The organism is Variovorax sp. GW822-FHT04E09, assembly GCF_058800845.1.
In genome coordinates, this window is sequence record NZ_JBXAMR010000005.1 from 390621 (window position 1) to 563672 (window position 173052).

At 66.7% G+C, this 173052-nt stretch carries 151 protein-coding genes, 1 tRNA gene and 1 pseudogene (1 of these 153 cut by a window edge); 121 read left to right on the forward strand and 32 right to left on the reverse strand.

The genetic code is table 11. The features are described 5' to 3' along the window. The 4 genes from AC1RL8_RS21965 to ygiD form a co-directional block, all read left to right on the forward strand. On the forward strand, nucleotides 1-33 hold the 3' portion of the coding sequence (locus AC1RL8_RS21965) for an ABC transporter ATP-binding protein (RefSeq protein WP_492686212.1). Its footprint begins 1038 nt before the window's first position; 33 of the gene's 1071 nt are visible here — the last part of the coding sequence; its start codon lies beyond the left edge, outside the window; the stop codon is at nucleotides 31-33. Further along, complete coding sequence (locus AC1RL8_RS21970) at nucleotides 30-1070, forward strand: ABC transporter ATP-binding protein (RefSeq protein ID WP_354345501.1); 1041 nt, start codon at nucleotides 30-32, stop codon at nucleotides 1068-1070. The genes AC1RL8_RS21965 and AC1RL8_RS21970 overlap by 4 nt, the downstream gene beginning before the upstream one ends. Then, nucleotides 1067-3031 (forward strand): glycosyltransferase family 2 protein, encoded by a 1965-nt coding sequence (locus tag AC1RL8_RS21975; RefSeq protein WP_492686211.1) that lies wholly within the window; start codon nucleotides 1067-1069, stop codon nucleotides 3029-3031. Before AC1RL8_RS21970 ends, AC1RL8_RS21975 begins: the two co-directional genes overlap by 4 nt. A gap of 101 nt (nucleotides 3032-3132) precedes the next feature. Next, nucleotides 3133-4038, forward strand: coding sequence for a 4,5-DOPA-extradiol-dioxygenase (gene ygiD / locus AC1RL8_RS21980; RefSeq protein ID WP_492686210.1), 906 nt, complete (start codon nucleotides 3133-3135; stop codon nucleotides 4036-4038). 22 nt (nucleotides 4039-4060) lie between these two features. On the opposite strand, the gene zwf is transcribed toward ygiD, so the two are convergent. Further along, nucleotides 4061-5533 (reverse strand): glucose-6-phosphate dehydrogenase, encoded by a 1473-nt coding sequence (zwf, locus tag AC1RL8_RS21985; protein WP_062472648.1) that lies wholly within the window; start codon nucleotides 5531-5533, stop codon nucleotides 4061-4063. A gap of 143 nt (nucleotides 5534-5676) precedes the next feature. On the opposite strand from zwf, the gene AC1RL8_RS21990 reads away from it, so the two are divergent. The 4 genes from AC1RL8_RS21990 to AC1RL8_RS22005 are packed head-to-tail and all read left to right on the forward strand — an operon-like array spanning nucleotide 5677 to nucleotide 10673. Further along, nucleotides 5677-6687: an ABC transporter substrate-binding protein gene (locus AC1RL8_RS21990; protein WP_095743722.1), complete on the forward strand. Its 1011-nt coding sequence runs from the start codon at nucleotides 5677-5679 to the stop codon at nucleotides 6685-6687. Beyond that, complete coding sequence (locus tag AC1RL8_RS21995; RefSeq protein ID WP_492686209.1) at nucleotides 6688-8961, forward strand: ABC transporter permease; 2274 nt, start codon at nucleotides 6688-6690, stop codon at nucleotides 8959-8961. Next, nucleotides 8958-9998 (forward strand): ABC transporter ATP-binding protein, encoded by a 1041-nt coding sequence (locus AC1RL8_RS22000; RefSeq protein ID WP_095743724.1) that lies wholly within the window; start codon nucleotides 8958-8960, stop codon nucleotides 9996-9998. Before AC1RL8_RS21995 ends, AC1RL8_RS22000 begins: the two co-directional genes overlap by 4 nt. A 12-nt stretch (nucleotides 9999-10010) precedes the next feature. Then, nucleotides 10011-10673: an HAD family hydrolase gene (locus AC1RL8_RS22005; RefSeq protein ID WP_070059991.1), complete on the forward strand. Its 663-nt coding sequence runs from the start codon at nucleotides 10011-10013 to the stop codon at nucleotides 10671-10673. Here AC1RL8_RS22005 and AC1RL8_RS22010 read toward each other — a convergent pair. Beyond that, complete coding sequence (locus tag AC1RL8_RS22010) at nucleotides 10619-11290, reverse strand: lipocalin family protein (protein WP_354345490.1); 672 nt, start codon at nucleotides 11288-11290, stop codon at nucleotides 10619-10621. The genes AC1RL8_RS22005 and AC1RL8_RS22010 overlap by 55 nt on opposite strands. 242 nt (nucleotides 11291-11532) lie before the next feature. On the opposite strand from AC1RL8_RS22010, the gene tal reads away from it, so the two are divergent. From tal to AC1RL8_RS22025, 3 genes are all read left to right on the forward strand, one after another. Beyond that, complete coding sequence (gene tal, locus AC1RL8_RS22015; protein WP_159273980.1) at nucleotides 11533-12489, forward strand: transaldolase; 957 nt, start codon at nucleotides 11533-11535, stop codon at nucleotides 12487-12489. 2 nt (nucleotides 12490-12491) lie between these two features. Then, the gene (pgi, locus tag AC1RL8_RS22020; RefSeq protein WP_492686208.1) at nucleotides 12492-14045 is read left to right on the forward strand and encodes a glucose-6-phosphate isomerase; all 1554 of its coding nucleotides are present in this window, start codon (nucleotides 12492-12494) and stop codon (nucleotides 14043-14045) included. A gap of 173 nt (nucleotides 14046-14218) precedes the next feature. Next, a complete protein-coding gene (locus AC1RL8_RS22025) occupies nucleotides 14219-14551 on the forward strand; it encodes a DUF805 domain-containing protein (protein ID WP_062472662.1) in 333 nt (110 codons plus the stop codon). Nucleotides 14552-14607: 56 nt separating this feature from the next. On the opposite strand, the gene AC1RL8_RS22030 is transcribed toward AC1RL8_RS22025, so the two are convergent. Together AC1RL8_RS22030 and AC1RL8_RS22035 are read right to left on the reverse strand one after the other, a co-directional pair. Then, nucleotides 14608-15669 carry a 4-hydroxythreonine-4-phosphate dehydrogenase PdxA gene (locus AC1RL8_RS22030; RefSeq protein ID WP_492686207.1) on the reverse strand — a complete coding sequence of 354 codons (1062 nt, stop codon included), beginning with the start codon at nucleotides 15667-15669 and terminating at the stop codon, nucleotides 14608-14610. A 38-nt stretch (nucleotides 15670-15707) separates the two neighbouring features. Further along, nucleotides 15708-16688, reverse strand: coding sequence for a Bug family tripartite tricarboxylate transporter substrate binding protein (locus AC1RL8_RS22035; RefSeq protein WP_492686206.1), 981 nt, complete (start codon nucleotides 16686-16688; stop codon nucleotides 15708-15710). Between the two features lie 93 nt (nucleotides 16689-16781). Here AC1RL8_RS22035 and AC1RL8_RS22040 point away from each other — a divergent pair, with 93 nt between their 5' ends. The 11 genes from AC1RL8_RS22040 to xylB all read left to right on the forward strand — a co-directional run bounded on the left by AC1RL8_RS22040 (nucleotide 16782) and on the right by xylB (nucleotide 28430). Then, nucleotides 16782-17717 (forward strand): LysR family transcriptional regulator, encoded by a 936-nt coding sequence (locus AC1RL8_RS22040; RefSeq protein ID WP_492686205.1) that lies wholly within the window; start codon nucleotides 16782-16784, stop codon nucleotides 17715-17717. Nucleotides 17718-17900: 183 nt separating this feature from the next. After that, nucleotides 17901-19211, forward strand: a complete 1311-nt coding sequence (locus tag AC1RL8_RS22045) for an ABC transporter substrate-binding protein (protein WP_492686204.1) — start codon at nucleotides 17901-17903, stop codon at nucleotides 19209-19211. A 58-nt stretch (nucleotides 19212-19269) separates the two neighbouring features. Continuing rightward, on the forward strand, nucleotides 19270-20127 hold the full coding sequence (locus tag AC1RL8_RS22050) for a carbohydrate ABC transporter permease (protein ID WP_070059984.1): 858 nt from the start codon (nucleotides 19270-19272) through the stop codon (nucleotides 20125-20127). 10 nt (nucleotides 20128-20137) lie between these two features. Then, nucleotides 20138-20962: a carbohydrate ABC transporter permease gene (locus tag AC1RL8_RS22055; RefSeq protein ID WP_013539656.1), complete on the forward strand. Its 825-nt coding sequence runs from the start codon at nucleotides 20138-20140 to the stop codon at nucleotides 20960-20962. An 18-nt stretch (nucleotides 20963-20980) separates the two neighbouring features. Further along, the gene (locus AC1RL8_RS22060; protein ID WP_492686203.1) at nucleotides 20981-22018 is read left to right on the forward strand and encodes an ABC transporter ATP-binding protein; all 1038 of its coding nucleotides are present in this window, start codon (nucleotides 20981-20983) and stop codon (nucleotides 22016-22018) included. A 90-nt stretch (nucleotides 22019-22108) separates the two neighbouring features. Beyond that, nucleotides 22109-23488, forward strand: a complete 1380-nt coding sequence (gene dalD, locus AC1RL8_RS22065; protein ID WP_492686399.1) for a D-arabinitol 4-dehydrogenase — start codon at nucleotides 22109-22111, stop codon at nucleotides 23486-23488. Continuing rightward, complete coding sequence (locus AC1RL8_RS22070; protein ID WP_159273983.1) at nucleotides 23485-24273, forward strand: L-iditol 2-dehydrogenase; 789 nt, start codon at nucleotides 23485-23487, stop codon at nucleotides 24271-24273. The genes dalD and AC1RL8_RS22070 overlap by 4 nt, the downstream gene beginning before the upstream one ends. Nucleotides 24274-24290: 17 nt before the next feature. Then, a complete protein-coding gene (locus tag AC1RL8_RS22075) occupies nucleotides 24291-24962 on the forward strand; it encodes a transaldolase family protein (protein WP_492686202.1) in 672 nt (223 codons plus the stop codon). Nucleotides 24963-24985: 23 nt separating this feature from the next. Further along, nucleotides 24986-25954, forward strand: coding sequence for a carbohydrate kinase family protein (locus tag AC1RL8_RS22080; RefSeq protein ID WP_492686201.1), 969 nt, complete (start codon nucleotides 24986-24988; stop codon nucleotides 25952-25954). A 15-nt stretch (nucleotides 25955-25969) separates the two neighbouring features. Then, complete coding sequence (locus AC1RL8_RS22085; RefSeq protein WP_070059980.1) at nucleotides 25970-26911, forward strand: AraC family transcriptional regulator; 942 nt, start codon at nucleotides 25970-25972, stop codon at nucleotides 26909-26911. A gap of 52 nt (nucleotides 26912-26963) precedes the next feature. Then, complete coding sequence (gene xylB, locus AC1RL8_RS22090) at nucleotides 26964-28430, forward strand: xylulokinase (protein ID WP_492686200.1); 1467 nt, start codon at nucleotides 26964-26966, stop codon at nucleotides 28428-28430. A 164-nt stretch (nucleotides 28431-28594) separates the two neighbouring features. On the opposite strand, the gene groL is transcribed toward xylB, so the two are convergent. Continuing rightward, nucleotides 28595-30250 (reverse strand): chaperonin GroEL, encoded by a 1656-nt coding sequence (gene groL, locus AC1RL8_RS22095; RefSeq protein WP_042579049.1) that lies wholly within the window; start codon nucleotides 30248-30250, stop codon nucleotides 28595-28597. A 55-nt stretch (nucleotides 30251-30305) separates the two neighbouring features. Continuing rightward, nucleotides 30306-30596 (reverse strand): co-chaperone GroES, encoded by a 291-nt coding sequence (locus AC1RL8_RS22100; protein WP_056572926.1) that lies wholly within the window; start codon nucleotides 30594-30596, stop codon nucleotides 30306-30308. Nucleotides 30597-30973: 377 nt separating this feature from the next. Between AC1RL8_RS22100 and AC1RL8_RS22105 the strand changes: the two genes are divergently transcribed. Both AC1RL8_RS22105 and AC1RL8_RS22110 read left to right on the forward strand, forming a co-directional pair. Next, nucleotides 30974-31465, forward strand: coding sequence for a cupredoxin domain-containing protein (locus AC1RL8_RS22105; RefSeq protein ID WP_492686199.1), 492 nt, complete (start codon nucleotides 30974-30976; stop codon nucleotides 31463-31465). Between the two features lie 155 nt (nucleotides 31466-31620). Then, on the forward strand, nucleotides 31621-33843 hold the full coding sequence (locus tag AC1RL8_RS22110) for a copper-transporting P-type ATPase (RefSeq protein ID WP_492686198.1): 2223 nt from the start codon (nucleotides 31621-31623) through the stop codon (nucleotides 33841-33843). Here the strand turns inward: AC1RL8_RS22110 and AC1RL8_RS22115 are convergent. Then, nucleotides 33824-34759 (reverse strand): LysR substrate-binding domain-containing protein, encoded by a 936-nt coding sequence (locus AC1RL8_RS22115; RefSeq protein WP_492686197.1) that lies wholly within the window; start codon nucleotides 34757-34759, stop codon nucleotides 33824-33826. The two genes, AC1RL8_RS22110 and AC1RL8_RS22115, sit on opposite strands and share 20 nt — an antisense overlap. 97 nt (nucleotides 34760-34856) lie before the next feature. On the opposite strand from AC1RL8_RS22115, the gene AC1RL8_RS22120 reads away from it, so the two are divergent. From AC1RL8_RS22120 to AC1RL8_RS22140, 5 genes are read left to right on the forward strand one after another with little or no spacing between them, the layout of a single operon-like run. Continuing rightward, nucleotides 34857-35309, forward strand: a complete 453-nt coding sequence (locus AC1RL8_RS22120; protein WP_143599057.1) for a hypothetical protein — start codon at nucleotides 34857-34859, stop codon at nucleotides 35307-35309. Nucleotides 35310-35317: 8 nt separating this feature from the next. Beyond that, a complete protein-coding gene (locus AC1RL8_RS22125) occupies nucleotides 35318-36490 on the forward strand; it encodes a trans-sulfuration enzyme family protein (protein ID WP_492686196.1) in 1173 nt (390 codons plus the stop codon). 22 nt (nucleotides 36491-36512) lie between these two features. Further along, the gene (locus tag AC1RL8_RS22130) at nucleotides 36513-37439 is read left to right on the forward strand and encodes a transporter substrate-binding domain-containing protein (RefSeq protein WP_492686195.1); all 927 of its coding nucleotides are present in this window, start codon (nucleotides 36513-36515) and stop codon (nucleotides 37437-37439) included. A 55-nt stretch (nucleotides 37440-37494) separates the two neighbouring features. After that, nucleotides 37495-38232, forward strand: coding sequence for an amino acid ABC transporter permease (locus AC1RL8_RS22135; RefSeq protein ID WP_062471835.1), 738 nt, complete (start codon nucleotides 37495-37497; stop codon nucleotides 38230-38232). Further along, nucleotides 38232-38921 (forward strand): amino acid ABC transporter permease, encoded by a 690-nt coding sequence (locus AC1RL8_RS22140; protein ID WP_062471832.1) that lies wholly within the window; start codon nucleotides 38232-38234, stop codon nucleotides 38919-38921. The genes AC1RL8_RS22135 and AC1RL8_RS22140 overlap by 1 nt, the downstream gene beginning before the upstream one ends. 7 nt (nucleotides 38922-38928) lie before the next feature. On the opposite strand, the gene AC1RL8_RS22145 is transcribed toward AC1RL8_RS22140, so the two are convergent. Both AC1RL8_RS22145 and AC1RL8_RS22150 read right to left on the reverse strand, forming a co-directional pair. Then, nucleotides 38929-41109, reverse strand: coding sequence for a TonB-dependent receptor (locus tag AC1RL8_RS22145; RefSeq protein ID WP_492686194.1), 2181 nt, complete (start codon nucleotides 41107-41109; stop codon nucleotides 38929-38931). A gap of 271 nt (nucleotides 41110-41380) precedes the next feature. Further along, nucleotides 41381-42973, reverse strand: coding sequence for a phospholipase D family protein (locus AC1RL8_RS22150; RefSeq protein WP_492686193.1), 1593 nt, complete (start codon nucleotides 42971-42973; stop codon nucleotides 41381-41383). 174 nt (nucleotides 42974-43147) lie between these two features. On the opposite strand from AC1RL8_RS22150, the gene AC1RL8_RS22155 reads away from it, so the two are divergent. Genes AC1RL8_RS22155 through AC1RL8_RS22170 form a run of 4 tightly spaced genes read left to right on the forward strand, consistent with a single transcriptional unit; the run spans nucleotide 43148 to nucleotide 48841 of the window. Beyond that, nucleotides 43148-45244: a TonB-dependent siderophore receptor gene (locus AC1RL8_RS22155; RefSeq protein WP_070059962.1), complete on the forward strand. Its 2097-nt coding sequence runs from the start codon at nucleotides 43148-43150 to the stop codon at nucleotides 45242-45244. A gap of 30 nt (nucleotides 45245-45274) precedes the next feature. Beyond that, entirely contained in the window at nucleotides 45275-46468 is a 1194-nt protein-coding gene (locus tag AC1RL8_RS22160) for a PepSY-associated TM helix domain-containing protein (RefSeq protein ID WP_492686192.1), read from the forward strand. Further along, nucleotides 46465-46677: a hypothetical protein gene (locus tag AC1RL8_RS22165; RefSeq protein ID WP_492686191.1), complete on the forward strand. Its 213-nt coding sequence runs from the start codon at nucleotides 46465-46467 to the stop codon at nucleotides 46675-46677. Before AC1RL8_RS22160 ends, AC1RL8_RS22165 begins: the two co-directional genes overlap by 4 nt. 37 nt (nucleotides 46678-46714) lie before the next feature. Then, nucleotides 46715-48841 carry a TonB-dependent receptor domain-containing protein gene (locus AC1RL8_RS22170; RefSeq protein ID WP_492686190.1) on the forward strand — a complete coding sequence of 709 codons (2127 nt, stop codon included), beginning with the start codon at nucleotides 46715-46717 and terminating at the stop codon, nucleotides 48839-48841. Nucleotides 48842-48916: 75 nt separating this feature from the next. Here the strand turns inward: AC1RL8_RS22170 and metK are convergent, their stop codons facing one another. Further along, complete coding sequence (gene metK, locus AC1RL8_RS22175) at nucleotides 48917-50101, reverse strand: methionine adenosyltransferase (RefSeq protein ID WP_062471813.1); 1185 nt, start codon at nucleotides 50099-50101, stop codon at nucleotides 48917-48919. A gap of 232 nt (nucleotides 50102-50333) precedes the next feature. On the opposite strand from metK, the gene AC1RL8_RS22180 reads away from it, so the two are divergent. Continuing rightward, complete coding sequence (locus AC1RL8_RS22180) at nucleotides 50334-51233, forward strand: lysophospholipid acyltransferase family protein (protein ID WP_492686189.1); 900 nt, start codon at nucleotides 50334-50336, stop codon at nucleotides 51231-51233. Next, on the forward strand, nucleotides 51230-52114 hold the full coding sequence (locus AC1RL8_RS22185) for an LpxL/LpxP family acyltransferase (RefSeq protein ID WP_492686188.1): 885 nt from the start codon (nucleotides 51230-51232) through the stop codon (nucleotides 52112-52114). Before AC1RL8_RS22180 ends, AC1RL8_RS22185 begins: the two co-directional genes overlap by 4 nt. Here AC1RL8_RS22185 and AC1RL8_RS22190 read toward each other — a convergent pair. Together AC1RL8_RS22190 and yihA are read right to left on the reverse strand one after the other, a co-directional pair. After that, on the reverse strand, nucleotides 52108-53022 hold the full coding sequence (locus AC1RL8_RS22190) for an alpha/beta fold hydrolase (RefSeq protein WP_159278441.1): 915 nt from the start codon (nucleotides 53020-53022) through the stop codon (nucleotides 52108-52110). The genes AC1RL8_RS22185 and AC1RL8_RS22190 overlap by 7 nt on opposite strands. Nucleotides 53023-53112: 90 nt before the next feature. Beyond that, nucleotides 53113-53850, reverse strand: a complete 738-nt coding sequence (gene yihA, locus AC1RL8_RS22195) for a ribosome biogenesis GTP-binding protein YihA/YsxC (RefSeq protein ID WP_095948319.1) — start codon at nucleotides 53848-53850, stop codon at nucleotides 53113-53115. Nucleotides 53851-53921: 71 nt separating this feature from the next. Between yihA and AC1RL8_RS22200 the strand changes: the two genes are divergently transcribed. The 5 genes from AC1RL8_RS22200 (at nucleotide 53922) to msrQ (ending at nucleotide 60026) form a co-directional block, all read left to right on the forward strand. Next, the gene (locus tag AC1RL8_RS22200) at nucleotides 53922-54593 is read left to right on the forward strand and encodes a c-type cytochrome (protein ID WP_095743749.1); all 672 of its coding nucleotides are present in this window, start codon (nucleotides 53922-53924) and stop codon (nucleotides 54591-54593) included. Between the two features lie 121 nt (nucleotides 54594-54714). After that, on the forward strand, nucleotides 54715-56895 hold the full coding sequence (locus AC1RL8_RS22205; protein WP_492686187.1) for a cytochrome c biogenesis protein ResB: 2181 nt from the start codon (nucleotides 54715-54717) through the stop codon (nucleotides 56893-56895). Next, nucleotides 56892-58211: a c-type cytochrome biogenesis protein CcsB gene (gene ccsB, locus AC1RL8_RS22210; protein ID WP_095743751.1), complete on the forward strand. Its 1320-nt coding sequence runs from the start codon at nucleotides 56892-56894 to the stop codon at nucleotides 58209-58211. The genes AC1RL8_RS22205 and ccsB overlap by 4 nt, the downstream gene beginning before the upstream one ends. Before the next feature lie 116 nt (nucleotides 58212-58327). After that, nucleotides 58328-59341: a protein-methionine-sulfoxide reductase catalytic subunit MsrP gene (gene msrP, locus AC1RL8_RS22215; RefSeq protein ID WP_492686186.1), complete on the forward strand. Its 1014-nt coding sequence runs from the start codon at nucleotides 58328-58330 to the stop codon at nucleotides 59339-59341. Between the two features lie 31 nt (nucleotides 59342-59372). After that, nucleotides 59373-60026 carry a protein-methionine-sulfoxide reductase heme-binding subunit MsrQ gene (gene msrQ, locus AC1RL8_RS22220; RefSeq protein WP_492686398.1) on the forward strand — a complete coding sequence of 218 codons (654 nt, stop codon included), beginning with the start codon at nucleotides 59373-59375 and terminating at the stop codon, nucleotides 60024-60026. A gap of 7 nt (nucleotides 60027-60033) precedes the next feature. On the opposite strand, the gene lysA is transcribed toward msrQ, so the two are convergent. Next, nucleotides 60034-61311, reverse strand: a complete 1278-nt coding sequence (gene lysA, locus AC1RL8_RS22225; RefSeq protein WP_492686185.1) for a diaminopimelate decarboxylase — start codon at nucleotides 61309-61311, stop codon at nucleotides 60034-60036. Beyond that, nucleotides 61308-61559 (reverse strand): LPS translocon maturation chaperone LptM, encoded by a 252-nt coding sequence (lptM, locus tag AC1RL8_RS22230; protein ID WP_492686184.1) that lies wholly within the window; start codon nucleotides 61557-61559, stop codon nucleotides 61308-61310. Before lptM ends, lysA begins: the two co-directional genes overlap by 4 nt. A 12-nt stretch (nucleotides 61560-61571) precedes the next feature. Between lptM and cyaY the strand changes: the two genes are divergently transcribed. Next, nucleotides 61572-61904: an iron donor protein CyaY gene (gene cyaY / locus AC1RL8_RS22235; protein ID WP_492686183.1), complete on the forward strand. Its 333-nt coding sequence runs from the start codon at nucleotides 61572-61574 to the stop codon at nucleotides 61902-61904. A 22-nt stretch (nucleotides 61905-61926) separates the two neighbouring features. Here the strand turns inward: cyaY and AC1RL8_RS22240 are convergent, their stop codons facing one another. Beyond that, nucleotides 61927-64338 carry a penicillin-binding protein 1A gene (locus AC1RL8_RS22240; RefSeq protein ID WP_492686182.1) on the reverse strand — a complete coding sequence of 804 codons (2412 nt, stop codon included), beginning with the start codon at nucleotides 64336-64338 and terminating at the stop codon, nucleotides 61927-61929. A 251-nt stretch (nucleotides 64339-64589) separates the two neighbouring features. Between AC1RL8_RS22240 and AC1RL8_RS22245 the strand changes: the two genes are divergently transcribed. From AC1RL8_RS22245 to AC1RL8_RS22340, 20 genes are all read left to right on the forward strand, one after another. Next, nucleotides 64590-65669, forward strand: coding sequence for a pilus assembly protein PilM (locus AC1RL8_RS22245; RefSeq protein WP_062471776.1), 1080 nt, complete (start codon nucleotides 64590-64592; stop codon nucleotides 65667-65669). Further along, entirely contained in the window at nucleotides 65666-66286 is a 621-nt protein-coding gene (locus tag AC1RL8_RS22250) for a PilN domain-containing protein (protein WP_492686181.1), read from the forward strand. The genes AC1RL8_RS22245 and AC1RL8_RS22250 overlap by 4 nt, the downstream gene beginning before the upstream one ends. A gap of 6 nt (nucleotides 66287-66292) precedes the next feature. Further along, nucleotides 66293-66973 (forward strand): type IV pilus inner membrane component PilO, encoded by a 681-nt coding sequence (locus AC1RL8_RS22255; RefSeq protein WP_070059947.1) that lies wholly within the window; start codon nucleotides 66293-66295, stop codon nucleotides 66971-66973. Then, nucleotides 66970-67512, forward strand: coding sequence for a pilus assembly protein PilP (locus AC1RL8_RS22260; protein ID WP_492686180.1), 543 nt, complete (start codon nucleotides 66970-66972; stop codon nucleotides 67510-67512). Before AC1RL8_RS22255 ends, AC1RL8_RS22260 begins: the two co-directional genes overlap by 4 nt. Then, nucleotides 67509-69659, forward strand: coding sequence for a type IV pilus secretin PilQ (locus tag AC1RL8_RS22265; RefSeq protein WP_492686179.1), 2151 nt, complete (start codon nucleotides 67509-67511; stop codon nucleotides 69657-69659). Before AC1RL8_RS22260 ends, AC1RL8_RS22265 begins: the two co-directional genes overlap by 4 nt. Nucleotides 69660-69682: 23 nt before the next feature. Continuing rightward, nucleotides 69683-70231, forward strand: a complete 549-nt coding sequence (locus AC1RL8_RS22270) for a shikimate kinase (RefSeq protein ID WP_062471759.1) — start codon at nucleotides 69683-69685, stop codon at nucleotides 70229-70231. Nucleotides 70232-70264: 33 nt separating this feature from the next. Then, the gene (gene aroB / locus AC1RL8_RS22275) at nucleotides 70265-71389 is read left to right on the forward strand and encodes a 3-dehydroquinate synthase (RefSeq protein ID WP_492686178.1); all 1125 of its coding nucleotides are present in this window, start codon (nucleotides 70265-70267) and stop codon (nucleotides 71387-71389) included. Continuing rightward, a complete protein-coding gene (locus AC1RL8_RS22280) occupies nucleotides 71386-72522 on the forward strand; it encodes a deoxyguanosinetriphosphate triphosphohydrolase (RefSeq protein WP_390346394.1) in 1137 nt (378 codons plus the stop codon). Before aroB ends, AC1RL8_RS22280 begins: the two co-directional genes overlap by 4 nt. After that, a complete protein-coding gene (locus tag AC1RL8_RS22285; RefSeq protein WP_492686177.1) occupies nucleotides 72519-73799 on the forward strand; it encodes an MFS transporter in 1281 nt (426 codons plus the stop codon). The genes AC1RL8_RS22280 and AC1RL8_RS22285 overlap by 4 nt, the downstream gene beginning before the upstream one ends. Continuing rightward, the gene (locus AC1RL8_RS22290) at nucleotides 73796-74371 is read left to right on the forward strand and encodes a DUF1415 domain-containing protein (protein ID WP_492686176.1); all 576 of its coding nucleotides are present in this window, start codon (nucleotides 73796-73798) and stop codon (nucleotides 74369-74371) included. The genes AC1RL8_RS22285 and AC1RL8_RS22290 overlap by 4 nt, the downstream gene beginning before the upstream one ends. A 14-nt stretch (nucleotides 74372-74385) precedes the next feature. Further along, nucleotides 74386-75267, forward strand: a complete 882-nt coding sequence (locus AC1RL8_RS22295) for a class I SAM-dependent methyltransferase (protein ID WP_159278667.1) — start codon at nucleotides 74386-74388, stop codon at nucleotides 75265-75267. A 29-nt stretch (nucleotides 75268-75296) separates the two neighbouring features. Further along, nucleotides 75297-75998 carry a transposase gene (locus AC1RL8_RS22300; protein WP_492686175.1) on the forward strand — a complete coding sequence of 234 codons (702 nt, stop codon included), beginning with the start codon at nucleotides 75297-75299 and terminating at the stop codon, nucleotides 75996-75998. A 178-nt stretch (nucleotides 75999-76176) separates the two neighbouring features. Beyond that, complete coding sequence (locus AC1RL8_RS22305) at nucleotides 76177-80922, forward strand: glutamate synthase-related protein (RefSeq protein ID WP_307695401.1); 4746 nt, start codon at nucleotides 76177-76179, stop codon at nucleotides 80920-80922. A gap of 35 nt (nucleotides 80923-80957) precedes the next feature. Further along, a complete protein-coding gene (locus AC1RL8_RS22310) occupies nucleotides 80958-82436 on the forward strand; it encodes a glutamate synthase subunit beta (protein ID WP_070059939.1) in 1479 nt (492 codons plus the stop codon). Nucleotides 82437-82502: 66 nt separating this feature from the next. Further along, nucleotides 82503-83366: an ABC transporter ATP-binding protein gene (locus tag AC1RL8_RS22315; protein ID WP_070059938.1), complete on the forward strand. Its 864-nt coding sequence runs from the start codon at nucleotides 82503-82505 to the stop codon at nucleotides 83364-83366. Beyond that, entirely contained in the window at nucleotides 83363-84145 is a 783-nt protein-coding gene (gene mlaE / locus AC1RL8_RS22320; protein WP_062471733.1) for a lipid asymmetry maintenance ABC transporter permease subunit MlaE, read from the forward strand. The genes AC1RL8_RS22315 and mlaE overlap by 4 nt, the downstream gene beginning before the upstream one ends. A gap of 41 nt (nucleotides 84146-84186) precedes the next feature. Beyond that, on the forward strand, nucleotides 84187-84675 hold the full coding sequence (gene mlaD, locus AC1RL8_RS22325; RefSeq protein WP_062471729.1) for an outer membrane lipid asymmetry maintenance protein MlaD: 489 nt from the start codon (nucleotides 84187-84189) through the stop codon (nucleotides 84673-84675). Further along, nucleotides 84672-85421 carry an MlaA family lipoprotein gene (locus AC1RL8_RS22330; protein ID WP_492686174.1) on the forward strand — a complete coding sequence of 250 codons (750 nt, stop codon included), beginning with the start codon at nucleotides 84672-84674 and terminating at the stop codon, nucleotides 85419-85421. The genes mlaD and AC1RL8_RS22330 overlap by 4 nt, the downstream gene beginning before the upstream one ends. A gap of 166 nt (nucleotides 85422-85587) precedes the next feature. Beyond that, nucleotides 85588-86250 carry an MlaC/ttg2D family ABC transporter substrate-binding protein gene (locus AC1RL8_RS22335; RefSeq protein ID WP_062471721.1) on the forward strand — a complete coding sequence of 221 codons (663 nt, stop codon included), beginning with the start codon at nucleotides 85588-85590 and terminating at the stop codon, nucleotides 86248-86250. Nucleotides 86251-86262: 12 nt separating this feature from the next. Beyond that, nucleotides 86263-86538 (forward strand): STAS domain-containing protein, encoded by a 276-nt coding sequence (locus AC1RL8_RS22340; protein WP_492686173.1) that lies wholly within the window; start codon nucleotides 86263-86265, stop codon nucleotides 86536-86538. A 10-nt stretch (nucleotides 86539-86548) separates the two neighbouring features. Here the strand turns inward: AC1RL8_RS22340 and AC1RL8_RS22345 are convergent, their stop codons facing one another. Further along, nucleotides 86549-88159: a serine hydrolase domain-containing protein gene (locus tag AC1RL8_RS22345; protein ID WP_492686172.1), complete on the reverse strand. Its 1611-nt coding sequence runs from the start codon at nucleotides 88157-88159 to the stop codon at nucleotides 86549-86551. Between the two features lie 152 nt (nucleotides 88160-88311). On the opposite strand from AC1RL8_RS22345, the gene AC1RL8_RS22350 reads away from it, so the two are divergent. The 15 genes and pseudogenes from AC1RL8_RS22350 to AC1RL8_RS22420 all read left to right on the forward strand — a co-directional run bounded on the left by AC1RL8_RS22350 (nucleotide 88312) and on the right by AC1RL8_RS22420 (nucleotide 100288). Beyond that, complete coding sequence (locus AC1RL8_RS22350; RefSeq protein WP_070059934.1) at nucleotides 88312-89259, forward strand: ABC transporter ATP-binding protein; 948 nt, start codon at nucleotides 88312-88314, stop codon at nucleotides 89257-89259. Further along, complete coding sequence (locus AC1RL8_RS22355; protein ID WP_070059933.1) at nucleotides 89256-90020, forward strand: ABC transporter permease; 765 nt, start codon at nucleotides 89256-89258, stop codon at nucleotides 90018-90020. Before AC1RL8_RS22350 ends, AC1RL8_RS22355 begins: the two co-directional genes overlap by 4 nt. A 19-nt stretch (nucleotides 90021-90039) precedes the next feature. Then, nucleotides 90040-90282, forward strand: coding sequence for a BolA family protein (locus tag AC1RL8_RS22360; RefSeq protein ID WP_062471708.1), 243 nt, complete (start codon nucleotides 90040-90042; stop codon nucleotides 90280-90282). A gap of 42 nt (nucleotides 90283-90324) precedes the next feature. After that, the gene (gene murA / locus AC1RL8_RS22365) at nucleotides 90325-91614 is read left to right on the forward strand and encodes a UDP-N-acetylglucosamine 1-carboxyvinyltransferase (RefSeq protein WP_062471705.1); all 1290 of its coding nucleotides are present in this window, start codon (nucleotides 90325-90327) and stop codon (nucleotides 91612-91614) included. Then, nucleotides 91611-92252, forward strand: coding sequence for an ATP phosphoribosyltransferase (gene hisG, locus AC1RL8_RS22370; RefSeq protein WP_062471702.1), 642 nt, complete (start codon nucleotides 91611-91613; stop codon nucleotides 92250-92252). The genes murA and hisG overlap by 4 nt, the downstream gene beginning before the upstream one ends. A gap of 11 nt (nucleotides 92253-92263) precedes the next feature. Continuing rightward, nucleotides 92264-93586 (forward strand): histidinol dehydrogenase, encoded by a 1323-nt coding sequence (hisD, locus tag AC1RL8_RS22375; protein WP_307584240.1) that lies wholly within the window; start codon nucleotides 92264-92266, stop codon nucleotides 93584-93586. A gap of 37 nt (nucleotides 93587-93623) precedes the next feature. Continuing rightward, nucleotides 93624-94451 carry a hypothetical protein gene (locus tag AC1RL8_RS22380; protein ID WP_492686171.1) on the forward strand — a complete coding sequence of 276 codons (828 nt, stop codon included), beginning with the start codon at nucleotides 93624-93626 and terminating at the stop codon, nucleotides 94449-94451. Nucleotides 94452-94463: 12 nt separating this feature from the next. Next, a complete protein-coding gene (locus AC1RL8_RS22385) occupies nucleotides 94464-94844 on the forward strand; it encodes a hypothetical protein (protein ID WP_492686170.1) in 381 nt (126 codons plus the stop codon). Continuing rightward, nucleotides 94841-95944, forward strand: a complete 1104-nt coding sequence (gene hisC / locus AC1RL8_RS22390) for a histidinol-phosphate transaminase (protein ID WP_492686169.1) — start codon at nucleotides 94841-94843, stop codon at nucleotides 95942-95944. The genes AC1RL8_RS22385 and hisC overlap by 4 nt, the downstream gene beginning before the upstream one ends. Beyond that, the gene (gene hisB, locus AC1RL8_RS22395; RefSeq protein WP_062471688.1) at nucleotides 95941-96558 is read left to right on the forward strand and encodes an imidazoleglycerol-phosphate dehydratase HisB; all 618 of its coding nucleotides are present in this window, start codon (nucleotides 95941-95943) and stop codon (nucleotides 96556-96558) included. Before hisC ends, hisB begins: the two co-directional genes overlap by 4 nt. A 19-nt stretch (nucleotides 96559-96577) precedes the next feature. Beyond that, nucleotides 96578-97237, forward strand: a complete 660-nt coding sequence (gene hisH, locus AC1RL8_RS22400) for an imidazole glycerol phosphate synthase subunit HisH (protein WP_062471685.1) — start codon at nucleotides 96578-96580, stop codon at nucleotides 97235-97237. A gap of 63 nt (nucleotides 97238-97300) precedes the next feature. Next, complete coding sequence (hisA, locus tag AC1RL8_RS22405; protein ID WP_492686168.1) at nucleotides 97301-98044, forward strand: 1-(5-phosphoribosyl)-5-[(5-phosphoribosylamino)methylideneamino]imidazole-4-carboxamide isomerase; 744 nt, start codon at nucleotides 97301-97303, stop codon at nucleotides 98042-98044. A gap of 20 nt (nucleotides 98045-98064) precedes the next feature. Continuing rightward, nucleotides 98065-98256: pseudogene (locus tag AC1RL8_RS22410) on the forward strand (AAA family ATPase); the annotation flags it as partial. Between the two features lie 137 nt (nucleotides 98257-98393). After that, nucleotides 98394-99104 (forward strand): acyltransferase family protein, encoded by a 711-nt coding sequence (locus AC1RL8_RS22415; RefSeq protein ID WP_492686167.1) that lies wholly within the window; start codon nucleotides 98394-98396, stop codon nucleotides 99102-99104. A 17-nt stretch (nucleotides 99105-99121) separates the two neighbouring features. Next, on the forward strand, nucleotides 99122-100288 hold the full coding sequence (locus tag AC1RL8_RS22420; RefSeq protein WP_492686166.1) for an acyltransferase family protein: 1167 nt from the start codon (nucleotides 99122-99124) through the stop codon (nucleotides 100286-100288). 120 nt (nucleotides 100289-100408) lie between these two features. On the opposite strand, the gene AC1RL8_RS22425 is transcribed toward AC1RL8_RS22420, so the two are convergent. Together AC1RL8_RS22425 and AC1RL8_RS22430 are read right to left on the reverse strand one after the other, a co-directional pair. Beyond that, nucleotides 100409-101323: an amino acid ABC transporter substrate-binding protein gene (locus tag AC1RL8_RS22425; RefSeq protein ID WP_492686165.1), complete on the reverse strand. Its 915-nt coding sequence runs from the start codon at nucleotides 101321-101323 to the stop codon at nucleotides 100409-100411. An 11-nt stretch (nucleotides 101324-101334) separates the two neighbouring features. After that, nucleotides 101335-102642: a dicarboxylate/amino acid:cation symporter gene (locus AC1RL8_RS22430; protein WP_070059926.1), complete on the reverse strand. Its 1308-nt coding sequence runs from the start codon at nucleotides 102640-102642 to the stop codon at nucleotides 101335-101337. Nucleotides 102643-102774: 132 nt separating this feature from the next. Here AC1RL8_RS22430 and AC1RL8_RS22435 point away from each other — a divergent pair, with 132 nt between their 5' ends. The 9 genes from AC1RL8_RS22435 (at nucleotide 102775) to tatC (ending at nucleotide 107682) form a co-directional block, all read left to right on the forward strand. Beyond that, on the forward strand, nucleotides 102775-103608 hold the full coding sequence (locus tag AC1RL8_RS22435; protein ID WP_492686164.1) for a D-hexose-6-phosphate mutarotase: 834 nt from the start codon (nucleotides 102775-102777) through the stop codon (nucleotides 103606-103608). Between the two features lie 22 nt (nucleotides 103609-103630). Then, complete coding sequence (gene hisF, locus AC1RL8_RS22440) at nucleotides 103631-104416, forward strand: imidazole glycerol phosphate synthase subunit HisF (RefSeq protein WP_056572731.1); 786 nt, start codon at nucleotides 103631-103633, stop codon at nucleotides 104414-104416. 42 nt (nucleotides 104417-104458) lie between these two features. Continuing rightward, nucleotides 104459-104848 carry a phosphoribosyl-AMP cyclohydrolase gene (gene hisI, locus AC1RL8_RS22445; protein WP_095743771.1) on the forward strand — a complete coding sequence of 130 codons (390 nt, stop codon included), beginning with the start codon at nucleotides 104459-104461 and terminating at the stop codon, nucleotides 104846-104848. After that, on the forward strand, nucleotides 104845-105234 hold the full coding sequence (locus AC1RL8_RS22450) for a phosphoribosyl-ATP diphosphatase (RefSeq protein ID WP_492686163.1): 390 nt from the start codon (nucleotides 104845-104847) through the stop codon (nucleotides 105232-105234). The genes hisI and AC1RL8_RS22450 overlap by 4 nt, the downstream gene beginning before the upstream one ends. A 25-nt stretch (nucleotides 105235-105259) precedes the next feature. Next, the gene (locus AC1RL8_RS22455; protein ID WP_056572726.1) at nucleotides 105260-105649 is read left to right on the forward strand and encodes a DUF4870 family protein; all 390 of its coding nucleotides are present in this window, start codon (nucleotides 105260-105262) and stop codon (nucleotides 105647-105649) included. Continuing rightward, nucleotides 105639-105998, forward strand: coding sequence for a histidine triad nucleotide-binding protein (locus AC1RL8_RS22460; RefSeq protein WP_070059922.1), 360 nt, complete (start codon nucleotides 105639-105641; stop codon nucleotides 105996-105998). Before AC1RL8_RS22455 ends, AC1RL8_RS22460 begins: the two co-directional genes overlap by 11 nt. Before the next feature lie 65 nt (nucleotides 105999-106063). Next, a complete protein-coding gene (gene tatA / locus AC1RL8_RS22465; RefSeq protein ID WP_062471655.1) occupies nucleotides 106064-106312 on the forward strand; it encodes a Sec-independent protein translocase subunit TatA in 249 nt (82 codons plus the stop codon). 19 nt (nucleotides 106313-106331) lie between these two features. Further along, on the forward strand, nucleotides 106332-106793 hold the full coding sequence (gene tatB / locus AC1RL8_RS22470; protein WP_062471652.1) for a Sec-independent protein translocase protein TatB: 462 nt from the start codon (nucleotides 106332-106334) through the stop codon (nucleotides 106791-106793). Nucleotides 106794-106866: 73 nt separating this feature from the next. Beyond that, nucleotides 106867-107682, forward strand: a complete 816-nt coding sequence (gene tatC / locus AC1RL8_RS22475; RefSeq protein ID WP_492686162.1) for a twin-arginine translocase subunit TatC — start codon at nucleotides 106867-106869, stop codon at nucleotides 107680-107682. Between the two features lie 100 nt (nucleotides 107683-107782). Here tatC and AC1RL8_RS22480 read toward each other — a convergent pair whose 3' ends face one another. Further along, complete coding sequence (locus AC1RL8_RS22480) at nucleotides 107783-108943, reverse strand: S1C family serine protease (RefSeq protein WP_492686161.1); 1161 nt, start codon at nucleotides 108941-108943, stop codon at nucleotides 107783-107785. A 292-nt stretch (nucleotides 108944-109235) separates the two neighbouring features. Here AC1RL8_RS22480 and AC1RL8_RS22485 point away from each other — a divergent pair, with 292 nt between their 5' ends. The 3 genes from AC1RL8_RS22485 to pdxA are packed head-to-tail and all read left to right on the forward strand — an operon-like array spanning nucleotide 109236 to nucleotide 112395. Next, nucleotides 109236-110588 (forward strand): MFS transporter, encoded by a 1353-nt coding sequence (locus tag AC1RL8_RS22485; RefSeq protein ID WP_492686160.1) that lies wholly within the window; start codon nucleotides 109236-109238, stop codon nucleotides 110586-110588. Further along, on the forward strand, nucleotides 110585-111358 hold the full coding sequence (locus AC1RL8_RS22490) for a Nif3-like dinuclear metal center hexameric protein (protein ID WP_062473645.1): 774 nt from the start codon (nucleotides 110585-110587) through the stop codon (nucleotides 111356-111358). The genes AC1RL8_RS22485 and AC1RL8_RS22490 overlap by 4 nt, the downstream gene beginning before the upstream one ends. Beyond that, nucleotides 111355-112395, forward strand: coding sequence for a 4-hydroxythreonine-4-phosphate dehydrogenase PdxA (pdxA, locus tag AC1RL8_RS22495; RefSeq protein WP_492686159.1), 1041 nt, complete (start codon nucleotides 111355-111357; stop codon nucleotides 112393-112395). Before AC1RL8_RS22490 ends, pdxA begins: the two co-directional genes overlap by 4 nt. 22 nt (nucleotides 112396-112417) lie before the next feature. On the opposite strand, the gene mscL is transcribed toward pdxA, so the two are convergent. Next, nucleotides 112418-112849 carry a large conductance mechanosensitive channel protein MscL gene (gene mscL / locus AC1RL8_RS22500; protein WP_062473649.1) on the reverse strand — a complete coding sequence of 144 codons (432 nt, stop codon included), beginning with the start codon at nucleotides 112847-112849 and terminating at the stop codon, nucleotides 112418-112420. Between the two features lie 751 nt (nucleotides 112850-113600). Between mscL and AC1RL8_RS22505 the strand changes: the two genes are divergently transcribed. From AC1RL8_RS22505 to AC1RL8_RS22565, 13 genes are all read left to right on the forward strand, one after another. Next, nucleotides 113601-114674, forward strand: a complete 1074-nt coding sequence (locus AC1RL8_RS22505) for a polysaccharide biosynthesis/export family protein (protein ID WP_492686397.1) — start codon at nucleotides 113601-113603, stop codon at nucleotides 114672-114674. Between the two features lie 139 nt (nucleotides 114675-114813). Continuing rightward, complete coding sequence (gene tviB, locus AC1RL8_RS22510; protein WP_492686158.1) at nucleotides 114814-116097, forward strand: Vi polysaccharide biosynthesis UDP-N-acetylglucosamine C-6 dehydrogenase TviB; 1284 nt, start codon at nucleotides 114814-114816, stop codon at nucleotides 116095-116097. A 16-nt stretch (nucleotides 116098-116113) separates the two neighbouring features. Further along, nucleotides 116114-117175, forward strand: coding sequence for an NAD-dependent epimerase/dehydratase family protein (locus tag AC1RL8_RS22515; protein WP_492686157.1), 1062 nt, complete (start codon nucleotides 116114-116116; stop codon nucleotides 117173-117175). A gap of 121 nt (nucleotides 117176-117296) precedes the next feature. Further along, nucleotides 117297-118568 (forward strand): oligosaccharide flippase family protein, encoded by a 1272-nt coding sequence (locus AC1RL8_RS22520; protein ID WP_492686156.1) that lies wholly within the window; start codon nucleotides 117297-117299, stop codon nucleotides 118566-118568. Beyond that, nucleotides 118561-119814, forward strand: coding sequence for an O-antigen polymerase (locus AC1RL8_RS22525; protein ID WP_492686155.1), 1254 nt, complete (start codon nucleotides 118561-118563; stop codon nucleotides 119812-119814). Before AC1RL8_RS22520 ends, AC1RL8_RS22525 begins: the two co-directional genes overlap by 8 nt. Continuing rightward, nucleotides 119807-120730 (forward strand): glycosyltransferase family 2 protein, encoded by a 924-nt coding sequence (locus tag AC1RL8_RS22530; RefSeq protein ID WP_492686154.1) that lies wholly within the window; start codon nucleotides 119807-119809, stop codon nucleotides 120728-120730. Before AC1RL8_RS22525 ends, AC1RL8_RS22530 begins: the two co-directional genes overlap by 8 nt. Next, nucleotides 120727-121797 carry a glycosyltransferase family 4 protein gene (locus tag AC1RL8_RS22535; protein WP_492686153.1) on the forward strand — a complete coding sequence of 357 codons (1071 nt, stop codon included), beginning with the start codon at nucleotides 120727-120729 and terminating at the stop codon, nucleotides 121795-121797. The genes AC1RL8_RS22530 and AC1RL8_RS22535 overlap by 4 nt, the downstream gene beginning before the upstream one ends. Nucleotide 121798: 1 nt before the next feature. After that, complete coding sequence (asnB, locus tag AC1RL8_RS22540) at nucleotides 121799-123772, forward strand: asparagine synthase (glutamine-hydrolyzing) (protein WP_492686396.1); 1974 nt, start codon at nucleotides 121799-121801, stop codon at nucleotides 123770-123772. Further along, complete coding sequence (locus AC1RL8_RS22545; RefSeq protein ID WP_492686152.1) at nucleotides 123739-124890, forward strand: glycosyltransferase family 4 protein; 1152 nt, start codon at nucleotides 123739-123741, stop codon at nucleotides 124888-124890. The genes asnB and AC1RL8_RS22545 overlap by 34 nt, the downstream gene beginning before the upstream one ends. Then, nucleotides 124887-125879 (forward strand): UDP-glucose 4-epimerase family protein, encoded by a 993-nt coding sequence (locus AC1RL8_RS22550; RefSeq protein WP_493196606.1) that lies wholly within the window; start codon nucleotides 124887-124889, stop codon nucleotides 125877-125879. The genes AC1RL8_RS22545 and AC1RL8_RS22550 overlap by 4 nt, the downstream gene beginning before the upstream one ends. Then, nucleotides 125863-126423, forward strand: a complete 561-nt coding sequence (locus tag AC1RL8_RS22555) for a sugar transferase (protein WP_492686150.1) — start codon at nucleotides 125863-125865, stop codon at nucleotides 126421-126423. Before AC1RL8_RS22550 ends, AC1RL8_RS22555 begins: the two co-directional genes overlap by 17 nt. A gap of 14 nt (nucleotides 126424-126437) precedes the next feature. Beyond that, entirely contained in the window at nucleotides 126438-127010 is a 573-nt protein-coding gene (locus AC1RL8_RS22560; RefSeq protein ID WP_492686149.1) for an acetyltransferase, read from the forward strand. A 31-nt stretch (nucleotides 127011-127041) separates the two neighbouring features. After that, a complete protein-coding gene (locus AC1RL8_RS22565; protein WP_492686148.1) occupies nucleotides 127042-127404 on the forward strand; it encodes a VanZ family protein in 363 nt (120 codons plus the stop codon). A 70-nt stretch (nucleotides 127405-127474) separates the two neighbouring features. Here the strand turns inward: AC1RL8_RS22565 and AC1RL8_RS22570 are convergent, their stop codons facing one another. Together AC1RL8_RS22570 and AC1RL8_RS22575 are read right to left on the reverse strand one after the other, a co-directional pair. After that, a complete protein-coding gene (locus AC1RL8_RS22570) occupies nucleotides 127475-129736 on the reverse strand; it encodes a polysaccharide biosynthesis tyrosine autokinase (protein ID WP_492686147.1) in 2262 nt (753 codons plus the stop codon). Beyond that, a complete protein-coding gene (locus tag AC1RL8_RS22575) occupies nucleotides 129733-130167 on the reverse strand; it encodes a low molecular weight protein-tyrosine-phosphatase (RefSeq protein ID WP_492686146.1) in 435 nt (144 codons plus the stop codon). Before AC1RL8_RS22575 ends, AC1RL8_RS22570 begins: the two co-directional genes overlap by 4 nt. A 453-nt stretch (nucleotides 130168-130620) precedes the next feature. Between AC1RL8_RS22575 and AC1RL8_RS22580 the strand changes: the two genes are divergently transcribed. Beyond that, nucleotides 130621-132624 (forward strand): polysaccharide biosynthesis protein, encoded by a 2004-nt coding sequence (locus AC1RL8_RS22580; protein ID WP_492686145.1) that lies wholly within the window; start codon nucleotides 130621-130623, stop codon nucleotides 132622-132624. A 101-nt stretch (nucleotides 132625-132725) separates the two neighbouring features. On the opposite strand, the gene AC1RL8_RS22585 is transcribed toward AC1RL8_RS22580, so the two are convergent. The 3 genes from AC1RL8_RS22585 to AC1RL8_RS22595 all read right to left on the reverse strand — a co-directional run bounded on the left by AC1RL8_RS22585 (nucleotide 132726) and on the right by AC1RL8_RS22595 (nucleotide 136836). Then, a complete protein-coding gene (locus AC1RL8_RS22585; RefSeq protein ID WP_492686144.1) occupies nucleotides 132726-135782 on the reverse strand; it encodes a YjbH domain-containing protein in 3057 nt (1018 codons plus the stop codon). After that, the gene (locus tag AC1RL8_RS22590; RefSeq protein ID WP_492686143.1) at nucleotides 135779-136396 is read right to left on the reverse strand and encodes a YjbF family lipoprotein; all 618 of its coding nucleotides are present in this window, start codon (nucleotides 136394-136396) and stop codon (nucleotides 135779-135781) included. Before AC1RL8_RS22590 ends, AC1RL8_RS22585 begins: the two co-directional genes overlap by 4 nt. Before the next feature lie 134 nt (nucleotides 136397-136530). Next, a complete protein-coding gene (locus AC1RL8_RS22595; protein WP_082818080.1) occupies nucleotides 136531-136836 on the reverse strand; it encodes a hypothetical protein in 306 nt (101 codons plus the stop codon). Nucleotides 136837-137316: 480 nt separating this feature from the next. Between AC1RL8_RS22595 and AC1RL8_RS22600 the strand changes: the two genes are divergently transcribed. The 7 genes from AC1RL8_RS22600 (at nucleotide 137317) to AC1RL8_RS22630 (ending at nucleotide 142583) form a co-directional block, all read left to right on the forward strand. Next, nucleotides 137317-138078, forward strand: coding sequence for a LuxR C-terminal-related transcriptional regulator (locus AC1RL8_RS22600; protein WP_492686142.1), 762 nt, complete (start codon nucleotides 137317-137319; stop codon nucleotides 138076-138078). A 160-nt stretch (nucleotides 138079-138238) separates the two neighbouring features. Continuing rightward, complete coding sequence (gene petA / locus AC1RL8_RS22605) at nucleotides 138239-138856, forward strand: ubiquinol-cytochrome c reductase iron-sulfur subunit (RefSeq protein WP_062473677.1); 618 nt, start codon at nucleotides 138239-138241, stop codon at nucleotides 138854-138856. A gap of 14 nt (nucleotides 138857-138870) precedes the next feature. Next, nucleotides 138871-140307: a cytochrome b gene (locus AC1RL8_RS22610; protein ID WP_070059900.1), complete on the forward strand. Its 1437-nt coding sequence runs from the start codon at nucleotides 138871-138873 to the stop codon at nucleotides 140305-140307. A gap of 37 nt (nucleotides 140308-140344) precedes the next feature. Continuing rightward, nucleotides 140345-141121 (forward strand): cytochrome c1, encoded by a 777-nt coding sequence (locus AC1RL8_RS22615; protein ID WP_062473681.1) that lies wholly within the window; start codon nucleotides 140345-140347, stop codon nucleotides 141119-141121. A 95-nt stretch (nucleotides 141122-141216) separates the two neighbouring features. Continuing rightward, nucleotides 141217-141828 carry a glutathione S-transferase N-terminal domain-containing protein gene (locus tag AC1RL8_RS22620; RefSeq protein ID WP_062473683.1) on the forward strand — a complete coding sequence of 204 codons (612 nt, stop codon included), beginning with the start codon at nucleotides 141217-141219 and terminating at the stop codon, nucleotides 141826-141828. A 41-nt stretch (nucleotides 141829-141869) separates the two neighbouring features. Next, complete coding sequence (locus AC1RL8_RS22625; protein ID WP_492686141.1) at nucleotides 141870-142448, forward strand: ClpXP protease specificity-enhancing factor; 579 nt, start codon at nucleotides 141870-141872, stop codon at nucleotides 142446-142448. A 59-nt stretch (nucleotides 142449-142507) separates the two neighbouring features. Then, nucleotides 142508-142583, forward strand: a tRNA-Thr gene (locus AC1RL8_RS22630). A gap of 105 nt (nucleotides 142584-142688) precedes the next feature. On the opposite strand, the gene AC1RL8_RS22635 is transcribed toward AC1RL8_RS22630, so the two are convergent. Both AC1RL8_RS22635 and AC1RL8_RS22640 read right to left on the reverse strand, forming a co-directional pair. Further along, the gene (locus AC1RL8_RS22635; protein WP_492686140.1) at nucleotides 142689-143504 is read right to left on the reverse strand and encodes a class I SAM-dependent methyltransferase; all 816 of its coding nucleotides are present in this window, start codon (nucleotides 143502-143504) and stop codon (nucleotides 142689-142691) included. Then, the gene (locus AC1RL8_RS22640) at nucleotides 143501-143890 is read right to left on the reverse strand and encodes a cupin domain-containing protein (protein WP_095949916.1); all 390 of its coding nucleotides are present in this window, start codon (nucleotides 143888-143890) and stop codon (nucleotides 143501-143503) included. Before AC1RL8_RS22640 ends, AC1RL8_RS22635 begins: the two co-directional genes overlap by 4 nt. A gap of 141 nt (nucleotides 143891-144031) precedes the next feature. Here AC1RL8_RS22640 and AC1RL8_RS22645 point away from each other — a divergent pair, with 141 nt between their 5' ends. Continuing rightward, entirely contained in the window at nucleotides 144032-147184 is a 3153-nt protein-coding gene (locus AC1RL8_RS22645; RefSeq protein WP_492686139.1) for an ATP-binding protein, read from the forward strand. Between the two features lie 67 nt (nucleotides 147185-147251). On the opposite strand, the gene AC1RL8_RS22650 is transcribed toward AC1RL8_RS22645, so the two are convergent. From AC1RL8_RS22650 to AC1RL8_RS22665, 4 genes are all read right to left on the reverse strand, one after another. Beyond that, nucleotides 147252-147599: a zinc ribbon domain-containing protein YjdM gene (locus tag AC1RL8_RS22650; RefSeq protein ID WP_095743821.1), complete on the reverse strand. Its 348-nt coding sequence runs from the start codon at nucleotides 147597-147599 to the stop codon at nucleotides 147252-147254. Between the two features lie 89 nt (nucleotides 147600-147688). Beyond that, nucleotides 147689-148282, reverse strand: coding sequence for a hypothetical protein (locus tag AC1RL8_RS22655; protein ID WP_062473695.1), 594 nt, complete (start codon nucleotides 148280-148282; stop codon nucleotides 147689-147691). A gap of 49 nt (nucleotides 148283-148331) precedes the next feature. Beyond that, nucleotides 148332-150053, reverse strand: a complete 1722-nt coding sequence (gene recJ / locus AC1RL8_RS22660; RefSeq protein ID WP_070059895.1) for a single-stranded-DNA-specific exonuclease RecJ — start codon at nucleotides 150051-150053, stop codon at nucleotides 148332-148334. Continuing rightward, complete coding sequence (locus AC1RL8_RS22665) at nucleotides 150050-151027, reverse strand: hypothetical protein (protein WP_492686138.1); 978 nt, start codon at nucleotides 151025-151027, stop codon at nucleotides 150050-150052. The genes recJ and AC1RL8_RS22665 overlap by 4 nt, the downstream gene beginning before the upstream one ends. A gap of 123 nt (nucleotides 151028-151150) precedes the next feature. On the opposite strand from AC1RL8_RS22665, the gene AC1RL8_RS22670 reads away from it, so the two are divergent. The 8 genes from AC1RL8_RS22670 to AC1RL8_RS22705 all read left to right on the forward strand — a co-directional run bounded on the left by AC1RL8_RS22670 (nucleotide 151151) and on the right by AC1RL8_RS22705 (nucleotide 168639). Continuing rightward, complete coding sequence (locus AC1RL8_RS22670) at nucleotides 151151-152407, forward strand: lipoprotein-releasing ABC transporter permease subunit (protein ID WP_062473701.1); 1257 nt, start codon at nucleotides 151151-151153, stop codon at nucleotides 152405-152407. Further along, nucleotides 152400-153077, forward strand: a complete 678-nt coding sequence (lolD, locus tag AC1RL8_RS22675) for a lipoprotein-releasing ABC transporter ATP-binding protein LolD (protein ID WP_492686137.1) — start codon at nucleotides 152400-152402, stop codon at nucleotides 153075-153077. The genes AC1RL8_RS22670 and lolD overlap by 8 nt, the downstream gene beginning before the upstream one ends. Before the next feature lie 235 nt (nucleotides 153078-153312). Continuing rightward, nucleotides 153313-154071, forward strand: coding sequence for a TonB-dependent outer membrane receptor (locus AC1RL8_RS22680; RefSeq protein ID WP_492686136.1), 759 nt, complete (start codon nucleotides 153313-153315; stop codon nucleotides 154069-154071). Between the two features lie 7 nt (nucleotides 154072-154078). Further along, nucleotides 154079-154597: an RNA polymerase sigma factor gene (locus tag AC1RL8_RS22685; RefSeq protein ID WP_390346298.1), complete on the forward strand. Its 519-nt coding sequence runs from the start codon at nucleotides 154079-154081 to the stop codon at nucleotides 154595-154597. 99 nt (nucleotides 154598-154696) lie between these two features. Beyond that, nucleotides 154697-155716: a FecR family protein gene (locus AC1RL8_RS22690; protein ID WP_492686135.1), complete on the forward strand. Its 1020-nt coding sequence runs from the start codon at nucleotides 154697-154699 to the stop codon at nucleotides 155714-155716. A 100-nt stretch (nucleotides 155717-155816) separates the two neighbouring features. Continuing rightward, entirely contained in the window at nucleotides 155817-167258 is an 11442-nt protein-coding gene (locus AC1RL8_RS22695; RefSeq protein ID WP_492686134.1) for a filamentous hemagglutinin family protein, read from the forward strand. Between the two features lie 20 nt (nucleotides 167259-167278). Continuing rightward, nucleotides 167279-167911, forward strand: coding sequence for a sigma-70 family RNA polymerase sigma factor (locus tag AC1RL8_RS22700; RefSeq protein WP_492679750.1), 633 nt, complete (start codon nucleotides 167279-167281; stop codon nucleotides 167909-167911). Nucleotides 167912-168018: 107 nt separating this feature from the next. Further along, a complete protein-coding gene (locus tag AC1RL8_RS22705; protein ID WP_369644561.1) occupies nucleotides 168019-168639 on the forward strand; it encodes an ATP-dependent Clp protease proteolytic subunit in 621 nt (206 codons plus the stop codon). Here the strand turns inward: AC1RL8_RS22705 and AC1RL8_RS22710 are convergent, their stop codons facing one another. Continuing rightward, nucleotides 168640-169029: a RidA family protein gene (locus AC1RL8_RS22710; RefSeq protein ID WP_062473709.1), complete on the reverse strand. Its 390-nt coding sequence runs from the start codon at nucleotides 169027-169029 to the stop codon at nucleotides 168640-168642. It abuts the gene before it with no gap. Nucleotides 169030-169222: 193 nt separating this feature from the next. Here AC1RL8_RS22710 and AC1RL8_RS22715 point away from each other — a divergent pair, with 193 nt between their 5' ends. The 3 genes from AC1RL8_RS22715 (at nucleotide 169223) to AC1RL8_RS22725 (ending at nucleotide 173038) form a co-directional block, all read left to right on the forward strand. Next, complete coding sequence (locus tag AC1RL8_RS22715) at nucleotides 169223-170797, forward strand: ABC transporter substrate-binding protein (protein ID WP_390346292.1); 1575 nt, start codon at nucleotides 169223-169225, stop codon at nucleotides 170795-170797. A 91-nt stretch (nucleotides 170798-170888) separates the two neighbouring features. After that, on the forward strand, nucleotides 170889-172085 hold the full coding sequence (locus AC1RL8_RS22720) for a lactonase family protein (protein ID WP_492686133.1): 1197 nt from the start codon (nucleotides 170889-170891) through the stop codon (nucleotides 172083-172085). Next, nucleotides 172082-173038 carry an ABC transporter permease gene (locus tag AC1RL8_RS22725; RefSeq protein ID WP_447741489.1) on the forward strand — a complete coding sequence of 319 codons (957 nt, stop codon included), beginning with the start codon at nucleotides 172082-172084 and terminating at the stop codon, nucleotides 173036-173038. The genes AC1RL8_RS22720 and AC1RL8_RS22725 overlap by 4 nt, the downstream gene beginning before the upstream one ends. The last annotated feature ends 14 nt before the right edge of the window (nucleotides 173039-173052 follow it).

The following is a 173052-nucleotide window of genomic DNA, read 5'->3' on the forward strand; positions in this document are numbered from 1 at the left end:
GCGGCCGAACCCCTCGCAGAGGTGACCCGATGAGCGCCGTGATCGAACCCCGCAAGGACGCTGCGGCGACCAAGACTGGCGAGCCGCTCGTGGTCGCGCACGACCTCGCACGCACCTTCGACGTCTCGCCGCCCTGGCTCAACCGCGTGCTCGAACGCAAGCCGCGCGTGCTGCTGCATGCGGTCGACGGCGTGAGCTTTTCCATCGAGCGCGGCAAGACGCTCGCGCTGGTCGGCGAATCGGGTTGCGGCAAAAGCACCGTGGCGCGCCTGCTGGTTGGGCTGTATGCGCCCACGCGCGGCGGCCTGCAGTTCGACGGGCAGGACGCGCACGCCGCGTTCAAGACGCCCGAAGGCCGTCAGCTTCGCCGCCGCATCCAGATGATCTTCCAGGACCCCTACGCGAGCCTCAACCCGCGCTGGATCGTCGAGGACATCATCGGCGAGCCGCTGCGCGAGCACGGCATCCTGAGCGACAAGGACGCGCTGCGCCAGCGTGTGGGCGAGCTGCTGCAGTCGGTCGGCCTCTCGCCGCTGGACATGAGCAAGTACCCGCACCAGTTCTCGGGCGGCCAGCGCCAGCGCATCTCCATCGCGCGCGCGCTCGCCACGCAGCCCGAGTTCCTGGTGTGCGACGAACCCACCTCGGCGCTCGACGTGAGCGTGCAGGCGCAGGTGCTCAACATCATGAAGGACCTGCAGCGCGAGCAGGGCCTGACCTACCTGTTCATCTCGCACAACCTCGCCGTGGTGCGCCACGTGGCCGACCAGGTCGGCGTGATGTACCTGGGTCGGCTGGTCGAGGTGGCGGACAAGCAGAAGCTCTTCGCCGAGCCGCAGCATCCGTACACCCGCATGCTGCTCGACGCGATCCCGCAGATGAAGCACACCGGCCGTGCGCGCACGCCGGTGCAGGGCGAGGTGCCGAACCCGCTGAATCCGCCGACCGGTTGCGCCTTTCATCCGCGCTGCCCGCATGCGAATGCGCGCTGCTCGACCGAGCGGCCGCAGCTGCTGAGCCTGAAGGGCGTGCAGGTGGCCTGCCATGCGGTGGAGGAAGGCCGTTTGTGAGTGAAGGCGGCAGTCCGCAGGGCTGGCCGGCGGACAACTTTCCGTACCGGCCGCACCTGCGCTTCTGCTCGCTGGGCAACGAGAACGTGCGGGAGGTGATGGAGGGCTTTCGCCTCGCCTGCGAACGCCTCGGCTACACCACAAGCATTGCGCCGGGGCCGGGTGTCGACAACGACGACATCAACCTCTTCTTTTTCGCGATGGGCCTGAGCCTGCCCTCGGACGACGAGCTGCCGCCGAACGCGATCGTCGTCAACTTCGAGCCGGCCCTGCTCGCGTTGCTCGCGCAGATGCCCGGCTACCAACGGCTGCTGCAGCGCGCCCATGTGTGGGAGTACAGCCTCGAGAACATGGTGCACCACCCGGCGCTGGGCATCCATCGGTCGGATTACGTGGGGCCGGGCTTCGAGCCGATGGCCACGCCGCTGCTGCCGGCCTCCGCGGTGCTGGACGACGCGCAGCAGGACATCGACGTCATCTTCTTCGGCGAGACGACGCCCCGGCGGCTGCAGGTGCTGGAGGCGTTGACGGCTGCGGGGCTGCGGGTGGCCTATCCCTTCGGCACCGCCTGGACGCCGGCGCAGCGCGACGCCTTGCTGCCGCGCGCCAAGGTCGGGCTGAACATGCGCAAGGCCGACCACTCCAGCACCGTTGAGCTGCCGCGCCTGTCGATCCTGCTGCGGCATCGCAAGGCCGTGGTGTCGGAGTTGTATCCGCATTCCGAGATTCCGCAGGTGCTGCGCGACGCGGTCGAAGGGTGCACGAAGGACGAGCTGGTCGATCGCGTGCGCGCGCTGGTGGCCGATGCGCCGCGGCGGCGCGCACTGGAAATCGCCGGGTCGCGGGCGCTGCAGTCCTTGCCGCCGCAGCATGAGGTGCTGGCGGCGGCGATGCAGCGTTATCTTGCGGCGGCTCGGCAGCGATGGGTGGGGCAGCAGGCACGGAATACGGCTGAGCCTGCCTCGCAGGTGTCCGTCCTGATGGTGACGCGGGACGACGAGGCCGATGTCGCGGGGGCCCTCGCATCGATCACTGAGCAAACCCTGCAGCCGCACCAGATCATCGTGGTGGACGACGGCTCCACCGACGCCACCGTCGCCGTGGTTCGCGCGCGCATGGCCGCCGATCCGCGGCTGGCGGGGTTGCAGCTGTTGCAGGCGCCCGTCCCGATGGGCTGGGCGGCGGCTGCGCAATGGGGGCTGATGCAGGCGCGCGGCGACGCGCTGGCGCTGTGGGCGCCGACCGTGCGCTGTGCGCCCGAGCGCCTGCAGGTGCAGTCCGCGTTCCTGCGCGCGTCGCCGGAGATCGGCGCGGTCGGTGCCTGGTACACCCGCGATGGCGACGCGGAACCGCCGACGCAGCGCCTGCCGGAGATGCATGACCAGATCCTGGCCGCGCTGCTGGCCCACTTGCCGCATGAACAGCCGCTGCTGATGGGCGGCCTGATGCTGTCGCTGCCCCGCATCCAGCAACGCGGACTCGGCTTCGACGCCACGCTCGGCTGGTTCGCATGGCTCGGCCTGCTGCTGGAACTGGTGCGCGGCGGTGCGCGGCTCGCCAACCTCGGCATGAGTCTGAGCCAACTGACGCGCCGTCACGCCGCGGGCCTTGCGGAAACCGATGTGGCGGCGCTGACCCGTGTGCGCGAACGCCTGCTGCCGTTGGTCTTTCCCGACGTGCCGTCCGCCGAGGCGCAGCGGCTGGCTCGGCTCTATGGCCAGCAATGGGCGCCCGATGCCGATGATGCCACGGCGCTGCTGCGCGACATGGCGAGCGCCTGCAAGCGGCAGGGCAACGTCCACGCGACCACGGCGCTGCGTGGTGAAAGCTTGCGCGTGCTGGCGGTGTATGCGGAGAACAGGCGACTGGCGCCGGGCTACCTCGACACGCTGATGCGCGAGCCCTTGCTGCGCGATTTCCTGGCGCCGCTGGGCGAGCGCCTGCGTGCATTCGTGCCGTGAACCATGGTGCGTGCGCCGGGCGGTGTGCGTAAACGCACTTTCCAAGCCCTCACTTTGTTGCACAGTCTTGGGTTGGCCCCGAATCCACACCCCCTGACACGATGACCTCCACCCCGATGACCCGCCTGCTCGGCCGCCGCGGCTTTCTCATGGGCTCGGCGCTGGGCGCGACCGCCGCGCTCGCGTCGATGACCGAGATCGCGCACGCGGCTGGCGCAGCACCGGCGCGCCGCATGCCTGTCATCTTCATCGGCCACGGGTCGCCGATGAATGCGCTGGCGGACAACGCCTTCACGCGCCGCCTCGCCGTCTGGGGCCGCGAGCTGCCGCGCCCCACGGCGATCCTCAGCGTGTCGGCGCACTGGCTCAGCCAGGGCGCGACCGGGGTCACGGTGCAGACGCGGCCCAAGACGATCCACGACTTCGGTGGCTTCCCGCAGGCGCTGTTCGACATCGAATACCCGGCACCGGGCCACCCTGCACTCGCGCGCGAAGCGATCGGCGCCGTCAAGCAAACGCCGGTGATCGCCACCGAGCAGTGGGGGCTGGACCACGGCACCTGGACCGTGTTGAAGCACCTGTACCCGAAAGCCGACGTGCCGGTTTTCCAGCTCAGCATCGACTACGACAAGCCGGCGGCGTTCCACCATGCGGTGGGGCGCGACCTGGCGGCCTTGCGCGACCAGGGCGTGCTCGTGATGGGCAGCGGCAACGTGGTGCACAACCTGCGCGCCACCGACCGCGGCACGCCCGATGGCCCGAAGGCCAGCCGCCCGTGGGCGCAGTCGTTCGACGAGGCGGTGAAGGCCGCGCTGGCCGGCCGGGACGACCGCGCGCTGATCGGCTACGAAAAGCTCGAAGGGGCGTCGACCGCCGTGGCCACGCCGGACCACTACTTTCCCTTCCTGTATGCCCTGGGCGCTGCGGCGCCGGGCGAGCGTGCGAAGACGGTCTACGAAGGCTTCCAGTCGGGCACGCTCAGCATGCGCTGCCTCCAGTTCGGCTGAAGGCGCGGCGCATTCGGCGGTTCTACTGCTCCTCGCCCCAGGCGAAGCCGTCGCGCGCGATCATGGCGCTCGACGCGCTGGGGCCCCAGGTGCCGGCCGCATAAGGGCGCGGACCGCCGTCGGACTCCCACGAGTCGATGAGCGGCTCGACCCAGCGCCAGGCTTCTTCCTGCTCGTCGCTGCGCACGAACAGGTTGAGGCGCCCGTCGATCACATCGAGCAGCAGGCGCTCGTAGGCACCCACGCGCTCGGCGCCGAAGCGCTTGTCGAAGTCCAGGTCAAGCTGCACCGGCGCCAGTTGCGCGGCGCTGGCGTGGCCGTTGCCGCCGCGCTGGCGGTTGTCCTGGGCCTGCGCGAGCATGTGCAGTTCCAGGCCGTCCTTGGGTTGCAGGTTGATCACCAGCTTGTTCACGTTGCCTGCGGGGGCGCGGTAGATGGCGTGCGGCGTGGGGCGGAAGTTGACCTCGATGCGCGCGTCGCGCGAGGCCAGGCGCTTGCCGGTGCGGATGTAGAAGGGCACGCCGGCCCAGCGCCAGTTGGCGATCTCGGTGCGCAGGGCCACGAAGGTCTCGGTGCGGCTGTCGGGGTTCACGCCCGGCTCGTCGCGGTAGCCCTGCACCCGCTCGCCGTAGGCCGTGCCGGCCGTGTACTGGCCGCGCACCGCGTGCAGGCCCAAGCTCTCGGGCGTCCAGGGCTTGAGGGCGCGCAGCACCTTGAGCTTTTCGTCGCGGATGGCGTCGGCGTGCGCGTTGATGGGCGGTTCCATGGCCACGGCGCACAGCAGCTGCAGCGCGTGGTTCTGCACCATGTCGCGCAGCGCGCCGGTCTGGTCGTAGAAGGCGCCGCGCTTTTCCACGCCCAGGTCCTCGGCCATGGTGATCTGGATGTTGGCGATGTGCTCGCGGCGCCAGATGGGCTCGAACAGGGCATTGCCGAAGCGCATCGCGAACAGGTTCTGCACCGAGGGCTTGCCCAGGTAGTGGTCGATGCGAAAGACCTGCTTCTCTTCGAGCACCTTGCCCACCGCGGCGTTGATGGCGCGGTTGGAGGCCAGGTCGTGGCCCAGCGGCTTTTCGAGCACGACGCGGGTGCGCGGGCCGTTGAGCCCGGCGGCGGCGATCTGCTCGACCACCTGCGTGAAGAGCGCGGGCGCCGTGGCCACGTACATCACGACCGTCTTGGCGTCGCGCTGCTTGAGCAGGTCGGCCAGGCTGGCGTAGTCGGCGGGCTTGGACAGGTCCATGCGCAGGTAGTGCAGCATGGAGGCGAACTTCTTGAACTCCTCGGGGGAGGGGCGCTTGGCGCCTTCGACGGCGCTGAAGCGCGACTGGATCAGCTCGCGGTACTGGTCGTCCGACAGGTCGTCGCGTGCCACGCCGACGATGCGCCCGTCCTGCGGCAGGCTGCCGTGCCTGAAGGCCTGGAACAGCGCGGGCATCAGCTTGCGCCACGCAAGGTCGCCAGTACCGCCGAACAGAACGAGATCGAAGCTCATGAGAAAACTTTCCTTTGTCTGAATGCCGAGCAGGCAACGTGCCAGTCGCGATGGTACTTGTACCGATTCGGCACACCTGTACTAAAGCTACGCTGTCCCATGGCCGCGAGGCCTTTTTTTATTGCCGAGGCAGGGGAATACCAATGAAGAAGCTTTTCACGGCAGCCGCGCTGCTGGGTCTGTCGGCCGCCGCGTCGGCGCAGACCGTCAACGTCATCTGCTCGGTGCAGGCCGAGTGGTGCAACGTGATCTCCACCGTCTACGCCCGCACCACGGGCGTGCGCATCAACATGGCGCTCAAGGGCTCGGGCGAGGCGCTGGCCCAGCTCATCGCCGAGAAGGACAACCCCAAGACCGACGTCTGGTTCGGCGGCACGGGCGACCCGCACCTGCAGGCGGCCGAGCAGGGGCTCACGCTCGAGTACAAGTCGCCCACGCTCACGCAGTTGCATCCCTGGGCCCAGCAGCAGGCCAAGCAGTCGGGCTACAAGACCGTGGGCATCTACTCGGGCCCGTTGGGCTTCGGCTACAACCCCGAGCTGCTGGCCAAGAAGAAGCTGCCCGTGCCCAAGACCTGGGCCGACCTGCTCAAGCCCGAGTACAAGGGCGACATCCAGGTGGCCAACCCCGCGTCGAGCGGCACGGCCTACACCATGATCGCCACGCTGGTGCAGCTCATGGGCGAGGACAAGGCCTTCGACTACCTCAAGGCGCTGCACAAGAACGTCGGCCAGTACACCCGCTCGGGCACCGGCCCGATCAAGGCGGTGGCGCGCGGCGAAACCGCAATCTCCATCAGCTTCGTGCACGACGGCCCGGGCGAGAAGATGCAGGGCTTCCCGGTCGAAACCATCACGCCCGCCGACGGCACCGGCGCCGAGATCGGCTCCATGAGCGTCATCAAGGGCGCGCGCAACCTCGACGCCGCCAAGAAGTTCTACGAATGGGCGCTCACGCCCGCCGCGCAGGAGCTGGGCGCCGCCAACAAGCAGTTCCAGCTGCCCAGCAACGCGAGCGCCAAGCTCGACCCGCGCATTCCTGATTTCAAGAAGATCAAGTTCATCAACTACGACTACGCCAAGTACGGCGCCAGCGCCGAGCGCCGTCGCCTGATTGCGCGCTGGGAAAAAGACGTCAACTCGCTGCCGCGCTAAGTGCAGGCGCGTTCCAACGAAGGCGCGCCGGCCAACCCGGCGTCCCTGGCCGCCGCCCGGCGCGCGCGGCGATGGATCTGGGCCTGGGTCGCGCTGGGCCTGGCGGCCTACCTCGTGCTGCCCTGGTATGCGATCCAGGATGCGACCTGGTACGAAGCCGTTCCGCAGGTCTTCGGCAGTGCAGAGGGCGCCAATGGACTGATGCAGGCGGCCACGCAGGGCCGCTCCTGGCTCTTCATCGGGCTGGCCGGGCTGCTGCTGTGCGCTGTCGGCGCGGCCTTGCCGGCCGGCAAGGCGCAGGGGCGCTGGCTGCTGGCGGGCGGCGCGATCGGCGCCATCGGCCTGGCCGTGGCGGGCTTCACCATCGGCGCGCGCGGTTGGAGCGTCGCGGCGCTCAACACCCAGTTCGGCGAACTGGCCGTCAACCAGTTCGGCATCGGCGCGGGCGGCTTCGTGGCGCTCACGGCGCTGGTGCTGCTGGCGGCCTTCGGCATGGCGCGGCTCGGCCTGTTCAAGGGCGACCTGTTCGTCTCTGCCTCGGTGGTCGGCTGCGGCGTGCTGATGGCGCTGTTCATCGCCTATCCGGTGAGCCGGGCGCTGTCGGGTGCCTTCTTCAACGAAGACGGGCAGTGGTCGATCGCGGCCTTCGCGGCGCGCGTGTTCACCGAGCGCATCTGGGGCCTGGGCTGCCTGGCGGGCGGCGTGCGCTGCGGCGTGGCCTGGAACACGCTGGTGTTGGCACTGCTCACTGCGGCCGGCACCACCTTCCTGGGCACGCTGATGGCGCTGATGGCCGAGCGCGGCAACCGGCGCGGGCAGGGCGCACTGCGGGTGCTGGCGCTGCTGCCGATCATCACGCCGCCGTTCGTGGTCGGCCTGGGCCTCATCTTGCTGTTCGGCCGTGCCGGCATCGTCAACCAGGTGCTCGAAAACGTCTTCGGCATCGAGCCCACGCGCTGGTTCTACGGCATGCCGGGCGTGCTGGTGGCGCAGCTCTTTGCCTTTACGCCCATCGCCTTCATGATCATGCGCGGCGTGGTGCAGGGCATCGCGCCCAGCCTGGAAGAGGCCGCGCAGATGCTGCGCGCCGACCGGCGCCGCGCCTTCTTCACGGTGACGCTGCCGTTGCTCAAGCCCGGGCTGGCCAACGCCTTCCTGGTCGGCTTCATCGAAAGCATTGCCGACTTCGGCAACCCGGTGGTGGTGGGCGGGCAGTTCTCGGTGCTGTCGACCGACATCTTCTTCGCCATCGTCGGCGCGCAGTACGACCAGGGCCGCGCCGCGTCGCTGGCCTGGGTGCTCACGCTGTTCGCGCTCGGCGTGTTCGCGCTGCAGCGCGGCCTGCTGGGCAAGCAGAACTACACGACGGTGAGCGGCAAGGGCGACGCCGGCATCGCGATGCCGTTGCCCGACGGCGTGCGCCGCACCATCCAGTGCATCGCGCTGCCGTGGATCGCCTTCACCGCCGTGGTCTACCTGTTCGCCTTCGCGGGCGGCTTCGTGCAGACCTGGGGACGCGACTACAGCTTCACGCTCAACCACTTCAAGAGCGCCTTCGCGCTGGAGTGGGGCCAGTTCGGGCTGGTGTGGGCCGGCACCGCGTGGAACTCGCTGATCACCACGCTGAAGCTGGCCGGCATCTCGGCGCCGATCACCGCGGCGCTGGGCCTGCTCATTGCCTGGCTGCTGGCGCGCAACGAGTTCAAGGGGCAGGGCGCCTTCGAGTTCGGCGCGCTGCTGGCCTTTGCGATTCCCGGCACGGTGCTCGGCGTGAGCTACATCCTGGCCTTCAACGTGCCGCCGTTCGAGCTCACGGGCACGGGGCTCATCATCGTGCTGTGCTTCATGTTCCGCAATCTGCCGGTGGGCGTGCGGGCCGGCACGGCGGCGTTCAAGCAGCTGGACCGCTCGCTCGACGAGGCCTCGCTGATGCTGCGCGCGTCCACGTCGCAGACGCTGTTCAAGGTGGTGCTGCCGCTGCTCAAGCCGGCGCTGGTGGCCGCGCTGGTCTACAGCTTCGTGCGCGCCATGACGACGGTGAGCGCCGTGATCTTCCTGGTCACGGCCGAGAACGAACTGGCCACCACCTACATCATCGGCCGCGTCGGCAATGGCGACTACGGCATCGCGCTCGCCTACTGCACGGTGCTCATGGTGCTGATGTCGCTGGCCATTGCGCTGGTGCAGTTCGTGGTCGGAGAGCGCAAGTTGGGAAGACGCGGGGCCACGCCCAATCACCAAGGGCATCACAAAATGGAAAGCCTCTCCGTATGAACGGTATCGAATTCCGCAACGTCACCAAGCGCTACGGCACGGACAAGAACGGCCCGATGGCCGTCAAGGGCATCAGCTTCGAGGTGCCCGTGGGCACGCTCACCACCATCCTCGGCCCCTCGGGCTGCGGCAAGACGACCACGCTGCGCATGATCGCGGGGCTCGAATCGCCCACCTCGGGCTCGATCTTCATGGGCGGGCGCGACGTCACCACGCTCGGGCCGGGCGAGCGCAACGTGAGCATGATGTTCCAGAGCTACGCGCTGTTCCCGCACATGAACGTGATCGAGAACGTGGGCTATGGCCTGCGCATGAGCGGCGTGAAGAAGGACGAGGCCACGGCACGGGCGCGCGAGGCGCTCAGGGGCGTCGGCCTGGTCGGCTTCGACGAGCGCCTGCCCAGCGAGCTGTCGGGCGGCCAGCAGCAGCGCGTGGCCCTGGCGCGCGCGCTGGTGCTCGAACCGGCGGTGCTGCTGTTCGACGAGCCGCTGTCCAACCTCGACGCCCGCCTGCGGCGCGAGATGCGCGAGGAAATCCGCTCGCTGCAGCAGCGCCTGAAGCTCACCGTGGCCTACGTGACGCACGACCAGAGCGAGGCGCTGGCCGTGAGCGACCAGATCATCGTCATGGACCACGGCGTGATCGCCCAGCGCGGCACGCCCGAGCAGCTCTACGGCCGCCCCGAGAGCGAGTTCGTCGCCGGCTTCATGGGCGAGGCGATGGTGTTCCCGGCCGTGGCGCAGGCCGACGGCAGCGTCACGCTCGGCCCGCTGCGGCTGCAGCCGCGCTACGCGGTGGCGCCCGGCACCGTGAAGGTGGCGGTGCGGCCCGAGGCCTGGGACATCGGCGCGCTCGACGGCCTGCCCGCCACGCTGCGCAAGTCGGCGTACCTGGGCAGCTTCTATGAATACGGCTTCGACACCCCGCTGGGGCCGGTCTTCGTGGTCTCGACCGACCTGTCGCGCCCGCTGGCGGCCGGCACGCAGACCACCCTGTCGCTCGGAACCCATGGCGTGAGCGTGGTGCCCGGCGCATGAAACAATGGCGCCATGAACGTGGTTTTCGATCTTGGCGCCGTGCTGTTCGCCTGGGAGCCGGCACGGCTGGTCCAGGCCCATCTCCCCTCTCACGCCCCTACTGACGCCGCCGCCGCGGCCCTGGGCCGGGCCCTTTTCCATCACGACGACTGGACCGGCTTCGACTGCGGCACCCGCACGCTGGACGATGCCATCGCCCGCATGTCGGCGCGGCTGGCGTTGCCGGCCGAGTCGCTGCACGCCATGCTCGACGGCCTGGGGGAGCGGCTGGCGCCGATCGACGTCACGGTCGCGATGCTCGAAGAGCTGCTCGTGCAGCGCGACGCCGGCGAGCCGCTGCGCCTGTACTACCTGTCGAACATGCCCGTGCCGTTCGCCCGCGCCCTCGAGCGCCGGCACGCCTTCATGCGGCGCTTCGACGGCGGCGTGTTCTCGGGAGACGTGAAGTTCCTCAAGCCCGAGCGCGAGATCTACGAGCTGCTCGCCATGCGCCACGGCCTCGATCCCGAGCAGACGGTGTTCATCGACGACTCGGCCGCCAACGTCGAGATGGCCCGCGCCTTCGGCTGGCACGCCATCCATTGCACCGCGCCCGACAAGCTGCCGGCGCAACTGCAGCGCTACCTGCCGGTGAGCACCACCTTGTCGGTGTCGAACCCCAGGCTGCGGGCGTAGTCCAGCTCGGCCTGCAGCGCGTCGTCTTCGAGGCGCGGCGCGCGCGACAGCACCCAAAGGTACTCACGGTCGGGCGTGCCGACCAGCGCCACCTGGTAGTCGCGGTCGAGCTTCAAAATCCAGTAGTCGCCCCACACCAGCGGCAGCCACCCCATCCAGGCGGGGGCGAAGCGCACCTGCAGCCGCCCCGCGCCGGGCTGGCCGGCCACGGGCACCACGCGCGCGCTGCCGATCGCCTCGTCGAAGTTGCCGTCGTCGCGCACGCAGCGGTTGCGCACTTGCACGGTGCCGTCGGGCTGCGGCGTGTACTCGGCGCTCACCGGGCCGGCGCACTGTTTCTGGAACCGGTTGGGCAGCCGCGCCTGTTCGTGCCAGACGCCGGCGTAGCGGTGCAGGTCGACCGGCGCCACCACCTGCAGTGGCGCGCGCATCAGCGGGGCGCCGTCGGCCGGGCCGGCGGGCCGGGCACGGGCCGTGCGTGCGGCCCCCAGCGCGTACCAGGTGGCCACGCCGCCCACGACGAAGGCGGTGGCCATGGTGCCGATCGCGTGGCTGGTGCGGCGGTCGTCGAATGCGCGGCCGGCGGCGGTCGCGGGGCGTGGGGGGCGAGGGGTCATGAGGGCTCCTGGGGAAAGTCGTTCTCGGCGTGGATGTCGCGTCCCGTTCAGGGTGCCCCCCGCCGCGGCCGGCTGCCGTCAGCCAGGGACCACAGCCCCTGTAGGGCAGGGCGGCCGACAACCCTTCGCGCTGCAGGCCGATGGAGCTTCGCGAAAACCCGTGCTACGGTTCGCATGAAAACATCGACCGCCGCGCAACTGCGTGCAGGACTTGTCACACCCCTCCCCGGATAATTGATTTCATGAACCAACTCGATGCACTCCGCCAGTGGACCACCGTGGTTGCCGACACCGGCGACTTCAAGCAGCTCAGCATTTCCAAGCCGCAGGACGCGACCACCAACCCGTCGCTGATCCTCAAGGCCGTGCAGAAGGCCGAGTACCGGCCGCTGCTCGATGAAACCGTGAAGGCGCACGCCGGCAAGCCGCTCGACGAGGTCATCGACCGCCTGCTGGTGCGCTTCGGCACCGAAATCCTCTCCATCATCCCGGGCCGCGTGTCCACCGAAGTCGACGCCCGCCTGTCGTTCGATACCGCCGCCACCGTGGCCCGCGGCGAGCGCATCGTGGCGCTGTACAAGGCCGAGGGCATCGACACCGAGAAGCGCCTGCTGATCAAGGTCGCCTCCACCTGGGAAGGCATCGAGGCCGCGCGCCTGCTCGAGCAGAAGGGCATCCGCACCAACCTCACGCTGCTGTTCTCGTTCGCGCAGGCCGTGGCCTGCGGCGCGGCCGGCGTGCAGCTCATCTCGCCCTTCGTGGGCCGCATCTACGACTGGTACAAGAAGTCGGCCGGTGCGAAGTGGGACGAAGCCGCCAGCGCGGGCGCCAACGACCCGGGCGTGAAGTCGGTGCGCGAAATCTTCAACTACTACAAGCAGCAGGGCATCAAGACCGAGGTCATGGGCGCGAGCTTCCGCAACGTGGGGCAGATCCAGGCGCTCGCTGGCTGCGACCTGCTGACCATCAGCCCCGAGCTGCTGGCCGAGCTGGCCGCGAGCAACGAGCCGCTCACGCACGCGCTCGACGCCAAGGCTGCCGCGAGCGGTAACGCAGAGAAGGTGAGCTACGACGAGGCGGGCTTCCGCTTCGCGCTCAACGAAGACGCCATGGCCACCGAGAAGCTCGCCGAAGGCATCCGCGCCTTCGCGGCCGACGCCGTGAAGCTCGAAAAGCTCATGCAGGAAAGCGGCAAGTAAACATGACCATGACCCTGCGCTGTGACCGCGCGCCGGCCTGGGCGCAACTGCAGTCCAGCTTCGACACGGCCGGTCGCCAGTTCGATCTTCGCCATGCCTTCGTGGAGGACGCCGGGCGCTTCGCGCGCTTCAGCCAGGAGGCGCCGCACGTTTTCGCCGACCTGTCGAAGAACCTGATCGACGCGCGCACCGAGGCGCTGCTGTTCACGCTGGCGCGCGAATGCGGCCTCGAAGCCCACCGCGACGCCATGTTCGCGGGCGCGCACATCAACAACACCGAAGACCGCGCCGTGCTGCATACGCTGCTGCGCGCGCCGGCCGATGCGGCCACCGGCCGCCAGACGGCCCGCGAGTTGCGCGAGGTGCACGCCACGCTCGACGCCATGCTGGCCTACGCCGAGAAGGTGCGCGGCGACCACACGATCACCGACGTGGTCAACATCGGCATCGGCGGCTCCGACCTCGGCCCACAGATGGCCGTGCTGGCGCTCGCGGAGTTCGTGGCGCCGGGCAAGCGCTTCCACTTTGTCTCGAACGTCGACGGCCACGAGCTGGCGGGCGTGCTCAAGGGCCTGGCGCCCGAGCACACGCTGTTCCTGGTCGCCTCCAAGACCTTCACCACGGCCGAGACGATGACGAACGCGCTCTCGGCCAAGCGCTGGTACGAACAGTCGGGCGGCACCGACATCGCCGGCCATTTCGCCGCGCTCACCACCAACGTCGAGGCCGCGAAGCAGTTCGGCATCGACACCACCTTCGGCTTCTGGGACTGGGTGGGCGGCCGCTATTCGCTGTGGTCGGCCATCGGCCTGCCGATCGCGCTGGCCATCGGCGCCGACGGCTTTCGCCGGCTGCTGGCGGGCGCGCATGCGATGGACGAGCACTTCCGCACCGCGCCGCTCGAGCAGAACCTGCCCGTGCGCCTGGGCCTGCTCGACGTCTGGTACCGCAACTTCCACCGCTTCACGAGCCGCAGCATCGCGCCGTACCACAGCGCCCTGAAGCGCGTGCCGGCCTACCTGCAGCAGCTCGAGATGGAGAGCAACGGCAAGCAGGTCGATGCGAGCGGCGCGCCGCTGGCCTTCGGCACCTCGCCCGTGCTCTGGGGCGAGCCCGGCACTAACGGACAGCACGCCTACTTCCAGATGCTGCACCAGGGCACCGACGTGATCCCGCTCGAGTTCATGGCGGTGCGTGACGCCTCGCACGACCTCGACGGCCACCACCCCAAGCTGCTGGCCAATGCGCTTGCGCAGGCGCAGGCGCTGATGGTCGGCAAGCTCGACGAAGGCGGCCACAAGAACTTCCCGGGCAACCGGCCGAGCACCTTCTTCGTGTTCGAGAAGCTCACGCCCGAAGCACTGGGCGCCTTCCTCGCGATGTACGAGCACCGCGTGTTCACCAGCGGCGCGCTGTGGGGCATCAACAGCTTCGACCAGTGGGGCGTGGAACTCGGCAAGGTGCTGGCGCGCGACATCGAACCGCGCCTGGCCTCGGGCGATGTCTCGGGGCTCGATGCCTCCACGGCCGGCCTGCTGCAGCGGCTGAGCACCTGACGGCGCACGTCACTGTAAGCCTCGCAAGCCTTGGCCAAAGGCTCTATCCACTAGGCCTTTAGGCCATTGGTTTGCAGCGCGCTGGCCGGTTTGGCCGAGTTTGTCGTTGCACAGTGCGCCGATATGATGGCCCCGGGGAAATTTCCCTGGGATTCATCAAGAGGAGCGAGTCAATGGACTTTCAAACAGCGGTCAAGACGTGCATCGCCAAGTACACCGATTTCACGGGTCGTGCGTCGCGTTCCGAGTTCTGGTGGTTTTTTCTGGCCCAGTTCGGCGTGCTCGTCGTGACGGGCCTGATCCATGAGTACGTGTACTTCATTGCAGCGCTGGCCCTGCTTCTGCCCGCCCTCGCGGTGGGCGTGCGCCGCCTGCACGACATCGGCAAGAGCGGCTGGTTCCTGCTGCTGTCGATCATCCCGCTGATCAATCTGGTGCTGATCTACTTCTTTGTTCAGCCGTCGCAGCCGGAGAGCAATGCTTACGGCGAACCGCCGAGCGCCTGATCTTTCTGCCAAGGGCCGCACACGCGGCCCTTTTCTTTTGGGCGTTAGCAAGCGGCTTAGGCCACCGCCGCCTCCACGGATGCAGGCGCTGGCGCACCGCTTGCCATCCGCACGCACAGGTCGAAGGCCTGCTGCAGCCCTTCGATCTGCGCCATGCCCTGGCCGGCGATGTCGAAGGCGCTGCCGCTGGCCGAGGTGGCCACGGGCACGGGGAGGCCGCCATGCAAGGTCACGCCTTGTTCGAAGCCCATGAGCTTCATCGCGATCTGGCCCTGGTCGTGGTACATCGACACCACCGCATCGACGTCGCCGCGCCGCGCGCCGATGAACACGGTGTCCGGCGAGAACGGGCCGCGCGCGTCGTGGCCTTCGGTGCGCAGCTGTTCGATGGCGGGCGCGATGATCTCGATCTCTTCCATGCCGATCGAGCCGCCGTCGCCCGCGTGCGGATTGAGCCCGGTCACGGCGATGCGCGGGTGTGTCACGCCGGCGCGGCGCAGCGCCGACGCGATGATCTTCACGGCGTCGCGCACGCCCTCCACCGTGATGTGCCGCGCCACGTCTTTCAGCGGAATGTGCGAGGTCACGCGCGAGGTCCACAGCGACCCGGTGAGGTTGAACTCGCAGACGAAGCCCGTGACCGCGAAGCGCTCCTGCATGTAGCGCAGTTCGTCCTCGTGCACGAGGCCGCCCAGGCGCAGCGAATGCTTGTTGAGCGGCGCGAAGAGGATCGCGTCGGCCTGGCCGTTGCGCACGGCCTGCGTGGCCAGCTCCAGCGCTTCGAACGAAGCCCGGCCCGAGCGCTCGTTCGATTCGCCGAGCACCGGTTCCTCGCCCGCCATCCAGTCGCGCACGAGGAGGCTCGGCCGGCCGTCTTCGAAGCGCAGATCGTCCAGGGCGTTCACCTGCAGCGGCGCCAGCTTCGCGCCCGCCACGCGCTCGCCCGCGGCCAGCACGACGGGGTCGGCGATCAGCAGCACGCGCGCGGCGTCGAGGTTGCGCTGGCGTGCGAGCAGCTTCACGGCCATCTCGGGGCCGACGCCGCTGGGGTCGCCCAGCAGCACGGCGATGCGGGGTTTGGCGGAGGTCACGCGCGGGGAGGAGGAGGGGATGGGCATGGTCGATGTCTGAGAAAAAAGGAAGGGGAAGGTCGGCCTCACTCGGCCTTGATGCGCGCGTCGCGCACGAGCCGGCCGTAGTGGTCGAACTCCTGCCGGTTCATCGCCGCGAAGGGTTCGCCGGTCAGCGTGCCGGGCTCGCCGCCCAGGGCCTTGATGCGCGACTGCACGTCCGCCAGGCCCATCGTGCGCGTGAGTTCGGCGCTCAGCCACTCGACCGCGGGGCGCGGCGTGCCGGCCGTCACGTACAGGCCGTACCAGGTCGATACGTCGGCGCCCTTGACGCCCTGCTCGGCCAGCGTGGGCACGTCGGGCAACTCGGGCGAGCGCTGCGGCGCGCTCACGGCCAGCGCGCGGAACTTGCCGGCGCGGATCTGGCCCATGGCCGAGGAGGTGCTGTCGAACATCATCTCGACCTCGCCCGAGATGATGTCGATGTGCGCCTGCGAGCTGCCCTTGTAGGGCACGTGGATCGAGCTCATGCCCGTGGCCAGGTTGAAGGCTTCGCCGCCCACGTGCTGCGTGCTGCCGATGCCCGACGATGCGTACTTGAAGCCGCCGGGCTTCGCGGCCATCGCGGCCAGCAGGTCCTTCACCGACCTGTAGGGCGAGCTGGCCGACACCACCAGCACGTTGGGCATCACGGCCACGAGGCCGATGGGTTGCAGGTCTTTCAGCGGGTCGTACTTGAGCTTGAGGATGTGCGGCGCCACGGCCTGCGCCGTGTTGGTGGCCAGCAGCAGCGTGGCGCCGTCGGCCGGCGCGCGGGCCGTGAGTTCGCCGGCGATGGTGTTCGATGCGCCGGGGCGGTTCTCCACCGTCACAGACTGCTTCAGCACGGGCGCGAACTTGTCGGCCAGCACACGCGCAAGGATGTCGGTGCCGCCGCCGGGCGAGGCGCCGACCAGGATGCGCAGCGGCTTGTCGGGGTAGGCCGGCTGCGCGCCCGCATTCAGGCAGGCGGCCAGCGCCAGCAGCGCCGCCAGGCCGGCACCGCGGGCCAGGGGAAAGAGGGTCATCGCGTCGTCTCCTGCTTGTTGTGGGCCCGAGCCTACGGAGCTTCGGTCGCGCGATCCAATCGAAAAAGGCCGAAGCTCCATATACTTTTGTGCATGAAACCCGGCCTTACCGACGCCTCGCTGATGCTGCATGTGAGGCCGCGCCAGCTGCTTTTGCTGGCCCGGCTCGACGCACACCGCCACCTCGGCCGCGCGGCCGAGGCCATGAACATCAGCCAGCCCGCGGCCACCAAGCTGCTGCAGCAGCTGGAGGAGTCGCTGGGCGAACAGCTCTTCGAGCGCCTGGCGCGCGGCATGGCCCCCACGCCCTACGGCGAGATCCTGATCCGCTACGCCCACCGCGTGCTCAGCGACTTCGGCACCGCGCGCGAGGAAATGCTCGCGCTGCGTTCCGGCCTGAGCGGCGCGCTGCGCGTGGGCAGCGTGCCAGGCGCGGTGCCCGAGCTGCTGGCGCCGGCGCTGGTGGCGTACCACCTGCGCCATCCGCAGGTGGCCGTGTCGGTGGTGGTCGAGACCAGCGACCTGATGCAGGCGCAGCTGGAGCAGGGCGACGTCGACCTCGTGCTGGGCCGCCTCACCGACGGCCACGACGAGGCCAAGTACGCGAGCGTGCCGCTGCTGGGCGAGTCGCAGGTGGTCGTGGTGCGCGCCGCGCACCCGGTGTTCGAGCGCGCGGCCACGGTCACGCTCGCCGAGATGGCGAGCTGGTCGTGGGTGCTGCAGCCGCCGGGCTCGCCGCAGCGCGGGCGCTTCGAGGCCGCGATGCGCGAGGCGGGCATCCAGGCGCGGCTGGACATCATCGAAACGGCATCGCCCATCGCGATCACGGCGCTGCTGGAGAACTCCGACATGGCCGCCGTCATGCCGGCCTCGCAGGCCAACCATTACGGCCGGCTGGGCGTGCTGCGCACCGTGCCGGTCGAGCTGCCGGTGCGCGTGCCGCCGATCTGCCTCATCACCCGCGAGGACCGTGCGCTGTCGCCGGCGGCGGCGCAGTTCCGGCGCCAGCTGCTGGGTGGGCTCGCGTGACGGGCGAGAACTTCAGTCGGACGTTTTTCCATCCTGAATTGCGTTAACTAGGGATTTCACTAGCCAACTGGTGCAAGAGAGTACTGGTTGGGCCGCTCGAAATACCAAAATCGCAAGCGCGTTTCTCCAGAATCCGGGCACGGCGACCACGATACCGAGGCGTCGCTCACCCAAGGAGACACCATGAAGCGCTTTCTGAAAGCGGGCCTCGCCCTCGCACTCATCGGCACGGGCCTTGTGTCCCACGCCGCCACCGAACTCGTGATCGCGACCGTCAACAACGGCCACATGATCGAGATGCAGAAGCTCACGCCCTTCTTCGAAAAGGCGAACCCCGACATCAAGCTCAAGTGGGTCACGCTCGAGGAAGGCACGCTGCGCCAGCGCGTGACCACCGACATCGCCACCAAGGGCGGCCAGTTCGACGTGATGACCATCGGTCTGTACGAAGCGCCGATCTGGTCGAAGAAGGGCTGGCTGCAGCCCATCGCCACCGATGCCGCCTACGACGCCGACGACCTGCTGCCCGCCATCCGCGCCGGCCTGTCGCACGAAGGCAAGCTGTACGCCGCGCCCTTCTACGGCGAGAGCTCGATGCTCATGTACCGCAAGGACCTGGCCGACAAGGTCGGCTTCAAGATGCCCGAGCAGCCCACCTGGGCACAGGTGAAGGAGCTGGCCGGCAAGATCCATGACCCCAAGGGCGGCCTGTACGCCATGTGCCTGCGCGGCAAGCCGGGCTGGGGCGACAACATGGCCTTCCTGACCACGCTGGTCAACACCAACGGCGGCCAGTGGTTCGACATGCAATGGAAGCCGCAGATCGACACCAAGCCCTGGAAGGACGCGATCGGCTTCTACGTCGACCTGATGAAGGCCTACGGCCCGCCGGGCGCCTCGGCCAACAGCTTCAACGAGAACCTGGCGCTCTTCAACGAAGGCAAGTGCGGCATGTGGGTCGATGCGACCATCGCGGCCTCGTTCATCAGCGACCCCAAGCAGTCGAAGGTGGCCGACAAGGTGGCTTTCGCGCAAGCACCCGTCGCCGTGACCCCCAAGGGCGCCAACTGGCTGTGGACCTGGAACCTGGCCATTCCCGCCAGCTCGACCAAGGGCGCCGCCGCGCAGACCTTCGTGAAGTGGGCGACCTCCAAGGAGTACGTCAACCTCGTCGCCAAGGAGCACGGCTGGGGCACGGTGCCCACCGGCACGCGCAAGTCGACCTACGCGAACCCCGAGTTCCAGAAGGTCGCCAAGTTCGCCGCCGCCGAGAAGAAGGCCATCGACAGCGCCAACCTCAGCGACAGCACCTTGCCCAAGTCGCCGTACGTCGGCGTGCAGTACGCGGCCATTCCCGAGTTCCAGGCCATCGGCGTGGCGGTGGGCCAGCAGATGAGCGCGGCACTGTCGGGCAAGGTCACGGTCGACCAGGCGCTGAAGACCTCGCAGCTCGCAGCCGAGCGCGAGATGAAGAAAGCGGGCTACTACAAGTAAGCCGCGCTTCTTCCCCTCTCCCCGCGGGGAGAGGGCCGCAGCCTGAGAGGAACAGACCATGAAAAGACTCCTGCCCCGCGCCCTCATGGCGCCCGCCGTGCTCACGCTCTTCCTGTGGATGATCGTGCCGCTGCTGATGACGTTGTACTTCTCGTTCGTGAACTACAACCTCATGCAGCCCGGCGAACGCACGTTCGCGGGCATCGAGAACTTTCACTACTTCGTCACCGACCCCGACTTCTGGCCCGCCACGTGGAACACGCTGCTGCTCATCGGCAGCGTCATCGTCATCACGGTGGTGTTCGGCGTGCTGCTCGCGCTCCTGGTGAACGAACCCTTCCCGGGCCGCGGCATCGTGCGCGTGCTGCTGATCTCGCCTTTCTTCGTCATGCCCGCAGTGAATGCGCTGCTGTGGAAGCACATGATGATGAACCCCATCTACGGCATCCTGGCCGACGTGTGGCGCTTCTTCGGCGCGCAGCCGGTCGACTGGCTCACCGACGTGCCGCTGTTCTCCGTGATCATCATGGTGGCGTGGCAGTGGCTGCCCTTCGCGTGCCTGATCTTCATCACTTCGCTGCAGTCGCTGGACCGCGAGCAGATGGAAGCGGCGCGCATGGACGGCGCCAGTTCATTTCAGCGCTTCTTCTATCTCACCATTCCGCACCTGGGCCGCCCGATGGCCGTGGTGATCATGATCGAGATGATCTTCCTGCTCAGCGTGTTCGCCGAGATCGCCATCACCACCAACGGTGGTCCGGGCAACGAGAGCACGAACATGACCTACATGATCTTCAAGCAGTCGCTCATGAACTTCGACGTGGGCGTGGCGTCGGCCGGTGCGCTGTTCGCGGTGGTGCTCGCGAACATCGTCGCGGTGTTCCTCATCCGCATCATCGGCAAGAACCTGGACTGAAGGAACGACCATGCAACCCAGCAACTTCCTTCCCCAGCTGCTGCGCACCGTCGGTGCGTGGGCCGTGGCACTGCTCCTGTTCTTCCCGCTCGGCTGGCTGTTCCTCACGGCCTTCAAGACGGAGCTGCAGGCCATTCACGTGCCGCCGCTGTTCATCTTCGAGCCCACGCTCGACAACTTCGGCGAAGTGCAGCGCCGCAGCGACTACCTGCTGTATGCGCGCAATTCGCTCATCACCAGCCTGGGATCGACCATCCTGGGCCTCTTGATCGCGGCGCCGGCCGCGTACTCGATGGCGTTCTTTCGCACGAAGAAGACGCGCGACATCCTCATGTGGATGCTCTCCACCAAGATGATGCCGGCCGTGGGTGCGCTGGTGCCGATCTACGTGCTCGCGCAGACCGCCGGCATGCTGGACTCGCTCACCGCGCTGACCATCGTGTTCACGCTGTCGAACCTGCCGATCATGGTGTGGATGCTCTACAGCGCCTACAAGGACATTCCGAACGAGATCCTCGAGGCCGCGCGCATGGACGGCGCGAGCCTGTGGACCGAGTTCCGCCACGTCGTGATGCCGCTGTCGGTCGGCGGGCTCGCATCGACCGGCCTGCTGTGCCTGGTGCTGAGCTGGAACGAGGCCTTCTGGGCCCTCAACCTCACCTCCGCCAAGGCCGGCACGCTGGCCACGCTCATCGCCTCGTACTCCAGCCCCGAGGGCCTGTTCTGGGCCAAGTTGTCGGCCGCCTCGCTGATGGCCATCGCGCCCATCGTCGTGTTCGGCTGGTTCAGCCAGAAGCAACTGGTGCAAGGCCTGACCTTCGGCGCCGTCAAGTAAAGAAAAGGGAGACATCTCATGGCCTACCTCGAACTCAAGAACATCAAGAAGAGCTTTGGCGACGTCCACATCATCAAGGGCGTCGACCTGCAGATCCAGAAGGGCGAGTTCATCGTCTTCGTCGGGCCTTCGGGCTGTGGCAAGTCGACGCTGCTGCGCCTGATCGCAGGGCTCGAACCGATCACCAGCGGCAACCTGCTGCTCGACAGCAAGGACATCACCTGGGCGCCCTCGGGCAAGCGCGACCTGGCAATGGTGTTCCAGAGCTACGCGCTGTACCCGCACATGAGCGTGTACGACAACATGTCCTTCGCGCTGAAGCTCGCGGGCGTGGCCAAGGACGAGATCAAGACGAAGGTCGAGTACGCGGCCAAGACACTCAACCTCACGCAGTACCTGGACCGCACGCCGAAAGATTTGTCGGGCGGCCAGCGCCAGCGCGTGGCCATTGGGCGCGCGATCGTGCGCGCGCCGAAAGTGTTCCTGTTCGACGAGCCGCTGTCGAACCTCGATGCGGCGCTGCGCGGCAACACGCGCGTCGAGATCCACAAGCTGCACCGCGCGCTGGGTGCGACCACCATCTACGTGACGCACGACCAGGTCGAGGCCATGACGCTGGCCGACCGCGTGGTGGTGCTGAAAGACGGGCTCATCGAACAGGTCGGCACGCCGCTCGAACTCTACGACCGCCCGGCCAACCAGTTCGTCGCGCAGTTCATCGGCATGCCGTCGATGAACATGGTGGCGGCGAGCGCGATCCCGAGCTTTTCCGCCGCCACCGGCGGGCGCCTGCCGAGCGACGGCTTCCTGGGCGTGCGCCCCGAGGGCCTGCGCGTGCATCCGAAGCAGGGCGCGGCCGCCGGCGTGCCGGGCCGCGTCGAGCTCATCGAGGCGCTGGGCGCCGACACGCTGATCCACGTGGACGTGGGTGGCGTGCCGCTCATCGCGCGCCAGAACGAACGCACGCCGCTGCAGGCCGGCGACGACGTGGCGGTCGAGCTCGACCCGTCCGTGCTGCACCTGTTCAGCCGCGAAGGCCGCGCTGTCGCCGCCTGATCCGACGACCCTCACTTTCAACGGACCTTCCCCGTGACCCTCGCAGCAGCGGGCCTCGTGCCCACCCCACCGGCACCCTCGGAATTCACGGTGCTTCACCTCGGCCTCGGCTCGTTCCACCGCGCCCACCAGGCCGTCTACCTGCAGCGGCTGATCGATGCGGGCGACACCCGCTGGTCGCTGTCGGGCGCCAACATCCGGCCCGACATGGCCGAGGTCGTCGCGGCGCTGCAAGCCCAGGGCGGGCGCTACACGCTCGAGACGGTGTCGCCGGCCGGCGAGTACCGCTACGAGCAGATCGAAGCGATCCGCGAGGTGCTGCCGTACGAGCCCTCGCTGGCCCCGGTGATCGCACGCGGCGCCGCGCCGTCCACGCGCATCGTCTCCTTCACCGTGACCGAGGCCGGCTACTACCTCGACACCAAGGGCAAGCTCGACCTGTCGTTCACCGACCTCGCGGCTGACATCGAACGCGCACGGCGCGGTGAGGCCGGCGAGACGATCTACGGCGCGGTCTGCGCGATCCTGCGGGCACGGCATGCCGCGCAGGCGGGCCCCGTGACGCTGCTGAACTGCGACAACCTGCGCCACAACGGCGACCGCTTTCGCGCAGGCCTGCTCGAGTTCATCGCGCTCGTCGGCGACGCACCGCTGCAGGCCTGGGTCGATGCCAACACGCGCTGCCCGAACGCGATGGTCGACCGCATCACGCCGCGTCCGCCGCCCGAGTTGCGCGCGCGCGTGCGCGCCGCCACGGGCCGCGACGACGGCGCGGCGGTCACGGGCGAGAGCTTCATCCAGTGGGTGGTCGAAGACGACTTCATCGCCGGCCGGCCCGACTGGGGGCGCGTGGGCGTCGAGCTGGTCGACTCGGTGCAGCCGTATGAAGAGGCCAAGATCCGCATCCTCAACGCCACGCACAGCTGCATCGCCTGGGCCGGCACGCTGGCCGGGCTGGGCTTCATCCACGAAGGCACGCACGACGCGGCCATCCGCCAGATGGCCTTCGACTACGTGACCGACGACGTCATTCCGTGCCTGAGCCCGAGCCCGATCGACCTCGCGGCCTACCGCGACGTGGTGCTCGACCGCTTCGGCAACCCCGCGATCCGCGACACCAACCAGCGCGTGGCGGCCGACGGCTTCTCGAAGATCCCGGGCTTCATCGCGCCGACCGTGCGCGAGCGGCTGGCGGCCGGGCAGGGCATCGACAGCGTGGCGATGCTGCCCGCGCTGTTCCTCGCGTTCCTGCAGCGCTGGCACCGGGGCGCGCTGCCCTATGCCTACCAGGACCAGAGCATGGACGAGGGCGTGGCTCACGCCATCTGCGACGCGGCCGACCCCGTGGCGGCGCTGTGCGCCGATGCCGGGCTGTGGGGCGGCCTCGCGGGCGATGCGCGGCTGGTCGATGCGGTGCGCCGTGCCGGCGAGCGCGTGGCGCGCTTCATCGGCGACAAGGAAGCCTCATGAGCGGCCGCCTGCAGGAGCGCCATGTGCTGCTGACCGGCGCGGGTGGCGGCATCGGCCTGGCCGTGGCCGAGGCCTGCATCGCCGAGGGCGCACGCTGCAGCGTGATCGACCGCGCGACCGCCGCGCCCGAGGCCGTGCGCGCGCTGCAGCAAGCCCACCCCGACGCGCTCGCCTACATCGCGGCCGACGTGACCGACACGCAGGCCATCGCGCACATGCTGGCCGAGGCGCAGGTCGCCTTCGGTCCCGTCCACACGCTGTTCAACAACGCCGCCGTGTTCGACCTCGCGCCGCTGCTCGACAGCGACGAGGCCTCGTTCGACAAGCTCTTCGCGGTCAACGTGAAGGGCATGTTCTTCGTGATGCAGGCGGTGCTGCGCCACATGGTCGAGGCCGGCACGCCGGGCGCGTCGGTCATCAACATGGCCTCGCAGGCCGGGCGCCGCGGCGAGGCGCTGGTGTCGCACTACTGCGCGACCAAGGCGGCCGTCATCAGCTACACGCAGAGCGCCGCGCTGGCCATGGCGCCGCACGGCATCCGCGTCAACGGCATCGCCCCCGGTGTGGTCGACACGCCGATGTGGGACCATGTCGACAGCCTGTTCGCCAAGGCCGAAGGGCTGGCGCCGGGAGAGAAGAAGCGGCGCGTCGGCCTCGCCGTGCCGCTCGGGCGCATGGGCGTGCCGGGCGACATTGCCGGGGCGGCGGTGTTTCTCGCCAGCGACGAGGCGCGCTACATCACGGCGCAGACCCTCAATGTCGACGGCGGCAATGTCATGAGCTGAACCCACCTTCCTTTCGCATGAACGACGACTTCCACCTGTACCTCGACAGCGCCGACCTGGCCGAGCTGCAGGCCTGCCTGCCGCACCCGGTGGTGCACGGCGTGACGACCAACCCGACGCTGCTGCAACGCGCCGGCGTCGGGCGCGCCGATGTGCCCGGTCTGCTGAAACGCTGCATCGACCTGGGCGCGCGCCAGGTGCAGGCCCAGGTGTATTCGAGCGAGGTCGACGGCATGCTGGAAGACGCGGCCGTCCTGCTGCCGCAGTTCGACCCCGGCCAGCTCGTCATCAAGATTCCCGCCACGCGCCAGGGCCTGGACGCGGGGGCGCGGCTCATCGCCCAGGGCGTGCCTGTGACGTGGACCGCCGTGTACGCGCCCGAGCAGGCGCACTTCGCCGCGCAGCTGGGCGCGGCCTATGCGGCGCCCTACCTCGGCCGGCTCGAAGACGCCGGCATCGACGGGCTGGCGCTCATCGCGCAGATGCAGTCGCTGGTGGCGCAACGGCCTTCGCCGGGCACGCGGCTGCTGGTGGCGAGCATCCGTTCGCGCGCGGCCTACCTGTCGCTGCTGGGGCTGGGCGTGGGCGCCATCACCATCCCGCCGCGCCTCTTTGCCGAGCTGCTCGACCATCCCGCCACCCTGGCTGCCGAAGCGGGTTTCCTGGCCGACGCCCGCGCCTTGCCCTGACAGAAGAAGAAAATCCAAGCACCATGCGCATTGCACTCACGGGCGAGGCCCTGATCGATTTCACCGCCGGCGAAGGTGGCACCCTGGCGTTCCTCGGCCATGAAGGCGGCTCGCCGCTGAACACGGCCGTGGCCTGCGCACGGCTCGGGCAGCCGACCGGCTTTCTCACGCAGCTGTCGACCGACCTGTTCGGCGAGCGGCTGATGGCTTTTCTGGAACGCAACGGCGTCGACACCCGGCTCATCCTGCGCAGCGACGCACCGTCGACGCTGGCGTTCGTCGAGCGCACGCCGCAGACCAACCGCTACGCCTTCTACACACGCGGCAGCGCCGACGCCACCTGGGCGCCCGAGCCGCTGCCGCAGCTGCCGGCGGAATGCCGCTTCCTGCACTTCGGCTCGATCTCGCTGCTGCAGGAGCCGGCGTCGTCGCGCATCGCCGACCTCGTGGCCGCCCACACGGGGCGCTGCGTGATCGTGTTCGATCCCAACGTGCGGCCCAGCCTGATCCCGGACATGGCCGCCTACCGCGCCCGCGTCAGCGCGTGGTTCGCCATGGCCGACCTGGTCAAGCTCAGCGACGAAGACGCCGCGCTGCTCGCCCCCGGGCGGCCGGTCGATGTGCTCGCGGCCGAATGCCTCACGGCCGGCGCGCGCGCCGTGGTCGTCACGCGCGGCGGTGCCGGCGCCACGCTGTGGCGCACCGGCAGCGCGCCGCTCACCGTGGCCGCGCCGCGCGTCGAGGTGGTCGACACCATCGGCGCGGGCGACACCTTCACCGCCGGGCTGTCGGTGGCGCTGCTGGCGCACGGCGTCGAGCATCCGGCGCAACTGGCCGAGCTCGGCGACGACGCCTGGCGCGCCGTGATGCGCTTTGCCGCCACCGCCGCGGCCCTGAACTGCACCCGCGAGGGCGCCGATCCACCGACGCTGGAAGCCGTTCGCACGGCGCTTTCGCAGGAAGACAACGAGGCCGTCGCTTCCCGGCCCTGATCGATCCGTGCCGCCATGACCACGACCACCCGCAAACGCGCGATCCCTCGCCAACGCCAACCCGAGCTGGAGCGCGATTTCGCACGCTCCCCGTCGCTGGGCTACGAGGCCCCGGAAGAAACCGGCTTGGTGCGCTGCCTCGCGCACGGCTTTCCGAGCCCGCTGGTGCGATGGCACTTCCATGAAGACTACGAGCTGCACCTGATCACCGAGACCTCGGGCAAGGCCTTCATCGGCGACTGGATCGGGCCGTTCCAGCCCGGCCACCTCGTGCTGTGCGGGCCGCGCCTGCCGCACAACTGGATCTCGCTGGACGTGCCCGAAGAAGGCGCCGCCGGGCGCGACCGCGTGATCCAGTTCCGCCACGAGCCCATCGAGCGCGCGGCCGCCGAGATTCCCGAGCTGCGCGACGTGATGCCGCTGCTCGACCGCGCGCGCCACGGCATCGAGTTCTTCGGCATGTCGGAACAGGCGCTGGCGCACTGGGACGCCATCAAGGCCGCGCGTGGCGTGCGCCGCCTGGGCCTGTTCTGCGAGTTCATGGCCGACCTGGCGCAGTGCACCGACTACCGGCTGCTGTCGAGCGTGCAGATGCAGGGCGTGCAGGGCAGCGACGGCGATGCGCAGGTCGACCAGATCAACGACATCGTGAACCGCATCACCAACAACATGACCGACTCGATCTCGATGTCGGACGTCGCCGCCGAGCTGGGCATGAGCGAGAGCCGCTTCAGCCGCTTCTTCCGCCGCTCGACGGGCAACAGCTTCACCGACTTCGTGAACCGCGTGCGCATCAACAGCGCCTGCCACCTGCTGATGCAGACCGACCACTACGTGACCGACATCTGCTACCAGGTGGGCTTCAACAACGTGGCCAACTTCAACCGGCGCTTTCTCGAAATCAAGGGCATGACGCCGAGCGAGTTCAGGCGCCAGGCCGACACGCGCTTCGGCTGATTTCTTTCAAGGCGAACGCGCCCGCTCCGAAGGCGCCATCAGGGAGACCATCTTGTATCTGGGACTCGACCTCGGCACGTCCGAGCTCAAGGCATTGCTGCTCGCGGACGATCACCGCATCGTCGGCGTGGCACGCGCGCCGCTCACGGTCGACCGGCCGCACCCGCTGTGGTCCGAGCAGGCGCCCGCCCAATGGTGGCAGGGGCTCGAGGCGGTCATGGCCGAGTTGCGCACCACGCATGCGAAGGCGCTGGCGCAGGTGCGCGCCATCGGCCTGTCGGGCCAGATGCACGGCGCCACGCTGCTCGACGCGAAAGGCGAGGTGCTGCGTCCGGCCATCCTCTGGAACGACGGCCGCAGCGGTGCGCAGTGCGAGGCGCTCACGCGTGCCGTGCCGCGCCTGGGCGAGATCGCCGGCAACCTCGCGATGCCCGGCTTCACCGCGCCCAAGCTGCTGTGGGTGCGCGAGCACGAGCCCGAGGTCTTCGCCCGCGTGGCGCGCGTGCTGCTGCCCAAGGACTGGCTGCGCTTCATGCTCAGCGGCGAGGCGGTCAGCGAGATGTCCGACGCGGCCGGCACGCTGTGGCTCGACGTGGGCGCGCGCGACTGGTCCGACGAACTGCTCGCCGCCACGGGGCTCACGCGCGCTCACATGCCGCGGCTGGTCGAGGGCAGCGAAGTCTCCGCGCTGCTCGAGCCCGAACTGGCGACGCGCTGGGGGCTGCGCGAGGGCGTGAAGATCGCCGGCGGCGCGGGCGACAACGCCGCCAGCGCGGTCGGCATGGGGCTCGTGGAACCGGGGCAGGGCTTTGTCTCGCTCGGCACCTCGGGCGTGGTGTTCGTCTCGACCGACCGCTTTTTGCCGAACCCCGCGCAGGCGATGCACGCCTTCTGCCACGCGCTGCCCAGGCGCTGGCACCAGATGTCAGTGATGCTCTCGGCCGCGAGCGCGGTGAGCTGGGCGGCGAAGACCTTCAAGTTCGCGGACGAGGCGGCGTTGCTCGAAGCCGCAGCCTCGGTCGCGCTGGCGGACCGGGGGCGTTGCCCGCTGTTCCTGCCGTACCTGTCGGGCGAGCGTTCGCCGCACAACAACCCGAATGCGCAAGGGGTGCTGTTCGGCCTCACGCATGCGCATGGCCCCGCGGAGATTGCCTACGCCGTGGTCGAGGGCGTGAGCTTCGGGCTGCGCGATGGCTTCGACACGCTGCGCCTGCCGGCCGGCATGCCGCTGCGCGAAGTCGCGCTGGTGGGGGGCGGTGCGCGCAGTGTGTGGTGGGGGCAGTTGCTGGCCGACATCTTCCAGGTGTCGCTCACGCTGTACGCGGGCAGCGAAACGGGCGGGGCGCTCGGTGCGGCGCGGCTGGCGTGGCTGGCCGATGGAGGTGCTGTGGCAGAGGTGTGCACGCTGCCGCCGGTGAAGCAGACGCTGGAGCCTTCAACCGAAGGGGCCGATGGGCACAGGACGCGGCATGCGCGATTCCAGGTGCTGTACATGGCGCTGCGCGACCAGTTTCGATAAGCGAGCGCATCTGATCGCCCCATGAAAAAAGCCCCGCCGAAGCGGGGCTTTTTTCTATTTCGCGAAACACCGCGGAACCGGCTTGGCCGGGCCGCAGGTGTTGCCCCCGGTAGGGGGTTGGCGTAGCGGACACGAAGTGCCGCGCAGCCTGGGGGCGAGCGAAATTACATGCCCATGCCGCCCATGCCGCCCATTCCGCCCATGTCGGGCATGCCGCCGCCGCCAGCGCCGGACTCGTCCTTGGGTGCGTCAGCAACCATGGCTTCGGTCGTCAGCAGCAGCGAGGACACCGAAGCGGCGTTCTGCAGTGCGGTGCGGGTGACCTTCGTCGGGTCCAGGATGCCCAGCTCGAGCATGTCGCCGTACGTGTCGTTCGCAGCGTTGAAGCCGTAGTTGCCCTTGCCGGCCAGCACAGCGTTCACCACCACCGAGGCTTCGCCGCCGGCGTTGTTCACGATTTCGCGCAGGGGCGCTTCGATGGCCTTCAGCACCAGCTTGATGCCGGCTTCCTGGTCAGCGTTGTCGCCCTTGACCGACTCGCCCACGGCTTGCTTGGCACGCAGCAGTGCCACGCCGCCGCCAGCCACAACGCCTTCTTCCACTGCAGCGCGGGTGGCGTGCAGGGCGTCTTCGACGCGAGCCTTCTTTTCCTTCATTTCGACTTCGGTGGCAGCGCCAACCTTGATCACTGCCACGCCGCCGGCCAGCTTGGCCACGCGCTCTTGCAGCTTTTCACGGTCGTAGTCGCTGGTCGCTTCTTCGATCTGAACGCGAACTTGCTTCACGCGGGCTTCGATGTCACCGGCAGCGCCAGCGCCGTCGATGATGATCGTGTTTTCCTTGCCCACTTCGATGCGCTTGGCTTGGCCCAGGTCGGCCAGCGTCACCTTTTCGAGCGTCAGGCCCACTTCTTCAGCGATGACCTTGCCGCCCGTCAGGATGGCGATGTCTTCCAGCATGGCCTTGCGGCGGTCGCCGAAGCCAGGCGCCTTCACAGCCACGACCTTCAGGATGCCGCGGATCGTGTTCACGACCAGCGTAGCCAGGGCTTCGCCTTCGACTTCTTCGGCAATGATCAGCAGCGGGCGGCCAGCCTTGGCGACTTGCTCCAGCACCGGCAGCAGGTCACGGATGTTGCTGATCTTCTTGTCGAACAGCAGCACGAAGGGGTTGTCGAGCAGCGCCGATTGCTTCTCGGGGTTGTTGATGAAGTAGGGCGACAGGTAGCCGCGGTCGAACTGCATGCCTTCGACGACGTCGAGTTCGCTGTCCAGCGACTTGCCGTCTTCCACGGTGATCACGCCTTCCTTGCCGACCTTGTCCATCGCGTCAGCGATGAGCTTGCCGATGGTTTCGTCGCTGTTGGCCGAGATGGAGCCGACTTGCGCGATTTCCTTGGAGGTGGTGGTGGGCTTGGAAGCCTTCTTCAGCTCGGCGACCAGGGCCGTGACAGCCTTGTCGATGCCGCGCTTCAGGTCCATCGGGTTCATGCCGGCAGCCACCAGCTTGAAACCTTCGCGAACGATGGCTTGTGCCAGGACCGTGGCGGTCGTGGTGCCGTCACCAGCGTTGTCGCTGGTCTTGGAGGCCACTTCCTTCACGAGCTGGGCGCCCATGTTCTGCAGCTTGTCCTTGAGTTCGATTTCCTTGGCCACGGACACACCGTCCTTGGTCACGGTGGGGGCGCCGAACGAACGCTCGAGCACCACGTTGCGGCCCTTGGGGCCCAGGGTCACTTTGACTGCGTTGGCCAGGATGTTGACACCCTCGACCATGCGTGCGCGGGCTTCTCCGCCGAAGACTACGTCTTTTGCTGCCATGATGAATTAACTCCGAATGGATTGAATTTGGATGGGATCGAAAGGAGGAGAAGAATTACTTCTCGACGACTGCGAACAGGTCGTCTTCCTTCATCACGAGCAGTTCGTCGCCATCGACCTTGACGGTCTGGCCGCTGTACTTGCCGAACAGGACGCGGTCGCCGACCTTGACGGTCAGTGCGGCCAGTTCGCCCTTGTCGTTGCGCTTGCCCGGGCCCACGGCCAGGACTTCACCCTGATCGGGCTTTTCGGCGGCTGCGTCGGGGATGACGATGCCGGAGGCGGTCTTGGTTTCGCTGTCAACACGCTTGACGATCACGCGATCGGCCAAAGGACGAAGTTTCATTGCATCTCCTGGAAGGGTAAGAAACGGGTTTGTTTGTGGTCGGGCGCCGGAGAAACCGGCGACCTGTCGACTGGATGGGAGGGCTGTTAGCACTCGTCAGCAGCGAGTGCTAATCATAAGGGCATTCGATGACCTTTCAAGGGCGGCGCCCTTGCCGCCGTTTGGCACCGCCGTGCTTTTCCGGGGAAACACCGGGTGGCCGGGTGCCTTCGGCCGGGAAGTTTTGAGATATTTTGCCCGGGCAAAATAAGGCCGTGCCCATGTCGCCGATGCACGGAGGTCGCGCGCGCAGATTGCTTTTTTGTAATCCGGGTGATCGGTGGTGGACGGGCTTGGCTTCCTAGAGTCGCGGCATCCCGGCAACCTCCAAGGACACCATGACACACACCTTCCGCACCACCGTTTTCGCTGCAGGAGCCGCACTGGCCGCTGCCGGCGCCTTTGCCTCGGGCACCCATGCCGGTGGCCACGGCCACGATGCCGAAGCCGCCGTCGGCAAGCCCGGCGTGGCCGCCAAGGTGACGCGCACGGTCCAGGTCGACATGACGGACTCGATGCGCTTCACGCCGGCGGACATCAAGGTCAAGCAGGGCGAGACGGTGCGCTTCGTCGTCAAGAACTCCGGCGTCCTGAAGCACGAGCTCGTGCTCGGGACCGAGAAGGCGCTGCTGGCGCACTACGAGGCCATGAAGAAGAACCCCGAGATGGAGCACGCCGATCCGAACATGGTCACGCTGGCTGCGGGCAAGACCGGCGAGATCGTCTGGCAGTTCACCCAGGCCGGCAAGGTCGACTTCGGCTGCCTGCAGCCGGGCCACTACGACGCCGGAATGAAGGGCGCGGTGCTGGTGGGCAAGGCCGGCAAGTGAGCGTCATGCGCACGCGTCTTTCACGCGCCGGCCGCCATGCCGGCGCTTTTTCTTCCAGGGTATCGCGCGACAGGGCTTGACCTTCACATCGTGTCAACCTGGACACTGATCGCTTCCCCCTCAAGGGCTTCCCCCTTTCCTGTCGGAGAACGCGAATGAACGACACGTCCACCAGGCACGCAGGACACCCCCACGGTCATCACGGCCACCACGATCACCACGCATCGCACGGGCATGCGCCCGCGGGCCCTGCGCAGCCCGCCGCGCAAGGCACGGTCTACACCTGCCCCATGCACCCGGAGATCCGGCAGGACCATCCCGGCAACTGCCCCAAGTGCGGCATGACGCTGGAGCCCGAGATGCCGACCCTCGACGAGGGTGAAGACCCCGAGCTGAAAGACTTCAAGCGGCGCTTCTTCTGGACGCTGCCGCTCAGCGTTGTCGTCACCGTGCTCGCCATGGCCGGCCACCGCCTGCAGTGGTTCGAGATGGGCACGCAAAGCTGGATCGAGCTCGTGCTCAGCGTGCCGATCGTGCTGTGGGCCGGCTGGCCGTTCTTTGTGCGCGCGGTGCAGTCGGTGGCGAACCGCAGCCCGAACATGTGGACCCTGATCGGCCTGGGCACGGCCGCCGCCTTTGTCTACAGCGTCGTGGCCACGGTGGCGCCGGGCGTGTTCCCCGCGTCGTTCGTGTCGATGGGGCGCGTGTCGGTCTACTTCGAAGCGGCGGCGGTGATCATTTCGCTCACCTTGCTGGGCCAGATCCTCGAGCTCAAGGCGCGCTCGCAAACTTCCGCGGCCATCAAGTCGCTGCTGGGGCTCGCGCCCAAGACGGCGCGCCGGATCGGCGCCGACGGCACCGAGGAAGACGTGCCCATCGGCCACGTGCATGTCGGCGACAAGCTGCGCGTGCGCCCCGGAGAGAAGGTGCCGGTGGACGGCGTGGTGATCGAAGGCGGCAGCGCGGTCGACGAGTCGATGCTCACCGGCGAGCCGCTGCCCGTGACCAAGCGCGTGGGCGACAAGCTCATCGGCGCGACGCTCAACACCAACGGCGCCCTCGTCATGCAATCGGAAAAGGTCGGCTCGCAGACCGTGCTCGCGAGCATCGTGCAGATGGTCGCGCAGGCCCAGCGCTCGCGCGCACCGATGCAGCGGATGGCCGACCAGGTCGCCGGCTACTTCGTGATGACGGTGATCGCCATCGCGGTGCTGACCTTCTTCGCCTGGGGGTTCTTCGGGCCGCAGCCCAGCTGGGTCTACGGCCTCATCAATGCCGTGGCGGTGCTCATCATTGCCTGCCCCTGCGCGCTCGGTCTTGCGACGCCGATGTCGATCATGGTCGCCACCGGCAAGGCGGCCACGCAGGGCGTGCTGTTCCGCGATGCCGCGGCGATCGAGAACTTCCGCAAGGTCGACGCGCTCATCGTCGACAAGACCGGCACCCTGACGGAAGGCCGGCCGCAGTTCGAGCGCGCGGTGCCTGCGCCGGGCTTCACGGCCGACGAGGTGCTGCGCCTGGCGGCCAGCCTGGACCAGGGCAGCGAGCACCCGCTGGCCGACGCCATCGTGCGGGCGGCGCGCGAGCGCCAGCTGGCGCTGGACACGCCCGAGGGTTTCGAATCCAGCAGCGGCATCGGCGTGAGCGGTGGCGTGGCCGGCAGGAAGCTGGCGCTCGGCAACACGGCGCTCATGGAACAGCTGCGCGTGCGGGTCGACGACCTCAAGCCGCAGGCCGAGGCCCTGCGGGCCGAGGGCGCGAGCGTCATGTTCCTGGCGGTGGACGGCCAGGCGGCCGGCCTGCTCGCGGTGTCGGACCCGATCAAGCCGACCACGCTGGAGGCGCTGGCCGCGCTCAAGGCCTCGGGCCTGCGCGTCATCATGGCCACCGGCGACGGGCTGACCACCGCCCGGGCCGTCGCCGCGAAGCTGGGCATCGACGAGGTGCACGGCGAAGTGAAGCCGGCCGACAAGCTCGCGCTGGTCGACAGGCTGCAGCGCGAAGGCCGCATCGTCGCGATGGCGGGCGACGGCATCAACGACGCGCCTGCGCTCGCCAAGGCCGACGTCGGCGTGGCGATGGGCACCGGCACCGATGTCGCGATGAACAGCGCCCAGGTGACGCTGGTCAAGGGCGACCTGCGCGGCATTGCGCAGGCGCGCGTGATCTCCGAGCAGACCATCGCCAACATGAAGCAGAACCTGGGCTTCGCCTTCCTCTACAACGCGCTGGGCGTGCCGCTGGCCGCGGGCGTGCTGTTCCCGTTCACGGGCTGGCTGCTGTCGCCGATGATCGCGGCGCTGGCGATGAGCCTGAGCTCGGCGTCGGTGATCACCAATGCCTTGCGCCTGCGCGGCGCTACCTGGCGCGAGGCTTGAGAAGGCCCGCCAGGGCCTTCTGGTCTTCGGCCAGCTGCATGCGCATGAGCTGGAGCACGCGCACCGCCAGGCCGGACAGCGGCTGTCCCGGCGGCAGCACCAGCATGCCCGCGAAGGACACCTCCAGCGACAGCGGGCGCACGGCCAGGCCGCGCTGCGCGTACTCCAGCGCGGTGACCGGGTTGACGACGCCGATGCCCATGCCGCTCAGGGCCATCTCGCACACGCTGGCCGCGTAAGGGGTCTCGACCAGCACGCTCAACGCCACGTTGCAGTCCGCCAGGGCCCGCTCCAAGCGGCGCCGGGACGCATCTTCCGGGTTGAGCGCGAGGAAGGGCTCTTCGGCGAGCTGATGCGGCTGGATGGTCCTGGCGCGGGCCAGCCGGTGTTTGGCATGCATCACCACCACGCCCGGAAAGCGCGCGAATTCGGAGTGCTCCAGGCCGGTCGTCGGCATCTCGTCGGCCATCAGCCCGAAGTCGACCTGGCGCCCCAGCACGGCCTCGTGCACCTCCCGCGAGCTGAGCACCTGCAGCGAAATCTGCGGGCGGGCATCGGCGTCGCCGCGCTCGGCCACCAGCCGCGACAGCACCCGCGGCACGAAGCTCAGGCCGAAGGCCGGGTACACCGCCATGCGCAGCGTGTTGACGCCGAAGCGCTTGAGGCTGCGCATGCGGTGCTCGATGCTGCTCAAGCCCACGAAGACGCGCTCGACCTCGGCCAGCAGCGCCTGCGCTTCGGGCGTGGGGTGCAGGCGGCCGCGCAGCCGGCGGAACAGGGGAAAGCCCGCGGCTTCCTCCAGCCTGCGCAGCGACTGGCTGATGGCCGGCTGCGTCACGCCCAGCAGCGCCGCCGCCTTGCTCGCGGAGCCCACGGACATCACGGAACGGAACACCTCGATCTCTCGGAGCAACATATAACAACCGCTTATGGAGAAAGAACTTCGGGCGCGATCCGGATTATCTCCAGCGTCCTAGAGTTGGTGTCTTCAGCCACTTCCCGAAAGACGCGAGATGAACCTTCGAACAGCGCTTGCAGTGACGGTCCTGGCGTGTGCGGCGCCCGCATGGGCGCACGACTTTTCCAGCGACGTCGCCAGGTTCCAGACCCTCGCGGCCACCCGCAAGCCCGACAGCCCGCAGGCGGTGGCCGCCAAGCTGGCGCTGGAGCGGGCGCAGGGCGAGATGGAGCAGTCGGACGTGAAGATGCTGCTGCGCATCCGTTCGATGACCAACGCCGGCCTGCGTGCCCTCGGCGAGCAGCCGGCCTTGCTCACCAGCGAGTACAAGCGCCTGGAGGCGGCGCTGGCCAACCCGAAGACCCAGGACCCGGCCCGGATCGCCACCGCCCGCGAAACTTTCACCCGCCTGGGCGTGGAGATGAAGGTCTACACCGATCTCGAAACCATGGCCGTCGAGCAGATGAAGCATGCGCTGCAGCTCATCGAATCGGCCCCCGCGAACTGACTTCCACCGTGAACCCTTCCATTTCCCATCCCGGCGCGTCCCCTGGGGACGCCGCCTTCGCCAGCCTGGCGCCGCCGGTGTGGCGCGCCTCCACGGTCGTGTTCGATTCGCTCGACGATTTCGTGCATCGCCGCACCCGCCTGCCGGACGGCTTCAGCTACGGCACGACGGGCACGCCGACGCAGCGCGCCCTCGAGGCGCGCATCGCCGAGCTGGACGGCGCCGCGCACGGCATCGTCTTTCCTTCCGGACAGGCGGCCATCTGCGGCGTGCTGCTCGCACTGCTCCAGAAGGGCGACCACCTCTTGATGACCGATGCCGCCTACGGCCTGGCCAAGTCCTTCGCCGTCGAACGGCTGCAGGCGCTGGGCATCGAGGTCGAGTTCTATGCGCCGCGCATCGGCGCGGGCATCGAGCGCCTCGTGCGCCCGAACACGCGGCTCATCTGGCTGGAGTCGCCCGGCACGGTGACGATGGAAGTCGAGGACGTGCCGGCGATCACCGCCGTGGCGCGCGCCCGTGGCGTGCTGACCGCCATCGACAACACCTGGGCCAGCCCGCTGGGCTTTGCCGCGCTGGCGCATGGCGTCGACCTGTGCATTCACGCATGCACCAAGTACATGGGCGGGCATTCGGACGTGCTGATGGGCAGCGTCACCACCCAGGACGAAGGCCTGTACCGCTCCTTGCGCGGCCTGCAGTCGCTGATGGGTCTGGCCGTGAGCCCGGAGGACTGCTTCCTGGTGGCCCGGGGCCTGGACACGATGCAGGTGCGCATGGAGCGCCAGGCCGCCAGCGCGCGCCTGATCGCCGGGCAACTCGCCGCACACCGCCTCGTGCGCCGGATGCTCTTTCCGGCGCTGCCCGGCGCGCCGGACCATGCGCTGTGGGCGCGCGATTTCGCGCAGCCCGGCTGCGTGATGTCGCTGCAGCTCGTGGACTGCCCCTACGACGCCTACCGGACGCTGTTCGCAGGCCTGAAGCGCTTTGCCATCGGCGCCAGCTGGGGCGGCGTGCGCAGCATCGCGGCCTTCTACCCGGCGGAAGAACTCGCCAGGCGCAATTTCTGCGACGTCGAAGGTCCGGTCATTCGCCTGTCGATCGGCCTGGACGACCCCCAGGCCCTGCGCGACGAGCTGCTGGGCGCGCTGGACGCCTGCGCCACGCGTTTCGATCTCTGACCCCCGACACCTGGAGCCTGCGATGACTTTCAAGCCGACCCTTCACGCCGCGTCGACCCGTTCCTTCCTCGCCATGGCCGGCCTCGCGCTGTGCGCCGGCGTTGCCGCGCAGACCGCATCGCCGCTGGACGGCACGCTCAGGAAGATCAAGGACACCGGGGCGATCACCGTGGCCACGCGCGGCGCCTCGATCCCGTTCAACTACCTGGACGACCACAACAAGCAGGCCGGCTTCGCCTGGGAAATCTCGCAGCGCGTGGTCGCCCAGGTGAAGAAGGACCTGCAGCTCGCCCGGCTGGAGGTCAAGACCCTGGAAGTCACGCCGCAGACGCGCATTCCGCTGGTGGCCAACCAGACGGTCGACCTGGAGTGCAGCTCGACCACCAACAACGCCGAGCGGCAGAACCAGGTGTCGTTCTCGACGACCTTCTTCGTCGTGGGCGCACGGCTGCTGGTGCGCAAGAACTCCGGCATCAAGCACTGGGCCGACCTCGTGGGCAAGAACGTCGTGGTCAGCGCGGGCACCACGGCGGAGCGCATGCTGCGGCAGCTCAACGAGAAGAACAAGTGGGGCATCCAGATCATCCTGGCCAAGGACATCAACGAGAACTTCCTGACCGTGGAGACGGGGCGCGCGGTGGCCGCGACGCAGGACGACATCATTCTGTTCAGCAACATCGCCCGCGCCAGGAACCCGGCGGACTGGGAGGTGGTCGGCGTGCCGCAGCAGAAGGAAGCCTATGGCTGCATGCTGCGCAAGGGCGACGCGGCGTTCAAGAAACTCGTCGACGGCGTGATCACCGGGATGATGCGATCGGGCGAGTTCACCGCGTTGTACGAGAAGTACTTCCTCAAGCCCATCGCGGTGAAGGGCAGCGTGACGGTCAACTTCCCGATGTCGCCCGACATGCAGGAGCTCGTGCGCCATCCGAGCGACCAGCCGCTGTAAGGCACGGACGCGGCCACCCCTTCACGAACCGAACCGCCTTCCGGCACCTTTCGCGATGCACTACACCTGGGATTGGTTGATCTTCTTCAAACCCTCGGTCACGGGGGAGGGCCTGTACGGCCTGATGCTGGTGCGCGGGTTGCTGTGGACGGTCGCGCTGTCGCTGCTGGCCTGGACGCTGGCATTGGGCCTGGGCCTGATCGCCGGCGTGGCCCGGACGCTGCCCCACCGGACGGCGCGCACGCTGTCGGCGGTGTACATCCACTGCTTTCGCAACACGCCGCTGCTGGTGCAGCTGTTTCTCTGGTACTTCGTGGTGCCGGAGCTGTTGCCGACCGCCTGGGGCCATGCGATCAAGCAGATGAACCCGACCGCGAACCAGTTCCTCACCGTGCTGGTGGGCCTCACGCTCTACACGGCGGCGAAGGCGGCCGAGCAGGTGCGTGCGGGCATCGAGTCGGTGCCGCGCAGCCAGAAGCAGGCGGCCATGGCGATGGGCCTGGGAACCGTGGCGGCCTACCGGTACGTGATCCTGCCGCAGGCCCTGCGCATCGTCATCCCGCCGCTGACCTCGGACTTCCTGAACGTGTTCAAGAACTCGGCCGTCGCGCTGACGATCGGGCTCATGGAGCTCACCGGGCAGACGCGCCAGCTCAGCGAGTTCAGCGCCCATCCCTTCGAGGCCTTCATCGTGGCGACGCTCATCTACATGGCGATCACCTACGGCGTGATCGTGCTGATGCGCCGCATCGAACATCGGGTGCGCGTGCCCGGGCTGCTGGGCGCCGCGTGATGGGCTACGACTTCGATTGGGTCGCCCTGCAGCGCGCCTGGCCCTACCTGCTGCAGGGCCTGCAGATGACCGCCTTGCTGGTGGCGGCCTCCATGGCCGCGGGCATCGGCCTGGGGACCCTGCTGGCGATCACGCGGATCTTCGCGCCGCGGCCGGTGGCGGCGCTCGTGGCGGGGTACGTGAACCTGTTTCGCTCGATCCCGCTGATCCTCACGATCCTGTGGATCTACTTCCTGATGCCGGTGGTGCTGCGCGCCGTGACCGGCGACCCGAACCTCGGCGTCGGGCCGATCTACGCCGCGCTCGTGGCCTTCGTGCTCGCGGAGTCCGCGTACTACTGCGAGATCATCCGCGCCGGCATCGGCAGCGTGCGCGCCGGCCAGATGCAGGCGGCGCAGTCGCTGGGGATGTCGCCGGGGCAGGCCCTGCGGCACGTGATCCTGCCGCAGGCCTTTCGCAACATGACGCCCTCGCTCATCAACCAGACCATCGCGCTGCTCAAGGACACCTCGCTGGTCTACGTGATCAGCCTGAACGACTTTCTCGGCGCCGCCAGCAAGGTGGGACAACGCGACGGGCGCGTGGTCGAGGTCTACATCCTGGTCGCCGTCGTCTACCTGGTGCTGTGCACGGCGGGCGCCTGGTGGGTCACGTGGCTGCAACGGCGCAAGGTGGCGGCGGCGACCTGAGGCCTTCTCAGAACTTCGCGCGCAGCGTCAGCTGCACTTCGCGCCCCGGTCCCGGCAGGATCAGGTTGTCCACGCTGCCGTGGGCCGAGACGTAGTACTTGCGGTTCGCGATGTTCTTCAGGTTCAGCGCGATCTCGTAGCGCTCGGTCTTGTAGCTGGCCGCGAGGTCGGCGGTCAGGTACGAGGGCAGCGTGACGAGGTTGCTCAGCGAGGCATAGCGCGCGCTGACGTAGTTCAGGCCGCCGCCGGCGCTGAAGCCGTGGCCGAGGTCCTTCATGGCCCACACGAAGGCCGAGTGGCGCGGCGTGAGCGCGGCGGTCTTGCCCTGCACCGGGATCGCGGCGCCCACGGGCAGCTGCAGCGAGCTCACGGTGGCGAGCGACTTGGTCATCTTCGCGTCGAGGTAGGCATAGCCCGCGCTCACGTCCCAGCGGCCCGGCAGGCGGCCGTTGAGCGCGAGCTCCAGGCCGTTGGTGCGCTGCGTGCCGACGTTGATCTGGCGGCGCGGGTTGTTCGGGTCGGTGTTCTTGATGCCCGAGCGTTCCAGGTTGAACAGCGCGGTCGTGAGGTTCAGGCCGCCGTCGAGCAGGTCGAACTTGGCGCCGATTTCCTTGTTGACGGTGATCTCGGGCGCATTGTCGATGTTGCCGGTGGACAGCGCGAAGTTCTCACCCGAGGGCTGGAACGAGCGGCTGTACGACACGTAGTACGACTGCACCGTGTCGGGCTGCCACACCACGCCGGCGCGCGGGCTGAACTTGCGGTCGGTGCGTTCCAGCGGCGCGAGCTTGCGCTCGAAACTGGTGTCCTGCTTGAACACGTCGTAGCGTCCGCCGATCAGCGCCTTCCAGTGCGGCGCCAGCGTGATCTGGTCCTGGACGTACACGGCCGCGGTCTTGAACTCGCTGTTGCTCGGGATCGCGCCGTCGGCGAGGTAGGTGGCCAGCGGGATCGGCAGCGGGTCCGCCACCGGGCTGAACAGGTTCACGCGCTGCGCTCCTGTGGCGGAAGACACGCTGAAAAGGCGCTTGCGCTGCACGCCGAACTCGGCACCGACCAGCCACTCCTGCTTGAAGCCGCCCAGGTCGTTGCGCCAGGTCAGGTCGGTCTGGTTGAACCAGCCGCTCTCGTCGCGGTCGACGATGCCGCGCGTGCGGCCCACCGTCAGGCGCACCGGGTCGGTGGTGCCGCTGGGCAGCGTGTTGTTGCGGTCCAGGTGGTAGCTCGAATAGCGCGTGGTGTTGCGCAGGCTCAGCGCGTCGCTGAAGCGATGGTTCAGCGTGGCGGTGAAGGTCTGCACCTTGCTGGTCACGGTGTCGTCGCGCTTGCCGTGCGCCGAGCCGTAGTAGGCGCCGATGGGCACGTCGACCGGGCGGCCGTTGAGCGCCGGGATGCCGAAGTCGGTGAGGCGCTGGTCGCGCAGGTTGGTGTACTGCAGCAGCAGGTCGGTCTGCGGGCTGAACTTGATCGCCAGCGAGGGCGCGATGTTGTGGCGGTCGGTGAACTGCTGGTCGCGGTAGCTGTCCGACTGCTCGCCCGCCACGTTCAGGCGGAAGGCCATGTTCTCGCCGATGGGCGTGTTCAGGTCGATCGTGCTGCGCGTGTAGTGGTGGCTGCCCAGGCCCAGCGAGACCTCGCCGAAGCGGCGCTCGAACACGGGCTTCTTGGTCACGCGGTTGATCAGGCCGCCCGAGGAGCCGCGCCCGTAGAGCACGGCGGCCGGGCCCTTGAGCACCTCGATGCGCTCGGTGTCCGAGAGGTCGCGAAAGTACAGCGCGTCGTCGCGCACGCCATCCACGAACCAGTCGGAGATGCCGCTGAAGCCGCGGATCACGACTTGGTCGCGCTGGCCGTCGCCGTGGTTGAAGCTCACGCCCGGCACGTTGCGCAGGGCGTCCTGCATCGACACGGCGCCCTGGTCGCGCAGCAGCTGTTCGGGCAGCACGTTGACGGCCTGCGGCACGTCGCGCAGCGGCGCGCTGCCCTTGGTGGCGGTGCTGGCGGCGGCCGGGGCGTAGCCCTTGTCGTCCTCGGCGCTGACGGTGACTTCCTTCAGCGTCGTGGCGGCGGTCTGTGCCAGCGCGACGCCCGACAGCGACGCGAGGGCGGCGCCAGCCAGCAGCGAAAGGGGCCACAGCGGGCGCGAGGGGGTGGCGGTGCGGGTGGCTGTGCGGGAGGAGGGCTTCATGTTGTCCGGTTGTGCTTGTTCTTGGAGGGCGGCGCCGCGCAGGGGCAGCCGTACGCGACAACGCCCTTCGTCGCGAGAGACGAAGGGCGTTGTCGTGCCCTGCCTTGAACTGGAAATGTCTGGGTGAGGCAATGGCGCAGCGCGGACGGAAGAAGCTCCGTGGCGGGACGCCATGACGGCCGCTGGATGCGGCGGGCTGAATTCTAAAGAGCTAAATGCGAGGCGTTTGCATTTGTGGCGAGGATGCGACGCGGGGCCGCCCGCTTGCGGCTCACAGCTGGTCGGTCGGCACGAACCACGAGAACAGCAGCAGCTGCAGGCGCGTGAGCATGCTGGAGTCGGGCTCGCTGTCGAGCACCTCGTTGTGCACGTCGCCGGTGCCGATCCATTGCACGTTCTGGCCGTCGGGCTTGAGCACGACGCGATACACGCCTTCCATGTCGTCCAGCTGGTAGGCGAAGAGCAGCGCCTGCGTGAGCTCGAAGCTGCGCACGCGCACGCCGAACTCGGTGTTCAGCAGGGCCGAGCGCGGGTCGAGGTTCATCGAGCCCAGCAGCACCCACTGGCGGTCGACCAGCGCCAGCTTAGCGTGCAGGCGCCCGCGGGCCTTCTTGAGCAGGCTGCGGAACTGGCCGCTGCGCTTGAGCTGCTGCGTGCTCACCTCGTACAGGTTCACGCCCAGCTTGAGCATGTCGACGCGGTAGCGGTTGTAGTTGATGTTCACCAGCGGCTCGTCGCTGTCGGCCAGCGAGTTGGTGACCACGGTGATGCTCAGGCCGTGGTCGCGGCCCATGCGGATGCGCTCCATGCCCTCGTCGCCGGGAATGAAGTAGGGCGAGATCACCACCACGTTCGACTTCGCGGCGCCCAGCATCTCGTGGAAGCGCTGCGCCAGCGACTCTTGCGGGCGCGCCATCGTGCCCAGGGCCTTGTTCGGGCTGTCGGCGGTGGCGGCGGCCTCGGCGCGGATCCAGCGCGTCTCGCCGATGTTGTCGAGTTGCGCGCCCAGCGGCAGGTCGCCCAGCAGGTCGGTGGCGGCCAGCGGATCGGGCAGCGGCGCGAAGGCGGGCGAGGTCGCGGCGTCGAAGGCGGCCTTGAGCTCGTCGGGCGTGAGCGTCGTGCCGGCCATGCGCTGCAGCGGGTAGACCACGTCGCTGTTCCAGTAGGTGTCGAAGATTCCGGCCGACTGCGGCACCACCGGGCCGGCCAGCAGCAGCTCGAAGTCGATGAAGTTGGCGCTCTCGCTGCGCAGGAAGTACTCGTCCGCGAGGTTGCGTCCGCCGGCGATGGCCATGGCACCGTCGGCGATGAACAGCTTGTTGTGCATGCGGTGGTTGAGCCGCCGGAAATCGCCGAAGAACTCCAGCCAGCGCAGCGACGAGTGATCGCGCGCGTTCACGAAAGGGTTGAACAGCCGCACCTGCGCGTTCGGCTCGGCGGCCAGCCCGAGCAGCAGGCGGTCCATGCCGACGGTGTAGAAGTCGTCGAGCAGCAGGCGCACGCGCACGCCGCGCCGGGCGGCGTCGCGCAGTTCGCGCAGCAGCAGGCGGCCGGTCTTGTCGTTGCCGAGCTGGTAGGTCTGCACATCGAGCGAGGCCCGCGCGCGGCGGATGAGCTCCAGCCGCGCATCGAGCGCGAACGAGGCCTCGATCAGCGGCCGCATGCTCGACAGGCCGTCGGGTGGTGAATCGAGGCTGGCGGCGGCGTGGCCGAGCGGGGTGGCGGACGAAGCGGGAATGGCGATCGAGGGCGGCCCATCGGGCAGGCGTGGCGGCAGGCCGGCGCAGCCGGTGAGCACCAGCACGACCAGCACCAGCGCCGGGCCGCGCAGCGCAGGAAACAACGAGGCGAGGAGCTTGAGCATGGGGCCTGTCAGCGCACGCAAGGGCGTGCGGGCGGCATCGTAGCCCGGCTCGCGACGGCGACCGCGGCGGTTTTGCAACGCTTCGCCCCCGTGTGCTGGAAAACCCGTGGACCGCGACTTTCTTGACAATAGAATGCGAATTGTTATCAATAGTGTTCAATGAGCAATAAAAACATGGCAAGAATGAGGGCGCGGCGCAGGGCCGCTTCGGTGCTGGTGGGCTGTCTGGCGATCTACGCGCAGCAGCACGTTCTGGCGCAAACGGGCGGCACGGGCTCGCTGCCCGAAGTGCGCGTCGATGCGAACGCCGAAGCCGAAACCGCCACCTCGCCCGTGATCGGCTACCGCGCGAAGAACGCCGTCACCGCCACCAAGACCGACACGCCGCTGTCGGAAACGCCGCAGTCCGTCACCGTGATCACGCGCGACCAGATGGTCGACCAGGGCGCCAACAACCTGCAGGACGCCCTCAATTACGCGGCGGGCGTGCGCTCCGACGCCTACGGTGTCGATTCGCGCACCGACTCGATCCGCGTGCGCGGCGCCTACCCCGACATCTACCTCGATGGCCTGCGCCAGGCCTACGGCTACTACACCAGCACCACGCGCACCGAGCCCTACACGCTGGAGCGCCTCGAGGTGCTGCGCGGCCCCTCGGGCATGCTGTTCGGCGCGGGCACCGCGGCGGGCGTGGTCAACATGGTCAGCAAGCGGCCGCTGCAGGAGGCCCAGCGCGAGGTGGGCGTGCAGTTCGGCAGCTTCGGCCGCAAGCAGGTGCAGGCCGACCTCACCGGTCCGCTGAACGCCGACGGCTCGCTGTCGTACCGGCTGATCGCGCTGCAGCGCAAGTCCGATTCGCAGGTCGACAACGTGCCCGACGACCGCAGCGTGATCGCGCCGTCGCTCACCTGGCGGCCCAACGCGGCGACCTCGCTCACGTTGCAGGGGCTGTGGCAAAAAGACAAGAGCGGCAGCAGCTCGCAGTTCCTGCCGTGGGAAGGCACCTTGCTGCCGAACCCGAACGGCCGCGTGCCCGCCAGCCGCTTCATCGGCGAGGCCGGCGACTACTACAACAGCGAGCGTCAGACCTTCGGCTGGCAGTTCGAGCACAAGTTCAACGACAGCTGGACCGTGCGCCAGAACTTCCGCTACGCGAAGAACGAAAACGACAACCGCTACCACTACGGCGGCGCGTTCAGCGGCTTCGACAGCTGGTCGACCGACCCGATCTTCAAGCGCGTGTTCCCCCGCTACTTCGACAGCCAGCTGACGCGCAACCGCACGCAGACGCTGGACAACCACGTCGAGGGCCACTTCCAGACCGGCGCGCTCCAGCACACGCTGCTCGTGGGCGCGGACTTCGCGCGCCAGCGCGAGAACGTCTGGGGCGGCACCACGGTCGACACCATCGACCTCTATGCGCCGGTGTACGGCCACGTGGACGAACCCGAGCGCGTGGCGCGTCCGCGCACCCGCCAGCGCCAGACCGGCCTGTACCTGCAGGACCAGATCAAGCTCGACAACTGGATCTTCGTGGCCGGCCTGCGCCATGACCGGGCCGTGTCCAGCGCCGCCGGCAGCGACGAGCAAAAGAGCAGCGCCACCACCAAGCGCCTGGGCGTGATGTACGCCCATCCTTCGGGCTGGTCGCCGTACCTGAGCTACAGCGAGTCGTTCACGCCGCAGTCGCCGCGCGAAGGCCGCATCTTCTCGCCGCTGCGCGGCGAGCAGTGGGAAGTGGGCCTGAAGTACGAGCCGAAGAACCGCGCCATGGCCTTCAGCGCCGCGGTGTACGACCTGCGCGAGAAGAACCAGATCGTCGAAGAGCAGCCGAAGGTGTTCTCGCAGCGCGGCCTCACCAAGACGAAGGGCGTGGAGCTGGAAGCCAAGGGCTCGGTGGGCACCAACCTCGACCTGATCGCCCACTACAACTACACCGACGCCGACGCGCAGATCGAAGGCCTGCCCAAGCACCAGGCCAGCTTCTGGGCCAAGTACAGGTTCTCGGTGGCCGGCATGAGCGGCTTCTCGGCCGGCGCCGGCGTGCGCGTGATGAGCTCGTTCCGCGACACCCAGTTCGGCACCGGCCCGCGCATCCCGGGCGTGGCGCTGGCCGACCTGGTGTTTGCTTACGATACGGCCCAGTGGCGCTATGCGCTCAACATCAACAACGTGACGGACAAGGTGTACTTCAGCACCTGCCTGTCGCGCGGTGACTGCTGGTACGGTGCGCGACGCAACATCGTGGCGAGCGCCACCTACCGCTTCTAGCCTTTTCACCACCCAACGACGCACGACGACATGGACAGCCGAAAGATCAAGACCTGGGCCTGGGTGCACAAGTGGAGCAGCCTCGTGTGCACGGTGTTCATGCTGCTGCTGTGCATCACCGGCCTGCCGCTGATCTTCCACCACGAGATCGGCCACCTGCTGGGCACCGAGGTCGAGGCGCCGAAGATGCCGGCGAACACGCCGCGCATCAGCCTGGACAAGGTGGTCGAGATCGGCCGCGCCAAGCACCCCGACCGCGTGGTGCAGTTCGTCTCGCAGCCCGAGGACGACGACGGCCTGTGGTTCGTCACGCTCACGCCCACGCCCGAACCCACCGAAGACTTCAAATCGGTGGCGGTCGATGCGCGCACCGGCGTCGTTCTGGCGCAGCCGGAGTTCAGCCAGGGCTTCATGTACATCATGTTCAAGCTGCACGTCGACCTGTTCGCCGGGCTGCCGGGCAAGCTGTTCCTGGGCTTCATGGGGCTGCTGCTGCTGGTGGCCATCGTCTCGGGCGTGGTGCTGTATTCGCCGTTCATGCGCAAGCTCGACTTCGGGACCGTCCGGCGCGAGAAGCGCCCGCGCCTGAAGTGGCTCGACCTGCACAACCTGCTGGGCATCGTCACGCTGGTGTGGCTGTTCGTGGTGGGCTCCACCGGCATGATCAACACCTGGGCCGACCTGATCATCAAGTACTGGCAGTACGACCAGCTGAGCACGCTGCTCGCGCCCTACAAGAACGAGCCGGTGGTGCCGGTGGCCGAGCGCGGCTCGCTGCAGCGCTCGATGGAAGGGGCGATGCAGAAGGCGCCGGGCATGAAGCTGTCGTTCATCGCGTTCCCGGGCACCTCGTTCTCGAGCCCGCACCACACGACCTTCTTCCTGCGCGGCAACGAGCCCTTCACCTCGAAGCTGCTGCAGCCGGTGCTGGTCGATGCCAAGACGGCGGAGGTCACGGCGGCGCCGAAGATGCCGTGGTACCTCACGGGCCTGCTGGTGTCGCAGCCGCTGCACTTCGGCGACTACGGCGGCATGCCGATGCAGATCCTGTGGGCGCTGCTCGACATCGCGACCATCATCGTGCTGGGCAGCGGGCTGTACCTGTGGCTCAAGCGCGGCAACACGGTGCCGGCCCGGGCGTCGACCACGGCCCCGGCCGCAGCGCCGCCTTCGGCTTCGGGCCCGCAGCCAGACCCGGCACCGGCCATGAAGGTGCAGGCATGACGACGCACCACAAGGCGCCGCACCAGACCTTCTGGCGCATGTGGGGCTGGCCGATCGCGCTGGGCGTGATGACCACGGTCGGCCTCATCACCGCGCTGTTCAGCGACGGCGGCCTCGGCGACATGGTGGCCTGGGTGGGCCTGGGCATTCCGGTGCTCGTGTGCGCCTGGTACGGCTGGCGCCGCTCGCCGCGCACGGGTTCCCGCTAGGCGCAAGGGGCAGGGCACCGACGCAGAATCGGTGCCGATGAATGCCGCACTCTCCTATCCGCTTCGCCTGCTGATCCTGGGCGTTCCGCTGGCCGTGCACGGCCAGCAACCCGCCACGTCGCCGGCCGGCACGCTGCGCGATGTCACCGTTTCCACGCCGCGCGGCACGCTGTCTCCGTTTCTCGTGCCCGGCTCGGTCGACCGCGTCGACGGCGACGAGATGCGCGACAGCCGGATGCAGGTCAACCTGTCCGAGAGCCTGGGCGCCGTGCCCGGCCTGCAGGTGCAGAACCGCATGAACTACGCGCAGGACCTGCAGCTGTCGGTGCGCGGCTTCGGCGCGCGCTCGACCTTCGGCGTGCGCGGCGTGCGCCTGTACGTGGACGGCATTCCGGCCACCTTGCCCGACGGCCAGGGGCAGACCTCGAACATCGACATCGGCTCGGTCGACCGCGTCGAGGTGCTGCGCGGGCCGTTCTCGGCGCTGTACGGCAACTCGTCGGGCGGCGTGGTGCAGGCGTTCACGGCCTCGGGGGAGGGCGCGCCGCGCCTGTCGTACTCGCTGGCGGGCGGCAGCTTCGGCAGCTGGCGCCAGTCGCTGCAGCTGAGCGGTTCGCAGGGCGCGGTCGACTACCTGCTCGGCGCGAGCCACTTTCGCACCGACGGCTGGCGCGAGCAGAGTGCCGCGCGGCGCAACATCGCGAACGGCAAGCTGGGCATCGCGCTCGACAACGGCGACAAGTTGACGCTGGTGTTCAACAGCGTGCGCATCGAGGCGCAAGACCCGCTGGGCCTCACGGCCGAGCAGGTCGCGCAGGCACCGCGCAAGGCGCCGCTCGCGCTGCAGTACGACACGCGCAAGACGGTCGAGCAGACGCAGGTCGGCCTGCGCTACGAGCGGCGCCTGAATGCTGAACAAGCGCTGCAGTTCATGGTCTACGGCGGCGAACGCAAGACCGTGCAGTTCCAGTCGATCCCGCCGTCGGCGCAGCAGAGCCCGCTGCATGCGGGCGGCGTGATCGACCTCACGCGCCAGTACGGCGGCGTCGATCTGCGCTGGACCGCCGCGCTGCAGCTGGCCGACCGGCCCTTCGACCTCGTGGCGGGCCTGGGCTACGACAGCCTGCGCGAGCGCCGCCGTGGCTACGAGAACTACCTGGGCCCGGTGGCCGCGCCCCTGCTGGGCGTGCAGGGGCGGTTGCGCCGCAACGAGCGCAACGAGGTCTGGAACCTCGATCCGTATGCGCAGGCGGCGTGGCGTTTTTCCGAGCGCTGGACGCTCGAGGCCGGCGTGCGCCGCAGCCGTGTGCACTTCGATTCGCACGACCTCTACATCGGTGGTGCCAACCGCGACGACAGCGGCAGCGCGAGCTACAGCAAGACCTTGCCTGTGGCCTCGCTGCGCTACCAGGCCACGCCCGATCTCGCGGTGTACGGCTCGGTCGGCCGGGGCTTCGAGACGCCGACGCTCAACGAGCTGTCGTACCGCCCGGGCGGCGCCAGCGGGCTCAACTTCGGGCTGCGGCCTTCGGTGAACGACAGCCTCGAGGTGGGCGCGAAGGCGCGGCTGGCCGGCGGGCTGCTGACGGCGGCGCTGTTTCATACGCGCACGCGCGACGAGATCGTCACCGCCACCAACAGCGGCGGTCGCGCCACCTTCCAGAACGCAGGGCGCACGCGGCGCAACGGCTTCGAGCTGGGCTGGCAGCACGAAACGGCCGACCACTGGCGCACGCAGGTGGCCTACACGTGGCTGGACGCGACCTACCGCGATGCGTTCTGCTCGCCGTCGCCCTGCGCGGGCGGCAACGCGGTGAACGCGGGCAACCGCATCCCGGGCATCGCGCGCCAGTCGCTGTTCGCCTCGCTCGGCTGGGCGCCGCCCGAAGGCTGGCGCGCCGGTGTCGAGATGCGCGCGCTGAGCCGCATCCAGGCCAACGACCTGAACACCGCGAGCGCGCACGGCTACGCCGTGGCGGCGCTGTACGCCGGCTACCTGAAGAAGTGGGCGCGCTGGGACTTCAACGCCTTCGCGCGCGTCGACAACCTGTTCGACCGGCGCTACATGGGCTCGGTCATCGTCAACGAAGGCAATGCGCGCTTCTACGAGCCCGCGCCGGGGCGCAACTGGACGGTGGGCCTGAGCGGCGCGTACCGCTTCTGAGCGAACGCGCCATGAAAGGAAAAGGCCCGCCGCCCCGAGGGGACGGCGGGCCTTGAGACCCGGTAGTCGCAGTGCTTACTTAAGGCCGGCCGCAGCGCGCAGTGCGGCCGCTTGCGTCGTGGCTTCCCAGGTGAACTCGGGCTCTTCGCGGCCGAAGTGGCCGTAGGCGGCGGTCTTCTGGTAGATCGGGCGCAGCAGGTCGAGCATCTGGATGATGCCCTTCGGGCGCAGGTCGAAGTGCTCGCGCACGAGCTCGGCGATCTTCTCGTCGGGGATCACGCCGGTGCCTTCGGTGTAGACCGTGATGTTCATCGGCTGGGCCACGCCGATGGCGTACGCCACCTGGATCTGGCACTGGCGCGCCAGGCCGGCGGCCACGATGTTCTTGGCCACGTAGCGCGCGGCGTAGGCGGCCGAGCGGTCGACCTTCGACGGGTCCTTGCCCGAGAACGCGCCGCCGCCGTGCGGGCAGGCGCCGCCGTAGGTGTCGACGATGATCTTGCGGCCGGTGAGGCCGCAGTCGCCCTGCGGGCCGCCGATGACGAAGCGGCCGGTCGGGTTGATCAGGTAGCGCGTGTTCTGCAGCCATTCCTTGGGCAGCACGGGCTTGATGATCTCTTCGATGATGGCTTCGTTGAACGAGGCCTTCATCTTGGTCGGCGTTTCGCTCTGGTCGGGGCTGTGCTGCGTGGAGAGCACCACGGTGTCGATGCTGTGGGGCTTGCCGTCCACGTAGCGCATCGTGACCTGGCTCTTGGCGTCGGGGCGCAGGAAGGGCAGGCGGCCGTCCTTGCGCAGCTGGGCCTGACGCTCCACGAGGCGGTGCGCGTAGTAGATCGGCGCGGGCATCAGCTCGGGCGTCTCGTCGCAGGCGTAGCCGAACATCAGGCCCTGGTCGCCGGCGCCGGTGTTCAGGTGGTCGTCGGAGGCATGGTCCACGCCCTGGGCGATGTCGTTGGACTGCTTGTCGTAGCAGACCATCACGGCGCAGCCCTTGTAGTCGATGCCGTACTCGGTGTTGTCGTAGCCGATGCGCTTGATGGTGTCGCGCGCGACCTGGATGTAGTCGACGTGCGCGTTGGTCGTGATCTCGCCGGCGAGCACCACGAGGCCGGTGTTGGTCAGCGTTTCGGCGGCGACGCGGCTGCGGGGGTCTTGTTCGAAGATCGCGTCGAGGATCGCGTCCGAGATCTGGTCCGCGACCTTGTCGGGATGGCCTTCGGAAACCGATTCGGAAGTAAAGAGAAAGTCGTTCGCCACTGTGGTCACTCCTTGAAGTTCAATTGGCGCGTTGCCAACTCTGCGGAGCCCTGGCGAACGCTTTAGCAGATGTCGACGTATCGACGGGACACAATCGCATTCGCGCTTGTGGGTGTCGCCCTGCAAGTTGTTCCGTAACTCGGCGACAATTTGCATTCTATTCGAGCCGCGCAATACCATGCGCGCGCGTCCGCCTTTTGACCCTCCCTGACTCTCTCCCCCTCCCCATTCAATGATCACCCTGTTCCGCCTGCTTGCCCGCGTGCCGATGCCGCTGATGCATCGGCTCGGCGCCTTGCTGGGATGGTTGGTCTGGTGGTGCGCGCCGGACTACCGCCGCCGCTTCAAGGCCAACGCCGAGAGCGCCGGCTTCTCGCCCGCGCAGTACCGTCCCGCCATCGCCGCCGCCGGCCACATGGCGTCCGAGCTGCCCTGGCTGTGGCTGCGCCCGCAGGGCGAGAGCGTGCTGACGCGCGTGGTGCGCTGGGAAGGCGTCGAGGCCTTCGAGGCCGCGATGCGCGCGAAAAAGGGCGTGATCCTCGTGGCGCCGCACCTGGGCAGCTGGGAGATGTGCGGCCAGGCCATCGGCGAGCGCTTTCTCGCGGACTTCGGGCCGATCACCGCGCTGTTCCGTCCGGCGCGCAAGAAATGGATGGCCGACCTGATCGCCGCGGGTTCGCGCGACCGGCCCGGCCTGCAGACCCTGCCGACCAACAACACCGGCGTGCGCGGCCTGATCCGCACGCTGCGCGGCGGCGGCTACACCGGCATCCTGCCCGACCAGGTGCCGCCGCTGGGGCAGGGCGTGTGGGCGCCTTTCCTCGGCCGCCCCGCCTACACCATGACCCTGCTTCCCCGTTTGGCCCAACAGACCGGCGCCGCCTGCTTCCTCAGCGTGTGCGAGCGCCTGCCGCGCGGCGCGGGCTACGTGATCCGCTTCGAGCCGATCGTCGGCACCGCGCTCACCGACCCCGAGGCGTCCATCGAGGACGCCGCCGCCGCCATGAACGACGGCATCGGCCGCCTTATCCACAGCCTGCCCGGCCAGTACGTCTGGGACTACGCGCGCTACAAAGAGCCGCGCGGCGAACCCGCCGTGGTGGCCAATGCCGCCGGAGGGGCTGCGCCATGAGCCTCAGTTCCCGACTCGGTATCGGCTTCATGCGCGTGCTGGCCCCGCTGCCCCTGCCGCTCGTGCGCGGCTTCAGCAGGGTCCTCGGCCGCCTGCTGCACACCATCGCCGTGCCGCGGCGGCGCGTGGTCGACCGGAACCTGGCCCTGTGCTTCCCCGGAAAGTCGGAGGCCGAGCGCCGCGCCATCGCGCGCGAGACCTTCGTCTTCGTCGCGCAGTCGTGGCTGGACCGCAGCTGGCTGTGGCATGCGCCCGAGAAGGTGGTGAAGAGCCGGCTGAAGATCGTCGGTTCTGTCTCGGAAATCCGCGAGATCGCCGAAGGCGACGCGCCGATGATTCTGTTCGCGCCGCACTTCTACGGCCTCGATGCCGCGGCCACCGCGCTCACCATGCACACGGCGCGCCCGTCGGCCACGATCTACACGACCCAGCGCGACCCGATGGTCGACGCCTGGATCCGCGAAGGCCGCACGCGCTTCGGCGACGTGGCGGCGCTCAACCGGGTGGACGGCATCAAGCCCATCCTCTCGGGGCTGCGCAAGGGCGGTTTGCTGTACCTGCTGCCCGACATGGATTTCGGGCGCGACCAGACCATCTTCGTGCCCTTCTACGGCGTGCAGGCGGCCACCGTGCCCTCGCTGTCGCGCTTTGCGCGGCTGGGCAAGGCCAAGGTGGTGCCGGTGGTGGCGAAGCTCACGCCGGGCGGCTACGAGATCCAGGTGCTGCCGGCGTGGCAGAACTTCCCCACCGACGACGTTGAGGCCGACACGGCGCTCATGAACGAGCGCCTGCAGGGCTACATCGACACGATGCCGTCCCAGTACTACTGGGTGCACCGCCGGTTCAAGACCCGCCCGGAAGGCGAGCCGCCAATCTACTGATTGCGGGCCAGGAAGCCCTCGATCTCGCGCGCGACCAGCTGCGGCTGCTCGTGCACGATCCAGTGGGTGGCGTTCGGCACCTTCTTGACTTCGAGCTTCGGCACGTACTCTTCCAGCCCTTCGAGCAGGCCCGGCAGCAGCGCGGCGTCGTCGAGTGCCCAGAACACGAAGGTCGGCATGGTCACCGTGAGGCGTTCGCGCGGCAGCACCGGAATGCTGTCGACGGTCTGGCCCGGCAGTGGCGGCTTCATCGGCGTCACGCGGTACAGGTTGCAGGCGCCCGTGAGGCCCGCACTCCAGACCTCGCGGTACTGCTGCTTCACCTCTTCGGTGAGCCAGCCGAAGCCGTCCGGGCCGGCCTTCATCAGCAGGAAGAAGGGCCACATGCGCTTGAAATCGTCGGCCGCGAGCAGGGCTTCGGCGTCGGGGCGCGCCAGGAAGTGCATGTAGGCGCTGGCCTGCTGCTGCGCCGGGTTGTTGCGCAGCTCGCGCGTGAAGGTGCCCGGGTGCGGCGAATTGATGATGACCAGCTTGCCGACCTGCTGCGGGAAGGCGTTGGCGTAGCCCCAGGCGAAGGCGCCGCCCCAGTCGTGGGCCACCAGCGCGGCCATGGTGCCGTCGGCGCTCTCGGTGGCCACGAGCTGCTGGATGTCCTGGATCAGCAGGTGGGCCTTGTAGTCGGCCACTTCCGTGGGCGCGCTGGACTTCTCGAAGCCGCGCAGGTTCGGCGCCACGCAGCGGTAGCCGCCGTGGGCCGGGTCCGAGAAGTAGGCGAGCAGTTCGTCCCAGATGAACGCGGCTTCGGGAAAGCCGTGCAGGAACACCATCAGCGGCTGGCCCGGCTTGCCGGCGGCGCGGCAACTCAGGGTGGTGCCGTTGGGCAGGCTGCGTTGGAAGGTCTCGATCATGCTTCGTGTCTCCTTGGGTTGACTGTCGCTATTGTTTTGATAGTGAACTTCGCAGGCGAGGCGCTCGATGCAGCCGGTTCCTCTAGCGCATCAGGCGTCTTCGGCCGGTGGCGGCGCGGGCGTTGGCGCGGCGTCGTCGGGATGCACCCAGCGCCACAGCAGCTCGGCCGCCTCGCCGACCCCTTGCTTCTTCAGGGCCGAGAACAGTTTGACCTCGCCGCCGCCGGCGTTCAGTCGCGTAATCGACAGCACCTTGGCGGCTTCGGTGCGGGTGAGCTTGTCGGACTTGGTCAGCAGCACGAGGAATTTGAGGCCTTGCTCGACGCGCGGACGGATCACGTCGAGCAGGATCTCGTCGAGCTCGGTCATGCCGTGGCGCGGATCGCACATCAGGACAACCCCGCGCAGACTTTCGCGCGTCATGAGGTAGTTGCCCATCACGCGCTGCCAGCGCAGCTTGGCTTCCTTCGGCACGGCGGCGTAGCCGTAGCCCGGCAGGTCGGCCAGCACGGCGTCGTCGACCTTCTGCTTGCCGATGCCGAACAGGTTGATGTGCTGCGTGCGGCCCGGCGTCTTCGAGGCGAAGGCCAGGCGCGTCTGCTGCGTCAGGGTGTTGATGGCGGTCGATTTGCCGGCGTTGGATCGGCCGACAAAAGCGATCTCGGGCAGGTCGACCGGGGGCAGGTGTTCCAGCTGCGGAGCGCTGGTCAGGAAGTGGGCGGTGTGCAGCCAACCGAGGGCCACGCGCTCGCGTTCAGCGACCTGCGGGTCCACGGCAGGGGCCGCGCGGGGAGGATAAGCGGCGGACTTGGCGCGCGGGGAGGTCATCAATGGGCTTTCGGAACGGGGCGCCATTGTAGAATCGCGGGGTTTTGCGCCATAAATTCGAAGCCCCCGATATGAAGTTGTTTGCCAATATTCTGCTTGCAGCCCTCATGGGCGTCGCAGCCAGCGCGAGTTTTGCAGCCGATGAGCATGCAGCTGCCCCCGCAGCGGCAGCCGCCAAGCCGGCCAAGCCCGATCCCGCCAAGGGCGACACGCTGTTCAATGCGACGCCGGCCAACAGCCAAAGCTGTGCTTCGTGCCACAACGCGGACGGCAACTCGGCCATCGCCGCCAACCCCAAGCTGGCGCAACAACACCCCGAATACATCCTCAAGCAGCTGCAGGACTTCAAGTCCGGCAAGCGCAAGAGCGCCATCATGAAGCCGCTGGCGTCGGCGCTGTCTGAAGAAGACATGCGCAACATCGCCTGGTTCGTCGGCTCCAAGAAGATCAAGCCGGGCTTCTCGAAAGAGAAGGACACGGTCGCCCTCGGCGAAAAGATCTACCGCGGCGGCATCGGCGATCGCCAGATCCCGGCCTGCGCCGGCTGCCACAGCCCGAACGGCGCCGGCCTCCCGGCCCAGTACCCGCGCCTGGGCGGCCAGCACGCCGACTACACCGTGGCCCAGCTCGTGGCCTTCCGCGACAACGTCCGCCTGAACAGCTCGCCCATGAACGGCGTGGCCGCCAAGCTCAACGACCGCGAAATCAAGGCCGTGGCCGACTACATCGCCGGCCTGCGCTGATTTCCGCCGTCGCGCTGTCCAGCGTGAACTAACCGCCGATAAAAATCCCAAACAAAGGGCGGGCCGATCCAGGAGGATGGCCCGCCCTTTTGTTTTTTTCCTCTTTCCTGGTTCCCTCCCGATGACCGTCTCCACCCATGGCCTTCGCGTGCATCGCGGCCCGCAGCTGCTTCGCGCCGCGGTGGAACTGCTGTCGTCGATGCGCTTCGCGATCGCGCTGCTGACGGTCATCTGCATCGCCTCGATCATCGGCACCGTGCTCAAGCAGCATGAGCCGATCAACAACTACATCAACCAGTTCGGGCCCTTCTGGGCCGAGCTGTTCCGCACGGCGCGGCTCGACTCGGTTTACAGCGCCTGGTGGTTCCTGCTGATCCTGCTGTTCCTGGTGATCAGCACGTCGCTGTGCGTCGCGCGCAACACGCCGCGCATCCTGATCGACCTGCGCACCTTCAAGGAAGACATCCGCGCGCAGAGCCTGAAGGCCTTCGGCCAGCGCGCTGAGAACCGGCTGGCGGAAACGCCCGACATGGCGGCCAACCGCATCGGCCAGCTGCTCGTGAGCGGGGGCTGGAAGGTCAAGTTGCAACAGCGCAACGCCAGCGCCGACGGCAAGGCCGCGGCGGGCTGGATGGTGGCGGCGCGCGCCGGCGGCGCCCACAAGCTGGGCTACATCGCCGCCCACAGCGCCATCGTGCTGGTGTGCATCGGCGGCCTGCTCGACGGCGATCTCGTGGTGCGCGCCCAGACCTGGTTCAACGGCAAGAGCGTGTTCACGGGCGGCGGCATGATTGCCGACGTGGCGCCCGAGCACCGCCTGTCGACCGCCAACCCGACCTTCCGCGGCAACATCCTCGTGCCCGAGGGCGGGCGGGGCAACGTGGCCATCCTGAACCAGGCCGACGGCGTGCTGCTGCAGGAGCTGCCGTTCACCATCGAGCTGAAGAAGTTCATCGTCGACTACTACTCGACCGGCATGCCCAAGCTGTTCGCCAGCGAGGTGGTGCTGCACGACCGCGAGAGCGGCGAGCAGGTGCCGGCGCGCATCGAGGTGAACCACCCGGCCAGCTACAAGGGCGTGGAGATCTACCAGTCGAGCTTCGACGACGGCGGCTCCACGGTGAAGCTCAAGGCGGTGCCGATGGCGGCCGCGGCCAAGCCCTTCGAGGTCGAGGGCATCATCGGCGGCCCGAGCACCGAGATCACCAACGGCAAGGACAAGCTCACGCTCGAGTACGCCGCGCTGCGGGTGATCAACGTCGAGAACTTCGCCGATGGCGGCGCCATGGGCAGCGGCGCCGACGTGCGCAAGGTCGACCTGCGCCACGGCATCGAGTCGCGCCTGGGCGCGGCCAACAAGACCAACAAGCCCAAGGTGCTGCGCAACATCGGCCCCAGCATCGGCTACAAGCTGCGCGATGCGGCCGGCCAGGCGCGCGAGTACCAGAACTACATGGTGCCGGTCGACGCCGGCGACGGCCAGCCGGTGTTCCTGCTGGGCATGCGCGAGAAGCCGGAGGAGCCGTTTCGCTACCTGCGCGTGCCGGCCGACGAGCAGGGTTCGATGGACGGCTTCGTGCGCATGCGCACCGCGCTGGGCGACGCTGCCACGCGCGAGCGCGCCATCCAGCGCTACATCGCCAAGGCGACCGACCCCAAGCGCCCCGAAATGGCCGAGCAGCTGCGCATCTCGGCCGCCCGCGCGCTGGCGCTGTTCTCGGGCGCCGAACGCGCCAAGGCCGACGCCGCATCGCAGGGCGGCTGGCAGGCGATCGCCGAATTCATGGAAGCCAACGTGCCCGAGGCCGAGCGCGAGCGCGCCGGCACGGTGCTGGTGCGCATCCTCAACGATGTGCTGTTCGAAGTGCTCAACCTGAGCCGCGAAGGCGCCGGCCTGGCCGCGCTGCCGAACGACGAGAAATCGCAGGGCTACCTGACGCAGGCCGTGCTGGCCCTGAGCGACGCGCACTTCTATCCGGCGCCCGTCGCGATGATGATGACCGACTTCACCCAGGTGCAGGCCAGCGTCTTCCAGGTGGCGCGCGCCCCTGGCAAGAACATCGTCTATCTGGGGTGTCTGTTGCTGATCGTCGGTATTTTTGCCATGCTGTACGTGCGCGAGCGCCGCCTGTGGGTGTGGCTGACACCCGGCGGCGGCGCCTCTGGAGACAACGACGGCCGCGAAACGGTCGCCACGATGGCGTTCTCGGTCAACCGCAAGACCCTGGACAGCGATCGCGAATTCGAGCACCTGAAGCACAGGTTGCTCGCCCTGAAGAAAGAAGAACCGGCGTCACCATGAACACCACGACCCTCACGCTCCACGAAAGCTGGCTCTCCCGCCGCAACCTGTTCGACTGGGTGTTCGCGGCGCTGGTGCTGGCCGGCGGCGCGTTCGCCTTCATGCGCCACGCCGGCTCGATGGACAGCTACGAAAAGCCGATCCTGGTGGCCGCGCTGATTTCGGTTATCGGCATCTGCTGGTTCTGGCGCCCGCTGCGGGTGCTGACGCTGGTGGTGGCCGCGGCCTCGCTGCTGGCCATCAGCTCCTACCAGGGCGACCTGGCGCGCGCCGATTCGGTGTTCTGGCTCAAGTACTTCCTGTCGAGCCAGTCGGCCATCCTCTGGATGAGCGTGCTGTTCTTCATGAGCACGCTGTTCTACTGGATCGGCTTCGCCGCCGGCAAGCAGCAGGCCGACACCTTCGACCTGATCGGCTCCCGGCTGGCCTGGGCGGCCGTGACCATGGCGCTGATCGGCACCATGGTGCGCTGGTACGAAAGCCACCAGCTCGGCCCGGACATCGGCCACATCCCGGTGAGCAACCTGTACGAAGTGTTCGTGCTGTTCTGCTGGCTGACGGCGGCGTTCTACCTGTACTTCGAAGAGCGCTACAACACACGCGCGCTGGGTGCCTTCGTGATGCTGGTGGTCAGCGCGGCGGTGGGCTTCCTGCTCTGGTACACGATCGTGCGCGAGGCGCATGAGATCCAGCCGCTGGTGCCCGCGCTGCAGAGCTGGTGGATGAAGCTGCACGTGCCCGCCAACTTCATCGGCTACGGCACCTTCGCGCTCGCGGCCATGGTGGCTTTCGCCTACCTCATCAAGGAACAGGCGAGCGAGACCCGCTGGTACAAGCTCACGCCGATCTGGCTCTTGGGCGTGGCGCTGTGCTTCGTGCCGGTGGCCTTCCGCCAGCGCGTGCAGGAAGCCGGCGGCAGCTACTGGGTGATCTATGCGGGCATTTCGGCATTGATCGCCGCGGGCATCCTGCTGGGGCGCAAGCGCATCGCGGCGCGCCTGCCGGCCAACGAGGTGCTCGACGACGTCATGTACAAGTCGATCACCGTCGGCTTTGCCTTCTTCACCATCGCGACCGTGCTCGGCGCCCTGTGGGCGGCGGACGCCTGGGGCGGCTACTGGAGCTGGGACCCGAAGGAAACCTGGGCGCTGATCGTCTGGCTCAACTACGCGGCCTGGCTGCACATGCGCCTCGTGAAGGGTCTGCGCGGCACCGTGGCGGCCTGGTGGGCGCTGGCCGGCCTGGCCGTGACCACCTTCGCCTTCCTTGGCGTGAACATGTTCCTGAGCGGGCTGCACAGCTACGGCACGCTGTAAGCGCAGGCCTGGCGCCTTTTGCGAAGAATTGAAACCACGCGCCACCATGGCGCGTAACCAAACCGGGGCATGTCACGAACTACCCTGAGCACAACGATTCACGCGAAAGGCCTGCCATGTCGTTTTCTTCCCGTTCGCACCGTCGCGACACCCGTGGTTTCAACCATCCGCTGTCGAGCGAGATCACGCCGCGCGCCGCCTACGAAGGCCGGCGCGACCTGCTCAAGCTGATGGCCGGGGGCGCGGCAGGCGCCGCGCTGGCGGGTTTTGCCGGGCGTGAGGCCTTCGCCCAGGCGACCGGCCCGCACAAGCTGGCGCCGCTTCCGGGCGCCAAATCGGCCGTGCCGGGCGCGCAGACCATGGAAAAGCTCACCGACTACAAGGACGCGAGCAGCTACAACAACTACTACGAGTTCGGCGTCGACAAGGGCGATCCGGTGAAGAACGCCGGCACCCTCAAGACGCGGCCGTGGACCGTGGAGGTCGAGGGGCTGGTCAAGAAGCCGGGCAAGTACGGCATCGAGGACCTGCTCAAGCTCAGCGCCCAGGAAGAGCGCATCTACCGCCTGCGCTGCGTCGAGGGCTGGTCGATGGTGATCCCGTGGGTGGGCTACTCGCTGGCCGAGCTCATCAAGAAGGTCGAGCCGCAGGGCAACGCCAAATTCGTCGAGTTCGTGACGCTGGCCGATCCGAAGACCATGCCCTTCGTCGGCTCGCGCGTGCTCGACTGGCCCTACACCGAAGGCCTGCGCATGGACGAGGCGATGCACCCGCTCACGCTGCTGGCCTTCGGCATGTACGGCGAGGTGCTGCCCAATCAGAACGGCGCGCCGGTGCGGCTCGTGGTGCCATGGAAGTACGGCTTCAAGTCGGCCAAGTCGATCGTCAAGATCCGCTTCGTCGAGAAGGAGCCGAGCACGGCCTGGAACAAGGCGGCGGCGCAGGAGTACGGCTTCTATTCGAACGTGAACCCGAGCGTCGACCATCCGCGCTGGAGCCAGGCGACCGAGCGTCGCATCGGCGACGGCGGCGGCCTGTTCGCGAAGCGGCGCAAGACCGAGATGTTCAACGGCTACGAGGCGCAGGTCGGCCAGCTCTACGCCGGCATGGACCTGAAGAAGAACTACTGAGCGGGCGCGCCCGCCCGGTCGTTGCGCCATGCTGAACAAGCTGCTCATGCACCCGGCGACCAAGCCGGTCGTCTTCCTGCTGTGCCTGCTGCCGTTCGCGCGGCTGGCCTTCGGTGCTTTCACCGACGGGCTGGGCGCGAACCCGGCCGAGTTCCTGATCCGCGCGACGGGCGACTGGACCCTGCGCTTCATCTGCATCGTGCTGGCGGTGACGCCGCTGCGCGTGATCGCCAAGCTCAACGCGCTGGCGCGGCTGCGTCGCATGCTGGGCCTGTTCGCGTACTTCTACGTGGTGCTGCACCTGCTGTGCTACAGCTGGTTCGACATGGGCTTCGAGTGGGGCGAGATCGCCAAGGACATCGCCAAGCGGCCGTTCATCCTGGTGGGGTTCTCGGCCTTCGTGCTGCTGACGCCGCTGGCGGCCACGTCGTTCAACCGCGCGATCAAGGCCCTGGGCGTCAAGCGCTGGCAGCTGCTGCACAAGTTGGTCTACGTGATCGCGGGGCTCGGGCTGCTGCACTTCTTCTGGATGCGCGCGGGCAAGAACAACTTCGCCGAAGTGTTCGTCTACGCCGCGATCATCGGGGTGCTGCTGGCGTGGCGCGTGTGGAATTTCGCGCGCAAGCGCCAGGCCAGGCCCGCAGTGGCCGTGCGCGGCAGCGAGAAGCCGCTGCGCACCGGCTGAGACCGGATCAGCCGTCGATCTCGGCGCGCAACTGGTCTTCCATCGTCTCGCGACGGCGGATCAGCTTGGCGCTGGCGCCGCTCACCAGGACCTCGGCCGCACGGCCGCGCGTGTTGTAGTTGCTGGCCATGCTCATGCAGTACGCACCGGCCGACAGCACGGCCAGCAGGTCGCCGGCCACCACGTTGAGTGCACGGTCGCGGCCGATCCAGTCGCCGCTTTCGCAGACCGGGCCCACCACGTCGTAGGTCGGCGCGTCGCCGGCGCGCTCGCGCAGCGGCACGATCTTCTGGAAAGCCTGGTACATCGCGGGGCGCGGCAGGTCGTTCATGGCCGCGTCGACGATGCAGAAATTCTTGTCTTCGCCGGGCTTCGTGTAGAGCACCTCGGTCACGCACACGCCGGCATTGCCGACCAGCGAGCGGCCGGGTTCGATCACCAGCTTGCGCTGGCCGAAGCCGCGCGCGTCGAGCTTGGCGAGCAGCTGCTGCCACAGCGCATCGGCCTTGGGCGGCACTTCGCCGTTGTAGTCGATGCCCAGGCCGCCGCCGAAGTCCAGGTGATGGACCGGCACGCCGGCTGCCTCGATGGCTTCCACCAGGTCGAGCACGCGGTCGCAGGCGTCCAGGTAGGGCGAGGCTTCGGTGATCTGCGAGCCGATGTGGCAGTCGATGCCGACCACTTCGAGGCCCGGCAGCCGGGCGGCGTGCTGGTAAGCCTGCACCGCACGGTCGTGCGCGATGCCGAACTTGTTGCCCTTCAGGCCGGTGGAAATGTACGGGTGCGTCTTCGGGTCGACGTTCGGATTGATGCGGATGCTGATCGGCGCGCGCACCTTCTCGGCCAGCGCCACCTCGTTGAGCACGTCGAGCTCGGCCTCGCTCTCGACGTTGAAGCAGGCGATGCCGGCCGCCAGGGCCTGGCGCATCTCGGCGCGCGTCTTGCCGACGCCCGAGAAGATGATCTTCTTCGGATCGGCGCCCACGGCCAGCACGCGCGACAGTTCGCCGCCGGAGACGATGTCGAAGCCGCAGCCGGCCTCGGCGAACACGCGCAGCACGCCGAGCGAGGAGTTGGCCTTCATCGCGTAGCAGATGAGCGCGTCACGACCCTCGAAGCCGCGCTGGTAGGCGGCCAGGGCGTCGAGCATCCACTGCTTCGAATAGACGAACAGCGGCGTGCCGTGCGCGCGCGCCAGCGCGTCGAGCGTGACGCCCTCGACGTGCAGGGCGCCGTCGCGGTGGGCGATGTGGGGGTGGCCGGGCAGGGGGGTGTTCGTCGTCATTTCTGGGGGGAGGCGGGGCCGCTGCTGGCTGCGGCGGGCTTGGGGGCCGCTTCGTTGTCGGAGGCTTTGGAGCCGCCGGGGGTGAGCAATTGGGGCAAGGTGGCGCGCTGGGCGGCCGCCGGATCGGTCGGCAGATAGAGCGCGCCGCGCTGTCCGCACGCCGCAAGGCCCGCCGCGCTGGCGGCAAGGCAGACCATGAGCGCGGTGCGGGCGCGAGCGGTCACTAGAATTTGGCGAACATTCAACATGCTGAAATTGTAATGACCGACACCGAGTACATGGACCGCGCCGAGGCGGCGCTTGCTGCCATCGAGCAGGGCTGCGACCGCATCAACGACGCGACCGACGCCGACATCGACAACCAGCGGGTCGGCGGGATGATCACGATGTCGTTTCGCAACGGCAGCCAGCTGATCGTGAACCTGCAGAAGCCGCTGCAGGAAATCTGGCTGGCGGCGCGCTCCGGCGGCTACCACTACCGGCACGACGGCCGGGTGTGGGTGGACACCAAGACCGGGGAAGAGTTCTTCGGCAACCTGTCGCGCGAGGCGACCCTGCAGGCGGGGCAGCCGCTGGTCTTCGCGGCGGTCTGAGCCGCCGCTCTGTCTTTCTCGATCAGTTCCTGAACAGGTCGAGGATGCGGTTGCGCTCCTCGGGCGGCGCAGGCGCGCTGATCGCCGGGCCACTCAGGGCTTCGGCCGGTGCCACCGGCGCGGAGGATTCCACGCCCAGGCTCGACACGCCGCGGCCCGGCGCGTAGTCGTCGTAGTACCACTCGCCGCCGACGCTCACGATGCCCGAAGGCGGCGTGGTCGACAGGTCGGTCACGGGCACGCCCTTGAGGGCGGTTTCCATGTAGTTGATCCAGATCGGCAGGCTCAGGCCGCCGCCTGTTTCGCGGTCGCCCAGGTTGCGCGGCGTGTCGTAGCCGATCCAAGAGATCGCCGTCATGGTGGGCTGGAAGCCCGCGAACCAGGCGTCGAGCGAGTCGTTGGTGGTGCCGGTCTTGCCGTAGAGGTCGGGGCGCTTGAGCATCGCCTGCGCCTTCGCGGCCGTGCCGGCGCGCGTGATGGACTGCAGCAGCGTGTCCATGATGAAGGCGTTGCGCTGCGGAATGGCGCGCGAGGCTTCATTGAGCAGCGGCGGCTGGACGTCGACCAGCACGCGGTCCTTGTGGTCGGTGACGCGGGTCACGAGGTACGGGTTCACGCGGTAGCCGCCGTTGGCGAACACCGAGTAGCCCACGGCCATCTGCATCGGCGTGACGGCACCGGCACCGAGCGCCATCGGCAGGTAGGCGGGGTGCTTGTCCTTGTCGAAGCCGAAGTTGGTGATCCAGTCTTGCGCGTAGCGCGTGCCGATGGATTGCAGGATGCGGATCGACACGAGGTTGCGCGACTTCATCAGCGCGGTGCGCATCGACATCGGACCGTCGAAGCCGCCGCCGTAGTTCTTGGGCTCCCAGGGCTGGCCGCCAGTGGTGCCGGCGTCGAAGAACAGCGGGCCGTCGTTGATGACCGTGGCGGGGGTGAAGCCCTTTTCGAGCGCCGCCGAGTAGATGAAGGGCTTGAAGCTCGAACCCGGCTGGCGCCACGCCTGCGTGACGTGGTTGAACTTGTTCTTGCCGAAGTCGAAACCGCCGACCAGCGCCTTGATGGCGCCGTCGCGCGGGTCCATGGCCACGAACGCGCCTTCCACTTCGGGCAGCTGGGTGATTTCCCAGGTGTTCTTGGGCGTCTTCGCGACGCGGATCACGGCGCCGCGGCGGATCTTGATGTTGGGCGGTGCCTTGTCCGACAGGCCGGACTGCGCAGGCTTGAGGCCGTCGCCTGTGATTTGCACGGCGTCGCCGTTGGCGCGGATGGCCTGGATCTCCTTGGTCGTGGCCTTGAGCACCACGGCCGCCATCACGTCGCCGTTGTCGGGGTGGTCGTTCAGCACGTCGTCTACCGCCTCGTCGAGCTCCTTGGGGTCGTTCGGCAGGTCGATGAACTTCTCGGGGCCGCGGTACACCTGACGGCGCTCGTAATCCATGATGCCCTTGCGCAGCGCCTTGTAGGCAGCCGCCTGGTCGGCCGCGACCAGCGAGGTGTAGACCTTGAGGCCGCGCGTGTAGGTGCTGTCGCCGTACTGGGCGTACATCAGCTGGCGCACGGTTTCGGCCACGTACTCGGCGTGCAGGCGGTTCGGGTCGGCGGCGTCGCGCAGGTGCAGCTCTTCCTTTTTGGCCTCGGCCGCCTGCTCGGCGGTGATGAAGCCGGCCTCCTGCATGCGATCGATCACGTAGAACTGGCGGCCGCGTGCGCGCTGCGGGTTGTTGACCGGATTGTTCGCGCCGGGCGCCTTCGGCAGGCCGGCGAGCATGGCGGCCTGGGCGATCGTCATCTCGGACAGCGGCTTGCCGAAATAGGCTTCGGAAGCGGCCGCAAAACCGTAGGCGCGGTTGCCGAGGTAGATCTGGTTCAGGTAGATCTCGAAGATCTGGTCCTTCGTGAGCAGGTGCTCCAGCTTGAAGGTCAGCAACACCTCGTAGATCTTGCGGGTCAGCGTCTTCTCGGAGCTCAGGTAGACGTTGCGGGCCACCTGCATCGTGATGGTGGAGGCGCCCTGGCTCTTCACGCGGTTCAGGTTGGCGAGGCCGGCGCGCACCAGCCCCTTGTAGTCGACGCCGCCGTGGTCATAGAAGCGGGCGTCTTCGGCGGCCAGGACGGCGTCCTTCACCACTTTTGGGATCGCGGCGATGGGAGTGAGGTTGCGTCGCTCTTCCCCGAACTCGCCGATCTGCGTGCCTTCGGCGGAGAACACGCGCAGCGGCAGCTTGGGGCGGTAGTCGGAGAGTTCCGAGATATCCGGCAGGTTGGGATAGGCCACTGCCAGGGCCACGGCCACCACGCACAGGATGGAAAGCAGGCCCGCCGCAGCGATGCCCGCCCCCCAGAACACGAAACGCAACAGCCATTTCAGCCAGAAGGGGCGTTCGGGTGGAGGAGTCTTGGCGCGCCCTTTCGGGCTGGAAGTTTCTTGCATGGGGGCCCGGAGAGTCACCGGACATTATAAAAAGCCGCCCCCTCGGCGCCTCCGGATCTTTGTTACCTCGCGCATTCCCTCTCCAGGGGCTAAGCAGAAAGTTACAGAATGCGGCTTTGACGTCACGTTTTGACAACGGTTGTCGGTTCCGGGCTTTCTGCACGCTTGGTGGGCGCTGTGCCTGCTGCTAGCATGCAACCGAACGCATATTTTTCCATTGGTTACAAATAACAGGGGGAGAGGGACCTAACTTGGCTGCTCTTGGATCATTGTTTCGTCGTCAGAACGCCCCCCTGCTGGGACTGGACGTCAGTTCGTCCAGCGTGAAGCTGGTGGAGCTCGGCCGTGAGGCCAGCGGCAAGCTGGTCCTGGAGCGCTGCGCCATCGAACCGCTCGAACGCGGCTGGATCACCGACGGCAACGTCGAGAAATTCGACGAAGTCGCCGAAGCCGTGCGCCGTGTCGTGCGCAAGAGCGGCACCAAGACCCGCAACGTGGCGCTGGCGCTGCCGCCCTCGGCGGTCATCACCAAGAAGATCATTCTCCCGGGCGGCATGAGCGAGCAGGAGCTCGAGATCCAGGTCGAATCCGAAGCCAACCAGTACATCCCGTTCTCGCTCGATGAAGTGAGCCTCGACTTCTGCGTAACGGGGCCGAGCACGACCTCCGTCGGCGACGTGGAAGTGCTGATCGCCGCCTCCCGCAAGGAGAAGGTGCAGGACCGCGAGGGCCTGGCGGAAGCCGCGGGCCTGAAGGCCATGATCCTCGACGTCGAGTCGTATGCCTCGCGCCTCGCAACCGCGCGCCTGATCGAGCAACTGCCGGGCAAGGGCGTGGACGCCATCGTGGCGCTGTTCGAAGTCGGTGCCTTCACGACCAGCATGCAGGTGCTGCGCAACCAGGAAGTGCTGTACGACCGCGACCAGGCCTTCGGCGGCGCTCAATTGAGCCAGCTGATCGTGCGCCAGTACGGTTTTTCCGCCGAGGAAGCCGAAGCCAAGAAGCGCAGCGGCGACCTGCCCGACGACTACGGCTCGGGCGTGCTCAAGCCCTTCGTCGAAAGCATCGCGCAGGAAATCGCACGGGCGCTGCAGTTCTTCTTCACCAGCACGCCGCACAACCGCGTCGACTACGTGCTGCTGGCCGGTGGTTCGTCGTCGCTGCCGGGGCTGACCAATGCCGTGACCCGCCAGACCTCTTTTGCCTGCTCGCTCGTGAATCCGTTCGACGGCATGGACTTCGGCCCCAGCATCCGCGAGAAGAAGGTCCGTCGCGAAGCGCCTTCCTATCTGACCTCCTGCGGCCTGGCCATGCGGAGGTTCCTGCAGTGATCCTGATCAATCTGCTTCCGCACCGCGAAGCCGCGCGCAAGCGCCGCCGCGAGGCTTTCTACGGCACCCTGGGTGGTGCCGCGCTGCTGGGCGCCCTGATCGCCGGCCTCGGTTACCTGTGGTTCGAGGCCCAGATTTCGGTTCAGCAATCGAAGAACGGTTTCCTTCAGGCCGAGATCAAGAAGCTCGAAGTCGAGATCAAGGAAATCTCGACGCTGCAGGAAGAAATCGCAGCCTTGCGCGCGCGCCAGCTGGCCGTGGAAGACCTGCAAGGCGACCGCAATCTGCCCGTGCACCTGCTCAACGAACTCGTCCGGCAACTGCCCGACGGCGTCTACCTCACCAGCATGAAGCAGGAGAACCAGACCGTGACCCTGCAAGGCATGGCGCAGTCGAACGAGCGCGTGTCGGAACTGCTGCGCAACCTCGGCAACAACAGCCCCTGGCTGGTGAAGCCCGAGCTGGTCGAAATCACCTCGGCCAACGTGAACCTGAGCCAGCGCGACCAGCGCCGCGTGGCGAACTTCACGATGCGCATCGGCCTCAAGCGGCCCACCGACGCCCAGAAGGCGGAGGCCGAGAAGGCCTTGGCCGCCAAGGCGCAGGCGAAGGGGTAATCGATCATGGCCATCAGCAACCGATCCCTCCCCAAAGTCGACGTCGCCACCGCATTGCGCAACTTCGGCGACCAGTTCCGCGGACTGAATCCGAACGATCCTTCCATGTGGCCGGCGGTGCCGCGCTACGCGCTGTGCTTGGCCGTGTCCGCGCTGGTGTTGGCGGGCCTGTGGTTTGTCTGGCTCACGAACTCCAACGACGAACTCGAAGCCGAGCGCGCCAAGGAAGTCACGCTCCGGACCGACTACCAGAAGAAAGTGGCGCAAGCCGCCAACCTCGACCTGCTGAAGAAGCAGCGCGAGCAGGTGCAGCAGTACGTGATCCTGCTCGAGAAGCAACTGCCCAGCAAGGCGGAAATGGACGCACTGCTCTCCGACATCAACCAGGCGGGCCTCGGCCGCAGCCTGCAGTTCGAACTGTTCCGTCCGGGCCAGGTGTCGGTCAAGGACTACTACGCCGAGCTGCCGATCGCCGTGCGCGTCACGGGCCGCTACCACGACATGGGCGCCTTCGCGGCCGACGTGGCCAGCCTGTCGCGCATCGTGACGCTCAACAACGTGACCGTCACACCGCAGAAGGACAAGGACGTGCTGACGATGGACGCCACCGCGCGCACCTACCGCTACCTCGACGAAGACGAGCGGGCCGCCCAGAAACGCGCCACGGCGCCGAAGGCGAAGAAATGAAGCCGGTCGCCAAAGTCCTGTGGCTGGCACTGGCCGCGCTGGGCCTGAGCGCCTGCGGCGATTCCGACCAGGAAGACCTGCAGCGTTGGATGGTCGAGCAGCGCGCGCAGGTGAAGCCCTCTGTGCCGCCGATCTCCGAACCCAAGAAGTTCACGCCGCAGGCCTACACCGAGGCGTCGTCGTTCGAGCCCTTCAACATGCTGAAGCTGACCCAGGCGCTGCGCCGGGAGTCGAACCAGCCGAGCACGTCCGAGCTGATCGCGCCGGAGCTGGCGCGCCGCAAGGAAGCCCTCGAAGCGTTCCCGCTCGACACGATGGCGATGGTCGGCAGCATGAACCGCAACGGCCAGCCGGTGGCGCTCGTGCGTGTGGACAAGCTGCTCTACAAGGTGCGCGTCGGCGAATACCTGGGGCTCAACTACGGGCGCATCACCCGTATCAACGAAACCGAAGTCGCCCTGCGCGAGATCGTGCAGGACGCCGCGGGCGAATGGATCGAACGCGTAGCCACGCTGCAGTTGCAAGAGAGTGCGAAATGAACCATAAAAAATCAACGATGGCACAGTGGCTGCGCGCCGCCGGGCTGGGTCTGCTGGCTTTCGGTGCCCTGGCCGTCGCCCATGCGCAAAACGCGATCGAGTCGGTGACGAGCTCGACCCAGTCGGGCGCGGAAGTGATCCGCATCGACCTGGCGCAGCCGCTCACTGCCGTGCCCGCCGGGTTCTCGGTGCAGACGCCGGCGCGCATCGCGCTGGACTTCCCGGGTGTGACGAACGCCATCGGGCGTTCGGCCATCGAGGTGAACCAGGGCAACCTGCGCTCGGTCAACGTGGTGCAGGCCGGTGACCGCAGCCGCGTGGTGCTGAACCTGAAGCAGGCCACGGCGTACAAGGCCGAGATCCAGGGCAAGTCGCTGCTGGTGGTGCTCGAGCCGGTGGCTGGCACGGCGCTCGCCGCTTCCGCGGCGACCACTTTCGCCGAGAACCGCAACCGCGACACGCTGCCGTTGCGCGACGTCGATTTCCGCCTTGGCGCCGACAACACCGGCCGCGTGCTGGTCGACCTGCCGAACAACCAGGTCGGCGTCGACGTGAAGCAGCAGGGCAAGAGCCTGGTCGTGGAATTCACCAAGTCGACGCTGCCCGAAGGCCTGCGCCGCCGCCTCGACGTGGCCGATTTCGGTACGCCGGTGCAACTGATCACCTCGCAGCAATCGGGCGATCGCGTGCGCATGACGATCGATGCCAAGGGCGACTGGGAGCACAGCGCCTACCAGAGCGAGAACCAGTTCGTGGTGGAAGTCCGCGCGCGCAAGGTCGACCCGAGCAAGCTCACGCAAGGCGTCGGCTACAACGGCGAGAAGCTGTCGCTCAACTTCCAGAACATCGAGATCCGCTCGCTGCTGCAGGTGATTGCCGACTTCACGAACTTCAACATCGTGACCTCGGACTCGGTCAGCGGCGCACTGACACTGCGGCTGAAGGATGTGCCCTGGGACCAGGCGCTCGACATCATCATGCAGGCGAAGAACCTGGGCATGCGCAAGAACGGCAGCGTGCTGTGGATCGCGCCCAAGGACGAGATCAACGCCAAGGAAAAGCTCGAGTTCGAAGCCAAGGCGGCGATCGAGAACCTGGAGCCGCTGCGCACGCAGTCGTTCCAGCTGAACTACACGAAGGCCATTGCCATTGCGCAGGGCCTGACGGGGACTGGTGCATCGGCGGGTGGCGGCGGTGGTGGTGGCGGCGGCGCGACCTCGCGCATCCTGAGCCCCCGCGGCAGCGTGATCGCCGAATCGCGGACCAACCAGCTGTTCGTGTCCGACATTCCCTCGCGCCTGGCCCAGGTCACCGACCTGATCCAGAAGCTGGACATTCCCGTCCGCCAGGTGCTGATCGAAGCGCGCATCGTGGAAGCCTCCGACACCTTCGGCAAGTCGCTCGGCGTGCGGATGGGCGGCGGTATCTCCCGCGAACGCGTCGCGTCGGCCAACGGCAATCCCGCCTACGGCACCTTCGGCGTCATGCCTGCCACCACCAACGGCGGCGGCGTCGGCGGCGCAGCAGCCACCTGGACCAACTCCAACTTCATCAACCTGCCCGCCGGCGACGCTGGCGGCACCGGCAACGCCGCAGGCACCTTCGCGATCTCGCTGTTCAACTCGAGCTTGTCGCGCATGCTGAACCTCGAAATCTCGGCCCTCGAAGCCGATGGCAAGGGCAAGCTGGTCTCCAGCCCCCGCGTCATCACGGCCGACCAGACCAAGGCGCTGATCGAGCAGGGCGAGGAAATCCCCTACCAGCAGGCCACCTCCAGCGGCGCGACCTCGATCTCGTTCCGCAAGGCGGTGCTCAAGCTTGAAGTCACGCCGCAGATCACGCCCGAAGGCAACATCATCCTCACGCTGGACGTGAGCAAGGACGCCCGCGGCGTCAACACCTCGGCGGGCCCGGCCATCAACACCAAGCACGTGCAGACCGAGGTGCTGGTCGAGAACGGCGGCACGGTCGTCATCGGTGGTATCTTCGAGCTCACCGAAACCAATGACGAATCGCGCGTGCCGGTGCTGGGTGAAATCCCCTACATGGGGGCATTGTTCCGCAAGCGCGAACGCGTTGCCAACAAGACCGAAATGCTCGTCTTTATCACCCCGAAGATGATTACCGACCGCAACGCCGCGCGCTGACGCGCGGGCGTAGCAGCCACCGCGTGGCGGTCGCACTTGTCGGGTTGCCCGGCGCCGGAAAGTCCGCAGTGGGCCGGCGACTGGGCGCTCGGCTGAACACTCCCTTCATCGACACCGATCATGTGATCGAGCAGCGCATCGGCTGCACGATCCGTGATTTCTTCGACCGCGAGGGCGAAGCCGCCTTCCGCGACATCGAGCAGGCGGTCATCGCCGACCTGGCCGCCCACCCCCATGGCGTGCTGGCGACCGGCGGTGGCGCCGTGCTGCGCGAGGCCAATCGGCAGCAGCTGCGCGACCATTTCCACGTCATCTACCTGCGTTCCTCGCCCGAAGACCTGTTCCGGCGCCTGCGCCACGACGTCAAGCGCCCGCTCCTGCAGGTGGCCGACCCGCTCGGCAGGCTGCGCGAGTTGCACGATGCACGCGACCCGTTCTACCGGGAAACGGCCCATGACGTGGTCGACACCGGCCGGCCGTCGATCGCGGTGCTGGTCAACCTCATCGTGATGCAGCTCGAGCTGGCCGGGGTGGTCGAACCCGGCGCCCATCCGGAAGAGCCCTCGGACTGACCCCGACAGGCCCGAGCGCCTAAACTCGCGGCCATGTCCCTGTCTGTTTCGCCCGCACTTTCCGCCCCGCCAAAGCCCGAACGCGTCGAGATCCAGCTCGGCGAGCGCAGCTACCCGATCCTGATCGGCGGTGGCCTGCTGGAAGACCCCGTCAGCTTCGGTGTCGTTCCCGCGGCTGCCAGCGCGCTGATCGTCAGCAACACCACCGTGGCGCCGCTCTACGCCCAGGCCTTGCGGACCGTGCTGGCCAAGCGCTTTCGCACGGTCCACCTGCTCGAGTTGCCCGACGGCGAGGCATACAAGAACCTCGAGACCCTCAACCTGATCTTCGACGCCCTGCTGGGCCACGGCAGTGACCGCAAGACGGTGCTGTTCGCGCTCGGCGGCGGGGTGGTGGGCGACATGACCGGCTTCGCCGCCGCCAGCTACATGCGCGGCGTGCCCTTCGTGCAGGTGCCGACCACGCTGCTGGCGCAGGTCGATTCCTCGGTGGGCGGCAAGACGGCCATCAACCACCCGCTGGGCAAGAACATGATCGGCGCGTTCTACCAGCCGCAGCTCGTGCTGTGCGACCTGGACACGCTGCAGACGCTGCCCCCGCGTGAACTGAGCGCCGGTCTGGCCGAGGTCATCAAGTACGGCCCGATCTATGACATGGCCTTCTTCGACTGGATCGAGTCGAACATCGAAGCGCTGGTGGCGCGCGACCCGGCCGCGCTGGCCCATGCCGTGAAGCGCAGCTGCGAGATCAAGGCGCTGGTGGTCGGCCAGGACGAGCGCGAGACCGGCCTGCGGGCCATCCTCAACTTCGGCCACACCTTCGGCCATGCCATCGAGTCGGGCCTGGGCTACGGCGAGTGGCTGCACGGCGAAGCCGTCGGCTGCGGCATGGTCATGGCGGCGCAGCTGTCGCAGCGGCTCGGCGGCGTCGACGCGGCCTTTGTCGCGCGGCTCACCCGCCTGATCGAGCGCGCCGGCCTGCCCACCGTGGGACCGGCGCTGGGCGCCGAGCGCTACCTGGAGCTGATGCGCGTCGACAAGAAATCGGAAGCCGGCGAGATCCGCTTCGTGGTGATCGACCGACCCGGCTCCGCCGTCGTGCGCAGCGCGCCCGATGCGATGGTGCGCGACGTGCTCGCGCAGTGCTGCGTGGCATGAGCCTTGCGGCGTACGCCTGCCACCCCGCGCGCTCGCGCGGACGGCGCCACGCGGAGCCGCCCGCGCCCACGCGCGACGCCTTCCAGCGCGATCGCGACCGCATCGTCCATTCCACCGCCTTCCGCCGGCTGGTCTACAAGACCCAGGTGTTCCTGAACCATGAAGGCGACCTGTTCCGTACGCGGCTCACGCATTCGCTCGAAGTCGCGCAGTTGGGCCGCTCCATCGCGCGCGCGCTGCGGCTCAACGAAGACCTGGTCGAGGCGATCGCGCTGGCCCATGACCTGGGCCACACACCCTTCGGCCACGCGGGCCAGGACGCGCTCAACGCCTGCATGGCCGAGCACGGCGGCTTCGAGCACAACTTGCAGAGCCTGCGCGTGGTCGATGCGCTGGAGCACCGCTACCCGCAGTACGACGGCTTGAACCTCAGCTTCGAGACCCGCGAAGGCATCCTCAAGCATTGCTCGCGCGCTAACGCCGAACGCATTGAAGCCGCCGAGCCGCAGGGCGTGGCGCGCCGCTTTCTCGACCGCACGCAGCCGGGGCTGGAGGCGCAGCTGTGCAACCTGGCCGACGCCATCGCATACAACGCGCACGACATCGACGACGGCGTGCGCTCGGGCCTCATCAGCGTCGAGCAGCTGGCCGATGTCGAGCTGTTCGAGTGCTACCGCCGCGAAGCGCTGGCCGAGCATCCGCACCTGCAGGGCCAAGGCCGGCGCGTGCTCTATGAAACCATCCGCCGCATGCTCAGCGCGCAGGTCTACGACGTGATCGACACGACGCGCGCGGCCATCGAGGCGCTGGCGCCCGCCGATGCCGACGCCGTGCGCCAGGCGTCACCGCTGGTGGCCTTCAGCGGCGTCATGCAGGCGCAGTCGGAGGCGCTCAAGCAGTTCTTGTTCCGCAACCTCTACCGCCACCCGCAGGTCACGCAGACCACCGACCAGGCGAGCGAGGTCGTGCGCGGGCTGTTCGACGCCTACCTGGCGCGCGGCACCGAGATGCCCGCCTCGTACGCCGAGCGCCGCGACCGGCACCGCGCCGTGGCCGACTACATCGCCGGCATGACCGACCGCTTCGCCATGCGCGAGCACGAACGGCTGACCGGCCGCCGGGGCATCGCATGACGGCGGCCGTGCGCTCGAACAGCGCGTTGACCCGCGTGCCGACCGCGGCCTTCGCCGTCGTGCTGGGCGGCGTCAGTGCCGCGCTGCACCTGGGCAAGCTGCCGCCCGCCGTGCCGGCGCTGCAGGCGTCGCTGGGCATCGACCTGGTCGAGGCGGGCTTCCTGCTCTCGCTGGTCCAGGTCGCGAGCATGACGCTCGGGCTGCTGGCCGGGCTCGCGGCCGATTCCATCGGTCTGCGGCGCAGCATGCTCGTCGGGCTGGCGGTGCTGACGACGGCCAGCCTGCTCGGAGGCGCCGTCGGCGCTGGCCTGCTGGGCGGGTCGCATGCGGTGCTGTGGCTGTTCATGCTGCGCGCGGCCGAAGGCATCGGTTTCCTGATGGCGGTGATGCCCGGTCCGGGACTCATTCGCGCACTCACGCCAGCGGGCGCCGACAAGGCCGCGCTGGGCCTGTGGGGCGCCTACATGCCGCTCGGCGTGGCGCTTGCGCTGCTCATCGGTCCGGCCCTGATCGGCTGGGGCGGGTGGGCTGATTGGTGGTGGACACTGTCGCTGGTGTCGGCGGGAGCGGCACTCTGGGTGTGGCTGGCGGTGCCGCGCGACCGGCCCCGCGTGGTCGGCGCGAGCTTGCAGCCCGCATCCTCCGGATGGGCGTCGCGGCTGCGCGAGACGGTCGGCGCGCGCGCGCCGTGGCTGGTCGCGTTGACCTTCGCCGTGTACTCATCCCAGTGGATGGCCGTGATCGGTTTCCTGCCCGCCATCTATGCCGACGCCAAGGTGCCGGCCGCCTGGAGCGCGGTGCTGACCGCGCTGGCCGCGGCGATGAACATCGTCGGCAACCTCATGGGCGGCCGCTGGCTGCAGCGCGGCGTGGCGCCCGAGCGCCTGCTGCAATGGGGTTTCCTGACCATGGCGCTGGGCGGCGTCGCCGCCTTCGCGCAGGTGGGGCAGGGCGCCGACGCGCTGGGCCTGCCGCCCGCGCTGCGCTATGCCGCGATCTGCGCCTTTTCACTCGGCGGCGGCATGGTGCCGGCCACGCTGTTCCTGTTGGGCGTGCGGCTGGCGCCGGGGCCGAGCACCGTCTCGACCACCGTTGGCCTGATGCAGCAGGCGTCGTCGCTCGGCCAGTTCTTGGCGCCGCCGGCGGTGGCCTGGCTGGCGCATCGCGTCGGTGGCTGGCACTGGACCTGGACCGCCACGCTGGCCTGCTCGCTCGCCGGCATGGCGGTCGCCGCGCGCCTCGGGCGCATCCGCCGACTGACGGAGGCCACGGCATGAGCGACCCGACGGTCATCGACGCCGCGCAGGCCGAAGCCGACACCCGCCGCTGGCTCGAACGCGCCGTGATCGGCCTCAACCTGTGCCCCTTCGCCAAGGCGGTGCATGTGAAGGGGCAGATCCACTACGTCACCTACCTCGACACCCACGAAGGCCGCCTCATCGATGCGCTGCTGGCCGAGGCCCGCGCGCTCGTGGCGCTCGATGCCGAGGTGCGCGACACCACCTTGCTGATCGTCCCTCACGCGCTGGCGGACTTTCTCGACTTCAACGATTTCACCGAGCGCGCCGAGCGCAAGCTCGCCCGCGCGGGCTTCGACGGCGTGCTGCAGCTCGCCAGCTTCCATCCGCATTTCCAGTTCGCCGGCACCGAGGCCGACGACATCACCAACGCCACCAACCGCGCGCCGTACCCCACGCTGCACCTGCTGCGCGAAGACAGCGTGGACCGCGCGGTCGAGGCCTTTCCCGAGGCCGAGGCGATCTTCGAGCGCAACATCGAGACGCTCGAAGCCCTGGGCCCTGACGGCTGGACCGCGCTCGACGTCGGCCCGGGAAGCGCCACGCCATGAACAACAAGAACACCATGCCCCGTCCCGCGAAAGCCCACCCCACCAACAAGGCTGCGAAGGCCGAAGCCGAGCTGGCCGAAGTCCTGCGGCCGGGCCAGTCCGTCGAGCTCCTCAAGGAGCTGCACATCCTCACGCGCGAAGGCCGGCTCAACCAGGATTCGCGACGCAAGCTCAAGCAGGTCTACCACCTGTTCCAGTTCATCGAGCAGCTGCTGCGCGAGCTGCCGGGCGAGGGCGCCGAGGCCACGCTGGCCGACCATGGGGCGGGCAAGTCGTACCTCGGCTTCATCATCTACGACCTGTTCTTCCGCGCGCGGCAGGGCGGGCATGTCTACGGCATCGAGACGCGCAGCGAGCTGGTCGAGCGCTCCCGCGCGCTGGCGCAGCAGCTGGGCTTCGGGCGCATGTCGTTCCTGAACCTCACCGTGGCCGAGTCGGCGCAGGCGAGCGAGCTGCCGGCGCAGATCGACGTGGTCACCGCGCTGCACGCCTGCGACACCGCCACCGACGACGCCATCGCCTTCGGCCTGGCCAAGAAAGCGCGCTGCATGGTGCTCGTGCCCTGCTGCCAGGCCGAAGTGGCGGCCTGCCTGCGCGAGACCAAGGCGCTGGCCCTGTCGCGCACGCCGCTGGCCGAGCTGTGGCGCCATCCGCTGCACACGCGCGAGATCGGCAGCCAGCTCACCAACGTGCTGCGCTGCCTGTACCTGGAAGCCAACGGCTACAGCGTGACGGTCACCGAGCTGGTCGGCTGGGAGCACAGCATGAAGAACGAGCTGATCCTGGCGCGCTACACCGGCCAGCGCAAGGCGAGTGCGGCGACGCGGTTGCGCGAGCTGCTGGCGCAGTTCGGGCTCGACACGCTGGGCGACACGCGCTTCCGCCTCGCCGATTGAGTGCCCGGACGGCGTCGTCCATCGTTCCCATGGCCCGTCTCCCCCGTCTCACGCTGGCCGGCATGCCGCACCACGTGATCCAGCGCGGCAACAACCGCCAGCCGATCTTCGTGGACCGTGCCGACCACGAGAAGCTGCTCGGCCTGCTGGCCGAGAATGCCGCGCGCTTCGGCATCGCGCTGCATGCCTACGTGCTGATGGACAACCATTTCCACCTGCTGGCCACGCCCGACAGTGCCACGGGCCTGCCGCAGTTCATGCAGTCGGTCGGGCGCAGCTACGTGCGCTACTTCAACGACCGCCACGGCCGCAGCGGCACCTTGTGGGAAGGACGCTACAGATCGACCCTGATCCAGACCGAGCGCTACCTGCTGACCTGCATGGCCTACATCGACCTGAATCCGGTACGCGCCGGCATGGTCGCCGAGGCGCGCGACTTCCCGTGGTCCAGCCACGGCCACTACGCCGGCTTGCGGCAGGACCGACTGCTGACGCCGCATCCGCTGTACTGGGAGCTCGGCAACACGCCCTTTGCGCGGGAGGCGGCGTATGCCGAACTGGTGCGTGGAGGCGTCCGCGCGGCCGATCAGCAGGCCCTGACCGAGGCCACCTTGCGCGGCTGGGCGGCCGGCGACGACGGTTTTCTGGACAGCCTGCAGAAGTCCACCGAGCGCCGCGTGATCAAGGCCAAGGCCGGCCGGCCGCCTGCGCCCGCCAAAGATCCAGACTGAAAGCGGCCGAAGGCCGCGCCCTTGTTGGGCGTTGTGCTGCTATTTTTAACGTGTCCCTAATTTAATTCTGACAAGAAAACTCAAGATTTAATGGGAATCTGACCCTCATTAAAGTGTTTGGCATTCTTTGTGCATCGCAATATGCTCCCTTTCCCTGCGAAAACTGAAGGAGCGCGCCATGACGACGGCTGCCGAGATTCAACACCTCCAAGAACACGGTCTGTATTCCGGTGCCGATGAGCACGACGCCTGCGGCGTCGGCTTCGTCGCCCACATCAAGGGCGAGAAGAGCCACGCCATCGTGCTGCAGGGCCTGAAGATCCTCGAGAACCTCGACCACCGCGGCGCCGTCGGCGCCGACAAGCTGATGGGCGACGGCGCGGGCATCCTGATCCAGCTGCCCGACCTGCTGTACCGCGAAGAAATGGCCAAGCAGGGCGTCACGCTGCCCCCGCCGGGCGAATACGGCGTCGGCATGATCTTCCTGCCGAAGGAACACGCCTCCCGCGAAGCCTGCGAACAAGAGATGGAACGCGCCATCAAGGCCGAAGGCCAGGTGCTGCTCGGCTGGCGCGACGTGCCGGTCAACCGCGACATGCCCATGTCGCCCACCGTGCGCGAAAAGGAACCGCTGCTGCGCCAGATCTTCATCGGCCGCGGCAACGACGTGATCGTGCAGGACGCGCTGGAGCGCAAGCTGTACGTGATCCGCAAGACCGCCAGCGCCAACATCCAGCGCCTGAAGCTCAAGCACAGCAAGGAATACTACGTTCCGAGCATGTCCAGCCGCACCGTGGTCTACAAGGGCCTGCTGCTGGCCGACCAGGTCGGTACCTACTACCTCGACCTGCAGGACAAGCGTTGCGTCTCGGCCCTCGGCCTGGTGCACCAGCGCTTCTCGACCAACACCTTCCCCGAGTGGCCGCTGGCCCACCCGTACCGTTATGTCGCCCACAACGGCGAAATCAACACGGTCAAGGGCAACTACAACTGGATGAAGGCGCGCGAAGGCGTGATGTCGTCGCCCGTGCTGGGCGCCGACCTGCAGAAGCTCTACCCGATCAGCTTCGCCGGCCAGTCCGACACCGCCACCTTCGACAACTGCCTCGAGCTGCTGACGATGGCCGGCTACCCCATCAGCCAGGCCGTGATGATGATGATTCCCGAGCCCTGGGAACAGCACGCCACCATGGACACGCGCCGCCGCGCGTTCTACGAATACCACGCTGCCATGCTCGAGCCGTGGGACGGCCCGGCCTCCATCGTGTTCACCGACGGCCGCCAGATCGGCGCCACGCTCGACCGCAACGGCCTGCGCCCCTCGCGCTACTGCGTGACCGACGACGACCTGGTCATCATGGCCTCCGAGTCGGGCGTGCTGCCCGTGCCCGAGCAGAAGATCGTGCGCAAGTGGCGCCTGCAGCCCGGCAAGATGTTCCTCATCGACCTGGAGCAGGGCCGCATGATCGACGACGAGGAGGTCAAGGCCACCCTCGCCAACAGCAAGCCCTACAAGCAGTGGATCGAGAACCTGCGCATCAAGCTCGACAGCGTCAAGGCCGAGCCGGCCGCGATCCCCGTGAGCCAGGTGGCGCTGCTCGACCGCCAGCAGGCCTTCGGCTACACCCAGGAAGACATCAAGTTCCTGATGAGCCCGATGGCGCAGGCCGGCGAAGAAGGCATCGGCTCCATGGGCAACGACAGCCCGCTGGCCGTGCTCTCCAGCAAGAACAAGCCGCTGTACAACTACTTCAAGCAGCTGTTCGCGCAGGTGACCAACCCGCCGATCGACCCGATCCGCGAAGCGATCGTGATGTCGCTGGTGTCCTTCATCGGCCCCAAGCCGAACCTGCTGGACATCAACCAGGTCAACCCGCCGATGCGGCTCGAAGTGAGCCAGCCCATTCTCGACTTCGCCGACATGGCGAAGCTGCGCGACATCGGCCGCTACACGCAAGGCAAGTTCAAGAGCTACGTGCTCGACATCACCTACCCGCTGGGCTGGGGCGATGAAGGCGTCGAAGCCAAGCTGGCCTCGCTGTGCGCCGAAGCCGTGGATGCCATCAAGGGCGGCCACAACATCCTGATCGTGAGCGACCGCGGCGTGGGCCCGACGCAAGTGGCGATCCCCGCCGTGCTGGCGCTGTCGGCCGTGCACCAGTACCTCGTGCGCGAAGGTTTGCGCACCACCGCCGGCCTCGTGGTCGAAACCGGTTCGGCGCGCGAAGTGCATCACTTCGGCGTGCTCGCCGGCTACGGCGCCGAAGCCGTGCACCCGTACCTCGCGATGGAAACGCTGGCGGCCATGCACGCCGACCTGCCGGGCGACCTGAGCGCCGACAAGGCGGTCTACAACTACGTCAAGGCCATCGGCAAGGGCCTGTCGAAGATCATGTCGAAGATGGGTGTCAGCACCTACATGAGCTACTGCGGCGCGCAGCTCTTCGAAGCCATCGGCCTGAACACCGAGACGGTGAACAAGTACTTCACCGGCACCGCCAGCCGCGTGGAAGGCATCGGCGTCTTCGAGATCGCCGAGGAAGCCATCCGCATGCACAAGGCCGCCTTCGGCGACGACCCCGTGCTCGCCCACATGCTGGACGCCGGCGGCGAATACGCCTGGCGCACGCGCGGCGAAGAGCACATGTGGACGCCCGACGCCATCGCCAAGCTGCAGCACAGCACGCGCTCCAACAACTGGAACACGTACAAGGAATACGCGCAGCTCATCAACGACCAGAACCGCCGCCATCTCACGCTGCGCGGCCTGTTCGAGTTCAAGATCGACCCGGCCAAGGCCATTCCGGTCGACGAGGTCGAAGCGGCTGCCGAAATCGTCAAGCGCTTCGCCACCGGCGCGATGTCGCTGGGCTCGATCAGCACCGAGGCGCACGCCACGCTCGCCATTGCCATGAACCGCATCGGCGGCAAGAGCAACACGGGCGAAGGCGGTGAAGACCCGGCACGCTACCGCAACGAGCTGAAGGGCATCCCGATCAAGCAGGGCGACACGCTCAAGAGCGTGATCGGCGCGGCCAACGTCGAGGTCGACCTGCCGCTGAACGACGGCGACTCGCTGCGTTCGCGCATCAAGCAGGTCGCGTCGGGCCGCTTCGGTGTCACCGCCGAGTACCTGCACTCGGCCGACCAGATCCAGATCAAGATGGCGCAAGGTGCCAAGCCGGGCGAGGGCGGTCAGCTGCCCGGCGGCAAGGTCACCGAGTACATCGGCAAGCAGCGCTATGCCGTGCCGGGCGTGGGCCTCATCTCGCCGCCGCCGCACCACGACATCTACTCGATCGAGGACCTGGCCCAGCTCATCCACGACCTGAAGAACACCGCGCCGCACGCGAGCATCAGCGTGAAGCTGGTGAGCGAAATCGGCGTTGGCACCATCGCTGCAGGCGTGGCCAAGTGCAAGAGCGACCACGTCGTGATCGCCGGCCATGACGGCGGCACGGGCGCTTCGCCCTGGTCGTCGATCAAGCATGCGGGCAGCCCGTGGGAAATCGGCCTGGCCGAAACGCAGCAGACGCTGGTGCTCAACCGCCTGCGCAGCCGCATCCGCGTGCAGGCCGACGGCCAGATGAAGACCGGCCGCGACGTCGCCATCGGCGCGCTGCTGGGCGCGGACGAATTCGGCTTTGCGACCGCGCCGCTGGTGGTCGAGGGCTGCATCATGATGCGCAAATGCCACCTGAACACCTGCCCGGTGGGTGTGGCCACGCAGGACCCGGTGCTGCGCAAGAAGTTCTCGGGCAAGCCCGAGCACGTCGTCAACTACTTCTTCTTCGTTGCCGAAGAAGTGCGCCAGATCATGGCCCAGCTGGGCATCCGCAAGTTCGACGACCTGATCGGCCGCGCCGACCTGCTCGACATGCGCAAGGGCATCGAGCACTGGAAGGCCTCGGGCCTGGATTTCAGCCGCCTGTTCGCGCTGCCGATCGTGCCGGCCGACGTGCCGCGTTTCCATGTCGAGAACCAGGACCACGGCCTCGAGCGCGCCCTGGACGTGAAGCTCATCGAGAAGTCGCGTCCCGCCATCGACAAGGGCGAGAAGGTCCAGTTCATCGAAGTGGCGCGCAACGTCAATCGCTCGGTGGGCGCGATGCTCTCGGGCGCGCTGACCAAGGTGCATCCGCAAGGCCTGCCCGACGACTCGATCCGCATCCAGCTCGAAGGCACGGGCGGCCAGTCGTTCGGCGCCTTCCTGGCACGCGGCATCACGCTGTACCTGATCGGCGACGCCAACGACTACACCGGCAAGGGCCTCTCGGGCGGCCGCGTGGTGGTGCGCCCCAGCCTCGACTTCCGCGGTGAAGCTGCGCGCAACACCATCGTCGGCAACACCGCGCTGTACGGCGCGACCACCGGCGAGGCCTACCTGTGCGGCGTGGCCGGCGAGCGTTTCGCAGTGCGCCTCTCGGGTGCCACGGCGGTCATCGAAGGCACCGGCGACCACGGCTGCGAATACATGACCGGCGGCACGGTGGCCGTGCTCGGCAAGACGGGCCGCAACTTCGCGGCCGGCATGAGCGGCGGCGTCGCTTTCGTCTATGACGAAGACGGCCAGTTCGCCTCGCGCTGCAACCTCTCGATGGTGTCGCTCGACAAGGTGCTCACCTCGGCCGAGCAGACCGCCAGCGTGCATCGCAAGATCTGGCACGGCGGCGAGACCGACGAAGCGCAGCTCAAGAAGCTGCTCGAAGAGCACCACCGCTGGACCGGCAGCAAGCGCGCGCGCGAGCTGCTCGACAACTGGGCCGAGTCGCGCACCAAGTTCGTCAAGGTGTTCCCGAACGAGTACAAGCGCGCCCTGGCCGAATTGCACGACCGCCAGGTCGAGCTGGCCAGCAGCGGCAACAACGCCCATGTGGGGCTCGAGCCGCACGCACTGGCCGCGCCCGCCACGGCCGCCGTCTGAGCGCGCCATAGATACGAAGAACAGAGGAAAGCACGATGGGAAAGATCACCGGCTTCATGGAGCATGAGCGCATCGAAGAGGGCTACAAGCCTGTCGAAGAGCGCGTCAAGCACTACAAGGAATTCGTCGTCGGCCTGAACACCGACCAGGCCAAGGTGCAGGGCGCACGTTGCATGGACTGCGGCACGCCGTTCTGCAACAGCGGCTGCCCGGTCAACAACATCATTCCGGACTTCAACGACCTCGTGTACCGCGACGATTGGCAGAACGCCTTCGCGGTGCTCGACTCGACCAACAACTTCCCCGAGTTCACCGGCCGCATCTGCCCCGCGCCCTGCGAGGCGGCCTGCGTGCTCAACGTGAACGACGACGCGGTCGGCATCAAGTCGCTGGAACACGCGATCATCGACCGCGCCTGGGACGAAGGCTGGGTGGCGCCGCGCGTCGCCAAGCACAAGACCGGCAAGAAGGTCGCCGTGGTGGGCTCCGGCCCGGCCGGCATGGCCGCCGCGCAGCAACTGGCGCGCGCCGGCCACGACGTCACGCTGTTCGAGAAGAACGACCGTGTCGGTGGCCTGCTGCGCTACGGCATCCCCGACTTCAAGATGGAGAAGTCGCACATCGACCGCCGCGTCGAGCAGATGAAGGCCGAGGGCGTGACCTTCCGCACCGGCGTGATGGTCGGCGCCGCCAAAGACCCGCTGGGCAAGGGCTCCAAGGTCACCAACCTGGCCAAGGAAACCGTCACGCCCGAGCAGCTGCAGAAAGACTTCGACGCCGTGGTGCTCACCGGCGGCGCCGAGCAGTCGCGCGACCTGCCGGTGCCCGGCCGCGATCTCGACGGCATCCACTTCGCGATGGAGTTCCTGCCGCAGCAGAACCGCGTCAACGCAGGCGACAAGGTCAAGGGCCAGCTGCGCGCCGAAGGCAAGCACGTCATCGTCATCGGCGGCGGCGACACCGGCTCCGACTGCGTGGGCACCAGCAACCGCCACGGCGCCGTGAGCGTCACGCAGTTCGAACTGATGCCGCAGCCGCCGGAAGAAGAGAACCGTCCGCTGACCTGGCCCTACTGGCCGATCAAGCTGCGCACCAGCTCCAGCCACGAAGAAGGTTGCGAGCGCGAGTTCGCCATCTCGACCAAGGAGTTCATCGGCGAGAAGGGCAAGGTCACCGGCCTGAAGACCGTGCGCGTCGAGTGGAAGGACGGCAAGATGCAGGAAGTGCCCGGCAGCGAGCAGATCCTCAAGGCCGACCTGGTGCTGCTGGCGATGGGCTTCATCAGCCCCGTGGCCACCGTGCTCGACGCCTTCGGTGTCGAGAAGGACGCCCGCGGCAACGCGCGCGCCACGGTCGACTTCATCGGCGGCTATGCCACCAATGTGCCCAAGGTGTTCGCCGCAGGTGACATTCGCCGCGGCCAATCGCTGGTGGTGTGGGCAATTCGCGAGGGCCGTCAAGCGGCGCGTTCGGTCGACGAATTTTTGATGGGATTCAGCGACTTACCGCGCTGATTTTTGTTTCATTTGAAGCGGCGCCGTTCGCGGCCCCGTTATCATCCGCGGAAACCGCATGCCGGGATGCCTGAGAAGGCGCCCGGCTTTTTTATTGAGATGGACCCAGCCACACCCACGTCTTCCTCCTTCGTCGAATTCCGCGATGTCACGTTCGGCTACGGCGCGCGCGCGATCCTCGACGGCGTGTCGTTTTCCGTGCCGCGCGGCAAGGTGACGGCGTTGATGGGGGCATCGGGTGGCGGCAAGACCACCGTGCTGCGCCTCATCGGCGGCCAGCAGCGCGCCCAACGCGGCGAGGTGCTGTTCGACGGGAAGGATGTCGGCCACTTCGATGTCGCGACGCTGTATGCGGCGCGGCGCCGCATGGGCATGCTGTTCCAGTTCGGTGCGCTGTTCACCGACATCAGCGTGTTCGACAACGTGGCCTTTCCGTTGCGCGAGCACACGCAGCTGTCGGAAGCGCTGGTGCGCGACATCGTGCTCATGAAGCTCGACGCCGTCGGCCTGCGCGGCGCGCGCGACCTGATGCCCAGCGAGGTGTCGGGCGGCATGGCGCGGCGCGTGGCGCTGGCCCGCGCGATCGCGCTCGACCCCGACCTCGTGATGTACGACGAACCCTTCGCGGGGCTCGACCCGATCTCGCTCGGAACGGCCGCGCGGCTGATCCGCCAGCTCAACGATGCGCTCGGCCTCACCAGCATCATCGTGTCGCACGACCTCGAGGAAACCTTCCGCATCGCGGACCACGTGATCATCCTGGCCAACGGCGGCATCGCCGCGCAGGGGCGGCCCGATGAGGTGCGCGAGAGCGTCGATCCGCTGGTGCACCAGTTCGTCAATGCACTGCCTGACGGGCCGGTGCGCTTCCATTACCCGGGCGTCAGCATCGAAGACGACTTCGGCAATGGCGAAGGAGGGCGCTCATGACCTGGTGGAAGCCCGCCGACGTCGGCTTTGCCGTGCGCAGCCAACTGGCCGACATGGGCCACGCGGCCAAGCTGTTCCTGCGCCTGCTCGGCCCGGGCGCGCAGATCATGCGCCGCTTCGGGCTGGTGCGCGACCAGATCCATTTCCTGGGCAACTACTCGCTCGCCATCATCGGCGTGTCGGGCCTGTTCGTGGGCTTCGTGCTCGGACTGCAGATGTACTACGCGCTGCAGCGCTACGGCTCGTCCGAGGCGCTCGGCCTGCTGGTCGCGCTGAGCCTCGTGCGCGAACTCGGTCCCGTGGTGGCGGCCCTGCTGTTCACCGGCCGGGCCGGCACCTCGCTGACGGCCGAGATCGGTCTCATGAAAGCCAACGAGCAGTTGAGCGCCATGGAAATGATGGCGGTCGACCCGGTGCAGCGCATCCTCGCGCCGCGCTTCTGGGCCGGCGTCATCACCATGCCGCTGCTGGCGGCCGTGTTCAGCGCGGTCGGCATCATGGGCGGCTATGTCGTGGGCGTGCTGATGCTGGGCGTCGACCCGGGCGCGTTCTGGGGCCAGATGCAGGGCGGCGTCGATGTCTGGCGCGACGTCGGCAACGGCGTCATCAAGAGCATCGTGTTCGGTTTCACCGTGACCTTCGTCGCGTTGCTGCAGGGCTTCGAGGCCCAGCCGACGCCCGAGGGCGTGTCGCGCGCGACCACGCGCACCGTGGTGATGGCGTCGCTGGCGGTCTTGGGGCTCGATTTCCTGCTCACCGCCATGATGTTCAGTATCTAAAGGGCCCCTGGCTCCATCGTTCTAGACAGAGAGTGCAAACCATGCAACGTTCCACCAACGACATCTGGGTCGGCCTGTTCGTGCTGATCGGCGGCGCCGCATTGCTGTTCCTGGCGCTGCAGTCGGCCAACCTGCTGAGCCTGAACTTCCAGAAGACCTACACGGTCACCGCGCGTTTCGACAACATCGGCGGGCTCAAGCCCCAGACCGCGGTCAAGAGCGCTGGCGTGGTGGTCGGTCGTGTGGAATCCATCGCGTTCAACGACAAGGCCTTTCAGGCCGATGTGACGCTGGCGCTGCAAAACCGTTACAGTTTTCCCAAGGACAGCTCGCTCAAGATCCTGACCAGTGGCCTGCTCGGCGAGCAGTACATCGGCATCGAGGCGGGCGCCGAGGAAAAGAACCTGCAAGCCGGCGACACCATCACCGCGACCCAATCGGCCGTGGTGCTGGAGAACCTGATCAGCCAGTTCCTGTACAGCAAGGCCGCCGAGGGGAATACGGCGCCGGGAACAGCCAACAAGAAATGACCACACGACTTTTTTCGTCGACTGCTATTAAAAGTGTAGCTAGCTCCGCCCGTTGGGCCACCGCCACCGTCGGTTTCGCCCTTGTGGCCGGATGCGCCACCGGATCCGGCGCAAGCCCGACCGACCCCTTCGAGCCGTACAACCGCGGCATGACGCGCTTCAACGACACCGTCGACGAAGCCGTGCTGGAGCCCGTGGCCACCGCCTATCAGAACGTGGTGCCCTCGCTGGTGCGCCAGGGCGTGACCAACTTCTTCAGCAACCTCGGTGACATCTGGAGCCTGGCCAACAACGTGGCCCAGCTCAAGCTGCAGAACAGCGCCGAGACCTTCATGCGGCTGAACGTCAACACCTTCTTCGGCCTGGGCGGCCTGCTTGACGTCGCCTCCGAGGCGCGCCTGCCGCGCCACGAGGAAGATTTCGGCCAGACGCTGGGCTACTGGGGCGTGGGCGCCGGTCCGTACGTCGTGCTGCCGTTGCTCGGCCCCTCCACGCTGCGCGACACGATCGCCCGGCCGCTCGACATGTATGGTGACGCGCAGGGCCACATCCACGACATCGCCTGGCGAAATTCGCTGGCGGGCCTGCGTGTCGTGGACACCCGCTCGCGCTACCTGGGTGCCACCCGCCTGCTCGACGAAGCCGCGCTCGACAAGTACTCGTTCACGCGCGATGCCTTCCTGCAGCGCCGCCGCAACCAGGTCTACGACGGCAACCCGCCGGAAGACGACAACGCCGGCAAGTGACGGCAAAAGGGGGCGGACGGGGTGGTCCTGCTTGCATCCGGTTGCAAGGCTTCACCTCCGCTTCAGGAACCCGGTCGGCCTGGCGCCTGTCGAAACCGTTCCTGTCTCAGCACGGAGCCATTGGCTGCACCGTGCAGGGAAGACAATTCAACCTGAGGGACTCACCATGAACAACAAGATCTTGCTGCAACGACGCGACCTGGGCCGCCTGGCATTGGCCGGCGCGCTGCTGTTCGGCGCCGCCACCGCCTTCGTGCATCAGAGCGCATTCGCGGCCGACGAAGCCCCCGACGCGCTCGTCAAGCGCCTGTCGACCGACGTGCTCGAGACCATCAAGGCCGACTCGTCGATCAAAGCCGGTGACATCAACAAGATCATGCTGCTGGTCGACAGCAAGATCATGCCCAACGTCAACTTCCAGCGCATGACCGCCTCGGCCGTCGGCCCGGCTTGGCGCCAGGCCACGCCCGAGCAGCAAAAGCGCCTGCAGGACGAGTTCAAGACCCTGCTCGTGCGCACCTACGCCGGCGCGCTCGACCAGGTGAGCGACCAGACCGTCACCATCCGCCCGTTCCGCGGCGCGCCCACCGACACCGACGTGCTCGTGCGCACCGAGGTCAAGGGCCGCGGCGATCCGGTGCAGCTGGACTACCGCCTCGAAAAGACGCCGGGGCAGGGCGCTGGCTGGAAGGTCTACAACCTGAACGTGCTGGGCGTGTGGCTGGTCGACACCTACCGCACCCAGTTCGCGCAGGAAATCAACAAGAGTGGCATCGATGGCCTGATTGCCGCGCTGGCCGCGCGCAACAAGGGCAACGGCAAGGGCTGACGGGCGCACGCCATGCTGGTCCTTCCCTCCCGACTCACCCACGACGAGGCTCCTGCCTGCATGCGCATGCTGCAGCAGGGGCTCAAGGGCCAGACCGATTCGTCGTCCACCGTGGTCGACGCCACGGCGCTGGCCCAGTTCGATTCCTCCGCGCTGGCGGTGCTGCTCGAGTGCCGGCGCGAATCGAGCGCGCTGGGCCGGGGGTTCTCTGTCAAGCGCCTGTCGCCGCGCCTGCGCGAGCTGGCCGCGCTGTACGGCATCGCGGGCCTTCTGCCCGCTGCACCCTGACCCCCACACCCTAGCGCGTGCGTGGCACTGCTGCGGTCAGCAGCGCGAGTGCCTTGTTCAGGGTCGAGGTCGCGAATCGCTCTCCCTTGGAGTGGCCGATGCGCACGACCACAAGATCGTGCGACGGAATCACGAGCACGAACTGGCCCCCTGCGCCGAGCATGTAGTAGGCCGTCGTCGGTGCCGCCAGTGCCCCCGTTCCATTGATCCAGAAGAATCCCCCGTAGATGGGGCGCTGGTCTGCGGCCCAGGCCGGTGCGGCCGTGCTCACGAAATTGACGAACCCCTCGGGAAGAATGCGCTCCCCGTTCCACACGCCGTCCTGCAGGTAGAGATTGGCCAGCCGGGCCCAATCGCGGGCCGACATGAAGTCGTAGCCTTGCGTGAGGAAGTTGCCGTAGGGATCGGTCTCGATCACCATGGAGCGGATGCCGATCTTGTCGAAGATGGCGCGCTGCGGGAACGAGAGGTACTCTTCGCCGCGCTTCTCGACCGCAAGGCGGACCAGGTAGTTGGCAAGCACCGGATCGGTGTTGCGGTAGCGGCCCACCGTGTTGGGTGGCCATTGCTGCGGTCGGGTCGCGGCGTAGTTGAAGGCGTTGATCCGCCCCGTGTAGTAGTAGATGTGATCGGGGTAGGTGCCGTTGGGATCGAAGTCCGGATCGTCCGGGGCCTTGATGCGCAGCCCGCTGGACATGCGCAGGATGTCGGCAATGCGGATCTGCTGGCGGCCGTCGCCGGCACCTTGCCATTCGGGAATCGGCGCGGGCTGGTCGAGCTTGTACACGCCCTGCTTGATCAGCACGCCCATCATCGTGGCCACGACGCTCTTGCCCATCGACCATGATTCGAGCGGCGTTGTCGCGTTGATGCCGCTCATGTAGCGCTCGCCGATGAGCCGCCCCTTGTGCGTGACCACGAAGGCCGCAGTGTAGGCCTCCGTGGTTTCGAAGGCGGCGCTGAGGGCCTGGTTCACCTTGGCCATGTCGACGTCGGCGGGCGGCGGGTCGTTCGGCAGCACATCGCCCATGGGCCAGGGCACGGTCGTGGGGTCGGCCAGCGCGCTCTTGACATTGACGGGTGTGAAGAAAACGTCGTCCTTGCCGGGCGGCAGCGTGATGCAACCCTGCGATCCGAAGTGGCGGGCCACCAGCGTCGGGCCGCCGTTGGGCATCGTGATGCGGACCTCCTTCTTGGTGCGGTCGACCACCGGCGCTCCCACCTTCTTGCGCTGTTCGTACGGCCCCGTGAAGTACCCGACGGTTTCGGCGGCGACTGCAGGATCGAGTCCGGTGATGAAGACCGCCGAGCACATGGCCTTGGCATAGCCGGACGTGTTGTGCTCCAGCACATCGCCGGGTGGTGGCACGTAGGGCGTGTCCAGCTCCAGGCACTTGGCGCGCGCAATGAGTGCATCGCGGGCTGGCAGCTGGGCCGAACCGGCAGATGAAGTGCAAGGTTGGGCGGTGCCGCCCCCTGCGCCAGCGCCTGCGCCGCCGCCGACAAGGGCGATGCCGCCACCTCCGCCGCCACCACCACCTCCTCCCCCGCAAGCAGTCAGCACCATCGCCAGGAGCAGGGCGGCAACGGTTGGGAGGGGGCTGCGGGTCAAACACTTCATTGGCGTTCCTCGCGATGGGCGGTTGCGGTGCGCAAAATCGGCACCGGCGGGATTGTGGGTGAACTTCGGGCCGATGCCTAGCGCGGCCGGCTCCCCGCGTTCACCCCTGAGCAGCGCCGAAAAACCCATCGCCCGTAAAATCGCGGGCTCCCATGCCCGCGATCTCATTCCAGTCGGTCTCCAAGACCTACCCTCCCTCCCGTCAGCAACGCGCCCAAGGCAAGCAGGGGCTGCGTGCGGTCGACGAGGTTTCCTTCCAGATCGAGCCGGGCGAGTTCTTCGGCCTGCTCGGCCCCAACGGCGCGGGCAAGACCACCCTCATCAGCATGCTGGCGGGCCTGTCGCGGCCCACGGCGGGCGCGATCAGCGTGCATGGCTTCGACGTGCAGCGTGACTACGCCGAAGCCCGGCGCCAGCTCGGCATCGTGCCGCAGGAGCTGGTGTTCGACCCCTTCTTCAACGTGCGCGAGTCGCTGCGCATCCAGTCGGGCTACTTCGGCATCAAGAACAACGAAGCCTGGATCGACGAGCTGCTGCAGAGCCTGGGCCTGGCCGACAAGGCCACCGCCAACATGCGCCAGCTCTCGGGCGGCATGAAGCGCCGCGTGCTGGTGGCGCAGGCGCTGGTGCACAAGCCGCCGGTCATCGTGCTCGACGAGCCCACGGCCGGTGTCGACGTCGAATTGCGCCAGACGCTCTGGCAGTTCGTCGCCAAGCTCAACAAGCAGGGCAGCACCGTGCTGCTCACCACCCATTACCTCGAGGAAGCCGAAGCCCTGTGCAGCCGCATCGCGATGCTCAAGCTCGGCAAGGTGATCGCCCTGGATCGCACCAGCGAGCTGCTGAAATCGGCCGCGAGCAATGTGCTGCGCTTCAAGACCGATGCCATGCTGCCCTGGGCCATCGCCCAGCACGCGCGCATCACCGGGCGCATCGTGCAGCTGCCGGCGCAGAACGCGCATGAAGTCGAACAACTGCTGGCCGCGATCCGCGAAGCCGGTGTCGCGGTGGAAGACGTGGAAATGCGCAAGGCCGACCTGGAAGACGTGTTCATCGACCTGATGGCGGGCGAGCAGACGCCGCTGGAGGTGTCGCGATGATGGCCGTCACGGGGTGGCGCGCGCTTCTGTACAAGGAAACGCTGCGCTTCTGGAAGGTCGGCTTCCAGACCGTCGGTGCGCCGGTGCTCACCGCGCTGCTGTACCTCATGGTGTTCGGCCATGTGCTCGAAGGCCGCGTGACGGTCTACGGCACCGTGGGCTACACCGCTTTCCTGATCCCTGGCCTCGTGATGATGAGCGTGCTGCAGAACGCGTTCGCGAACAGCTCGTCCTCGATCATCCAGAGCAAGATCATGGGCAACCTCGTGTTCGTGCTGCTCACGCCGCTGTCGCACTGGGGCTGGTTCTTCGCCTACGTGGGCTCCTCGGTGATCCGCGGGCTGGCGGTGGGCGTGGGCGTGTTCGCCGTGACCGTTTTCTTCGCCGTGCCGAGCTTCGTGGCGCCGGTGTGGATCCTGGTGTTCGCGCTGCTGGGCTCGGCCATGTTGGGCACGCTCGGCCTCATCGCCGGGCTCTGGGCCGAGAAGTTCGACCAGATGGCCGTGTTCCAGAATTTCCTGATCATGCCCATGACCTTCCTGTCGGGCGTGTTCTATTCGATCGGCTCGCTGCCGCCGTTCTGGCAGAGCGTGAGCCACCTGAATCCCTTCTTCTACATGATCGACGGCTTCCGCTACGGCTTCTTCGGGGTGAGCGACGCGTCGCCCTGGCTGAGCTTCGGCATCGTCGGTTCCGCCTGGCTGGTGGTGAGCGCGATTGCCGTTCACCTCCTGCGCATCGGCTACAAAATCCGCGGCTGATCCCGCCTTCCAAGACCCCATGACCGCTGACGAACTCCAAGCCATCATCGCTGCCCATCTGCCGTGCGAGCACATCACGCTCGAGGGCGACGGCCGACATTGGTACGCGACCATCGTCTCGGCCGAATTCGAGGGCAAGCGCGCCATCCAGCGCCACCAGCGGGTCTACGCCACCCTCGGTGCGAAAATGCACACCGACGAGGTGCATGCGCTCTCGATGAAGACCTACACGCCGGCCGAATGGGCGGCAGTGGACAAATGACTTTCCGGCCCCTGCGGGCCTCCTGATTTCGCTGGATCCTTCATGGACAAACTTCTGATTCGCGGCGGGCGTGAGCTTCGCGGCGAAGTGCTCATTTCCGGCGCCAAGAACGCCGCGCTGCCCGAGCTGTGCGCAGCGCTGCTGACCGACCAGCCCGTGGTGCTGCACAACGTGCCGCGCCTGCAGGACGTGTCGACCATGCTCAAGCTGGTGCGCAACATGGGCGTGACGGCCGAGGCCGACGACAACGGCACCGTTCGCCTGAACGCCGGCGAGCTCGGCAACCCCGAGGCCCCCTACGAACTGGTGAAGACCATGCGCGCCTCGGTGCTGGCACTGGGCCCGCTGCTGGCGCGCTTCGGCCACGCCAAGGTGTCGCTGCCGGGCGGCTGCGCCATCGGCTCGCGGCCGGTCGACCAGCACATCAAGGGCCTGCAGGCGATGGGCGCTGAGATCGTGGTCGAGCACGGCTACATGGTCGCGCGCCTGCCCGAAGGGCGCACGCGGCTGAAGGGCGCGCGCATCCTGACCGACATGGTCACCGTCACCGGCACCGAGAACTTCCTCATGGCCGCCGCGCTGGCCGAGGGCGAGACGCTGCTCGAGAACGCCGCGCAGGAGCCCGAGATCGTCGACCTCGCCGAGATGCTGATCCGCATGGGCGCGAAGATCGAAGGCCACGGCACCAGCCACATCCGCATCCAGGGCGTCGAGAAGCTGCACGGCTGCGAACACGCCGTGGTGGCCGACCGCATCGAGGCCGGCACCTTCCTGTGCGCCGTGGCGGCCACCGGCGGCGAGGCCTTCCTGCGCCACGCGCGCGGCGACCACCTCGACGCCGTGATCGACAAGCTGCGCGACGCCGGCTGCACCGTCGTGACCGAGCCCGACGGCATTCGCATCGGCTCGCAGGGCCCCGCGTACGACCACCTGAAGGCGCAAAGCTTCAGCACCACCGAATACCCCGGCTTCCCGACCGACATGCAGGCCCAGTTCATGGCCCTGAACGTGATCGCGCGCGGTGCCTCGATGGTCACCGAGACCATCTTCGAGAACCGCTTCATGCACGTGAACGAGATGGTGCGCCTGGGCGCGCGCATCCACGTCGAAGGCAAGGTCGCGATGGTCGAGGGCGTGCAGCAGCTCTCGGGCGCCACCGTGATGGCCACCGACCTGCGCGCCTCCGCCAGCCTCGTCATCGCCGGCCTTGTGGCCGAGGGCGAGACGCTGGTCGACCGCATCTACCACCTCGACCGGGGTTACGACCGCATGGAATCGAAACTGCGCGGCCTCGGTGCCGACATTGAACGCGTGACGGGAGCCGCCGCATGATCACTTTGGCTCTTTCCAAAGGCCGCATCTTCGAAGAGACGATGCCCCTGCTGGCCGCCGCCGGCATCGAGGTCACCGAAGACCCCGAGAAATCGCGCAAGCTCATCCTCGACACCACCCGCCCCGACGTGCGCGTGGTGCTGGTGCGTGCCTCCGACGTGCCCACCTACGTGCAGTACGGCGGCGCCGACCTGGGCGTGACCGGCCTGGACGTGCTGCTCGAGCACGGCAACCAGGGCCTGTACCAGCCGCTGGACCTGCGCATCGCGGCCTGCCGCCTCAGCGTGGCCGTGCGCGCCGACTACGACTACGCCTCGGCCGTGAAGCAGGGCTCGCGCCTGCGCGTAGCCACCAAGTACGTGGGCCTGGCGCGCGACTTCTTCGCCAGCAAGGGCGTGCACGTCGACCTGATCAAGCTCTACGGCAGCATGGAGCTGGCGCCGCTCACGGGCCTGGCCGACGCCATCGTCGACCTGGTCTCCACCGGCAACACGCTCAAGGCCAACCACCTCGTCGAGGTGGAGCGCATCATGGACATCAGCGCCCGGCTGGTCGTCAACCAGGCCGCGCTCAAGCTCAAGCGCGAACCCATCCGCCGCATCATCGACGCCTTCGCGTCCGCCATTCCCTCCGCCTGAACCTCAAACCCATGACTCTGCAAGCAGCCCCCGCCCGACTGTCCACGAACTCAGCCAGCTTCGACGCTGAATTCAAGGCGCGGCTGCATTGGTCCGCGGACGCGGACGCGGCGATCGAGAAGGTGGTGGCCGACATCCTGGCCGACGTGCAAAAGCGCGGCGATGAGGCGGTGCTGGAATACACGAACCGCTTCGACAAGCTCGATGCGAAGACGCTGCCCGAGCTGGAGCTGACGCAGGCTGAACTCAAGGCCGCCTTCGAGGGGCTCCCCGCCGCGCAGCGCGACGCGCTCGAAGCCGCCGCGCGCCGCGTGCGCAGCTACCACGAGGCGCAGAAGAAGGCCTCCGGCGAAAGCTGGAGCTACCGCGACGCCGACGGCACGCTGCTCGGCCAGAAGGTCACGCCACTGGACCGCGTGGGCATCTACGTGCCGGGCGGCAAGGCCGCGTACCCGTCGAGCGTGCTGATGAACGCCATTCCGGCGCACGTCGCCGGTGTGGGCGAAATCATCATGGTCGTGCCCACGCCGAAGGGCGAGAAGAACCAGCTCGTACTCGCTGCCGCCTACGTGGCCGGCGTGACGCGCGGCTTCACCGTCGGCGGTGCGCAGGCTGTGGCCGCGCTGGCCTACGGCACGGCCACCATCCCGGCCTGCGACAAGATCACCGGCCCCGGCAACGCCTACGTGGCCGCCGCCAAGCGCCGCGTGTTCGGCACCGTGGGCATCGACATGATCGCGGGCCCGAGCGAGATCCTGGTGCTGGCCGACGGCTCCACGCCGCCCGACTGGGTGGCCATGGACCTGTTCAGCCAGGCCGAGCACGACGAGCTGGCCCAGAGCATCCTGCTGTGCCCCGACGCCGCCTACATCGACCGCGTGCAGGCAGAAATCGACCGCCTGCTGCCGACCATGCCGCGCGCCGAGATCATCGCCGCCTCGCTCAACGGCCGCGGCGCGCTGATCCACACGAAGAGCATGGAAGAGGCTTGCGAGATCAGCAACCGCATCGCCCCCGAACACCTCGAGGTGAGCAGCAGCGAACCGCACCGCTGGGAGCCGCTGCTGCGCCACGCCGGCGCGATCTTCCTGGGCAACTTCACCAGCGAGAGCCTGGGCGACTACTGCGCCGGCCCGAACCACGTGCTGCCCACGAGCGGCACGGCGCGCTTCTCGAGCCCGCTGGGCGTGTACGACTTCCAGAAGCGCTCCAGCCTCATCGAGGTGAGCGAGGCCGGCGCGCAGGTGCTGGGCCCGATCGCGGTCACGCTGGCCGAAGGCGAGGGCCTGCAGGCGCACGCCGAAGCCGCGCGCATGCGCCTGCGTAAGATCTGAGGCTCCAACAACCCCGCTTCAGGGAGGAGCACGCCAGATGATTCAACGCCTCTATCGCTCGCGATTTTTCCGTTTCGCCACCGGCCTCGTTGCCGGTGCCGCCTTGCTGGCCGCCTGCACCCAGATGCCGCAGAACCGCGCCGAGACGACCGCGATGGCGGCCACGTCCAGTGCTGCAAAGCCTGCACCCGCACCGGCGCAGCTCGGCACGCAATGGGGCGAGGGCATCGAGTCGAAGACCCGCACGGTGGCCGCCAAGCGCCTGTCCGACCAGCCCGACGACGTGGCCTCGATCGGCTACAACGACGCGGCCAGCGTGCGCCGCGACGCGGGCAGCAACCCCGAGCGCCGGCTCAACCTGCAGCTGGCCCAGGGCGACATCGAATGGTCGGTGCTCGACGAGAACGACCGCCCGCTGCCGTTGCAGCGCGCACGTCGAAGCGGCAATGACATGTTCCGCCTCGCCGGCGTCGAAGGCGCGCGCTACACGCTGCGCTTTCGCAACCTCAGCGACCGCAGCTACGAGGTGATCGCCACCGTCGACGGCCTGGACGTGCTCAATGGCAAGCCTGGCAGCCTGCGCAACGGCGGCTACGTGCTGCGCCCGCAGCAGACGCTCAACATCGAGGGCTTCCGCAAGAGCCAGAGCGAAGTGGCCGCCTTCCGTTTCGCCACGCCGGGCCGTGCCTACGCCGCGAACACCGAGGCCGGCGACCTGCGCAACATCGGCGTGATCGGCGCCGCGCTGTTCGAGCTCGAAGAGCCGAACGCCCCGCGCCGCACCCGCCGCGACGCCTCGCCGTCGCAGCCCAGCGCCTTCCCGGCCGACGGCGCGTACGCGCCGCCGCCGCGCTACCGCAAGTAAGCCAGCGAGGCCATGCAACGCGCCGCCGTCCTGCTGTTGCCGTGCCTGCCAGCGCTGCTGCTCGCCCTGGCGGCCGGTGCGATCGGCGCCGGCGCGCAGGCGATGAGCATCCGCGAGCTGCGCACGCTCGAAGCCAACGAGAAGGACGGCAAGGCCTACGCCAGCTACTACCTCGTCGGCGTGCTTGAAGGCCTGCGCGAGGGCGTCGAGTCGTCGCAGCGCAACGGCCAGGTGCCGCCGTTCTGCATCGAGGGCCGCCGCCTCGAACCCTCGATGGCCCGCTCGCTCTACCAGACCGAGCTGAGCCGCAACGCCGACAGCTACGAAGCCGACATGCCCGTGCAACTGGTCATGGCCGGCGCCCTCCGCAACAGCTACCGCTGCACCCGATGACCGTTTCCGATTCTTCCGCTTCCGACACCCGCCTGCCGCTCGACCGCATCCGCGCCGACGTGCGCGCCATGCACGCCTACGCGGTGCAGGACGCGCGCGGCTTCCTCAAGCTCGACGCGATGGAGAACCCCTACGGCCTGCCGCTCGCGCTGCAGGCCGAACTGGGCGCGCGCCTGGGGGCGCTGGCGCTCAACCGCTACCCCGGCGACCGCGGCGCCGACCTGCAGCGCGCGCTGGCCGCCCATGCGGGCCTGCCCGAAGGCTTCGGGCTGATGCTGGGCAACGGCTCGGACGAACTGATCTCGCTGCTGGGCATCGCCTGCGACCAGCCCGGCGCCGCCGTGCTCGCGCCCGTGCCCGGCTTCGTCATGTACGCGATGAGCGCCCAGCTGCAGGGTCTGCGCTTCGTCGGCGTGCCGCTGACGGCCGATTTCGAGCTCGACGAGGCCGCCATGCTGGCCGCCATCGCGCGCGAGAAGCCGGCCATCGTCTACCTCGCCTACCCGAACAACCCGACCGCCAACCTCTGGGACGACGCCGTCATCGAGAAGATCGTGCAGGCCCAGGGCGCGCAGGGCGGCCTGGTGGTGATCGACGAGGCCTACCAGCCCTTCGCTGCCCGCAGCTACATCGACCGGCTCGCGAACCACCGCCACGTGCTGCTGATGCGCACCCTGAGCAAGTTCGGCCTGGCCGGCATCCGCCTGGGCTACCTCATGGGCCCCGCCGCGCTGGTCGCCGAGATCGACAAGGTGCGCCCGCCCTACAACATCAGCGTGCTCAACTGCGAGGCCGCGCTGTTCGCGCTGGAGCACGCGGCCGTGTTCGAAGCCCAGGCGCGCCAGATCCGCGAAGGGCGCGACCAGCTCATGGCCGCGCTGGCCCGGCTGCCGGGCGTGAAGACCTGGCCCAGCGACGCCAACATGATCCTGCTGCGCGTGCCCGATGCCACCCGTACCTTCGAGGGCATGAAGGCCCGCGGGGTGCTGGTGAAGAACGTTTCTAAAATGCATGAACTGCTCGCCAACTGCCTGCGCCTCACCGTCGGAACGGCCGACGAGAACGCGCAGATGCTGGCGGCGCTCGAAGCCTCACTATGACCACCCCCACGACCCCGGGCAGCACCGATCGCATCGCGACGGTCACCCGCCACACCGCCGAGACGAAGATCACGGTCAGCGTCAACCTCGACGGCACCGGCAAGGCCAAGCTCTCGACGGGCATCGGCTTTTTCGATCACATGCTCGACCAGATCGCCCGCCACGGGCTGATCGACCTGGACATCGACTGCGAGGGCGACCTGCACATCGACGGCCACCACACGGTGGAAGACGTGGGCATCACGCTCGGCCAGGCCGTGGCCAAGGCCATCGGCGACAAGAAGGGCATTCGTCGCTACGGCCATGCCTACGTGCCGCTGGACGAGGCATTGAGCCGCGTCGTCATCGACTTCTCGGGCCGCCCGGGCCTCGTGATGCACGTGCCCTTCACCAGCGGCATGATCGGCACCTTCGACAGCCAGCTCACCTACGAGTTCTTCCAGGGCTTCGTGAACCACGCCTTCGTCACGCTGCACATCGACAACCTGAAGGGCGTGAACGCGCACCACCAGTGCGAGACCGTGTTCAAGGCCTTTGCGCGCGCCATGCGCGGCGCGCTGGAACTCGATCCGCGCTCCGTGGGCGTCATTCCCTCGACCAAAGGTTCGCTCTGAAACTCCCCGGCGAACAGCTATGAAATCTGTAGCAAAGAATTCCGTCGCGGTCGTCGACTACGGCATGGGCAACCTGCACTCCGTGTCGCAGGCCGTGCGCCATGCGGCCGACCAGGTGGGCGTGGAGGTGTTCGTCACCTCCGACCCGGACGTGGTGCGCCAGGCCACCCGCGTGGTGCTGCCGGGGCAGGGCGCCATGCCCGACTGCATGCGCGAGCTGCGCGACTCGGGCCTGCTCGAGTCGGTGCTCGAAGCCGCGGCCAGCAAGCCGCTTTTCGGCGTGTGCGTGGGCATGCAGATGCTGCTGTCGCGCAGCGACGAAGGCCCGACCGACGGCCTGGGGCTCATTCCGGGCGAGGTCGTCAAGTTCGATCTGGCCGGTCGCCTGCAGCCCGACGGCAGCCGCTTCAAGGTGCCGCAGATGGGCTGGAACCAGGTGCGCCAGGCCCAGCCGCACGCGGTGTGGGCGGGCATTCCCGACCAGAGCTACTTCTATTTCGTGCACAGCTTCTACGCGTGTCCGGCGGATGCCCGGCACAGCGTGGGCGAGGCCGATTACGGGGCATGCTTTACCGCGGCCATCGCACGCGATAACATTTTTGCCACCCAGTTCCACCCGGAGAAGAGTGCGGACCATGGGCTGCAGCTGTATCGCAACTTCCTCCACTGGAATCCCTGACCTTATATTCCCGCCCGGGCCGCACTGTTCGCAGCCCGGCTTTCGCACACTCGCGTCACTTCCATGCTCCTCATTCCCGCCATTGATCTCAAAGACGGCCACTGCGTTCGCCTCAAGCAGGGCGACATGGACCAGTCCACCATCTTCAGCGAAGACCCCGCCGCCATGGCCCGCAAATGGGTCGAGGCCGGCGCCCGTCGGCTGCACCTGGTCGATCTGAATGGCGCCTTCGCCGGCAAGCCGCAGAACCACGCGGCGATCAAGGCGATCCTGAAGGAGGTCGGCGACGACATCCCGGTGCAGCTGGGCGGCGGCATCCGCGACCTGGACACCATCGAGCGCTACATCGACGACGGCCTGCGTTACGTGATCATCGGCACCGCCGCGGTCAAGAACCCCGGCTTCCTGAAGGACGCCTGCAGCGCCTTCGGCGGCCACATCATCGTGGGCCTGGATGCCAAGGACGGCAAGGTCGCCACCGATGGCTGGAGCAAGCTCACGGGCCACGAGGTGGCCGACCTGGGCAAGAAGTTCGAGGACTACGGCGTCGAATCGATCATCTACACCGACATCGGCCGCGACGGCATGCTCTCGGGCATCAACATCGATGCCACCGTCAAGCTCGCGCAGGCGCTGACCATCCCCGTGATCGCCTCAGGGGGCCTGTCGAACATGGCCGACATCGACCAGCTCTGCGCGGTCGAGTCCGAAGGCGTCGAGGGCGTGATCTGCGGCCGCGCCATCTACTCGGGCGACCTCGACTTCGCCGCCGCCCAGGCGCGCGCGGACGCGCTGGCCGGCGCCTGACGCCTTTGCCGTAGCGGCGCGTGCTCTCCGCGCTCGCCATCGCCAACTACCGCTCGCTGCGCCAGCTGACGGTGCCGCTGGGCCGCCTCACGGTGGTCACCGGCGCCAACGGCAGCGGCAAGTCGAGCGTGTACCGCGCGATGCGGCTGCTGGCCGACATCGAAAAAGCGGCCTTCTATTCCGTTCTCTGGCGATCGCCAAGTCCCTTATGGCTGCGGTCGTCATCACGTGAGAACATCAAGCCCATTCGAACTTGTAGGTGTCCGCAGTTCGTCAACATGCCGTTGTCGCAATGCGGTCTTAGAATTTCCCGCTATTGAGTGAGAGATTCCCGCTGGAAATGAATTCTATGAGATCCATGCATAAAGAAAAATATCGGCCTGACATTGATGGATTGCGTGCAATCGCTGTCCTGTCGGTTTTCTTGAATCATCTGAGTGCGTCAGCACTGCCTGGTGGCTTTGTTGGTGTTGACATTTTTTTTGTCATTTCTGGATTTCTGATTACCTCGCAAATTTCGAGAGAAATCGATGAGGGTAACTTTTCTTTCTTTGGGTTTTATAAAAGAAGAATCAATAGAATTGTGCCTGCCCTGGCGGCAATGATTGTTGGGGTCGTGGTTGTTGGGGCAATTTTATTGTCTCCTGCCGATTTGATTCGACTTGGCAAAAGCTCTGTTTATGCGTTGATTGGGCTTTCTAATATTTTTTTCTGGCGTGAATACGGAAATTATTTTGCGGCAAATTCCGCCGAAGCGCCTTTGTTGCACACATGGTCACTGGGCGTAGAGGAACAGTTCTATGTGATCTGGCCACTGCTCATGCTTTTGCTTTTCAAAATCACTCGCCGCTTTGCTTTGGCTGTTTTGAGCGTTCTTGTGGTTGGCGCGGTCGTGCTGTCGCAAATGGGGGTTAATCTCGCTGCATCAGCGTCCTATTACTTGTTGCCGACGAGATTTTTTGAGCTGATGATGGGCGGGGTGTTGAGTCTGTTGATCGCGCATGTGAGGCCAAAAAAACGCGCGCACTCGCAATTTAGTTTGATTGGGGGGGCGTGCTAATCGTTGGATCACTCGCTTTGATCGACAAGACTTCACCGTTTCCAGGGGTTGCGGCAATTTGGCCATGCCTCGGTGCCGTCCTAGTAATTTGGGCTGGTAGTGGTCATCATCAGCACACCCCGCTTTTGACAAACCGACCGATGGTCTTCATCGGGCTCATCTCTTATTCTCTGTACCTTTGGCACTGGCCGGTCATCGCCTATCTCAATTACCTCGACGTTACCATCAGTCCCTTGGTTGGTGCTTGCGTGGTGATCGTGTCCATTTTCATATCTTGGCTGTCGTGGCGATTTGTGGAAAGGCCGATGCGACGAACCGGAACTCACCTGTCGTTTTCAAAGGTGTTCGTCCAACGCTTCATAGTGCCGTTGGTGGCGCTTGTTTCGATTGGTGGGGCAATGGCGTACACGAATGGATTTCCCCAGCGCTTTGATCCTCGTGTAGTTGACCTCGAGGTCGCTGTCGACTCGAAGCCCAATATCCTGCGCAATGGGTGTCACGTTCCCACGGCTTTGTACGCAACGCTACCAAATGAAAAATGCAGGCTTGGTAGCGAAAAATCGAAAATCGACGGAATTTTGGTTGGAGACTCTTTTGCCAATCATTTCAGTGGAATGATTGACGTCATGGCGAGGGCGCAAGAAATTTCACTTGTGGACTACACGATGGATGGGTGTCCGCCGATTCTGGGCTACGACACCGAAAAAGAGCCGTCGTACAGGGAGAAGTGCCTTAGGCGCAATGAAATGGTCTATGCAAATATTGCGAAAAACCGCTACTCTCGGGTGGTGTTGGCGGGAAATTGGCCTAAGAACGAAAAGGCGGGTGATCAACTTCGTGCATCAATCGATATTATTTTGGGGACTGGCGCCAAGTTGACTCTTGTTTTGAGTAATGAAAAGATTGACCGTGCGAGCAGTTGTTCCATTCGAAAAATAATGTATGGGGCGGCTGTTTCGGATGATTGTGAGGGGCCTCGCGAGGATGCTCCAAATTACTTGAAGGAAATAATTTCTCATTATCCGCAGATTAAAATTATTGACCCTAATTTAATAATTTGCTCTGAGAAGAGGTGCAGTCCGATGCTCGATGAAACTCTAATTTATAGAGACGATGCGCACCTTAATGACATTGGGTCTAGACTGTTGGGAGAGCGAATGCTGGAGCGTGGTGTGGCCTTGTAAGGCCACACCACATTCATTCACTTATCGATGGAGTTGTCGGACGAGCATCCTGCAAGGGCGCCTCGGATTGCTTCGTCGCACGTTGCTACAGGGGCAGGGGGCTTTGAGGGCGCGGCCGGCCTATTCGGCCTTCACTGCCATCGTCTGGATGATCGTTTCCAGCTGCGCGCTCATCGGCAAATTGAGGCTTTCCCCCGAAGGCAGCTTGCGCATGAACCAGCGCTTGTACTGGCGGTGGATCTCGCCGTCTTCCGCCAGCACCTGGAAGGTGTCGACCACCACCTTGTTCAGCTGCGGGTCGCCCTTGCGGTACATGACCGCGTACGGGTCGTAGGAGAGGAAGTCGCCCACCACCTCGTACTGCGCCTTGGCGGCGTCGCGGGCGATCAGGCCGTAGAGCAGCACGTCGTCGGTGGCGAAGGCGTCGGCCTGGCCTTCTTTCACGAGTGCGAACGACTCGGCGTGGTCGCGCGCCACCTTCAACTCGATGTTGAGCTTGAACTTCTGCGACAGGTCGCGCAGCGTCTTCTCGTTGGTGGTGCCCGCCGTCACGGCCACCTTCTTGCCGGCCAGGTCGCGGAACGACTGGATTGGCGCGCCCTTCTTCACCAGCACCTTGGTGCCCGAGACGAACATCGTCGGCGAGAAGGCCACGCGCTTTTGGCGCTCGAGGTTGCTGGTGGTGGAGCCGCACTCGAGGTCGACCTGGCCGCTGATGACCGCGTCGATGCGCGAGTCGGAGGTGACGGGCACCCACTTGATCGTGAGACTCTTGTTGACCGTGTCCTCGATGGCCGTGACGAGCGCGCGGCACAGCTCGATGGAATAGCCGATCGGCTCCTTGCGCGCATTGAGGTACGAAAAAGGCACCGAGGCCTCGCGGTGGCCGATGGCGATGGTGCCGCTCTCGCGCACCTTGGCCAGCGTGCCGGTGAGGAGCTCCTGCGCCTGTGCCGGGCCGGTCGGCAAGGCGAGGACCACGCCCGCCAGCAGCCATGCGGCGACGGCGGAGGGCAGCGTGGCGATGCGCGTCATGGCGTGGCGCCTCACGCGTGCGCCGGGTGGGCGAGGGTGGCGGCGGCTTCCTCGTCGAGCACCTTGGCGTTGGCCTCGGCATCGCTCTCGGACAGCAGCTCGCCCTCCCATTTGGCGACCACGGCCGTGGCGATGGAGTTGCCCACCGCGTTGGTGGCCGAGCGGCCCATGTCCAGGAAGGTGTCCACGCCCAGGATCAGCAGCAGGCCGGCTTCGGGAATGTCGAAGTGGTTCAGCGTGGCGGCGATCACCACCAGCGAGGCGCGCGGCACGCCGGCCATGCCCTTGGAGGTGAGCATCAGGATCAGCAGCATGGTGATCTGCGTGCTGATCGGCATGTGGATGTCGTAGGCCTGCGCGATGAACAGCACGGCGAAGGTGCAGTACATCATCGAGCCGTCGAGGTTGAACGAGTAGCCCATCGGCATCACGAAGCTGGAGATCTTGCGCTTCACGCCGAAACGGTCGAGCGCCTGCAGGATCTTCGGGTACGCGGCTTCGGAGCTCGCGGTGGCGAACGACAGCAGGAACGCCTCCTTGATGAGCACCAGCAGCTTGAACACGCGCGGTCCGAGGAACAGCAGGCCGGCCATGATGAGCACGCCCCACAGCACGAACAGGCCCAGGTAGAAGTCGCGCATGAACACGGCGAACTTGACGAGAATGCCCAGCCCGTTCACGGCCACGGTGGCGGCCATGGCCGCCAGCACCGCCAGCGGCGCGAGCTTCATGACGTAGCCCGTGATCTTGAGCATGGCGTGCGACAGCTCCTCGATGGCGGCCACCAGCGTCTTGGCCTTGTCGCCGAGCGAGGCCAGGGCCACGCCGAAGAACATCGAGAACACTACGATCTGCAGGATCTCGTTGTTGGCCATCGCCTCCACGAACGACTTGGGCACCGTGTGGCTCACGAAGTCCTTGAAGGTGAACTTGTTGGTCGCCAGGTTGGCCGAGGCGCCGATGTCGGGCAGCGGCAGGCCCAGGTTCTCGCCGGGCTTGAGCAGGTTGGCCATGACCAGGCCGATGACCAGCGAGATCAGCGAGGCCGTGAGGAACCAGCCGATGGCCTTGCCGAACACGCGGCCGACCGACTTGGCGTCGCCCATGTGCGCGATGCCCACCACCAGCGTGGAGAACACCAGCGGGCCGATCAGCATCTTGATCAGGCGCAGGAAGACGTCGGAGACGATGGAGACGTAGTCCGCGATCTCCTTGGCGGCCTTCTTGTCGGGAAAGCTGGTGAAGATCATGTAACCGACGATGATGCCGAGCACCATGGCGATCAGGATCCAGGCGGCCATGGGCAGCTTTTTCTTCATGCGTATCCCCTTTGTCGTGTGAGAGTGGTTCTTTTCGAGTGCACGGGACCGACCCGGCACAGGGTATCCAAGAAAGGCGGATGCACGCAATGGCCCGCTGCCAGGATGCGGCGGCTGCCTACAATTCCTCACATGGATATCCGCTCGATCGAGTTTCGAGGCCAGCCGGCGTTGCACGCCGTGGCGGCCGATGGCAGCACGCTGACGGTGGCGCTGCATGGCGCCCAGGTGCTTTCCTGGGCCCCGGCCCGCGGTGGGGAGCGACTGTATCTGAGTCCGAAGGCCGTTTTTGACGGCCAAACCGCCATCCGCGGCGGCATTCCCCTGTGCTGCCCCCAGTTCAACCAGCGCGGCATGCTCCCCAAGCATGGCTTCATGCGCAATCTGCCTTGGATTCGCGAGGAATCGGGCGCGCCCGACACGCTGCGGCTGGTGCTGCGCGACAACGACGCCACCCGCCGGCTCTGGCCGCATGCCTTCGAGGCGCGGCTGGACGCCACGCTCGCCGCCGGCCGGCTGCGCACCGCGCTCACCCTGACCAACACCGGCGACGCGCCCTGGCCGTTCTCGGCCGCGCTGCACACCTACCTGCGCGTGGACGACATCGCCGCCGTGCGCCTCGAAGGCCTGCAGGGCGCCGCCCGCTGGGACGCGGTGCGCGACGTGCGCCAGACCGAAACCGCTGCCGCGCTGCAGTTCGACGCCGAGTTCGACAGCGTCTACACGGCCCCGGCGCAGCCGCTGCGGCTGGTGCAGCCCGACGGCACGCTCGAAATCACCCAGAGCGAAACCTGCACCGAAACCGTGGTCTGGAACCCCGGCGCCGCGCTCGGTGCGACACTCGCGGACATGCCCCCAGAGGGCTTCCGCCACATGCTGTGCGTCGAGGCGGCCCGCATCGACGAACCCGTCGTGCTGGCGCCCGGCGCCCAATGGCAGGGCTGGCAACAGCTTTGCGTTCTCTGATTTCTCCCTGGTTCACCACCCCATGCTTGCCAAACGCATCATTCCCTGCCTCGACGTCACCGGCGGCCGCGTCGTCAAGGGCGTCAACTTCCTCGAGCTGCGCGATGCCGGCGACCCGGTCGAGATCGCCGCGCGCTACAACGCGCAGGGCGCCGATGAACTCACCTTCCTGGACATCACGGCCACCAGCGACGGCCGTGACCTGATCCTGCCGATCATCGAAGCGGTGGCCTCGCAGGTCTTCATTCCGCTGACCGTGGGCGGCGGTGTGCGCACCGTGGCCGACGTGCGTCGGCTGCTCAACGCGGGCGCCGACAAGACCAGCTTCAACTCGGCCGCCATCGCCGATCCGCAGGTGATCAGCGACGCGGCCCAGAAGTACGGCTCGCAGTGCATCGTGGTCGCCATCGACGCCAAGCGCCGCAGCCCCGAAGACGCCGCCACGCGCGGCGCGGGCTGGGACGTCTACAGCCACGGCGGGCGCAAGAACACCGGCCTGGACGTGGTGCAGTGGGCGACCGAGATGGCGCGCCGCGGCGCTGGCGAGATCCTGCTCACCAGCATGGACCGCGACGGCACCAAGAGCGGCTTCGACCTGGCCCTGACGCGCGCCGTGAGCGACGCGGTCAACGTGCCCGTGATCGCCTCGGGCGGCGTCGGCAACCTCGACGACCTGGCCGACGGCATCCAGAAGGGCGGCGCCGACGCGGTGCTGGCCGCGAGCATCTTCCACTACGGCGAGCACACCGTGGGCGAGGCCAAGGCGCGCATGGCCGAGCGCGGGATTCCCGTGCGCATCGACGCCTGAGCGGGACCGGAAGGGTCTTTTCCTATCCTTGACAATATCCCCATGAATTGGCTTGATGAAGTGAAGTGGGACGCGAACGGGTTGGTGCCCGTGATCGCCCAGGAACAAGGCACGAACGACGTGCTCATGTTCGCGTGGATGAACCGCGAGGCGCTCGAAAAGACCGCCGAGCTGGGCCGCGCGGTGTATTTCAGCCGCTCGCGCAGCAAGCTGTGGTTCAAGGGCGAAGAGTCGGGCCACGTGCAGACCGTGCACGAGATCCGCCTGGACTGCGACAACGATGTGGTGCTGCTCAAGGTGACGCAGCTGGGCCACGAGCCCGGCATCGCCTGCCACACCGGCCGCCACAGCTGCTTCTTCAGCAAGTACGAGAAGGGCCAGTGGACCGTGGTCGAGCCGGTCTTGAAAGACCCGGAGTCGATCTACAAATGAGCGCCACAGTGAACGATTCGAACACCTCCGACGCGCTCGCCCGCCTGGCTGCGGTGCTCGAGAGCCGCCTGCCCGCGAACGGCGGCGACCCCGAGAAAAGCTACGTCGCCCGGCTGCTGCACAAGGGCCCCGACGCCTTCCTCAAGAAGATCGGCGAGGAAGCCACCGAGGTCGTGATGGCCGCCAAGGACGCGGACCACGGCGGCGAGCGCTCGAAAATAGTGAACGAAGTGGCCGACCTGTGGTTCCACACCATGGTGGCGCTGGCCCACTACGGTTTCTCGCCAGCCGACGTGGTCGCGGAGCTCGAGCGCCGCGAAGGCACCAGCGGCATCGAGGAAAAAGCCCTGCGCAAGGTGCAGGCCCGCGAAGCTTCCAACGACTGAATGATCGATTGAAAGGGCATCGACCATGGCCAATGACATCGTGAACGTGGAACCCGACGACTCCCTCAAGACCTGGGGCTGGGTCAGCTACGTGCTGCACCTGATCGTGGCCATCGGCGCGGTCGTGCCGGGCGCGCAGGCCTCCGTGCTGCTGCTGCTCATCGCCCTCCTGATCGATTTCGTGAAGCGCGACGACGCGGCCGGCACCTGGCAGGCCTCGCACTTCAGCTGGCGCATCCGCTCGGTGCTGTGGGCCGGCCTGCTGTACATCGTCACCTCGTGGCTCTGGCTGCTGCTGTTCGTGCCGGGCTGGATCGCCTGGAGCCTGATTTCGCTGTGGTTCCTCTACCGGATCGTGAAGGGCATGATCCGGATGAACGACGGCCGTCCCATGGAACCCAAAGATGTCATCTGATCCGAACTGCGTCTTCTGCAAAATCATCGAAGGCAAGATCCCCTCGCGCAAGGTCTACGAAGACGACGACCTGTTCGGTTTCCATGACATCTCGCCCTGGGCGCCGGTGCATTTCATGCTCGTGCCCAAGAAACACATCGCCTCGATGGCGCAGCTCACGCCCGAGGATTCGGCGCTCATGGGCAAGATCATGACGCTGGCCCCCCAGCTGGCGCTGGAGCAGGGCTGCCGGCCCTATCCGGACGGCGGCTACCGGGTCGTCGTGAACACTGGCGCCGAGGGCGGACAGGAGGTTCACCATCTCCATGTGCACGTCATGGGCGGCCCCCGCCCCTGGCTTCGCGGCTGAGCAGGGTTAAGCCAAACTGTCACATTCCCCCCGACTAAAATCGGACACATTCTTAGGAGTTCTCCATGGGTTCTTTTTCCATCTGGCACTGGCTGATCGTGCTGCTCGTCGTGGTCATGATCTTCGGCACCAAGAAGCTGCGGAACATGGGTTCGGATCTCGGTGGTGCCGTCAAGGGCTTCAAGGACGGCATGAAGGACGGCTCGGCCTCCCCCGATGCCTCCACCACGTCGGCCCCCACGCAGCAAGTGACCGGCCAGCCGGCCAACAGCGACAAGTCGACGATCGACGTCGAAGCGCGCCAGAAGTCCTGAGCACTGCAGGCACACATCCGTGATCGACCTCGGCATTGAGAAGCTGGCGCTCATCGGCGTCGTGGCGCTGATCGTGATCGGGCCGGAGAAGCTGCCGCGCGTTGCACGCACGGTGGGCGCCCTGCTCGGCAAGGCCCAGCGCTACGTGAACGACGTCAAGGCCGAAGTCAACCGTTCGATGGAGCTCGACGAGCTCCGCAAGATGAAGACCACGGTCGAGGACGCGGCGCGCGACGTGGAGCACAGCATCCACACCGGCGCCAGCGAGTTCGAGAAGCAGTTTTCCGGCGCGTCCGGTGACACCCTGTCGGCGCTGGCCGAGCCCGAGCAGGCGGTGCCCGAATACAGGCACCCCCGCAAGAACTGGCGCCTGAAGCAGGGCGCCACGCCGAATTGGTACAAGGCGCGCAACGGCGTGCGTACCAAGGCGCTGTCGGGCGCGGCGCGGGTTGCCCGCTTCCGCCCCCACAAGATCAACTGACGCACGCGCACGCCCCGCGGCGTTCCCGGGCGCCCCGTGCGCCTGTGTCTTCTCCCACGCTTTCTCCTCTCCCATGGCCGATTCCGACAACAAGAACAAAGAAGACGAGCTGGCGGGCACCGAGCAGCCGTTCGTGCAGCACCTGGTCGAGCTTCGGGACCGGCTGCTGTACTGCGTCTACGGCCTCGTGGTCGCGGGCATCCTGCTGGCGATCTGGCCCGGCCCGAGCGGGCTCATGGACATCATCGCCATGCCGATCCGTGCGCACATGCCGCCGGACGCCAAGCTGATCGCCATCGGCGTGTTCTCGCCGTTCTTCGTGCCGCTCAAGGTGCTGATGATGGCGGCCGTGCTGCTGGCGCTGCCCTGGCTCATGTACCAGGCCTGGATGTTCGTCGCGCCGGGCCTGTACAGCCACGAGAAGCGCTTCGCCTTGCCGCTGATCTTCTTCGGCAGCGTGCTGGCCTACGGCGGCATCGCCTTCGTGCAGCTGTTCGTGTTGGACAAGATGTTCGGCTTCATCCAGAAGTTCACGCCCGCGGCGGTGGCGGCCACGCCCGACATCTCGTCGTACGTGGAGGCCATCCTGTCGCTGTACATCGCCTTCGGCGTTGCCTTCCAGGTGCCGATCGTGGTGATGCTGCTGGTGCGTTTCGAGATGGTCACCATCGAGAAGCTGCGCTCGTTCCGCGGCTACTTCATCGTGATCGCCTTCGTGGTGGCCGCGGTGCTCACGCCGCCCGACGTGGTCTCGCAACTCGCGCTGGCGGTGCCGATGTGCCTGCTGTACGAGGTGGGGATCATCGGGGCGCGCTACTTCGCAGGGACGGGCAAGGCGCCCGAGGGTGAGGAAGAGAGCGCGGGTTCGGGGTCTTCCGGCAGTTCCTGATCCCCGGATCGATCGGCTCCTGCCCCCCAAACAAAAGCGGCCCGAGGGCCGCTTTTTTGTTGCTGTCCGATCTGCGGCCGGAGCCGCTGTCGTTTCTTGCCTATTCGTTGTTCGGCAACTGCTGCCTGATCGGGCTCTTCGGCCGCAGCCCTGGCGTCACGTCCAGTTCCATCTTGTCGGTGCCGCGCTGCAGCGCGAAGCGTGCCGTGTCGCCCGGCTTGAGGCCGGCCACGGCGGTCAGCAGGGCCTGCACGCTGTCGGTCTTCTTCTCGCCCACCGAGGTGATCACGTCGCCCGGGCGGATGCCGGCCTTGGCGGCGGGGCCGTTCTGCAGCACGCCGGTGATGATCACGCCGGCGTCGGCCTTCACGCCGAAGGTCTCGGCCAGTTCGGGCGACAGGTCGCTCGGCTCGACGCCGATCCAGCCGCGGCGCACCTGGCCTTCCTTCACGATGCCCTCGAGCACGATCTTGGCCATCGACACCGGAATGGCGAAGCCGATGCCCATGCTGCCGCCCGAGCGTGAGTAGATGGCGGTGTTGATGCCCTGCAGGTTGCCGTTGACGTCGATCAGCGCGCCGCCCGAGTTGCCGGGGTTGATGGCTGCATCGGTCTGGATGAAGTTCTCGAACTGGTTGATGCCCAGCTGGTTGCGCCCCAGCGCCGAGACGATGCCGCTGGTCACGGTCTGGCCGACGCCGAAGGGGTTGCCGATGGCCAGCACCTGGTCGCCCACCAGCAGTTCGTCGGAGTTGCCCAGCACGATCACCGGCAGCTTGTCGAGCTCGATCTTGAGCACGGCCAGGTCGGTGTCGGGGTCGGTGCCGATCACCTTGCCGCGCGCGTGGCGGCTGTCGTTCAGGGTGACCTCGATTTCGTCGGCGCCCTCGACCACGTGGTTGTTGGTGAGGATGTAGCCGTCGGTGCTCACGATCACGCCGCTGCCCAGGCCCACCTGGGGCTGGTCGGCCTGGTCGCCGAAGAAGAAGCGGAACCAGGGGTCGTTGCTGCGCGGGTGGCGCTGCGCGGCCTTGCTGGTGTTGATGCTCACGACCGCCGGCGAGGCTTTCTTGGCCGCCGCGCTCAGGCTGCCCGCGGCGGGCGCGGCCGGCGCGCCGCTGGGCGCTTCGACGATCGACACCACGCCGCCCAGCGAGGTCGAGCGCTTGTGGATCCACTCGGGCTTGAGCGTCGCGACGACGAAGTAGGCCGCCAGCAGGACGGTCACGGCTTGAGCAAAGAGCAGCCAGGTGCGTTTCATGAAAGCTTGAAGAAAGAGCGTTGGAAAAGCGCTGAAAGACGGCGCCGGTTGCAATTGTCCCTCAACCGGCCTGGCGCCATAGACCGCGCGGCAGGGTCGAGATTGCGCGGCCTGCGGGGCGTGAATACGGGCTAACCCTTAGTATCGGCAGGCGATCCGACCCGGATCGCCCCCCCCAGGCCTTCCGCGCCGCCCACCCGGCGGACGCGGCCAGGCGATTCTTTCGTCGGCGTGCCACGCTCTGCCCCTATCCGGTTCAAGGCAGGCGAGCGGCCACGATACCCCTGCTGCCATGACCTCAGAAGCTACCTACACGGACGGCGCCAAGCCCGCTCCGGCGCGCACGCTCGATGCGCGCGACTACAAGACCCTGGCCCTGTCCGCACTCGGCGGCACGCTCGAGTTCTACGACTTCGTCATCTACGTCTTCTTCGCGACCGTGCTGGGCGCGCTGTTCTTCCCCGCCGACATGCCCGACTGGCTGCGCCAGCTGCAGACCTTCGGCATCTTCGCCGCGGGCTACCTCGCGCGGCCCGTGGGCGGCATCGTCATCGCGCACTTCGGCGACCTGCTGGGGCGCAAGCGCATGTTCACGCTGTCGATCTTCCTGATGGCGGCGCCCACGCTGGTGATCGGCCTCTTGCCCACCTACGCGAGCATCGGCGTCGCGGCGCCCCTGCTGCTGCTGGCGATGCGCGTGCTGCAGGGCGCAGCCATCGGCGGCGAGATGCCCGGCGCCTGGGTGTTCGTCGGCGAGCACGTGCCGGCCAAGCGCTACGGTTTCGGCATCGGCACGCTGACCTCGGGCATCACCGGCGGCATCCTGCTGGGCTCGCTGGTGGCCGTGGCCATCAACCGCCACTACTCGCCGGAGCAGGTGAACGATTTCGCCTGGCGCATTCCCTTCATCCTGGGCGGCGTGTTCGGTCTGTTCTCGGTCTACCTGCGCCGCTTCCTGCACGAGACGCCGGTCTTCAAGGAACTGGCCGGCCGCAAGACGGTCGCCCGCGAGCTGCCGCTGCGCACCGTGCTGCGCGAGCACCGCCTGGCGAGCGTGTACGTGGGGCTGCAGACCTGGGTGCTGTCGGCTGCCATCGTCGTGGTGGTGTTGTACACGCCCACCTACCTGCAGAAGGTGCACCACATTCCGGCGGCGCTGGCGCTCGAGGCCAACGCGCTCGCCACGCTGACCCTGACCATCGGCTGCGTGATCGTCGGCTGGGCCAGCGACCGCATCGGCACGCGCGCCGTGATGCTCATCGGCTGGGGCGGCCTCTTTGCCACCGCCTACCTGTTCTACACCGGGCTGCCCGGCACGCCGGCCACGCTGTTCTGGCACTACGGGCTGGTGGGGCTCTTCGTGGGCACCATCGCCACGGTGCCGATCGCGGGCGTGCGCGCCTTTCCGGCGCCGGTGCGATTCACGGGGCTTTCCTTCGCCTACAACATGTCTTATGCCGTCTTCGGCGGCCTGACGCCGGTGATCCTCACGCTCTGGCTGCAGCACGACACCATGGCGCCGGCCCACTACGTAGCCGCGCTGGCGGCGCTGGGCTTCCTGCTGGCCCTGTGGCCCCTGGCCGCACGCGGCCACCCGATGCGCGATGGCGCGCCGGCCGCGGGGAGCGCGACAATGTCGCGATGAGCACCACACGCCACGAACTGCTTCACGCATTCGACCTGCTGCTGGCCCCCGGGCGCTTCAAGGATTACGGACCCAACGGCCTGCAGGTCGAAGGGCGCACCGTGGTCCGCAAGATCGTCTCGGGCGTGACCGCCAGCCGCGCGCTGATCGAGGCCGCGATCCACGCCGAGGCCGATGCCATCTTCGTTCACCACGGCCTGTTCTGGCGCGGCCAGGACGGCTGCGTCACCGGCTGGATGAAGCAGCGCCTGGGCCTGCTGCTGGGCGACGACGTCAACCTGTTCGCCTACCACCTGCCGCTCGACGCGCACCCCGAGCTGGGCAACAACGCGCAGCTCGGCCTGCAGCTGGGGCTCGTTGCGCATCCGGGGTCGGCCGGGCGCTTCGGCGAACAGGAGCTGGGCTTCCTGGGCGCGCGCGAGAACGGCGAGAACTTCGCCAGCGCCAAGGCTCTGGCGACCCATGTCGAGAAGGTGCTGAAGCGGCCCGTCACGCTGGTCGACACGGCCCACCGCCCGATCAAGAACATCGCGTGGTGCACGGGCGGCGCCCAGGGCTACTTCGAGGCCGCCATCGCGGCCGGCGCCGACGCCTTCATCACCGGTGAGATTTCCGAGCCGCAGGCGCATTACGCCCGCGAGTTGGGCGTGGCCTTCCTGGCCTGCGGCCACCACGCCACCGAGCGCTACGGTGCGCAGGCCGTGGCCGCCCATGTGGCGGCGCAGCTCGGGCTGAAGCACGAATTCATCGACATCGACAACCCCGCATGAAGGCGCCGATCGCGATCACGCTCGGCGACCCGGCCGGCATCGGCCCCGAGATCATTGCCAAGGCCTTCCGCGACGCGCCTGACGCCGTGCGCGGTGCGTTCGTGGCCGGCGACGTCGGCACGCTGCGCTGTGCGTCGCAGGCGCTCGCGGCGCCGGGGCGACTGGCGTGGCCTGTCGTGGAGATCGCCAGCGTCGCTGAGGCGGCCACCGTGCCGCCGGGGTGCATCCCGGTGCTGCAGGTGATCGCGCCGCCGAAAGGCATCGTGCAGGGGCGCATCAGCGCCGAGGCCGGGCGCGCCGCTGGCGACTGCGTGGTGTGGGCCGCGCGTGCCGCGTTGCGCGGCGAGATCTCGGCCCTCGTCACCGCACCGCTGCACAAGGAGGCGCTGGCCGCGGCCGGCTTTCCGTACCCCGGCCACACCGAGCTCCTGCAGGCCGAGGCCGCCGCCCACCTGGGCCGCACCGTGGCCGACGTGCCCGTGCGCATGATGCTGGCCAACGACGAGTTGCGCACCGTGCTCGTGAGCATCCACATGTCGCTGCGCGACGCCATCGAGGCCGTGCGCTTCGACGGCGTGCTGGACACGCTGCGCATCACCCATCGCGCCTTGACCCACGCCCTCGGTCGGCCGCCGCGCATCGGCGTGGCCGGGCTCAACCCGCACGCGGGCGAGGGCGGCCTGTTCGGTTCGGAAGAGCGCACCGTCATCGCGCCGGCCATCGAGGCCGCGCGCGCCGAGGGCATCGATGCCCAGGGGCCTCATGCACCCGACACCGTCTTCATGCGCGCGCGCGCCAAGGCCGGCGTGCCGTCCAGCGGCGAGTTCGACGTGGTGATCGCGATGTACCACGACCAGGGCCTGATCCCGGTCAAGTACCTCGGGGTGGAGAAGGGCGTGAACGTGACGCTCGGGCTGCCGCTGGTGCGCACCAGCCCGGATCACGGCACGGCGTTCGACATCGCGGGCCAGGGCGTGGCCGATGCCTCGAGCCTCGTCGAGGCGCTGCGCATGGCGCGAACGCTGGCCGGCGCCTGAGCGCGCGGCCGGAAAGAGAAGCTCAAGGACGCTTCAGGCTGTCGCGGATCTCGCGCAGCAGCGTGATGTCTTCCGGCGTGGCGGCCGGCGCTGCGGGGGCGGCTTCTTCGGTCTTGCGCAGCTTGTTGATCTGCTTGACCATGATGAAGATGATGAAGGCGAGGATCACGAAATTGACAGCAATCGTGATGAAGTTGCCATACGCCAGCACCGGCACGCCGGCCTTCTTCAGCTCCGCCAGCGTGTTCGTCACGCCCGGCGGCACCGTGCCCAGGATCACGTAGAGGTTCGAGAAGTCGAGCTTCCCGAACACCATGCCCACGAGCGGCATGATGATGTCGGCCACGAGCGAGTCGACGATCTTGCCGAACGCCGCCCCGATGATCACGCCGACGGCGAGGTCGATGACGTTGCCCTTGACGGCAAACTCCTTGAATTCGCTGAGGATGCTCATGATTCAGAAAGGGTGCTGAAGACCTGCTGTTGAAAGGGGTGCCAGTATGCCTGTGGAAGTGGGAGGGCAAGACGGCGGCGCGGCGGGTGATGCTGGACTGCAACTGAGGCATGACCGCTGGCGGCTCTTGCCTGGAACGGACGGAGGGTACCCAGTCTCCGTAGCTAAACCTTGCCGACTACGCTTTGGAACGTCTTGTTTCCAATTTCGCGGGATGGGTAGAACCGGTCGGATACGTCGTGTTTTGCTCTCGAAAAGAAGGCAAAACGGCGCCGTACGGGCATTCCGGAAGCATCCTGGAACGCAGGCAAAGCCCCATTGACAGTGCACTGCACTGGTACGATGAGAGGGGAGCAGTGGGGAGCGGCCGCGCGAAATCGACCTTCAAGACTTCTGTCTGTCAGAGCGCATTCGCCCTGGGTGCGCCAGATTCTTGCGTGACCCCGCGATGAATTCTGCACCTTTGTTGCCTGAATTTGCCAGTTTCAGCGCGACTATAGCTGTTCAAATTTTTACATAAATGGTGCCGCGTAGTGGCGGCGATCACAAGTGTTTGAAAAAGAAGCGCGATACAAGAGAGCGGATGTGCGAGCCTCGCATGCCTCCGGGAATTGCCGTTCTTTCGCCGCTTCGTTGTTGATACGACTGACTGACTTTCAAGGGACCTGAATTGAGAAGAAATGCGAAAGCCCTCGCGTGGGTAGCGCTTGCCGGCGTGGTGTTGCTCCAGGGCTGTGCCGTGGTGCCCGGCATGGGTTCGGTGGAGCCTTACGAAGCAGGCGGCGAGTTGCCGTCGCAGTTCCGCTACCTTCCTGACGAAGCGCCTGAGGGTGAAATCACCCCGATCTCGCTGGCGCTGGTGCGCACGCTGGCGGAGGTGTCGCCGAAGGGGGTGCCGCCTGAGGTGCAGGCGCTGTTTGGCAAGGGGGCGCGCTACACCATCGGGTCGGGTGATGTCGTGGGCGTGATCGTGTATGACCACCCCGAGTTGCTGCCGAATGCGGGCGCCGTGATTTCGCAATCTGCTGACCCGACCGGCGTGCAGGTGGCGCCGGGCTTCATCGTCGATGCTGATGGTGAGATTGCTTTTCCCTATATCGGCCGTGTGCGCGTGGCTGGCTTGAGTGAAGGCGATGCTTCGGACCTGATCGGCAAGCTGTTGCGGCCACACGTTCGCGATCCGCAGGTGACGGTGCGCATTCAGTCCTTCAGAAGCCGTCGCGCCTATTTGGAGGGCGAAGTGCGCACCCCGGGCTCGCAGATCTTCACCGATGTGCCCATGACACTGAGCGAGGCGATCAACCGCGCTGGCGGGATGACGTCCAATGCCAACCAGTCGGCCGTCACCCTCATCCGCGACGGTCGTTCGGTTCCCATCGACATGACCCGACTGCGGGAAGCGGGCTACGACGGGAACAGCATTCCCCTGAAGAACGGCGACACCGTTCGTGTGGCGCACCGGGAGGACTCCAAGGTCTTCGTCATGGGTGAAATCATGGCGCCGGTCGCCCTGTCCATGCGTAGCAACGGCCGCTTGAGCTTGAGCGAGGCCTTAGGCGAGGCGGGTGGCCCGATGACCTCCACCGCCAACGCCGGCCAGATCTACGTGATTCGCCAAGGTGCGACCGGCGCACCGGCCATCTTTCATTTGAATGCCAAGAACCCGGCAACGATGGCACTGGCAAGCCAGTTCCGGTTGCAGTCGCAGGACGTCGTGTACGTCGATCCGGTGCCACTGGTCAAGTGGAACCGCGTGGTCAGCTTGATCCTGCCATCCGCTACGGTGGTCAACAACGCGAGCGAGGTTTACAGCAGGCATCGCTAATCGCGTCTGGATCCAAGCCGAGTTTTCGAAGTTCACAGCGTGGTCCAGGTTGCTCTGAAATCAGCGGCCGCGAATGCGGTGCGGCGACATGACTCTTCTCAGAGCCTGTCGCCAATTTTTCGTCTCCAGTGCTTTTAACATGCAAGTCATTCAATCAACTCAACCCATCGCGATCATTGGTCTCGGCTACGTGGGCCTTCCCCTTGCCGTGGAGTTCGGCAAGAACCGACAAGTGATCGGCTTCGACATCAATGCCAAACGCATCGCAGAGTTGCAGCGAGGGCACGATCGCACTCTTGAAACGACTGCTGACGAGTTGACGGCGGCCAACCAATTGGCATTCACCTCACAGGCCGATGATCTGCGCGATTGCACTGTATTCATCGTGACGGTTCCCACACCGATCGACAGCGCGAACCGTCCCGATTTGACGCCACTGATCAAGGCCAGCGAAACCGTTGGAAAGGTGATGCGAGCAGGCGCCATTGTGATTTTCGAGTCGACGGTATATCCGGGCGCCACCGAGGAGGTGTGTGTTCCGGTTCTCGAGAAATTCAGCGGCAAGAAGTTCAACGTAGATTTTTTCTGCGGTTACAGCCCCGAGCGCATCAACCCCGGTGACAAGGAGCACCGCCTGCCCAGCATCAAGAAGGTAACCAGCGGCAGCACGCCGGAAGTCGCCGAGGCTGTAGATCAGATGTACCGTCAGATCATTACCGCGGGCACTCACAAGGCCAGCAGCATCAAGGTGGCCGAAGCTGCCAAGGTGATCGAGAACACGCAGCGTGATGTGAACATTGCGCTGATGAACGAGCTGAGCCTCATTTTTCACCGGCTCGGCATCGACACGCTCGAAGTGCTGCAAGCAGCCGGCACCAAGTGGAACTTCCTGCCTTTTCGTCCGGGACTGGTGGGTGGGCACTGTATTGGTGTGGATCCGTACTACCTCACCCACAAGGCGGTCGAGGTCGGTTACCACCCAGAGGTGATCCTGGCCGGTCGCCGGATCAACGACAACATGGCGAGCCATGTCGCGGACGAAGTTATCAAGCTGATGCTGCGCAAGAACGTGCCGGTTCTGGGCAGCAAGGTGCTGGTGCTGGGCCTGACCTTCAAGGAAAACTGCCCCGACGTGCGCAACACCAAGGTGGTGGATATCGTGCGCACCTTGCAAGGCTACAACACCCAGGTGGACGTGTTTGACCCATGGGTTGATGCCGTTGAGGCCGAGCATGAATATGGCCTGCAATGTTTGCCCGACCTGCCTGTAGATGGTGAGTACGCGGCCATCGTTCTTGCCGTTGGTCACCAGCAATTCGTCGCCTTGGGCGAGTCGGGCATCAAGGCCTTGGGTCAACCCGGCGCCGTACTGTTTGATGTCAAGAGCATCTTGCCCTTGGGCACCGCGGACGGTCGACTCTGAATGTGAAGGCATTGGCATGAGCAATATCACCCAAGAACAACCCTCCGCATTCGATTTACTGAAGTCCCGCCTCGTAGGTGAACCGCACACTTGGCTGGTAACTGGAGTAGCTGGCTTCATCGGCAGCAACTTGTTGGAAGTCCTGCTCAAGCTGAACCAGCGTGTCGTCGGCCTAGACAACTTTGCGACCGGCTATCAGCACAATCTCGACGAAGTGCAGTCTTCGGTCAGCCCGACGCAGTGGACCAACTTCCGCTTTATTCAGGGCGACATCCGTAACCTGGACGACTGCCAGCGCGCCTGCGTGGAGGTGGACTATGTGCTCCACCAAGCCGCTTTGGGTAGCGTTCCACGCAGCATGGCTGACCCTATTACCAGCAATAGCGTCAACATAACGGGCTTTCTCAATATGCTTGTGGCCGCGCGTGATGCGAAAGTCACGAGTTTTACCTATGCCGCTAGCAGCAGCACCTATGGGGATCATCCTGCGTTGCCTAAGGTTGAACACACCATCGGCAAGCCGCTCAGTCCATATGCGGTGACCAAGTATGTGAATGAACTGTATGCGGACGTATTTGCTCGCTGCTACGGATTCAACACCATTGGGCTGCGGTATTTCAACGTGTTTGGAAAAAGACAGAATCCCAATGGGGCTTATGCGGCAGTTATTCCGAAGTGGACGGCATCCCTTTTGAAGCGTGAGGTTGTTCGCATTAATGGCGACGGAAAAACGAGTCGCGATTTTTGCTATATCGAAAACGCCATTCAAGCCAATCTCTTGGCAGCCACCACCGACAACTTAGAGGCGAAAAATCAGATCTATAACGTTGCGGTAGGCGGTCGAGCGACGCTCAGTGAACTCTATGCATTGCTTCGTGATGAGTTGGTTGAGCATGGAGTTCAGCCTGATGCCCAACCGATGTATCAAGATTTTCGAGCAGGTGATGTGCGCCACAGCCAAGCAGATATCAGCAAGGCGGGGCGTTTGCTGGGCTACCAGCCCAGCCATACCTTGGCAGAAGGCATCCCCGGTGCAGTCGCATGGTACTCATCCCATGCGGAGCTCCTTGGGGTATGAGCCGCCTTGTCATTGACAGCGCTGGTGCCATCTTTGGGGCACAGGGAGGCGAGCACTCCTCTGGAAACAACTTGCCCACGGAGCAGGCCGCGGTATTGCAAACGACCAACCTGCCTGACTGATGCGCCTCTCCCACATTACCTGGAATCTGGGGGGGCTGGCGTTGCCGCTAGGGGTGGCTGCGCTCACCGTTCCATCTCTTATTGCGAGGCTCGGGCACGAGCGCTTTGGCTTGTTGGCACTTGCTTGGGGTCTGATCGGTTATGCCGGAGCCATGGACTTGGGGTTGGGGCGTGCGTTGACGCAAATGGTTGCCCGTTTGCGTGGGGAAAAAAACTACGCGAGCATTCCCGACGTATTGATGACGACGGGACGCATCACGCTCGTTACCGGGCTCATCGGCGGTGTACTGATTGCGGTGATCGCTCTGGCGGGGGGGCATCACTGGATTCGTGTGGAGGCTACGTCACCTCATGAAATTCTAGTGGCCATGCTCCTGCTTGCAGTAGCGTTGCCGGCCCAGGCCATGAGCGCGACCTATCGCGGCTTGAACGAGGCCTTTTTGAATTTCAGAGGCATTAGCCTACTGAGGGCTGCACTGGGTGTTGTGAATTTTGCCGGACCCTATGTCATTTCTTTTTTTTCGACACAACTACCTTGGTTGGTGGCGTCTTTGGTTGTTAGTCGTTTGCTGGCTCTATTTGTTTACCGCCGACTCGCTCTTCGATGCATGCGGAATGAATTAGAAATCAAGGAACGAGCCAGATACTCCAACACGATTGCGCGTTCATTGTTTTCATTTGGTGGGTGGGTAACGATTAGCAGCATTGTCAGTCCCATATTGGTGCAGGCTGATCGCTTTGTGATTGGGGCCACGTTGTCGGCCGCCGCCGTTTCTGTGTATGTCCTGCCCTATGAGGTTGTTGTTCAAAGCTTAATATTGGTTGGCGCCGTGTCCTCAGTAATGTTCCCGGGCTTAACGAAGATTATTCAAGAACAGCCAACCTTATGGCGAGGCTATTTTAACAAATGGTTGATGCGGATCGCGGTACTGATGTTTTTTGTCTGTTTGGTTTTGGCAATTTCGTTGCCTGTTTTTTTGCCATTGTGGATAAAAAATGGGTTGCATCTCGAGTCAATTTTAATTGGACAGGTGCTTTGCATCGGTGTGTTTGCGAATTCAATTGGGTCTATGTTTTATGCGCTTTTACACGCTCAGGGCCGCGCTGATGTGACGGCTAAGTTGCATTTGATTGAGTTGCCGCTCTTTATGTTAGCGCTGTTTTCATTGACTGCAAGTATGGGTGTGCTAGGAGCGGCATGCGCGTGGGTTGGGCGGATGATCGTGGATTCATTGGCGCTTGCTTGGAAATCGAGGTCGCTTCGTGCTTGAGATTCTTGCCCTAACGTTGCTATTTGGATTGGCGCTTTCCAGTCTTCGGCCAATGCAATTGGCTAATCCATTTCAAATTTATTTCTTGATTTGGTTTCTTGTGGTTGGAGGGTATTTTTGGGGCGCTGAAGAGTTCATTCCCGTTTCGTTTGAGTTCTTGTTTTTGATTTGGCTGGTAAAACTGGTTGCGCTGCTAATTCTGATGGTGGTCCTTTTGGAGCAGAGAGGAAGGCCTATTTTTATACGCGATGAAGGGGCGTTCTATCCTCCTCGTCGTCTCTTGTTTTGGGCTCAAGTTGCGGTTTTTTTGGTAATTCCATTTGCCTATCAGCGTGCAAATGAATTGTCCGGAGGGGTGAGTATATTTTCTGTCGACGGGTACATTAGATTGCGTACTGCCATGACAGAAGATGGAGAGGGTTATGGGGTGTGGGGCTACTTTTTTATATTGTCCTACGTAATTTCCTCTATCAGATTTTATTCCCTGGTGAAAAATAGAAAAGGATTGAAGCCTGCTCTTATTTCCTTGGTTGCCGGTTTGTTTTACGTTTACATGGCGACGGGCAGAACGTTTGTTCTTTTGCTGATGGCATTGATGATCTTCCCTCTGGTAGTGCGAGGTTTAATTGGCTTGAGGGGAATGTCGATTTCTTTTCTTGTCTTGCTCTCTATGTTTGTCGTCGTTGCTGCGCTAACGGCGAAAGGCGTCTCTGTGGACGAGGGGGCGACTGAAAATTTTGCATCCCTACTGGAAAATTTGAGAGGCTACACAGTTGCACCTCTGTTGGCCTTTTATAAATTATTCGAGAGCGATCCGCCTTTGATGTGGGGGCAAAATATGTTCCGCTCTTTTATCGCTATTTTTAGCTCTCTAGGCCTTCAAGGGGTTAGGCCTGTTGCATTGATTCGCGACTACCAGTTTGTGCCTGATCCGACAAATGTGTATACCGTCTACGATATTTATTTTCGTGACTTCCTTTATGTGGGGGTTTTTCTTCCTCCGATTTTTCTATTTGGGCACTGGCTTCTTTATGTTCGGGCGGTTCGATTTGGGGGGCGTTGGTCCTTTTATTATGCGGCCTCCATTTATCCCTTGATCATGCAGTTTTTTCAGGATATGTATTTTTCTCTTTTTTCCATGTGGGTTCAGATTATTTTCTGGTATTGGGTTTTTCTTGGTCCTGGGGGGGCTTTGATTTTTAGGCGTAAAAATTCATTGACAAGTCAAGGGGTGCGCCGTGATTGATGTTGTTGTTGTGAATTGGAATGCCGGTGATCAATTGCTCGACTGTGTTGAATCTGTTGGTCAAAAGGCGCAAGAATTGATTTCCAAAATTATCGTGGTGGATAATGGTTCTGTTGATAATTCTTGCGCGCTCGTTGAGAATCTTCCTGGCGTGCAATTGCTTTTTGGTGATGAAAATCTTGGCTTTGGTCGGGCATGCAATCTAGGGGCGCAGCACGGCGAGGCGAAATACTTGCTATTCCTAAATCCAGATGCAGCTCTGCGTGAAAATTCACTGCAGAGGGCATTGAAATTTATGACTGATCCAGCTAATTCTCAAGTGGGGATTTGTGGCGTACAGCTAGTGGATGAGTCCGGTCATGTAGCGCGCAGTTGCGCGCGTTTCCCTTCTGCAGTGGCCTTCAGTGCGCACGCGCTTGGCCTGGATCGCGTATTTCCCGCACTGGGAGTTCTCATGACCGAATGGAACCATGAGGAAGTACGGGATGTAGACCATGTCATTGGGGCCTTCTTCCTGGTTCGGCGCAGTTTGTTTGATGCGCTGCACGGATTTGACGAGCGATTCTTTGTTTATCTGGAGGATGTGGATTTCTCTCGTCGGGCTCATCTTTCTGGTTGGCACAGCGTGTATCTGGCCGACGTGCAAGCCTTTCATGCGGGAGGCGGAACGTCGCGGCAGGTGAAGGCGCGGCGATTGTTCTATTCGTTGCGTAGTCGTCTGTTGTATGCGTGCAAGCATTTCTCGTGGCCAGGGGCTGCCTTGGTCTTGTTTGTGACGCTGGCCCTTGAGCCCATTTCCCGTTCGGTCTTGGCCTTGGCCCGTCGTTCGTGGACGGGTTTTCGAGAGACCTGGACTGCTTATGGCCTCTTGTGGCGATGGTTGCCTCAATGGGCCCTCAAGGGGGTGACCCGTTGAAGTCGATCAAGGTCTTGGCACTGACCAAGTACGGGCGCGTTGGCGCCTCTTCTCGTATGCGGTCCTGGCAGTACCACCCTTGGTTTGAGCGTGCCGGGATTCAGGTGACTGCTCAAGCCTTGTTGTCGGATGAGCAATTGGGTGACCGCTACCAGCGTGGTGCTTATCGCTCGTCGGACCTGATGCGAGCCTATACAGCGCGCCTGCGGGCCATGCAGAGGCGGCAGGAATTCGACGTTGTCTGGATCGAAAAAGAGGCACTGCCATGGGTGCCGGTTTGCCTCGAGCGAGTCTTGTTGCGCGGCACGGCTTATGTGCTCGACTATGACGATGCCATTTTCCACAACTACGATCTGCATCGCTGGGGTTGGGTCCGCAGAGGCTTTGGGCGGCGTTTGGACAAGCTGATGGCAACGGCCCGCTTGGTCGTCGGTGGGAATGGTTACCTGGCACAGCGTGCACGAGATGCAGGTGCGCCGTGGGTGGAAGTGATTCCCACGGTGATCGATCTGGACAGGTATGTGGTCAGGCCGAATAGGCCCGAGGGCGTTCCAACAGTCGTGTGGATTGGGTCCCCTTCGACGTCGCGCTATTTGAGCGAACTAGCAACCCCCTTGGCAACATTGGCGCAACGTATCCCGTTCAAGCTGCGCGTAATCGGAGTCGAACTGGAGATCAAGGGCGTTGAGGTGGAGTGCATACCCTGGACAGAGGCATCCGAGGTTGCGGCCATCGCGGAGTGCGATGTCGGGGTGATGCCGCTATCTGACTCACCATGGGAGCGGGGCAAATGCGGCTACAAGCTGATTCAGTACATGGCTTGCGGCTTGCCAGTGGTGGCAAGTCCTGTCGGTGTCAATATCGAGATCGTGAAGGAGGGTGAGAACGGCTGGCTGGCCGGTACTGCGGACGACTGGGTGGAGCGTCTGCAGCATTTACTAACTGATCAAGCCGCCCGGGAGCGTATGGGACAAGCGGGCAGGGCGAAGGTTGAAGCTTCATATTGCATTCAGAAGACGGCACCAAGAATGGTCCAGTTGCTTCAACTCGTTGCGCAAGGGAGATAGTGTGTGTGGTTTTTCGGGATTTTTAGGGAATTGGAACGACGTCACTGCCCCTGATGCGGTACTGCGTCGAATGACCGACGCAATTGCTCATCGCGGCCCGGATTCAGATGGTCATTGGTTTGACGAGGCGGCGGGTATTGCGATGGGCCACCGCCGTTTGGCGATCGTGGATTTGTCCCCCGCTGGGGCGCAACCCATGGTGTCGGCCAGTGGGCGGTGGGTGTTGATCTTCAATGGTGAGATCTACAACCACTTGGACCTGCGCGTCGAACTTGAGCAACATCAGAGTGGGCTTGCATGGCGAGGGCATTCAGACACCGAAACGCTATTGGCCTGTTTCGATCGCTGGGGCATTCGCGCCACGGTCGAGCGGTCGATCGGCATGTTCGCTTTTTCCGTTTGGGACAGGCAGGCACGCACACTCACGCTCGCGCGCGATCGCTTGGGTGAGAAGCCGCTTTACTACGGCTGGCAGGGCCGAGGCCGTGCCGCGGTGTTCCTGTTCGGCTCCGAATTGAAAGCACTGCGCGCCCACCCGGCGTTCGGCGCACAAATCGATCGAGATGCTCTGTGCTTGTTCATGCGACACAACAATGTGGGTGGGCACCATTCCATTTACGAGGGCATTCACAAGCTCTTGCCTGGCAGCCTCTTGAGCGTGTCGCAAGCTGCTCCTGAACCCGTCTTCCAGACCTACTGGTCGAGTGCAGCGGCAGCGCAACGCGGCATGGCCCAGCGGTTCGAAGGCAGTCCAACAGAGGCTGTTGATGAACTGGAGGTCTTGCTCAAAGATGCCGTGCGACGACAGATGATGGCGGACGTGCCGCTTGGCGCCTTCCTTTCGGGTGGGGTTGATTCCTCTACCGTGGTCGCGCTGATGCAGGCGCAAGCCAGTCGTCCGGTGAAGACCTTCTCGATCGGTTTTCACGAGGCAGGTTACAACGAGGCTGAGCACGCCAAGGCAGTGGCTCAACACCTTGGCACCGAGCACACCGAGATGTATGTCACGCCAGAGCAGGCTCTGGCTGTCATTCCGAGTCTGCCCGGCCTCTATTGCGAGCCGTTTGCCGACTCTTCGCAAATTCCCACGTTCCTGGTGAGCCAGCTTGCGCGTCGCCACGTCACCGTGTCGCTTTCAGGTGACGCCGGAGACGAATTGTTTTGCGGCTACAACCGCTACTCGCTTGCTGCGAGCTTGTGGCATCGGCTGTCGGCCGTGCCGCAGCCGATGCGGCGTATGGTGGCCCGTGGGCTGACGAGCGTGTCGCCAGGGCGCCTAGACCGAATTGCTGCTCATACGCCCCTCGGGCGTCGCTGGGCGAATGTTGGGGACAAGTTGCACAAGGGGGCGGGTGTGATGACGGCCAGCTCGGCGGCTGAACTCTATCGCAGCATGGTCTCTCATTGGCTTCGTCCTGAAGACGTGGTGCTGAGCGGCACCGAGCCGACCACTGCGCTCAATGACTCGGCGCCGGCTCTGGCCGGGCTAGGCGACATCGAACGCATGATGGCTCTCGACCTCCAGACCTATCTGCCCGATGACATTCTGGCCAAGGTGGACCGGGCCGCCATGGGGGTGAGCTTGGAGACGCGTGTGCCTTTTCTTGATCACCGCGTGGTGGAATTCGCATGGCAGCTGCCCATGGAATACAAACTGCGCGACGAAAACAAGGGCAGCACGACCAAGTGGGCCTTGCGGCAGGTATTGTTCAGGCATGTGCCCAAGGCGCTGATCGAGCGCCCCAAGATGGGCTTTGGCGTGCCCATCGCCGATTGGCTGCGCGGCCCGTTGCGCCCTTGGGCAGAAGATCTGCTCAGCGAGGCGCGCTTGAAGCGCGACGGCTATTTCAATCCCGCGCCAATTCGAAAAAAATGGGCCGAGCATGTGCGTGGCCAGCGCAACTGGGAGCAGCAACTGTGGTGCGTGCTGATGTTTCAGGCATGGTTGACAGCGCAGGTGCCGGTGAGACCATGAAGCGATTGATGTTCGTCATTTCGGAAGACTGGTACTTCGTTTCCCATCGTCTTCAGTTGGCGTTGCACGCGAAGGCCGCAGGGTATCGCGTCGCCGTCTTGTGCCGCATTTCGAGTCACGCCGAATTGCTCGAAAAATCGGGCATCGAGGTTTTTCCGTGGTTCTTGGAACGACGCTCCAAGAACCCGCTCACCGAATGGCGAGCATTGAAAGAAGTGCGAGCCGCCATCCGTGTATTTCAGCCTGATGTCTTGCACGCAGTGGCGCTCAAGCCCGTCCTGTACAGCGCAATGGCAGGTAAATCCAAAAAATCCGGGGGCAGAGTGTTTGCACTCGCGGGCTTGGGATACGTGTTCTCCTCGCAGAAGATGCTCGCACGGTGCTTGCGCCCGTTCATCGTCCAAGCGTTCCGCACCGCATTTCGCAATCCGGCCACACGTCTGATCTTGCAGAACCCGGACGACGCGCAGGTGCTGTCGGATGCGAAGGTCATTGCGCCCGAAAAAATTCGCCTGATTCGTGGCGCGGGTGTGGATACGAGTGCGTTCCCCGCGACATTGGAGTCCGACCAGCAAATGCTCGTCGTGCTGCCGGGGCGGATGCTGTGGGACAAGGGCGTGGCCGAGTTCGTGGAGGCCGCGAGGCTCTTGCAGCAACGCGGCATCCGTGCGCGATTCGCTTTGGTGGGCGGCCGTGATGATCACAACCCATCGTGCGTTCCGCTGCAGACCCTGAAAGCCTGGGAGGCGGAAGGTGTGGTCGAGTACTGGGGGAATCGCAATGACATGCCCGCAGTGCTGGCCCAGGCCCACGTGGTGTGCCTGCCTTCCTATCGTGAAGGATTGCCCAAAGCACTGCTCGAAGCCGCCAGCAGTGCAAGGCCGATCGTCACGTTCGACGTGCCCGGCTGTCGGGAGGTCGTGGTTCATGGCAAAAATGGTCTCCTGGTTCCGTTCGGCGACATCCCGGCCTTGGCCGGTGCTCTCAGGATGCTGATGGCCGATCGTGCGATGCGAGAGCAGATGGGCGCCGAAGGGCGTCTGATGGTCGAGCGGGAGTTCTCGCAGGAATTTGTTGCAGCGAAAACCATGCAGGTGTGGGAAGAGGTGGTCGCGTGAGGGTTCTTGTCACCGGTGGGACCGGCTTCGTAGGGGGGGCGCTCATTCAACAGTTGATAGCTGGCGCTTCGACTGCGGGGGGGAGGCCTGCGGCCCCGTTCGACATCGTTGCTGGAGTCCGGCAACCGAGCCGGCGTCTGCCAGAGGCGATCAAACAGTGCGTGGTAGGCGATTTGTCCAGCGACACCGATTGGAGCGAAGCACTGCGAGGTGCCGATGCAGTCGTCCATTGCGCTGCCCGGGTGCACGTGATGCAAGACAATGCGGATGATCCGCTGAGCGCCTTCCGTTCCGTGAATGTTGAAGGTACGCTGAACTTGGCTCGGCAGGCTGCAATGGCGGGGGTGAGACGTTTTGTCTTTGTCAGCTCAATCAAAGTAAACGGCGAAGCGACGGCGGTCGGGCAGCCTTTTCGGGCGGATGATTCCCCGACGCCGCAGGATGCCTATGGAATCTCCAAGCACGAAGCGGAGGCAGGTCTGCGTCAGCTGGCCATCGATTCGGGAATGGAAGTGACCATAGTTCGTCCGCCGTTGGTCTACGGGCGCGGCGTCGGAGCGAACTTCCGAGCCATGATGGGTGTGGTCGCGCGTCGCTTGCCTCTGCCATTGGGGCGCATCGAGCACAACCGTCGAAGTATGGTTGCGCTCGGCAATCTGGTCGATTTGCTGATTACTTGCTTATCTCATCCGGCTGCTGCCAACCGGATTTTCCTGGTTTCGGATGACGAAGACCTCTCGACATCTCAGTTGCTGCGGCGTCTCGGGCGGGCGATGGGGCGGCCGGCGCGGCTTGTGCCCCTGCCGGTGAGCTGGCTGGAGTTCGGTGCGACCTTGCTGGGCCGGCGAAGTGTCGCGCAGCGGCTCTGCGGTTCGCTGCAGGTGGATATCTCGGACACAAGGCAACGACTGGGGTGGGTGCCGCCCCTCAGTGTTGAAGAGGGTTTGAAGAGGGCGGCAGAAGGGTATTTGAATGAAGCGTCTGTTTGATTTGATTCTTGCACTGTGTGCGGCCATGGTGTTGTTGCTGCCGGTAGCCCTCGTTGCGCTGGCTGTACGTCTTACGTCGCGTGGCCCAGCCCTCTATTGGTCCGACCGCGTTGGCAGTAATAACCGGATCTTCAAAATGCCGAAGTTCCGAAGCATGCGAGTGGGCACGCCTGCGGTCGCCACGCACCTGCTGTCCGACCCCAAGGTGTATCTAACGCCCATCGGCCCTTTTCTGCGCAAGAGCAGCCTCGATGAGCTGCCGCAGTTGTGGAGCATCCTGGTCGGTGACATGAGTTTTGTGGGGCCGCGTCCGGCACTGTTCAATCAAGCAGACCTGATCGAGCTGCGGACCCAGCGTGGCGTGCATCTGTTGGTGCCGGGCCTCACTGGTTGGGCCCAGGTCAATGGGCGCGACGAGTTGCCGATCCCGGTCAAGGTCCAGTTCGATGTCGACTATCTCCAGCGCCAGTCTTTGGTATTTGATATTCGCATTCTTTGGCTTACCTTCGTCAAAGTGCTCAGGCGCGATGGCGTGACGCATTGAGTACAAGGATGACGATGAAACGTTTGCTGATCATTGGCACGGGTGGTCACGGCCGCAGCATTGCGGAGGCGGTCTTGTTGCGCGACGACTATCTGTTGGCGGGCTTTCTCGATGACGCGGCCGAGTCCGAGCAACGCCTGTGGGAATGGACGGTGTGGGGAAAGACCTCCTTGTTGAGCGCATGCAGGGACCGGGTCGATGCGGTGTTCGTGGCCATCGGCAACAACGCGCTGCGCGAAGCCTTGCACGAGCGTGTGCAGGAGCAGGGGCTGGCCTTGGCAACGGTGATTCACCCGACTGCCACCGTATCGCCGAGGGCTGCTGTGGGGCAGGGCTGCGCTGTCATGGCTGGCGCGGTCGTGGGCACCGGCGCTCAACTGGGCGAAGGCGTGATAGTGAACTGTGGCGCGGTAGTCGATCATGATTGCACAGTGGAGCCGTTCGGCCATCTGGGCGTAAATGCGGGGATGGCCGGTAGCAGCGTGCTCGGGCGTTGTGTGTGGATGCCTGCGGGCTCAACGCTCGCCTATGGGGTCAAGGTTTCTGCCGGGCGTGTACTGCGAGCGGGCGAAGTGGTCGATGCGTAACGATGCCGGCGCCTGAAAGAGCGGCAAGCAGGTGAAGTCGAAGATCGGCCTTCTTTCGCGCTGGGTTTTTTGGGCCTGTGCTTTCGCGATTCTTGTGCTTTCGCTCGCTCCGCCCTCGACGCCCATGCCCACTACGGGCTGGGATAAGAGCAACCATGTGCTGGCCTTCGCGACGCTGGCCTTCTTTGCGCACCAGGCCTGGCCTGGGCGCATATCGATGGTAATGCCGAGCCTGCTGGCTTACGGTGCGCTCATCGAGGTGTTGCAGTCTTTCACGCCTGATCGATACGCCGAATGGAGCGACCTTTGGGCTGACGGCCTAGGTCTGCTCATCGGGGAAGTGTTCGCGCGGCTGGCGCGGTGGCTGGCTGCTCAGCGGCAAGCAGGTCGCTGATTTCCCTGCGTTTCAGAGGTTTGCTGGAGGAGCCGATGGAGATGGCTTGGCCTTGACTGCGTCCTGCTGGCTATTCCGAAGCCGCTCCAGCTTCTTTGTACTTGTACTCGGTGTAGCGGTAGCCACCGTACTTATAGCCATAGCTGCCATAGTGCCTGCGCGAGAGGTCCATGCCGTTGAAGACCACGCCGTTGACTTGCTGGCCTGCATGCGCGAGGCGCTTGACGCTCTCATTCAACTCGCCCAATTGAGTCAGGTTGTCACGGGCGACCAGCAGCACAGCACCTGCATGAGCAGCGACTGCAGCGGCATCGGCAGCTACCAGCACCGGCGGGCTGTCGATCACCACCAAGTCGTAGCGTCCCGAGAAGTCGTCCAGTAGTTCACCCAGTGCAGATGACAGCATCATGTTCGCGGGGTTGAAGGGATAGGCGCCGGTCGTCAGGACATCGAGGTTGGGGATCACTTGGGCATGGATCGCCTGCTCGGGCGTCATGTCGCCCGCCAGCACATCTGCCAAGCCGCCCTTGCGCGGAAGCCCGAAGGCTTTTTGAAGATGTCCCTTGCGCAGGTCGGCGTCGATCAGCAGGACGCGCTTGTCGGCCTGCGCCATGATGACGGCGAAGTTGCCGGAGACGAAACTTTTGCCCACACCAGGCGTAGCGCCGGTGATGAGTACGCGGTTGTTGCCGCTCTCCATCAAAGTCAGTTGCAGGGACACGCGCAGATTGCGCAGGCTCTCGATGGCAAGGCTCTCGGGAGAGGTGACTGCCAGCAATTGCACGCCCTTCGCGCCACCGGCTATGTGTTCCAGAATCGTTTCCTGCTCGATGGCCAGTGGCACGACGGAATAGACGTTGAGGCCGAGGCGGTCCTCGATTTCCTGTGGATTGCGAATGCCGCTCGAGAGCTTGCTACGCAGGATGGCAAATGCAACGCCAGCCAAAAGCCCCAGCACCAGAGACAGTGCAATGACCAGCGGCTTTTGCGGTTTGACCGCCTTTCTGGGCTCGACGGCCATGTCGAGCAGTCGCACATTGCCAATCTTGCCTTCCTTCACGAGCCGCAGCTGCAGCGAACTGTCGAGCATCGACTTGTAGAGCTCCCCATTGACGCGGACGTCGCGCTCCAACCGGAGTGCATCACGTTGCACGGTCGGCATAGCGCTGACCTTCGTTTCGAGGCTGTTGATCTCATGGCGGATGGCCGCAATTTGGCCATCGAGCATCTGAACCTTTGGATTGCTCGCGGTGAAGCGCGACAGGAGCTCTCGCCGCAGTTGCTCGGACTCAAGCAACTTTGTCTGGAGCTGCACCGACAGCGACAATGCCGCTTTTGCCTCTTCGTCGAAGGCCACAGTGCCATTCTGATTGCGGAAACGAGCGTAGGAGTCTTCCGAGTTTTCCAGTTGCCGCTTGAATTCAGGCAGCTGTCGATCAAGGAACTCGATGGTCTTCTCTGCCTCAGCAGCCTTCCGCTCGACATTTTGGCGCACGTACTGGGTGCCAATTTCGTTGAGCGTGCGGCGCAGACGATCACGGTCGCTGTCTTCGAGGGAGACGCTGATCACATTCGATTGCTTGCCTTGTTCGCCAAGTTGCACACGCTTCTGCAAGTCTTCAATCGTGGCCAGCAGCGATGCACGCGAAACAAGGAATTCAGCGCCAGGCTTGCCGTCGAGCCGCGAAACCACCAATGTGATCGTCCCATCCTGCACCTGCTGATTCAGGACCTTCCCGACGGTCCCGGTCAACGGCTCGGTGAGATCGGGGTGGCTCAGCGTGTACTGACCACCCGCCATTGCGGTGATGATGAAAGGCTTCTGATCTTCCAGCGCGGAAGGTACGTCAAATTTGGCAATGTCGACGGATTCGGTGCCAGAAACGTACCCTCCCATGCCAAGAAAACCCGGGCTCGACAGTTCTTTCGCGCGCCTGGAGAGCCATTCGCCGATGAACGGCAAATAGCGCGGCTGTGCATCGATGTACAGCTGCTTCGCCTCAACGGCTCCTCCAATGACCATCCGAGAACGGATGATTTGAATTTCGCCGGTGGCCGGCGTTTTCACATCAAAAAGACTTGCGGTGTCGCCGAGAAAATTCTTGGCATCAGGGGCGGCATCTTCGACCTGAATCAGAAGGTTGGATTGATAGATCGGTGTGGCCAGGAGCGCGTAAGCCGTACCGATCGCGAGGGCGACCGCGGTGATACCCGCCACCAGCCACTTGCGGTCGAGCAGGATATCGAAGTACTCGGACAGATGAATTGCATCGTCGTCATCGTCACGTGCAAGTGCTGCGGAGGGGGCCGTTGTGGAGGCAGAAGGGGTCATGAGAGTTTGCGGATGCGCTCGGCCCAGGCTTGGGCGCCGTCAGCGATGAGTTGCAGGGCGTGCTCGAAGGCCGGGCGGCCCATGCGATACGGATCGGGAATGTCAACGCGTGCGACTTCGCCCAAGCGAAACAGCTTGCCTCGGGTCAACGGATGGCGCTGCCCGATGTGAATCCGCTGAGCGTCGTCCATTGCAAGAATGAGATCGGCCTGTTGACACATCTGCGCTGTAAGTTGGCGCGCACGGTGGGCCTCGATGTCGATGCCGCGTTCGGCCATGAGCTTGCGTGCAATCGGATCTGCTGGGTGCCCAACCAAGGCTCCAGTCCCCGCTGACACGACTTGAACCTGCGGTAACGCGGCAGCAATCAGTGCTTCCCCCATCGGGCTACGGCAGATGTTACCGATGCATACCACCAGAACAGATTTCATGAGACTTGGCTCCCTGCGAAGGCTTGTGCCTCTGTTGTCAAACTCAACGTATTGCGTGCCGCGGCTCCACGTCCAGCATGAAGCACATGTCATACGGAAATGTCCTCACCATTTGTTCTTCGTTGCGCGATCGGATCGCGGCCTAAACAGGAGAGCCGAAGGATGGCTGGGCACGCCCTTGGCATTGTAGTCAGGGCGTTGGCGCCTATTGCCTCGCGGATATGGTCAAGCAGCAGGCGTTCTGGGCTCGAATTTGGTCAGGGGGCAGTCAAAGGGACCGCTGATTAGGTGAGCTGATCAGCCGTTCTATGACCAAAGTCATGTCGATGCAAAAGATACAAAAAATGACATTGTGAGTGTCGCGAATCCCCTGAATTGGGGGGGAGGGGTGGGTACCCTTCGCGGACAATTGTTGCAGTGCGGCGCGCTCCAAGCGTCGCAGGAGTTTTCAGTGTGATCAATCGTCTGGCTGCGCCCTTGCTTGCCCTGCCGCGCCCCATGAAGCGCATGCTGGCTCTAGGGGTCGATGCAATGCTCTGCGTCCTGTGCGTCTGGTTGGCATTCAGTTTTCGCTTCGAGCAGTGGATGACGCCGCGTGGCGTTCAGTGGTCAGCCGTCGCTGTTGCTGTTGCCTTTGCGCTTCCTCTCTTTGTGGTTTTCGGGCTCTACCGAGCCATCTTTCGCTATGCAGGCACGGCTGCAGTCATGGCCATCGTGCGCGCGTGCGTGTTGTTTGGCCTCGGTTATGCATTGATCTTCTCGGTGCTCGGCGTGCGAGGGGTGCCGCGAACGGTCGGCTTGCTGGTGCCGTTACTCCTGTTCTTGGCGATCGCTGGCTCGCGCATGTTTGCTCGCTATTGGTTGGGCGGTCTCTACATGAGCGCGCTGCAGCGCAAGCAACTACCTCAAGTGGTGATCTACGGCGCGGGAAGTGCGGGTTTGCAGCTTGCTGCTGCGCTGGCGCAGAGCCGGGACATGGTGGTTCGGGCTTTTGTTGACGATGCTCCGCACCTTCAGGGCAACACGATCAACGGTCTGCATATTCAGTCTTCGGATTGGCTCAGCAACAACGCTGCCGGTTGGGGCATCACCGACGTGCTCTTGGCGATGCCTTCAGCCAGCCGGGGACGCCGCGTTGAAATTCTGAACCACTTGTTGCCATTGCATCTGCATGTACGCATGCTTCCGGGGCTGCTTGATTTGGCCAACGGCAAGGTGCAGGTCAATGATCTGGTTGAAGTCGACATCGAGGACTTGCTGGGGCGGGATCCGGTCGAGCCGGTGGCCGACTTGTTGCACAAGCACATCCGCGGCCAGGTGGTATTGGTTACCGGAGCTGGTGGCTCCATCGGCAGTGAGCTGTGCCGGCAGATCGTTCAACTGTCGCCTTCCACGCTGCTGCTCGTGGAGCTGAGCGAATACGCGCTCTATGGCATCCACCAGGAGCTGGAGCAGTTGGCGCCGAACGTACGGGTCGTCCCACTGCTCGCCTCGGTATGCGATGCGGCGCGGCTGCGTGAAGTGATGCGCGCCTGGCGTCCTGACACGGTCTATCACGCGGCGGCATACAAGCATGTGCCGCTCGTCGAGCACAACCCGGCAGAGGGTGTGCGAAACAACGCGATGGGCACGCTCACGACGGCGCGGATTGCGATGGAGTGCAAGGTTCCCAACTTTGTCCTGATCAGCACCGACAAGGCCGTACGGCCGACGAACATCATGGGGGCCAGCAAGCGCGTCGCCGAAATGGCGTTGCAGGGGCTGGCGCAGCAGAGTTCAGACACTTGCTTCTCGATGGTCCGCTTCGGCAACGTGCTCGGCTCCAGTGGCTCGGTGGTGCCGCTGTTTCGCAAGCAGATCGAAGCGGGTGGTCCGATCACGCTGACGCATGCAGACATCACGCGCTATTTCATGACCATTCCCGAGGCCGCCCAGTTGGTGATTCAGGCGGGCGCGATGGCGCAGGGCGGCGATGTCTTCGTGCTCGACATGGGCGAACCGGTAAGGATCATCGACCTCGCGCGCCGGTTGGTAGAACTTTCGGGGCGCACGGTCCGTGACGAGCATTCGCCGGATGGCGATATCGAGCTACAGGTGACTGGGCTGCGACCTGGTGAGAAGCTCTACGAAGAGCTCCTGATTGGTGACAGCGCGATGCCTACGGTGCATCCCCGTGTCATGAAAGCACACGATCCCTGCCTGCCTTGGAATGAACTCTGGCGCCAGTTCGAGACGCTGAATGCGGCACTCGAAAGCAGCGATGTGCCGATGCTGAAGCAGACGCTGACGCAGATGTTGCCCGGCTATCGGCCCCATGCGGAGGTGGTGGATTGGGTGCATATGGAGCGTCACCGTGTGCGTGACCGTGCTCAGCCGCTCGCAGTGGCAGTCGGCGCTGCGCAGGTGAGCGAGGCCAACCAGCCATCCGCACCGAATCAGATTGCCGTGGCAATCTGATTCGATAGAGCTGCTTCATTTTTTTCCGCCCCGACTCACTGGGGTGATGCTGAGACCAAGAGCCCCGGATCGGGGCTCTTTTGTTTTCAAGCCTGTGGCGCCTATTGCGCCCGCTTGAAGTCGAGGATGTTGTCCCCCGCCTTGGGTGCCTTGTCATCGGGCGGCGAGAAGCTGAACGCCTTCGGATCCCGTATCGACGTCATCTCGAACAGCGGATTGATCCGTCCCAGCTTGGCGCCGCCATCCCGTATCAGTGGAGCCCAGGCAAAGTTCGCAGTGAACTTGCTCGAGCGCGGCAGCAGCGCGTCGAAGGGGATGGAAACGTAGATGCCCTTGTCGAAACTGCCTTCGCCGAACTGTGCGGCGGACACGTTGGTCTTGGTGGCCCAGGCGCCGATCGTCACGCCGTTGTCGAAGCGGCGGCTGATGTCAAGGGTGACGCCACGATCACCCGCCAAGTATTGACCCGCACTGATCCTGGCCTGCACGCCGTTCCAGCCGGTGTCCCAATAGAGCGTGGCGTGGCCGGTGTTGACCTTGTAGTCGCGCAGGCCGAGGTCCTGCGCGAAGTCGCGCTGGCGTACGTGGTTGATGTCGATGCCGAAGGCGAACTTGCTGCGCCATGGGCGGTAAAGCCATTCGGCGCCCACGCCAGCAAACATCGACTCGAGGGCGCCACCGTAGACGCTGTAGTACTGGTCTTCGTTCAAGCGGCCCACGTGGGTCAGCTGAAACACCGGCATGGTCAATCGCTTGGTCGTTGCGTACTCGCGCTGGTAGGTTCGCACTCGGGGAAGGTTGCTGGGCGCGGTGTAGGTGAACTTGTCAAAGTTGTCGAGCAAGCGCCAGTTCAGTGCGGCGTTCACCCAGGTGCTCGGTGTAAAGCGGTACTCCGCAGTGGCTGAGACGCCGAGTTGGTAGAGCATGAAGGCATCGGGGCCGCCGAGGATCTGCGAGAAGCTCGGGGTCAGGCCGAAGGTGAGTCTTTCCGTGCGCCGTTCCCATGGCGTCATGGTCGGCGTCTCGCCGGGCGATGCTATGGCGGCGGTTGTTGCCTCGGTGGGTGTGCGCTGCGGCGATGCCGGCGCGTAGAGCCCGTCTTCGGTCCGGCCGCGCGGCGGGGCGTAGTCGCGCTGGTCCGTGGCGCGCAGTTCTGCGGGCGTCTGTGCCTGGTAGTGCGCCGTCACCCATTCGCTGCGATCGACGACCTGCGTGTGCAGTGCGAGTCCGCGTTCGTTGTAGTGAAGGATGAAGTGCTTGATCGACGCCGGTGCATCGCGATGCATGACGGCAATGACCTGCTGAACGCGTGCTTCGCGGTACACCGTGTGGCTTTCGGTGATCCAGACGTGCGCGCTGTCGCCTTGCGGCGCGATGCGCTGCACGGTCCATTCGGTGCGTGCCTGGATCTCCGCAGCGGTGGAGGCCCATCCAGGTGGATTGGCTGGAGCCTCCGGCGTGAAGCGGGGCGGCGGCGGATCTGCGGGCTTGCTGGCTCGCATGCTCGCCATGTTGGTGGACAGGGTCAGGCCCACCATCACCTTGTTGCCGCGCTCCAGGCCGGCGGTGAAGGCGACGCCGGGTGAGTAGCGATATTCCAGTCCGATGTTAAAAGGTGAGCGCTGAACCTGGTTGTTCTGCTGGGGCTCGTTCTTGTAGTTGTTGCCTTCGTACTCGAGCTTGACGGTCAGGGGATCCCAGGGCGTGCGCCATTCGACGCCGCCGAACAAGGAAGCTGGCCCTCGAAAGAAGGCCTTGAAGTTTGCTTCGCCGCCCGTTGCTGAGCTCACCGTGCGCGTTCTGAAGCGATTGCTCAGGGCCAGCAAGGGGTTGCGGATGTTTCCGCTGTTGCCCAGATACCCCCAGCCGATGCCGAGGCTAAAGTCGAGATCGCCGTAGCGTTTGTTGGCGACCAGGTATTCGGCCGAAAAGAGGCCGGTACCGCCAAGGTCGCGAAAGCCCAGCGCAACCTGAGGCACATACGCGGATTCGCGCAGCAGCCGCAGCTTCACGTCGATGCTCTTGTCCTTGTTGCTTTGACCCGTGGTGCTGGCGGCGTATGCGCGGTTGCTGATGGAGGTGTAGCGAAAGCCGGCCTCCATCCAGTCCAGCGGCTGGAACATCACGTTCAGTCGCGTATAGGGCGACACGTGGCTGATCGACGTACGGAAATCACCGGCCTCGCCCATGCGTGCTGTCGGCGTCTGAAGCAGGCCGGTTTCGCCCCAGTCGTTGCTGCTTGTGCGAGGCGCCTTGTATTGCGGGGCCGAGGCGTCGGGGCGCACCGAGATGACGCTTTCCGGCGGAACTGACGGCGGAATGGCCGTATTGAGTGTTGCGGCCGGCTTGGCAGCTGCAAGCGCGGCAGTGGTGGTGCCCAGCGCCGCTGTCTGAGGCGAAGGGCCTTGGGTCGCCAGGAACTTGATAATGCCTTCCGACGCGTCGACCAGTTCGGTCATGCCGCGCGGCGCTGCCCAGATCCATGCGCCGGGTGCCGGCTCATCGGAGGGGTGGCCGTTCCAGGGGGCGATGCCCACGCGCGACGTCCGGCCGTCGGGTTGCGCAACCCATGCCCAATCGTGAGTACTGTCGGGCGCGCAGGCGATGACGTAGTCCCAAGCGGTCCGGCCGGCCTCGTGCGCCACGTGGCACAACTCGCCATTGGGGCGGACAACCGCGATGGTTTTCAATTGCGGGGAGGGCGCAACGAGCTGCTGGCCGGCCGACAGCACAGGGTCTTGATCCGGATGTGCCTGTAGCCAGCGGGGGTCCACGATGCCCAGTGCCACGCGGCCGGTGACCGGCAGGTTCTGCAGCCACGTGATGAGCTTCAGCCGATCGAGTTGCTCGGAGCGCGGTGCGCGCCTGCTGGCTGCCTCGAGGCGCACGAGCAGGGTGTTCTTCAGGAACTGCTGGGCCAGCCGTTCCTGCGGTACGCGCCATGCCAGCCCGGGCGCGGCCGTGCCCTCGGGTTGGCGCAGCAGCCAGGTGCTCAGTCGTTCGCCGGGTCGCACTTCGGCATCGCTTGCGGGTTCAACGGTCGCCGCGTTCTGCGACGGCTCCGCCGTGGCGCCAAGACTTGCCATCAACGCGCAGGCAAGGGCCGTTCGACGGGGCCAATGCGGGGGGCTGATGGCTCGCAGGAAGAGGGGGCTCATGTACCAGCGGGCGCCGCAGGGCCGGCTGCTGGTGCGGGGGGTGTCCACTGTTCGAAGCTCATGCAGAGGTCGCGGGAAATACATTGCTCCGAATACACGACCTGGGGGGCGCCAGAAGCAAATGAAACGCCGAAGCGGGCGGGAGGAACGGAGGCCGTCGCAGGGCGGGACACGCTGCGTTCTTCATACCAGCGCAGGCCGCTTGCGGGCATGCCGGCGAGAGCGCTGTCGGTGGGCGGCGCGATCGACGCGCGCGCGATGTCGTCGCGAATGCCGAAGCGATAGCCGGGCATCAGGTCGCGTTCGCGCGCGTAGGTCTGCGTGGTGTTGGCAGTGTGAGCTTGCCAGGCGGGTGGGTTGGCAAGTCGAACGTCGCGCCAGTCGGTGGACAGCCCGGTCGTGCCGACCAGTTGACCATTCAGAAGTCGGACGACCTCGCCCGTGCCGCTGTACCAAACCTCGACGGGCCCTTCGGCGCGCTGATCGATATAGCCGAGCACCATGTACAGGACGCGCCCATCGACGGCGGTCCGCAGGTACCTATAGCTGGGATTGAAATTGGGCTGGGTTGCTGCAGACTCACCGCGATACAGCAGGCGAGCTGAATCCAGCATGGCTGAAGTTCCGGAGGAGCAACCGCCAACGCCCAAGAAAAACGTTGCCAAAAGGCAACGTTCTAAGAGTCGCGTGGCGGAAGCAACGCGCGGACTTTTCAGCGAATGCCCTCCTTTCAGGAGGGCAACCAGCATTAACGCGTGCCGGTGGTGCCCGTGCCGGTGGTGCCGGTGCCAGGGACGAAGAAGCCACCGCCGCCGTTGCCGTTGTTGCTGCTGCCGAGGGTCAGCATCAGTGCGCCGGTGCCTGCAACAGCGCCCCATTGAACGGGGGTCAGGCCGCCAAGGCCAGCAGCGGTTGCGCTCGGAGCGCCAGCGGGGCCCGGTGTAAATGCGCGATTGTTGCTTGCGGGCGCAGGGGTAACCTGCGTTTGGGCAAAAGCCGACGAGATTGCCAGGGTGGCAAGGGCGACGGTAGCAACCAGTTTGTTCGTCTTCACAGTGATCCTCTCAAAGGGTTTTTATGCTCTTGACTTGAGGTTAGCAGCATCAGAAGTGTGCCGCAACTAATTTGGCCTGGAGGATGAGGCGTTTGCCACGGCCTCCTTGTAACCGCGTATTGCCTCGATTGTTGTGGATGAGTGTGACGGGTGCATGTGTATCTCAATGCTACGTAACGTTCCGTCCAGGATGGCCGTAACGACGGCGACTGATGCGCAGCCCCAGCGATAAGGCCTCGGTCGTTGTCGCCGCATTTCTTCAATGAAATCAACACACTGGCCGAACTATCGTTGCGATGGGCCGCATGGCCGCCTCCCAGGCATCGTTCCTGCAGTACCCCGAAACGAAAGTTGACATTCAAGGTAGGCCGCGGGGCACAACAAGGGGATATGCGTGGTTCGATTGTCTGAAGGTGGGGTATCGAAGGGTGTGCGAGTGTGCGGGCGCGCGGCCGGTAGCGTGATCGGAGGCGTCTGCTCATGATGAGTCACCTGTCCGCCAGCAGCGCACACTCGGCGCCGGCACTCACTGGCCGGTACGCCGCCCTGGGCTGTGCCTTCTTCGGTGCCCTGATCGTCGAGGGCGACCTGGCCCTGGCCGACCGCATGCGACGCCTTCTTTGCGATCTGGCCCCGGGGCGCCGCGTCGTGATCGCCTCCACGCACACGGAAGCGATCCGTCTGCTGGCCGCGTTGCCCTACGACCTGGTGCTGGTCGACATGCACCTGACTGACGATGGCGGCGTCGCACTCCTGTCGCACCTGCGGCGCGCCTACCCGCAGATCGACGCCATCGCCATGTCAAAGGACGACGACCGCCTGCTGGTCGAGGCCGCGATCTCGTCAGGAGCCTCTGGCTATCTGCTGACGAGCACCGACGATGCCGAACTCTCTTTCTTGCTGCGCTCGATCGAGCGCGGCGGTTCGCCGATGGACGCTCGCGTCGCGCGTCGTGTTCTCGGCCTGATTGCGGCGTCCGCGAAACCGGAGGGTGTCGAGTCCGCGCTGCGCGACGGCGACACGGTCTCGCCCCCGATGCCTGCTCCCGGGCTGCTGTCACCTCGGGAGCTCAATGTGCTGCGCCTGATCGCGCAAGGCTGGAGCAATCGGCAGATTGCTGAAGCGATCTGCCTCTCGATCAACACAGTCGAGTTCCACGCCAAGCGGATCTACCGCAAGCTGGCCGTCAAGTCGCGCACCCAGGCCGTTCGGCAGGCGACCCAGTACGGGCTGCTGAGCTGAGCGCCGAGGGCCGTCGCGTGCTGTCGCGCACGTGCTGCGGCGCCGTGCGCACGCGCGGCAATCATTGAAAAACCCTTTTGCGCCCCGCTACAATCTCGGGTTGACCTTGCTGTGGCAAAGGTCAGCCCCTGCTCCAGCGAAGAAGACTTAGAGGATCCCCATGAGTGACATGACCTCCGGCTCGCCCCGGATCGACACAAGCAAGCGGACGTGGTTGATCGCATCCAGCTGTGCCGGCGTAGCGGGCGGCGTGGCCACCGCAATCCCTTTTGTGAGCACATTCCAGCCGTCCGAAAAGGCCAAGGCCGCGGGCGCCGCGGTCGAAGTGGACATCTCGGCCCTCAAGGTCGGCGAAAAGATCACCGTCGAATGGCGCGGCAAGCCCGTCTGGATCCTCAAGCGCAGCCCTGACCAGGTCGCCGAACTCGCCAAGCTGGACGGCCAGCTCGCCGATCCGCTCTCCAAGCGTCACCCCGACGAATTCACGCCCAAGTACGCACAGAACGGCCACCGTTCGATCAAGCCCGATGTGCTGGTCGTGGTCGGCATCTGCACCCACCTCGGCTGCTCGCCGGTCGACCGCCTGCAGGCCGGCCCGCAACCCTCGCTGCCGAACGACTGGGAAGGCGGCTTCCTCTGCCCTTGCCACGGTTCCACGTTCGACCTCGCCGGCCGCGTCTTCAAGAACAAGCCCGCTCCTGACAACCTCCCTGTGCCTCCGCACATGTACCTGTCCGACACGCGCCTGCTCATCGGCGACGACAGCAAGAAGGCCTGAGGGAGACCACGAACATGGCTGAATTTCACGAAGTTTCCCCCAACGCTCCCGCCGGCGAGAAGCTGCTCAACTGGGTCGACAACCGCTTCCCGCTGACCAAGCTCTGGAACGACCAGTGGGGCAAGTACTACGCACCGAAGAATTTCAACTTCTGGTACATCTTCGGCTCGCTCGCGATGCTGGTCCTCGTGATCCAGATCGTGACCGGCATCTTCCTCGTCATGCACTACAAGCCCGACGCGAACCAGGCGTTCGCATCGGTCGAGTACATCATGCGCGACGTGCCCTGGGGCTGGCTGATCCGCTACATCCACTCGACGGGCGCCTCGGCGTTCTTCATCGTGGTGTACCTGCACATGTTCCGCGGCCTCATGTACGGCAGCTACCGCAAGCCGCGCGAGCTGATCTGGGTCTTCGGCTGCGCGATCTTCCTGTGCCTGATGGCCGAAGCCTTCATGGGCTACCTGCTGCCGTGGGGCCAGATGTCCTACTGGGGCGCCCAGGTGATCGTGAACCTGTTCGCTGCCATCCCCTTCATCGGTCCTGACCTGGCCCTGCTGATCCGCGGCGACTACGTCGTGAGCGACGCCACGCTGAACCGCTTCTTCAGCTTCCACGTCATCGCCGTGCCGCTGGTGCTGCTCGGCCTCGTGGTGGCCCACCTGATCGCGCTGCACGAAGTGGGGTCGAACAACCCCGACGGCATCGAGATCAAGGCCAAGCGCGGTCCCGATGGCCATCCGCTCGACGGCATCCCGTCGCACCCGTACTACACGGTGCACGACATCTTCGGCGTGGTGGTGTTCCTCACGATCTTCTCGGCCGTGATCTTCTTCGCGCCTGAAGCCGGTGGGTACTTCCTGGAGTACAACAACTTCATCCCGGCCGACTCGCTGAAGACGCCGAACCACATCGCTCCGGTCTGGTACTTCACGCCGTTCTATTCGATGCTGCGCGCCACCACCGACGACATGGTCAACGTGTTCGCGCTGATCATCGCGGCCGCCGCCGTCTGGAACTTCATCAAGGGCAAGTCGGGCATGGGCCTCAAGGTTGCCGCGGTGGTCGTGGCCGCCGTCGTGATCTTCCTGCTCAAGACCTTCGACGCCAAGTTCTGGGGCGTGGTCATCATGGGCGGCTCGGTCATCATCCTGTTCTTCCTGCCGTGGCTCGACCACAGCGAAGTCAAGTCGATCCGCTACCGTCCGAGCTGGCACAAGTATGTCTACGGCGTGTTCGTGTTCCTGTTCCTGATCCTGGGTTACCTCGGCATCCAGGCGCCCGGCGTCTGGGGCAACCTGGTCATCGGCTCGTTCGCCCTGGACATCGCCCAGACCATCTCGCAGATCGGCACGCTCTTCTACTTCGGCTTCTTCCTGCTGATGCCGTGGTGGAGCCGCAAGGGCGAATTCAAGACCGTGCCCGAGCGCGTGGTCTTCGCCGCCCATTGATGCGCGCGCAAGTGCAAGAGAGCTTGAGAGAAACACGATGAAGAAAAGAATTTCCGGCTGGCTCGCTGTCATGGGTTTGGCACTGGGCCTGACCTTCTCCGCGGCCGCATCCGCCGAATCGGGCGGTCTGGCGTGGGACAAGTCGCCCAACAAGACCACCGACGTGGCGGCCCTGCAGAACGGCGCCAAGCTGTTCGTCAACTACTGCCTGAACTGCCACTCGGCCGCCTTCATGCGCTACAACCGCCTGCAGGACATCGGCATCAGCGAGCAGCAGATCAAGGACAACCTTCTGTTCACGACCGACAAGGTCGGCGAGACCATGAAGGCCAACATCGACGCGCGCCAGGCCAAGGAATGGTTCGGCACCACGCCGCCCGACCTGACGTTGGTCGCACGTTCGCGCGCCGGCCACGGCGGCACGGGCCCCGACTACCTGTACACCTTCCTGCGCAGCTTCTACCGCGACGACACCAAGGCCACCGGCTGGAACAACCTGCTGTTCCCGAGCGTCGCCATGCCGAACCCGCTGTGGGAACTGCAGGGCGAGCGCCTGCCGGTGCACGCCAAGGTCGAGCAGCACGGTCATGCCACCGACGTGTTCACGGGCAAGTGGGAGCAAGTGACCCCCGGCACGCTGACCCCGGTGCAGTTCGACAGCGCAGTGGGCGACCTCGTCGGCTACCTGCAGTGGATGGCCGAGCCGGCACAGAACACCCGCGTGCGCATCGGCGTGTGGGTGCTGCTGTTCCTGGCCATGTCGGTGGTTTTCGTATGGCGACTGAACGCCTCGTACTGGAAAGACGTCAAGTAATTCCGTTCACGCCGACCGGGCGCCTCGTGCGTCCGGTCCCACAGAGTGGGTTGCCCAGGCGACCCACTCTTTTTGATTTTTAGGAGTCTCTCGCCATGATGGTCTTGTATTCAGGAACGACCTGCCCCTTCTCCCACCGCTGCCGCTTCGTGTTGTTCGAAAAGGGCATGGACTTCGAGATCCGCGACGTCGATCTCTACAACAAGCCCGAAGACATCAGCGTGATGAACCCGTATGGCCAGGTGCCGATCCTGGTCGAGCGCGACCTGATCCTGTACGAGTCGAACATCATCAACGAGTACATCGACGAGCGCTTCCCGCACCCGCAGCTGATGCCCGGCGACCCGGTCGACCGCGCCCGCGTGCGCCTGTTCCTGCTCAACTTCGAGAAGGAACTGTTCGTGCACGTCGCCACGCTCGAGAACCGCACCGCCAAGGGCAACGAGAAGGCGCTCGAAAAGGCCCGCTCGCACATCCGCGACCGCCTCACGCAGCTCGCGCCCGTGTTCCTCAAGAACAAGTACATGCTGGGCGACAACTTCTCGATGCTCGACGTGGCCATCGCACCGCTGCTGTGGCGCCTCGACTACTACGGCATCGACCTGAGCAAGAACGCGGCACCGCTGCTGAAGTACGCCGAGCGCATCTTCTCGCGCCCGGCCTACATCGAAGCACTGACGCCTTCCGAAAAGGTCATGCGAAAGTAAGTAAGCTGCGTGCTTGCTTCCTTCGTTTTTCGCCGCCTTTCATGATCAACGCGCTCGAGTCCTCTTCCACCCGCCCGTACCTCATCCGGGCGCTGTACGAGTGGTGCACCGACAACGGGTTCACGCCCTATGTCGCGGTGCTGGTCGACGACACCGTCCAGGTGCCGCGCGAGTACGTGAAGAACGGCGAGATCGTGCTGAACATCAGCTTCGACGCGACCAGCTCGCTGAAGCTGGGCAACGACTTCATCGAGTTCAAGGCCCGCTTCGCCGGCACGGCGCGCGAGATCAGCGTGCCGGTCGGCCGTGTGATCGCGATCTACGCCCGTGAGAACGGACAGGGCATGGCGTTCCCGGCCCCCGTGCCGACCGCCACCACGTCCGACGATGGCGATGACGCCACCACGGCCGCTGCTTCGCCGAACAGCGCGCCGCGCATGCCGCTGCGCGATGCCTCGCGCGGCACCGAAGGCGACGCCAGCAAGGTGTTCCATCTGGTGACGGGCGAAGAGGGCGACGAGACGGTCGACGCCGGCTCGGCGCCTTCCGACCCGACCGACGAGCCGCCGCGCCCACCGGCCGGTGGCGGCACCCGGCCGTCGCTCAAGCGCGTCAAGTGACGACGCGGTCGGCCCCAAAGCCGGCCGCTTAGAATCGTCGCCAGCACTGCTTTCTTTCAGCCGCTTTAGCTCAATTGGTAGAGCACCCGCCTTGTAAGCGGAAGGTCGTCAGTTCGATTCCGACAAGCGGCACCAATCAAAAAAGCCCGACAACGTCCTGCGTTGCCGGGCTTTTTCTTTGTCTCCCTCGACCTGTCCGGCGGTCCGGACCGGCCGCAGAAGCCGACGGAACGCCGCGGATCAGCCCACCTCCACCGTCACCCGCAGGAACGTCGCGGCGATCAGGCAGGTGTTGGGGTACTGGCTCTGGTTCTGGCTCTGGAACAGCGTCACCAGCTCCGTGCGCAGTTCGTCGGTGCGCCCCGCCTGGGCTGCCGCGTCGAATGCGTTCATGGTCGGGCCATAGAACTGCCGGAAGGTGTCGACGAATTCCGCCGCCGAGCCTTTGAAGTCGAAGATGTAGCTGTCGCGTTCCCAGCTGATGGCCTCCGAAGCAACGCCCGCCGCGCCGAAGCGCTCGATGATGTTCGGGGTCGAGCCCCAGCCCATCGGGCTCACGAAACCCTCGGGCGGCGGAGGCGCATACGACGAACTGATCTTCAGGATCTGCGCCACCAGCGTCGGGTCGTTCGGGATCCAGTTGCCCATGAGGATGCGGCCGCCCGGACGCGTGACACGCACCATCTCCCGTGCCACGTCGAAGGGCTTGGGCGCGAACATGGCGCCGAACATGCTGATGACGAGGTCGAAGGACTTGTTCTCCAACCGCAGCTCGCAGGCGTCCCCTTCCTCGAACCGGCAGCTGGCCGACAGCCCGGCCTGGGCCGCCCGCCGGTTGCCCGCGGCGACCAGGTTGGCGGCGATGTCCACGCCCAGCACCTGCGCGCCGAGCTTGGCGGCCGGGATGGCGGTGTTCCCGTCGCCGCAGCCGAGGTCCAGCACCTTCATGCCGGGCGTGATGCGGGCGTGCCGCACGACGTCTTCACCGCTCTCGCGCATGCTCTCGGCGATGCGGGTGAAGTCGCCTTTTTCCCAGAGGGCCTTGTTCGGGTTCATGACTTCACCTTCTCGATCATGTGGTCGATCACGTGCGTGTGCTCGTGTTGCGGGCTGAACATCACGATCTCCGCGTCGGCGTCGACCTTGACGTTGTGGCCGGGCGGCCAATAGAACAGGTCGTTGGCCTGGACGGTCTCCTGCTCCCCGGCGTCGTCGGTGGTGGTGATCTGGCCCTTGAGCACGAACCCCCAGTGCGGGCACTGGCAGGAGTTGTGGTTGTTCAGGCCCTGGAAGAGCGGCGTCGTGTCGACGCCCGCCGACAGCGTGAAGTACTCGCCGCTGATCTTGCTGTAGCCGGTCGCGTCGCCGAAATTCAAACGCTGCCGGATCAGGGCACCGGGAATTTCCATCTTCACGTCGACTTCGTCTTTTGCGATATGCATGAGGTACTCCTTGAGGGTCCGCGGGCGCGAGGGTGATGCGTCTATTCGTTGCACCCGCCAGATTCGATAGACGGCATACTGATGCTCCACGCTTGGCGTTCCTGAAACGTTCCCGGCCCGTGCCGGGGGAAAGGAATCGCGATGTCGCCCCCACCGACTCCGCCGTCCGAAGCCGTGTCCATCCGGCTGCTGGGCCCGTTCCACCTGAGCGTGGCCGGCGACGACCCGCAGATTCCATCAGTGCCGCTGACCCGGCGCGCCGCCGAGCTGCTGCAGCTGCTGGCGCTGCAGCCCGGACGCAGCCTGGCGAACGAGCAGGTGGTGGAGGCCCTGTGGCCGCACCTGGACCCCGACGCGGGCAGCGCCAACCTGCGCAAGGCCGCGCACCACGCGCGCCAGTTCATCGGCCAGCCCGACGCCGTGGTGCTGCGAGGCGGCCGGGTTTTCCTGTTGCCCGACCACGATGCGGTGGCGTGCGACGCCGAGCAGTTCGAGCGCGCAGCGGACGAGGCCCTGCGCAGCGGCGATCCGCAGGCCTGCAAGGCGGCCGCGCAGCTCTACGGCGGCGACCTCCTGCCGGACGCCCGCTACGAAGCCTGGACCGAGGCGCCGCGCCAGCGGTTGCGCGACAAGTTCCTGCGGTTGCTGCGCCAGACCGGCGACCTGGAACGGCTGGTGCGTGAAGACCCCACCGACGAGGCAGCCCATGTCCAGTTGATGCGCGAGGAACTGGCGGCCGGGCGGCGCTCTTCGGCGCTGCGCTGGTACGGCCACCTGCGCGACCATCTGCAGCAGACCCTGGACATGCGTCCCGGCCCGTCGGCCGAGGTGCTGTACCGCGAATGCGTGGCGGGCCTGGAAGGCGCCGCGCCGCGTTTCGTCGGCCGTGCCATGGAGCTGGTGCGTGTCCTGGGGTGGCTGCGCGCCAGCCTCGCGGGCCGGCCGGGGGGCGCGGTGGTGCGCGCACCGGCGGGAATGGGCAAGACCGCGTTCTGCCGCCGTGTCGCCGAAGAAGCGCGGGGCCTGGGTTGGCAGGTGCGCTCGTTGCAGGCCGGCGACTGGACCCGGCCCTACGGCATCGCGGCCGACCTGGTGGAGCCCTTGCTCGGCGAACTGCCGGACGCGGCGCAGGCCATCGGTGCGCACGCTCAGGCTGTGCTGGCGCAGATGACCGCCTCGGGCGACGTGAAACCGCTGGCCTTGCCGCTCGGGCGCCACCAGATGGTGGGTGCCGTGCGCCGGCTGCTGCTGGCCACCGCCGCGCAAAAGCCGGTGCTGCTCATCGTCGACGATGCGCACGCGGCGGACGATGCGAGCGCCCAGGCGCTGACGCAACTGGCGGCGAGCGGCCCCCCGGTGTTCGTGCTGCTCGCATGCCGGCACGCGCTGCCGCCGCTGCTGGATCGGAACACCTCGCGCCTGCAACGTGCCGGCCAGCTGGAGGCCCTTGAACTGGGCCCACTGTCCGAGGAGGAAGCGGCACTGCTCGCGGCCCGCTCAGCCGATGCACCGATGACGGCCGAGGCCGCCACCGCCATCGCGCGTCGTGCCGAAGGCCTGCCGTTTGCCGTGGTCGAGCTCGCGCGCGGTGCGGCCACCTCAGACGGCGCCACGGCGGTGATGTCCCGCAGCCTGTCGTCGGCCCTGGCCGAACGCCTGTGCGACCTGGACCCCGGTACGACGGAGGTCTTGCGCCGGTTGGCCCTGTCGGCCGAGGATTTCGACGTGGCCACGGCCGTGGCGCTGGCCGCCGACGAGGGCCACGACGCGTTGGCGCGGCTCGACCAGGCGTTGACCGCAGGCGTGCTGGTGGTGGCCGATGGCCGCTACCGCTTCCGCCACGCACTCGTGCGGGACGCGCTGGCCGAAGGCATCCCGCCGCACCGGCGTGTGCTGCTGCATCGCGACGTGGCGGCCCGGCTCGCGCAAGGCGGTGCGGCACCGGGCCTGGTGGGCCATCACTGGCTCGCCGCGGGCGACGCCGAGCAGGCGATGCCGTGTGCGCTGGCGGCTGCGCGCCAGGCCTTTCGCCTCGGCGCTTACGAGGACGTGTTGCGCCACGTCGAGCCGCTGCTCGTGCACCGGGCGGCGCAGCCGGAAGCATTGGCGCTGCGTGCCGAGTCCCTGGACGCGCTGGGCCGGCCCGGCACGTTGGCCGCCTACGATGCGGCCGCCGCCGTCGCGCCGGACGCGCTGTCCCACGAACTGCGCGCCAAGCGGGCCTTGGCGCAAGTGAAGATGAGCGATCCGCCCGGCGCCCTGCAGTATCTGAAGGATGTGCATCCCACCACGGTGGCGGGGCGCCTCGCCGAAGCGCTGGCCTACAGCGGCGCGGCGGCCCTGGGCTTCGGGGACCCCGCCGAAGGCACGCGCCGGTCGGCCGAAGTGCGCCGGATCGCCTTGGAGACCGGCGACGAAGGCACGCTCGTGATCGCCTCCTGGTCGCAGGCTGCGGCGGCGCACGCGCGCGGCGACCTGCACGGCAGCGTGTGGGCCGACCTCAAGGAGACGAGCCACCTGCCGCAGCTGGCGGTGCGCGTGTTCGACGGCCACCTGTGCATCACGCAGCGCTTTTTGTACGGCTCGCGGCCGTATGCCGAGGTCATCGCGTTCGCCGATGCGCTGGCCACGGAAGCGCAGCGGCTGGGCGCGGCGCGCGGGCATGCGTTCGCGGTCACGCTGCGCGGCGAGGCCTGGCTGCTCAGCGGGCAGCTCGACGCCGCCGAGCAGGACCTGGTGGCCGGCGGGCGCATGCACCGCGCGATCGGCGGCGCGACCGGCGAAGCGCTGTCGCTGCAGCGCCGCTCCGAACTGGCGATCTACCGTGGGCAGATGGACCGGGCGCGCGGCCTGCTCGACGAAGCGCTCGATGTCGCGCGCCAGTCCGACGTCGGCTTCCACCTGCTGGACCGCATCTACGGCACCCGCATCGCGATGGCCACGCAGCCCGAGGCCGCGCTGGGCGTGCTGGAGGAGGCCGAGGCCAACGTGCGCGGCCCGCTGGAAAGCTGCCCCGGCTGCCGCATCACCTTCGCCATCCCGGCCACCATCGCGGCCGCGAGGGCGCACGAACTGGACCTGGCGGCCAGCCACCAGCAGCAGTCCGAATACCTGGCCAACGTGGTGATGAAACTGCCGGCCTGGTACGCGTCGCTGCACGAGGCGCAGGCCCACATCGAACGGGCCACCGGCCGTGTCGCTGCCGCGCGCGAAGGCTTCGCCGCGGCGGCGCGGGAGTTCCATGCCTGCGGCCATGCGCTGGACGCCGCGCGCTGCCGGGAATTGGCCAGCTAGGAAGTCCGCGCGGCACCGGCGTGACGAACGGACAGCGAGACGCTGCGCCGCATGAGCCAGGCCGGTCTTACGCCTTGCGCACGAATTCCGACTTCAGCTTCATCGCGCCAATGCCGTCGATCTTGCAATCGATGTCGTGATCGCCGTCGATCAGGCGGATGTTCTTCGCCTTGGTGCCGACCTTCACGACCAGCGACGAGCCCTTGACCTTGAGGTCCTTGATGACGGTGACGGTGTCGCCGTCGTTCAGCACGTTGCCGACCGAATCCTTGATGACCCGGCCCTCATCGGCCGCGCTTTCGGCGGCAGCGCCCGAGGCGGACCATTCGTGAGCGCATTCGGGGCAGACAAGGTTGAGGCCGTCTTCGTAGGTGAATTCCGAATGGCATTGGGGACAAGGGGGCAGGGTGCTCACGGCGGTAGGTAGGGTCCGTATCGGTTGAAGGACGTGGATACTAGCCTGCCCTCATGGACGCAGGTCCTGTTCCTGTTGGCCGCAGCGGCTCAATCCAAGGTGTCGAAGAGCCGGAAGATCCACGACAGCTGGTAAGCCAGCGTGCCCGCGACGAAGGCCGTGTGAAAGCGCGGGTTGGCGGAGCGGGCCGCCGCGATGCACAGGCCCACGAGGATGGGCGTGCGGATGAGGTACTCCATCGCAAAGCGGGCGAAGTGCGCCTCGCCTTTGATCAGCGTGTCGACCACGTCGAGCAGGTAGGTCGCGGCCAGCAAGCCGAAGAACCACGCGCGGCGGGCGTAGAAGTAGTCGCGGTAGCTCGCGTAGTCCTGCATGCTGTCGGGAAAGAGCAGCGCGCACAGCAAGAAGAGCAGGATCGCGTAGCTGACGATGAAGGCGTAGGTGCCGAAGGTCCAGCTGTCGATCTGGTACAGGCCGAACTCCCACCACCAGAAATGCACCAGCGCCAGCAGCACCGAGGCGACCCAGGCCAGGTGCACGGCGTAGAGCCGGTACTGCGTCGGGTGCTGCACGATGCGCGCGACGCCCGACAGCAGCCGGGTCACGCCCAGGCCGATGACCATGCCCATCACGACACGGATGTGCGGAAAAATGTCGTGGGCCGAGATGGCTTCTTGCTGCATTCGAGAGTGCCCGTTCGAATGTATGGACGCCCAGTCTAGGCCGCCCGCGTCACACCTCCGCGCCTTCGACCAGAAAGCGCAACCGTCGCACCCCTTGCCACTCGTCCGCATCGAGCCGGAACGCCAGCTTCACGCGTGGCGGCAGCGGCTCGGTGTGGCTGAACCAGATCGCGTCGATGGGCTGGCCCTGGTGCTTGAGCTTGAGCGCCAGGTGCTTCTCGCCCACCAGCCGCTGCGACACCACCTCGACCTCTTCGCTGAAGGTGGGCGGCGCGAAGCCCTGGCCCCAGACCTCGCGGTGCAGCGTGTCGACGAGGTCGATGCGCATGTACTCGCGCGCGATCGGCCCGTCGGTCTCGATCTGGCGCGTGAGCGCGGCCTCGGCCAGCCATTCGCCGGCCACCTGGGCCAGTGCGCGCTCGAAGACAGGAAAGTGCTCGCGCGCCACGGTGCAGCCTGCGGCCATCGCGTGGCCGCCGAAGCGCAGCAGCACGCCGGGGTGGCGCTTGGCCACGAGGTCGAGCGCATCGCGCAGGTGAAAGCCCGGAATCGAGCGGCCCGAGCCCTTCAGCTCCTGCTCCTTGCCCGGCGCCGCGCTGGCCGCGAACACGAAGGTCGGGCGATGGAAGCGGTCCTTGATGCGCGAGGCCACGATGCCCACCACGCCTTCGTGGAAGTCCGCGCCGAACACGCTGATGGCCGGCGGCGGCGCTTCCACGCCTTCGCCATCGGCGGCGAACAGCGACTCGGCCAGCAGCAGGGCCTGGTCGCGCATGCCGCCCTCGATGTCGCGCCGCTCGCGGTTGATGCCGTCGAGCATGCGCGCGAGTTCGTCGGCGCGGCCGGCGTCGTCGGTCAGCAGGCACTCGATGCCCAGCGTCATGTCGGCCAGCCGGCCGGCCGCGTTGATGCGCGGGCCGAGGGCAAAGCCGAAATCGAAGGTGGTCGCGGCCGAGGCGGTGCGCCCCGCGGCCTTGAACAGCGCTGCCACGCCGGCCGGCATCGCGCCCGCACGGATGCGGCGCAGGCCCTGCGCCACGAGGCGGCGGTTGTTGGCGTCGAGCTTCACCACGTCGGCCACGGTGCCCAGCGCCACCAGCGGCAGCAGCGCATCGAGCTTGGGCTGCGTGGCGGTGTCGAACACGCCGCGCGTGCGCAGTTCGGAGCGCAGCGCGAGCAGCACGTAGAACATCACGCCGACGCCGGCGATGCTCTTGCTTTCGAACTCGCAGCCGGGCTGGTTCGGGTTCACCATCACGTCGGCCAGGGGCAGCTCGGGGCCGGGCAGGTGGTGGTCGGTCACCAGCACCTGCAGGCCGCGCGCCTTGGCGGCGGCCACGCCCTCGACGCTGGCGATGCCGTTGTCGACGGTGATCAGCATGTCGGCGCCGGCATTGGCCACGCGCTCGGCAATCGGCGGTGTCAGGCCGTAGCCGTCGACCACGCGGTCGGGCACGAGGTAGCTCACGTGCTTGCCGCCCAGCAGGCGCAGGCCGCGCACGCCGACCGCGCAGGCGGTGGCGCCGTCGCAGTCGTAGTCGGCCACGATGCACAGGCGCTTGTCCTGCGCGATGGCGTCGGCCAGCAGCACGGCGGCTTCGCGCGTGCCGCGCAGCGTGTCGGGCGGCAGCAGGCGCGCGAGCCCGTCGTCGAGCTCGTCCTTGCCGCGCACGCCGCGCGCGGCAAAGAGGCGCGCCAGCAGCGGGTGCACGCCGGCCTGTTCCAGCGCCCAGACGGTGCGCGGCGGGATGTCCCGGGCAATGATCTTCATAGGGACTCCAGCACCTGCGTGGCGCGGTTGCGGTCGAACAGGCCCTTGGCCCAGCGGGCGAGGCCGCGCGGCTGCACGGTGAAAAGCTGCGCGCCGCGGTCGCCGCACAGCGAGAGCGCCACGTCGGCGCCGCGCGTGAGGTCGGCGAGCAGGCCGGCGACGGCGCCGGCATCCAGCGCCTGCCAGGCGGCGGCCCAGGCCAGGCCGTCGTCGCGCAGCGCGGCGTCGCGCAACGCGAGGTCGACGACCGGCGTGCGCGAAAGGGGCGGCGAGGGCAGGTCGCCGTCCTTCAGGACGCCGGTGCCGCTGAGCCAGAACGAATTGATCGGCGGCACGCCGCGCGCGGTGCGCTCGTCGTTCACGCGCTGCGTGTACAGCAGCATCTGCATCTCGTTCTGTAGCCGGCGCAGCGGCCGCGAGACATCGCCCAGCGGCGACCATTGCGAAATGGGGTACCCCACCGCGCGGTCGATGGAGGCCGTGGCCAACCCGTCGAAGATGGGCGCGCGCGCGAGCCAGCGGCCGGGCGTGCCGGAGGGATAGAGCGCGATGCCGTCTTCCTCGAAGAACGGCTGCGCCACGGCCAGCAGGGCCATCGACTCGGCGGCGTCGATCTCGATGGCGCTCGGGTCGCCCAGCGCCACGTCGTCGATGCCGACCTGCCAGTTGCACAGCGTCACCAGGCCCCAGGCCTCGGGGTCGCCGGGCGCGGCCAGGCCGGTCTTGCGGGCTTCGAGCGCGGCCCAGGGAATGCAGCCGTCGTCGGCGGGGGGCAGGCCGAGCGCGCGGGCCAGCGCGCGTTCGTGCGGCGGGGAGCGGGTGCTGTCGTCCTGGGTGTCGGTGTCGGCGAGCGTCAGGCGCAGCAGCAGGGTTTCGAGGTTCGGCAGCCGCAGGGTGGCGAGCGCCGCGCGGCAAGCCGGGGAACCGCGGCCGGCAAAGGGAATCAACAGATGACGTGGGAGGGGTTCGGCCATTTCCCTATTGTCCGGGATGCCACAATTCCACCGTATGACCTACCCCCTCGCTCCTCACCCCGAGTATTTGCCGCCCCCCGCGGGTGCGCCCATGCCCCTTGAGGCCACGGGGCGAGGCCGCTGATGCGATTCCCCTACGAACTGCAGCTCGGTTGGCGCTACACGCGCGCAGGCCGTGCCACGCGACGCAACGGCTTCATCTCCTTCATCTCCGGCGTGTCGATGCTCGGCATCGCCCTGGGCGTGGCGGCGCTGATCATCGTTCTCAGCGTGATGAACGGCTTCCAGAAGGAAGTGCGCGACCGCATGCTCAGCGTGGTGTCGCACATCGAGATCTTCTCGCGCGACGGCCAGGCCTTGCAGGACATCGACGCCATCATGGCCGACGCCCGCAAGAACCCCGAGGTGATCGGCGCGGCACCGTTCATCAACACGCAGGCGCTGATCGCGCGCGGCGAAGACATGAAGGGCGCCATCGTGCGCGGCATCGACCCCGCACTCGAGCCCGAGGTCACCGACACCGGCGGCATCGCCAAGGGCGGCACCTTCGACAAGCTGGTGCCGGGCGAGTTCGGCATCGTGCTGGGCATCGAGCTGGCACGCTCCATGTTCGTGCAGCCCGGCGACCAGGTCACGCTGGTGGCGCCGGGCGGACAGGTCACGCCGGCCGGCGTGGTGCCGCGCCTGAAGCAGTTCACCGTGGTCGGCGTGTTCGACTCGGGCCACTACGAGTACGACTCGGCGCTGGCGATGGTGCACGAGAAAGACGCCGCCAAGGTGTTCCGTCTCGAAGGCCCGACCGGCATCCGCCTCAAGCTGAAAGACCTGCACGAGGCGCGCGAGGTGGCCGACCAGCTCGCCGTCACGCTGCCGGGCCAGTTCCTCATCCGCGACTGGACGCGCCAGAACAAGACCTGGTTCGCAGCCGTGCAGGTCGAGAAACGCATGATGTTCATCATCCTCACGCTGATCGTCGCGGTGGCGGCCTTCAACCTCGTGTCGACGCTGGTGATGACCGTGACCGACAAGCGCGCCGACATCGCCATCCTGCGCACGCTGGGCAGTTCGCCGCGCAGCATCATGGCCATCTTCGTGGTGCAGGGCGCCATGGTGGGCGTGATCGGCACCGTGGGCGGCCTGCTGCTGGGCCTGGGCATCGCCTACAACATCGACGTGATCGTGCCCTTCCTGGAGCAGCTCTTCCACGCGAGCTTCCTGCCCAAGGACATCTACCTGATCAGCAAGATGCCGAGCGACCCGCAGCAAAGCGACATCATGCCGATCGCGATCATTTCCCTCATCCTGGCCTTCCTGGCCACGCTGTATCCGAGCTGGCGCGCCAGCCGCGTCAATCCCGCCGAGGCCCTGCGCTATGAGTGATGTCGTTCTCAAGGCCCGCGGCCTCACCAAGCGCTTCCACGAAGGCCGCATCGACCTCACCGTGCTGCACGGCGTCGACCTCGACGTGCACGCCGGCGAAACGCTGGCCATCGTCGGTGCGTCCGGCTCCGGCAAGAGCACGCTGCTGCACCTGATGGGCGGGCTCGACGCACCCACCGCGGGCAAGGTCGAACTGCTCGGCAAGGACATTGCGCATGCCGACCCCGCCGAGCAGGGCCGGCTGCGCAACCAGCACCTGGGCTTCGTCTACCAGTTCCATCACCTGCTGCCCGAGTTCAGTGCGCTCGACAACGTCGCGATGCCGCTGAAGATCCGCCGCGTCGAGGCCGGCGAAGCGTCGCAGGCCGCGGCCAAGATCCTCGCCAGCGTGGGCCTGGGCGAACGCCTGCACCACCGGCCGGCCGAGCTGTCGGGCGGCGAGCGCCAGCGCGTGGCCATTGCGCGTGCGCTGGTCACGCAGCCGGCCTGCGTGCTGGCAGACGAGCCCACCGGCAACCTCGACCGCAGCACCGCCGACGCCGTGTTCGCGCTGATGCTCGACCTCGCGCACCGGCACCGCACGGCCTTCGTGATGGTCACGCACGACCAGGACCTGGCCAAGCGCTGCGACCGCGTGCTGCAGCTGGTGGCGGGGCGGCTGGCGGGCTGAGCGTCGGTCAGCCGCTCGAGGGGCGTCCTCGGGCTTCCTGCGGCACACGGGATGCGCGCCACGCGCCGGGGCGCAGGAAGGTCTGACGTTGCAACGAGACCGTCACACGCCGGTGACAGCATGCAAGTTTCCCGACTGGCGTGCGCTCCTTGCCGACTCGACTTTTTTCCCTGCCATGGCTTTCGCATCCTCACGGCGGGCGTGACGATGCGCGCGGCATCGTTGCGCCGCGAGGGTGAGCGAGGTGCACCCTGGGTTCGCGGGCTCGGCAGGCCGCAGCGTCGCACTCTGCGCGCTCGCGCTGTCGTGGCTGGCCGGCACGGCCTGGGCGAGCGACGGATCTGCATCGCCGCTGCGTGAGGGCGAGGCCCCGGCCGGCGCGGTTCCAGGCGCGGGTGACGCCGCACTGGCGTTCGACATTCCCTCGCTTCCCTTGGCCGATGCGCTCAAGCGCTATGCCGCCGTCACGCGGCAGCCTGCACTCTTTCGCAGCGAAATCCTGGCCGGGCTGACGTCCTCCGCGGTGCGCGGGCTTTACGCCCCCGACGCCGCGCTTGAACTGTTGCTGGAGGGCACGGGCCTGGTGGCCGAAAAGGTCCGCACGGGTTCGGCCGTCACGCTCGCGCTGAGGCCGGCGCAGGCCCGGGCGGAGGCCCCGCGCGCGGCCAGCCTTGGAAGCCTGGCGGGCTACCCCAGCCTGCTGCAGGCGCGGGTCTGGGAAGCGTTGTGCGGCAATGTGCGCACGCGGCCGGGAACGTACCGGTCCTTGCTGCGCTTCGAGGTGGACGAGGGGGGCCAGCTTCGCCGGCCGCGCCTGCTCGGCCTGACCGGCGACGCGGCCCGCGACGCCGAGATGCTGGAGGTTCTGCGGGGCGTGCGCCTCGCGCATGCGCCGCCGCCGGACCTGCCGCAGCCCTTGACGCTGCTCATCCTGCCCACCGATGCGCGCGGCGGAACGCGCTGCCGCGAGGCGACCGGCCGCTCGCCGTCCTGACCTGTCCATGGCCGAAGACGTCCGCCCCGTGCTCATGGACTACCTGTCCAGGCACTACGACGCCCTCAAGCGCCAGCTGGGCCGCGCGTTGCGCAATGCAGACCTGGCCGAGGACGCGCTGCACGACACCTGGCTGCGCGTGAACGACCAGGGCGGAAGCGAAGCAGGGCCGATCCAGCGGCCGGGCGGCTATCTCGTGCGCATGGCGTTCAATATTGCGCTGGACATCCAGCGTCGCCAGAGCCGCAACCTGCCTTTCGAAGAAATCGATGCGCTGATGGAACTGGCCGACACGGCGCCGGGACCCGCGCGGATCGCCGAGGCGCGTTCGCAGCTGGACGCAGTGATCAAGCTGCTGGACCGCATGCCGGCGCGGCGGCGCGAGGTCGTCGTGCTGGTGCACATGGAGGGACTGACGCAGCCCGAAGTGGCCCGGCGCCTGGGCATTTCCCTGCGCACCGTCGAATACGAACTCAAGCATGCGCACGACTACCTGAGTGCCCGGATGGCCCATGACAAAAAATAGTTGCGGGATCGGCGCGGCCCGTTCGTCGTACGGAGTGAAGAATCGAATCACCCTGGCGCTCGCAACGGGCCGAGGCCCAGAAGAAGGGTCCCGGCGGTGATGCACGACCCCCTGACGGCACCGGTCGACGATCCCGCCCTCGCGGTCGACACGACGCGGCACGAGGCCTGGGAGTGGCTGCGGCTGTTGCATTCGGGTGCCGTCAAGCCGCAGGACGCCCAGCGCTTCAAGCACTGGCTGGCGCGCAGCCCGGCGCACGCGGCGGTCTTCAAGGAGGCCAGGGCGCAATGGGCCGTGCTCGGTCAGGCCTCTGCCGGCGTGCTTCGCACCAATGCCGATGCGGCGGCGTTTCATGCGCGCCACCAGCCCCGACCGGTGCTCGCGCGCCGCGCTTTCCTCGGTGCGGCAGCGGGCGCGGCGGCCATGGCCGGTGTCGCGGGCGTGGCGGTGTTCCATCCGTCTGCGGGCTTGTGGCCCGCGCCGGCGGGGTGGGGCGGCGACTACCGCACCGCCACCGGCGAGCAGCTGGAGGTGGGCCTGACCGAGCGGGTGCAGGTCACCCTGAACACCCAGACCCGCATCCGGCGCCGCACGGTGGACGGCCGGACGACCGGCGTCGACCTGCTCGAGGGAGAGGCCGCGTTCGATCTGTCGTCGGCCAGTGGCGCACGGCCCTTCGGCGTCGTGGCCGGGGCGGGCCGCAGCCTGGCCGAGTCGGGGCGTTTCGAGGTCCGCTACCTGGACGCCAAGGTGTGCGTGACCTGCATCGAAGGCGCGGTGCGCGTGGAGCATCCCGCGGGTGCGCGTGAGCTGCGCGCGCGCCAGCAGACGGTGTACGACGGCACGTCGGTGAGCAGCGTGGCGCTGGTCGGCGCCGCCAACCTGTCGGCCTGGCGCAAGGGCGAGCTGGTGTTCACGCAGGCCCGGTTGTCCGACGTGCTCGACGAGATCAACCGCTACCGGCGCGGTCGTGTGGTGCTGATGAACACGGCCGCGCGCAGCCGCCTAGTCACCGGGAGCTTCTACATCGCATCGCTCGACCTGGCGCTGGTGCAGCTGCAGCATGCCTTCGATCTCGACGCCCGTTCGTTGCCGGGCGGGTTGACGGTTCTCAGCTGAATCGGGCGGCCGTGGTGCGCGGCCTGAAAAATAAGTTGCGGGGTCGTGGGGCGCCCGTTCGTCGTAGTGCATCGACTCAACTTTCCGGCGGAAACGACTCATGAGCACACGCGGGCCCCTCACACCGATCCACGCAACGAAGGCGCGCACCCGGCGGCAGGCGCGGCGCTTTCGCATGGCGCCGATTGCGCGCGCCATTGCCATGACGCTGGCGGTCAACGGCGCGCTGGTGCTGGATGCCCAGGCCCAGCAGGCCTTCAGCGGCGCCTGGTTCGCCAACAAGAGCGCGATGCAGAACACCGCTTCGGCGACGGGCCGCCTGCCCAACGGCATGCCGGCATCGATGCTGACCAATCCGCTGGAGCAGCGCAAGGCCGGCGAACAGTTGCAGCGCTCCATGGGCAACCTGAACATGGCGGCGCGTTCCATTGCCGCGCAACAGGCGGCGCAGGCGGCCGCACGCGAGGCCGCATCGAACGGGGGCTCGGACATCCCCGACGGCCTGGCCGACGGCGGGCTCAAGGTCGATACCCACAGCCTCACCGCAGGCTGGCTCAATGCCAGGGCGCCGGTGCAGACCGCGTCGGGCGGCCGCACCGTGGTCGGCATCGAGCAGACCGACGACAAGGCGATCCTGAACTGGGAGAGCTTCAACGTCGGGAAGCACACCACGGTGCAGTTCGACCAGAAGGGCGGCGCCAAGCCCGACGGCACCAACGCATGGATCGCGCTCAACCGCATCAACGATCCGAGCGGCCGCCCCAGCCAGATTGCCGGGCAGATCAAGGCCGACGGCTCGGTGTACCTCGTCAACCGCAACGGCATCGTCTTCACCGGCTCCAGCCAGGTGGACACGCGCTCGCTGGTCGCGTCCAGCCTTGCGCTGTCGGACAAGCAGTTCAAGCTGGGCATCAACAACCCGCAGGTGCTCACCAACCAGGGCAACGATTTCCCGATTCCGCAGTTCGGCGAGTTCACCTCCGCGCGGCCCCTGATCTACGGCGACGCGGGTTTCAAGGCCGGCGTCGGCGGCGCGCCCGACAAGATGGGCGACGTGGACCGCTTCGTTCCCGGCGCGGCGCCCGGCGAAGTGCGTGTCGACGCAGGCGCGCAGCTGGCGGCGAACAGCGGCGGCAAGGTCATGCTGTTCGCGCCCAAGGTGCGCAACGCGGGCCGCATCTCGGCGCCCGACGGCCAGGTCATCCTCGCGGCCGGCGAGAACATCTACCTGAAGACGCCATCGACGCAGGACCCGAACGCGCCCCGCGGCCTCGACGTGGCCGCTTCGGCAGTGCCCGGTTGGGCTTTCACCGGCGGGCAGGTGTGGGGCGCGCTCAAGCTCTCGCCGGTCTATGCCGACGCCAACTTCGTCGCCGGCCTGCGCGATGTCGTCATGCCCGAGATGGCGGCGCGCGCCAAGGCGGTCGGCTACGAGGTGGTCAACACCGGCACCGTGCAGGCCGACCGCGGCAACATCACCCTGCAGGCGCAGGACGTGCGGCAGTCGGGCGTGCTCAGCGCAACCACCGCGTTGAACAACCGCAACGGCTCGATCCTGCTGCGCGCCTGGGGCCTGGGCTCGCACATGTACGCCGATGGCGTGAACGACCTGATCAACTGGTCGGCCGGCACGCTCACACTGGGCGAAGGCAGCATTTCGCAGGTATTGCCCGACGCCTCGGACACGAGCGAGATCGAGGCATCGGCGCTTGCCACGCGCTACCAGCCGGGCCGCGTGAGCCTGTACGGGCAACTGATCGACATCCGCTCGAAGGCCGGCGTGCTGGTGCCGGCGGGAACCATCAAGCTCGAATCGGCCGTCAATCCGATGTTCACGCTGTTCCCGTACTTCAAGCCGGGCAGCCTGCGCGATGCGAGCCGCATCTACGTGGACAACGATGCGTTCCTGAGCGTGGCCGGCCTGCAGGGCATGCAGGTGGCCATGTCGCGCAACTTCATCGAGGCCGAGCTGCGCATCAACGAACTGCGCGACTCACCCATGCAGCTCGACGCGTGGGTGCGTGGCAAGAAGGTAGTCGTCGACCGGCGCGTGAGCGGCGTGTTCAAGGACGGCCCGATGGCGGGCGTGCAATGGGTGCTGGGCCCTGACGGCGCCACCTATATTCCCGGTGCCTGGGTGGGCACGCCGCTGGGCGACGTGAGCGGCTGGGTGGGCGTGGGCAAGACCGACCTGGGCGAGCTCTCTGCCAACGCGGGCAGCATCGAGATGCGCTCGGGCGGCTCGGTGATCACGCGCACGGGATCGATGCTGGACGTGTCCGGCGGCTCGGTGCGCTACACCGACGGCATGAACACCGCGACCAAGCTCATGGGCGCCGACGGCCGCGTGCACACCATGGACCGGGCCATGTCCGACACCGACTACACCGGCATCGCGGGCGAGTTCACCAACCAGCATGCGCGCTGGGGCGTGAAGACCACCTGGCGCACGCCGCTCATCGGCGCCGACTACAAGGAAGCCGGCTACACCGAAGGGCGCAAGGCCGGCGCCGTGCAGATCTACGCGGGCGACACCATGGTGCTCGAGGGCGACATGCTGGGCGGCGTGGTGGTGGGCGAGCGCCAGTCGAAGAACCCGGGCGGCAACAAGGGCGGCCGGCTGCAGCTGGGCGAGAACTCGCCGGATGGCCGGCCGTGGTCGCCGGGCACCATCATCGTCAGCCACGACCCGAAGCGGCTCGCGCAGGACTTCGATGCGAACACGAAGCTCGGCGACGACTTCTATGTGCAGTTGAAGCCGGGCGAGCAGAAGTCCCGCAAGCTCACCTTCCTGTCGGACGACATGCTCAGCAATTCGGGCATGGGCACCATCGTGCTGAACCACATCAACGGCGACTTCGAGCTTGCGAGCGGCGCGGCGCTGAACCTGTCGCCGGGCGCGTCGCTCTCGGTGGCCGGCACCGAAGGCTCGACCAACGACATCCGCATCAACGGACTGATCCGCGTGCCGGGCGGGCAGATCGGGCTTTCGTCGGCCTACGGAAAAGTGGAGCTCGGCGAGCAGGGCCGGCTGGACGCCAGCGGCCAGTGGATCAACACCTGGCGCGACGGCGCACTGCGCGGCGCCTGGGCGCTGGACGGCGGCGCGATCACGGTGATTGCCGGAAAGATCGTGGCCCACAAGGATGCCGTGCTCGACGTATCGGGCGGTGGCCGCGCGGACCCCGGCAAGCAGGGCCTGCCGACGCTGCGCGTGGGCAATGCGGGGTCCATTTCGCTGGCCGGCGTGACGCCCGACCTCGACCTGAACGCACTGAACATGCGCGCCCATGCAGCGGGCTCGGCGGGCAGCCTGTCGATCCAGACCGCCTCGGCGGTGCAGATCGGTGGCGTGCCGCCCGTTTCGCCGCCGGACGAAGCCGGGGCCACTCCGGCCTCCGCGGCCTCCTCGGTGGTGATGCTGCCGCCCACGCTCTTCGGCGAGCGCGGATTCGGCAACGTCACGGTCTCGGTGCGCGGCGAAGGCAAGGGCATCGTGGTGCCCGAAGGCGTGGTGGTGTCGCAGCAGGCCACGAGCATCGACCTGAACAACTTCGCCTGGCGCGATCTGCCGAGCGGCCGCAACCTGGCCGAGGCAGCGCCCCTGGGCGTGCTGCGGCCCGACGAGCGCGCGGCGCGAAGCCCCGCGGCGCTGTCGCTCGGCACCGAGAACGGTCCGGTCCGCATTGCGCGGGGCGCCAGCGTGCGCACCGACACCGGCGGCAGCCTGTCGCTGAACGCCGGCAGCGAACTGGGCGTGCTGACGGTCGGCGGGCGCCTTGACGCACCGGCGGGCCGCATTGCGCTGAGCGGCGGCACGGTCGTCCTCGAAGCCGGCGCTGAACTGCTGGCGCGCGGCGTGCCGCTGATCCGCATCGACAGCAGCAGCGGCCGCCGCGTGGGCGAGGTGCGCGACGGCGGCACGGTGAGCATCCTGGCGGGCGACATGCGGCTGGAGAAAGATGCGCTCATCGACGTGTCGGGCGCCACCGGCACGATCGACGGCGTGCCCGATGCCGGCCCCTCGGGCACGCGCGTGCACCGGCCCGCACCGGAGATCCGGCTGGACAGCAACGGCGGCCTGATCGAAATCACGGGCAAGGGCCTGATCGAAAGCACGATGGTGGGCAAGGCGGGCGGGCCCAACGGCATCGGCGGGCGCATCCGCCTGAACATGACCGCGACATCGGGCCCGACAGGCTCGCCGCTGGAGCAACTGCAACGCGTGCTGCAAGACCCGGACTGCGTGGGCCTGGCGGTGGACGGCGTGTGCAGCGACTGGCGGCAGGGCGTGGACTACGACTGGGCGCCCGGCCTGCGCAGCTACGGCTACGAGATCGACGGGCCGATGATCCTGTCGTCGGCGCTGCTCGCGAAGCTGGCGGATGTGAAGGAGCTGGTGGTGTCCGACCGACTGGGCCTGCCCGGCGCGAACGGCGCGCTCGATGCGGCGCAGTTCGGCCTGACGCCGCAGGCGCTGGACCTGTTCCGCGACGCGCTCCTTTCGAGCGACCTGCTGCGCGACCTGCTGAACAAGCCCGGCCAGGTGTCCACGCTGACGGTGCGTCCGCAGGCCTTCAAGGACGGCGGCTTTGCCGACCTCTCGCTGGTGAATGCGACGCAGGGTGCGATTCGCCTGGACAACGCGAACCTCGCTTTGGGCCGCTCGATCTGGCTGCAGGGGCCGATCGTCGGGCACGCGGGCTCGTCGTCGTCGCTGCGCGCGCCACGCATCGTGCTGTCGGCCGTGCCCGGCGCCTCGCCTGAAGCGCCGGCATCGTCGGCCGCGTCGGCAGGGGCGGGGCAGCTCACCGTGGCCGGCTCGCTGATCGACATCTCGGCATCGGAAGACCCGACCCAGTTCCAGGCCGGCGCCGTGCGCATCGGCGGCTTCGGCCGCACGGTGCTCGAAGCTGGAGAGATCCGCATGGGCGGCGCGCTGCCTTCGCCGATCAACGAAGAAACCCGGCTGCAGGTCAACCTGGACGTGGACGGGCAACTGGTGCTGAACGCCGGCCAGGTGTACCCGACCACCGCGATGACCGGCGTGATCCGCGCCGGCGATTCCATCACCGTCGAGCGCCTGGGCGATGCCGGCAGCGCGCCGCTGTCGGCCGGCGGCAGCCTGCGCCTGGAAGCGCCGGTGATCGCGCAGAACGGCGTGCTGCGCGCGCCCTTCGGCCAGATCGAGCTGAACGCCGGCGAGCGCCTGTCGCTGGGCGCAGGCAGCCTCACTTCGGTGTCGGGCGCCGGAATGACCGTGCCCTTTGGCACGCTGTCCAACAACGAGCACTGGCACGACCCGTCGAAGGCGGTCGATCCCACCAATCCGTCGACTGGCTCGCTGGTCGCGCCGCCTGAAAAACGCATCACCATGAAGTCGCCCGACGTGGCGCTGGCGCGTGGCGCGGTGGTGGACATCGCGGGCGGCGGCGACCTGCATGCCTCCGAATTCGTGCCGGGCCCGGGCGGCTCGCACGACATGCTGAACATGCCCGGCATGTACGCGATCCTGCCGGGGCAGGCCGGCGCGGCGCCCGCTGGCGGTGCCGCGGCGGGCCAGCGTGTCTGGCTCGCCGGCGGCCCCGGTCTGGCGGCCGGCTGGTACACGCTGCTGCCCGCGCGCTATGCGCTGCTGCCCGGCGCCTTCGCGGTGCAGGCAACGGGCAAGGCCTGGGGCGGCGCACTCGTACCCGCCACCCGCGCACCGGACGGCAGCCTGGTCATGCAGGGCAAGGCCGGCAACGCTTACGGCGGCAACCAGGACGCGCAGGCATCGGCCTGGCGCGTGATGTCCGGCGCCGTGCTGCGGCGCTACTCCGAATACAACGAGGCCACGGCCAACGACTTCTTCTCGTCCGAGGCCTTCAAGCTCACGCAGTACCGCCTGACCGGCCAGAACGTCGTCACGCCGCGCCTGCCGCGCGACGGCGGCGCGGTGGTGTTCGACGCCGGCCGCCGGCTGGTGCTGGACGGCACGCTGCGCTCGGCACCCGACGAGGGCGGGCGCGGCGGGCTGGTGGACATTGCCGGCAAGAAGATCGCCATCGTCGGCAGCGGGCAGGACAGCGCCAGCCTGCAGGCCGACGGCTACCTCGTCATCGATGCGGCGAGCCTGTCGAACTTCGGCGCGGGCAGCCTGCTGGTGGGCGGCAAGCGCAAAGGCAACGCGCTCGGCCTGGAACTGGACGTGACCGCGACCGACATCGTGGTGCGCAACAACGACGGTTCCGAGCTGTTCGGCCCCGAGATCATCCTGGCCGCCAGCGACAAGGTGGCCATCGAAGGCGGAAGCCGTGTGAGCGCGAAGGGCGCGGGCGGGCGCGGCGCGGGCAACCTGGTCATGAAGCCGCGGGTGGCGGCGGTCTACGCCGACCCGGACGGCAACCTGGACGACAACTTCGATGGCGTGATCGACGCCAAGGACGCGGTGGACGACGTGCTCGTCTCGGCCGCCAGGGACTGGGGCGCGCTGGTGCGCGTGGCCACCGGCGACGCGGTCAAGGTCATCCGCCAGGGCGTGGACACCTCGCGCGGCGGGCTGGTTTCCATCGGTGCGGGTGCCATCGTCAACGGCGATGCGGCCTTGCTGATCGACGCCACGCGCACGACGGAACTGGCGGCCTCGGCGCAGATCGCGGGCACAGACCTGTCGGTGGCGGCCGGCCGCATCGGCTTCGGCGGCGGCACCGAAGGCATGGTGCTGGACAGCGGCGCGCTTGCGCAGCTGGGCCGTTCGACGCGCCTGACGCTGCGCAGCTACACCGACTTCGACTTCTACAGCTCGCTCGACCTGGGCGCGGCCGGCCTGAAATCGCTGACCTTCGACGGCGGCGCATTCGTGGGCCGCGGCGCGGGCGACGTGACGATCAAGGGCGACAGCATCGCGCTCGTCAACAGCGGCGGGGGCGGCACCGGCGTGCCCGCCGCCGGCGGTGCGGGCGGCTTCACGCTGGACGCGGCCACGCTGGTGCTGGGCGCGGGCCAGAAGACGTTCTCGGGCTTCGGCGCGGTGACGCTGGCGGGCCGCAACGCGATCATCGGCGAGGGCGCGGGCGGCATCGACACGGGCGCGTCGCCGCTCACGCTGAACACGCCGCTGCTGACCGGCCGCGGCGGCGCGACGCAGTCGATTGCCACGGGCGGCGCCTTGCAGGTCGTCGCTTCGGCGCAAGGCGAGGCCGCGTCGTTCGACCCGCAGGAAAGCCTGGGCCTGCGCCTGGCCCTCAGCGGGCGCAGCATTGCCTTCGACGGCCGGGCGGTGGCGCGGGGCGGCAGCATCGACATGACGGCGACCGGCGGCAGCCTGGTCGTGGCGCGCGGCGCCACCATCGACGTGAGCGGCTCCGCCAAGCAGTTCTTCGACGTGGCCGAATACGCGGACGCGGGCCGCATCGGCCTGTCGGCGGTGGGCGGCGACGTGCGGCTGGAGGCCGGCAGCCGGCTCGACCTGGCCGCCCACCCGAGGGGCGGCGACGCCGGCACGCTGAGCCTTGCGGCATCGCAGGGCGGCACGGTGGTGCTCGACGGCCTGATCGCGGCGCAGGCGGGAGGCAATGGCGGCAAGGCCGGCAGCTTCGCGCTCGACATCGAGGCGCTGCCCGATTTCGCCGGCGTGAGCCAGCGGCTGAACGACGCCGGCTTCAACCGCTCGCGCCAGTTCCGCATCCGCCAGGGCAACGTGGCACTGGGCGGCTTCACGCAGGTGGAAGACTTCGGCCTCACGGCGGACCGGGGCAGCATCGACATCTCGGGCACGGTGGATGCGCGCTCGGCCTACGGCGGCGCCATTCGCATCACCGCCGGCAACGGCGTGGCAATGCAGGCCGGCGCGCAGTTGCTCGCCGGTGCCACCGGCAGCCTGGGCAACGGCCGCGTCACGCTCGAAGCGGCGGGCGGGCAGCTCAACCTGCAAGGCGGCCTGATCGACGTGGCCGGCAACGAAGGCGGCAAGGTGCGCCTGCGCGCGCAGCAGAACGCCACGCACGACGACGTCGCGGTCAGCGCGCTGAACGTTGCCGTGAACGGCGCGCGCTCGGCGGTGCTCGAAGGCGTGAGCGTCTACGACGTGAAGGACTACGACGGCGCCACGGTCGATTCGGTCAAGCCCGACGCCATTGCCGATGCCGCGCGTTTCAGGGCCGCATCGGGCGGGGTGGCGGCACGGCTGGGCACCGGGCTGGCCGTGATGCCCGGCATCGAGGTCCGCAGCACGGGCGACCTCGCGTTGAACAGCGACTGGAATCTTTTCAGCGATTTCTCCGGCGCGCGCGAAGGCACGCTGACCTTGCGCGCGGGCGGCAACCTCGCCATCAACGGCCACCTGAGCGATGGCTTCGACGCGGCCGACCGCAGCGGCCGGCTGCAGGCGGGCCCGTCGTGGAACCTGCGGCTGGTGGCCGGCGGCGAACTGGCCTCGGCCGATGCGATGGCGCTCAAGCCGCTCGCGGCGCAGGCCGTGGGCAAGGGGTCGATCACCGTGGGCACGGCCAACACCGCCGTGCCCACCGACATCGACCCGAAGCCTGACAACGGCGCGGGCAAGCTCGTGCGCACCGGCACCGGCGACCTCGAAGTGCGCGCGGGCCGCGACCTCACGCTGGCGCACAAGGAATCGGTCATCTACACCGCCGGGCGCAAGGACACGACGGTGTGGAGCGACTTCTCCACCGCCAACCCGAACGCCAGCTACGGCGTGGAAGGCGGCAACCTTGCCATCGGCGTGCAGGGCAGCATCGAGGCCGCGCCGTCGGGCCAGCACTTCACCGAATGGCTCAACCGGCAGGGCACGCTCAATGCCAAGCGCTTCTTCGGCGAATACACCAACGGCGAAAACGGCTGGAACCCCGACGGCGTCTACGGCCCCGTCATTCACGCGCCCGAGCAGTCGAGCTGGTGGATCGACTACGGGCGCTTCCAGCAGGGCGTGGGCGCGCTGGGCGGCGGCAACGTCAGCGTGGACGCCGGCGGCGACCTGCGCAACCTGCTGGTCGCCTTGCCGACCCACATGCGCATGCGCGGCGGCCGCTCCGCCAGCGAGGCCATGGCCATGGAAATGCGCAACGGCGGCGCCATGTCGGTGCAGGCCGGCGGCGCGATCCGCGGCGGCCAGTACTACGTGGCGCGCGGCGCGGGCGACATCCGCGCCGGCGAAACGGCGGTCGGCCACACGGTGACGATAACCCGCGACGACAGCGGCGGCGGCTTGACGAAGAGCAGCTACACCGTGGCGCCGATCCTCGCGCTGGGCGACGCCACGCTGAGCCTGCGCACGGCCGGTGACCTGCGCCTGCAGACGGTGGTCGATCCGCTGCTGGTGACCTACGGCGAGGGCCTGCGAGGCGACGGCCAGGTGCTGAACTACGGCGCCTACATGAGCGGCTACACCGACCGCAGCGCGCTGCGGCTGGTGTCGACCGGCGGCAACATCACCTTCGTGAACCGGACCGAGTTCATCTTCCGCGACCTGCTGCTGCGCTGGGTCGAGAAGGACACGCTGGTGGGCTTCGGCGGCAACCGCTATCCGGCGCGCTTCTCGGTGGCCGCGCTGAACGGCGGCATCGCCATCGACGGGCCGCTGTACGTGCTGCCGGGCACCACCAACGACGTGCGAGTGGTCGCGAAGAACGACATCCGCTTCGACGCGCCGCTCGTCATGGCCTACGCCACGCCCGCGATGATGCCCACGGGCTACATGCCGGCCGGCGCGGGCTCGCCGTTCAGCCAGATGAACATGGAGGACATGCTCGACAACCTGATCGAGCGGGCACTGGCCTCGCCGGTCAACAACACGTACCTGCGCACCGTGAACAACCCCGAGGTGCTGCCGCTGGCCAACGACTTCGAGCCCAGTCGCATCTATGCATCGCAGGGCTCCATCGTGGGGCTCGACGTGAAGGCCAACGAGCAGACCTGGGTGCGCGCGGGCACCGACATCCGCGGCCTGCGGCTGGCGGGCCGCAACCTGCGTGGGTCCGACGTCACGCTGCTGGAGGCGGGCAACGACATCCTGGCGATGCAGAGCACGGCGCGGCTGGACCCGAACAACGATCTCTCGGTGGGCCTGACCGGCAACATCGAGATCCAGGGCCCCGGCACGCTGGTGCTGGCCGCCGGCCGCGACCTGTACGCCGACAACCTGCAGGTGCAGACGCTGGGCAACCAGCGCTACGACAGGAACAACCGCGCGCTGCCCGAGACGCAGGTCAAGGGCCTGCCGGAACACGGCGCCGCCATCACCGCCATGGCCGGGCTGAACCACGCCGTGGGCTACGACGCGTTCACGGCCGCCTACCTCGATCCGTCGAAGGTCGCGTCCATGCCCGACTACCTGAAGACCCGGGGCGCGGACGGCAGCGTGCTGCCCATCTACCTGGTGGACCAGGTCGAAACGCGCGCAGGCGGGCAGGAAAAAACCGTGCGCCGCGGCCTCGTCTCGTTCATGTCGGACATGACCGGCGAAAAGCTGGAGCCGCTCGAAGCCTGGGCGCGCTTCCAGAAATTGCCCCAGCTTGCGCAGCAGCAGTTCCTGCGGCAGGTGTACCTGCTCGAACTGCGCGAAGCCGGGCGCGACCAGAACGAGCCGGGCACCGGCGGCCTGCCGCGCAACGGCGGCTACAACCGCGGCTACACGGCCATCGAGACGCTGTTCCCGGGCGACACATGGAAGGGCGACGTGGCGGCCAACAAGCTGATGCTGCGCACCATGGCCGGCGGCGACATCGACGTGCTCACGCCCGGCGGCGGCCTGCAGGTGGCGGCGCTGGGCGCCGCAGTGCCGGCCGGCTACGGTCTGGTGACGCTGGCGTCGGGGCACATCGGCATTGCGGCCAGGAACGACGTCACCGTGAACCAGTCGCGCATCCTGTCGTTCGTGCCCGAGGTGACGAAGCAGGGCAGCGACCAGATCATCTGGTCCACCGTCGGCGACATCGACGCCGGGCGCGGCGCCAAGACCTTGCGCGTGCCGTCGGCGCCCGAGGTGTCCACCGACCTGGACGGCGTGACGGTGATCCGCGAGAAGTCGGACATGAGCGGCAGCGGCATCGGCACCGTGGGCGACGGCGACGTCGACCTGGTGGCGCCGCGCGGCACCGTGAACGCCGGCGATGCGGGCTTGCGCGTGGCGGGCAACCTGAACATTGCGGCGCTGCAGGTGCTCAACGCGGACAACATCCAGGTCAAGGGCGAGACCAAGGGCCTGCCGGTGATCGCGTCGGTGAACATCGGCGCGCTCACCAATGCGAGCGCTGCCGCTGCGCAGGCGACGGCCGCCGCGCAGGACGCGGTGCAGCGCGAGCGCGCGGCCGCGCGGCAGGCGCTGGCGTCGGTCTTCACGGTGCGCGTGCTCGGCTTCGGCAACGAGCCCGCACAAGAGGGGCGCGACGCGCCGGCGCCGCGGTCGGGACTGCAATCCGGGGCGCAGGTCGACTACGACCCGCAGAACCCCGTGCAGGTGGTGGGCATGGGCCGCAAGATCGACCCCAGGCACTGGGCCGCCCTGAGCAGCGACGAGCGTCGTCGCCTGCAGCAGGACCGCTAGGCGGGCAGGGGCGGCATGTCATGGCACCCAGTGTCCTTTGCGAACAGGAAGCACCGGCGCGCGACGAGGCGGCCGATGCGCTGCGGGACGAAGCGCAGCGTCGCCTGGCGCTGCAGGTTTTTCTCTGCGCCAACTACGAAGGGTTGCGGCGCAAGCTGACCCGCCATCTCGGGTGCGCCGAGATGGCCAGCGAATGCCTGCACGACGCCTGGCTGCGGCTGGGCCACCTGCGGGTGGGCGCGCCCGTGGAGAACCCCAGCGCCTACGTCTATCGCGTGGCCTGCAACCTGGCCATGGACCGGTTGCGCAGCGAGGGGGCATGGCGCTATGTGGACGACCCGCACACCGCCGTCGAGTCGGCCATCGACCACGCGCCGGGGCCCGAGGACATGGCCGAAGTGCGCGCCGAAGTCGGTTCGGTCGACCGCGCGATGCAGGGCCTGCCGCGGCGTCACCGGGCGGTGCTCGAGGCCTTGCGCATCGAGGAGAAGACGCGCCAGGAGGTGGCCTCCCATTACGGGCTGTCGCTGCGCAACGTGGATACCGTCCTGCGCCAGGCGCTGGACCATTGCGGCGCGATGACGGGCCGGCCGGTGCTGGCCGGCGTCGGTACACCCCGAAGGGCCGTGGTGTCGCCCCGGATGGCCGCCTGAGTGGCAAGTGACACCGCGGCACCACGGTGCTGCTTGCCACGGCAGGCGCAATGTCACGAAACTGTGGGCTTGTTCGTCAAGACAGTTCAACCACAGGAGCTTTCTTCATGCAGCCCATGTTTTCAACACTGGAAACCGACGACGACACACCGCCCGCGGCCACGGCCGAGCCGCGCAATTCCTACCTCGAGGAAAAGGCGTTCAAGTCGCGCACGCTGCTGATCTTCGGCAGCATCACCGACAGCGTGGCCGCCGACGTCACGCGCCGGCTCATCGCGCTCGATGCCGACAGCGGCGACAAACCCATCGACATCCTCGTGAGCTCGCCCGGCGGGCACCTGGAGTCGGGCGACGCGATCCACGACGTGGTGCGTTTCATCAGCGCGCCGGTGCACATGATCGGCACCGGCTGGGTGGGCAGCGCGGCCACGCACCTGTTTTTGGCGGCGCCGCGCGAGCGCCGCGTGTGCCTGCCCAACACGCGCTTTTTGATCCACCAGCCCAGCGGCGGCGCGGGCGGTCAGGCGACCGACATCGCGATCCAGGCGCAGGAGATCATCAAGGCCCGCCAGCGCATCGCGCACGAGATCGCGCGCGAAACCGGCAAGCCCATCGACGTGGTGCTGGCCGACATCGAGCGCGACCGCTGGCTGTCGGCCACGGAGGCCGTGGAGTACGGGCTGGTCTCGCGCATCATTCAGCGCAAGACCGAGTTGCGGCCCGCCTGATCAGGCCTTGGGCTTGTAGGCGACGACGTCGATCTCGACCTTCGCATCGACCATGAGGCGCGCCTCGGTGGTCGAGCGCGCCGGCTTGTTCTCACCGAAGTAGCTCATGTAGACGCGATTGAAGGCACCAAAGTCGCGCGCGTCGTGCAGCCAGACGGTGCTCTTGCACACGTCGTCGAGCGTGGCGCCGGCCAGCGCGAGCACGGTCTTGAGGTTCTCCATCACCTGGCGCGTCTGCACCTCGATGCCGCCGGCCACGATCTCGCCCTGCGCGTTGGCGGGCACCTGGCCCGACACGTAGACGAAATCGCCCGCGCGCACGGCGGGCGAGAAGGGGCGGGCCTGGCGGTCGGAAGCGATGGGCGGGGCGCCGAGGTATTCGAGGGGCATGGGAACTCCTGGGAGTGAGAGGGTTGAGTGGGGGCGGGTGAGGGCCGCAGTATCCGTCCGATTTGAAAGACTTTTTCAGAATAACCCCTCAACAAGGGTTAACACGGATGATTTGGCATGAAGTCTGCTTCAGAGTTCGGCCTAGAAAGAAAATTTCTTTCATAAATAAGTCCGCCCCATGAAGGAGTTCTCCATGTCTCACGCCGGTCTTGTCCAGCGCCTGCCCCGCCTGTCGAAGCGCAGCCTGCTGGGAGCTTCCCTGCTCGCGATGCTGTGTGCCGCACTGCCTCACCCCAGCGCCCACGCGCAGGGTCCGCGCAACTTCGCCACGCTGGCGATGGTGGCCGAGCCGCAGACGCTCGACCCGATGGCCTCCACGGCCGACCTGGTCGGAACCATCATGCAGCACGTGTACGAGACGCTGTACACCTTCGATGCCAAGTGGAACGTGGTGCCGATGCTGGCCGAGGGCATGCCCAAGATCTCGGCCGACGGCAAGACCTACGCCATCACGCTGCGCAAGGGCGTGGCGTTGCACAACGGGCGCGAGCTCACGGCCGACGACGTGGTCGCCAGCCTGCAGCGCTGGATGGACCAGTCGCCGCGCGGCAAGGCCGTAGGCAAGGAAATCGAGAGCCTCAAGGCCAAGGGCCCGCTCGGCGTGGAGATCGTTCTGAAGGCGCCGTACGCGCCGCTGCTGTCGCAGCTGGCGCTGCCCAGCGGCATGGCGGCCATCATGGCCAAGGATTCCATCGCTTCGCCGCTGAAAGACTTCGTCGGCACCGGCCCCTACAAGTTCAAGGAACGCCGCCCCGACCAGTTCGTGCTGCTCACGCGCTTCGACAAATACGCCGCGCGCAAGGAGCCCGCGAGCGGCTACGGCGGCAAGCGCGAAGCGGCCATCGAAGAGCTGCGTTTCGTGCCCGTGCCCAACGCCAGCACCCGCGTCGAAGGTGCGCTGGCCGGCCAGTACGACTTCGCCGACCTGCTGCCGGTGGAAGCCCTGCCGCGCCTGGAGAAGGCTGGCGGCAAGACGCTGCCGATCATGACGCCGTCGTTCGGCTTCCCCTACCTCGTGCTCAACACCAAGGAAGGCGTGGCCGCCAACCCGGCGGTGCGCCAGGCCGTGCAGACCGCGCTGGGCCAGGGCGAGATGCTCGCGGCCGGCTTCGGCGACACGCGCTTCTTCGTGGCCGAGGCCAACCACTTCCCCAAGGGCTCGCCGTTCTACTCGGCGGCCGGCGCCGACCACTACAACCAGCGCAACGCCACCAAGGCGAAAGACGCCGCGGCCAAGGCCGGCTACAAGGGCGAGCCGATCCGCGTGCTCACCAGCCGCCAGTACGACTTCCACTACAACATGTCGCTGCTGATGGCCGAGCAGCTCAAGCGCGCCGGCTTCAAGGTCGATCTCAACGTGGTCGACTGGGCCACGCTGGTGCAACGCCGCAACGACCCGAAGCTGTGGGACATCTACGTGACCCACTCGGGCCAGTTCCCAGAGCCCATGCTCTCGCCGCCGCAACTGGGCGACGGCGCGCCCGGCTGGTGGGATTCGCCCGCCAAGAAGGCCGCACTGAGCGCCTTCAACACCGAGAGCGACCCGGCCAAGCGCGGCGCGCTGTGGGGCAAGGTGCAGCAGGTGGTGTACGACGAGGTGCCCTACATCAACGTCGGCAAGTTCAACGGCCTCTCGGCCAAGAGCCCGGCGTTGGACAACTACCAGCCCGCGACCTGGCCGTTCTTCTGGAACGCGAAGATCAAGTAAGGCCGCAAGCACCGCCATGCCGTCGCGTCGTCAACTTCTGCAAGTCAGCGCACTGGCCTCCGGCCTCGGCGCCCTCGGACTCAAACCATCCATGGCCACTACCGCTCAAGCCACCACTTCGGGCCCCGTGTACGCCTACGTCGGCACCTACAGCGACGGCGGCAAGCCGTGGCGCGGCGGGCGCGGCCTGGGCGTGCACCAGTTCGTGGTGGACGGCGCGACCGGCGCGCTCAAGCCCATCCCCGGTGCACCGCCCGCCGTGGCGAGCGCGGGCAGCGATGCCAAGCTGCGCAACCCCGCCTCGCTCGCGCGGCACCCGAGCCTGCCGATGCTCTACGCCGCCAACGAGTTCGAGGCCGGCTCCGTCTCGGCCTTTCGCATCGGCGCGAACGGCGCTCTGTCGTTCGTGGCCGAGATGCCCTGCGGCGGCAAGGACCCGGCGCACCTGAGCGTGCATCCCGACGGCCGCTACGTGTTCACCGCCAACTACGCCAGTGGCGACGTCAGCGTGATCGCACTGCGCGCCGACGGAACCTTCGACACCGACCGCGCCGCCGTCGTCTACAAGGACGTCGCGGCCTGCGGCGCCGCCACGCCCTGCAAGCCCGGCGCCGACGTGGTGCCGCTGGCCGCGCGTTCGCACGAAGGCTTTGCCACCAGCGACCACGACGGCCCGCACGCCCACATGGTGCAGGCCGACCCGGCCGGCAACTTCGTGCTCGTGGCCGACCTGGGGCTCGACCGCGTCATCTCGTACCGCTTCGACCGCGCCACCGGCGTGCTGAGTCAGCCGAGCACGGTGGCCGTGTCCGAGAGCTCGGGCGCGCGCCACTTCGCCTTCCATCCGAACGGCAAGTGGGTCTACCTCGTCAATGAAGAGGCCTCGACCATCGCCTTCCTGCGCTACGACGGCGCCACCGGCGTGCTCACGCTGGTGAGCGAAACCTCGGCGCTGCCCGCCGGTTTCAAGGGCACCAGCTACGCCTCGGGCATCCGCATGCTGCCGGGCGGCACGCACTTCGTGTCGCTCAACCGGCTGCACGACTCCATCTCGATCTTCAAGGTCGATGCGCGCACCGGCGCGCCCACGCTGGTGCGCGAAGAGTGGACGCGCGGCAACTACCCGCGCAGCTGCACGCTCGACCCGAGCGGGCGCTTTCTCTACGTGTGCCACAACAAGCAGGGTGACAACGTGACCATCTTCCGCGTGAAGAAGAACGGCGACGTGCAGTTCACCGGCCAGTACGTGGCCGTCGGCAGCGCCGCCGCCATCGAGTTCTCGTCATGATCAAGAGCGCATCGCTTCGCTACATCGCCTCGCGCGCGGGCGGCATGCTCATCGTGCTGGCGCTGGTGGCCGTGCTGGTCTTCGTGCTCACGCGCGCCGCCTCGGGCGACCCCATCTCCGTGCTGCTGGGCGACCAGGCCACCGCCGCCGACATCGCCCGCGTGCAGAAGGACTACGGGCTGGATAAACCCCTGCCCGTGCAGTTCGGCTACTGGTTGCGCGAAGTGCTGCAGGGCAACCTGGGCACCTCGATCTTCCTGCAGCGCCCGGTCACGCAGGCGCTGTGGGAGCGCGCCGAGCCCACCACCTTGCTGGCCCTGCTGGCGGTGGCCATCGCGGCGCTCATCGGCGTGCCCTGCGGCATCGTCTCGGCCGTGTTCCGCGGCCGCGTGGTCGACCAGTTCTTCACCGGCATCGCGATGCTGGGCGCCAGCATCCCCAGCTTCTGGCTGGGCATCGTGCTGATCCAGATCTTTGCGGTGTCCTTCGGCTGGTTCCCGGTGTCGGGCTACGGCGCGCCCGATGCGCCGTTTGCCGAGCGGCTGCATGCGCTGGTGCTGCCGGCCACCGTGCTGGGCCTCTTGAACTCCGCGCTCATCATCCGCTTCACGCGCGCTTCGATGCTCGACGTGCTCGGTGAAGACTACGTGCGCACCGCGCGTTCCAAGGGCCTGAGCGAGAGCACCGTGGTGCTCAAGCACGCACTGCGCAACGCGCTGGTGCCCATCGTCACCGTGATCGGCCTGACGGTGGCTCTCATGATCGGCGGCGCCGTCATCACCGAGACCGTGTTCGGCCTGCCGGGCGTGGGCAACCTCGTGGTCAACGCCGTGCTGCGGCGCGACTACCCGGTCATCCAGGGGGCGCTGCTCGTGATCGCCGCGATCTATGTGCTCATCAATTTCTCGATCGACCTGCTGTATGCCGTCGTCGATCCGCGCGTGAAGGTCTGAACGATGCGCATGCC

Bases quoted from the DNA above. Each gene is read 5' to 3' on its own strand.
- AC1RL8_RS21970 (WP_354345501.1), top strand. From the start codon at position 30: ATGAGCGCCGTGATCGAACCCCGCAAGGACGCTGCGGCGACCAAGACT.
- ygiD (WP_492686210.1), top strand. From the start codon at position 3,133: ATGACCTCCACCCCGATGACCCGCCTGCTCGGCCGCCGCGGCTTTCTC.
- zwf (WP_062472648.1), bottom strand. From the start codon at position 5,533: ATGAGCTTCGATCTCGTTCTGTTCGGCGGTACTGGCGACCTTGCGTGG.
- AC1RL8_RS21990 (WP_095743722.1), top strand. From the start codon at position 5,677: ATGAAGAAGCTTTTCACGGCAGCCGCGCTGCTGGGTCTGTCGGCCGCC.
- AC1RL8_RS22000 (WP_095743724.1), top strand. From the start codon at position 8,958: ATGAACGGTATCGAATTCCGCAACGTCACCAAGCGCTACGGCACGGAC.
- AC1RL8_RS22005 (WP_070059991.1), top strand. From the start codon at position 10,011: ATGAACGTGGTTTTCGATCTTGGCGCCGTGCTGTTCGCCTGGGAGCCG.
- AC1RL8_RS22010 (WP_354345490.1), bottom strand. From the start codon at position 11,290: ATGACCCCTCGCCCCCCACGCCCCGCGACCGCCGCCGGCCGCGCATTC.
- tal (WP_159273980.1), top strand. From the start codon at position 11,533: ATGAACCAACTCGATGCACTCCGCCAGTGGACCACCGTGGTTGCCGAC.
- pgi (WP_492686208.1), top strand. From the start codon at position 12,492: ATGACCATGACCCTGCGCTGTGACCGCGCGCCGGCCTGGGCGCAACTG.
- AC1RL8_RS22025 (WP_062472662.1), top strand. From the start codon at position 14,219: ATGGACTTTCAAACAGCGGTCAAGACGTGCATCGCCAAGTACACCGAT.
- AC1RL8_RS22030 (WP_492686207.1), bottom strand. From the start codon at position 15,669: ATGCCCATCCCCTCCTCCTCCCCGCGCGTGACCTCCGCCAAACCCCGC.
- AC1RL8_RS22035 (WP_492686206.1), bottom strand. From the start codon at position 16,688: ATGACCCTCTTTCCCCTGGCCCGCGGTGCCGGCCTGGCGGCGCTGCTG.
- AC1RL8_RS22040 (WP_492686205.1), top strand. From the start codon at position 16,782: ATGAAACCCGGCCTTACCGACGCCTCGCTGATGCTGCATGTGAGGCCG.
- AC1RL8_RS22045 (WP_492686204.1), top strand. From the start codon at position 17,901: ATGAAGCGCTTTCTGAAAGCGGGCCTCGCCCTCGCACTCATCGGCACG.
- AC1RL8_RS22050 (WP_070059984.1), top strand. From the start codon at position 19,270: ATGAAAAGACTCCTGCCCCGCGCCCTCATGGCGCCCGCCGTGCTCACG.
- AC1RL8_RS22055 (WP_013539656.1), top strand. From the start codon at position 20,138: ATGCAACCCAGCAACTTCCTTCCCCAGCTGCTGCGCACCGTCGGTGCG.
- AC1RL8_RS22060 (WP_492686203.1), top strand. From the start codon at position 20,981: ATGGCCTACCTCGAACTCAAGAACATCAAGAAGAGCTTTGGCGACGTC.
- AC1RL8_RS22070 (WP_159273983.1), top strand. From the start codon at position 23,485: ATGAGCGGCCGCCTGCAGGAGCGCCATGTGCTGCTGACCGGCGCGGGT.
- AC1RL8_RS22075 (WP_492686202.1), top strand. From the start codon at position 24,291: ATGAACGACGACTTCCACCTGTACCTCGACAGCGCCGACCTGGCCGAG.
- AC1RL8_RS22080 (WP_492686201.1), top strand. From the start codon at position 24,986: ATGCGCATTGCACTCACGGGCGAGGCCCTGATCGATTTCACCGCCGGC.
- AC1RL8_RS22085 (WP_070059980.1), top strand. From the start codon at position 25,970: ATGACCACGACCACCCGCAAACGCGCGATCCCTCGCCAACGCCAACCC.
- groL (WP_042579049.1), bottom strand. From the start codon at position 30,250: ATGGCAGCAAAAGACGTAGTCTTCGGCGGAGAAGCCCGCGCACGCATG.
- AC1RL8_RS22100 (WP_056572926.1), bottom strand. From the start codon at position 30,596: ATGAAACTTCGTCCTTTGGCCGATCGCGTGATCGTCAAGCGTGTTGAC.
- AC1RL8_RS22105 (WP_492686199.1), top strand. From the start codon at position 30,974: ATGACACACACCTTCCGCACCACCGTTTTCGCTGCAGGAGCCGCACTG.
- AC1RL8_RS22110 (WP_492686198.1), top strand. From the start codon at position 31,621: ATGAACGACACGTCCACCAGGCACGCAGGACACCCCCACGGTCATCAC.
- AC1RL8_RS22115 (WP_492686197.1), bottom strand. From the start codon at position 34,759: ATGTTGCTCCGAGAGATCGAGGTGTTCCGTTCCGTGATGTCCGTGGGC.
- AC1RL8_RS22120 (WP_143599057.1), top strand. From the start codon at position 34,857: ATGAACCTTCGAACAGCGCTTGCAGTGACGGTCCTGGCGTGTGCGGCG.
- AC1RL8_RS22130 (WP_492686195.1), top strand. From the start codon at position 36,513: ATGACTTTCAAGCCGACCCTTCACGCCGCGTCGACCCGTTCCTTCCTC.
- AC1RL8_RS22135 (WP_062471835.1), top strand. From the start codon at position 37,495: ATGCACTACACCTGGGATTGGTTGATCTTCTTCAAACCCTCGGTCACG.
- AC1RL8_RS22140 (WP_062471832.1), top strand. From the start codon at position 38,232: ATGGGCTACGACTTCGATTGGGTCGCCCTGCAGCGCGCCTGGCCCTAC.
- AC1RL8_RS22145 (WP_492686194.1), bottom strand. From the start codon at position 41,109: ATGAAGCCCTCCTCCCGCACAGCCACCCGCACCGCCACCCCCTCGCGC.
- AC1RL8_RS22150 (WP_492686193.1), bottom strand. From the start codon at position 42,973: ATGCTCAAGCTCCTCGCCTCGTTGTTTCCTGCGCTGCGCGGCCCGGCG.
- AC1RL8_RS22155 (WP_070059962.1), top strand. From the start codon at position 43,148: ATGGCAAGAATGAGGGCGCGGCGCAGGGCCGCTTCGGTGCTGGTGGGC.
- AC1RL8_RS22160 (WP_492686192.1), top strand. From the start codon at position 45,275: ATGGACAGCCGAAAGATCAAGACCTGGGCCTGGGTGCACAAGTGGAGC.
- AC1RL8_RS22165 (WP_492686191.1), top strand. From the start codon at position 46,465: ATGACGACGCACCACAAGGCGCCGCACCAGACCTTCTGGCGCATGTGG.
- AC1RL8_RS22170 (WP_492686190.1), top strand. From the start codon at position 46,715: ATGAATGCCGCACTCTCCTATCCGCTTCGCCTGCTGATCCTGGGCGTT.
- AC1RL8_RS22180 (WP_492686189.1), top strand. From the start codon at position 50,334: ATGATCACCCTGTTCCGCCTGCTTGCCCGCGTGCCGATGCCGCTGATG.
- AC1RL8_RS22185 (WP_492686188.1), top strand. From the start codon at position 51,230: ATGAGCCTCAGTTCCCGACTCGGTATCGGCTTCATGCGCGTGCTGGCC.
- AC1RL8_RS22190 (WP_159278441.1), bottom strand. From the start codon at position 53,022: ATGATCGAGACCTTCCAACGCAGCCTGCCCAACGGCACCACCCTGAGT.
- yihA (WP_095948319.1), bottom strand. From the start codon at position 53,850: ATGACCTCCCCGCGCGCCAAGTCCGCCGCTTATCCTCCCCGCGCGGCC.
- AC1RL8_RS22200 (WP_095743749.1), top strand. From the start codon at position 53,922: ATGAAGTTGTTTGCCAATATTCTGCTTGCAGCCCTCATGGGCGTCGCA.
- AC1RL8_RS22205 (WP_492686187.1), top strand. From the start codon at position 54,715: ATGACCGTCTCCACCCATGGCCTTCGCGTGCATCGCGGCCCGCAGCTG.
- ccsB (WP_095743751.1), top strand. From the start codon at position 56,892: ATGAACACCACGACCCTCACGCTCCACGAAAGCTGGCTCTCCCGCCGC.
- msrP (WP_492686186.1), top strand. From the start codon at position 58,328: ATGTCGTTTTCTTCCCGTTCGCACCGTCGCGACACCCGTGGTTTCAAC.
- lysA (WP_492686185.1), bottom strand. From the start codon at position 61,311: ATGACGACGAACACCCCCCTGCCCGGCCACCCCCACATCGCCCACCGC.
- lptM (WP_492686184.1), bottom strand. From the start codon at position 61,559: ATGTTGAATGTTCGCCAAATTCTAGTGACCGCTCGCGCCCGCACCGCG.
- cyaY (WP_492686183.1), top strand. From the start codon at position 61,572: ATGACCGACACCGAGTACATGGACCGCGCCGAGGCGGCGCTTGCTGCC.
- AC1RL8_RS22240 (WP_492686182.1), bottom strand. From the start codon at position 64,338: ATGCAAGAAACTTCCAGCCCGAAAGGGCGCGCCAAGACTCCTCCACCC.
- AC1RL8_RS22255 (WP_070059947.1), top strand. From the start codon at position 66,293: ATGGCCATCAGCAACCGATCCCTCCCCAAAGTCGACGTCGCCACCGCA.
- AC1RL8_RS22260 (WP_492686180.1), top strand. From the start codon at position 66,970: ATGAAGCCGGTCGCCAAAGTCCTGTGGCTGGCACTGGCCGCGCTGGGC.
- AC1RL8_RS22265 (WP_492686179.1), top strand. From the start codon at position 67,509: ATGAACCATAAAAAATCAACGATGGCACAGTGGCTGCGCGCCGCCGGG.
- aroB (WP_492686178.1), top strand. From the start codon at position 70,265: ATGTCCCTGTCTGTTTCGCCCGCACTTTCCGCCCCGCCAAAGCCCGAA.
- AC1RL8_RS22280 (WP_390346394.1), top strand. From the start codon at position 71,386: ATGAGCCTTGCGGCGTACGCCTGCCACCCCGCGCGCTCGCGCGGACGG.
- AC1RL8_RS22285 (WP_492686177.1), top strand. From the start codon at position 72,519: ATGACGGCGGCCGTGCGCTCGAACAGCGCGTTGACCCGCGTGCCGACC.
- AC1RL8_RS22290 (WP_492686176.1), top strand. From the start codon at position 73,796: ATGAGCGACCCGACGGTCATCGACGCCGCGCAGGCCGAAGCCGACACC.
- AC1RL8_RS22295 (WP_159278667.1), top strand. From the start codon at position 74,386: ATGCCCCGTCCCGCGAAAGCCCACCCCACCAACAAGGCTGCGAAGGCC.
- AC1RL8_RS22300 (WP_492686175.1), top strand. From the start codon at position 75,297: ATGGCCCGTCTCCCCCGTCTCACGCTGGCCGGCATGCCGCACCACGTG.
- AC1RL8_RS22305 (WP_307695401.1), top strand. From the start codon at position 76,177: ATGACGACGGCTGCCGAGATTCAACACCTCCAAGAACACGGTCTGTAT.
- AC1RL8_RS22310 (WP_070059939.1), top strand. From the start codon at position 80,958: ATGGGAAAGATCACCGGCTTCATGGAGCATGAGCGCATCGAAGAGGGC.
- AC1RL8_RS22315 (WP_070059938.1), top strand. From the start codon at position 82,503: ATGCCTGAGAAGGCGCCCGGCTTTTTTATTGAGATGGACCCAGCCACA.
- mlaE (WP_062471733.1), top strand. From the start codon at position 83,363: ATGACCTGGTGGAAGCCCGCCGACGTCGGCTTTGCCGTGCGCAGCCAA.
- mlaD (WP_062471729.1), top strand. From the start codon at position 84,187: ATGCAACGTTCCACCAACGACATCTGGGTCGGCCTGTTCGTGCTGATC.
- AC1RL8_RS22330 (WP_492686174.1), top strand. From the start codon at position 84,672: ATGACCACACGACTTTTTTCGTCGACTGCTATTAAAAGTGTAGCTAGC.
- AC1RL8_RS22335 (WP_062471721.1), top strand. From the start codon at position 85,588: ATGAACAACAAGATCTTGCTGCAACGACGCGACCTGGGCCGCCTGGCA.
- AC1RL8_RS22340 (WP_492686173.1), top strand. From the start codon at position 86,263: ATGCTGGTCCTTCCCTCCCGACTCACCCACGACGAGGCTCCTGCCTGC.
- AC1RL8_RS22345 (WP_492686172.1), bottom strand. From the start codon at position 88,159: ATGAAGTGTTTGACCCGCAGCCCCCTCCCAACCGTTGCCGCCCTGCTC.
- AC1RL8_RS22350 (WP_070059934.1), top strand. From the start codon at position 88,312: ATGCCCGCGATCTCATTCCAGTCGGTCTCCAAGACCTACCCTCCCTCC.
- AC1RL8_RS22355 (WP_070059933.1), top strand. From the start codon at position 89,256: ATGATGGCCGTCACGGGGTGGCGCGCGCTTCTGTACAAGGAAACGCTG.
- AC1RL8_RS22360 (WP_062471708.1), top strand. From the start codon at position 90,040: ATGACCGCTGACGAACTCCAAGCCATCATCGCTGCCCATCTGCCGTGC.
- murA (WP_062471705.1), top strand. From the start codon at position 90,325: ATGGACAAACTTCTGATTCGCGGCGGGCGTGAGCTTCGCGGCGAAGTG.
- hisG (WP_062471702.1), top strand. From the start codon at position 91,611: ATGATCACTTTGGCTCTTTCCAAAGGCCGCATCTTCGAAGAGACGATG.
- hisD (WP_307584240.1), top strand. From the start codon at position 92,264: ATGACTCTGCAAGCAGCCCCCGCCCGACTGTCCACGAACTCAGCCAGC.
- AC1RL8_RS22380 (WP_492686171.1), top strand. From the start codon at position 93,624: ATGATTCAACGCCTCTATCGCTCGCGATTTTTCCGTTTCGCCACCGGC.
- AC1RL8_RS22385 (WP_492686170.1), top strand. From the start codon at position 94,464: ATGCAACGCGCCGCCGTCCTGCTGTTGCCGTGCCTGCCAGCGCTGCTG.
- hisC (WP_492686169.1), top strand. From the start codon at position 94,841: ATGACCGTTTCCGATTCTTCCGCTTCCGACACCCGCCTGCCGCTCGAC.
- hisB (WP_062471688.1), top strand. From the start codon at position 95,941: ATGACCACCCCCACGACCCCGGGCAGCACCGATCGCATCGCGACGGTC.
- hisH (WP_062471685.1), top strand. From the start codon at position 96,578: ATGAAATCTGTAGCAAAGAATTCCGTCGCGGTCGTCGACTACGGCATG.
- hisA (WP_492686168.1), top strand. From the start codon at position 97,301: ATGCTCCTCATTCCCGCCATTGATCTCAAAGACGGCCACTGCGTTCGC.
- AC1RL8_RS22415 (WP_492686167.1), top strand. From the start codon at position 98,394: ATGAGATCCATGCATAAAGAAAAATATCGGCCTGACATTGATGGATTG.
- AC1RL8_RS22425 (WP_492686165.1), bottom strand. From the start codon at position 101,323: ATGACGCGCATCGCCACGCTGCCCTCCGCCGTCGCCGCATGGCTGCTG.
- AC1RL8_RS22430 (WP_070059926.1), bottom strand. From the start codon at position 102,642: ATGAAGAAAAAGCTGCCCATGGCCGCCTGGATCCTGATCGCCATGGTG.
- AC1RL8_RS22435 (WP_492686164.1), top strand. From the start codon at position 102,775: ATGGATATCCGCTCGATCGAGTTTCGAGGCCAGCCGGCGTTGCACGCC.
- hisF (WP_056572731.1), top strand. From the start codon at position 103,631: ATGCTTGCCAAACGCATCATTCCCTGCCTCGACGTCACCGGCGGCCGC.
- hisI (WP_095743771.1), top strand. From the start codon at position 104,459: ATGAATTGGCTTGATGAAGTGAAGTGGGACGCGAACGGGTTGGTGCCC.
- AC1RL8_RS22450 (WP_492686163.1), top strand. From the start codon at position 104,845: ATGAGCGCCACAGTGAACGATTCGAACACCTCCGACGCGCTCGCCCGC.
- AC1RL8_RS22455 (WP_056572726.1), top strand. From the start codon at position 105,260: ATGGCCAATGACATCGTGAACGTGGAACCCGACGACTCCCTCAAGACC.
- AC1RL8_RS22460 (WP_070059922.1), top strand. From the start codon at position 105,639: ATGTCATCTGATCCGAACTGCGTCTTCTGCAAAATCATCGAAGGCAAG.
- tatA (WP_062471655.1), top strand. From the start codon at position 106,064: ATGGGTTCTTTTTCCATCTGGCACTGGCTGATCGTGCTGCTCGTCGTG.
- tatC (WP_492686162.1), top strand. From the start codon at position 106,867: ATGGCCGATTCCGACAACAAGAACAAAGAAGACGAGCTGGCGGGCACC.
- AC1RL8_RS22480 (WP_492686161.1), bottom strand. From the start codon at position 108,943: ATGAAACGCACCTGGCTGCTCTTTGCTCAAGCCGTGACCGTCCTGCTG.
- AC1RL8_RS22485 (WP_492686160.1), top strand. From the start codon at position 109,236: ATGACCTCAGAAGCTACCTACACGGACGGCGCCAAGCCCGCTCCGGCG.
- AC1RL8_RS22490 (WP_062473645.1), top strand. From the start codon at position 110,585: ATGAGCACCACACGCCACGAACTGCTTCACGCATTCGACCTGCTGCTG.
- pdxA (WP_492686159.1), top strand. From the start codon at position 111,355: ATGAAGGCGCCGATCGCGATCACGCTCGGCGACCCGGCCGGCATCGGC.
- mscL (WP_062473649.1), bottom strand. From the start codon at position 112,849: ATGAGCATCCTCAGCGAATTCAAGGAGTTTGCCGTCAAGGGCAACGTC.
- AC1RL8_RS22505 (WP_492686397.1), top strand. From the start codon at position 113,601: ATGGGTTCGGTGGAGCCTTACGAAGCAGGCGGCGAGTTGCCGTCGCAG.
- tviB (WP_492686158.1), top strand. From the start codon at position 114,814: ATGCAAGTCATTCAATCAACTCAACCCATCGCGATCATTGGTCTCGGC.
- AC1RL8_RS22515 (WP_492686157.1), top strand. From the start codon at position 116,114: ATGAGCAATATCACCCAAGAACAACCCTCCGCATTCGATTTACTGAAG.
- AC1RL8_RS22520 (WP_492686156.1), top strand. From the start codon at position 117,297: ATGCGCCTCTCCCACATTACCTGGAATCTGGGGGGGCTGGCGTTGCCG.
- AC1RL8_RS22545 (WP_492686152.1), top strand. From the start codon at position 123,739: ATGGTTGACAGCGCAGGTGCCGGTGAGACCATGAAGCGATTGATGTTC.
- AC1RL8_RS22555 (WP_492686150.1), top strand. From the start codon at position 125,863: ATGAAGCGTCTGTTTGATTTGATTCTTGCACTGTGTGCGGCCATGGTG.
- AC1RL8_RS22560 (WP_492686149.1), top strand. From the start codon at position 126,438: ATGAAACGTTTGCTGATCATTGGCACGGGTGGTCACGGCCGCAGCATT.
- AC1RL8_RS22570 (WP_492686147.1), bottom strand. From the start codon at position 129,736: ATGACCCCTTCTGCCTCCACAACGGCCCCCTCCGCAGCACTTGCACGT.
- AC1RL8_RS22575 (WP_492686146.1), bottom strand. From the start codon at position 130,167: ATGAAATCTGTTCTGGTGGTATGCATCGGTAACATCTGCCGTAGCCCG.
- AC1RL8_RS22585 (WP_492686144.1), bottom strand. From the start codon at position 135,782: ATGAGCCCCCTCTTCCTGCGAGCCATCAGCCCCCCGCATTGGCCCCGT.
- AC1RL8_RS22590 (WP_492686143.1), bottom strand. From the start codon at position 136,396: ATGCTGGATTCAGCTCGCCTGCTGTATCGCGGTGAGTCTGCAGCAACC.
- AC1RL8_RS22600 (WP_492686142.1), top strand. From the start codon at position 137,317: ATGATGAGTCACCTGTCCGCCAGCAGCGCACACTCGGCGCCGGCACTC.
- petA (WP_062473677.1), top strand. From the start codon at position 138,239: ATGAGTGACATGACCTCCGGCTCGCCCCGGATCGACACAAGCAAGCGG.
- AC1RL8_RS22610 (WP_070059900.1), top strand. From the start codon at position 138,871: ATGGCTGAATTTCACGAAGTTTCCCCCAACGCTCCCGCCGGCGAGAAG.
- AC1RL8_RS22615 (WP_062473681.1), top strand. From the start codon at position 140,345: ATGAAGAAAAGAATTTCCGGCTGGCTCGCTGTCATGGGTTTGGCACTG.
- AC1RL8_RS22620 (WP_062473683.1), top strand. From the start codon at position 141,217: ATGATGGTCTTGTATTCAGGAACGACCTGCCCCTTCTCCCACCGCTGC.
- AC1RL8_RS22625 (WP_492686141.1), top strand. From the start codon at position 141,870: ATGATCAACGCGCTCGAGTCCTCTTCCACCCGCCCGTACCTCATCCGG.
- AC1RL8_RS22635 (WP_492686140.1), bottom strand. From the start codon at position 143,504: ATGAACCCGAACAAGGCCCTCTGGGAAAAAGGCGACTTCACCCGCATC.
- AC1RL8_RS22640 (WP_095949916.1), bottom strand. From the start codon at position 143,890: ATGCATATCGCAAAAGACGAAGTCGACGTGAAGATGGAAATTCCCGGT.
- AC1RL8_RS22645 (WP_492686139.1), top strand. From the start codon at position 144,032: ATGTCGCCCCCACCGACTCCGCCGTCCGAAGCCGTGTCCATCCGGCTG.
- AC1RL8_RS22655 (WP_062473695.1), bottom strand. From the start codon at position 148,282: ATGCAGCAAGAAGCCATCTCGGCCCACGACATTTTTCCGCACATCCGT.
- recJ (WP_070059895.1), bottom strand. From the start codon at position 150,053: ATGAAGATCATTGCCCGGGACATCCCGCCGCGCACCGTCTGGGCGCTG.
- AC1RL8_RS22665 (WP_492686138.1), bottom strand. From the start codon at position 151,027: ATGGCCGAACCCCTCCCACGTCATCTGTTGATTCCCTTTGCCGGCCGC.
- AC1RL8_RS22670 (WP_062473701.1), top strand. From the start codon at position 151,151: ATGCGATTCCCCTACGAACTGCAGCTCGGTTGGCGCTACACGCGCGCA.
- lolD (WP_492686137.1), top strand. From the start codon at position 152,400: ATGAGTGATGTCGTTCTCAAGGCCCGCGGCCTCACCAAGCGCTTCCAC.
- AC1RL8_RS22685 (WP_390346298.1), top strand. From the start codon at position 154,079: ATGGCCGAAGACGTCCGCCCCGTGCTCATGGACTACCTGTCCAGGCAC.
- AC1RL8_RS22690 (WP_492686135.1), top strand. From the start codon at position 154,697: ATGCACGACCCCCTGACGGCACCGGTCGACGATCCCGCCCTCGCGGTC.
- AC1RL8_RS22695 (WP_492686134.1), top strand. From the start codon at position 155,817: ATGAGCACACGCGGGCCCCTCACACCGATCCACGCAACGAAGGCGCGC.
- AC1RL8_RS22700 (WP_492679750.1), top strand. From the start codon at position 167,279: ATGGCACCCAGTGTCCTTTGCGAACAGGAAGCACCGGCGCGCGACGAG.
- AC1RL8_RS22705 (WP_369644561.1), top strand. From the start codon at position 168,019: ATGCAGCCCATGTTTTCAACACTGGAAACCGACGACGACACACCGCCC.
- AC1RL8_RS22710 (WP_062473709.1), bottom strand. From the start codon at position 169,029: ATGCCCCTCGAATACCTCGGCGCCCCGCCCATCGCTTCCGACCGCCAG.
- AC1RL8_RS22715 (WP_390346292.1), top strand. From the start codon at position 169,223: ATGTCTCACGCCGGTCTTGTCCAGCGCCTGCCCCGCCTGTCGAAGCGC.
- AC1RL8_RS22720 (WP_492686133.1), top strand. From the start codon at position 170,889: ATGGCCACTACCGCTCAAGCCACCACTTCGGGCCCCGTGTACGCCTAC.
- AC1RL8_RS22725 (WP_447741489.1), top strand. From the start codon at position 172,082: ATGATCAAGAGCGCATCGCTTCGCTACATCGCCTCGCGCGCGGGCGGC.